Source organism: Mesorhizobium sp. B2-8-5 (assembly GCF_006440675.2).
Taxonomy (GTDB): Bacteria; Pseudomonadota; Alphaproteobacteria; order Rhizobiales; family Rhizobiaceae; genus Mesorhizobium.
This window is the reverse complement of sequence record NZ_CP083951.1, coordinates 3,347,596-3,573,535: the sequence shown is the minus strand read 5'-3', so window position 1 is coordinate 3,573,535 and position 225,940 is coordinate 3,347,596. Positions and strand designations below refer to the sequence as shown.

The following is a 225,940-nucleotide window of genomic DNA, read 5'->3' as shown; positions in this document are numbered from 1 at the left end:
AGCGCGTAGACGATCTCGGTGATCGAGCCGCCTATGGAGGCGATCCGCGAGGTGTCCGAAAAGACGGCCACCCCCTCGTTAGCGCCGGCCGGCGGCGCGGTGGCCGCAAGCAGGACACCGAGCATCGGCGCAAGCGCCGCGCGGAAACTGAGAACAAAGCGCATTGGGTGCTACCTCATGCAGCGGTCGGATTGGGGATGCGGGGCAGGTTCTCGGCGAGAAAACGCCAGTCCTCGCGTTCGCCTTCGCCTTCATGGCGCTTGCCGAAGAACTGGATGATCATGCCGCCACTGGCGTCATAGGCCTCTAGCGAGGTGACATGGCCGTCCTTGGTAGGCTTCCGCACCGCCCAGACTTCATGGATGTGGTCGGTCCTCAGATGCAGATGGAAGGTCTCGTCGAGTACGTTGATCCACGGCCCCATCGGCTTGACCGACCTGATCGGGCCGGAATGGATCTGGATGCAGCCGCGGTTGCCCACGAAGCACATGATGGGCATCTCGCCTGCCGCCGCGTGATGGAACATGGCGCTCACCGCGTCGTTGTCGAGCGGCCAGGCATAGTCCTGGCCCACCATGCGCACCGCCTCGCGGCGGCTGAGCTTCAGCGTCTTCAGCATGCCAAAGAACTGATGCACGTCGGTGAGCCGGCTCCAGCGGTCGCGCAGATCGTCGATCGAGGCGGCAGAACCCTGCCCCTCACCCTCCCCGTCCGCCGCGCTTGGGAGGATCGCGACGGTCGGCTCCTGGTTCGACGATTCGAGGCTCGCCACCAATTTCTGGTAGGCATAGAGATTGGATGCGGGCTTCAGATGCACCTTGTGCACCGCCTCGCCCGCCGCATCGAAGAACTGCAGGCTGCGGCGGATTTCGCCGCCGTCGCGTTTCTCTACGGCAAAGCCATGCGCCCAGACCTTCGGGAAGATGCGCAGGTCGATGTTTTCGCCGAGCACCATGGCGTTGTGGTTGCCGGTGACGACCTTGTCGTAGACGCCGATCTTTTCATGCACGGCGCTTTCGTTGCGGGTCAGCGCCATCACTTCGCCGACCGCCTCGAGGCCGGTCAGCAGATCGTTGACGCGCGGCTCGACGCGGACGGCGCCGACGCCGCAATGCGCCGCGACCAGATCCGCTTCCGAAATGCCCAATTGCGTCGAAAGATCGCGCTCCCGCATTTTCGGATTTTCTTCTCGCGCCCGCCGGATTTCCTCCGGCGACGGCTTAACGCGCTGGTCCATGACTTCCACCTGCAATGTCTTCCACCTGTGATGCCTGATCTGTGCTCGCCTGCCCCACCGCCGATCCTCACTTGTTGAGGATCAGCTTGCCCTGGCGGGTGATCTTCAGGCGGTAAAGCGCGCCGTGATGCTCGATGCCGATCTCGTGTTCACCCTGGAACAGCGTGTTGCTGGACAGCGTCCTCACCGCCAACGGCACCCTTTCGTAACGCATCTGCGTGTCTTCCGGGCGGCGGACGCGATAGCGGAAATCGTTGGGATTGTGCGTGTTCATCGGGTCGGTCCTTTCCTCTGACGGCCATCTTGGCCGCAGCCTCGTAAAATGCCGATTAAATTCTTGACTCGAATAATCATGTTTACTAGTCAGTGCATTACCGGACTAAATGAGTCAACATTTAAGACGCCGGACGTGATCAAAGACGCCGGACGTGATCAAAAATGCGAGCGAGCCACTGGCCAGCCAGCTGTGAGCCTGAATCTGGAGTTGGGGCATGGGGTTGGTGACTTGGGGACGGACGGGCCTGGCGGGCGACAGCGCGGGCCCAGGCTTCCGATCGTTGGCGCGGGCGGTGGCGATATTGATGGCCGGTTCGGCGGTGATCGCGCTTGGCGCGCCCGCCGCCAAAGCGCAGCAGGCCGCGCAGCCGGCGGCCGACCAGCAGCAGGCCGATCAGAAAAAGAAGGCTGATGAAACCCTGCTCGACAAGATCCTCGTCATCAGCCGCACCGGCGAAACGGCGATCCAGTCGCTGGCCTCGGCCAGCCATGTCGACCAGGAGCAGCTCGACCGCCGCATGGCGACCACGCCCAACGAAATGCTGCTCGGCGTGCCCGGCGTCGCCGTGCAGGCCGACGCGCGCCGCGTCAGCTCCAGCATCAACATCCGCGGCCTGCAGGATTTCGGCCGCGTCGCCGTCATCGTCGACGGCGCCCGGCAGGACTTCCAGCGCTCGGACCACGGCACGCAGTCGACCTTCTATGTCGATCCCGAGCTCATCAAGTCGGTCGACGTCATCCGCGGTCCGGTCGCCAATACCTACGGTTCCGGCGCCATCGGCGGCGTCGTCTTCTTTGACACCAAAGACGCAGCCGATTTCCTCAAGCCGGAAGAGACCTGGGCCGGATCATTGACCGGGCGCTATGAAAGCAACGGCAAAGGCTGGACCACCAGTGCCACCGGCGCCTACCGGATCAACGAGAACTGGGACGTTCTGGGCAACATCGTCTACCGCGACTACGACGACTACAAGAATGGCGGCGGCGATACCGTTGCCGGCACCGGTTTCGACGTGTTGAGCGGCCTGCTCAAGACCACCATCCGCCCGACCGAGAACAGCGAACTGAAGCTAGGCTGGGTCGGCTCCAAGGACGGCTGGACGGAAACCAGCGGCGGCGTGCCGGCCAATGACGTCGATCTGAAGTCGAACACCTTCACGGCCCGCTACAACATCACCGACGATGCCAAGAGCTGGCTCGACCTCCACATCAATGCTTCCTACAACAAGACAGTTCTCGACCTGACCACGCTCACCGCGCAGAATCGCTTCGACCCGACCACCGGCCTGCCCGTGGTGCTGCCGGCCGGCTCGCTATCCACTTTCGACGTCGGCACGACCGGCATCGACATCTGGAACACGTCGCGCTTCGAGACGGCGAGCGTCGCCCACGAATTGACCTATGGCGGTGACTGGGTCGGCGACGATGTCGAGACCGGCGGCACGGCCGGCGGCGACAGCTTCTACACGCCGTCGGGCAAGCGCAACGTCTCCGGCGCCTATATCCAGGACAAGCTGACCTGGGAGTGGCTCGAGGTCGTTGGCGGCCTGCGCTACGACAATTACAGCCTGAAGGACGACACGAACGAGACCTCCGGCGACCGGGTATCGCCGCGCATCACCATCGGCGTCTCGCCCTTTGAAAGCGCCGGCCTGGCCGGCCTGCAATTCTACGGCACCTACGCGGAAGGCTATCGCTCGCCCTCGCTGACCGAGACGCTGATCAGCGGCAACCATCCGGCCGGCGTCAGCTTCCCGTTCCTGCCCAACCCGAACCTGAAGCCCGAGACCGGCAAGACCGTCGAGTTCGGCGTCAACTACAAGCAGAACGATATCATCGAGGGCGGCGACGCGCTGCGGCTCAAGGCTGCCTATTTCAACAACAATGTCGACGACTACATCGACGGCGTGACGCTCTCGCCCTTCGATCCGACCAGCGGCTGCCCGTTCGGCCCGGGCATTCCGATCTGCTTCCAGTACCAGAACTTCGCCAAGGCCAAGATCGACGGCTTCGAGCTGGAAAGCGTCTACGACGCCGGCTGGGGCTATGCCGGCCTGTCCGCCTCCATAATCAATGGCCACACCATCTCCTATGAAGGCGAGCGCGCCGACCTGGCCACCATTCCCTCCTCGCAGGTGACGGCGCAACTTGGCTTCCGCTTCCTCGAAGACAAGCTGACCGTCGGCGGCGAGGTGCAATACAACGGCAAGCCCAAGGGCAATCCGGTGGCCAAGGACTTCACGCTGGTCAACGCCTTCGCCAGCTACCAGGCGACGGACAATCTCAAGCTCGACTTCCGCGCCGACAATCTGTTCGACGTCAAATACACCAACCCGCTCAACGGAAGCACGACCGCCGTCCTCTACGAACCCGGCGTCACGCTGAAGCTGGCGGCAACCATGCGCTTTGGAGGTTGAGGAAGACATGAAACGCTTGACGGCATCCTTTCGTCTGCTGACCTCGACGTTTGCGATGTCGCTTGCGATGGTGCCGGCGTGGGCCCAGTCCGCGCCGGCTCCGGCCCTGAACCTGGAGCTCAATGCGGCACAGCCTTCGGACCAGGGCTGCCGGCTGACCTTCGTCGTCAACAACGCGCTCGGCGCCGAGCTGTCCAAGGCGGCTTTCGAGATTGCGCTGTTCAACGAGGCCGGAATCGTCGACCGCCTCACGGTGCTCGATTTCAAGGACCTGCCGGCCGGCAAGACCAAGGTCACGCGCTTCGATCTCGCCGGCGCCGACTGCGGCAAGCTCAGCCGCGTGCTGATCAACAGCGCGACCGAATGCGCCGGCACCGGCGTCGAGCCGGCGGCCTGCATGCGCGGCCTGAAGACCTCGACCAGGACCGCCATCGCTTTCGGCGTATAGGGGTGGGACTGCATCCGGCCTTCCCGCTTGACGCAATGGCGTGGCCTGCCTGCGGTCCGCCGCCATGGGCGGCAACCGATCTTGATTTGACAATTCCTTGTCGCGTGCGGCAGGTCTCGGCGCGAGACATGCAGGATATCGATCACCCTTCCGATGCAGGCAGTGAGCTGGCGATCAAGCCGGCCGAGCCACTCATGCGGACGCGGCAATCCGCGGGAGACCGCAGATGGACGGTGGCGATCATCGCCTCTGGCCTGCTCCATGGCGCCGCCGCGGCGGCGTTTCTGATCGCACCCGCGGGGACTTTCGACTCTGCGGACCCGATCAGGGCCGAGGGCGCCGACCAGTCCGGCGCCAACGTCATCGGCAGCGCCTTGGATGACCAGGCGTCCGGCGCGGTGGATGTTACCCTGGTGCCGGATCCGCAACCGGCAAAACGCCAGGCTGTCCAGCCCGCTCCGCCGGCCGAGTCGCCGCAGCCGGTAAGTGAACAGGTGACGCCTCAGCCTCCGCCGGAAGCCCTCAAGGAGCCGGCCCCCACGCCGGACATCCTGGCGGCCGCCACGCCGCGCCAGGATGATCGGAGCGTCCCCACGGACAGCAAGCCGACGCCTGCGATCGAGCCGCAAAGCACACAGGCGCCCCCTGCCGAGCCTGGGCAATCACTGGTCCCGAGCGCGACATCGAGCGCACCAGCCGGATCGGCGGGGCCAAGTGAAACCGTTGAACCGCGCGGCACGGCGGATGGCGACACGCGCGATGCACCGGTCATCGCCAGCAAGGGTAAGAAACAGGCCGCCGGCAATGCGCTCGAATCCCGCTACAGCGGTGAAATCCAGAAGAAGCTTGCCCGCGCCAACCGTCGCGTTTCGAAATCGATCCAGGCCAAGGCTCGCAACAATGCCAGGGTGGTTTTCGTCGTCGCGGCCGACGGCAGCGTCAGCGACCTGCAGCTCGCTGAGAGTTCAGGGTCCGCCGAGCTCGATCAGTTCGCTTTGACGCTGGTGCGCAAGCAGGCACCGTTCCCTCCCATTCCACCCGAGACCGGAAAATCAAGTTGGGTGTTCAAGGCGCGGATCGGCCCTTTTTAAACCTTCGCCATCCTAGGAATTCGTCCATTTCGAAAGGAACCAGATGTATATCGCCATGAACCGCTTCAAGGTCCAGAACGGCTCGGAAGAAGCTTTCGAGGACGTCTGGAAGAACCGCGATTCAAGCCTCTCCGAAATGCAGGGTTTCAGGGAGTTCCACCTGCTGCGCGGGCCGGTCAACGAGACCGAGGGCTACACGCTGTTCGCCTCGCACACCGTCTGGGCAAGCCAGGAGGATTTCGTCGCCTGGACGAAATCGGAGAACTTCCGCGCCGCCCATCGCAATGCCGGCGGCTCGAAGGTGCACTATCTCGGCCATCCCCAATTCGAGGGCTTTTCGGTCGTCGAAGGCGCCTGACCGTCGCCGGTTCGCGACGGCGCTTCCAGCCTTGCTGCCTGTTACGCAGCCGCCAGCAGGCTGGCGTTACCGCCTGCGGCCGTCGTGTCGACGCAGACCGCGCGCTCATGCGCGTAAGCCGCCGGGTTGAGCACCTCGCTGACCAGCGGCACGATCGGACCGGAGCGCTCGGCAATCACCTTGCGCACGATCCGCGCCGCCTCCGGCGTGCCGGAGAAGGCGACGACATCGACCCGCAGCGAGCGCGCCTCGACCGGATCGGGCCGGCCGTCGATAGCCGCCAGCGGCAGGCCCTTGCCGGTCAGCGCCGACAGCGCCGCCGGAGCGCCCGGCGCCACCGCCAGCACGGCATTGCCGGCCGCGAGCGCCTGGATCGTCTGGGAGAGCAGCGTCTCGGCATCCGGGCCGAGGCACAGCACCCTCCCGCGCGGCGACAGCGACAGCGTGTTGGCCTCGCCGGTCGGTCCCGGCAGGTCGACCTGGCCGAAATCGAGGCTTGCTGCCGCGGCGATCGCCGCCGCGCCCTTGCCGCGCAGATGCTTTCTCAGGATCGCCACGCGATCCGGCCGCGTCGACCAGCCGCCGAGCGTCGGATCCGGCAGATTGTCGGCAAGCTCCGTCGCGGTCACCTTGTGACCCTCGCCAAGCTCGGTGCCCGCCTCCGGCCCCTTGCGGAAACGGCGCAGGTAATGCGGCCCGCCGGCCTTCGGGCCGGTGCCCGAAAGCCCCTCGCCGCCAAAGGGCTGCGAGCCGACGACGGCGCCGATCTGGTTGCGGTTGACATAGATGTTGCCGGCATGGATGCCGTCGACGAAATGCTGGACGCGGCCCTCGATGCGGGTGTGCAGGCCGAAGGTCAGGCCGTAGCCCTTGCGGTTGATGGCGGCGATCACCGCGTCGATCTCGTCGGCATCGAAGGTCGCGACATGCAGCACCGGGCCGAACACCTCGCGCTCCATTTCCTCTATGCCTTTGACGCGGAAGACATGCGGCGCGACGAAACGGCCGGTTGCCGGCGCTTCCAATTTCGCGATCAGCCGACCCTCCAGACCTTTCTTCTTGCAATAGTCGCTGATCGAAGCTTGCGCCTCGTCGTCGATGACCGGGCCGACATCGGTCGAGATTGCCCAGGGATTGCCGATAGTGAGCGCTTCCATCGCGCCTTTCAGCATCTGCAGCATCTTCTTCTCGACGTCCTTCTGGACGTAGAGCACGCGCAGCGCCGAGCAGCGTTGGCCGGCGCTCTGGAAGGCCGAGGCGAGAATGTCGCGCACCGCCTGCTCCGGCAGCGCGGTGGAATCGACGATCATCGCATTCAAGCCGCCGGTCTCGGCGATCAGCATGGCATCGGGCGCCGCGGTTTCGGCCAGCTGCTTTTCGATCAGCTTGGCAACCTCGGTCGAGCCGGTGAAGCAGACACCGGCGATGCGCGGATCGGCGGTGAGCGGCGCGCCGACCGACGGGCCATCGCCCGGCAGAAGCTGGATGACGTCCTCCGGCACACCGGCCTCGCGCAGCATCTCGACGGCGCGGAAGGCGATCAGCGGCGTCTGCTCGGCCGGCTTGGCGACGACCGAATTGCCGGTGACCAAAGCCGCGGCGATCTGGCCGGTGAAGATCGCCAGCGGGAAGTTCCACGGCGAGATACAGACGATCGCGCCGCGCGCTTGCGTGCCCGCTTCGGCATTCGCCGCCTCGGTCGCGTAGTAGCGCAGGAAGTCGACCGCCTCGCGCACCTCGGCGACCCCGTCGGCCAGCGACTTGCCGGCCTCGCGGGTGGCGAGAGCGAAGAATTCGGCGGCATTGGCTTCGTAGAGGTCGGCGGCGCGGTTGAGGATCGCGGCGCGCTCGGCAACCGGGCGCTTCGCCCAGGCGGGTTGCGCGTCGACGGCGATGCGCACGGCGGTCGCCGCCTGTTTGGCCGCCGCCTCGTGCACGGTGCCGACGATCTCGTCGGGCTTGGCCGGATTGACGATCTGGCGCGGCTTGCCGTAGCCGGCGGCGCGCGTGACCGGCTTGGCGTGCCAGCGGTCCGTTCCGGCGAATTCCGCCCTCGCCTTCTCGATGGCCGCAAGCGTCACCGGATCGGTGATGTCGAAGCCCCTGGAATTGCGGCGTCCGGCGCCGAAAATCGCGGCGGGGCGCGCTATCGCCGGATTGGCGGCCGGCCCCTGCGTCTCGATGGCCTCGAGCGGATCGCGCGCGATCTCCTCCGGCTCGACTTCCTCGTCGGTCAACTGGTGGACGAAGGAAGAATTGGCGCCGTTTTCCAGCAGACGCCGCACCAGATAGGCGAGCAGGTCGGAATGCGCGCCGACCGGCGCGTAGATGCGGCAGCGCGTGCCTTCGGCCTGCCGCACCGTCTCGTGCAGCGCTTCGCCCATGCCGTGCAGGCGCTGGAACTCGAAGCTGTCGCGGTCCTTCGCCATCGACAGGATGGCCGCCACGGTATGCGCATTGTGGGTGGCGAACTGCGGGTAGATGCGGTCGGTCATCGACAGCAGCTTTTTCGCGCAGGCCAGATACGAAACGTCGGTGTTGGCCTTGCGGGTGAAAACCGGATAGCCGGACAAGCCGAGCGTCTGCGCCCGCTTGATCTCGGTGTCCCAATAGGCGCCCTTCACCAGCCGCACCATGATCCGGCGGTCGAATTTTTTCGCGAGCGCATAGAGCCAGTCGATGGCGAAGGCCGCGCGCGGGCCATAGGCCTGGACGACGACGCCGAAACCGTCCCATCCGGCGAGCTCCGGCTCGGCCAGCACGCGTTCGATGACGTCGAGCGACAGGTCGAGCCGGTCTGCTTCCTCGGCGTCGATGTTGAGGCCCATGCGCGAATGCCGCGCCGCTAGCGCCAGCGACAGAAGCCGCTCGGCCATCACCGGCAGCATCTTTTCCTTCTGCGCCTCTTCGTAGCGCGGGTGCAGGGCCGAGAGCTTCACCGATATGCCGTGGTTGTAGCGGATGTCGGGCCCGTTGGAGCCGGAATCGAGCGACGAGATCGCGTCGGCATAGGCGCGGTGGTAGCGCAGCGCATCGGCTTCCGTGCGGGCCGCCTCGCCCAGCATGTCGAAGGAATAGAGATAGCCCTTCTGCGTCATCGGCCGGCCACGCTTGATCGCCTCGGCGATGGTGCGTCCGAGCACGAACTGCTCGCCCATCTCGCGCATGGCGGCGGCCACCGCCTTGCGGATCACCGGCTCGCCCAGCCTGCGCACCATGGCGCGCAGCGTGCCTTCGATGCCGCCCTCGCCTTCGTCGAGCACGCGGCCGGTCAGCATCAGCGCCCAGGTCGAGGCGTTGACGAAGATCGAGCTCGAGCCGCCCGAATGCGCCGACCAGTCATGCGGCGCGATCTTATCGGCGATGAGGTCGTCCATCGTCTCGGTGTCGGGCACGCGCAGCAACGCTTCGGCCAGGCACATCAGCGCCACGCCTTCCTTGGTCGATAGGCCGTAGGCCGAGAGGAAGACCTCCATCAGCCTGGGGTCGGTCGAGCCGCGCACCGCCCGCACCAGATCGGCCGCGCGGGCCGAGATCGCCTTGCGCTCCGGCGCCGAAAGCCCCGCCGTCGCCGACAGGCGCTTCACCGCCTCGTCTTCGTCGGGCAAATAATTGGCGCGGATCTGCTGGCGGATGGCGTCGAGCGGCATGTCTGGTCCATGAAAGCGAGCGTGAGCGAGCGGTCTGGCGGTCGCCGGACCGAATGGCGCAAGCTAGCACAGCTGCGAATTTCAGTCGGTCCAAAGAAATCGACAAAGCAGTCCGTTCGATCTATCATATAGGTATCCTTTCAATCGTATTGACTGCAATATCGATGATTGAAGACCAATTGGACCGCATCGATCGCAACATCCTGGCCGCGCTCGGGCGCGACGGCCGGCTTTCCATGTCGGAACTCGCAAGCAAGGTCGGCCTGTCGAAGACACCGGTGCAGGCGCGCGTTAAGCGGCTGGAGAAGGACGGCTACATCAGAGGCTACCGCGCCGTCATCGACCGCGAGCGCATGGGTGAAGGCCACGTCGCCTTCGTCCAGGTGAAGCTGTCGGACACGCGCTCGGCGGCATTGGACGCTTTCAACCGCGCGGTGCAGGGCGTGCCGGAGATTGAGCAATGCCACATGATGGCGTCGAGCTTCGATTATCTCTTGAAGGTCCGCACCACCGACATCGCCGCCTATCGGCGGGTGCTCGGCGAGCGCATCTCGGCCCTGCCCCATGTCGCCCAGACCTCGACCTTCGTGGCGATGGAGACGGTGAAGGATCGCTAATCCGACAGCGTTTTCAGGAAAGCCACCAGCGCCGCCCGCTCACGCTCGGAAAGGTCGAGCGAGTGCACTTCGGAAACGCCTTCGACGGCAAGCGGCGCCTTCGAATAATGCGCCACCACCTCGTCGAGTGTCGCGAACTGTCCGGCATGCATGTAAGGCGGCCGGCTTGCGGCGCCCCTGAGCGACGGCGTCTTGTAGGCGCGCATGATCTGCGGACCGTCCTTGACCATGAAGCGCAGCTCGCGGCAGGCGCTTTCGTCGCCGTCGCGGAATTTGCCGAGGCAGTTGAACGGGTCGGCCTCGACCTGCGCCACCGCATCGACGCGCCCGCGGTCCGGCGGCAGCCCTTCGACCGGCGGCACGCCGGTGTTGTGGAAGGAATTGTCGGTGAAGCGCGGGCCATTGTGGCAGGTCACGCAGTTGGCCTTGCCGATGAACAGCTTCAGCCCGAGAATCTCCTCCGGCGAGAACGCGGCGTCGCCTTGCGGCGCTGCCCCGGTGGCCAGATCGATGGCGAAGCGGTCGAAGCGCGTTTGCCGAGGCTCGATCGAGCGTTCGAAGGCGGCGATCGCCTTGCCGATATTGGCATAGACGCGGTTGACGTCGTCTTGCTGGCCGGCGGGCATGGCGTTCCACGCCGCCTTCTCGGCATCCGTGCCGAGCGGGCTGGCGTTGGCCGGCACGGTCGAAAGGTCCGGCAGCGGCCCGAAGATGCGTTCATAGCGCTCGCCGAACCGCTTCTTGATGTAATGCGCGAAGGCGGCGCGGTTTCCCGCTTGCTCCAGCGGATTTTCCAGCGGCGTCAGCGCCTGCGCCCACAGGCTGTCGCGCCTTCCGTCCCAGAAGAACCAGGGATCGCGCGCCACGCCGGCCAGCGGCATGGTGCGGCGGTTGGTGCGGCTGACGCCGACCGCCTGCGGCAGGTCGTCCTGGAACTGGCGGTCGATCTTGTGGCAGGTCGAGCAGGACACCGTCCCGTCGCGGCTCATGTCGACATCGAAGAACAGCGTCGAGCCAAGCGCGGCGGCCGCCGGCACATCCGCATACTGGTTCGTGGTGTCGGGTTTGAGCGAGGGCAAGGTGTTCAACGCCAGTGACGCGATGGTCTTCTTCTCCGGATCGCTGAACTGCGGCTTGCCGCAACCGCCGAGGAGCAAAAGCGTCGCCAATGCGAGCAGACCTGCAACGCTGGCCAGCCGTCTCATCGCCCCCTCACAACACGACGTTGAAGACGACGGAATCGGACCCGGCCGCCGCCGAAATACCAAAATGCAGCTGCCACCAGCCGCTCATCGTGAACTTCACGCCGTCGATGCGGTAGCGTCCGTCGCCGAGGTAATCGGTCGCCTGCGGACTGGTCGGCAGGCCGTGGTCGTGCTGCGGCATCCCGCCCGAAACAGTGATGGCGGCGCCCTCCACCGGCGCGCCGGCGGCGGTCTTCAGCGTCAGCAGCCAGGACTGCAGCTCGCCCTGCCGGATCACGCCGCGCTCCGGCTCGAAACTTGCGACGAACAGGCCGTTCGCCGTCTTCTTGGAGCGTGAAATGTCCGGGCCGGACGCCGATTGCGGCAGCATCAGATAGACCGCGGCCACGATGCCGACCAGCAGAACGGCAAGGCCGAGACCCGCAAGAATGTAACGCCATATCGATGCCAAACCCGTTCCTCTTCGGCTGCTAACGTCGCGGGCCGCTTGTGGCGTCCCACCCTGCCTGTGGGAAATCGCTTCTGGCGCAAAATTCGCCGCTAGCCAAGCATGGCGCTGCCGGCCGCAAAAAGCTACAGCAACAATATCTTAGGAAGGGACAAGCCCGCATGGACAAGGGTATCGCGTCGATCGGCGAATGCATGCTGGAACTGTCGGGCCAGACCGGCCCGAACTGGCGCATGGGTTTTGCCGGCGATACCTTCAACACGCTCTGGGCGTTGCACGCCTTGAGCCCGGATCGGCCCGCGACCTACGTGTCGGCCTTCGGCGACGACCCCTTCTCGCGCGATCAGATTGCCTTCCTTGCCGAGAACGGCATAGGCGTCGGCAACAGTCCGGTCATTGCCGGCGCGCGCCCCGGCCTTTACGCCATAACGCTCACCGGGGCCGAGCGCGCCTTCACCTACTGGCGAAGCGACGCGGCCGCGCGCCAGCTTGCCTCCGATCCGGCAGCACTTGCGAAAAGCCTTGAAAACCAGGCGCTTGTCTATCTTTCCGGAATCACCCTGGCAATTCTGGACGAGGCCGCGCGGAAAACTTTGCTGACGGCCATAGTTGCGGCCCGGGCCGCCGGCTCGCTCGTCGCTTTCGACCCGAACTACCGGCCGCGTCTGTGGCCGAGCCGCGAGGCGGCGCAGGCCGCGATCCTGGAAGCGCTTGCCGTGGCAGACATCGCGCTGCCGACTTTTCCTGACGAGCAGATGCTGTTCGGGGATCCGACGCCGCGGGCGACGGCGGAGCGCCTTGCCAAACTGACCGGCGAGATCGTGGTCAAGAATGGCGAGCAGCCGGCCCTGATTGCGCTGAACGGCATTTTACAAGCTGTCGATGCGGTGCATGTGGCCGCCCCCGTCGACACCACCGGCGCTGGTGATTCCTTCAATGGCGGCTATCTCGCTGCGCGGCTTGCCGGCCATGCGCCCGACGCCGCCGCTCGCCGCGCGCATAAAGTCGCCGCCGCGGTCGTGCAGGTTCGCGGCGCGCTTGCCCCGTTCGATACGTTGAGGGCAGCCTTCGACAGTTAAGCTCCGTCGAAGCTTAGGCAGGCATCACTTCAATATCGTCGAACTTTAAGGCAGCCGGAACCGATATTCCGTCACCTGATGGTAGATCTGCCCCGGCCACAGCGTCGCCTGCGGGAAATAGGGCCGGTTCGGCGCGTCAGGCCACGTCTGCGCTTCGAGGCAGAGGCCCGAAAACGCCCTGTAGCGGCGACCGTCGAGCCCCGGCGATGTCGGCGCGACGAACTGACCGCTATAGAGCTGCAGTCCCGGTTCGGTGGTCCACACTTCCATCTCGACGCCTGAATTGGCGCCTTGCACCCAGGCAGCCTGGTGTAGCGGCCCGCGGCTGGAGGCCAGGCAGTAATTCAGGTCATAGCGAAGCTGCTCGCCTTCCATTTCCATGCGCAGCGCCCGCGCCTGCCGAAAATCGAAAGGCGTGCCGTCGACCGGCTTCACCACGCCGGTCGGGATCATCTCGTCATCGACGGGCGTGTAGGCGCCGGCGTTGAGCATCAACCGATGGTCGAGGATGTCGCCCGCCCCGCCATCGTCGAGATTGAAATAGGAGTGCTGCGCGAGGTTGCAGAGCGTCGGCTCCTCGCAGGTCGCGGTCAGTTCCATGCTGAGCGTGCCGGGGATCTTCAGCCGGTAGGTGCAGGTGACGTCGAGCGCGCCCGGGAATCCCATGGCGCCGTCCGGATCGTGCAATGTCAGCGTCACGAAATCGCGGCCGTGCAGCGAGACGGTCCATGGCCGGTGGAAAAAGCCTTCCGAGCCGCCATGCAGCGTGTGCTTGCCGAGAAAATTCTGCTCGGTCTGGTAGCGGTTGCCGGCGATGGTGAAGCGGCCGCCGCCGATGCGGTTGGCGAAGCGTCCGACTACCGCCCCGAAGAAGGCGCGGTCGGTCTCGTAGGGTTCGAAACGGTCGTAGCCCAGCACCAGCGGCGCATCGTGGCCGCTCAGCCTGAGATCCTGGACGATGGCGCCAAGCCCGATGATGTTGGCGGTGATGCCGCCGCCGCGAATGGTGAAGCGGCGCACAGCCTCGCCCGCCTGCGTCGTGCCGAAGACCTCGCCGTCTTTCATCGCCATGCCCGAAATGTCATTTCCTGATCCGTGGATTTAGGCCGATGGCGCATCATCCGGCAAGGGCAGGCCAAACGCCTGCCCTATCCCAGGGATCGATATCAGAGTCCGAGGCCGCCGAAACAGGCATATTTGGTATCGAGATAGTCCTCGATGCCCTGATGCCCGCCTTCGCGGCCGAGACCGGATTCCTTGACGCCGCCGAACGGCGCCTCGGGCGTGGTGATCAGGCCTTCATTGACGCCGACCATGCCGTATTTCAGGCCTTCCATCACCCGGAAAGCGCGACCGAGATCGCCAGTGTAGAAATAGGCGGCGAGGCCGAACTCGGTGTCGTTGGCCAAGGCGACCGCCTCTTCCTCGGTCTCGAACTTGAACACGGGCGCGATCGGCCCGAAGATCTCTTCCTTCATGAAGCGCATCTTCGGCGTGGCGTCGGCAATGACCGTCGGCTGGAAGAACGAGCCGCCCAGCGCATGGCGCTTGCCGCCGGCGACGACCTTGCCGCCCTTCGAGGTAGCGTCGGCAATGAACTCCTCGACCTTCTCGACCGCCTTCTCGTCGATCAGCGGCCCCTGCTGCACGCCTTCCTCCAGGCCCGAGCCGACCTTGAGGTTGTTGCTGGCGGCGGCGAACTTCTCGACGAACTTGTCATAGATGCCGGCCTGCACGAGGAAGCGGTTGGTGCACACGCAGGTCTGGCCGGAGTTGCGGTACTTGGCAGTGATGGCGCCGGCCACCGCGCGGTCGACATCAGCATCGTCGAAGACCAGGAAGGGCGCGTTGCCGCCGAGCTCCATCGACACTTTCTTGACCGTCGTTGCCGACTTCTGGATGAGGATCTTGCCGACCTCGGTCGAGCCGGTGAAGGTGATCTTCTTGACCAGCGGATTGGCGCAGATTTCGTCGCCGATCTCGCCAGCCGAACCTGTCACGACATTGACGACGCCTTTCGGGAACCCGACTTCCTCGACGAGCGCGCCCCAGGCGAGGCCCGAATAAGGCGTCTGCGAGGCGGGCTTGACCACCGCCGTGCAGCCGGCGGCCAAAGCCGGGCCGATCTTGCGGGCGAGCATCGAGGACGGGAAGTTCCACGGCGTGATGGCGGCGATGACGCCGACCGGCTCCTTGGTCACCAGGATGCGGCGGTCGCCCCATGGCGACGGCACGATGTCGCCATAGACCCGGCGGCCTTCCTCGGCGAACCACAGGATGTAGGCCGCGGCCGAGCCGATCTCGCCCTTGGATTCGGCGAGCGACTTGCCCTGCTCGATGGTCAGCAACTCGGCCAGCACGTCCTGATTGTCCATCATCGCGTCATGCAGCTTGCGCAGGAGCTTCGAGCGCTCGAGCGCGGTGGTCTTGCGCCAGCTCTTGAAGGCTTCCTCGGCGGCCTCGATGGCGCGGCGGGTCTCCGCCTTGCCGGCCTTCGGCACCGTGCCGATCTTGAGGCCCGTCGCCGGATTGTTGACGTCGATGGTCTGGCCGCTGTCGGCCTGCACCCATTCACCATTGATGAGATTGGCCTGGCGCATGAAATGACTGGTTTTCTGAAGCATGGTCTGGCCTCCGTTCGGCGCGCTGATCGGCCGTTTTTCTGGATATCCGTTGAAGCGTGCTCGCTAGCCGCACGCTGGCGCATTGCTCTTACCTAGGGAAAGGCGGGCAAGCAATCACAAGATGGCATATAGGGGTTGGGCCAGAAAAGGCGAGCGCGGATTGGTTGCGTGCGAGATTGGTGGAGGGATGTTGAGATTCAGGTCAGGCCGAGCCGAAAATAGCGATTTCCGAGAACCGGAGCGGAGCGTACCTAAAGTACGTGAGCACCGTGTTTGCAGGCCGGCATCACCTGAATAACGACATCCCTTATCCGAAGACGTGGATCACCACCGTCAACCAGAACGACGTGGTCACTACCGCGCTTGCGGTGGCAAGCGTCATCTGGTTCGAGGCCAGCGCCTGGCCGGTGTTGAACTGGACGGCGATCAGGTAGGAATTGATGCCCGAAGGAAGTGCTGCAACCACCACGGCGACCTTGGCAGTCAGCGGCGGCAGGCCGAGCAGCCACACGAAGGCCAGCACCAGCGCCGGCATCAGGAACAGTTTCAGTCCAGACAATGCCAGCGCCGGCCGGATATTGCCGGAGATGCCGAAGCGGCGCAGGCTGAGCCCCATGGCGAACAGCGCCACCGGACCGGCCGTGTCGGCGAGCGTGTCGACCAGCCGTTCGACAAGGTCCGGCAGCGCCGCGCCGGTGAGGCGCCAGGCAAGCCCCGCCAGGATGCCGATGATCAGCGGATTGATGAACAGCCGCCTGAGGAAGCTTTTGACGACGCGCAACGGATGCACCGTCTCGCCGCTGCCGCGCCCGAACATCTCGAACAGCACGATAGAGGCCATCATCATGATCGGCAGGTGGACCGAGACCAGCAGCGACAGCACCTCGAAGCCGCTGGCGCCGAATATGCCGAGGACGAAGGGCGCGCCGAGCAGCACGACATTGGAATAGGCCGAGGACACGCCGCCGACGATGCCCGCCCGGGCGTCCCGGCCGAAGACGCGCGTCACCACCAGATGGCCCGCGGCCCAGGTGACGGCGGCGGCCGCGAAATAGGCGCCCCACAGCGACCAGGGCGCGACGCCACGGAAATCCGATTTCACCATGGTCTGGAAGAGCAGCAGCGGCATCGCCACGTTGACGGCGAATTCGGAGATGCCCTCCCCGCTCGCCGGCTTCAGATAGAAGGTGAACCCGGCCATATAGCCGAGCGCCACAAGGCTGAAGACGAACAGGACGGTTTCGGTGAGTGGAGTCATTTTGCGGGCGGAGACATTTTTCCCGTGATAGGCGAGCCCTGACTGCGGTGCAATCGCGTCGAACGGAACGGCGCTCCATTTGCTCTGCTGCCCCGCTGCTTGTCTTTCAGCCTGCTTTGCGGTCCCTATATGCCAATCACGACCTTGCCTTTGCGGGCTGCCAAAGGACTTCCGATGCTGCGACTTGCCCTGGCGCTCTTCCTGCTTGCCGTTCCCACCCTGGCCCACGCGACCGATGCGGGCTGGGCGTTGCTGCGCGACGGCGGCCATGTCGTGCTGCTTCGCCATGCCTTCGTCACCGGAGCTGCCGACCCGGCCAATTTCGACATCGGCAATTGCGCCACGCAGCTCAACCTGTCGGAGCGCGGCAAGCAGCAGGCAAGCCGCATCGGCGCGCTGTTCGCGGCGCGCTCGGCGCCGATCGATCACGTGCTCTCCAGCCGCTACTGCCGCTGCCTCGACACTGCCCGCATCGCTTTCGAATCGGAGCCGCAGCCTTTCGCGCCACTCGACCTGCTCAAAACCGACCCGGCCGAAAAGGCCGCGCAAATGGCCGCGATCATGAAGGAAATAAGCGGCTATTCCGGCTCCGACAATCTGGTCCTGGTCACGCATGTGGAAAACATCGAGGCGCTCACCGGCGTAGCGCCGCGCGAGGGCGAGGCCGTGGTGGTGGAGCCGGAGGGTGATGGTCTCAAGGTGCTCGGACGGGTCACCTTCTAAGGCGCCGCGCGGCTAGTGTTGCCGAAATACAACTCCTGGAAGAAGCCGCAAATCCGCTGCGACAATGCCGCTTGCGACAACCCGTCGCAAGGGTCTATAGGCACGCTCCCGGTCACGAAAACCGAAGCGAGCACAACGGTTGGAGCTTTCGCCTCCGCCCGCGCAGCCGGCTTTGCCGCGCTGTGTACGGCGCCGTTTCGGGTGTTGGGATCGCCGATGTAGCTCAGAGGGAGAGCGCCGGATTTGGGTCCGGAGGTCAGGGGTTCGAGTCCCTTCATCAGCACCACGGATAGCTCAATTGGTTAGAGCATCAGACTCATAATCTGACTGTCGAAGGTTCGAATCCTTCTCCAACGGCCTGATAAGCCGACACCATCAGGTGGTGTTATCCAAAACGGTCCGGGGACCGGAATGCGAGGACTTCACGGACGGCAGGGGCTTCGGCCTCGCCGGGCGGCGAAGTTCTGCGCCATCGGCTCGCGGCCAGGCCCGCGGTGACGGTCAAGGCGCGGTGCGGCCGGCAAGGGAAGCTTCGGCTTCCGGCGCCCGCTTCGCCGCCCCGCGATCCGCTCCCGAGGGCCCGCCGCGGATCGATGCCACCGGTCCCCGGATCATTCGTGCCCGGGAAGATGAAGTACGACGACGTGAAACGAGAAACGAAAGGACGCTTCGACGCATGACGTGACGCCTCGCATGGGGCCATGCCCGACAGGAGTAAGACAATGAATACCATTCTCGCAAAGCTTCTTGGACGCCAGCGCGTCCTCGTGAAGGAAAGTGAACGTGCCGTCGCCCTCTACAAGGGCGAGATCCAGGCAATCCTGATGCCGGGCGAGCATTGGCTCGCCAACCGGCGCGGAAACCTGGAAATCTCCAGGCACGACCTGAAGAACCCGGAATTCGTCTCGGCTTACGAGAAGGCGTTGTTCGACAAGCTCCCGGACGTGGCCGCGCGTCATTTCACCGTCGCCCGCACCGGGCGCACGGATGTCGCTGTCATCGAGCGCGACGGCGCCCTCCACGCTATTCTGGCTGCGGATCGCAAGCTCGTGCTTTGGACCGATGCCGGACCGTGGAAGGTGACGTCTGTCGACACGGCGGCCGATCTCGCCGTCGATCCGGGCTTGATGCGCCGGATCGGCCAGGCCCGGAAGACGGAGCACATCTTCGTCAATCCGGTCGTGGACGGTCAGGTCGGGCTGCTCTTTGTGGACGGCGTCCTCGCCCGCACGCTTGAAGCGGGCGTGCACGCCTTCTGGAATGTCGGGCGCATGGTCCAGGTGAAGGTCGTCGACATCAAGCGCCAGTCGCTCGATGTCGCGGGGCAGGAAATGCTGACCAAGGATCGCGTGACGATCCGCGTCAACATCGCCGCCGAATACCGGGTCGTCGATCCGGTCAAGGCGGTGAGCACGGTGAAGGACTTCTCGGAAGCCCTCTACCGCGCCCTGCAGTATGCCTTCCGCAAGACGCTTGGCGCGCTCACGCTCGACCAGATCCTCGACAAGAGGGTGACGGTCGACGAGGACGCGGCGGCCAAGGTGCGCGACGACATGGCCGCGATCGGCGTCGAGGTCAGCGATATCGCCCTCAAGGATGTGATCCTGCCGGGCGATATGCGCGAGATCCTCAACCAGGTGGTCGCGGCCGAGAAGCAGGCCGAGGCCAACGTCATCCGCCGCCGCGAGGAGACGAACGCCACGCGTTCGCTGCTCAACACGGCCAAGGTGATGGCCGAGAACCCGGTGATGCTGCGGCTGAAGGAGCTCGAGGCTCTCGAAACCATCGCCGGCAAGGTCGAGCGGCTCACCGTCCACAACGGGACGGGCGGGCTGCTCAACGACCTGGTTAAGCTCCGCGACTGACGCATGTCGCCCAAAAGTGGTTCCGGTTTTGGAACAACGACATGCATCGGAATAGAAAGCTGACGCCGCGTAAAATGGGAAGGGCCGCCGGATAGACCGGCGGCCCTTCTTGCGTTCCCAAAGCCGGCATCCCATCTGCCCCGGCGCATCAGGCCTTTTCCTGCCGGGAAAAACCGATTAGACAGCGCCCAAACAAGATGCGGACAGATTCCGCCCGCAACCGAAGGAAGAGCCCTTGTCCACCACGTTCGAGAAAGTCGCCAAGATCATTGCCGACACCAGCGAGATCGATATCGACACCATCACGCCCGAGAGCCACACGATCGACGATCTCGGCATCGACAGCCTCGATTTCCTCGACATCGTCTTTGCCATCGACAAGGAATTCGGCATCAAGGTGCCGCTCGAGAAGTGGACGCAGGAGGTCAATGACGGCAAGGCCTCGACCGACGACTACTTCGTCATGAAGAACCTGTGCGCCAAGATCGACGCGCTGGTCGCGGCCAAGGCCGCCTGAGCCGGCTCGGGCGCGGTCTTGACGCGCCCTGCCAGCTGACCCACAACGGCCGCCCATGAGTTCTCACGACGTCGTCATCACCGGCATCGGCCTTGTCTCTTCGCTTGGAGAGGGTCCGGATGCGCATTGGCAGAAGCTCACCCGACCGGGCCTTGAGCCGGTGCTCGAGGCAGAGCGCTTTGCGCCTTACACCATCCATCCCCTGCCCGAGATCGACTGGAACCTGCAGATCGCCAAGCGCGGCGACCAGCGCCAGATGGAAACCTGGCAGCGCCTCGGCACCTATGTCGCCGGCCTGGCGTTGGATGACGCCGGCATCAAGGGCGACGACGAGCTTTGCGCGACCATGGACATGGTGGTGGCGGCCGGTGGCGGCGAGCGCGACGAAGCCGTCGATGCCGCGATCCTCGCGGCCTCGGAGAGCCGCAACGACCGCGACGTGCTGCTCAACGAGAAGCTGACCACGGAACTGCGGCCGACGCTGTTCCTGGCCCAGCTCTCCAACCTGCTCGCCGGCAACATCTCGATCGTTCACAAGGTCACCGGCTCCTCCCGCACCTTCATGGGCGAGGAAGGCGCCGGCGTCTCGGCCGTCGAGACGGCGGCCGCGCGCATCCGCTCGGGACAGTCGACCCATGTTCTGGTCGGCGGTGCCTTTCAGACCGAGCATTCCGACATGCTGCTCGGCTATGAGCTCGCCGGTTACCTGCATCGCGGCCCATGGAAGCCGGTCTGGCAACGCCAGGGCGCCGAAGGTGGCGGTGTGGTGACGGGCTCCGGCGGCGCCTTCCTGGTGCTGGAACAGCGCGAGCACGCAAAAAACCGCGGCCGCAAGATCTACGCCGAGCTTGGCCCCGTCATCTCCGGCCGCGCCAGGCGCCGGCGCGGCGAACTGAATGCCGAAATCGCCGCATTGCTGAAGCAGGCCGCCCTTCCCGACGGCGATCTGCTGACGATTTCCGCCGCTTCCGGCGCCCACGCCGCCACGGCGGCCGAAAAGGCGATGCTCGACGGCAACTCGGCTTTGGCCGTGCGCGCCTTCTCGACATTGACCGGCCATATGAAGGAGGCTCAATTCCCCTTTGCGGTTGCGCTCGCGGCAATGGCCGTCGACCGCAAGGCCGCCTACCCTGTCTTCGATGCCACAGCGGAACGGCAATTCGAGGGCGCGCCCAATAGCGTCCTTGCAACGGCGATCGGCTATCACCAATTCGAGGGCCTGGGGCTGATCAAGGCCGCCTAGAAAGAGACGCAAACATGGCCAATCTCCGAGACCATATGGGCAGGCCTATCGTCGCCGTGACCGGCATCGGCGTGGTGACCTCGCTCGGCGTCGGCAAGAAAGAAAACTGGGCGGCGCTGACCTCGGGCAAATCCGGCATCCATCCGATCACCCGCTTTCCGGTCGATCAGCTCAACACCCGCATTTCCGGCATGGTCGACTTCCTGCCGTCGAGCTCCAAGGGCGCCAGCCACCTCACCTACGAGCTGGCCGAGACCGCGGCCCAGGAGGCCGTCTCGGAAGCTGGGTTGGAGTCCGGCGATTTCGGTGGCCCGCTGTTCCTGGCCTCGCCGCCGGTCGAGCTCGACTGGGCCGACCGCTTCTCGCTCTATAATTCCGACAAGCAGGACGCTGGTGCCGAAAGGTTGCTGCGCGTGGCGCGCGGGTTGAAGGAACTGGATGTCTTCGAGACCACGCAGTTCGGCTCGATCGCCGATCGCCTGGCCGACCGCTTCGGCACGCGCGGACTGCCGATCACGCTGTCGACCGCCTGCGCCTCGGGTGCCACCGCCATCCAGCTCGGGGTCGAGGCGATCCGGCGCGGCGAATGCGACAAGGCGCTGTCGATCGGCGCCGACGGCTCGGCAACCGCCGAAGCGCTGATCCGCTTCTCGCTGCTCTCGGCGCTTTCCACCCACAACGATATCCCCGAGAAGGCCTCAAAACCCTTCTCCAAGGACCGCGACGGCTTCGTGTTGGCGGAAGGCTCCGGCGCGCTCGTGCTGGAATCGCTGGAAGCCGCCCTTGCGCGCGGCGCGACGATCCTCGGCATCATGCGCGGCTGCGGCGAAAAGGCCGACGATTTCCACCGCACCCGCTCCAAGCCCGATGGCTCGCCGGCTATCGCCGCCGTGCGCGCCGCCCTTGCCGATGCGGGCCTCGGCGAAGACGAGATCGACTACGTCAACGCGCACGGCACCTCGACGCCTGAAAACGACAAGATGGAGCACCTGTCGCTGTCCACCGTCTTCGGCGAGCGCATCGGCTCGATGCCGATCTCGTCGAACAAGTCGATGATCGGCCACACGCTGTCGGCCGCCGGCGCGGTCGAGGCCGCCTTTTCGCTGCTGACCATGCGCGAAAGCGTCATCCCGCCGACCATCAATTACGACAATCCCGATCCGGCTATCGTGCTCGATGTCGTGCCGAACAAGAAGCGCAACGCCGAAGTCGGCACGGTTTTGTCGAATTCCTTTGGCTTCGGCGGCCAGAACACCTGCCTTGTCATGGCGCGGGAACCGGTCTAATCGGACTTTTTCCGCTAATGCATGTCGCGCAAAAGTGAAATCGGTTTTTTGCGACAACGACATGCATAAACAAAGAAACTAAAGCGCATCGCGCTTTAGAGCAGAACCTGACAGGCCACATGCGCGCATTGCAACTTATCGAGGACCGCCGCCTTGAAACGGTGGACCTGCCGCCTCCCCCGCCGCCTTCGCTGGGCGAAGTGACGCTCCGCATCAAGGCGGTGGCGCTCAACCATATCGACGTCTGGGGCTGGCGCGGCATGGCGTTTGCCAAGCGCAAGCTGCCGCTGGTCGTCGGCGCCGAGGCCGCCGGCGAGGTCGAGGCGGTCGGACCGGGCGTCTCCAGCCTCCTGCCGGGACAGTTGGTGTCGATCTACGGCGCGCGCACCTGCGGGCTCTGCCGTGCCTGCCGCGAAGGCCGCGACAATCTCTGCGAGCATGTTTCCGGCGTCCATGGCTTCCATCTCGACGGCTTTGCCCAGGAGAAGATCAACCTGCCGGCGCGCCTTCTGGTGCCCGCGCCTCCCGACGTCACCGAAATCGGCGCGGCGGTCGCGCCGGTCACCTTCGGCACGGTCGAGCACATGCTGTTCGACAACGCGAAGCTGGAACCGGGCGAAACCATTCTCGTCCATGCCGGCGGCTCCGGCATCGGCTCCGCTGCCATCCAACTCGCCAAGAAGATGGGTTGCACGGTGATCACCACGGTCGGCTCGAACGACAAGATCGACAAGGCCAAGGCACTTGGCGCCGACCATGTGATCAACTACCGCGAGGATCGTTTCGAAGGCGTGGTGCGCAAGCTGACAAGGAAGAAGGGCGTCGACGTCGTGTTCGAGCATGTCGGCGCCGACACCTTCGCCGGCTCCATGCTGTCCTTGAGGCGCGGCGGCCGTCTCGTCACCTGCGGTTCGACCTCCGGCGTGTCGACGCAGGTCAACCTGATGCAGCTCTTCCAGCAGCAGCTGAAATTGCTCGGCTCCTTCGGCTGCCGCATGGAGAACATGGCCAACGCCATGCAGAAGATGGCGACGGGGCTCGTTGCCCCGGTCATCGATACCGAAGTCGGCTTCGACGACATCGACGCCGCGCTGAAGCGCATGGAAGGCCGCGACGTCTTCGGCAAGATCATCCTGCGCGTTTCCTAGGACAAGATGGTCGGCAAGGTGTTCAGGAAAGCCCGCCGGGACTTCATGTTCCGCTACGGCCGGCGGCTGCGCCAGCTGGAGCATTGGCTGGTCGCGAAGCTCGCTATCGTTCTGCTCTCGCTGCTGCGCCTTCTGCCGCCGGACAGCGCGCTCAATTTCGCCGACCGCATCGCCCGCCGCATCGGTCCGATGGTCGGGCGCCATCGCGTTGCGGTCAACAATCTGCGCCTTGCCTATCCGCAAAAGAGCGACGCCGAGATCGAAGCCATCGCGCGCGACATGTGGGGCAACATGGCCTGCCTCGCGGCCGAGTACATCTTCCTCGACGCGCTGTTCGACTTCGATCCGAACGCTTCGAAGCCGGGCCGGGTCGAGGTGCGCGGCGTCGAGCATTTCCTCGAGATCGCCGATGAGAAGAAGCCGCATATCCTGTTCACCGGCCATCTCGGCAATTTCGAGCTGCTGCCGGTGGCCGCCGCCACGTTCGGCATGAACATCACGGCGCTGTTTCGCCCGCCGAACAACCCCTATCTCGCCGACTACATCCACTCGACGCGCCGCTCCTCGATGGGTGCCCTGCTGCCCTCCGCCGCCGGCGCGTCGTTCGCCCTTGCCGCCATCCTGGAGAAGGGCGGCAATATCGGCGTGCTGGTCGATCAGAAATTCTCGGGTGGCGTGGAGACGACTTTCTTCGGCCGCCGGTGCCAGAGCAACCCGATGCTCGGCATGCTGGCCCGTCACTATGACTGCGATGTCTACCCCGCCCGCTGCGTCAGGCTGCCGGGCAACCGCTTCCGTCTGGAAATCGAGGACAGGCTGACCTTGCCGCGCACCGAAGGCGGCAGTGTCGATGTCGCTGCCACCACCCAGTTGCTCACCGATGTGGTCGAGCGCTGGGTGCGTGAGGACCCTGGACAGTGGATGTGGTTCCACAAGCGCTGGGAAATCAGTGGGCGTCGCCGCAAGCGTGGACAGGCGAAGGCGACAGCCGGCCAGTAATCGGTCGCTCCGCCGCCCCGGATCAGTTGGCGACGACGATCCGCGTGTTGCCGAAGCCGACTTCCTTGACCATCGCATAGAAGGTGGCGGCGTTGGCCGGATGCAGGCGCACGCAGCCATGCGAGGCCGGGCGCCCGAGGTTTCTCACCGACCCGGTGCCGTGAATGGCATAGCCGCCGTGGAAGAACACCGAATAGGGCATCGGCGAGTTGTCATACTTGCGCGAATACCACATCCGGGCGGTCCATTGCGGCCGATAGCTGCCGCGCGGCGTGAAGTAGCCCTTGCGCGCGGTCGACACGCTCCAGCGATAGACCACCTGGCCATATTTGCTGACGGTCATGGTCTGCGACGAGACGTCGATATTGGCGACCAGCGTGGCCGCCCGGCTTGCGACGGACATGCCGAACAACGCGGTTGCCAGCATGGTTGCCATGAGAACGAACTTTTTCATGCGATCAAACCCCTTTGATTGCCCCCTGCCATTCGCGCGGTTTTTCCATCTTTTTGCCGGCAGATGCGTTAAGTACCACACACTCCTTGACGATTCCGCCAATCCAATGCGACGAATTTGAACGATTTTCGCGGTATAGTTGCCGCGTCGCCACGCACCCTCTGAAGTTTAGGCGAGGCGTTGGTCCATGCTTCGGTCGTTGTGTGGCAATGAGCGACTGGTTGCTTGCAAAAGTGCTGCGTTCCTTCTTCAATCCGCCGCATGAATGAACGACTTCTCAAGGCGGTCGAGGACCGGGTCGACGACCTCGTTGCGCTGACCGTGGACCTGATCCGCTTTCCGACCGTCAACCCGCCAGGCGAGGCCTACCGGCCATGCGCCGAGTTTCTTGGCGCGCGTCTCAGGAAACGCGGCTTCGAAACCGAGTTCATCCGTGCTGAAGGCGCGCCCGGCGACAGCGACCGCTACCCGCGGGTCAATGTCGTCGCCCGCTTCGACGGCCGCTCGCCCGGCCCCTGCGTGCACTTCAACTCGCATATCGACGTGGTCGAGGCCGGCGACGGCTGGACCGTCGATCCCTTTGCCGGCGTGGTGACGGACGGCAGGGTCTTTGGCCGCGGCGCCTGCGACATGAAAGGCGGCCTGGCCGCCTCCGTCATCGCCGTCGAAGCCTTCATGGAGGTATATCCAGATTTTCCAGGCGCTATCGAGATATCGGGCACGGCGGACGAGGAATCCGGCGGTTTCGGCGGCGTCGCCCATCTGGCGCGGCTCGGCTATTTCTCGAAGCCGAAAGTCGACCACGTCATCATCCCCGAACCGCTTAACAAGGATCGCATCTGCCTCGGCCACCGCGGCGTCTGGTGGGCCGAGATCGAGACCAAGGGCGAGATCGCGCACGGCTCTATGCCGTTCCTCGGCGACAACGCGGTGCGCCATATGGGCGCCGTGCTGCAAGCCTTCGAGGACGAGCTGTTCCCGGCCCTCGACCGCAAGATGACGCGCATGCCGGTGGTGCCGGAGGGCGCCCGGCGCTCGACCATGAACATCAATTCCATCCATGGCGGCCAGACCGAGGATTTCCGGCCGGGCCTCCCCTCGCCCAATGTGCCGGATTCCTGCCGGCTCACCATCGACCGGCGTTTCCTGCTCGAAGAGGACATCGCCGCCGTCAAAGGCGAAGTCACGGGCATCCTCGAGCGGCTGAAGCGCGAGCGCAAGAAATTCGACTACGAGATCCGCGACCTGATGGAGGTGCTGCCGCTGATGACCGAGCGCGACGCGCCGGTGGTGCAGGCTGTCGCGAAAGGCATCATGGCGGTGTTCGAGCGCGAGCCCGACTATGTGATCTCGCCGGGCACCTACGACCAGAAGCATGTCGCGCGCATCGGCCACCTCTACGATTGCATCGCCTATGGCCCGGGCATTCTCGACCTAGCCCACCGGCCGGACGAATGGGTGGGCATCGCCGACATGGTGGAATCGGCCAAGGTGATGGCAATCGGTCTCAATGTGCTTTTGAGAGGAACGACGGACTGATCGGGACGACGGTGGGAAAAACATTTCCCCCGGCGCGGCAAGGCAGCATGAAACGCGATTTACTCGCGCGCGAAATCACGCTTCTATCCGCCAGCTTGAGCACGTTTGAGCAAATGGGAGTTCAGCGATGAAACTGTGGAAGACCATCTTGGCCGCGGCTGCGCTGTCGCTTGCCGCCGCCACGTCGGCCTTTGCCGCGCGCACCGATCTCACGCTCGGGATCGTGCTCGAGCCGCCGCATCTCGATCCGACCGCCGGCGCTGCCGCTGCCATCGGCGAAGTCACCTATGCCAATGTCTTCGAAGGGCTGACGCGCATCGACGACAACGGCCAGGTCCAGCCCGCTCTCGCCGAGAGCTGGACTGTCTCCGACGACGGCAAGGTCTACACGTTCAAGCTGCATTCCGGCGTGAAGTTCCACGATGGCTCGGCCTTCAGCGCCGACGACGTGAAATTCTCGCTGGACCGAGCGCGCGCCAAGGATTCGCTCAATCCGCAAAAGCAGCTCTTTGCGCACATCACCGATGTCACGGCGGTCGATCCGTCGACCGTCAAGGTCACTCTCGACGGGCCGCAGGGCAGTTTCCTCTACGACATGGGCCAGGTTGCGGCGGTGATCGTGGCGAAGGGGTCGGCCGACGGCAATAAGGACAAGCCGATCGGCACCGGTCCATTCAAGCTCGATCACTGGGCCAAAGGCTCCGAGATCACGCTCGTCAAGAACCCGGACTACTGGGGTACGCCCGCCGCGCTCGACAAGGCGACATTCCGTATCGTGCCCGACGCCGCCGCGGCTGTCCCCGCATTGCTCTCGGGCGACATCCAGGCTTTCGCCAACATGCCCGCACAAGACGCGCTTGCACAGCTCCAGTCCGATCCGCGCTTCAGCGTCGTGATCGGCTCGACCGAGGGCGAGACAATCCTGTCGATCAACAACAAGAAGCCACCTTTCGACAAGCTTGCGGTTCGGCAGGCGCTCGCCTCGGCGATCGATCGCAGTGCCATCATCGACGCAGCCTCGAACGGTCTTGGAAAGCCGATCGGCTCTCATTTTTCGCCAGGCGATGCGGGCTATGTCGATCTCACCGGCGTCTACCCGCACGACATCGCCAAGGCCAAGGAGTATCTGAAGGAAGCGGGGTTGGAGAACGGCTTTTCGGCCACGATCAAGCTGCCGCCCGCACCTTACGCACGCGATGGCGGCCAGGTGATTCAGTCCCAACTGAAGGAGATCGGGGTCAATCTGCAGATCATTCCGGTCGAATGGGCGGAGTGGCTGAGCCAGGTCTTCACCAACAAGGACTACGACCTGACGATTGTTTCCCATGTCGAGCCAAACGACATCGATATCTATTCGCGGCCCGGCTACTATTTCCAGTATGACAATCCGAAGTTCAACGATGTCATCAAGGAGCTCGGCACCACGGTCGACAAGGACAAGAGGCTGGAACTGCTGGGCGAGGCGCAGAGGATTCTCGCGCACGATGTGCCCGCCGTCTACCTGTTCGAGCTGCCCAAGATTGGCGTCTGGGACGCCAAGCTGCAGGGCATGTGGACGAACTGGCCGATCGAGGCTGACGATCTCACCAAGGTGAAGTGGACGGATTGAGGCCGGCGCGATCGCCCGATCGCCTCCCATGACCGCATACCTCGTAAAGCGCCTCATCATCGCGGCCCTCACACTGGTGCTGGCCTCGATGGTGGTGTTCGCGATCATGGAGATCCTGCCCGGCGACCCGGCGCGCCTGATGCTGGGCCTCAATGCCAGCGCCGACCAAGTCGAGGTGCTGCGCAACCAGATGGGGCTGAACGCGCCGCTGGTCCTGCGCTACCTGCACTGGGCGGCGGGCTTGCTCAGCCTCGATTTCGGCCGCTCCTACACCTATTCGGTCCCCGTCATCGACCTCGTGCGTGAGCGCATCGCCGTCTCCCTGCCGCTGGCGCTGATCGCGCTGGCGCTCTCGACCATCATCGCCATTCCGGTCGGCGTGTTCTCGGCCAGCCGCCAGGGCCGGGCCGGCGACACGCTGGCCATGGGCGCCGCCCAGCTCGGCGTCGCCGTGCCGAATTTCTGGTTCGCGCTGATGCTGATCTACCTCTTCGCCGTCTGGCTGCGTCTGGTGCCGGCCGGCGGCTTTCCGGGCTGGGGCGCCGGTATCTGGACGGCGTTGAAATCTCTGGTCTTGCCGGCCGTCGCTCTTGCGCTGCCGCAGGCGGCGATCCTGGGGCGCGTCGCCCGCTCGGCGCTGATCGACGTGCTCAACGAGGACTATATCCGCACCGCGCGCGCCAAGGGCCTGCCCTATCGCGCCGTGCTCTGGCGCCATGCGCTGCGCAACGCCATGATCCCGGTGCTGACAATCCTCGGCCTGCAATTCGCCTTCCTGCTGGCCGGCACCATCATCATCGAGAATGTTTTTTACTTGCCGGGCCTCGGCCGGCTGATCTTCCAGGCCATCACCCAGCGCGACCTAATCGTCGTCGAGAGCATCGTCATGCTGCTGGTCGCCGCCGTGATCCTGATCAATCTCGTTGTCGATTTCTCCTACGCCATCGTCGACCCGCGCCTCAGAGGCCGGCAATGACCATGCGCGTTGACCTGCCCGAGGAAACCCTTGCCCGCGTGCTCGCCAAGGCTTTTGGCAACCGCTCATTCCTGATCGGGCTTGTCATCACGCTCCTGATCGTGGCCGTCGCGCTCGTCTCGTTCCTGTGGACGCCTTACGACGTCACCAGGCTGGTGATCGCCGACAAGACGCAGGCGCCCTCCTGGGCGCACTGGTTCGGCACCGATCATTTCGGTCGCGACATCCTGTCGATGATCATGGTCGGCGCCCGCAATTCGATCGCTGTCGCGCTGGTCGCGGTCGGCATCGGCATGGGCATCGGCCTGCCGCTTGGCGCCTTCGCGGCGGCGCGTGGCGGGATAGCCGACGAGGCGCTGATGCGCGTCAACGATCTCGTCTTCGCCTTTCCGGCCTTGCTCTCGGCAATCATGATCACCGCGATCTTCGGCCCGGGCGCCGTCAACGCCATCATCGCAATCGGCATCTTCAACATCCCGGTCTTCGCCCGCGTGGCGCGGGCCGGAGCCTTAGCCATCTGGCCGCGCGAGTTCATCCTTGCCGCGCGCGCCGCCGGCAAGGGCATGACGCGCATCAGCATCGAGCACATCCTGCCCAACATCGCGACGCTGCTGCTGGTCCAGGGCACGATCCAGTTCGCGCTCGGCATTCTCGCCGAAGCCGGGCTTTCCTATGTCGGCCTCGGCGCCCAGCCGCCGATGCCGAGCTGGGGCCGCATGCTGTTCGACGCGCAGACGCGCATGGTGACCGCACCCTGGATGGCGATCTTCCCCGGCATGGCGATCGTCGTCACCGTGCTCGGGCTGAACCTGCTCGGCGACGGCATTGCCGACATCCTCGATCCGAAATCGCGGCGGCGCCGATGAGCCTGCTCGAGATCGAAAACCTGTCGCTTTCGATCGGTGACACGCCGATCCTGAAAGGCGTCGAGCTGACAATCGCGCCCGGCGAGGTCGTCGGCCTGGTCGGCGAATCCGGCTCCGGCAAGTCGATGACAGCGCTGACGATCATGCGGCTTTTGCCGCATCTGGCCCGCGCCGAAGGCCGCGTCGCCTTCGACGGCATCGATATCCTTGCCGCGAGCGAAGATCAGATGTGCGCCCTGCGCGGTGATGACATCGGCATGGTGTTCCAGGAACCGATGACGGCGCTGAACCCGGTCAAGACCATCGGCGAGCAGGTCGCCGAAGGCATCCGCTGGCACACCAGGGCGGGCCGCGCCGAGGCCGAGGACCGCGCGCGAAAGATCCTCGACCGCGTCGGGCTGCCGGAGGCCAAATTCCCGCTGTCGCGCTACCCGCACGAACTGTCCGGCGGCCAGCGCCAGCGCGTCGTCATCGCCATCGCCTGCGCGCTTAAACCGAAATTGCTGATCGCCGACGAGCCGACAACGGCGCTCGACGTGGTGCTGCAGGCCCAGATCCTCGACCTTTTGCGCAATCTGGTCAGCGAAAACCGCATGGGGCTCCTGCTCATCTCGCACGACCTCGCGGTTGTGACCGAGATGGCCGATCGGCTGACCATCCTGCGTCACGGCGAGGTGACGGAGGCCGGCGACACCGCACGCACGCTGTCGGAGCAACAGCATCCCTACACGCGCGAGCTGGCGTTGGCCTCCATGCATGTGCCGGCGCGGCCGAAACCGCACCTTGCCGGCTCGGCAAAACCCTTGCTCGAAGTCGAAAACGTCGGCCGGGACTATCCGGGACGGCGCATATCCCTGTTTCGGCCGGCGCAGTCGATCCGCGCCGTCGACGATGTCTCGCTCACCATCGAACCCGCCCAATCGGTGGCGCTGGTCGGCCGCTCGGGCTGCGGCAAGTCCACGCTTGCCCGCATGATCCTCGCCCTGGACAAGCCGACGGCGGGCACGATCCGTTTTCGCGGCGAGGCCATCACGGACAGGCCGGAATCGGCGCTGAGGCCGGCCCGGCGCGACATGCAGGTCGTGTTCCAGGATCCTTACGGCTCCTTCGACCCGCGCCAGAAGGTGGAGAAGCTGGTGGCCGAGCCGCTGCATCTTCTGGAAAAGCAGCCGGCAAAGGCTGAGAGCCGCGAGATGGTCGCGCATGCGCTCGATGAAGTTGGCCTTGGGCGGCGCGACATGGACAAATACCCGCATGAGTTCTCCGGCGGCCAGCGCCAGCGCCTGTCGATCGCCCGCGCCATCATCACCCGGCCGAAGCTGGTGGTCGCCGACGAGCCGGTCTCGGCGCTGGACGTCTCGATCCGCGCCCAGATCCTCGACCTTTTCGCCGAGCTCAACCAGAAGCTCGGCATCGCCTATCTCTTCATCACGCACGACCTGACGGTCGCCCGCGCCATGGCCGACGAGGTGCTGGTCATGCATGAAGGCAAGATCGTCGAGCGCGGCCGGGCGGCCGATGTGCTCGACCATCCGCGCTCGGAAGCGGCGCAGGCGTTGGTCGCGGCGGCGCCCGACCTCCACCGCGCCATCGCGCGGCGCATGCAGGAACAGGGGTAGTTCAGCCTCCTTGTTTGCTGCAATTCCGGACGGCTACGGCGAAGTCGCCGAGCTTAAACGCTCACGCTTGTCCTGGAATTGCTTCAGCTCTCCGGCTTCACCACATCGACCGGACTGATATCGAGCAGGTCGAGTGTGCGGCGCAGGAGCCGGACTTCGCTCTCCGCCAGCTTGGCATCGGCCTTGGCGATCTCGGCCATGTGGCGCGCAAGCAGCTTTCGGCGCTCGACATCGAGGTCGCGGAACAGCGCGATCGCCTGCGAGCCGTTGGTCTCGTAGCCATAATCGTTGAGATATTCGATGACGCTGTCGATCGAGGCCTCCGGAATGCCGAAGGCTTCCTTGCAGATATGCCGGAAGACGACCATCTCTCTCTCCGAGACCGAGCCGTCGGCCAGGATCATGCGGAACAGCATCAGCAATTCCGCCGACAGCACAGGGTCGTCCGCCACCTTGCGCACACCCGGGTCACCGTCGAAGATCGAACGTATCTGGTCGAGCAGCGCCATCGCCATCAAGCTCCCTTTGCGATTCCGATTGGATTGTTAGAGCAATTCCAGGAAAAGTGTGAGCGTTTAGGCTCGGCGACTTCGCCGTAGCTTTCCGTCCGGAATTGCGCCAAAGCGAAGGACGGGCGGTTCGGCGTGGAACGGCGAACCGCTCTGACATGGAATTGGTCTTGCGCAAACTGACTGAGCGTGATGGAAGCTGCGGCTTCCTTCCTTCCAATCACCCCTCCCCGATGATCGACCTTACCCTGCAGACCGTCCTTATTCTCGTCGCCGCCGCTTTTGCGGCGGGTTTTGTCGACTCGATCGCCGGCGGCGGCGGGCTGATCACGATCCCGGCGCTGCTGCTCGCCGGTTTTTCGCCGGTCGCGGCACTTGGCACGAACAAATTGCAGGGCATGTTCGGTTCCGGCTCGGCCACCATCCATTATGCCGCAAACGGTCAGGTCGACCTGCGCCGCCAGCTGCCGTCGGCGCTGCTGGCGCTTGCCGGCGGCGCGGTCGGCGCCCTGTTGGCGACGGTCGTGCCCGGCGATTTCCTGCGCGCCCTGCTGCCGCTGCTCCTGATCGCCATCGCCCTCTATTTCGCGCTGAAGCCGAACATGGACGACGTCGACCGCGCCGAGCGGCTGTCGCCTTTCCTGTTCGGGCTGATCATCCCGCCGCTGATCGGCTTCTATGACGGCGTCTTCGGTCCCGGCGCCGGCTCCTTCTACATGCTCGCCTTCGTCACCCTTGCCGGCTACGGCGTGCTCAAGGCGACGGCGCACACCAAGCTGCTCAACTTCGCTTCCAACATCGGCGGTTTCGTCGTCTTTGCCGCCGTCGGCGTCATCGACTGGAAGATCGGCTTGATGATGGGCGTGGCACAGTTCATCGGCGCCCGTGTCGGCGCGAGCCTTGCCATCCGCATCGGCGCCAAGCTGATCAAGCCGTTGCTGGTGGTCGTCTGCCTGGCGCTCGCTGTGAAGCTGCTGGCCGATCCGGCCAATCCCTTACGCCAGCTCATTGGTATGTGAGGCGCATGCTGGTAGAATTCGGGTGTTGCGAATCAGGTTGGAGGGACCAGACATGAATCTCAGTGCGCCCACCCAGATCGTGTTCATTATTTCGTTGGTCATCGCCGTCATCGGCCTTATCGCCGCTCTTGGCGTTCTTGCATTCATTCCGCTTGCGTCCGTTTGGATCATGCTCATCGCCTATATCGTGCTTGCCGCCGGCTGTTTGATGCGCGGCACCTAAAGCAATTCCAGGAAAAGTTTTCCGTCCGGAATTGCATTAACCGTTAATAGCCAATCTCAGGCAACTCGGAGCGCCCGGCCCTGCCGGGCGCTTTTGATTCTTGCGAGCATATTCTGATAGGCTCTCGGCATGTCCGACGAGACAGAGCGCCTTCGACAGGATAACCGCTCTCCGACCATCCATTTCGAGATGGTGCGGCGCAAGCCCCCCGCCTCGCTGGCCGGCATTGTCACGGATATCTGCGGCTATCGCGAGACATTGCCCGGCCATTTCCGCATCGTCGAATATGCTTCGCTGACCGTGCCGCTGGTGATCAGCTTCGCCGAAGCCTTCGCCATCGGCCTCGGTCACAGCCCGGGCGACAACGATCGCTACGCCAGTTTCGCCGCCGGTCTCCATGCTGGGCCGGTCATGATCGAATCCTTCGGCGGCTCCTGCTGCGTCCAGGTCAATTTCACGCCGCTTGGCGCCAGGCGGTTCTTCGGCCTGCCGATGAGCGAGTTGCGCGATCGCATGGTCGGGTTGGACGACGCGCTGGGCTTTGACGGCATGGCATTGCGCGAACGGCTTGGCGAGGCATCGGATTGGAACGCGCGCTTCGACATTGCCGAGGGCTTCATCGCCGGCCGCCTTGCGGAGGCGAATGCGCTTTCGCCCGAAATCGCCTGGGCGTACAGAACAGTCATCATGTCGGGCGGCCGCACCCGTGTTTCGGCGCTCGCCGGTGAGATCGGCTGGAGCCGCAAGCATCTGGCGGCGAGATTCACCGACGCGATCGGCATCGGCCCGAAGACATTGTCGCGCATCGTGCGCTTCAACCGCGCGCTCTCGCTGTCCAGGCGGCAGGAAGACGACTGGGCCGGCATCGCCGCCGATTGCGGCTACGCCGACCAGTCGCATCTGGTGCGCGAGTTCCGTCAGTTGGCCGGAGAAACGCCGACCGGGCTCGCGGCGTCGATGTAGGCCTGACCGAGGTAACATTTCTTCAAGACGCCGAGACCGCTTTCGCACAGGCTGGCATTCATCAACCGACACAGGGAGATTGTCATGCCGACAGCAAACGAAGCACCCCGCCTCTATCCGGCCCTGCGCTACAGGAACGCCGCTAAGATGATCGACTGGCTCAGCGAGGCCTTCGGCTTCGAACTGCGCGCCCGCTATGGCGAGGGCGACATCGTCCACCACGCCGAGCTCACTTTCGGTTCCTCGATGATCATGCTGGGCACGGCGCGCGACGACGATTACGGCAAGATGGTCGGCGAGCCCGGCGGAGGCGGCAAGTCGATCTACATCGCCGTCGACGACGCCGATGCCACCTATGCCAAGGCGAAGAAAGCCGGCGCGAGAATCATCCAGGAACTGGTCGACCGCGACTATGGCAGCCGCGAGTTCATCTGCCTCGACCTGGAAGACAATGTCTGGTCCTTCGGCACCTATTGGCCGAAGGCGGGAGAGAAGGCATAGGAAGTCTCACCGACGTTGGGGATTGGCAACAGCGCCTGAACTTCGTCATCCACGGGCGAAGCAGGAGCGCAGCTCCGTCGCGCAGACCCGAGGATCCATTCCGTTACTTTCGCCGAAGAATGCAGCGGAGCGAATTCTGCACCGTTGCAACACCTTGACGTCGCGGAATGGGTTCTATGATCTGCGCGCGTCGCTTCGCTCCTTGCTCCGCCATAGAATGACGACCGCATGAACGGCTCGGCTAATCGCCAAGGCACGCGATCCTCAGGCACATCCGGCCGGTCCAGTCCCCCTGCGGTGGAACTGACCTATCGCGCCAGTCTAAAAATAGCATCGCAGTCGAGATGCCGCTCCAGCTCGTCCGCGACCTCGTCCAGCGCCCTCTCGACGTCCGCGCGATAGTCAATGCCGCCTCCCCTGACGCCAAGGCTCTCCAGGTAGGCGGCGCGAAAGGCGTCGGCAGAAAAAAGCCCGTGCAGATAGGTGCCGATCACCTTACCGTCGGCGGTAACCGCGCCGTCCTCGACACCGTTGAGGATCGTCGACGGCCGCGCCGTGTCCGGGCCGGTGGTGCGGCCGAGATGGATCTCGTAGCCTTCGAGCGGCAGGCCGAACTGCACCGAATGCGCGCTTGAATTGCGCACGGTCTTTTCAGGCTCCATCACCGTTTCGATATCGAGCAGTCCGAGGCCTTCGGCTTCTGTCACGCTGCCTTCGATGCCGTCGGGATCGCGCACCATGCGGCCGAGCATCTGGTAGCCGCCGCAGATGCCGACCACATGGCCGCCGCGCTTGCGGTGAGCGAGAAGATCCCGGTCCCAGCCGTTCTCGCGGAATTTGAGCAGGTCTCCGATCGTCGACTTCGAGCCGGGGACGACAACCAGCCCGGCATCTTCCGGCAGCTTCTTGCCCGGCGGCACGAACACGACCTCGACTTGCGGCTCGGCTTTCAGCGGGTCGAAATCGTCGAAATTGGCGATGCGCGCCAGCATCGGCACAGCCACCTTCAGCGCCCGTTTCTCGCCGGAAGCGAGGCGCTCGAGCACGACCGAATCCTCCGAAGGCAGCCGGGACGCGGCACTCAGCCACGGCACGACGCCGAAGCAGCGCCAGCCGGTGAAGGTTTCTATCGCCTTGATCCCGTCGTCGAACAACGACACATCGCCGCGAAACTTGTTGATGAGATAGCCGGCGATCATGCGCCGGTCTTCCTCCGGCAGGATGAGATGCGTGCCGGCCACGGACGCGATAACGCCGCCGCGGTCGATGTCGCCGACCAGGATCACCGGCACATAGGCGCGCGTCGCAAAACCCATATTAGCGATGTCGCGGCTGCGGAGGTTGATCTCGGCGGGCGAGCCCGCGCCTTCGACGATCACCAGGTCGGCGCCCTCGCCCACCTTAGCCCAGGAATCGAGCACCGCATCCATCAGTCCGGCTTTCATCGCCTGGTAGTCGCGCGCCCGCGCCTCGCCATAGACCTTGCCCTGAACCACCACTTGCGAGCCGATATCGCTCTGCGGCTTGAGCAGCACCGGGTTCATATGGACAGTCGGCCGGACGCCGCAGGCCAGTGCCTGCAGCCATTGCCCGCGGCCGATCTCGCCCTCGCCGGCCTTGTCGCCGCCGGGAATGTCGGCGACGGCGGCGTTGTTCGACATGTTCTGCGGCTTGAACGGCCTGACCTTCAGCCCGCGATTCTTCGCGGCGCGGCAAAGCCCCGCGACCAGCACCGTCTTGCCGACATCCGAGCCGGTGCCCTGCAGCATGATCGCCTTGGCCATCAGCCTCTGCCTCCCGAGCCGATCGTCGACTTCTGCGCCAGCGGCCCGCCGCGCCAGAGATAGAGAGCCATCAGCGGCTCCTTGCCCGTGCGCATGGCATGGCTGACGTTGGAGGCGTGGTGAATGACCTCGCCGGCGTCGCGAGTATGGAAACCGCCTTCGCCCATCCGCCATTCCGTGCCGCCGGTCAGCGGGACGTAGATTTCCTCGGCGATGTGGTGGTGGTCTGGATAGACGATGTCCGGCCCGAGGATCAGCAGCCCGGCCGCAACCGCGTCATTGACGAAATGCCCGCGCATGCCGAACACTTCCAGCCAGCCGTAATTGTCGACAAAGCCCTGCCCGAAATCGGCGGCGGTATAGGTCTGCCCCCAGCGCAGCTCATCCCGATGGTCGGCAACGAACCGCGCCAGCGGCTTGGCATCGGCCGACGCAAGCTCGGCGATGCGATCGAGATAGCCAAGGCAGCCAAGCGCCCGCGGTTCGAGCGAACGGACAGGCATGTCCCAGCCGATGCGCGCGACTTCGTCCGCGACCAGATTATTGTCGGCGCCGGCGAGATAGGCGTGGAACCGGTCCAGCAACTCATCGAAAATTGTCGGCACGTACGAGCTCCGTTGGTCATTTCACGCACAGCCGGTCCGCAGGAAGCCGGGTTGCGCGGCGGCATCATTGGTCTAGATTGAACGGTGCGCAAAGCCAAAAACGACAGGCCAGAAGGCCTGAAACGACAGGGAGCACGCCATGGACGCGACAGTCGATGCGGGCACTGGCCAGTTCGAACTCAACGAGGAACAGCGCGCCATCCAGGAGATGGCCCAGGCCTTCGCGGCGGACCGCGTCGCGCCCAATGCGCTCGACTGGGACAAGACAAAGCACTTCCCCGCCGATGTGATCCGTGAGACCGGGCCGCTCGGCCTCGGCGGCATCTATGTGCGCGACGATGTCGGCGGCTCGGCGCTTGGGCGGCTCGATGCGGTGCTGATCTTCGAGGCTCTGGCCCACGCCGACCCGGCCTTCTCCTCCTTCATTTCCATCCACAACATGGCGGCCTCGATGATCGACCGCTTCGGCAGCGACGGGCAGCGCCAGCTCCTCCTGCCGAAACTGACCTCGATGGAATGGCTGGCGAGCTATTGCCTGACCGAGCCCGGCTCGGGCTCGGACGCAGCGGCGCTTAAGACGCGCGCGGTGAAGAGCGGCGGCGACTATGTCTTGAACGGCGCCAAGCAGTTCATCTCCGGCGCCGGCGACAGCGACCTTTATGTCGTGATGGCGCGCACCGGTGCCGACGGTCCGAAAGGCATCTCGACCTTCGTCGTGCCGAAGGACGCGCCGGGCCTCTCCTTCGGCGCCAACGAACACAAGATGGGCTGGCACATGCAGTCGACCCGCCAGGTCGTCTTCGAGGACTGCAAGGTGCCGGCCGAGAACCTGCTTGCCGCCGAAGGCGCCGGCTTCGGCATTGCCATGGCGGGGCTCGATGGCGGCCGGCTCAACATCGCCGCCTGTTCGCTGGGCGGCGCGCAGTCGGCGCTCGACAAGGCGCTGGCCTATACGGCCGAGCGCAAGGCCTTCGGCTCCAAGATCAACCAGTTCCAGGCGCTGCAGTTCAGGCTGGCCGATATGGAGACGGAGCTGCAGGCGGCCCGCATCTTCCTCTACGCCGCCGCTTCCAAGCTCGACCGCAAGGCGCCGGACGCCGGCAAATGGTCGGCGATGGCCAAGCGCTTCGTCACCGATATCGGCTTCGACATCGCCAACCAGGCGCTGCAGTTGCATGGCGGCTACGGCTATCTGCACGATTACGGCATCGAGAAGCTGGTGCGCGACCTGCGCGTCCACCAGATCCTAGAAGGCACCAACGAGATCATGCGCGTCATCATTGCGCGGACGTTGATCGGTCGCTGAAAGCAGACAATTTTGGGAGAGAGACAATGAGCACCATCGCGTTCATCGGCTTGGGCAACATGGGCAATCCGATGGCCGCCAATCTGGTCAAGGCGGGGCATGCGGTGCTGGGCTTCGACCTTGTGCCTGAAAACCTCACGGTTGCGAAAGAGCACGGCATTACAGTCAAGGCCAATGCCGTCGCCGCGGTGAAGGACGCCGATGTCGTTGTCACCATGCTGCCGGCCGGCAAGCATGTGCTGTCGGTTTATGAGGACATCGCGCCCAAGGCAAAGAAAGGCGCGCTGTTCATAGATTCCTCCACGATCGATGTCGAATCGGCGCGCAAGGCCCACGCGATTGCCGCGAAGCATGGCTTGCAGTCGATCGATGCCCCGGTCTCCGGCGGCACGGGCGGCGCCACCGCCGGCACGCTCACCTTCATGGCTGGTGGCTCGGATCAGGCCTTCGCCGCCGCCGAGCCGATCCTGAAGCCGATGGCCGGGCGTGTCGTCCATTGCGGCGGCGACGGTGCCGGCCAAGCCGCGAAGATCTGCAACAACATGATCCTCGGCATCTCGATGATAGGCGTCGCCGAAGCCTTTGTGCTCGCCGAAAAGCTCGGCCTGTCGCACCAGGCGCTGTATGATGTCGCCTCCACCTCATCGGGCCAATGCTGGTCGCTGACCACCTATTGCCCGGTCCCCGGCCCTGTTCCAACCTCGCCGGCCAACCGCGACTACAAGCCCGGCTTTGCCGCGGCCCTGATGCTAAAGGACTTGAAATTGTCGCAGGAAGCCGCGCAGGGCGCGGGCGCCGTGACCCCGCTCGGCGCCGAAGCCACGCAGCTCTATGCCTTGTTCAACGCCCAAGGTCATGCCGGCGCCGATTTTTCCGGAATTATTAATTTCCTGCGCGGAAATCCGGCGTAAGATACTGATTTTCTAAGGTTATTTTCGATATCCGCCGGTCAGAAGCCGGCAAATTTAGATTTGCTTAAGGTCTCGCTAACTCACCGGTAACGATGTGCCTTTAAAACGGACTGCGAGGCGGACATCGCGTCTGCCCGGCGCTCCGGATCAGGTCTCGCGTACCGGAGCCCGTAAGTTTCGCAAGTATTCCTGTAGCGAAATGCCATGCGTATCTGGCAGAGCCGCGTTCCCGAAGGGACGCGGTTTTTGCGTTTCTGGAACATCGAGATCGAACGGGCGCCCCTCTTCGAAGAGCGCCCGAAGTCCAATTACCGCTTCCGCAAATCCGCGTCCGCGAGATCGAGCGCCTTGGCGATGCGTTCGCAAGCCATGTCGATCGTGTCGCGCGTCCAGATCAGCGGCGGCGACAGGATCATCGTGTCGCCGGTGGCCCGCAACATCATGCCGTTCGCGATCGCGTGGTCGCGCACCGCGACCGCGGCGCTTCCCGAGGGCAGATAGCGTTCCTTGGTCGCCTTGTCCTTGACGATCTCGATCGCACCCATCAGGCCGATCGAACGCACCTCACCAACCAGCCTGTGCCCGGCGATCCGCTCCTGCAGCGCCTGCGCGAAATAGGGGCCGGTGTCGTTCTTGACCCGCTCGACCAGCCCTTCCTTCTCGATGATCTCGAGGTTCTTGAGCGCCACCGCGCAAGCCACCGGGTGACCGGAATAGGTGTAGCCGTGATAGAACTCGCCGCCTTTCTCGACCAGCGTCCTGGCCACACGATCGCCGACCAGCAGCGCCGACAGCGGCTGGTAGCCCGAGGTCAGCGCCTTGGCGGTGGTGATGGTGTCGGGCTCGATCCCGAACGTCTGCGCCGCGAACCACTCGCCGGTGCGGCCATAGCCGGTGATGACCTCGTCCAGCATCAACAGCACATCGTATTTGCGGCAGATGCGCTCGACTTCCGGCCAGTAGCTCATCGGCGGGATCTTCACCCCGCCCGCGCCCATCACCGGTTCGCCGATGAAGGCGGCGACCTTGTCGGCGCCTGCTTCGAGGATTGCATCCTCGACCGCCTTCGCCGCGCGGATGCCGAAATCATGGTCGCTTTCGCCGGGCAGCGCGAGTTCATAGGCATAGGGCATCATCACATGGACGATGTTGGGCACCGCGCCGCCGAGCTGCTTGTGCATCGGCTCCATGCCGCCCAGCGACGTGCCGGCTATCGTCGAGCCGTGATAGGCCGACTTGCGCGAGATGACGCGGTTCTTCTCGGGCTTGCCTTCGAGCGCCCAATAGTGGCGGACGAGCCTGAGCGCCGTATCGTTGGCCTCCGAGCCGGACGAGCCATAAAAGACCTGGCTGACATGCTTGGGCGCGAGTTCCGCCAGCTTCTTCGACAACAGCACCGGCGTCGGCGTCGAGCATTTGAAGAAGGAGTTGTAGTAAGGCAGCTCCTTCATCTGCGCGTAAGCCACCTCGGCCAGCTCGTCGCGGCCATAGCCGACATTGACGCACCACAGGCCCGCCATGCCGTCGAGGATTTCGGTGCCGTCGGCATCGTAGATGAACGGGCCGTTGGCATGGGTGATGATGCGCGAGCCGGTTTCACGCAGTTCCTTGTGGTCGGTGAAGGGATGAAGGTGATGCGCGGCATCAATCTGCTGAAGCTGCTTCAGCGAATAATTCTGATAGGTCATGGGTTTGATCTTTCCTCTTGAACCAATCCGGCGGGAGCCGGCGGCGGATTCGTCAGAGGAAGGCAGGCGGCGAATAGCCGATGCGGGCGCACAGCCGCAAAAGCTCGGCGCGCAGCGTCCGCGGTGACGGCGTCACCGCGACCCCGAAGGCGCCTGATGTGCTGAAGCGGATCATGACGGCAGCTTATGCCGCCTCAGGCCCAAAATTCAAGCGGTTCCAGTCAGGCGGTCTTACCGAGCGACCGCTTGAGGAACATATAGCGCATCGCCGTCTGCGCCGCTTGCGGCCGGCGGTCGCCGCGCCCGCCATGGCCGCCTTCGGTTTCCTCGAAGAACAGCGTCTTGCCGTGACCTGCCTCCCGCAGCCGCGCCGCCATCTTGCGCGCATGTCCGGGGTGCACGCGGTCGTCGGCGGTCGAGGTCATCAACAGGACCGGCGGATAGTCAGCATCGGCCGCGACGTGCTGGTAAGGCGAATAGGCGCCGAGCCAGGCCGCCTCCTCCGGCTTCGACGGGTCGCCGTATTCGGCGATCCACGAGGCGCCGGGCGGCAGTTCGGTGTAGCGCAGCATGTCGAGCAACGGCACGTCGATGATGACGGCGCCGAACAGTTCCGGCCGCTGCGTCAGCGACGTGCCGGTGAGCAGGCCGCCGTTGGAGCCGCCGTGTATGCCGAGCTGCGCCGCCGTGGTGATGCCGCGCTTGACCACATCCTCGGCAACGGCAGCGAAATCGTCGAAGGCGTTCTGGCGCTTGCCCTTGAGCGCGGCCTGGTGCCAGGCCGGGCCGAACTCGCCGCCGCCGCGGATGTTGGCCTGGACATAGGCGTTGCCCTTGTCCAGCCAGAGCTTGCCGCGGATGCCGGCATAGCCCGGCAGCAACGGCACCTCGAAACCGCCATAGCCGTAGAGCAATGCCGGCACCGGTCCTTTCTGGTCGCGGCGCCGCACCACGAAATACGGGATCATCGTGCCGTCCTTCGAGCGCGCCTCGAACTGCTCCGAAACATAAGGCGAGGCGTCGAAGCGGGCCGGCTGCGACTTCACCGTTTCAAGTGTCTCGCCATTGTCGTCCGACCAGATGATCGAGCTCGGCGTCAGGAAATCGGTGAAGGAGAAGGACACGCTCGAGCCGAAATGCTCGACATGGCTGATGCCGACATTGCCGTTGTCGGGCAGCGCAATCCGTTTCAGCGACCAGCCATCTGCGGCGCGGTCGCAGGCGATGACCTTGCCGCGCACATTGTCCATCAGGTTGATGAACAGCCGGTCCTGCGTCCTGGCGAGGCCCGCAATGGAAACGCGGTGCTCCGGTTCGAGGAGCGTCTCGATCCGTTCGAACGCACCCGTTTCAATCCAGCGATCGAAATCGACCGAATAGAGCCCATCGGGCAGGCAGTGCGTGCCGTCCGGCGCCGTCCAGGGGCTGCGCACGCCGAAGATAAGCTGGCCCTTGAAGATCGCCGTGTCGGTGGCGTCGTCGGGCAGCGGGATGCGCCGGTTCTCGCCCGAAGCCAGCCGCAGGAAACTGTGGGAGGTGAAGAAGTCGAGCGTCTTGCCGAGCAGGACATGCCGCTTGTCGCCGTCATGCTCCACGCCGCCACCGACCGCCAGATGTTGCTTTTCGCCTTCGAAGATCGGCGTCGCGTCCTCGAGCTTGGTGCCGCGCCGCCACAGCTTGATCACGCGCGGATAGCCGGACTGCGTCCTGTCGTCTTCCTCGAAAGCGGCAGAGACGATGACGGTATCCTTGTCCAGCCAGGAAAAGCCCGACTTGGAAGCGCGCGCGGAAAACCCCCCTTCGACAAAGGACCTCGTCGCGATGTCGAACTCGCGCATCTCGCTGGCGTCGCCGCCATCGGGCGACATGTAGAGCAGGCAGCGGTTGAAATCGGGATAGAGCCGGCTCGCCCCGCCAAACACCCATTTCACGCCTTCCTTCGCCGAGAGCTGGTCGAAATCGATGATCGTCTCCCAATCCGGCTTGTCGGTCTTGTAGGAAGCGACACACGTGCGCCGCCACAGTCCAAGCGCGTTGGTCTTGTCCTGCCAGAAATTATAGACGTAGCCGGCAAGCGCCGCCCCGACCGGCATATTGTCCTCGGCGGTCATCAGGTCGAGCGCGGTTTCGAATGTCGCCTGATAGGAAGGATCGCCCTGCAGTTCGGCGACCGTCAGCGCGTTCTGGCGATGAACCCAGTCCAGCGCTTCCTTGCCGTTGCGATCCTCAAGCCAGAGGTAGGGATCGTTGGCGGTCAATCCGGGCTGGGTTCTGGTCATCGTGCTGGTCATGCAGGTCTCCATCTGGCGGCCTCGCCTACATCGCGTTCGCTGCCTTGATATTCAAGAGCCATGTGGGGACCGATTACAAAACCCGCCGGCGCGCGATCGTCGCCGCCGCCAGCGCCGCGCAGATTGCACCAAGCGTGACCGGCAGGCCGGCGGCGCCGATGACATCCATAACGCCACCGGTGAGCGGCGGCACGATGATGCCGCCAAAACCCCACATCAGCGAGAAGGCGGCATTGCCAGCGACCAGCGCCGAGCCGGTGAAGCGTTCGCCGAGCTCGATGATCGACATCGTGTAGATGCCGTAGGAAACGGCGCCCCAGATAAAGACGCAGCCCCAGATCAGCGGCGTCTCGATCAGCGCCGGCAAAAGCGCGCATCCAAGGATGGTTACCGCCACGCAGCCGAACCGCACCAGGCGCGCCGTCAGTTTTTCGGCGAGCAGGCCGAGCGGCACCTGCATGGCGATGTTGCCGGCGATCATCACGGAAAGCAGCGCCGACATGCGCGCCTCGGGAATGCCGTGATGCGTCCCATAGACCGGCAACAGTGCCAGTATCGCCTGCTCGAACCCGGCCGCGACGACAACCGCCGACATCAGCAGCCAGGCCAAGGGTATGAAGCCCAGCACCGACATCTTGTTATCGGCCTCGTCGACCTTCGGCAGCCGCTTCACCACCGCGGCCAGGCAACCGCCGCAGAAGAGGAAGGCTAGAATGCCGACCAGGAAAGGCGGCCAGCCTTCGGTGCCGACGGCAAGCAGGCAGAGCGGTCCGGCCGCGAAGCCCGCCGAGATGATTGTCGAATAGATGCCCATGACGCGGCCGCGCCGGGCCGGCGGCGCAAGCGCAATCACCCAGATTTCGCTCAAGACATAGAGCGGGTTGGTCACCACGCCGATCAGGAGGCGCAGCGGAAACCACAGATAGACATTTTGCGTCCAGCCGATCAGCGCCAGCACCAGCGCCGAGAGCGCGGCGCAAGTCAGCGCGGTGCGCCCTGCCCCGAACCGGCGCGCCAGCCCCGGGATCAGTGGCGAGGACAGGATGAAGCCGACCGGCGTCATTGCCGCCGACAGCCCGATCACCGCCGGCGAAACGCCCTGACGCTGCAGGATGAAGCTGAGCAGCGGATAGGAAAGTCCTTGCGCGATGGCGAAGACAGACACGGTCGCGATCACGCCGGTGATCGCGGCCCACTGCACCGTCTCGCCGCTCTCCGAACCAGCCAGAGCCATCGGTCTTGCTCCAATCGCCTGGAGGCTTAGCCGGTATGGTCGGCTGCCGTAAGAGCCAACTGGCGGCGAAAGCGCATGTTCCAGCCAGTCCCTGTCAGGAGCGCTGGCGCTGCAAGGTACGGTACAAGGCGAACGACACCAGCAGCACATCGAGCCCAACGATGACGGCAGGCAGCCCGAGCGGGCCGATCGCCTGCATCAGGGCCCCGGCGCCGGGCGGGCCGACAATGCCGCCGACGCCCCACAGCAACGCGAAGGCGGCATTGCCGGTGACCAGCAGCGAGCCCTTGAAGCGGCTGCCGAGTTCGACCAGCGCCATCGTGTAGACGCCGTAGCCGACCGCGCCCATCACCAACAGCACGCCCCAGATCAGCGGCGTGGCGATCAAGAGCGGCAACAGGATCGCGCAGGCCGTCGTCGCCACGGCGCAGGCGAGGATCATCGGCCGCCCGCCGAAGCGTTCGGCGAGCAGGCCAAGCGGGATCTGCAGGACGATGTTGCCCAGCGAAAGCATCATCACCAGGGCGGCAAGCGTCGCTTCGGGCAGGCCGTAGCCCGCGCCGAACACAGGCACCAACGCATAAGTGCTCTGCTGAACGGCGGCGGAGACCAGCACGGCCAAAAGCAGCGCCGGCGCGAGCCGCGCGAAGCCGACAAAACTACCGGCGGGCTGGCCATCGTCCTCGAAACCGGTGAGCTTGGAGGAGACGAGGCGCAGAATGACCGCGCAAAGCGCGAAGCCGGCAATGCCGACGCCGAAAGGCGCCCAGCCGGCGGTGCCGACAAGGGTCAAGGTAAACGGCCCGGCCGCGTAGCCGGCGCCCATCAGTGTGTTGAACACGCCCATGACACGCCCGCGCCGCGCTGGCGGCGCCAGGGACAGCGCCCAGACCTCCCCAAGCACATAGAGCGGGTTGATGACCACGCCGATGATGAAGCGGATAACGTACCAGGCGACCCAGTTCTGCAGATAGCCAATAGCCAGGAAGCACAGCGCACCAAGCAGGGAGCAGCCGACCGCCAGGTTGCGTGCGCCGACCAGCCGCACGGCCGCCGGCACGAAGGAGGCCGACAGGATCAGCCCGACCGGCATCATGGCCGCGGACAGTCCGATCAAGCCCGGCGAAAAGCCTTGGCTCTGCATCAGCAGGGTGAACAGCGGCGAGCTCAACCCTTGCGCCGCGCCGAACATGGCGAGCGCGGCCGTGACCCCGGCAAGGGCCGCCCATTGCGGTCGATCTTCGGCGGTCTGGACGGAAGCGGTCATTGTGGCTCGCAATTGAACAATCACGGCATCATTATCAGTGGCGAGAGCCCTCCTGATGCCTCAGCGGAAGCAATTCGGCGAGCCAGCCGCTCCCCTTCCGTCATGTCGCTTCCCTCGCCCTAGTGGTCGCCGCCTCCTCACCGGCGACATTGCTGCCAGTTCATTATGCCGCCAATTTCGCATCCTCACGAGGCTTCTCATGACTGCCGCCCTCCATCCCGCCGAACCGGCATTGGCAACAGATCGCGCCCGCCGTGGCGGCCGCGCGGGAAAGCGCGCCGGCGGCTCGGCCGCCTTCGAGCAGCCCGCCTTCCGGCAGCTGAAGAACCCGCTGACCCCGACCAGGCTCGTGTCCGACGACGAATTGGAATCGATCCACCTCGCCTCGCTGCGCGTGCTGAAGGAGATCGGCGTCGACGTCCTGCACGACGAAGCCCGCCGCATCATGAAGGCGCATGGCGCGGACGTGCGCGAAGGCTCGGAGCGCGTGCGCTTCGACAGTGACATGATCCTCGAGCTTGTCTCGCACTGTCCTTCGGAATTCACGCTGCATGCCCGCAACCCGGCGCACAATCTGCGTTTCGGCGGCAACAACGTCATCCTGTCGATGATGGCGTCTGCACCGAACTGCTCCGACCTCGACCGCGGCCGCAGGCCCGGCAACCAGGCCGACTACCGCAACTTCCTGCGGCTCGCGCAGATGCACAACATCCTGCACTGCACCGGGGGCTATCCGGTCGAACCGATCGACATCCATCCGTCGGTCCGGCATCTGGAATGCATCCGCGACCTCGCCACGCTGACCGACAAGGTCTTCCACATCTATTCGCTCGGCAAGGAGCGCAACGTCGACGGCATCGAGATCACCCGCATCGCCCGCGGCATCAGCCGCGAGCAGCTGATGCAGGAGCCTTCGGTCTTTACCATCATCAACACCAATTCGCCGCTCAAGCTCGACGTGCCGATGATGGAAGGCATTATCCAGATGTCGAGCATGGGCCAGGTCGTGATCGTCACGCCGTTCACGCTGTCGGGCGCCATGGCGCCCGTCACCGTCGCCGGCGCGCTGGTGCAGCAGAACGCCGAGGCGCTCTCCGGGATCGCCTTCGCGCAGATGGTGAAGAAGGGCGCGCCGGTCGGCTATGGCGGCTTCACCTCCAATGTCGACATGAAGTCCGGCGCGCCGGCCTTCGGCACGCCCGAATATATGAAGGCGCAGCTTGTCGGCGGCCAGCTTGCCCGCCGCTACAACATCCCCTACCGCACCTCCAACACCTGCGCCGCCAACACGGTCGACGCGCAGGCCGCCTATGAAAGCGTGTTCTCGCTGTGGGGCGCCATCCAGGGCGGCGGCAACCTGATGATGCATGGCGCCGGCTGGCTTGAAGGCGGCCTGCGCTGCTCCTATGAAAAGACCATCCTCGACATAGATCTTTTGCAGATGGCGGCCGAGTTCCTCACCCCGCTCGACCTCTCCGAGGACGCGCTCGGCTTCGACGCCATCCGGTCGGTCGGCCCCGGCGGCCATTTCTTCGGCACCCCGCACACGCAGGCGCGTTACAAGACCGCCTTCTATTCGCCGATCGTGTCCGACTGGCGCAACTTCGAGACCTGGACCGAGGCCGGCTCGCCGACGGCGATGGAGCGGACCAACAAGGTCTGGAAGGAGCGCCTTGCCTCCTACGAGGAGCCCTATATGGATCCGGCCATCCGCGAGGAACTCAACGACTTCGTCGAGAAGCGCCGCGCCGAAGGCGGCGCGCCGACGGATTTCTGATCATCGGTCGGTTGGGCAACTGCCCGCCCGCCCATTTTCATTTCTGACTCCACATTGCACAACACGGAACTATCTTCATGAAATCCCACGTAAAAGCGGTTGTCATCGGCGGCGGCGTCGTCGGCTGCTCGGTGCTCTATCACCTCGCCAAGGCCGGCTGGACCGACATCATGCTGATCGAGCGCTCGGAGCTGACCTCCGGCTCGTCCTGGCATGCGGCGGGCGGCTTCCACACGCTCAACGGCGACCCCAACGTCGCCAAGCTGCAGGCCTACACGGTCCAGCTCTACAAGGAGATCGAGGAGATTTCCGGCCAGTCCTGCTCGCTGCATCTGACCGGCGGCGTCATGATGGCCGATACGCCGGAGCGCATGGACTTCCTGCGGCTGGCCCACGCCAAGGGCCGCTATCTCGGCATGGACACCGAGCTGATCACGCCTTCGGAAGCCAAGGCGATGTTCCCGCTGATGGACGAGAAGAACTTCGTCGGCGCCATGTGGGACCCGGTCGAAGGCCATCTCGACCCGTCCGGGACGACCATCGCTTACTCCAAGGCTGCGAAGAAACTCGGCGCCGAGATCGTGCTGCGCAACCGCGTCGTCGATCTCACCCAGCAGCCGGACGGCACTTGGAACGTCGTCACCGAGCAGGGCACGGTCCATGCCGAGCATGTGGTCAATTGCGGCGGCCTGTGGGCGCGCGAGATCGGCCGCATGGTCGGCGTCGAGCTGCCGGTGCTGGCCATGGAGCACATGTACCTCTTGACCGAGCCGATGCCGGAGGTCGAGGAATTCAACAAGTCGACCGGCCGCGAGATGATCGGCGTGCTCGACTTCAAGGGCGAGATCTACACCCGCCAAGAGCGCAACGGCATCCTGCTCGGCACCTACGAGAAGGCCTGCAAGCCGTGGTCGCCGGTCAACACGCCGTGGGATTTCGGCCATGAGCTCTTGCAGCCCGACATCGACCGCATCGCGCCGTCGCTGGAGATCGGCTTCAAGCATTTCCCCGGCATCGAGAAGGCCGGCATCAAGCAGATCATCAACGGCCCCTTCACTTTCGCGCTCGACGGCAACCCGTTGGTCGGCCCGGTGCAGGGCCTGACCAATTTCTGGTGCGCCTGCGCCGTCATGGCCGGCTTCAGCCAGGGCGGCGGCGTCGGCCTCGCGCTGTCGAACTGGATGGTGCATGGCGATCCTGGCTTCGATGTCTGGGGCATGGACGTCGCCCGCTTCGGCGAATGGGCGAGCCTGCGCTACACCAACGCCAAGGTGCGCGAGAATTATTCGCGCCGCTTCTCGATCCGCTTCCCCAACGAGGAGCTTCCCGCTGCCCGTCCGGCGCAGACGACGCCGCTCTACGACATCATGCTCGCCAACAACGCCGTTATGGGCGACTCGTGGGGCCTAGAGACGCCTCTCTGGTTCGCGCCGAAGGGGACGGAGTCCAAGGACATCGTCTCCTTCCACCGCTCCAACGATTTCGGCCCGATCGGCGAGGAAGTGCGCGCCACGCGCGACAGGGTCGGCGTCACCGAGATCGCCAACTTCGCCAAATACGAGGTCTCGGGTCCGGGCGCGGAGGATTTCCTCAACCGGCTGATGACCAACCGCATGCCAAAGGTCGGCCGTATCGTGCTGACCCCGATGGTCAACGAATTCGGCAAGCTGATCGGCGACTTCACCATCGCCAAGACCGGCGAGGACCGCTTCATGATCTGGGGCTCTTCCGCCGCGCAGAAATACCATATGCGCTGGTTCGAGAAACACCTGCCGAAGGACGGCCCAAGGGCGTCAGAGGTGCGTATCCACCGCTTCGACCAGACGCTGGTTGGCCTGTCGATCGCCGGGCCGAAGTCGCGCGACCTGTTGCAGAAGCTGGTCGATGTCGACGTCTCCACAAAGGCCTTCCGCTTCATGGACTTCCGCGAGATGGCGGTCGGCGGCGCGCCCTGCATGGTCAACCGCATCACCTATACCGGCGACCTCGGCTATGAGATCTGGATGGCGCCCGCCTATCAACGCCTCGTCTACAAGGCGATCAAGGAAGCGGGCGCGGAATTCGGCCTGGTCGATTTCGGCATGCGCGCGCTGCTGTCGATGCGCCTGGAAAAGAACTTCCCGACCTGGTTCCGCGAGTTGCGCCCGATCTACGGACCGTTCGAGGGCTCGATGGACCGCTTCATCAAGCTTGAGAAGAACGACTTCATCGGTCGCGAGGCGTCAGCGAAGGAGCATGCCGAGGGTCCGAAGCTGCGCAGGGTCTCCTTCATCGTCGACGCGGCGGATGCCGACGTGATGGGCGACGAGCCGATCTGGGCCAAGGTCGGCAAGGACTACGGCACGGTCGAGAAACCGCATGGCTATGGCGCGCCGCGCTTCGACACATCCGGCAAGGAAGTGCGTGGCTCGAAAGCCGCGGAAGGTGCTTCCGCCGTGCGCGGCATCGTCGACGGAGACTGGCGCGTCGTCGGCTGGGTCACGTCGGGCGGCTATGCGCATTACGTCCAGAAGTCGATGGCGCAGGGCTATGTCCCCGCGGCCCTTGCCGAGGACGAGAGCGCCGGCCTGTTCGAGATCGAAATCCTCGGCCACCGCCGCCCGGCCCGCATCAATGTCGAGCCGCCTTTCGACCCGAGCGGCGAGAAGATGCGGACCTGAAGCCCTACGAATTGTTGGATTGCGTCGGTTGCTGTGGCATGGTCCGAGCCCGCTACCGGCGCATCAGCATGAGAAGACCACCCCCTTGCGGCAGCTAGAGAAATGGACCGATTGGCTGTGCGATGAACGGGTTGGTCCATTCAGCGCCGCGGTCGCCTCGGTCCTCCTCTACTGCCTGACCCAGATCGTCGTGATGGCCTTGTTGTCCCATGTTGCGGGCACCGGTGTCGGCGTCGACGATTCCGAGCAATTGATGGAAATGCGGTTCATGGCTGCCGGCTACGGCAGTTCGCAGCCGCCTTTGTACACCTGGCTGGCGATGCTCGCGGCCTCGCTGGTCGGAACCAGCGTGCTTGCCCTCAAGATCGTCAAATACGGCCTGCTGGCCGCGGGGCTGGCCGCCTATTTCACCGCCATACGCCGCCTCGGCTACTCGAACCGCGCCGCTGCGGCCGGCATGTTCGGGCTGCTTCTGTTTCCCCAGATCTTCTGGGAGATGCAGCACGCCCTCACCCATTCGGTCGCCATATTCTGTTTCACCTCGGTGCTGCTTCTGGCGCTGGCCGAGGTTGAGAAGCGGCGATCGGCCATCGCCTATGCGTTGTTGGGCCTGGCGGCGGCGGCCGCGATGCTGTCGAAATACAACATCGTCATCTTCCTTGCCGCCTTGTTCCTGGCGGCTCTTTCGGTTCGCGAAACGCGCGCAGCGATCCTCGACCGCCGTTTCCTGATCAGCGTGGCGGTGGCGGTCCTGGCCTGCCTGCCGACGCTTTATTGGAGCCTCACGCATCTGGAGGATCTGCTCTCGCATCAAGGGGGCCTGGGCGTGGCCGAAGGCGGCAGCGTTGCGAAAACGGCATTTCTCGGCATCCGCAGACTGGCCAACGCGATCGTCAATTTCGCTGGACTGCCGGTCGCGATCTTCGCCGTCGCCTACGCCCTGGCGATAAGAAGACGGACGGAGCCGCCTCAGCCGGTAAGGTGGCCGGAAAAGCTGTTGTGGCGGGCGATCGTCCTTGGTCTTGTGGTCACGGTCACAGTCGTGTTGGCGGCTGGCATCACGCAGTTTCGCGACCGCTGGATGCTGCCGATCTTCATTCTCTTGCCCGCGGTCCTTGCCATGCGCTTCGACGCCATGGGCCAGAGGGGCCGAAAGACCCAAGCCACCATCGTCTTCGTCGGCGCAGTGCTTGCCATCCTCGTGCTGCCGCTGAGTTGGTACATGCACCTGCATGGCGGCGACAGCCGCGGCGGTATCGTGCGCATGGATTACCGGTCGCTCTACGATCAGATCAATGCCGACGGGCCGGTCAAGACCGTGGTCTCGAGCTGGTTCTGGGTCGGCAATCTGCGCCTGATCGATGCCGATCTCATCGCGCTCGACGATGAGACGCCGGACTTCGCCAGATCGATCCGCGAACCGGCGGTGCTTGTCCTGACCGATGACAGGGAATCGTCCTCGGACGTCTTCGAAGAGCTGGCGAGGGCCGGCTACGCGATGGACACCGTCCACCGCACTATTGAAGTGCCGCAGGCGCTCGGCCTCCCGCCGCGCAAGGTCACAATCACCAAACTGCACAAGAAGGCCGCGCAGTAAGTTTCAGGGGAACGAATGGACACGCAACGCTTCGGCCGCCACCGCAAGATCATGCCCTTCGAACCAGGCTCGGTCGAAGCGCTGCGCGAGGCCTCGCGCGAGAAGGCGGCGTCGCTCAACCAGCATGTGCTGGGCTATGGCGAGACAGCTGAGGCGGAATGGGCCGCCGCCGGCATCGCAGCGCCCGATCTGCCCGCCATGCGCAGATACCGGCTGGACCGCATTCGCGCCGAGCTGAAGCGCCGCGACTATGCCGGCGCCCTGCTCTACGACCCGGTCAACATCCGCTACGCGACGGACTCGACCAACATGCAGCTCTGGGTCGCGCACAACCCGACACGCCATTGTTTCGTCGCCACCGAAGGGCCGGTGGTGCTGTTCGACTATTTCTCCTGCGAGCATCTGTCCGACCATTCGGGTGTCGTCGACGAGGTGCGCCCGGCCGTGTCGTGGATATATCTCTACAGCGGCGAGCTTACCGAGCAGAAGGTCCGGCGTTGGGGCGCGGGCATCGCCGAACTCGTTGCCGAGCATGGCGGCGGCAACCGCCGCATCGCCGTCGACCACATCAATCCCGAAGGCGTGGAAGAACTCGCCCGTCGTGGGATTTCCGTCGGCAACGGCGAGGCGGTGATGGAGAATGCGAGGCTCATCAAATCGCCGGACGAGATCCTCGCCATGCGCCGCTCGATCGTCGCCTGCGAGGCGGCGATGAGCGAGATGCAAGTGGCGCTGAAGCCGGGCATCTCCGAAAACGAGTTATGGGCGGAGCTGCATCGAGGCAACATCGCGCGCGGCGGCGAATGGATCGAAACGCGTCTTTTGTCCTCGGGACCGCGCACCAATCCCTGGTTTCAGGAATGCTCCTCGCGCATCGTCGAGGATGGCGACCTCGTCGCCTTCGACACGGACCTGATCGGTCCTTACGGGTTCTGCGCCGATCTTTCGCGCACATGGCTCTGCGGCGACAGGCAGCCGTCGAACGAGCAGCGCGATCTGTTCCGCATCGCCGCCGGCCAGATCGCCCACAACACGGATTTGATGCAGCCGGGCATCTCCTTCCGCGATCTCGTCGAGCGCTCGGCGGTGCCGCCGGACGATTGCTATCTGACACGCTACGGCGTGCTCTATCACGGGGTCGGCCTGGCCGACGAATATCCGACGCTGCCGCATGCCGGCGACTGGACGGGCGACACGCCGGACGGCCTGCTCGAATCCGGCATGGTGCTGTGCGTCGAAAGCTATATCGGCAGGCTTGGCGGACGCGAAGGCGTCAAGATCGAGGAGCAGATCCTGATCACCGAGAGCGGCAATGAGAAACTGTCAGCCTACCCGCTGGACGAGCGGCTGCTCTGATCCGCTTTCGATGGTCGCGACGGCGTCGCGCATCGCGGCAACGACTTGTTCCGGCGTCGTTCTGGCGGTGATGTAGGGCAGCCCCTTGCGCCGCGCCGTCCAGCCGACCACCTTCACGCCTTTCGCCGCCGGCTCGAAACGCCGCGCCAACGCCCAGCTTTCGCAGTCGATGGCCGCGATATCGGCCCTGCCTTCCGCGACCGCCACGATCGACGACCGGTGGCCGCCGCTTTCGCTGCGTGAGGCGAAGATGTCCAGGCTTTTGTCCATGGCTTGCAGGTCGCGCGTCAGCCCGATCAGCCCGGACATCGAGTCCGGATTGTTGAAGGTGAAGCGTTTGCCGCGAATGAGATCGAGCGGGATGACAGCCTTGCCATCCGCCGGCGAGACGACTGACGGTCCGCCGTCCGCGGCCATCACCAACGCGCTGGAATAAAGCTCGCCCTGCCCGCCCTCGAACGCATCGTAGCTTGGCTGGGCAATCACCTGCACATGCGGGGCGAGGCCGAGTTCCATTGGCCCCCAGCATGTTTGCCCGAAGAGCAGCGCCGGGCTCAGCCAGAACTGGAGAAAATCGAACTCGTCCGAGGGTAGCGTCGCCGGATCGGGCGCGATCGGCTTGCCGACGTCATCGCGAATGCCGCCAGGCACCGGCGGCAGTTCGCGATTGCTGCGCACGACCGCCTCCGGCGCATCGATGCCCCTTTGCCGGAAGGCATCGCGGAGCCGCGCCCATTGCGCGTCGACTTCGCCACGCGCCTCGGGCCAGTCATACATCGGCAGGGCCGCAACGTACTTGCTCATGTCGAATGGCTTTCAAAGACAGGCGATTTTCGGCGCCTGCGTTCCGCCGCGAAAAAAGCGGTCGCGGGAAGTCGAAACTACTCTTTCGGCGGCTCCGCCGGAACCGGCGCCGTGCCGAGCCCATTGACGTTGCGCGCCCTGACCCGCGGCTTGAAGGCGCGACCGGGCTCCGGCGCGCGCCGCAGCACCGGGTGGACGATCGGCTCCTTGGCCTTGAAGGCGTGGGCTTTCAGCATCGCGAAATAGTTCGGATAGGCGTAACCGTTGTTCATCCGCAGCCACTCTTCGCGGCGCTCGCGAAACAGCTTCGGCAACCTGTACCAGGCAATGGTCGGGCTCTTGTGATGAACGAAATGCAGGTTGTTGTTCAGGAACAGGAAGGAGAGCGGCGAACGCTCCACGATCACCGTGCGCCCTTCCGGATGCTCCGACCACTGGTGCTCGGCATAGGTGCGGATCGAGATCAGCGACTGGCCGAGCCACACCGGCACCAGGATATAGAGCCACAGCGGAATGCCGAAGCCAAACGTGACGATCGGCACCACAACCGCGAGACCGATGGCATGCAGCAGCCAAGCCTTGCGGATCGCCTTGTCGCCGGCAAGGATCTGCTTGGCATCGTCGATGAAGAAACCGACCGAGGACAACCACGGACCGAGAACGAAGCGGCCGACCATGGTGTTGTTGATCTTGAGCAGAAGCTTCATTGTCGGCGGCAGCTCGTCATGCATCCAAAGCGCCTGGTAATAGCTCTCCGGATCGTCGAGCGGATCGGTCAGGCGCTCGTCCGCATGATGGCGAAGGTGGATGGTCTTGAAGCGGCGGAACGGCCACACCACGCCGATCGGCAGGAAGACGCACGCTTCATTGATCCTGGCGTTGCGGGTCGGATGACCGTGCAGCACTTCGTGCATGATCGACGATTGCAAGGCCAGGATAAACGGCAGGACGGCAAGCGCCAAAAGCGGATGGGATGGCCACAGAAGGAAGCCGATGGCGAGCCACGCGCCGTAGCAGAAGAGTGTGAGGAAGACTGTCGGCCATTCGACCGCCGGTGCGGTGCTACGTCTCTTGTTCATGCCGGTATTCATGCTTCTTGCCATGCTATCGACCACTGCCCTCCAGTCGCCGGAACCAACTCGATTCCTGACAACATTGTGTCAGGAGCCTGCCGTTACATCAACGCGACAATGCGCACAAACTGTTGCGAATGCGCATTTCTGGCTGCATATGTTATACATTGTAAACAAATATGGGGATTCATTTCCGCCTGAGCCGCGCTCCGGCGCAAATTTTTCCTCTCCAAAGCAGGAGCAGCGTGGTGGACAAGCGCGATCTGTCGACGACCTTTCGAGAGCGCCTGAAATTGCTCTTGACACGGTCCGACTTGAACCAGTCGGCCTTCGCGACAGCGGTCGGGATCGACCGTTCGGCGCTGTCGCAACTGCTGTCCGGCGCCTCGACCCGCCTGCCCCGCGCCGAGACCCTCCTCAACATCGCCGCCGAGTTCAAGGTGTCGCTCGACTGGCTGCTTGGCCTGAGCCAGGACGAAGGCGTCACCGGCGAAATAAGAGAAAGCCTGGAGATCGAGGAGGCGCCCGACGGCTTCGATCGCACGCTTTTGGCCAAATGGCATGCCGAGGCCGCCGGCACGAAGATCCGCTACGTGCCCGCCGGCATTCCCGACCTTCTGCGCACCGAGGCACTGGTGGAATACGAGGCCGGCATCACCAACAAGAGCCGTGAGGCGCAAGCCGGCGAGACGCAGTACCGCATCGACTACACAAGGCGGCCGGAGACCGATATGGAGGTCTGCATGCCGCGCCATACGCTGGAGATTTTCGCGCGCGGTCTCGGTGTCTGGGACCGTTTCCCGGAGGCCGAACGGCGCAAGCAACTGCTGCACATGGCAACGCTGCTCGACGACCTTTACCCGACTTTCCGGCTGTTTCTCTATGACGGCCGCATGCGCTATTCGATCCCCTATACGATCTTCGGCCCCTATCGCGCCGCTATCTATGTCGGCGACATGTACCTGGTGTTGAACGCCACCCAGCCGGTCCGCACGCTCACCAGCCATTTCGACAATCTGATCCGGGCTGCCGACATCAACGCGCATGAGGCGGCGAGTTTTGCGCAGAAGCTGGCCGCAATGTCCTTCCCGTCAGGCTCTGTCTAATCGGCTCCATCGGCGCCATCTTGGCGATCGGCCATAGGCCGGCCGCCGCTCATCGTTTCGGGAAACCCATGCAAGCACCGCGTCACATCGTTGTTCCTCCTAAGTCGGGCCGTTCCATGCGCGTCAAGCGCGGCGATCTGATCCGCATCGTCGATCCCAAGGGCCAGCAGGTCTCGGACCTCTGGGCCTTCTCGACCGAAGGCAGGCTCGACTGGCTGAGCACCTCGCAGACCCGCGACATCACCGAGCGGCTGTTTCCGAAACCCGGCGACCATTTCTACAGCGCCGCGGGCAAGATCGTGCTGACGCTGATCGAGGACGCCTCGCCTGGACCGCACGACATGCTCTACCCGGCCTGCGACAGCGCGCTCTACGAACGGGCCGGCCTGCCCAACCATCCGAACTGCCGCGACAATCTGATGAAGGCGCTCGGCGCGGAAGGCATCGAACTGCCCTTCGCGCCCGACCCGGTCGATCTCTTCCAGAACTCCATGCCGCAGCCTGACGGGACTTTGGTGGTCGAGGCATCGATCAATCCGCCGGGCGGCTACGTGACGCTGCGCGCCGAACAGGACCTCCTGCTTGTCGTCACCGCCTGCTCGGTCGATCATCACCCGACCAACGGCGATGCCTGCACCGAGATCGAGGTCGAGATCACTCCGGCTTCGTAAGGCCTTCGCGGCCGCAAGCTCGTTGACTGGACATAAAGACTTCTTTATATCGTTATTTGAATTCGAACACGAAAGCCAAAGTCATGACCGCGACCAACCCGATTGACGCCCTGCTTGCCGAAAAGGGCGTGCTTTTGGCCGATGGCGCCACCGGCACCAATCTGTTCGCGATGGGTCTGGAGGCCGGCGAAGCGCCTGAGCTGCTCAATGAGACTTCGCCCGAGACCATTGCCAGCCTGCATCGGAATTTCGTCGACGCCGGCGCCGATATCATTCTCACCAACTCCTTCGGCGGCACTCGCCACAGGCTGAAGCTGCATCATGCGCAGGATCGCGTTCACGAGCTGAACAAGCGCGCCGCCGAGATTGCCCGCTCCGTCGCCGACAAGGCCGGCCGCAAGGTGATCGTCGCCGGCTCCGTCGGCCCGACCGGCGAATTGCTGGTGCCGCTCGGCGCCATGACTTACGACGATGCGGTCGAGGCCTTCGCCGAACAGATCGAGGGCTTGAAGGCCGGCGGCGCCGAAGTCGCCTGGATCGAGACCATGTCGGCGCCGGACGAGATCCGCGCCGCGGCGCAAGCCGCCATCCGTGTCGGCCTGCCCTATACCTATACCGGTTCCTTCGACACGGCCGGCCGCACCATGATGGGCCTGCTGCCGAAGGATATCCACGCCGTCGCCGATGGCCTGTCGCAGGCCCCTCTCGGTGTCGGCGCCAATTGCGGCGTCGGCGCTTCCGATATCCTGGCTTCGCTGCTCGACATGACCGAGGCGAAACCGGACGCGACCGTGATCGTCAAGGGCAATTGCGGCATTCCGGAATTCCGCGGCGCGGAGATATATTATTCCGGCACGCCGGAGCTGATGTCCGATTATGTGCGGCTGGCGGTCGATGCCGGCGCCAGGATTGTCGGCGGCTGCTGCGGCACCTCGTTCGCGCACCTTGCCGCCATGCGCAAGGCGCTCGACGCGCACACCAAGTCGACCCGCCCGACCGTCGAGACGATCGTCGAGCGCATCGGCCCGATGCGCAACAAGGTGGCGACGGCAAACACCGCCGAGACCAGCGAAGCCCGCCGCGAGCGCCGGCGCAGCCGCGCCTGATACGATTTCTACTTGCTGTTTTCGGCGTAGCGCGACAGCGCGGTATTGAGATCGGTGCCGGTACTGCCCTGATTGTCGGCGCCCATCGTCATCAGGGCGCCCGATGCGCCGGGGTCGCTGATCTGTTCCAGCATCACGCGAAAACGGTCGTTGTTGAGGGCCGAAAGCGCTGTGTTGCGCGCCGCGTCGACATCGTTCCTGATGCGCGCGGATTCCGCTGAAGGAGCGGACGGTCCGCGCACCGGGGCATTGAGCGCCGTCGAGTTCGCGTTCCCGATTGTCGTGATATGCACTGCTGATCCCTCAAATCTCTATCAGCATTGACTAACAGAAGCTCGTTGCGGCGAGGTTCCGGAAAAGCAGCGCAGTTTAACGATCGCAAAAAGGCCGGCGGGATTTTCTCCCGCCGGTCCTTCCTTCAATCAATAATGGCCTACTTGTTGCCGTCCAGCGATGAGGCCAGGCGCACCAGCGACAGGAACTCTGCCCTGTAGCCGAACGGATCGGCGCCGCGCGCGGCGTTGGCGATCTCCGCGATGCGGTCGTAGCCGAAATTCGCCGTCTGATCCTCGTCGCGCAGCTTCTGCCCGAAGGCCGCGACCGCGACTGAGAACCGCTGGTCGGCGCCGGCAGCGTCGAAGGACGAGACCTCGTTGGCGGCGGTCACCGGCGTGGTGATGAGCTTCGAGACATTCTCGTTAGGCAGCTTATAGCGGATCTTGACGAAGGCATATTCGTCGGCATTTGCGATGCCGCCATTGTCGACCTTGGCTTGGCCGTAGCGCAGCGGGTCGACCTGCTCGCCGCCGCTGCCCTTCGGCGTGATTTCATAGACCGCCGTCACCGAGTGGCCCGAGCCGATATCGCCGGCATCGACGCGGTCATTGTTGAAGTCCTCGCGCTTGAGCGCGCGGGTCTCATAACCGACGAGACGGTATTCCGAGACCTTGGCCGGGTTGAACTCGACCTGGATCTTGACGTCCTTGGCGATGGCGAACAGCGTCGAGGAGGCATCCTCGACCAGCACCTTCTCGGCTTCGGCCAGCGTGTCGATATAGGCCGCCGTGCCGTTGCCGTTCTGGGCGATGGTCTGCATCATCTGGTCGTTGAGATTGCCGCGTCCGAAGCCGAACACCGACAGGAACACGCCGGTCTTGCGCTCCTTCTCGATCAGTTGCTTGAGGTCGTCGTCATCGGTCTGGCCGACATTGAAATCGCCGTCTGTGGCCAGCATCACCCGGTTGACGCCGTCCTTGACGAAGGATTGCTGGGCAAGCTTGTAGGCCTCGCGGATGCCTTCCTCGCCGGCCGTCGAGCCGCCGGGCGCCAGATTTTCGATGGCAGCAAGGATCTTCTGCTTTTCGGCCGCCTTCGTCGGCATCAACACAGTGCCGGCATTGCCGGCATAGGTGACGATCGAAACGGTGTCGTCGGCCTTCAGCTTGCTCACCAGCAAGCGGAAGGCGGACTTGAGCAGCGGCAGCTTGTCCGGCTCGTCCATCGACCCCGACACGTCGATCAGGAAGACCAGATTGGCCTTCGGCTGCTCGGCCGGCTTCACGTCGAAACCCTTGATCGCGACATGCATGAGCTTGGTGTGCTCGTTCCACGGCGTCGGCATGACGGTGACGGTCGAGTTGAACGGCGTTGACGCCGAATCCGGGCCCCTCCAGTCATAGGGGAAGTAGTTGATCATCTCCTCGACGCGCACCGTGTCCGGGTCGGGCAGAGCGCCTTCCTTCAACGAGCGCCGCACGAAAGAATAGGAGGCCGTGTCGACATCGATCGAGAAAGTCGAGACCGGATCCTGGGCTGTTTCATGCACCGGATTGGTTTTGAAATTCTCGACGCGGTCGCGGTTTTCCTCCTGCGGCTGCAGTTGGTCGACCGGCATGGGCGCAGGCTGCACCATCAGCTTGGAATCGGCGACCGCCGGCGGAGACGCCGGAATCCCGGCAGCTGCTCCTGCCGGTGCCTTGTCGGCCCGCTCCAGCTCGTCGGCGCTCCGTTTGGGGGAATAGCCCGCAATTACCCCGACCCCATCTTTGCCGCCGGCCGCGAGTTGGCCGCTCTCCGCCGGCGTAGCCTGCAAGGCGCGCTTGGCCGCCGGCGTCGCCTCCTGCTTGAACAGGGTGTCGACCTCTGTCGCCGGCTTCGGCGCCGCGGGCGCCGCTTGTGAATTGGCCCGGGTCTCGGCGTCCGCGTCGGTCTTCTTTTCCTTGGTGGGCGCCGCTGCCAGCGGCTCGATGACCGCAGGCTGTTCCGGCTTCTGCGCCACCGGCTTGTCTGCCACAGTCTCGGTGACGGTGCCGTTGCCGCCGATGACCCGCAGCTGTTCCTTCAGCATCTCGAAAGCGGCATAGCCGGCAATAGGCAGCGCGACCAGCGCGGTGATGGCCGGCGTGGCGATGAGTTTCCGTTGCATGATGTCTCTCCAGAGCATTCTTGCTCGCTCCGTGAGACGAAGGCCTGCGGGCGTTCCTTGGGGGACCGCGGAAATTCTTTCGTCGAGGTCGAAAGCCTGCATCGCGGCGGTGAACGCGCGCGCCTTCGCCTCGCCGTCCGGCGCCGGTACCGCGATGTCGCGCAGCCTTTCGAGTTCGTTGTCGTCGACCATGGTCACACTTCCCCGGCTGAGCGCATCAGCAGCTTCAGCCGTTTCTTCGCTTCATGGATGTGCCAGGAAACCGTCGCCTCCGAGATCGCCATCACCTCCGCCGCCGCCGCGTGGTTGAGACCTTCGCCATAGACCAGCAGAACCGCGTCGCGCTGCTTGTCTGGCAGCATCCGCACCGCCGCCCACAGCGCCTCGGTCGGATCGTCGGCCTCAGCCGGTGCTTCGCCGGCAATCGACGTATAGGCGCCGTAGGCATCGGTCTTGGCGGTATCGCGGGCGCGCTTGCGCATCATGTCGCGCGAAGCGTTTAGCGTCATGGCATAGAGCCATGTCCTGAAGGCGCCGCTGCCCTGATAGTCGCGGATCGCGCGGCCGAGCCGCACGCAGACGTCCTGGGCGACGTCCTCGGCATCGGTCTTGCGTCCGCACCAGCGATAGGCGGCGCGATAGACGAAACCATAGTGCCTTTCGAGCAATCTGCCGAAAGCACCCCTGTCTCCGCCCCTCGCCCGCACGATCAATTCGGCATCGGAGGCTTCGCCGTCGTCCAGCATCATCGCCGTCATTTGCCTGTTGGACGAAGGCTAATGGCCAATCCTTGGGGCGATGCAAAGATTTTTTTGCACAAACATTCCTTCACCCCGTTTACGGGGAGAAGGTGTCACGAAGTGACGGATGAGGGGCAGCGCGGCCATAGATCAGAAGATCGCTTACCCCAATGTCTCTTTGAAAAACGTCGTCAGCCGCTTCCAATGGCGCTCGGCACCCGCCTCGTCATAGACGCTGTGGTCCTTGACGCACCAGCCATGGCCGACGCCGACATAATTCTCGATGACATGATCGACTTCGGCGACCCTGAGCGCTTCCGCCAGCCGCGCCGACTGCTCCGGCGGGAAGCTGCGGTCGACGCCGGCAACCCCCACATAGACGCGCGCCTCGATCGAGGCCGCCTTGCGGTGCGGGCTGTCGGGCGCGTCGCTGGCGAGATTGCCGCCGTGCAAGCTTGCCGCGGCGACGATGCGGTCGGGGTGGGTCGCGGCCGCATTGAGCGCCCGCGCGCCGCCCATGCAATAGCCAACGACGCCGATCGGTCCGGCGATCCCCTCGGCGGCCAGAGCATCGAGGAAGGCGGCATTGTCGCGGATGGTCATTTCCTGCGTGGTGCCGGTCACCAGCGCCATCAGCTTGGTCTTGGTTTCCTCCGCCGTGAAGGCGGTCTTGGCGTCGAACGGACCGTAGGGCGCGTTGCGGTAAAAAAGATCGGGCACCAGCACGGCATAGCCGTGACCGGCGAGCCGCTCGGCCATCTCGTCAAGCGCCGGGCGCGGCCCAAAGGCGTCCATATAAAGGATGACGCCGGCGCTGGCCTTGGTGGACGGTCGAAAAAGGCCAGCCTTTGCCTTGCCGTCCCTGGTTTCGAACTCGATCTGCTTTCCAGTCATGATGCTCTCCGTTGCCTGTCGCGCGTTAGATATCGGCACGCGCCGTTCCGGCAAGCCATTCCCGGACCAGGCCGTTCAAGATTTCGTGCGGCCAGCCTGCCTCCTAGAGCCGCGCGAAGGCCGCCATATGAAAGGCCTGCACCTCCGGCGGATAGCGATAGCTTGTGCCATAGGGGCAGGCGTTGCGGTCGAGGCAGCCGCCCATCCGGCAGGGCTCGCCGCGGGAGCCGCGAACATGGTCGAGACAGGCTTCATGGGCAAAGCCCTGCCCGGAATAGGCGTCCACCGGACAGGATTTCAGGCAGGGTTTTGCGACACATGTGTCGCAGAGATGAATCGCTGCATGAGGGTCGGGAAGAGAAATCTCGTCCTCGAACAGCAATGCGCCGCGATAGGCATGCCATAGCCCATATTGCGGGTGCATCAGAACGCCGAGCGGCGACGGTTTCAACCCTTCGGCCCGCATCGCCCATTGCTGGAACGGCAGATAGGGCCGGTCTGAAGGCGAAACGGCGCGGGCGTCGCAGCCTTGCGCGACCGAGCCGATCACCGCGCGCGACCAAGTGTCGAGCGGATTGGCGATGTCCCTCTCCTGCTGTCCCAGCCAGCGCTGAAAATGCGGCCATGGCGCCGCGCCCGCCTGCCCGACGAGCAGCGCAGATTTGGCGGATGCGCCTGATGGACCGGTTGGCGCAGCCTCCCCATCAGTGAAACGGAAGCCGCCACGGAGGATCAAGCCGTCGGCCGCGAGCGCGGTCGCGATCTGCCCGACCAGGTCGCGCGCAAAAATCATCCCTTCCGGTCCGGGTCGGAGAATGCGCTCCGCCAGACTTCCTTGTGAATGATGTCGGCCACTTTAGCCCGGCCTGACTCGGGCTCCTTTCAGGTGAAGGCGTCGGCCATCGAGCCCTTCTTCTTGGCGATGAAGTCCTTCAGCGCCTCGTCGATGGCCGGATCCAGATGCGGCGCCTCGTAGCTTTCCAGCCAGCGGCGGGCGAGCTCGTTGGCGCGCTGCGGCGCGGTCTTCTCGCCTTCGGCCAGCCACTGCTCGTAGGAATTGTTGTCGGCGATGTTGGAGCGGTAGAAGGCCGTCTGGAAATTCGCCTGCGTGTGGTCGCAGCCGAGATAATGGCTGCCCGGACCGACCTGGCGGATCGCGTCCATCGCCTGGCCGTTTTCCGACAGGTCGACGCCTTCGGCAAACTTCTGCTGCATGCCGAGCTGGTCGATATCCATCATGAATTTTTCATAGCAGGAGGCGAGACCGCCCTCGAGCCAGCCGGCCGAATGCAGCACGAAATTGGTGCCGGCAAGGATCGTCGAGTTGAGCGTGTTGGCGCTCTCATAGGCTGCCTGCGCGTCCGGGACCTTCGAGGCGCAGAGCGAGCCGCCGGTGCGGAACGGCAAACCGAGCCGGCGCGCGAGCTGCGCCGCGCCATAGGACACCAGAGACGGCTCCGGCGTGCCGAAGGTCGGCGCGCCGGACTGCATCGAGATCGACGAGGCGAAGGTGCCGAACAGCACCGGCGCGCCGGGCCTGATCAGCTGGGTGAACGAAGCGCCGGCGAGCACCTCGGCCAGCACCTGCGTCAGCGTGCCGGCAACCGTCACCGGGCTCATCGCGCCGGCCAGGATGAAGGGCGTGACGATGCAGGCCTGGTTGTGGCGCGAATAGACTTTCAGGGCGCCGAGCATGGTCTCGTCGAACACCATCGGCGAGTTGGCGTTGATCAGGCTTGTCAGCACCGTGTTGTTCTCGACGAAGTCGTCGCCGAACACGAGCTTGGCCATCGCCACCGTGTCCTCGGCCCGCTCCGGCGCCGTCACCGAGCCCATGAACGGTTTGTCCGAGTAACGGATGTGCGCGTAGATCATGTCGAGATGGCGCTTGTTGACCGGCACGTCGACCGGCTCGCACACCGTGCCCCCCGAATGGTGGATCGATGGCGCCATATAGGCGAGCTTCACGAAATTCTGGAAATCCTCGATGGTCGCGTAACGGCGGTTGCCGTCGAGGTCGCGCACGAAAGGCGGGCCGTAGACCGGCGCGAACACCGTCGCGTTGCCGCCGATCTGCACCGAGCGCTCCGGGTTGCGCGCATGCTGGGTGTAGATCGAAGGCGCGGTCTTCAGCAGCGAGCGGCAGAGGCCCTTGGGGAAGTGCACGCGCTCGCCCTTGACGTCGGCGCCCGCTTCTTTCCACAGCGCCAGCGCTTCGGCGTCGTCGCGAAAGATGATGCCGATTTCTTCCAGCACCGTGTCGGTGTTCTTCTCGATCAACGCCAGGCCTTCCTCGTTGAGGACCTCGTAGACGTTGATCTTGCGCTTGATGTAGGTGAGCTGCGTGCCCGGACCGCCGCCCGAACGGGCAGCCCGGCGTGCCGCCGCGCCGCCGCTGGCGCCGCGTCCGCGCCGTCCGCCCGACGCTTCCTGCTCGACTGCCGCGTTATCGCTCATGATCGTTCTTCCTATAAATCTGGCCTGAACTGGCCTGCGGCCCATCGCTGCCGCTTCTTGCCCGGATCGTAGCCATGCACCCTATTGGAAACGGCCAGCCAGCGCCAACGCCTGTCGCAAAATCGACAAGAAAAGCGCCAATTTTTCAGTCGCTTTCCTTTTGCGGGAAGTCGCAAATCAGCTATGGATGCCCTGCCCTCGCGGGTTAGGTATTGGCGCATCGATTTTTAGGCTGCCGCAGTCATTCCGAGCAGCAAGGAGCCCGAGAGAAATGTCCGACGACGAGATCATCCTTTCCGAGCTTTCCGACGACGAGCTCGTGCAGCAGATGCACGACGATCTTTATGATGGGCTGAAGGAAGAGATCGAGGAAGGCACGCGAATCCTGCTCGAGCGCGGCTGGGCGCCCTACAAGGTGCTGACCGAGGCACTGGTCGAAGGCATGCGTATCGTAGGCGAGGATTTCCGCGACGGCATCCTGTTCGTGCCGGAAGTGCTGCTCTCGGCCAACGCTATGAAGGCCGGCATGTTCATCCTGCGTCCGCTGCTCGCCGCCACCGGCGCGCCGAAACAGGGCAAGATGGTGATCGGCACCGTCAAGGGCGACATCCACGACATCGGCAAGAACCTCGTCGGCATGATGATGGAGGGTGCCGGCTTCGATGTCATCGATCTCGGCATCAACAACGCCGTCGAGAAATACCTGGACGCGATCGAGCAGCACCAGCCCGACATCATCGGCATGTCGGCCCTGCTCACCACCACCATGCCCTATATGAAGGTCGTCATCGATACGATGAAGGAAAAGGGTATCCGCGACGATTATGTCGTGCTGGTCGGCGGGGCGCCGCTCAATGAGGAATTCGGCAAGGCCGTCGGCGCCGACGCCTATTGCCGCGATGCCGCGGTGGCCGTCGAGACCGCCAAGGACTACATGAAGCGCAAGCACAACGTTCGCGCTTCCGCCTGACCCAAGGCATCAGGATGGATCGACAAGAAAAGCCGCGCCTTGCAGCGCGGCTTTTTTGTTCCCAGATGATGGGAGAGGGCTGCCGATCAGTTGACAGTGTCTTTGACCGCCCTTGCCGTCGATTTGACGTCCTTGCCGACGCCCCGGATGGTGTTCGCGCAGGCCGTGAGGGCAAGCGCGCAGGCCAGGATGGCGATCGGCGCGATGCGTAGCAGTTTCATGGACGGTGTCTCCCTCGACAGGTATTAAGCCCCGCAGCGAAAGCCGGCCCGACTTGGTCAAGACGCAAAAAACGAAATCGAATCAAATGGACAGGCTGCTCGTCATCGCCTGCGGGATGATTGCGCGCGAAGTTTTGGCCGTCAAGCAACAGCTAAAGCTCGACCATCTCGAGCTGACCTGCCTGCCGGCCGAGTTCCATTTCTATCCGGACCGCATCGCTCCGGCGATGGACAAGGCGATCGAGAAGGCCAAGACGGAAGGCTACAGCCGTATTTTCGTCGGCTATGCCGATTGCGGCACCGGCGGCCTGCTCGACCGCGTCATCGAGAAGCATGGCGTCGAGCGCATGGCCGGGCCGCATTGCTTTGCCTTCTACCAGGGCATGGATGCCTACGCGAAGATCGCCGACGACGACATGATGTCGTTTTATATGACCGACTTCCTCTGCCGCCAGTTCGAGGCTTTCTTCATCAAGCCGCTCGGCCTCGACAGGCATCCCGAACTGATCAAGGACTATTTCGGTAATTACGAGAAGCTGATCTATCTCGCCCAGACCGACGATCCCGAGCTCGACAAGGTCGCCGAGAAAGCCGCCGTCATGCTCGGCCTCGCCTATGAGCGCCGGCCGACGGGATATGGCGATTTGACAAGCGAACTGGCGCGGGCGGCACAGGGGGCCTGAAGGTCGGTCTTCACGCCTCCGCTTCCAGCGCCCTCAACACATCGGCAAAACTCGTTCTGCACACAAAGCCCAGTCGCTCTCGCGCCCGCGACGGATCGTAGACGCGGTCGATCGAGGAGAACATCGTCCAGCCCTTCCTCGCATAGAGCCTCGAATAGTCCGGGAAATAGCGCGCGACGACCGTCGGCGCGTCGGCGATCAACTCGACGCAATCCTGCGGCCGGAACGGCGTCGGCGCCGAGATGATGAAGACGTCGAAGCCAAGGCTCGGCGCTTTCTCCAGGGCCGCCACATGGGCCTCGGCCGCGTCCTCCACCGTCAGCCGCCGGAACAGCAATTCGTTGGCCTTGGTGTTGGCATCGGACTGTTCGATGGCATGTGCCATGTCGTCCGCCTCGGGAAAGAAGCGCGCGGTGCGCAGCACCACCACCGGCAGCCCATGCTCGATGTGGTAGAGGCGACAGAGATGCTCGGCGGAAAGCTTCGTCACGCCATAGATGTTGCGTGGCTCCGGCGACATCTCCTCGGTCAGCCAGGCCGCCTTGCGCGCGCCACCCCGGAAACCGGCGCGGATCGCCTGCGAGATCATCAGCGAGGTCGTCGAGGTGAAGAGGAAGCGCTGCACGCCGCAGGCCACGGCCGCGTCGAGCAGGTTGAGCGTGCCTTGCACATTCGTGGCGACGAAGGCGCTATTCTCATGATGCTCGATGTTCGGCTTGTGCAGCGCCCCACTGTGAATAATGGCCTCGATGCTGTTCTCGCGGACAGTCTTCAGGACAAGATCGCGATCCGCGATCGAGCCGACGACTTGGGTGCGCGCCGAGGGAACCGGATCAAGTCCGACGACGTGATGGCCGAGCGCTTCGAGCCTCGGCCCGAGCGCGCTGCCCAGCCAGCCGGACGATCCCGTGAGCAAGATCCGCATCGATCAAACCGCCATTTCTTCGAGATGCTGTTGTTAAGCATGGATGACAGACGATGGCGAACCGGTAAGTTGTGCGCCAGTGATAGAAAGAACTTTGTTCCAGCCATTGATTTGAGGAAACATGTTCATGATGCCTCGCCTGCTCCTTGCCGCCCTCGGTCTCGTCGCCCTCACTTTGCCGGCCCTTGCCGATGGCGAAGTGCAGAAGCTGATCACGGCTGCCGACAAGGCGCGATTGGACAAGTATGGCGAGACGCGCAAGGCGGCCCTCGAAGAGGCAAAGGCCGGCGATCCGGCCGAGGTCAAGCAGTTGGATGAACTGCTCGCCAAACCACTTGTCGCCTTCTCCGACAAGGATCTCACCGGCAACTGGAAGTGCCGCACCATCAAGGCGGGCGGCATCAGCCCGCTCGTCATCTATGGCTGGTTCAAGTGCAAGGTGACCGACGACGGCTCCGGCTGGCGGCTTGCGAAGATCAGCGGCTCGCAGCGCACCGCCGGCCGTTTCTTCGACGATGGCGACAAGCGCGCCATCTATCTCGGCTCGTTCTCGGTCAATGACGACAAGGCCAAGCCCTATGGCAGCGGCCCCGAAAGCGACCAGGTGGGCTATGCCTTCCGCAACAGCGCCACCGAATGGCGGATCGAATTCCCCGCGCCCTATTACGAATCGAAGCTCGACATCATGGAATTGAAGCGCTGAACCGGCCCTTCGACGCTGGCTGAAACGCCTCCGGCACACCAGGGATTAACCCGGTCCGCATAGCATGCGCCCGATCTTCAGAGCGGATGCTTGCCATGACAGCGTCGGAATCGATTACGCGACCGATTGTGGTCGTCACCGAAGGTGGCCCGCATATCTGGGCCATCGTCAATGCGCTTGCCGATCGCGTCGGCCCTGTCAGCGTCATCCTCGAATCCCCTGAATCCAAAAAGCGCCTGCTCATGGGCCGCGCCCGGCGCCAGGGCTGGATCTCGGCCATCGGCCAGCTCGGCACCATGGTACTGACCAGGCTCGGCAAGCGCTTCCTGGCCCGTCATGCCGCGCGACTGATCGCCGAGGAGAAGCTCGCAACCGAGCCGAGGCAAGGCCAGGCGATCATCCATGTCCCTTCAGCCAACGGGCCGGAATGCCTGAAGGGGATCGTGAGCATCGATCCTGGCGTTGTGCTGCTTGCCGGCTGTAGGCTGCTGTCGAAGGATACGCTGGCCAAGATGCCTTGCCCAGTGCTCAACTATCACGCCGGCATCGCGCCAAAATATCGCGGCATGAATGGCGGCTACTGGGCGCTGGCCTCCGGCGATCAAGGGAATTTCGGCACCACAGTGCATCTGGTCGATGCCGGCGTCGACACCGGCGGTGTGCTGAAGCAGGCGCGCGGCAAGCCCAGGACCGGCGATACGATCGCCAGCTACGCGCTGCGGCAGGCAGCATTTTCGCGCGATGTCTGCGTCGAGGCGGTCGGCAATGCGCTGGCCGGCAGACTGGAAACGATCGATCCTGGCCTGCCGTCGAAACAGTGGTACCACCCGACGATCTGGTTCTACCTCTGGACCGGCCTGACCAAGCGCGTCTGGTAACATTGTCAGCTCGGCGATTTGTATGCTATTGTCATACAGAAAGCGAGATTACGATGTCGAACATGGCTCCTCTTAGCGTCCGCGTCACTCTGGACGAACGCGAAATACTCGAAGCCGCCGCAAGTCAGGCTAACACCAATCTTAGCGACTTCATCCGCCGTAAGGCTGTTGAAGCTGCCGAAATGGAGGTGTTGGATGGACGTATCGTGACGATCCCCGCAGCCGACTGGGAGCGGTTTGAGGCTTGGGCGAAATCGGCGCCGAAAAAGCTGCCTGGTTTGCAAAGGCTCGCAGCGTCACGGCCCGTATGGCAGGACTGACCTCGCCTCGACCGCTTGCGGTTGACGACAACAGAGATGCTTTCGACTGCGGCCGCGAGTCGCTCAACAATTGGCTTCGTCGCCATGCCTGGCGCAACCAGCAGGACGGGGCATCGCGCACCAGCGTCATCTGCGATTTGGCGAGCGGCGCGATTGCTGCCTATGTTGCGCTGAGCGCCGGCCAGATCGAGCGGGCCTATCTGCCGAAGTCGGCACAGCGTAATCGCCCCGATCCCATTCCGATTGTGTTGCTCGGCCAGCTGGCCGTGGATATCCGCTTTCAAGGTCGCGGATGCGGACGCTCACTGCTCCTCTTCGCATTTAGGACCGCGGTTCGGTTTTCCACTGAGATCGGCTGTTTTGGCGTCCTTGCCCACCCACTTGATGAGTCCGTGAGAAACTTCTACCGCGGCTTCGATTTCGTAGACCTGCCATTCGATCCGAAACGAAGCATGATCGTGCGTATCGCCGACTTAAGGGAAAGCGGCTTCGGCTACGAATAAGGCAAGTTTCGAGAGCAAGCGGTGCAGCACACAGGGGGATGCTCGACCAAAGAACTTCTCCCTTCCGTTTGGGCCATCGCCAGCGTCGCTTTTGAAGGCGCGCGCGTCGTCCCATAACAAGCGGCCCAACGGCGCATGCGGCAATGCTCGACAACCTCGAGGAGTGAGAATTCATGGCCGATCTGATCGTCGTCTACTGGCGCGACATCCCCGCCCAGGTCATCGTCAAGAAGGGCCGGCAGAACGCCAAGCGCGAGCTGCCGCTGCGCTTCACCGAGGCGATCGACATGTGCGCCATGCGCACCGGCGCCGGCGGCACCGACGACTATCTGGCGGAATGGCGCAAGGCCGACCCGATCCCGGTCGGCGACGACATCGAGGCCGAGGTCGAGAAGGCCTATCAGGAACTCGACGCGAAATATGACCGAGAGCGGCTAGTCGCTCTGGTCAAGGCTGGCGGGAAAGAAAATGTCTGACACAACTCCTGTCAAGGAAGGGCCGGCGGTTACCCAGGCCACCTTGGTCAAGAAGGCAGCGCCGAAATCCGACTACAAGCCTGCCGACGTGTCGCCGCAGCGGCGCGTCCAGCGCACTTTCGCCGTGCGCCTGTGGTCCATCCGGCATTCGCGATTGCTCGAATGGTTCTACAGCCGGTTCGCCGACATTTTCCTGCTCTTGCATCCTTTGTGGAAGGGCATCGGCTACGGCCGCGTCGAAGCCCCGGTGAAATTCATCGAGAAGCGGGTCAAGGGCTTCATGTTCGACTGCCGCATGTGCGGCCAGTGCGTGCTCTCCTCCACCGGCATGTCGTGCCCGATGAATTGCCCCAAGCAGCTGCGCAATGGCCCTTGCGGCGGCGTGCGCGCCAACGGCAATTGCGAGGTCGAGCCGGACATGCCTTGCGTCTGGGTCAAGGCCTGGGAAGGCTCGCGCAACATGGTGCATGGCGACAATATCCTCACCGTGCAGAAGCCGGTCGATCAGTCGCTGCGCGAAACCTCGGCGTGGCTGCGGGTGACCGCGCAGGCCGCCGCCGCGCGTGAAACGACCCAGAACCCCGGAGCTTCGGCATGACCGCCCGCCAGGTCGACGAGAACCCGGCCGGCATCCACCTGCCGCTTGAGCCCCTGCCGGGCCACACGTCGCGCGGCCGGCTGGAGCGCGTGCTGCGCCGCGGTGAGTTTGCTGTAACGACCGAGCTCAATCCGCCCGACAGCGCCGATCCGGAAGACGTCTACAACCGCGCCAAGATTTTTGATGGCTGGGTCGATGCCATCAATGCCGTCGATGCCTCGGGCGCCAACTGTCACATGTCGTCGGTCGGCATCTGCGCGCTGCTCACCCGCATGGGCTATGCGCCGATCATGCAGATCGCCTGCCGCGACAAGAACCGCATCGCCATCCAGGGCGACGTGCTGGGCGGCGCGGCCATGGGCGTCGCCAACATGTTGTGCCTCACCGGCGACGGCGTGCAGGCCGGCGACCAGCCCGGCGCCAAGCCGGTGTTCGACCTCGATTCCATGTCGCTGCTCGAAACCATCCGCATCATGCGCGACAATGGCAAGTTCCTGTCCGGCCGCAAGCTGACGACGCCGCCGCAGGTTTTCCTCGGTGCAGCCGTCAACCCCTTCGCGCCGCCCTACGACTTCCGCCCGATCCATCTCGGCAAGAAGATCGCCGCCGGCGCGCAGTTCGCGCAGACGCAGTACTGCTTCGACGTGCCGATGTTCAGAACCTTCATGCAGAAGGCGCGCGACCTCGGCCACACTGAAAAGCTCTTCCTGCTTTGCGGCGTCGGACCGCTCGCTTCCGCCAAGACGGCGAAGTGGATCCGCTCCAACGTGCCGGGCATCCACATCCCCGACGCGGTGATCAAGCGGCTGGAAGGCGCGCAGGACCAGAAGAAGGAAGGCAAGCAGCTCTGCATCGACATCATCAACGAGGTGAAGGAAATCCCCGGCGTCGCCGGCATCCATGTGATGGCCTACCGCCAGGAGGAATATGTCGCCGAGATCGTCGATGAATCCGGCGTGCTGAAAGGCCGCCAGCCCTGGAAGCGGGAGCGCCGGCGCGACGACCAACTGGTCGCCGACCGACTCGACCACCTGCTGCACGACGAGATTACCGAAACCCAGGTGGATATGGTGAAGACCGCGCATTGACAGCGTGGCAGTCACCATCCGCTTGAACGAGATCAGATAACGATATAAAGAACTCTTTATATCCCGACGGAGAGATTTCATGACCCGCACCATCGTCGCCTCGGCGACCCGAGAAATCGTCATCGGCTTCGATCAGCCCTTCTGCGTGATCGGCGAACGCATCAACCCGACCGGCCGCAAGAAGCTCGCCGCCGAAATGGTGGCTGGCAACTTCGAGACCGTCATCAAGGACGCGCTGGAGCAGGCCGCCTGCGGCGCCACCATGCTCGACGTCAATGCCGGCGTCACCGCCGTCGACCCCAATGCGACCGAGCCGGCGCTTCTGGTGCAGACGCTGGAGATCGTGCAGGGCCTGGTCGACCTGCCGCTGTCGATCGATAGCTCGGTGACCGCCGCGATCGAGGCCGCGCTGAAGGTCGCCAAGGGCCGCCCGCTGGTCAACTCCGTCACCGGCGAGGAAGAAAAGCTCGAGGCTATCCTGCCGCTGATCAAGAAATACAACGTCCCGGTCGTCGCCATCTCCAACGACGAGACCGGCATCTCGATGGACCCGGACGTCCGCTTCGCCGTCGCCAAGAAGATCGTCCAGCGCTGCGCCGATTTCGGCATTCCCGCCCATGACGTCGTCGTCGACCCGTTGGTGATGCCGATCGGCGCGCTGGGCGATGCCGGACGCCAGGTGTTCGCGCTGCTGCGCCGGCTGCGCGAAGAGCTCAAGGTCAATACCACTTGCGGCCTCTCCAACATCTCCTTCGGCCTGCCGCACCGCCACGGCATCAACGCCGCCTTCATCCCGATGGTGATCGGCGCCGGCATGACCTCGGCAATCATGAACCCGGTCCGTCCGCAGGAAATGGAAGCCGTGCGCGGCGCCAATGTGCTCAACGGCACCGACGAGAACTGCACCAACTGGATCCGCACCTACAAGGATTATAAGCCGGTCGAAGGCGGTCAAGCCGTTGCGGCTCCAACGGCCGTCAATGCGCCGGGCGAAGGCAGCGGCAATGGCGGCCGTCGCCGCGGCGGCCGTGAAGCCCGCATGGCCAGGGGATAAGCGCGCAATCGTGAGCCGCACCGCAAACAAGGCTGATCCGATCGCATCGTGGATGCGGCCGGACAGCTCTGCTTTGCGTTCAGGCCACGCCCAATATGGCGTCGAACAGCGCCATTCCCGCCCACGATCCGAAGATGCCTGTTACGCCGCCGACGATGAAATCATCGTCATAGGCGGGCCAGAACGCGTGCAGCAGCAGCGCGCCGACGATCGCGCCGAGGATCCCGGTGGCGAGGTATTGCGGATTGCGCAGCCACGAGCCCTTGATCACGCGCACCATGGTGAACGCGGTGAAGACGGCGGAAAGCAGAAGATCCGACATGGTTGGCCCCTGGACCAGCAGACTCTCCACCCAACAGTAAAACGATCCGTTAAACGGCATCGACAATTGCCATCGAGACGCGTGCCAGCATGAACCCTCCGCCCAACATCACCGATCCGCTCGTGCTGTTCATGCCGTCGGGCAAGCGCGGCCGATTCCCCGTTGGAACGCCCGTGCTGGATGCGGCGCGCCAGCTCGGCGTCTATGTCGAAAGCGTGTGCGGCGGCCGCGCCACTTGCGGACGCTGCCAGATCGAGGTGCAGGAAGGCAATTTCGCCAAGCACAAGATCGTCTCGTCCAACGACCACATCTCGCCCAAGGGCGCCAAGGAAGAGCGCTACGAGCGCGTGCGCGGCCTGCCTGAGCGGCGCCGCCTCTCCTGCTCGGCGCAGATCCTCGGCGACCTCGTCATCGACGTGCCGCAGGACACGGTCATCAACGCCCAGACCATCCGAAAGGACGCCGACACCAGGGTGATCGCCCGCGATACGGCGATCCGCATGTGCTATGTCGAGATCGAGGAGCCCGACATGCACAAGCCGCTCGGCGACCTCGACCGGCTCAAGATCGCCCTGATGAAGGACTGGGGCCTCAAGAACCTCGAATTCGATTTCTATCTCCTGCCGCAGGTGCAGGGCATCCTGCGCAAGGGCAACTGGACCGCGACGGCCGCCATCCACAAGGATGCCGACAGCGACATCGCGCGTGTCATCGCGTTGTGGCCCGGCCTCAAGAACGAAGCCTATGGCCTTGCCTGCGACATAGGCTCGACCACCATAGCCATGCATCTGGTGTCGCTGCTGTCGGGCCGAGTCGCCGCATCTTCCGGCACGTCCAATCCGCAGATCCGCTTCGGCGAGGATCTGATGAGCCGCGTCTCCTACGTGATGATGAATCCGGACGGTCGCGAAGGCATGACGGTCGCCGTGCGCGAAGCGGTTTCCGGCCTCGTCGACAAGGTCTGCGCCGAAGGCAATGTCCAGCGAGCCGACATCCTGGATTCCGTCTTCGTCGGCAATCCGATCATGCATCACTTGTTCCTCGGCATCGATCCGACCGAGTTGGGCGGCGCGCCTTTCGCGCTTGCCGTCTCCGGCGCGGTGCGCATCAAGGCCTCCGACATCGGCCTGAAGCTCAACCAGGGTGCCCGCCTCTATATGCTGCCTTGCATTGCCGGCCACGTCGGCGCCGATGCCGCCGCCGTCACCCTGTCGGAAGGCCCGCACCGCCAGGACGAGATGATGCTGATCGTCGACGTCGGCACCAATGCCGAGATCGTGCTCGGCAACTCGACGCGTGTGGTCGCGGCCTCCTCGCCCACCGGCCCGGCCTTCGAGGGCGCCGAAATCTCCGGCGGCCAGCGCGCCGCGCCCGGCGCCATCGAGCGCGTTCGCATCGACCCGGACACGCTTGAGCCGAAATATCGCGTCATCGGCTCGGAGCTGTGGTCGGACGAGTCGGGCTTCCTCGACAGCGTGCAGGCGACCGGCGTCACCGGCATCTGCGGCTCCGGCATCATCGAGATCGTGGCGGAAATGTACCTTGCCGGCATCATCTCCGAAGATGGCGTCGTCGACGGATCGCTGGCCGCGCGCTCGCCGCGCATCGTTCCCAACGGCCGCACCTTCTCCTATGTGCTGAAGGAAGGCGAACCCAGGATCACCATCACCCAGAACGACGTGCGCGCCATCCAGCTTGCCAAGGCAGCACTCTATGCCGGCACCAAGCTGTTGATGGAAAAGCAGCACACCGAGCACGTCGACCGCATCCATTTCGCCGGCGCGTTCGGTTCGTTCATCGATCCGAAATACGCCATGGTGCTCGGCCTCATCCCCGACTGCGACCTCGACAAGGTCTCGGCCGTCGGCAACGCCGCCGGCGCCGGCTCGCGCATGGCGCTGCTCAATCGCGGCTACCGTCGCGAGATCGAGGAGACGGTGAGCAGGATCGAGAAGATCGAGACGGCGCTGGAGCCGAAATTCCAGGAGCACTTCGTCTACGCCATGGCGCTGCCGAACAAGGTCGACCCGTTCCCGAAGCTGGCGGCCGCGGTGAAGCTGCCGCCGCGCAAGGCGATGAGCGAGGACGGCACCGCCGGCGACGCTACCCCACGCCGGCGTTCACGCGAGGAGCGCGCGGCACGGCGCGGCCGCGACTAACGTTTCAACTCATTCCGCGGCCCCTGCGGCCGCGGCACTGCTTGCCTTCACGGCGCCCTTGGGACGTTGCGGGTGCAGCACCCCGATCAATGGCTTTTCGACGATCAGATAAAGCACTGCCGAGAGCGCCAGCGTGATGGCCAGGATCGTTGCCGGCTGCAAGACCGCCGGAAGGCCCGCCCTCAAGACGACACCCGTCGCCAGGACGCCGGCCACGACATGCCATAGATAGATCGAATAGGACGCATCGCCGAGAAAGCTGGGCAAGGCCGCGGGCTTGAACGGCCGCGCCCGCTCGGCAAACACCGCGCCAGCCACGATCAGCGTGGCCGGAAGCCCCCAGCGCAAGGCGCGAGCCATGTCGGCATCGAACAGCGGACTGGCCGCAAGGAGCAGAAATCCTAAGACAGCCATCGCCAGCGCCACTCCGAGCGGCAGCCTGGTGCCCTGGAGCCACAAGCGCCCCACGACGACGCCGGCCGCGAACTCGAGCACGACAGGATCGGTGAAGGCATGCGCATATCCCGCGGGCAAGACGAAATGCAGTGCGACGATGGCCATAAGGGCGCCCACGAGAACGCCAAACCGCCAGCGCTCCCCGAGGAACAGGACCAGGGTGAAAACGAGATAGAACATCATCTCATAGCAAAGCGTCCAACCCTGTATGACGATGGGATGCAGCGCCCCCTCCTGCAGGACAGGCAGGAAGAACAGCGAGCCGACGAAATTCGCCATACTGAAGAAATGGCCATAGAAGAATTGCGGCTTGATCAGGATGCCTGCCGCGGTCAGAAGCGTGACGATCCAGTAGAGAGGCACGATGCGGGTGATCCGACGACCCATGAAACGCCAAGGATCGGCCGGCCTGCCGGCCGTCGTCACCCACATGATGAAACCGCTGATGACGAAGAAAACGTCGACGCCGGCTGCTCCGACATGGAACGGACCGCCGAACTGTTCGCTGACATGGAAGCAGACCACCGCGCAGGCGGCGAGGCCCCGCAGATATTGAATACTGTGAATGCTCGTCACGATGCTCTGGTCCAGATCGCGCTATGCTGCAGTGCATACAGTCGATATCGCATCGCACAATAACAAAGCAGCCGAGCGCTGCTGTCAACCCGCGGATGGCTTCTATCCGGATGGAGCCGGAATGCCCGCCGGTCCAATTCATTTGTATGCAAATGTTTCCGGATTCGCGCTGTCCGGAAACCGAAACGCTGTTTTCGCGAAATCGATCCGATACATGCGTGAGCGATTTAACCGACATCGAACGGCGGCTGCGGACAATCCTCGGCCGCCGCTGCTCTTCAAGGGAGATGAAAATGTCGATGTACGACAACCTCAGCCGTTTCGGCGTGACCATCAGGCTGGCTCACGCCAGGAACAAGGCGATCCGCGCGCTGAACAGCCTGCCGGCGCATGTCCAGAAGGATATCGGCTGGCCGGCTTCGCCGCCGAGCGACCCGCAGGCAGCCCTTCATGCGCTGCTTCTGGGCACACCGCGCTGATGACCTTCGCCGACAAATGCAGGCTGCTCGGCAAGCGCCGTGGCCGCGACGCGGCCTCGGCGAACGTCGACAACAAATTGCGCGCGGCGTTGCTGTCGAAGCGGCGCTAGAGCAATTCCAGGAAACGTGCGCAGCGGTTAGGCTCGGCAATTCGCCGTAGCCTTCCGCCCGAAATCGCGCAAACAAAGAACTGGCACCATCGGATCACGCCGATGTGCCAGCGTGAATCCTTGACATTTTTAACTGAGGTACAATCTTCGCAAAGCGGGGGGAATTCTCTTAGTCGGCTCTGCCGAAGTGCGTGTATCTGCATGCCCAGTTTGAAAAGCCATCTCGTTTCGTTCGTTCTCAGGCACAGCCGCAAGAAGGCGTTTTCCAGTCCCGAGAACCTGCAGCGCTGGATCGCCTACGCCCGCAAGACGGAGGATTATCATCCGCCGGCCTTGCTCAGGGCACGGCTGGACATCGCCGAGACCGAGATCGACGGCTTTCCCGTCTATGAGATCGCGCCGAAGGCGGGCGAAAGCCGGCGCATCCTCTACATGCATGGCGGCGCCTATGTCTTTCAGATCACCTCCTACCATTGGGGGCTGATCGCCGAAATGGCCGAGCGTCTCGGCTTCGGCATCACCGTGCCGGTCTACCCCATCGCGCCGGAGCACGATTTCCATGACATGTTCGGCATGGTCGGCGACGTCTACCGGCGCATGCTCGAAGAGACTGAGGCGCAAGACATCGTCTTCATGGGCGATTCCGCCGGCGGCAACATGGCCGTCGTGCTGACCATGATGGCCGCCGAGGAGGGCCTGCCGGCACCGTCGCGCCATGTGCTGATCTCGCCCGGCCTCGACGTTTCGCTTGCGAATCCGGAAGTCTTCGAGGCCGAGCGGCAGGATCCATGGCTGGGTATTGCGGGTGGGCTGGAAGCGGTGCGGCTCTACAGCGCCGGTTTCGATCGCACCGACTGGCACATCAGCCCGCTTTACGGCGACCTGTCCGTGCTGCCTAAGACGCTGCTGCTGACCGGTTCACGCGACATGCTGACACCGGATAATCTCATCTTCGCCGAACGCGCCCGCGCTGCCGGTGTCGAGGTCGACCTGGTCTACGAGGAAGGCATGTTCCACGTCTGGCCGCTGATCGAGATGCCCGAGGCGCGCCGCGCGCGCGACAGCATCGTTGCATTCCTCGATAATGTTCCAGCAGCGCACCAGGCTCGTGCGCGACGCAGGACGAAAGCCGCTTTCGCAGGGCGCCCGGCGCCGGCGGCCGAATAGCTCAGAACTTGCCGGTTTCCCGGAACAGTTCGAACGTCGCGCGGATATGGTCGGCGACGGCCTTCACCGGCGCGCTTGCGTCGGGCGCCACCACCATGGCGAGATTGTAGGTGCCGATCTCGGGCATGCCGTCCTTGGCGCCCAGCGAGACCATCTCGTCGCCGAGGAAGGACTTCGGCAGCGGCGCCACTGCAAGGTCGGCCATGATGGCGGCGCGCTGGCCGGCCGTGTGGGCGCTCATATAGGCGATGCGGTAGTTGCGGCCCTCGCGGCCAAGCGCTTCCAACGCCCCTGCCCGCCATGCGCAGCCTTCTTCCCACAGCGACACCGGCAGCGGCTCGCGCAGATGCGCGCAGCCGCCCTTAGCGCCTGCCCACACGATCGGTTCGGTCAAAAGCACCTCGGCGCCGATCGCGCTGGTCTTGTAGGAATTGGTGAGCAGCGTGATGTCGAGCGCGCGGTCGTCCATGCGGCGGCGCAGATTGATGCTCTGGTCGATGGTGACGTCGACGGCGATCGACGGATGCGACTGGGCAAAACGCTTCAGCACATGCGGCAGCACGCGCTCGCCATAGTCGTCCGGGGAACCGAGCCGCACCACGCCCACGATGTCGGGGATGATGAATTTCGACACCACCTCGCGGTTGATCGACAAAAGCCGGCGCGCATAGCCGAGCAGCATCTCGCCATCGGTGGTCAGCGTCACCGAACGCGCGTCGCGGGCGAAGACAGAACGGCCGAGGATATCCTCCAGCTTCTTGATCTGCATGGAGACGGCCGATGGCGTGCGGAACACCGCGTTGGCGGCGGTGGTGAAGCTGCCGGTCTCGGCGATCGCCACGAAAGTGCGCAGCACATCGAGGTCAAGCAGCGGCAAGGGATGATTGAGCGGGGCGTTCATGGCAGCTTGCCTTCAATTTTTCTGATGCAATCCATCATTCCATTTCGTTTGATTGAACATCACTCCAGGCGCATAGTCAACTCGATCGATGCAGGATGCTGCCAAAAACAGCCATGAAACGACCCTGACACAGTCCTGCAATCGACGTGAAATGAAGCTGAAACAGACCTGGCTTAACGCAGTGACGGGCGCCTCCCTGCCCGCATAGAGGAGAAAGAAATGTCTATCCTGTCATCCATCGGTCGGCTTGCGACCGAATTCAGCGCGGCCCGCGCCCGCTACCAGACCGAACGCGCCATCCATGCGCTGCCGATCGAACTGCAGAAGGATATCGGCTGGCCGGAAGCCGCCGATGCCAAGACCGGCTTGCGCTTCGGCGTCGGAAGTTGGGCCGGAGCGAAGTAATCAAGTGTGTATGGAGTTCTGAAGGCCTGCCGCGTCAGCTCGGCAGGCCTTTTGCTTGTTTTTAGCGCCTTTGTTTGCACTCAAACGACTTTTCCAGCCATGCGACCACAGCATGACGCATATGAACCACCCGCATAGCGGGTTAACAAGCCGATTAAACCCTTGTAAATAATAGGAAATCTTGGGCAACTTGCCCAAAAATGTCGCAAATGATGTCGCTTTTCATATCAAGCGGTTCGTTTTTGCGATTTAGTTTCTGCTGAAGTGAGCCTATATCCACGCCAGCAAACGAGCTGCCCCACTCCATCAAGCGAAGGCGACCCGTCTGAGCAACCCAATGGAGATGATGATGAAGCTTTTTGCCCGCCTGTTTGCCCGCCGCGAAATGAACCTGACCACCGCTTTGGAGCGTCAGCGCCTCGCCAAGACCATGCCCGGCCAGACCGGCGCCGTGGCTGCTGCCCGTCTCGGCTTCATTGCCTGAGACAATCCGGCATTCCGAATTCAACGCCGCCCGGCTCCGCCGAGGCGGCGTTTTCGTTTGGTCGTTTGCCACTGTCGTCGGTGTCCTCACGCCCTTCGGTTGCATGAATTGCCCATTTGCGACCCGTGTCGCAAATTTAATCTTCACTTAGCCGCCTACCCGATTGACAGGAATGGTTTTTCCTGTTGTCGCTATGCTGTTCGCGACATCCTGTTCGCGTCATGGCTGCGTGAGGTTTCCCCGTGAATGCCGTAAAGCATCCGATCAAGAGATCGTTTGTATTCTTCCTCATTCCCGATTTCACCATGATCGCCTTCGCGACGGCGCTCGATCCGCTGCGCTCGGCCAACCGGATGCTCGGCTACGAAGCCTATCGTTGGCGGCTGGCCAGCATAGACGGCAAGCCGGTACGCGCCTCGAACGGCGTCGAATGCGCGGTCAACACCTCGCTCGAGGAAGAGCGCAAGAAGATGGCCGGGCCGGATCGGCCTAACATGGCGATCGTCTGCAGCGGCATCAATGTCGAGCGCTACCAGAACAAGTCGGCCTTCGCCTGGCTGCGCGAGGAGTATAATCGCGGCGTCGCCGTCGGCGGCCTCTGCACTGGCGCGCATATCCTGGCCGCCGCCGGCCTGTTGTCCAACAAGCGCTGCGCCATCCATTGGGAGAACCTGCCTGGCTTTTCCGAGGCGTTCCCGAAGGCCAATGTCTTTGCCGACCTCTTCGAGGTCGACCAGAACGTCTACACCTGCGCCGGCGGCACCGCCGCGCTCGACATGATGTTGAAGCTGATCGGCGACGATTTCGACGAGAGCCTCGTCAACCGCGTCTGCGAGCAGGTGCTGACCGACCGCGTGCGCAGCCCGACCGACCGCCAGCGCCTGCCGCTGCGCGCCCGCCTCGGCGTGCAGAACTCCAAGGTGCTGACCATCATCGAGCTGATGGAGGCCAACCTTTCCGAGCCGCTGTCGCTGATCGAGATCGCCGACCATGTCGATCTTTCCCGGCGGCAGATCGAGCGCCTGTTCCGCACCGAGATGGGCCGCTCCCCTGCCCGCTACTATCTGGAAATCCGGCTCGACCGGGCCCGGCACCTGCTGATCCAGTCGTCGATGCCGGTGGTCGAAGTGGCGGTCGCCTGCGGCTTTGTCTCCGCCTCGCATTTCTCCAAATGCTACCGCGAGCTCTACGCCCGTTCGCCCCAGCAGGAGCGCGTCGACCGCAAGCAGTTGCTGGCCGCCTAGTCGATTTTCGCAATTTGTCATGACATTGTCTGGCGGATATGGTACGTCCGTACTTGGAGATAGCCATGGCCACCCGAACCAATCGATCCGAAAAACTCGACCTGCGCCTTACCGCGGAAGCGAAGCGTATTCTTGCAACCGCAGCTGCGGCCGAGCGTCGTTCGCTAAGTGACTTCGTCCTTGAAAGTGCGCTTGGGCGGGCTGAGGAAACGTTGGCGGACCGGCGCACCTTCTATCTTGATGCGGAGAAATGGGCTGCGTTTCTCTCGGCACTTGATGCACCGACGCAGGACCTTCCGCGCCTCAAGAAACTCCTGAGCGAACCAAGCATCTTTTCCGGCCGCGATCCGGCGTGAACCCGTTTCGCATCGAGAAGTTGGCTCGCGGCCATCCGGTAGAGAAGTTCGATTGCGGCGAACAACCACTCAATCGCTTTCTTGCTCGCTATGCATTTCAAAACCAGCAGGCCAACGCGTCGCAGACATATATTGGCCTCTCAAGCGAGAACGTGATCGGCTTTTATACGCTGGTCGTCGGCGAAGTCGCCTATGACGACGCACCCGATCGTTTGAAAAAGGGCTTGGCTCGCCATCCCGTGCCGATAATGCTGCTGGCGCGTCTCGCGGTCAGCCTGGACTGGCAGGGCAGAGGCGTTGGAGCGGGACTGCTGCGCGATGCAGTCTTACGCAGCTTGCGAGCGGCCGATATCGCGGGCATCCGGGCTATCACGGTTCATGCAAAGGGCGATAACGCTCGTAGCTTTTACGAACGCTACGGATTCATCCAGTCGCCAACTGACCCGCTACACCTTTATGTGCTTATAAAGGACCTGAGGAATCTCTGAGCTTACATGGCGGTCTGCGCCGTCCGCATCGCCTCGACACGGATGTCTTCGGTGAGTTGCGCCTTGAGCGCCGAGAATTCCGGGCTGGTCTTCAGCGTGTAATGGCGCGGATGCGGCAGGTCGACCGGCACGTCCGATTTGATGCGGCCGGGCCGGGCACTCATCACGATCACCCGCGACGCCATGAAAATCGCCTCCTCGATGTCATGGGTGACGAACAGCACCGTCTTCTTGCGCCGCTCCCAGATGCCGAGCAGCAATTCCTGCATCAGCCCGCGCGTCTGGTTGTCTAGCGCGCCGAACGGCTCGTCAAGCAGCAGGATTTCGGGATCGTTGGCCAGCGCCCGCGCGATCGCTGTGCGCTGCTGCATGCCACCCGACAGCTGTTTCGGCCAATGGTTCTCGAAACCCTTCAGCCCGACGAGATCGACATAGGAAGCGACGATCTCGTTGCGTTCGCGCTCGGGCCTGCCTTGCTCGCGCAGGCCGAAGCCGATGTTCTCGGCGACCGTCAGCCAGGGAAACAGCGTATAGGACTGGAACACCATGCCGCGGTCCGGTCCCGGCCTTGTGACCGCCTTGCCGTCGAGCAGCACGCGGCCGGTGCTCGGCGCCTCCAGCCCGGCGACGATTCTGAGCAGGGTAGATTTCCCACAACCGGACGGCCCCAGGATGGTGATGAAATCATTGGCCGCGACCGCGAGGTCGACCGGCTGCAGCGCCCGCACCGGCTCTCCGCCCCCGACCCCGGCAAAGGTCCGCGAAACGCCTTCGATGAGAAGCTTGCTCACGCCAGGCTCCATGGATAGAGCCAGCGGTTGAGCGCCTTGAAGGCGAAGTCGGACAAAAGCCCGATCAGCCCGATGACGATGATGCCGAAGATGATCTGCCCCGTCGCCAGCCGCGACTGGCTGTTGATGATCATGTAGCCGATGCCCGAAGACGAGCCGATCAGCTCGGCGACGATCACATAGGTCCAGGCCCAGCCGAGCACCAGCCGCAGCGTCTCGGCGATCTCTGGCGCGTTGGCCGGCACGATGACGCGCTTGACGATGCCGTTGTCGGTCGCGCCCAGCGTATAGGCGGCCTCGACAAGGTCCCGCCTCGTGCTGCCGACCTTGACCGCCACGATCAGAATGATCTGGAACACCGAGCCGACGAAGATAACCAGAAGCTTCTCCAGTTCGCCGATGCCGGCCCACAGGATGAGCAGCGGGATGAAGGCGGACGCCGGCAGGTAGCGGGCGAAGGAGACAAACGGTTCGAGAAAGGCTTCGACCGGTTTCCAGGCGCCCATGGCGATGCCGATCGGCACCGCGACGATAGAGGCCAGCACAAAGCCGCCGAAGACGCGCCAGATGGTGATCAGGATGTCGAGCCAGAAACGATCCTCGGTGAGCAGCCGCCAGCCATCCTTCAGCATCGACAGCGGATCGGCGAGGAAGATCCGGTTCACATGGCCGCCGAGCGTGATCCATGCCCAGAAGGCCACGAACAGCACGAAGAAGGCGATGCCGAGCACGGTTCGCGTGCCCGGCGCAACGGGGTGCAAGGGACGCAGCATCAGGCCCTGTCCTTGAAGAGGAAGAACGGCGGCTTGTCGCCGCCGTCGATCGAAAAATGCGCGATCAGTTGGCGACCGCGCTGGTGTCGGCAAGCGTCGTCACATCTGGCGCTTCCTTGATCAACCCCATCTGCAGCAGGAGCTCTGCTGCGGTCTTGGAAAAATCCTGGAAATCCTTGGTGAAGAACTGCTTGTTCTCCGCCTTGTCGGCCCATTTCAGGTACTTGGCCGAATCCTCGAACTCCTTGGCCGACTGCTTCACGTCGGCGCCCATGATCTCATAGGATTTCTGCGGGTCCTTCTTGATCATGTCGAGCGCGTCGAAATAGCTGTCGGCGAGCGCCTTGGCTGCGTCAGGATTGGCCTTGAGGAAGTCCGGCGTGCAGCCGACCGTATCCATCACCATCGGGTAGTCGAGCGTGGTCGCCAGGATATGGCCCTGGTCGGCCTTGTCGCGCACGGCGGAGATGAAGGGCTCGTAAGTGACCGCGGCATCGTTCTGGCCGGCGAGAAAGGCCTGCGCCGCCGCATCCGGCTCCAGATTAACCACCGTCACGTCCTTGGTCGACATGCCGTTCTTGTTGAGCACCCAGGCGAGCAGGAAGTAGGGCGAGGTTCCGGGCGCGGACGAGGCGACATTCTTGCCCTTGAGATCGGCGACGGTCTTGATGTCGTTGCGCACGACGATGCCGTCGGCGCCATAGGATTTGTCGAGCTGGAAGATCTGCTTGGTGGTGACGCCGCTGGCGTTCCACACCATCCAGGTCTCGACCGTGGTCGCCGCGCATTGCAGGTCGCCGCTGGCGATGGCCAGCGGGCGGCTCGCCTGCGGCACTTTCTTGAGCGTGACATCGAGCCCGTGCTTTTCGAAAAGCCCGGCCTGCTTTGCCAAGGTCAGCGGCGCGAAGCCGGTCCAGCCGCTGATGCCGATGGTGAGCGACGTAGCGGCCATCGCCGGCGCGCTGAGCACGGCGACCGCCGTCAGCGCCGCCGCGAAGATGGAGGTTCTGTTCATTGTGGTTCCCCTTTTTGTGGTGAGCGCAAATTGTCTCACAGACGCCAAAAGGCTTGTCAATGAAGCAGACGCCGCACTCGACCTTGGTCCAAGCTGGAGCATGGTCCCGAAAAGTGGATTCGGTTTTCGGAAGAGATCATGCTCCAACGATCGGGATGACGATTCGTCATTCTGATCTAATGCCGGGCGCGCCTGGAGCCGCTTCTCGATCTGTCACGGCATGCCCCAGCCGCGATTGCGCCACATCTTCTCGCCCGCCATGCAGTCCGCTGCCGGCGCGTCGTCGGCGAGCACGACCGGCGGATGCGCGGCCTCTTCCGCCGCCCATCGCGGCGAGGCGGGACCAGCAAGCTCAAGCACCAGCTTGCGGCGGATCGCTTCGGGGAACTGCGTCCAGTCATTGACCGGGATCATGAAGGCGCCCGGTCCGCCGATGACGCAGTCGCTGTAATAGCGGTCGAGATTTTCCACATCGAAGGCGCCGCTGAACCCGCCGCGCGTCATCAGCGGCAAACCGTTGATGGTGATGCCTTGCTTGACCACCGCGTCGCGCGTGAGGTCGACCGGCGCGCCCTGGTTGTTGGGTCCGTCGCCCGAGACGTCGATGACGCGCTTCGTGCCTTCAAAACCACTCTCGGCGAACAGGTCGCTGCCGAAGCTCAGCGCGCCGGAGATCGAGGTCCGCCGGGCGCTGTCCGGCGGCCGCGCATTGAGTTGCGCCACCACCTTCTCGGCATCGGCGCGGTTGGCGATCACCGTCCACGGCACGATCACGCGCTGCCAGGTGGTACCCGCCCATTCCACATAGGTGACGGCGATCTTGCCATAGGCGCCGTCGGCGATGGCCTTCAGCACATTGTCATGGGTCAGCGCCGCCGCGTAGCCGTGGCGCTGGATCTCGAGCTCGACCGGCGACATCGAAAGCGAAACATCGACCGCCAGCACCAGTTCGACATCGACCGGTTCTGCGGGAGAAGCTGGCGGCGTCAGCCAGAGCGCCAGCGCCAGCGCGGCACTGCCTGAAAAGATATGCCTTGCGCGGGCATAAGCAGACATGAAGCAAGATTAGGCGAAAATCGCCGCGCGCAAAAGCCGGGAATCCGGGGCATCGGATTCTGCCGGCGGCGAAACCTTCCTAAAAATACCGCGCGAGGTTCGAACGGATACGCTCCAGCACCGTATCGCCGGAAAGGTCGGGCGCGAATTTCGCGCCGGTGATCGCCTCGTAGGCCTGGATATAGACCGCCGAAGTCTTGTTGACGATCTCGTCCGGAATGCCGGGGATCGGATCCTTGTAAGGGTCGCAACGCGCCGACACCCATGACCGGATGAAATCCTTGTCGAAACTCTGCGGCCGCCCGCCGCCTTCGAACGCCTCGTCGTAGCTCGCCGCGATCCAGTAGCGGCTGCTGTCGGGCGTGTGGATTTCGTCCGCAAGCACGATCGCGCCGTCCGGCGCCGTGCCGAACTCATATTTGGTGTCGGCCAGGATCAGGCCGCGTTCGGCCGCGCGCTGCTGGCCGCGAGCGAACAGCTGAAGCGCATAGCGCGATACGGTGTCCCACTGCGCCTGCGTGAGCAGCCGCTCTGCGATGATCTCGGCTTCCGATAACGGCTCGTCATGGCCGCCATGGGCGGCCTTGCTGGTCGGCGTGATGATCGCTTCCGGCAATTTTTCGTTGTCGCGCAGCCCGTCCGGAAAACTATGGCCGTAGAAGCTCCGCTCGCCCTTTCTGTACTTGGTCAGGATCGAGGTGCTGGTGGCTCCCGCCAGATAGCCGCGCACCACGATCTCGACCGGCAGCATGTCGAGCCGCGTGCCGACGACGACGTTGGGGTCGGGATATTCCAGCACATGGTTGGGACAGATGTCGGCGGTTTCCTCGAACCAGTAGCGCGCCGTCTGGGTGAGCACTTCTCCCTTGAACGGGATCGAGGCCAGGATCGTGTCGAATGCGCTCAGACGATCGGTGGCGATGATGATGCGGCGCCCGTCCGGCAGATCGTAGTTTTCGCGCACCTTGCCATTGTAGCGGTTGGGCAGCTCGGGAATAAAGGCGTCGGACAGGATGCGCATGGGCGTGTTGCTTTCGCGGGCTTCTGATGCGGCCACATAAGCCGCTGGCCCCTTGCACATCAAGCCGGATGCTGCGGAGCGGGCTTCTTATTGCCGGCAGCGCGAAACGCTCTCCAGTTCGGCCTGAAAGACGGCGGAATCCAGATCAGGATACCGGCTGTGGCCGCGGGCACAATGACCGCAAAACGCAGGATCGAAAGCACGACGCCGCAGAAGCCGACGATCCGCGTGGCGGTCTCCGCGCCGAAGCGCGGCGCGAGCAGATGCCTGGCGATCGCTCCGCCATCGAGCGGATAGGCCGGAAGGAGGTTGAGAATGGCCAGAACCGCGTTCACAAGGGCGCCAAGCCAAAGCGTCCACTCAAGAAGCGTGTCCGGTCTCGGCGGCGGCCAACTGAAAAGACCGTCTGGCTCGGCCGGCGACAAGGGCCGGGCAAAAAGGTAATAGGCAGCGGCAAAGCCCGCCGCCAGGACGATGTTCACCAGCGGCCCAGCGAAGGAAATCCACGCCCAGCCGTAAGGCGAAGCCGCGCCGGGCTTGAACCAGGCGATTCCGCCGAAGAGGTATAGATCTATCCGTTGGGTACCGATGCCTTGTCGCCGCGCTGCCCGCACATGGGCGAGTTCATGCAGAAACACCGACAGGAACAGCAGCGCGGCAAAGATGACCGTATGAGTCAGCGCGCTGCTGGGATGCCTCGACCATTCATGCAGGAACGGCAAGGCGGCGGGAATGGCAAAGGTCCAGCTGACACGAACGGGAATGTCCCCCTTCATCGTGAAGACGAATGCGTCGTTCTTCCTGTCCCAGCCGAACCGTTGCAAGCTTGCCTACTCCGCCCGGCGCAACGCTATGCGAGAATGCCGGCATACAAAAGAGAAAAGCCCGGTCGAAGCCGGGCTTTCGCATCCGTGCTTCGACGTCCACGATCTCAACTGCGCGGCTTGAGGTTCTCCGGGTCGTAGAGCGGTTTGTAGCCGACGCCGGCGACCTCGACCGGATAGGTCTCACCAAAATACTCGACCTGCAGCTTGCGGCCCTCCTGGGCGAAAGCCCAGGGCAGGTAAGCGAGTGCGATGTTCTTGCCGATCGTCGGGCCGTAGGCGACCGACGTGGTGAAGGAGCGGCGGCCGAGCTCATCGACCAGCGTCTCGCCGGTCGCGGGATCCTGCACCGGCATGGTGCCGACCGGATAGCGCGCAACGCCCTTGGCGTCCTTGTTCTCGGTCATCACCAGCGTGCACAGCATCGCCGGCTGGTGCTCGCGGGCGCGATACTCCAGGTGCTTGGCCTTGCCGCAGAAGTCGTTCTCCTTGACCTTCGGGCGGGCAAGGTCGGCCTCGAGCAGATTGTACTCGGTCAAGAGGTCGGCGTTCTGAAGCCTGAGGCTCTTTTCCATACGGCGCGTGTTGGCGTAGGTCTCGACGCCGAAAGGCATGACGCCGGTCGAGCGCAGCGCGTCCCAGACGGCGAGACCATCCTCGTAGCGCATATGCAGTTCCCAGCCCTGCTCGCCGACATAGGAGATGCGGAAGGCGGTGACGTCCTTGCCGCCGATCCTGATCGGCTTGATCGCCGCGAACGGGAAATTCTCGAGCGAGAGGCCGTTCGGATTCTCGACCACCTTCTGCAGGGTCGCCCGTGCGTTCGGCCCCCAGATGCCGATGGTGACGTATTTTTCCGTCACGTCGGTGACGGTGGCGTCGAACCCTTTGTCCTGCGCGGTGCGCTGCATGTAGCGGAAGTCGCGCGGACCGGCATCGGCGCCGTCGATCACCCGGCAACGGTCCGCCATGCGGATGACCGTGAAGTCCGCGCGCACCATGCCTTCCTCGTCGAGGAAGTGCGTGTAGATGCCCTTGCCGATATTGTTGTCGCCGCCGATCTTGGCCGCGCACAGCCATTCCAGCAACGCGACATGGTCAGGCCCCTCGACGTCGTACATGGAAAAATGCGACAGGTTGACGATGCCGCAATCCTCGCTCATCGCCAGATGCTCGGCGTTGGAGACACGCCAGAAATGGCGATTGTCCCATTCGTTTTCGCGCACCGGCACGCGGTTGCCATACTTCTCCAGCAGATGCTCGTTGGCGGCGTAGCCATGCGCGCGCTCCCAGCCGCCCAGCTCCATGAAATAGCCGCCGAGCTCCTTCTCGCGCTCCCAGAACGGCGAGCGGCGGATGTTACGGCCCTTGGAGAAGGGTTCGCGCGGATGCACCGCCGGATTGTAGACCTTCATCGCCGTCTCGGTGCAGCGATCCCAGATGAACTGTTCCTGCGTCTGGTGCGGATAGAAGCGCGAATAGTCGATCGCATGATGGTCGACCTCGGTCCTGCCGTCGGTCATCCAGTCGGCGATCAGCTTGCCCATGCCCGGGCCGTCCTTGACCCAGATGGCGACGGCGTACCACAGGCCCCTCACCTTCTGGCTTTCGCCCATCGACGGGCCGCCATCGGTGGTCACCTGCAGCAACCCGTTGAAGGAATGGCCTTCATTGTAACCCAGTTCGCCGAGGATCGGCGTCAGCTCCATGGCGCGCTCCAGCGGCGCCATGATCTGCTCCATGTCGAGGTCGCGCTGCGACGGCGACAGCCGCGCCTGGTCCTTTTCGAGAAGGTCGCGCGGGTGGCACAGACGCGGATTGGTTTCCTCGTAATAGCCCCACTCGATCTGACCGCCCTCGGCGGTCTTCGGATCGCCGGTGTCGCGCATATAGGCCGAGTTGCCCTGGTCGCGCAGCAGCGGCCAGCCGATCTCCTTGCCGGTGCCGGCGAACTCATTGTAGGGGCCGAAGAAGGTGAGCGGATGGTCGATCGGCATCACCGGCAAATCCTCGCCGACCAGCGCCGCGGTGAGCCGGCCCCAGATGCCGGTGCAGACCACAACATAATCGGCCTCGATCGTGCCGCGCTCGGTCACGACACCCTTGATACGGCCGTTCTCGACGACCAGCGACTTGGCCGAAGTGTTCGCGAAAGCCTGAAGCTTGTCGGAAGCGACGCCCTGGTCGACAAGCTTGCCGGCCACCGTCTGCGAACGCGGGATGACGAGGCCGGCATCCGGGTCCCACAGGCCGCCCTGCACCAGATGCTCCTCGATCAGCGGGAATTTTTCCTTGATCTCGGCCGGCTCGATCAGCCGCGCGCGGGTGCCGAAGGATTTGGCCGAGGCGATCTTGCGCTTGATCTCGTCCATGCGGGCATCGTCGCCGACGCGCGCTACTTCGAGGCCGCCGACGCGCGCGTAGTGGCCCATCTTCTCGTAGAAATCGATGGAATAGAGCGTCGTCCAGCACGAGAGGAAATCGTGGCTGGTCGTGTAGCAGAAGTCCGAGGCGTGCGCAGTCGAGCCGATATCGGTGGGGATGCCCGACTTGTCGATGCCGACGATGTCGTCCCAGCCGCGCTCGATCAGGTGATGTGCGACCGATGCGCCGACAATACCGCCCAGGCCGACGATGACGACCTTCGCCTTTTTCGGAAACTCTGCCATTGCCCGCGACTCCAAAGGTATAGACGGGCGCGTTTGCGCGCCCTTCGAATGGCGCACAATATGCAGAGGACGCGGATTGAGCTACCGCCTGTTTGCGACACGTCCGCAGGTGCGGCGCGACCCTGCGCGCCGGCGGGCCGTCATCGGCAATTTTCGTTCAGGCGAAGGCCCAGATGTCCTCGGCCTGGAAGCCGACTTGGTAGCCGGCGGTCTTTAGCTTGACCACGACCTGGCCGATCTCGGCGGCCGGCAGCGCGCCGATCTCGACCTTGACCATGCCGGGGCGGTAGCGTTTGAGGTCGAGCTGCTCGAACACCATCCAGTCGGCGCCTTCGCAGTCGACCAGGAAGGCGTCGATGTGGGTGATGCCGTTGCGGTCGAGCAGCGTCTGCAAGGTCTCCGACGGCACCTCGATATCCTTCAGATGCGGCGCGAACTTGTTGAAGTTGGCATCCGCCTCGCCCCAGGCGTTCTTGCCCGACATCAGATTGGTTTCGGTGACCGACGAGCAGCCGATGAACTCGATCGGCAGCGTGCCGGCCTCGAGCGCAGCGGCATCGAAAGTGTGCACGGTGATCGTGCCCTTTGTCCTCGTCACCGCAACCGGCTCGATGACGAAGCGTTCGGCATCCGGGTAATTGGCGCGCAGCCGCTTCTGGTTATACGGGATCGGTTCCACCAGCATGGCGCGGGCGCCGCGAATGCGGTGCAGCCACGGCGTCACGTCGTCGAACAGCCCGCCGTCGCAGGCGCCGACATTGACCATCTGGAACGGCCGGCCGCCGAAGCGGGCCTGCAACGCCGCCTTGGCGAGAAATTTCGTGCCGTGGAGCGAGGGGCTGCGGTCGAGAAGTCCGGCGGGCAGGCCGAGCGACAGGAAGATGCGCGCCAGATTGGAAAGCGAGCTCATGACTTGTCTCCGGAAATGACCTGCAGCGCCGCGCGGCGGCCGCTTTGGCTTGCCGATGCCCACAGCGCCATGAGCGGCGCGACAAGCAGGAGGAAGGGCGGCAGAAGGTTGGGGAAATAGATGCGGGTGTCGTGGATCGGGAAGACGGCGAACTTCGCCAGCACGCCAAGCACCAGCGCCGCCAGCAGGATGCCGGCGCGGCGGTCGAGCCGGAAGCCGGCACGCTCGAGCCCGAACCAGCCAGCCAGCGCCAGCACCGAAACGCCGACCCAGTTGTTGACGCTGACGGCGCGCACCACCGACGCCGCGAAGGCCTTCAGATAAGCGGCCACCGAGAGCGGCGGCTCGAACCCGTCCATGTTGTAGTGCTGCTCGATGCTGGAAAACCAAAGATGCGGCCACCAGCCGGGATGCTGGGCCCAGTGCGAAATGGCGAAATAGGCGATGAAGGACGCGGCAAAGCCGGCCAACGCGCCCCACGCCCTCTCGCGGAAAGCGACGAGCAGCACCGCGAAAATGGCGAGGAAGACGATGTTGTCGGGCCTGGCCATGAACGCCAGGAAAAGCAGGACCGCCGTCGCCGCCTCGCGCTTGCGCACATAGGCGAAGAGCCCGCCGAGGAACAGTGCCGAGCAAAACAGGTCCGGCGTCGAAGCGCGTGCCGCGTCGCCGAAATCGGCCATGATCAGGATCGCGCCGACCACGGGCGCCAGCGCCAGCGCGCCTTGCGCGCGCAGCCAGGCGAGCGTGACGGCGCCGAACAGCAGCACAGAGAACACCTGAACCAGCCGCATCGCCTCGACCGGCGACACGACATGGCTGAGACTGGACAGGATCTCGGCATAGAGGAATTTGATGCGGTACATGCCGAGCAGCGAATGGAAGTCTGCGGCGTTCTCCGTCATATGGCTGCGGAAGCCGCCGCCATCGTCGGTCAGCGTCTTGTAATCGCCGGCCGATACGCCCGCCTTGACCGTGCTGTAGGCATAGTCATGCAGCGCCTGCGGATCGGGATAGGCGCCCTCCTCGGCGATCGCCAGATAAGGCAGCATGTCCCAGTTGGCATCGGGCATGAACCAGGCGGTCGCGGCGGTCAGCAGTATATAGAGCGAGAAGGTGATCGCCCCGATCGATGCCGCCCATTTCGCGTAAGCCCCCTCGCCCCACGCCAGGCCGGCGCCGGTCAGCCATTCCAGCGGATTGGTCGGAGCGGACGGCCTGGTCAGCATCCTCAGCGGCCTCTATTTGCCGACCTGGCTTTTCACGAAATCCTTCACGATCGCCACGATGCCGCGCGACAACAGGCTGTCGAAAGCATCGGCGAAGCGGTCGACATGCTCGGGCTGGCAGATCAGCGGCGGCTCGAGCCGGATGACGTTGCGGTTGTATTCGGTGAAGGCGACGAGCACGTCGTAGTCACGCAACAAAAGCGAGCCGACGAAGCCCGACAGCGAGCCCTTCAGTTTGTCGTCGAGCACGCTCACGACCGGGCGCAGCACCATCGGCAGGGTCTGCGAGAAATCGTGGAACTCGAGCCCGATCATGAAGCCCTTGCCGCGCACGTCCTTGATGATCTTGGGGTATTTCTCCTTGAGCGCCCGCAACCGCTGCAGAAGGTACTCGCCCGTCGAGGCGGCGTTGTCGATCAGGCCCTCGTCATAGAGCACGTTGATGCCTTCGATCGCGGTGACGCAGGCCTCGCCCATGCCGCCGAACGTCGCCATGGCATGGATCATCGCCGTCTTCGGCGTGCCATAGGCCTTCATGTAGACGTCGCGCTTGGCGATCATGGCGCCGACCGCGGCCTTGCCGGCGCCCAGCGATTTCGCCAGCGCCGTCACGTCCGGCACCACGCCGTAATGCTCGAAGGCATAGAAGCGGCCCGAGCGGCCATAGCCGCACTGCACCTCGTCGGCGACCCACAGCACGCCATGCTGGTCGCAAAGCGCACGCAGCTTCTGCCAATATTGCGCCGGCGCCTGGATGATGCCGCCGCCGCCCTGGATGGTTTCGAGCACGATGACGCCGATCTCGGGATCGCTCTTGAACAGGCGCTCGACGGCGTCGATGTCGGCAAAGGGAACGCGCACGACATTGTCGGCCACCTTGAAGTCGGCGCGGTAGAGCTGGCCGTCGGTGATCGCCAGCACGCCCTTCGTCTTGCCGTGGAAGGAATTCTCGGCATAGACCACCTTCGGCCGCTTAGGGCCGGCGGAGCGCTCGGCGAGCTTCACCGCCGCTTCCATCGCTTCCGAGCCGGAGGAGCCAAGGAACACCATGTCGAGCTCGCCCGGCGAGCACTTGGCGATGTTGTGCGCCAGCGCCCCCGCATATTGCGACATGAAGGCGATGGCTATTTCCTGGCGCTTCTCCTCCTGGAACTTTTTCCGCGCTTCCAGAATGCGCGGATGGTTGTGGCCGAAGGCGAGCGAGCCGAAGCCACCGAAGAAGTCGAGGATCTTGCGGCCGTTCTGGTCGATGTAGAACATGCCCTCGGCGCGCTCGATCTTGATCTTGTGGAAGCCGAGCAGCTTCATGAAATGCAACTGTCCGGGATTGAGATGCGCCTTGAACAGGTCGGTGATGCGGGCGACATCCAGCGCCTTGGCCTGCTCGACGCTGATCAGGTCGGGCTTGGCGATGGTCGCTGGTGATAGCGTCGGCGCATCGACCAGCGTGCGCGTTCCGGTATGTTCCGGCTTGGCCATGACGGTCATCTGAAAAATCTCCCTTCGTCGCCTTATTCGGCGGGAACGTGTCTGGTGGCGACGGCGTGGCCGTCCTGCTTGGCGCGATATTCGCTGTAGGCGGCGATCAGCATGTCCTCGTCGCGATATTGCGGCACCCAGCCGAGCTGGCGCTCGGCCTTGGACACGTCGAGCACGCATTCCTCGTCGGCGATCAGATACTGTTCCGGATCCATGATCGGCATGTTCAATAGGTCGAGCAGGTCGAGCGTGCGCTTGACCGCCCAGCCCGGCGTCGGCAACAGGATCGACCTCGAGCCGGCATGGCGGATCAGGTCGCCAAGCAGCCTCTTTACCGGCGGCGGACTGAGCGAGCCGAGATTGTAGGCCTCGTTCGGCACGCCGGCTTTCCAGGCGGCGCGGGCGGCTTCCGCGCAATCGAACACCGAGATGAACTGATAGGGATTCCGGCCCGAGCCGATCATCGGCACAGGCAGGTTCCAGTCGATCAGCTTGAACAGCTTTTCCAGGATGCCGAGGCGTCCAGGGCCGATGATCAGGCGCGGCCTGAACAGCGAGATCGACATGCCGCGCTTGCGCCATTCGGCGGCGAGTTCCTCGGTCTTCAGCTTCGACAGCCCGTACTCGCCGAGCGGCGAGACCGGATGGTCCTCGGTCATCGGCAGCACCACCGTGTGGCCGTAGATCATGTCGGTCGTGTAGTGGACGAGCCTTGAGGCGCCGGCCTTGTCCATCGCCTGCATGATGTGCTCGGTGCCGTGGAAATTCACCGGGAAGAAGAAATCATGCCGCTTGGCGCGCACCTGGATCGGCGACAGCATCTTGGCCGACAGATTGTAGACCATGTCGTCGGCCTTGAGCCCGACCGCCGCGACCGAGGCCGGATCGGTGACGTCGCATGTGATGAAGCGCACCGAGCGGTAATGCGGCAGGTCGCTCTTGACGATGTCGGCGACGACGACGGTCTCGCCGTCCGTGACAAGCTTGGGGGCAAGGTGACGGCCGACGAAGCCGTCGCCGCCGAAAATCACATGTCTCATCGAACGATCTCGCTTGCTTGGGTTCTGTCAGGCGCGATGGAAGCCGTCTGGTCCTCATGGCCTCGGCCACTTTGCGCGATCAGGATCGTGCCGACGCAGATGCAGGCGATGCCGGCGATGCGCCAGCCGTTGAGGTCCTCGCGGAAGACGAAATAGGCAAAGATCGCCACGGCGACGTAGGCGAGGCTGAGGAACGGATAGGCGAAGCTGAGCTCGACCTTGGACAGCACATAAAGATGCGATGCCATCGAGATGACGAAGGTGCAGAGGCCCAGGAACACCCAGGGGCTGAACACGATCTGCAGGAGCTTGACGAGCGGATTGGCGCCTTCGAAGGAGATAGGGCCTATCGACATCATGCCCTGCTTCAGCATCAGCTGCGCCGCGGCATTGGTCATGACCGTGAAGAGAATGAAGATTATGTATTTCATTGTTGCCACCCCGCCCCTTGGGCGGTCCTATTACAAACCTGCAAATATTTCGTGAAGCCACGATAGTGCTTTGAACAAACCATGGCGTAACGATTTATTTACCATGTTTTATTCGACTTTTATCTATTCTGCGGCTTCAGCTCTCCCTTGTCCGATCTCCAATCTCTTGGCGGTACGCGCCCAGAAGCTTGATGTGAAAGCCGGATCGCGAAGTGCCTCCAGGCGTTGCCATTGCGGAAACGACGCGGCGAACGTCTCTGGACCCATCCGGGCGTCCTTGTAAGGGTTCACCGCCCCACCCGCCTCGACGGCGACGCGGTCGAGTTCGGCAAGCAGTCGCAACGTCCTTTCGCCCCGGTTGGGGAAATCGAGCGTCAGCGTGTAGCCCGGCCGCGCGAACGACAGCAGCGCCGGCGAGCGGACATCGCCAAAGCGCTTGAGCACGGTCAGGAACGATCCCTCGCCCGCCCGCCGGGCCGCCTCGAGCAGCGCCGGGACGATGCGGCGCGCATTGGCCTCCGGCACCACGCTCTGGTGCTGGAAAAGCCCGCGCGGCCCGTAGAGCCGGTTCCAATCGCGGATGCCGTCGAGCGGAAAGAAGAAACCCTGATAGCCCGCCTGGCGCGGAGCCGCGGACCTGCCCTTTTTCCAGCGGTAGGCCGCGTTGAAGACGGTGAGGAAAGGCCGGTTGAGGACATTGAAGGGCGGCTGCATCGGCACGGAAAGCCGGCTGCCGGCACGCGCGGCGGCGTGCGAGCCGTGCTCGGCATGATTGCCGATGAACAGGAGCCCGCGCCCGCGCCTTTTGCCCCCGGCAAGCTGATCGATCCAGGCGACGGCATATTCGTTGGCCTGGTCGGCAGCCTCGGCAAGATCGAAGAATTCGCCGAGATCGCGAAACCGCGTCGCCTTTTCCGTGACGTCGAGCGAGGGCACCCGCATCAGCTTGATCGATGCCGAAAGGATAAGCCCGGTCAGCCCCATGCCGCCGATCGTTGCCGCGAACAGACGGACATTGTCGGTTTGCGAACAGCGATAGGTTCGGCCGTCGGACCGAAGCAGTGTCAAGGCCTCGACGTGGCAGCCGAAGCTGCCGCGCCGATGGTGGTTCTTGCCGTGGACGTCATTGGCGATCGCGCCGCCCAGCGTGACGAACTGCGTGCCTGGAACCACAGCCGGAAAGAAGCCGTAGGGCGCGGCGTGCGCGATGATGTCGCAAAGCAGCGTACCGGCATCCGCTTCGAGCACGCCGGTCTCGGCGTTGAAGGAACGGATGCGGTTGAGCGGCCGCATGTCGACCACCATGCCGGCATCGTTTTGGCAACTGTCGCCATAGGAGCGGCCATTGCCGTAACCGAGCAGCGATCCGGCTTTCGCCTCGCCGCGCTTCAGCAAGGCGATCGCCTCGTCCGCCGGGATCGCCTTGCGCGCCGGCGCCGTCGCCAGTCCGAAGCTGCCGAAGCGCTCGTTCCTCATCACCAGCCTCCAGCGACGAGGAAGACCGCGCCGATGGCGACGACGATCTGGCTGCGCCAGTCGCGGATGATGAAGACGACCGGATCGTCATGCATCTCGTCGCGCCGGGCGAGGATCCAGACGCGCATCGTGAGGTAGAGCACGATCGGCGCCAGCGGCCATATCAGCCAGGGATGCGGATAGAGCTCGCGCACCGCCGGGCTGTCCATATAGAGCGCCAGGACCAGCGCCGAGGAAAAGGCAGAGGCCATGCCGGCCTGGGCGACGATTTCCTGGTCCTCGGTGCGATAGCCACGACCGGCGATGCGCTCGCCCGGAGGAATGGCCGTGGTGCGCAATTCGACAAACCGCTTCACCAGCGCCAGCGACAGGAAGAAGAAGATCGAAAAGGCGAGCAGCCAGAAGGAGACGTCGACGCCGGTGGCCGCCGCGCCCGCCAGCACGCGGATCGTGTAGAGGCCGGCAAGCGTCAGCACGTCGACCAGAAGCATGCGCTTGAACGACAGCGAGTAGGCAGTGGTGACCGCCATATAGCCGGCAAGCACGCCAAGGAATTCGATCGGCAGGAACAATCCGACGGCGATGCCGATCGCGAGCAGCGCGACGATCGCGCCAAGGCCGAACGGAATGGACAATGCACCGCTGGCGAAGGGCCGGTTGCGCTTTGTCGGATGCTTGCGGTCGAGCGCCAGGTCGAAGAAATCGTTGAGGATATAGATGGCGGACGCCACGGCGCTGAAGGAGACGAACGCCAGCAGGCACTGCCAGATCATGTTTGGGTTGAAATATTCGTGCGACAGCACCATCGGCACGGCGATCAGCGAGTTCTTCAGCCACTGATGCATGCGCAGCATCTTGACGTAGGTCCTCAGCGTCGGCTTCGGCGCCGGCATGGCCTCGGCGCTATGCGCGGCCTGCCAGCGCCGGGCGCTGCGGTCGGGCGCGACCACGAGCGCGTTGCGCGCGGCGTCGAACACTTTGAGGTCATGACGGCTGTTGCCGGCATAGTCGAAGCCCGCGTCGCCATAGGCGGCGACAAGTGCCGCGCATTTCCTGCCCGACGTCATGTTGTGCGGGCCATCGGTCGCCAGCACCTGATCAAAGATGCCGAGATGCGCCGCGATCGCCTCCGCGAACTTGTGCGGCGTTCCCGTCGCCAGCACGATCACGCGGCCCTCCCGGTGCTCGGCGCGCAACCGGTCGAGCAGGTCCTGGCGGTAGGGCAGCGAGGCCGGATCGATGTCGACGCGCCTGGCGATCTCCTGCTTCAGCCGTGCGGGACCGCCGGTCAGCCAGAGCGGCACAAGAAAGAGATAGAGCGGGTTCTTCTTGAACAGGATGAACAGCCCTTCCCACAGAAGGTCCGTCGCAATCAGCGTGCCGTCGAGATCGACCGCAAGCGGGATTGCGTTCCTGTCCGACCTCGCGTCCATTGTCCTGCCCCGATCGACCGCAAGATCCCGGAAAGGGACCACGCGCCAACTCAACCCACGCCGCGTGCCGGCGTCCTCGGGTCGGATATAGCGGGTGATGACGCAGCGAACGTTAAAACGCCCGGTTGCAGCGCGTGGTCATACCGGTTTTCGGGCGTCATCGTTAAGCGACGGCTACCGAAAACGATAAAAGGCCGGACATCGGTCCGGCCTTTGCCAAATCTTGCTGCGCCAATCTTGCGGCGACGGTTACTTGATGCGGGCCGCACCGCCCGAAATTTCGACCGTTTCCGAGCCGGTCAGGGCTTCGAGGTCGCCATTGGGCAGGGTGACGAAGCAGCCGTTCGAGCAGAATTCCACCGTCTCGCCGGCGGCAAGCGTCAGCTCGCTCTTGGCGCCGCCTTCGGTCACGACCAGGGTCCGCGTCTGAGCGTCCCTGTTGATCGCGCTGGCGGCGAAAGCCGAACCGCCCAGAGCCAGCAAAGCGATGGCGGCAACGACAGACTTCCACATTGCATTTCCGGTGTTCACACACCGCCTCTGTTCAAATTTGCAAGGCATTCTCGCCCTTTGCATCGAAGCTTATATGAGATGTTACCTGAACCGCAACTGAATGCCGCATTCATGCCACAATCGGTTTCGGCGCCGGATGAGCGCAGCTTGCGTGGTCTGCAGGCCGGCCCCACCCGAATATTGGTGCACCTTAACTAGGATCGGGCTTGCGGCCCTTGCGCTTCATCTTGGCCAGCCGCTCCCGCTCTGCCGCGGCTTCCGCCTCCAGCCTCTGGCGCTCGGCGAATTCGGCCTCGATCTTGTCGTCGTCGATCGGCCAGGCCTCGTGCTTCTTCGTTTCGACCACGGCGCGCGGCGTCGAGGGTATCTCGATCCGCTCCTCCTCGAAGATATCGAAGATGGCGAAGCGGATGTCGTTCTGCACGACGCTGCCGTTCATGATGTCGGCGACGAAAACGCGGATTTCGAATTCGAGCGCGGCCGCCCCGAAATTGGCGAAGAGAACGAACGGCTCGGGATTCTTCAGCACCATCGGATGGGCGCGCGCAATGTCCATCAGGATGGCATGGACGCGCTTGACGTCGCTGCCATAGGCGACGCCGACCTTGATGTCGATGCGCCCGAGCTTGTTGCGATGCGTCCAGTTGCCGACCGCATTGTTGATCAGGTTCGAGTTGGGCAGGATCACCGCCTGGCGCTGAAAGGTCTCGATCTCCGTGGCGCGCACGCTGATCTTGCGCACCGTGCCGCTGACGTCGCCCGCGACGATCCAGTCGCCGACCTTGAACGGCCGCTCTGCAAGCAGGATCAGGCCCGAAACGAAATTCGACACGACGTTCTGCAGGCCGAAGCCGATACCCAGCGAAAGCGCGCCGGCAACCAGCGCGAGATTGGAAAGATCGATGCCCGCGGCCGAGATGCCGACCAGGCCGGCAATCGCCACGCCGGCATAGCCGACGCCAAGCCGGATCGAATTGCGCACGCCGGCATCGACCTTGCCGCGCGCCATCACCGAGCCATCCAGCCAGCCCTGGAACCAGCGCGTCAGGAAATAGCCGATGACGAAGACCACGATACCGCTGAGGATGCCGAGGAAGGAGATGGTCACCGAACCGATCGAGACCCCTGTCGCGAGCTTGTAGGCCCAGGCCTCGATATCGCCGGGCTGGAAGCCCCACATCAAAAGGATCAGCGGCAGGAACACCAGCACGATCATCAGGTTGATGGCGATGCTGACCACCAGGCCGAGCTGATCGAGGGCGGTATCCTCGTAGCTGGAATTTTCCGAAAGCCATCGCCCGACCGAAGTGTCGGCGAAACCACCCTCCTCCCCGATCGCACGTGCCGACAGGAAGCCGATATAGGCCGTCACCAGAACGGTGCCGGTCACCACGACCTGGAACGAGACGAAAAGTGCCAGGCCGATATAGCCGAGCAGTGCCGCCGCGATGGTGAACAGGCCGAGCCCGATGGCGATGAAACGAAGCCAGGCCGGCCAGGGGCGCCATGAGCCGTCGGCGGCCCTGAAAGGCCGCAGCAACCCCATCAGGATGAGGATGACGCCGACGATGATGGTGGCGACAAAGCCCCTGGCGATCGTCAGCGAAAGCGGCGAACCCATCTTCTCGTTGACGACCGACAGGAAGTAATTGAACCCGAGCACCAGCGCCATGGCCGTCGTCAGCCCGACGAGCCAGCGCGCCGGACCGGTCGCGACCGGGATCAGCCGCCAGTTGGGCAGGCGCGGTTCGAGCGCCGCGTTGGTAAGCCGGTTGACGCAGAACACCATGCCAATCACCGTCAGCAAGGCATTGAGGAACGTGCCGATATCGCCCCGCAGCACATTGTAATAATTGAAGAAAAACACCGCCGAGGCGAAGAAGACGCCGAGCGCCAGGGTCGGCAGCAGCGTCGACCAGAAGGCCACCGACAGGCGGCTGAGATAGGACGGATCCTCGACGGTCGGGTCGGCCTCGAATATGCGGCCGAACAGGCGCCTGCCGCCGATCAACAGCACCGCCGCCAGCGCCAGCGCCATCAGCGTCGCCGCGAGGATCGCCTGGAACTTGAACCTGACGGCGAAGCTCAGCCACGACGACACCGACTTGTAGAGGCCCGAGAACTGGTCGTGCGCGTCGGAAAAGGCCTGCGGGCTCAGCGCCTCGGTCAGGTCATAGTGCTTGGTGATGACGCTGCGGAAAAGCTCGCTGCGCATGACGGCGATCTTGTCGACCAGCCCGTTGACGCGGATCGACAGGTTTTGCGCGCTGGCGACGACCGCGTTGATCTGAGCCTTTTCCGAGGAGAGCGCGCTGCGCTCGTTGTTGACGATCGCCGGCTCGGCAGGTTGCCCCTGCGCCGGTGGCAAGCCGAGCACCTCGACGCGGTTGTTGATGTCGGTGAGGCGCTGCCGAAATGCCAGCGCGCTGTTCAGCGCCGCCCGCGAAATATCCTCGAGCTGCAACCGGATGTCGACCAGCCCCGCATCGTCCTCATCGGGGTCGCCTAATTTCTTCTCCAGGCCGTCGGTCTTGGCCGTCAGGTCCTGGATGGCCTTGGTCTGGTCGGCGATGAGCTGCGACGAGCCATGGCCGATCGCCTGCGCCGACGCCTCCAGCGCCGGCTGCCCGAAGACAGCGACGATGACGACGACCAGGATCAGGCGCAGCAGGCGGAAAAACATGAGTTGTTGGCGACTCGCGGTCGAAAAATCCTCGAAATTTCCGCCCTTGATAAAGACCGACATATCGGGCGGCAAGCCGTCCCGACCGCATCGGCGGGAGTCGGCCTGTCGAAAAGCGATGGCGCAATCTTGGCTTTGCGCTTCCCGCCTGCTCTATAGTCTGCCGCTCGCATCATAAGGACGATAGGAAGAATGGCGGAATATTCAGCCTTCTCGCTGCTCAAGAACGCTCTGACCGGCAACAAGGATTGGAAGCCCGCCTGGCGCAAGCCGGACCCCAAGGCTTCCTATGACGTGATCGTCATCGGCGGCGGCGGCCACGGCCTCTCGACCGCCTATTATCTTGCCAAGGAACACGGCATCACCAATGTCGCGGTGCTGGAAAAGGGCTGGCTCGGCTCCGGCAATGTCGGCCGCAACACCACGGCGGTGCGTTCCAACTATCTCTTGCCGCAGAACACCCGCTTCTACGAACATTCGATGAAGCTGTGGGAGAACCTTTCGCACGACCTCAACTACAACGTCATGTTCTCGCAGCGCGGCTGCCTCAACCTCGCGCATACGCCCGCCCAGCTCGACGATTATGCCAGGCGCGGCAACGCCATGCGGCATCTCGGCGTCGACGCTGAACTGATGAGCGTCGACCGGATCAAGCGGCTTGTGCCGGCGCTGGACGTCTCGGGTTCGGCGCGCTTCCCGGTTCTTGGCGGGCTGATGCAGCCGCGCGCCGGCACCGCCCGGCACGACGCGGTCGCGTGGGGCTATGCGCGCGGCGCCGACCGGCGCGGCGTCGACATCATCGAAAATTGCGAGGTTACCGGCTTCCTGCGCGACGGCGGCCGCATCACCGGCGTTTCGACGACGCGCGGCGAAATCCGCGCCAAGAAGGTCGCGCTTGCGGTTGCCGGCAGCACCGGCCAGGTCATGCAGCTTGCCGGCATTTCGCACATGCCGATCGAAAGCCACGTGCTCCAGGCCTTCGTCTCGGAATCGCTGAAGCCCATCGTCGACACCGTTCTCACCTTCGGCATGGGCCATTTCTACATTTCGCAATCCGACAAGGGCGGCCTCGTTTATGGCGGCGACCTCGATGGCTACAACAGCTACGCCCAGCGCGGCAGCCTGCCGATTGTCGACGAGGTGATGAGCGAAATGCTGGCGCTGTTCCCCGGCCTGGCCCGCGTGCGCATGCTGCGCTCCTGGGGCGGGCTGTGCGACATGACGATGGACGGCTCGCCGATCATCACCACCGGTCCGCTGCCGGGCATGTATCTCAATTGCGGCTGGTGCTACGGCGGCTTCAAGGCGACGCCCGCGTCGGGCTGGTGCTTTGCCTACACGATTGCCAAGGACGAGCCGCACGAGTTCAACGCGTCCTTCACGCTCGACCGCTTCTATCGTGGCCTGATCATCGACGACAAAGGCCAGGGCGCGAACCCGCGGCTGCATTAGGGTTTTGAAAGAGAATGCTTATCACCTGTCCCTATTGCGGGCCGCGCGACGTCATCGAATTCACCTACCAGGGCGACGGTAACCGCGAGCGGCCGCAGCCGGCCTCGCAGAACCTCGACGCCTGGAACGCCTATGTCTACGACCGGCTGAACCCGGCCGGCGATCACAACGAGATCTGGCAGCATTCCGGCGGCTGCCGCGCGCATCTGAGGGTCGTGCGCAACACCATCACGCATGAGATCCTGAGCACCGCCTTCGCTCGTGGCGGCCACAAGGCGGGGGGCCGCTCGTGAGCCCTCGCCGCACGGAGACCGGCGGCCGGATCGACCGGCTGCGCACCATCCGCTTCACCTTCGACGGCGCGCCTTACACCGGCCATGCCGGCGACACGCTGGCCTCGGCGCTGCTCGCCAACGGCGTGACGCTGTTCGGCCGCTCCTTCAAATATCACCGCCCGCGCGGTCTGCTTGCCGCCGGCGTCGAGGAGCCGAACGCGCTGGTGACGGTGCTGCGCGGCGCAGTGCGCGAGCCGAACATCCCGGCCACCATGGTCGAGATCTATGACGGTCTCGTCGCCGTCAGCCAGAACCGCACGCCTTCGCTTGCCTGGGATGTAAGCGCGATCAACCAGCTCGGCGGCAAGATCCTGTCGGCCGGCTTCTACTACAAGACCTTCATGGGGCCGGTGATCGGCCCGCTGAAGGGCACGCGCTTCTGGATGTTCTGCGAGCATTTCATCCGTCGCGCCGCCGGCCTCGGCAAGGCTGGCACCGCGCCCGATCCGGCGCGCTACGAGCGCATGAACGCTTTTTGCGACGTGCTGGTCGTCGGCTCCGGTCCGGCCGGCCTGATGGCGGCAAAAGCCGCCGCCGACCAGGGCGCCCGCGTCATCCTCGCCGATCTCGAAGCCAACTTCGGCGGCTCCGCCAACTGGTCGGGCGAAACCATCGACGACATGCCTGCCGCCGACTGGGCCCAGCGCACCGTTGGCCAGCTCGAAGGCAACGACAATGTCCGCCTTTTGCCGCGCACGACGGTGTGGGGTTATTACGACGGCAACACGCTGGCCGCGCTCGAACGCGTGACCGATCACAAGGAAGTGGGCGCCAAGGGTGAGCCGCGCCAGCGCTACTGGGCGATCCGCGCAGGCACCGTGGTTCTCGCCACCGGCTCCTTCGAGCGGCCGCTGGTGTTCCCGGGCAACGACCGTCCCGGCGTCATGCTGGCGCATGCGGCGGAACGCTACGCAGTTGAATATGGCGTGCTGCCGGGACAGCGCATCGCGCTCTTCACCAACAACGACAGCGCCTACCGCTCGGCCCTCGCCTTGAAGAAGGCCGGCGCCGCGATCGTTGCCATCGTCGATGTCCGAAGCGACGTCTCGAACGACATGCGCCGGCTGGCGAGCGAAGCCGAGGCCGAGCTGCTGGACGGCCATGCCGTGGTTGCGACCGAGGGCGGCAAGGGCCTCACCGGCCTCAAGGTGCAGCGCTTCGACGCCACGAGCGGTGCGCTGAGCGGCGACGAACGCAGCATCCATGCCGACAGCCTTCTGATGTCCGGCGGCTGGTCGCCGACCATCCATCTTGCCAGCCAGGCCGGAGCGAAGGCCGAATGGAACCCGGCCCGGCAGGCTTTCCTGCCACCGAAGCCGACGCAGCGCTGGCCAAATCAGCAATGGATTGGCGCCGGCGCCTTCACCGGCAGTTTTTCGACTGCTGAAGCCATCGCCGAAGGCCGCGCGGCCGGCCTTCAGGCGGCTGGCGGTGCAGCGTCATCCGCTCCCCTGCCCGTCGTCGAGGCGGCCCCCGGCGATCCCGACCCGGCGCCGGTCTTCGAGATCAAGGCCAAGGGCAAGAGCTTTGTCGACTTCCAGCACGACGTGACCGCCGAGGACGTGCGGCTGGCGCATCGCGAAGGCTTCGTCTCGGTCGAGCATCTGAAGCGCTACACCACGCTCGGCATGGCGACCGACCAGGGCAAGAACTCCAATGTGCCTGGCCTTGCCATCATGGCCGAGGCGCTCGGCAAGCCGATCCCCGAAGTCGGCACGACGCGCTTCCGCCCGCCTTACACGGCGGTGTCGATCGGCTCCTTGGCCGCCGAGCGCTTCGGCGACCTCAAGCCCGAACGGCTGACGCCGATGCATGACTGGCACCTTGCCAATGGCGCGAGGATGTATTCGGCCGGCCTCTGGTACCGCCCGATGATCTACGGCCTTGCCGGCGAGACGGTCGAGCAGGCCTATGTCCGCGAAGCGAAAGCGACACGCGAAAGCGCCGGCATCGTCGACGTCTCGACACTGGGCAAGATCGCCGTGCAAGGGCCCGACGCGGCCGAGTTCCTCGACCGCGTCTACACCAACATGTTTTCCACACTCGCGGTCGGCAAGGCCCGCTACGGCCTGATGCTGCGCGAGGATGGGCTTGCCTTCGACGACGGCACCACCTGGCGGCTTGGCGAGCAGGAATTCCTGATGACCACCACCACCGCCAATGCCGGCAAGGTGATGCAGCATCTGGAATATTTCCTCGACGTCATCTGGCCGGAGCTGAAGGTCACCGTCACCTCCGTCACCGACGAATGGGCGGGCGCGGCGATCGGTGGACCGAACGCGCGCGCCATCCTTGCCTCCTGCGTCACCGGCACCGCCGTCGACAACGCCAGCCTGCCCTTCATGGGCATCGTCCACGGCCGGATCGCGGGCGTCCCAGTGATGATCTGCCGGCTGTCCTTCTCCGGCGAAATGGCGTTCGAGGTCTATTCCGGCGCCGGCTACGGCACCCGCGTCTGGGAAGCCTTGATCGAGGCCGGCAAGCCTTTCGGCCTGGTCACCTACGGGCTCGAGGCGCTGGGCACGATGCGCATCGAGAAGGGCCATGTCACCGGCGCCGAGATCGACGGCCGCACCACCGCGCGCGATCTCCACCTCGACTGGATGCTGTCGAAGAAGAAGCCCTTCATCGGCTCTGCCATGATGGACCGTGAAGGCCTGATCGCGCCTGACCGGCACGAACTGGTCGGCCTGATCGCCCTCGACAACCGGCCGCTCAACGGCGGCGGACACATCGTCGAGGAACTGGACGAAGCCAATCCGCACGACTCGCTTGGTCACATCACCGCCTGCTGCTATTCGCCGGCGCTGGGCAAATATATCGCGCTGGCTTTGGTCAAGGGCGGCAAGGCGCGTCACGGAACCCGCGCGTTCGTCTCGGATCCGCTGCGCAACCGGTTCGGGCCGATCGAGATCGTCTCCAACCACTTCTACGATCCGGACGGGAGCCGCATGCATGGCTGAGCACCAGTTGCCCGAACGCCAATCGCCGCTCGAGCCGGACTATCATCCGGGGTCGCACGGCAATTTCGAACATGGCGTCGATGTCATCCTGTCTGAGACGCGGCCGGGCTCTATCCTGCAGCTCGCCGCATGGCCGGGCGAAGAGAAGCGGCTGATCGAAATTGTCCGCAAGGTCACCGGGCTCGCGCTGCCCGACGGCGCCGGCGGTGGCGCGAGCAACGGCGCCCGCGCCGTTTTCGGCTTCGCGCCGGGGAAATTCACCGTGGTGGACGAGGCCGAAGGCCTGGCTCAGGCCTTTGCCGGATCGATCACGCCGGCCATCGGCACACTGACGGACCTTTCGCACGGCCGCACCGCGATCCGCATCGCCGGCCCGAAGGCCGAATGGGTGATGGCGAAATTCTTCGCCATCGACTTCGCCTTGCCGGCCTTCCCGCTCGGCGCTGGACGTTCGACCAACCATCACGACGTCTTCGCGCAGATCCAGCGCACAGGCGCCGACCAGTTCGACATCTACGTCTTCCGCTCTTTCGCGCGCTCGTTCTGGAAGGCTTTGTGCCACGCCTCGGAGGAGGTCGGTTACGAAGTGCAATAGCCCGGCGCGGCAAGATCAGGAATGGTCCAGCCGGCATCTGGCACTACGGACGATTACAACTGCTGCTTGAGCGTTGGGCCAGCAGGGACGATAGATAGGAATCATCGGCGTTTGCCAGGGCAAACGTCCGCTCAGGCAACCAGTTCGACCATACTCTTCCATGACTGTTGAGACTTCGGCGACGGCCACGACCCGCTTTGCTCCGGCGGGGGGTCCGTCGATGCTGTTGCCGGCGACGGTCGCCTGCGGCGTGTTCATGACCAGCCTCGACCAGAATGTCGTGGTTACCGCGCTGCCCGGCATCGGCGAGAGCCTCGATCGCCCGCCAAGCCAGCTTGGCCTGCTGATCACGGTCTACGTCGCGAGCCTCATCGTCACCATGCCGCTCGGCGGCTGGTTGGCCGACCGCTTCGGCCTGCGCAACGTCTATTGCTTCGCGCTGCTCGTCTTTGCTGGCGCCTCGGCCCTGTGCGGCCTTTCGGAAAACATCTGGATGCTGGTCGGCTCGCGCGCCTTGCAAGGCTGCGGCGGCGCGCTGATGGGCACGCTTGGCCAGGTCGTGATCCTGTCGAGCTTCCCGCGCGACCGCACGCTGAAGATCAACATGTATATCTCGCTGGCCGGCCAATCCGGGCCGCTTGTCGGCCCGCTCGTCGGCGGCGCGCTCACCACTTACGTCTCCTGGCGCTGGATCTTCTACATCAACATCCCGATCGCGCTGACCGCCGCGATGCTGGCCGCCTCCATGTTTCCCACGACGACCAAGCCGGTCCGCACCCCATTCGATTTTCCGGGCTTCCTGCTTGTCGGCAGCGGCATGGGGCTGCTGGTCTTCGGCATGGATTCGCTTGCCGCCAAGGATGCCGCAAGCAGTCTCATCGGCATCGAGCTTGGCCTGGCGATCGTCATCCTGACGGTTGCCGCCTTCTATTGCCTGCGCGCCCGCAACCCGCTGCTCGATCTCAACCTGCTGCGCATCCGCACCTTCCGCATCTCCTTCCTCACCGGCGGCGCCCTCGACACGATCGGCCTGAGCTCGGTGGTTTTCCTGCTGCCGCTGATGTTCCAGCTCGGCTTCGGCATGAGCGCCGTGCAGGCCGGATCGCTGACCTTCGTCGCCGCGATCGGGTCGTTGATGATGCGCTTTTTCATGCCGCGCCTGTTGAACCGCTTCGGTTTCAGGCGCGTGCTGGTCACCAACACGCCGATCGTCGCCTTGCTGGTCGCGGGCTTTGCCCTGATGCAGGAGAGCCTGCCGGCCTGGATCGTCCTGGCCTACATCTTCGCCTTCGGCGTCTTCCGTTCGGTGCAATGGGCCTCGACCGGCAACCTTTCCTATTCGGACATCGCGCCGGAGCAGCTCGCGCGCTTCAGCGCGCTCTATTATATCTTGTGGCAGCTTGCGGTGGCGATCAGCGTCGGCCTCGCCGCTGCGCTGCTGTCGCTGCTTGCCGGCGGCGGCAAGGCCAGCGTCAACGACTATCGCATCCTGTTCGTCATCGAAGGGCTGATCACGCTTTGCGCGCTGTCGGCTTATCTCAGGCTGACGCCGCAGGACGGCGCCCATGTCAGCGGGCACGGCGCGCATATGAGCACCGATTAGCCGACCGAGAAACTCGGCGCCACTATTCCGCGAAGCTTACCCAGTCCTCGAGCGGCGCGCGGTCGGTGCGGAACTCGTTTTCGGGCTTCGACGTGTCCTCATAGCCGAGCGCCATGCCGCAGACGACGATCTCCTCGTCGGGAATACCGAGCACCGGCCTGATCTGGCGGTGATAGGGCGCGAAGGCCGCCTGCGGGCAGGTATGCAGCCCCCTGCCCCGCGCCGCCACCATGATGTTCTGCAGGAACATGCCGTAGTCGATCCACGACCCCTGGTTCAATCGCCGGTCGATCGTGAAGATCATGCCGACCGGCGCGTCGAAGAAGATGAAGTTGCGGTCGTGCTGGGCGCGCATCCTGTCGACCTCGCGGCGGCCGATGCCCAGCACGCCATAGAGCCCGAAGCCGTTGGCGCGGCGGCGCGTGAGGTATGGTTCGAAGAACTGGTCGGGATAGTAGCGGTACTCGTCCCACTCCGCCTTTTCGGCGCGGATGCCGGAATTGAGGATGGCGTCGCTGATGCGCTGCTTGACCTCGCCCTTGGTCACATAGACGCGCCAGGGCTGCATGTTGGTGCCGGACGGCGCGCGCGCGGCGACGGCCAGGATCGCGCGGATCGTGTCGTCATCGACCATATCGGGCAGGAAGGCGCGCACCGACCGGCGCGACATGATCGCCTCATCGACGATCTCCGCATCCGACGCGATCCGGATGTTCTTCTCAAGCATGGGTCGTCCCTTTCGGCATGGCCAGAAACCCGCAACCCGGTTTCCTTAACGACCATCCGCAGACTATAAGCTAAAACTGGTCCCCGACCGGACGCCCCACTCGCCGCTCGTGCGCGAGCCTTTGCATCAACCGCCGAAAACGCGCAAGCAAATCTTGTGGCCTATGAAAATCTCCTTGATTTTTTCATGGTTTTACCCTCTCATGAAATTTATCCAGATTTTTTCACGAGCAACCTTTGACCCCGACCGCGACCAAATCGGAGCAGGACAATGGCGACCGGCTGCTGGCCGGCGACATCCGTGCGCTCCGCAAGGTGCGCGGCCTCACGCTTGCTGAAATCGCGCTCAAGTTAGGCCGTTCGGTCGGTTGGGTCAGCCAGGTCGAGCGCGGCCTCTCGGTTCCTTCGCTCGGCGACCTCAGAGCATTCGCCAGCCTCTTCGATGTTCCGATCAGCCTGTTCTTCAGCCATGATGTCCCTGTCGAGCAGGAGCGCGGCGTGGTCGTGCGCGCCGGCAGCCGCCGTTCGCTTGGCACAAATGAATCCGGCCTGGTGGAGGAGCTTCTGTCGCCCGACCTCGGCGGTAGCTTCGAGATGCTGCGCTCGGTCTTCGCGCCGGGCGCGGAGCTGAAGACCGAAGCGCGCCGCCCGACGGAAGAAGCAGGCTATATCGCGTCGGGCACGTTCGAGATCGAGATCGACGGCGTCTGGCATCGTCTCGGCGAAGGCGATTCGTTCCGCTTCGAGGGCAAGCCGTTCCGCTGGCGCAATCCTGGCGTCGAGGCAGCGGTCGTCATTTGGGTGGTTTCACCGCCTGTCTATTGAACATTGCATGCCGCCCAAAAGTGCCCAGCGGTTTTGGGACAACGGCATGCATCAACAGGAAGCAAAGCGCGACGTTTCGCGCTTTGAGTTGGAGGAAGAACATGGCGGGTTTGCCGACCACGGCACGCGTGGTGATCATCGGGGGCGGTGTCGTCGGCTGCTCATCGCTCTACCACCTCTGCAAGGCCGGCTGGACCGATTGCGTGCTTCTGGAAAAGAACGAGCTGACCTCCGGCTCGACCTGGCATGCCGCCGGCAACGTGCCGACCTTTTCCTCGTCGTGGTCGCTGATGAACATGCAGCGCTATTCGACCGAGCTTTACCGGGGTCTGGCCGAAGCGGTCGACTATCCGATGAACTACCATGTCACCGGCTCGCTCCGGCTTGCTCATAGCAATGAGCGCATGCAGGAATTCCAGCGCGCCAAGGGCATGGGCCGCTACCAAGGCATGGACATCGACGTCGTCGGCCTCGACGAGATCAAGCGCCGCTACCCCTTCATCGAGACGCATGAGCTGAAGGGTGCGCTCTACGATCCGAGCGACGGCGACATCGACCCGGCGCAGCTGACCCAGGCGCTCGCCAAGGGCGCGCGCGACATGGGCGCGAAAATCATCCGCTTCTGCCCGGTCACCCGCGTGCGCCGCGAGAACGGCGAATGGGTGGTTACCACCCCACAGGGCGAAATCCGCTGCGAGATCGTCATCAACGCGGCCGGCTACCGCGCCGCCGAGGTTGGAAAGATGTTCGGCCGCGAAGTGCCGATGATGGTGATGAGCCATCAGTACATATTGTTCGAGGAAATCCCCGAACTCGCCGCATGGTCGAAGGAACAGGGCAAGAAACTGCCGTTGCTGCGCGACGTCGACACCTCCTACTACCTGCGCCAGGAAAAGACCGGCATGAATCTCGGCCCCTATGAGCGCAATTGTCGGGCGCATTGGGCGGCCCACAACGATCCGATGCCGGAGGATTTTTCCTTCCAGCTTTTCCCGGACGATCTAGACCGCCTCGAGCACTACCTCGCCGATGCCGTCGCCCGCGTGCCGATCCTCGGCACCGCTGGTCTCTCCAAGGTGATCAACGGACCGATCCCCTACGCGCCGGACGGCAACCCGCTGATCGGCCCGATGCCCGGCGTGCCGAATGCCTTCGAGGCCTGCGTCTTCACCTTCGGCATCGCGCAAGGCGGCGGCGCCGGCAAGGTGCTGGCCGAGTGGGTCACCGAGGGCCAGACCGAATGGGACATGTGGTCCTGCGATCCGCGCCGGTTCACGAGCTTTGCCTCGGCCCCCGACTATTGCGTCGCCAAGGGCATGGAAATCTATGGCAACGAATACGCCATCCAGTTCCCGCGTCATGCCTGGCCGGAGGGGCGCAACCGCAAGCTTTCGCCGCTGCATGAGCGCATCAAGGCGCTGGGCGGCCAGTTCGACGCCTATAATGGCTGGGAGCGCGCCACCTGGTATGCGAAGCCCGGCGACGACACATCGGAAGATGCCACGCTCACCTTCCGCCGCGAAGGTCCGTGGCACCGCGCGGTGCGCGAAGAATGCCTGGCGGTGCGCGATGCCGCCGGCATCCTCGACCTGCCCGGCTTCTCGCGCTTCAACCTCGAAGGTCCGGGCGCGGCTGACTGGCTGGCAAGGCAGGTCACCGGCCTGGTGCCGAAGCCTGGCCGCATCGGCCTCGTCTATTTCGCCGATGACAAGGGCCGCATCGTCACCGAAATGTCGGTGCTACGCCATGGCGAGGACCAGATGACGTTGATCACCGCGGCGGTCGCGCAGTGGCACGATTTCGAATGGCTGAAGTCGCGCATGCCCGCCGACGCAGCCTTCACGCTGACCGATCGGACGGAGGAATACTCGACCCAGATCCTCGCCGGACCGAACTCGCGCAAGATCCTGGCCGACGTCTGCGACGCGGATCTCTCGCTGCCCTGGCTGACGCATCAGGAAACGACCATCGCCGGACGCTGGGCGAAACTGGTGCGCGTCTCCTTCGCCGGCGAGCTTGGCTGGGAGATCCACACCAAGGTCGCCGACACGACGGCCGTCTTCGATGCCGTCTGGGCCGCCGGCCAGAGGCACGGGCTGAAACCCTTCGGCATGTATGCGCTGGATTCGCTGCGGCTGGAGAAAGGCTACCGCGCCTGGAAGGGCGATCTCTCGACCGACTATTCGATCCTGCAGGGCGGCCTGGAGCGCTTCGTCAAATGGGACAAGCCCGACTTTTGCGGCAAGGCGGCTTTGCTCAATGAAAAGCAGCAGGGCGTGACGAAGCGTTTCGTCACGCTGGTCGTCGAAAATCCCAGCGATTGCGACGCGCCCTATATGTCGACGCTCTGGCACGGCGGCAGCATCGTCGGCGAGACGACGTCGGGCGGCTGGGGCCACCGCGTCGGCAAGTCGATTGCGCTTGGCATGCTGCGCGCCGATCTCACGCAACCGGGCACGGCCATCGAAATCGAGATTTTTGGCGATCGCTTCAAGGCCGTCGTCCAGAACGACGAGCCGCTGTGGGATCCGAAGAATGAGAGGTTGCGGGCATGACCTCCGTCATCCTCACCGATGGCGGCATGGGCCAGGAACTGGTTCGGCGCAGCAGGTCCGAGCCGACGCCGTTGTGGTCGGCCAGGGTGCTGATCGACGAACCGGACCTGGTGCGCGACCTGCACGCGGAATTCATCCGTGCCGGCGCACGTGTCATCACCATCAACACCTATTCGGCAACGCCGGAACGCCTGGCGCGCGAGGGCGCCGAAGATCTGTTCAAGCCGTTGCAGAAGCGCGGCATCGAACTGGCGAGGCAGGCTCGCGACGAAGCGGGCGACGCAGCCATAGCCGGCTGCCTGTCGCCTCTGTTCGGAAGCTACGCGCCGGCGCTGACCATCTCCTTCGAAGAGACGCTCGATATCTATCGCCGCATCGTCGCCGAGCAGGCCGACAGCGTCGATCTGTTCCTGTGCGAGACGATGGCTTCCGCCGAGGAGGCCCGCGTGGCCGTCACCGCGGCATCCGAAAGCGGCAAGCCCGTATGGGTTTCGTGGACATTGGCCGACCACGGCACGCCCCGCCTGCGCAGCGGCGAAACCATTGCTGCCGCCGTCAACGCTCTCGACGACCTGCCGGTCGCGGCCCGGCTGCTCAACTGCTGCCGGCCCGAAGCCATCGCCGCCGCCTTGCCCGAACTCGTTGCCCTGGAAGGACAGGTGGGTGCCTATGCCAACGGCTTCACTTCGGTCGAGGCATTGAAGCATGGCGGGACGGTCGAGGTGCTGCACGCCCGCCATGATCTCGATCCGCAAGCCTATGCCGACCAGGCCATCGGCTGGGTCGATGCCGGCGCCGGCATTGTCGGCGGCTGCTGCGAGGTCGGCCCCGCCCATATCGCCGCCCTGCGTGACAAGCTCACGCGGGCCGGCCACCAGATTTCGGGAGTTTCCTGATGCCAAAGCCGTCAAAGCGCATTACTGCCATCGTGCCTTCCGGCAAGGATGGTTGGGAGGTTCATTTCGCCGCCTGGAATCGCAAGCAGGCCGGCGAAGACATCATCGTGCTCTCGGTCGGCGACCATGATTTCGACACGCCGTCTGAAACGATCGAGGCTTGCGTGACCGCCGTGCGCGGCAGCAACCATCACTACACGCCGCTGCCTGGCCTACCGCGCCTGCGCAAGGCGATGGCCGCCGCCGCGACCGCTTGCGCCGGCATCCTCACGGAACCCGACGAGGTCATCGCCACGCCTGGCGGCCAGGCAGCGCTTTACGCTGCCGTGCAAGGCGTGCTCGACCCTGGCGACCACGCCATCGTCGTCGCGCCCTATTACGCCACCTATCCCAACACCTTCAGCGCCGCGGGCGCCAGCTTCACCGTGGTCGAGACGCCCGCCGAAGATGGATTTCAACCCCGCGCGGAGATGATCCGCGCCGCGCTCAAGCCCAACACCCGCGCCATCCTGATCAACACGCCGAACAATCCGACGGGCGCCGTCTACTCGCGCGAACGGCTCGAGCAACTGGCCGAAATCTGCAAGGAGCATGATCTCTGGCTGCTGTCGGACGAGGTCTATTGGACGCTTGGCAGCGGCGAGCATATCTCGCCGCGTTCGCTGCCCGGCATGGCCGAGCGTACGCTGGTCATCAACTCCATGTCGAAAAGCCACGGCATGACCGGTTGGCGCATGGGCTGGCTGACCGGGCCGAAAGCGATGATCGCGCTGATGACCGACCTCAATCTGGTCACGACCTATGGCCTGCCGGCCTTCATTTCGATCGCCTGCGCCGAGGCGTTGGAGAACCACTATGGCGTGAAGGACATCGCCGAACGCTATGCCGCGCGACGCACCGTCTTCCTCGATGCCATACGCGGCGCCAATGAAGTCACCGTGCGCGGCTCCGAAGGCGGCATGTACATCATGCTCGATGTCTCCGCCGTCGAGCCCGACGACGAGAAATTCGCCTGGGCGCTGCTCGACAAGGAAAAGGTCGGCGTCATGCCCGGATCGAGCTTCGGCGAAGCCGCCGCCGGGCACATCCGCATCAGCCTCTGCCAGCCCGAACCCATCCTCAAGGAAGCAGCGCTTCGCGTGCGCCGCTTCGCCTCCAACTACGGCCGCGAGGCAGCATGACCAAGGCCATCCCCAGTAAGGCCCGCGCCGTCATCATCGGCGGCGGCGTCTCCGGCTGCTCGGTCGCCTATCACCTAGCCAAGCTCGGCTGGACCGACATTGTACTCTTGGAGCGCAAGCAGCTCACCAGCGGCACCACCTGGCATGCGGCCGGACTGATCGGCCAGTTGCGCGGCTCGCAGAACATGACGCGGCTGGCGAAATACTCGGCCGACCTCTACGTCAAGCTCGAAGCCGAGACCGAGGTCGGCACCGGCATGCGCCAGGTCGGCTCGATCACCGTCGCGCTGACCGAAGAGCGCAAGCACGAGATCTATCGGCAGGCATCGCTCGCCCGCGCCTTCGATGTCGACGTGCGCGAGATTTCGCCGAGCGAAGTCAAGGAGATGTACCCGCATCTCAATGTCTCGGACGTGGTCGGCGCGGTGCATTTGCCGCTCGACGGCCAGTGCGATCCGGCCAACATCGCCATGGCGCTGGCCAAGGGCGCGCGCCAGCGCGGCGCGACGATCATCGAGAATGTCAAGGTCACCAAGGTCCATACCAAGAACGGCCACGTCTCCGGCGTCTCCTGGACGCAGGGCGAAGAGCAAGGCACGATCGAAACCGACATCGTCGTCAACTGCGCCGGCATGTGGGCGCGCGAGCTTGGCCGGCAGAACGGCGTCACCATCCCGCTGCATGCCTGCGAGCATTTCTATCTCGTCACCGAGCCGATCCCCGGCCTCTCGCGCCTGCCGGTGCTGCGTGTGCCGGACGAGTGCGCCTACTACAAGGAGGACGCCGGCAAGATGATGCTCGGCGCCTTCGAGCCGGTGGCGAAGCCCTGGGGCATGGACGGCATCCGCGAGGATTTCTGCTTCGATCAGTTGCCCGAGGACATGGATCATTTCGAGCCGATCCTCGAAATGGGCGTCAACCGCATGCCGATGCTGGGCACCGCCGGCATCCACACCTTCTTCAACGGTCCAGAGAGTTTTACCCCCGACGATCGCTACTATCTCGGCGAGGCGCCGGAACTTGCCGGCTACTGGATGGCGACCGGCTACAATTCGATCGGCATCGTCTCCTCGGGCGGCGCCGGCATGGCGCTGGCGCAATGGATCAACGACGGCGAGGCGCCCTTCGACCTTTGGGAAGTCGACATCCGCCGCGCCCAGCCCTTCCAGAAGAACCGCCGCTATCTCAAGGAGCGCGTGTCGGAAACGCTCGGCCTGCTCTACGCCGACCATTTCCCCTATCGCCAGATGGCGACCTCGCGCGGTGTGCGCCGCTCGCCTTTGCATGAACATTTGAAGGCGCGCGGCGCCGTCTTCGGCGAGGTGGCGGGCTGGGAGCGCGCCAACTGGTTCGCGCGCGATGGCCAGGAGCGCGAATACCGCTATTCGTGGAAGCGGCAGAACTGGTTCGATAACCAACGCGAGGAGCATCTGGCCGTGCGCAACGGCGTCGGCCTGTTCGACATGACCTCCTTCGGCAAGATCCGCGTCGAAGGCCGCGATGCCTGCGCGTTCCTGCAGCGGCTTTGCGCCAACGACATGGACGTTGCTCCCGGCAAGATCGTCTACACGCAGATGCTCAACCAGCGCGGCGGCATCGAGAGCGACCTCACCGTGACGCGGCTGTCGGAGACGGCCTATTTCCTCGTCGTGCCGGGCGCCACCTTGCAGCGCGACCTTGCCTGGCTGCGCAAGCATGTCGCCGACGAATTCGTCGTCATCACCGACGTGACCGCCGCCGAAGCCGTCATCTGCCTGATGGGACCGGAAGCGCGAAACCTGATCCGGAAGGTCAGCCCGAACGATTTTTCCAACGAAGCCAATCCGTTTGGCACTTTCCAGGAGATCGAGATCGGCATGGGCCTCGCCCGAGCGCATCGCGTCACCTATGTCGGCGAGCTCGGCTGGGAACTCTACGTCTCGACGGAGCAGGCCGCCCATGTCTTCGAGGCGATCGCTGAAGCCGGCGCCGATATCGGCCTGAAGCTTTGCGGCTTGCATACGCTCGATTCCTGCCGCATCGAAAAGGCCTTCCGCCATTTCGGCCACGACATCACCGACGAGGACAATGTGCTGGAGGCCGGCCTTGGCTTTGCCGTCAAGACGAGCAAAGCCGGCTTTATCGGCCGCGACGCGGTGCTCAGGAAGAAGGAAGCCGGCCTATCACGCCGGCTGGTGCAGTTCCGCCTGAAAGACCCTGAGCCCCTGCTCTTCCACAACGAGGCGATCCTGCGCGACGGCAAGATCGTCGGCCCGATCACCTCCGGCAATTACGGCCACCATCTCGGCGGCGCGATCGGCCTGGGTTACGTGCCGTGCGAGGGCGAAAGCGAGGCGGACGTGCTTGCCTCATCCTACGAGGTCGAGATCGCCGGTGAGCGCTTCGCGGCGGAGGCGTCGTTGAAGCCGATGTACGATCCTAAGGCGGAACGGGTAAGGATGTAGCGCCACCTTCCCTTCGCCCCGTTTACGGGGAGAAGGTGCCCGAAGGGCGGATGAGGGGTAAGCGCCAAGTTCTGCAAGTGAAGCGCCGCCCCTCATCTGCCTGCCGGCATCTTCTCCCCGTTGAACGGGGAGAAGGACGCTAATCTTAAAACCGCTCCAGCCTCGCCCTCACTTTGCCCAAAAACGCCGCCCGGCTCTTCGGCGTCGAGGAATCCATCAGATAGTGGGCGAGAAAAAACGTCCTGCAGCGCGTGGCGCAGAGCGCCCGCATGCCGCGCAGGATGGTCTTGCGGCCGGGCTGGCCAACGACCACGCTCCACCAGGTCGGCGCGCCGCAAGTGGTGATGACGCCGACCTTGGTGACATGCGTCATCAGCGACTTGATGCGGCCCTTTCCGGCCGGCAGCTGGAAGGCGATGTCGGTCGCCCAGACCCGATCGAACCAGCCCTTCAGCATCGCCGGCAGGCCGTACCACCAGGTCGGATAGATGAAGAGGATCGCCTGCGCCCATTTCAGATGCTCGAAATGCGGCTTGAGCGACGGGTCTTCCGGCGCCCGGTCGTTGTAGAAGCGCCGCTCCTCGCAGCTCATCACCGGGTCGAAATTCTCGGCATAGAGGTCGAGCAATCTTACATCGCAACCCTTTGCCTTCAGCACCTCGACGGCAGTATCGCGGATCGCCGCGCAATAGCTCTCCGGCACCGGATGGCAATAGACCACCAGCACGCGCATCAGAAGGCGTCCATCGTGGCGGCGACCTTCGCCATGAAGGCGTCGCGCGTCTCGTCGGTGGAGAGGTTCATCGAATAATGCGCGAGATAGGAGACGGAAGCGCCGGGCTTGATCGTGGCCCGCAGCATGCGCTTGACGATCTTGCGCGGCGGGTCGCCCATCAGCATGGCGCGAAAACGGCTGCCGCCATAGGTGGTGATGGCCGCCATTTTACGGATATTGTGCAGCGTCGGCCGCACCTTGCCGTCGACCAGCTTGAACGACACGCCGGGCAGGAAGACCCGGTCGAAAAAGCCCTTCAGGATCGCCGGATAACCGTAATTCCAGACCGGGAAAGACAGCACCAGCGCTTCTGCATTCCGCAGCCTTTCGACATAGGGGGCGACCGGGTCGTCCGGCCCGCGCGGGTCGTGGTAGCCGAGCCGCTCGGCGCGCGTCAGCCGCGGATCGAAATCCTCTGCGTAGAGGTCGCAATCGTCGACAGCATGACCCGCCGCGGCGAGCCGCTCGACGATCGTCCGGTGCAGGCCGGCGTTGAAGCTGGTCTCCACCGGATGAGCGAAGAGCACGAGGATCTTCACGGGACAACGTCCCGAACGTCAGCGCGAGGCACCCCCCTCTGCCCTGCCGGACATCTCCCCCGCAAGGGGGGAGATCGGACTGCCGCATCGCTTTCGCCAATTATCAGCGTGGCAGGTTGGCCGCAGCGCTCAAGCTGCCAATCTCCCCCCTTGCGGGGGAGATTTCCGGTAGGACAGAGGGGGGTGTTCAAGCGCAAACCTCTCCTCACCCGGCTCCCTGCAGCCCCTTGAACAGGAACGGCTTGCCGGAGCGGTAGTCGTAGCCGGGATTCTCCCAGGCGATCATCTTGCCCGGGTTGAGGAGGCCTTGCGGATCGGTATCGCGCTTGAAGGCAAGCTGCACGTCATCGGTCCGCTTCATGCCGCCTTCCTCCAGCGTGTAGCGGTGCGGGTTAAAAATCCAGCAGCCATTGTCCTCATGGATGCGAATGATCTCGTCGAGCCTTTCTTCTGTGGTGTAGCGCACCAGCGGCAGGCCTGCGACGCCGATGGCGCCGTCGAAGCGGATGAATTCCAAATGCGCCGGCACCTCGTCGCCGAAACGGTCGACCATCGCCTTGACATGGGCGAGATGGTCCGGCGACGGATAGCGCGTCTGCAGATAGGTGATCGTCGGATCGACCCGGATCGCCCGCAGCGTCGTGTGGTTCCAGGTCAGCTCATAGGCCGGCGGCAGCCCCTTGATATCGGCCCCTTGGTCGGCCCGGAACACGATCTCGCCCTTGCCGCTGCGCACGAATGCGATAAAGGCGTCCATCGCGTGCGGCGCGATCATGCACACCACGATGCTCTGCTCGCGCCGGAAGAATTTCTGGTGCCGTTTGAAATAGTCGTAAGGGATGGGCGCGGCGATCGGTGTGATCAGCTTGGCCAAAATGCCGTCCTGAACGGCGAGATCGTTGCCGAAACCGGCCGCATCCATGAAATCGTCGAAGCCGACGATGACGTCGATCCAATCGTAGGAGGCCGTCAGCGGCATCTCGACCTCGGTGATGATGCCGTTGGTGCCATAGGCGTGCATGACCTTGAGCACGTCGTCGCCGGTCAGTTCCATGACGCGCGGCTCGGCCTCCATCGTCACGGTCCGCAGGCGAATGACGTTGCCGAGGTCGCGCAAGCCGCCCCAGCGGATCGAGCCGACGCCGCCCGAACCGCCGGCGACGAAGCCACCAATGGAAGCAGTATTGTAGGTCGAAGGCGACATGCGCAGTTCCTGGCCGGAATGCGCCCGCGTCGCCTTATCGATGTCGGCCAGCACCGCGCCAGGTCCAGTCACCACGCGCCCCGGCGCGATCGTCTTGATCTCGTTCATCTCGGCAAGGTTGAGCACCACGCCGCCCGACAGCGGCATCGCCTGCCCGTAATTGCCGGTGCCGCTGCCGCGCGGCGTCACCGGGACGCCGTGCTTGTGGCACGCGGCAAGCACGCGAATGACTTCGTCCTCGTTCTTCGGCGTGACGATCAGGTCGCCTTTGACGTGATCGAGCTGCGCCTTCAGAACCGGGCTGTACCAGTAGAAGTCGCGGCTCTTCTGCTGGACGATGGCCGGATGGTCGTCGACCTTGATCCCGTCGAGATCGCGCTTCAGCACTGCGATATCCATCATCCCACCATCAGTTCGTCGAGTTCGGCATAGTCGGGCAATTGGCGTTCGATCGCCCTGCCCTCGCGCACCACGATGCGATCTGATTCGGGCCGCGACAGCAATTCGGTCCAGTTGCGGCCTTTGAAGACGATGAAGTCGGCGCTGCCTCCGGCAGCGAGCACGCCGGCGCCGTCGAGCCGCATCACCTCGGCCGGCGTCGCCGCCACCGCCCTAGGCCAGTCGCCGACCGGATGATCGAAATGCAGGATGCGAGTCGCCATGCGGTAGACTTCCAGCATGTCGAGATCGCCATAGGCATAGAATGGATCGCGTGTGTTGTCGGATGCGACCGCCGCCTTGATGCCGCGCGCCTTCATCTCGTGCAGCAGCGTCACGCCGCGCCAGCGCGGCGTCGTCTCGTTGTTGCGGCGATCCTGCAGATAGAGGTTGCACATCGGCAGCGACACAACGGCGAGCCCTGCCTTGGCCACCTTGTCCAGCGTGTCGAGCACCTCGAGGTCAGGCTGGCGTGCCAGCGAACAGCAATGGCCGACCAGGATGTTGCCCTCGAAACCGTTCCACAGCGAAGCCTCGGCGATCTTCTTCAAAGAGATGGCCGCGACATCGTCGGTTTCGTCGGCATGGAAATCGAGATCGAGCCCATGCTTGATCGCCTGGGCGAAAACCTGGTCGAGCAGTTCCTCGAGATCGGGCACCATATAGGTGACGACGCCAAGCACCCCCTTGGCCACGGCGACGCGTTTCGCCAATTTCTCGAACCATTTCTTGTCGCGCACGCCTTCGATGCCGAGCAGGCAGGCGGCCTGCAACTCTATCCGCCCGCGCCATCTCTCCCGCATCGTTTCGAACACCGGCCAGGAGATCTCCTCTTGCGGCGGCACGCTGTCGAGATGCGTGCGCACGGCCTTGGTGCCATGCGCATAGGCTGAGCGCAGCGAGAAATCCATGCGGCGCGCGACGTCCTCGGCGCTCCAGCGCGCGGCGCGGTCGGCGCCGGTGGCATTGAGCGCGCCCATGAAGGTGCCGTCGGGATTGGGCTTTCGCGGCCAGATATGGCCCTTGTCGATATGGGTGTGGCAGTCGACGAAGCAGGGCAGCACGATGCGGCCGGCAAGGTCGATCGCGTCGGCCGGGAGCTTCGATTTGCCATGCGAGGCAATGCTGGAGATCTTGCCGTCGGCGACAGATATGTCGGCAAGCGCGAAGCCGTCGCTGTCGAAGGCCGCGGCGAGGCCGGGCGTCAGTGATGCATGCAGCCGGACATTGGCAAGCCGGTATGACGCTTTGTCTGGAATCAACTGCAGCTCCCTTGGGTGACGAGACGAACCACCCTAGCGCTCCTGCTTCAGCGCGCTCTCGTGCCAGCGGCGCAGGATGAGATGCGACACCAGCGACAGCACCAGGAAGATCAATATGCCGGTCAGCGAGATCAGGATCAGCGCCGCGAACAGGCGCGGCGCGTTGAGCCGGTAGCCGGCCTCGATGATGCGCGATGCAAGCCCGGACGACTGCCCCTGCGCGCCGGCGACGAATTCGGCCACCACCGCGCCGATCAGCGACAGGCCGCCGGCGATCTTCAGCCCGCCGAGGAAATAGGGCATCGCCGCCGGCAGGCGCAGATAGCGCAATTGCTGCCAGCGCGTCGCGCCGTTGAGCTTGAACAGGTCGCGCAGGTTCCGGTCGACCGAGTTCAGGCCGAGCGTGGTGTTCGACAGGATCGGGAAGAAAGCGACGATCCAGGCGCAGAGCAGCAGTTTGACGGTCTGGTTGTTCACATAGATGTTGATCAGCGGGAAGATGGCGACGATCGGCGTCACCTGCAGCACGATGGCGAAGGGGAAGAACGACATCTCCACCCATTTCGATTGCGCGAACAGCACCGCCAGCCCGACGCCGCCGATCACGGCGAGAGCCAAGCTGAGGAAGGTGATCCTGAGCGTCACCAAGAGCGACGAGAACAACAGCCCCGCGTCGTTGTGCAGCGTCTGCAGCACCACTCCCGGGCGCGGCAGGATATATTGCGGGATCTCGTTCCAGACGCAGATGCGATCCCACAGCACGATCGCCAACACCATGATCGCCAGCGGCAGCACCCATCTGCCGATGCGCTCAAGGCGCTCCTGGCGGGCGCGGCGCGCCTCTTCCGGATCGAGTTTCAGCGTAGCGTCTTCAATGGCCGTCATGGCGCGGTCCGGCGGTTGAGTTGATGGCGTTCACCAGCACGTCCGAGGCCTGCCGGCAAAGCGCGGCATAGTCCGGCGAGGTGCGGAACGCTTCGTCACGCGGATAAGGAGCATCGACGGCGAGTTCGCCGAAGACGCGGCCCGGACGCGCGGCCATGACGACGACGCGGCTGGACAGGAACACGCTTTCGAACACGCTGTGGGTGACGAAGACGACGGTGAAGCGCTCGTCCTGCCAAAGCTCCAAGAGATCATTGTTGAGTTTGAAGCGGGTGATCTCGTCGAGCGCGGCGAAGGGCTCGTCCATCAGAAGGATGCGCGGCTTGGTCACCATGGCCCGCGCGATCGAGACGCGCATCTTCATGCCGCCCGAAAGCTCACGCGGCACGGCGTTCTCGAAGCCGGTGAGATGAACGCGCGACAGCATCTCCATCACGGCCGGCGCCGCCTTGGCGCGCGACATGCCCTTCAGCCTGAGCGGCAGCCAGACATTGTCGAAGACGCTGGCCCAGGGCAGCAGCGTCGGCTCCTGGAAGACGAAGCCGATGTTCGAGCGGTCGATCGAGCCGCGCCAGTCGAGTTGGCCGGAGGTCGGCGTCGACAGGCCGGCGATCAGCCTGAGCGCCGTCGACTTGCCGCAGCCCGAAGGGCCGAGCAGGCTCAGGAAATCCCCCTCGCGGATCGTAAGGTCGACCTTGCTCAGCGCCGTCACGCCGTTGGAAAAGACCTTGCCGACATTGCGCAGGGCAAGCAGCATCGGGGTCTCTCCCGATGCCGCCGGCGTCTCAGCCACTTTCTCCTGGATCATCTCAGGCAGGCCGCCTTACTTCTTCAGCTCCAGCCCGACACCCTTGTTGATGAAGGCCAGCGTGTAGGCCTTCTTGATGTCGATGCCCGGCTGGGCGACTTTGGCCTTGACCATCTTGTCGTAGAAGCTCTGGATGCGGGCTTCGTTCATGGTGCCGATGCCGAGCTTTTCCGAATCGCCCGAATCGACGACGCCGAATTTCTTCATCTGCTCGATCGAGAAGGCGATCTGCTCATCCGTCATGTCCGGATTGTCCTTCTTGATCATATCGTTGGCGGCCTTGTTGTCACCGTAGAGGTACTTGTACCACCCCTTGGCCGAGCCATCGACGAAGCACTGCACAACCTCCGGCCGCTTGTCGATCGTATCCTGCATCACCTCGATGGTGGTCGAATAGGTATCCCAGCCATAGTCGGCGAGCAGGAACTGGTTCGGCACGAAGCCGCCCGCCTTCTGCACCGCGAACGGCTCGGACGTCACATAGCCCTGCTGGATCGACTTCTTGTTGGCGATGAAGGGCGCCGGATTGAACGTATAGGGCACGCGCTTGGCGGCATCGAAGCCGAGATCTGTGACCATCCACTGGAAGAAGGTCTGCGCACCCTCGTCGCCCATGATGTACTGGTCGGCGCTCTTCAGGTCCTCCCACTTGTCGAGCCCCTGCCCCGGCTGGGACATGATGACCTGCGGATCCTTCTGGAAGTCGGACGCGACGACACGCATCGGAATGCCCTGCTGCACCGCGTCGAAGGCCGAGAGCAGATTGCCACCCATATAGAAATCGATCTTGCCGGCAAGTAGCATCGGCCGGCCGCTGACCTGCGGGCCGCCCTGCATGATGGTGACGTCGAGGCCGCAGGCGGCATAGGTGCCGTCGGCAACGGCCTGGTAGTAGCCGCCATGCTCCGGCTCGGCCAGCCAGTTGGTGCCGAACGTCACCTTCTCGTTCGCGGCCGCGCTCAGTGTGCCCGCCACCAGCAAGGCGATCGAGCCCGCCAGGACCTTCCCATTTCCGATCATAAAACTCACCCTCTCTTGGCTCCGGCGCGCAACGCGCTGGGCTCGACACCATTGGTTCAAGAAGCAAGACACATGCCACCGCCCGGGCCGCCCGCTTGCGCGGCAGTCATTGCCGAGACCGGAAGGGTCATGCTGTACGCGAGGCATCGTGCCTATTTTTTGGACGCCTGTCCATAATCGCTCTGGCGGCATGCACCGCATCTTGAAGGTTTCACGAATCGAGCCTTAGTCTGCGGGCGCACAGGAGAATGCCATGCTGAAATACCTCGCCCCCAAGACGATCAAGCCGCCCTTCGCCCGCTACAGCCACGGCGTTGAGATACCCGCCGGAAAACGGCTGGTGCTGTGCTCCGGACAACTGGGCATCGGGGCTGACGACCATGTTCCCGAGGACGCCGGCGCCCAGGCCGAGCTCTGCTTCAAGAACATCGCCGCGATTTTGAGCGAAGCCGGGCTGACCTTGAACGACACCGTTCGCATTAACGCCTTCGTCACCGACCGCGCATATCTGCAGGCCTATATGGATGTCCGCAACCGCTTGTTTTCGGACCCGGCGCCGGCCTCGACGCTGATGATCGTTTCCGGCTTTGCGCGTCCGGAATTCAAGGTCGAGGTCGAAGTTCTGGCAGCAGGCTAGCTGTTGCCGGGGATAGTCTTTAGACCTCAGGCCGGACAGCAGACCAATCGGGAGACGAAAAGTGACGACAAGACGTGTGTGGTGGGGCGACTACCGGACGACCGAATATGCCTCGATCGACGCCGAGGCGACTATCGCCGTGCTGCCGGTGGCGGCGATCGAGCAGCACGGCCCGCATCTGCCGGTCTCGACCGACACCTCGATCATGGTCGGCATGCTGGAGACGGTGGTCGCGCGCCTGCCCGACGATCTCGACATCCGCATCCTGCCGGTGCAGGCGGTCGGCAAGTCGAACGAGCACTTACACGCGCCGGGAACGCTCACCTTGCCGGCCACCACCTTGGTCGATGCCTGGACCGAGCTTGGCCTGTCCGTCGCCCGCGCCGGGGTCCGGAAACTGATCATCGTCAATTCGCATGGCGGCAATGAAGAGATCATGGGCATCGTTTCGCGCGAATTGCGCGTGCGCGCCAAAATGCTGTCGGTGAGGACCAGCTGGCAGCGTTTCGGCCGCCCGGCCGGCATGTACACCGAGCTCGAGGACCGTCACGGCATCCATGGCGGCGACGTCGAGACCTCGTTGATGCTGCACTTCCGCCCTGATCTCGTCGACATGACCAAGGCGGATGAATTCGTCTCCAATGTCGCCCGCGCCGAAAAGGAATTCGCCCTGCTGCGCCACACCGGAACGCACGCCTTCGCCTGGATCGCCAGCGACCTCAACCCGAACGGCGTGGTCGGCGATGCCTCGATCGCCACGGCCGAGAAGGGTCGGCTGACGGCGGAAATGCAGGCCGACGGCTTTATCAACCTGGTCAGGGATGTTCGTAAGGCAAAGCTTGCGGAGTGGCTGTCGTAGATAAAACGCGACTCAACTTTCAATCGTTAGTTCGAAGGGTACCCCCTCGAACGCGTCGGCGCCGCGCCCGATCGCCTCGATCGCCGCGATCATGCGGCCATCGCGCTGAAGCAGCATGTCGGCAACCGCGATCAGCCGTGGATTGGGCGTCGCCGTCGGCGAGAGGAAACGCAGCGTCCGGGCGAGTTCCATCTCGTCGCGCTTGGGCGAAAGCGCCGCCGCGATGATATAGGCCGACGCGGTCGAGCGGCTGACGCCGGCATAGCAATGCACCACCAGCGGCTTTGCCCGGTCCCAGCGATAGGCGAAATCGAGCAAGGCCCGCACATGCTCCTCGCCGGGCATGGTCATGCCTTCCTGCGCGACGGCGATGTCGTGCATGACGAGATGCAGGTGGTTTTCCGCCGGGATCGAGGCCGGGCGGAGCACTTCGGTGCCGGCGGCGAGCAGCGACAACAACCGCTGCGCACCGGTCCTTACCACGGTCTCGTCGACCTTCGACAGCGAACAGACGTGGATCATTGCCCGAACTCCTTCGGTGCATCCTTGCGCCGCGCGGCCCACGTGGCAAGGGCGCTTTCGAGGCGCTGCCATTCCGCTTCGCTGCCCGGCAGTCCGATGCGCAGAACGTGAAGCCGCTCAGCGAAGTGACGGACCAGCACGCCACGCTCGCCGAGCGCCGAAAACAGGCTTGGAGAATCGTTGAAAGACACATAGCGGAACAGTGAGGTGCCGCCGGAGATTGGCACGCCGGACTTTCCAAGCAGCGCGTCGAGTCGTTTGGCATCGGAGGCGAGACGTACCCGCATGTCCTCCTGCCATCCCGTATCCGACAGCGCGCGGATGCCATATTCGAGCGCCGGACCGGCCACCGCCCAGGGCCCCAGCTGCGCATCCAGCCGCTCGGCCGTCAGCTGATCCGCCAGCGCGAAGCCGAGCCTCACACCGGCGAGGCCGAAGAACTTGCCGAACGAGCGCAGCACGACGATACCGCCCGCCCCGACATCGCCGGCCAGGCTTTGCTCGATCGGGCCGACATCCATGAAAGCTTCGTCGACGACGAGCAGCCCGCTCTTGGCGCGAAGCCGCGCGGCAAGGTCGAGCAGGCGGGCCTTTTCGATCACCCGCCCGTCAGGATTGTTGGGATTGACCAGCACCGCAAGGTCCGCCTCGCCCAGCGCGTCGAAATCGCTGACCTCCGCAACCGCATGGCCGGCGATGGCCGCGGCCCGGGCGTGTTCGGCATAGGTCGGGCCGAGCACCAGCGCCTTGCCGGGTCGCACCAGCGAAGCGACGCGCGGCAGCAAAATCTGCGTGCCGGGCGCCGCCGCCACATGTGCCGCTGACGGCGCGCCATAGGCCGAAGCCGCAATTTCGGCCAATTCACGCAGTTGTCCTGCCTCCGGCAATCGGGACAGGGCGGTGGCGGGCAGGTCGAAAAGCGGATAGGAGTGCGGATTGATACCTGTCGAGAGGTCCACGAAAGGTTTTGGCGCATGAGGAAAAAGCGCGCTTGCGCGGCCAAGGCTGCCGCCATGATCAACCGCTGCAATCGCTCCGCTTAGAAGCTTCATGTCAATCCTGATCGCTTTCCTGTCACTCGCCGTCGAACGTACCCTCGGCTACCCGGACTGGCTGTTCAACGCCATCGGCCACCCGGTAACCTGGATCGGCAGGCTGATATCCTTTCTCGATCGCCGGCTCAACCGCGCGACGGATTCCGACGAATTGCGTCGCCGCCGCGGCGTCCAGGCCTTGCTCGTCATTCTGCTGGTGCCCGGCCTGATCGGCCTGGGGCTGCATGTCCTGCTCTGGATGATGTTCCCCACGGGCCTCGTCATTGCCGCGATCCTCGGCTCCTCGCTGCTGTCGCAGAAAAGCCTCGCCGAGCATGTCGAGGAGGTCGCCGACGCGCTGGAGACCGGCGGCCTGACGCTCGGCCGCATCGCCGTCTCACGCATCGTCGGCCGCGATCCCGAAAAGCTCGACAAAGCGGGCGTCGCGCGCGCCGCGATCGAAAGCCTGGCCGAGAATTTCTCCGATGGCATCGTCGCACCTGCCTTCTGGACCGGCATCGGCGGCCTTGGCGGCGGTGCGGCCTACAAGGCCGCCAACACCGCCGATTCGATGATCGGCCACCGGACGCCGCAATATGAGGCCTTCGGCCGGGCCGCCGCCCGCTTCGACGATCTGGTCAACCTGCCCGCATCGCGGCTCACCGGCCTGCTCATCGTGCTGGCGGCCTTTCTTGTCCCTGGCGCCGACCCGCGCGGCGCCTGGCAGGTGATGCGCCGCGACGCCAGGAAACATCGCTCGCCCAATGCCGGCTGGCCGGAGGCGGCGATGGCCGGCGCGCTCGGGCTGTCCCTCGCCGGACCGCGCAGCTATGGCGGCGAGGTCGTCGAGGACGCCTTCATGGGCGAAGGCGGCCGTCGCGAGGCCGAAAGCACCGACATCCGCCAGGCGCTGAAGCTCTATCGCGTGGCCGACTGGCTGCTGCTCGGGCTGTTCGCGACCCTGTCGGCGGTTGTGATCTATCTGACCATCCAGATCAGTGGTCAGGGCGCCAGCGCACTTTAGAACTCGATTCCCTGCTGGGCTTTCACGCCCGCCGAGAAATGGTGCTTCGTCAGCCCCATTTCAGTGACGAGATCGGCCGCCTCGATCAGCGGAGGCTTGGCGTTGCGGCCGGTAACGATGACATGCAGATCATCGCGGCGCGCCTTCAGCGCCGCGACCACTTTTTCCAGGTCGAGATAGTCGTAGCGCAGCGCGATGTTGAGCTCGTCGAGCACCACGAGGCTGATCGACGGATCGGCCATCAGTTCCAGCGCCTTGGCCCAGGCGGCTTCGGCGGCGGCGATGTCGCGCTTGAGGTCCTGCGTCTCCCAGGTGAACCCCTCGCCCATCGCGTGCCAGACGACACGGTTTCCGAACGCGGCGAAAGCGTCCTTCTCGCCGGTGTGCCATTTTCCCTTGATAAATTGGACGACGCCGACGCGCTTGCCATAGCCAAGCATCCTCAGCGCCAGACCGAAAGCGGCCGTGGTCTTGCCCTTGCCAGGGCCTGTATTGACGATCAGCAACCCTTTCTCGATCGTCTTGCCGGCCACTTCGGCATCCTGCACCGCCTTGCGCTTCGCCATCTTGGCGCGGTGGCGTTCGACGTCCCTGTCGTCAATGGTCTTGTCTTCGATTTCGGCCATGTCATTTCACCTTGAGCGGCAGCCCCGCCACCATCATGAGAACGCTGTCGGCTACCGCCGCGACCTGCTGGTTGAGCCGGCCGCCGGCATCGCGGAACCGGCGCGCCAGTGCATTGTCGGGCACGATACCCAGTCCGACTTCGTTCGAGACCACGAACCACGGCCCGCGCGGCCGCGACAGCATATCCGCCAGCCGCCGGCACTCGACCTCGACGTCATGTTCGGCCAGCATGTGATTGGTGAGCCACAGCGTCAGGCAATCGATCAGCACCGGCTGGTGGTCCGGCAAGGCTTCGATTGCGCCGACCAGTTCGAGCGGCGCGTCGACGGTGACCCAGCCTTCACCGCGCCGCGACCGATGCAGCGCGATGCGCTCGCGCATCTCGTCGTCATAAGCCTGTGCCGTGGCTATGTAAGCCCAGGGTGACGAAAAGGCCGTCGTCAGACTTTCGGCATGCGAACTCTTCCCCGAGCGCGCGCCGCCGAGGACGAAAGTCAGTTTCCGATTGGAAGCTGCGCTCGCGGCTGTCGCGCCGGTCATTCCCTGCCTTCACCGTTGGATGAATATTGTCGCGGCCATCAGGCCGACGGCGCGACTTTAGGCAGAAGCCCTCCGGCCGGCAAACCAAATTCCGCCACCGCCCGGCGCGATTGCGGCACGGGTCACGGGTGCTACGCGGCGGCGATCCGCGCCGCGACGAGCTGCTGCAATCGCCACAGATGCGCATCGTGGATGCCGCGCTGCTCGAGATTCTTCACCGTGTTGTAGAGATAGTCGGCGCCCGAGCCCCAATGGCCGCAGGAGGTCGCCAGCCTTTCGACAACCGCCTCCTCGCTTAACGGGCCGGCATAGGTGGTGCCCTGGCGGTTGATGACGAAGGCCAGCGCCCGCAGCGCGCCGCCATCGCTCGTCATATTGAGCAGGCGCGGATGGTAGCTGGTCGGCTTCAGCGTCACCTCGCGCCGAAGGATCTTGTCGAGTTGCTCTCGCCTGTCGCCGTCGCCGAGCCGAAAGGCGACGCCCTTGCAGTGCCCGCCGCGGTCCAGCGCCATCATCAGGCCCGGACTTGCCTTGGTCCCCCGCCAGCGCGTCATGTTCATGCAAAAGGATCTATGCCAGCCGCGCAGCAGGGCCACCCGCTCCTCGACATGCTCGATCTCGGGCTTCCAGATCAGCGAGCCATAGCCAAACAGCCAGAGCGGTTCGGTGGCTGGAAGCTGAGCCTCCAGCATGTGCGCCATTGCGTCATAGTCGGCGTCATCCAGATGCGCGGCGTCGGGATCCGGTCCCGCATCCTCGACCGTGCGAAAGCAACGGGCGACCAATTCCTCGGTAAGCGACATGGTTCTTGGCAGCATGCCTTCGACCTTAAGGTCCTCCCGTGGCCGCCACAATGCGCGGAGCCGGCAATTGACAACAGCTTTGCCCGGGTGTCGGCTGGCATCAGAGCAATTCCAGGAAAAGTGCATAACCGTCCGGAATTGCGTAAAAACAAAGAGTTAGAGCAGGTCAGCGATCCCATTGAGCGCTGGACTGCTCTGGCGGGGAGAAGCCGATGCAGCCCAATCCGAGCGAGCGCGACCCTTACAACGGCCTGACCAGCCTGCAGCCGACCTTGCCGTCGGCGGCCTATTGGGACGCCGACGCCTACCGGCGCGATCTGGGCGGCATCTGGTACCGGAGCTGGCTGATGGTCTGCCGCGAGGCCGATCTGGCGGAGCCCCTCGCCTTCCGAACCTTCGGTATCGGCAGCCAGGAGATCGTCGTGCTGCGCGACGAGACCGGCGTCTTGCGCGCCTTCCACAACACCTGCCGGCATCGCGGCTCGCAGCTTTGCCAGGAAAGCGCCGGGCGGCTGAAGGCCAGGCTGCTGACATGCCCTTACCACGCATGGTCCTATTCGCTGCGCGGCGACCTCGTGCGCGTGCCGTCGAAATCTTTGCCCGACGGCTTCGACAAGGCCGATTATCCGCTCTACCGCGTGGCGCTCTCGCTCTGGCGCGGCTTCGTCTTCATCAACCTCGCCGAGGACCCCGAGGGCTCGGCGGAAACCTCTTTCGATCGCGCCTCCGGCAATCTTTCCAACTGGCCGCTGGAAACGCTCGTCACCGGCCACCGGCTGACCAAGGTGATGAACTGCAACTGGAAGATCTTCTGGGAAAATTTCAACGAATGCCTGCACTGCCCGGGCGTCCATAAGGACCTGTCGCGGCTGGTGCCGATCTATGGCCGCGGCCTGATGGCAAGGCATGACGATCCCGAATGGTCGCGCCATGCCGACAATGACGATCCGGAATTCTCGGGCCGCCTGCGCGCCGGCGCCGAAACCTGGTCCAAGGACGGCCATGTGCACGGCCCGGTCTTTTCCGGCCTGACCCCAGCCGAGCGCGCCGCCGGCCAGACCTACGCCACCTCGCTGCCCTCGATGTTCATCGTCGGCCATGTCGACTACATGCGCACGGTGCGGCTCTCCCCGCTCGGTCCCGAGCAGACCGAGCTCACCGCCGAATGGCTGTTCGCGCCCGATGCGCTGGCAGAGACCGACATCGACAACATCGTCGCCTTCAGCACCCAGGTGCTGGAGGAAGACGCCGCGATCTGCGAGATCAACCAGAAAGGCCTGCGCTCGATGCGCCATCGGGCCGGCGTGCTGATGCCGGAAGAATACGACCTGCACCGCTTCCACGATTGGGTGCGCGGCCGTCACGCGGCGTTCAAAATGCCTTCGGCAGATAGCGCCAGGTGACGAAGCCGCAGAAGGCGGCCAGGATGCCGAGCATGACGAACACCGAGCCGAGGCCGAAGAAGGCGAGCACCACCGAATAGACCAGCGGCGGCGTCAGTTCGGAGAAGTCGAGATAGGTGCGGTAGACCGCCGCCATCTGCGCTCTTTCATAAGTGCGCACCGAGCGCATGAAGGCGGTCGAGCCGAGCGCGTCGAGCGCGATGGTGAAGAGCGCGCCACCCAGCAGCAGCGCGGCCGTGAGCAGCGGTGCGGCCTCGCCGACGCCGCCTGCCGCAAACAGCATGGCGGCCATGGCGAAATAGGCGAAGGTCATGACCCGCCTTCCGCCGAAGCGCTTGCCGGCCCTGCCCCAGAAGATCGCCACGAACAGAAGCGCGTTGCCGGCCGAAACCAGCAGTCCGCCGGCGAGTTCGCCCTGGCCGGTGATCACCATGAACAGCGGACCGTAGACGAAGAACGTCGTCCAGAAGCAGGAGCGGCCGAAGGCGATCAGCCAGGCGAGCCTGAGCCTCGGCTGCTTCACGAAGCGGCCGATATTGGCAAGCGGATTGGCAGGGCGCGACTTGCCGGGCCGGATCGATTGGTTGTCGGTCAACCGGTAGAACCAGAACAGGCAAAGCAGCGCGAACGCGAACACCACGACCGCGCCATGCGCGGCATAGATGCCGAAATGGGTATAGAGGAAGATGCCCAGCGTCGGCCCGCCAGTCCAGGCAAACATCGACCACGCCATGCGCAGCGATTCCGCCTGCATGAAGTCGGTCTTGCGGATGTGGTCCATGATGTAGAGGTTGAGCGTGATCGACAGCGCGCTCGCCCCCATGACGCGGCAAAGCATGCCGGCGATCTGTCCGGGCAGCGTATGAGTGACGAAGAAGGCGGAGCCGATCGCCAGCAGCACGCAGCCGGCCGTGTAGACCCAGCGCCGCGCGAAGCGGCGGATCAGCATCGGCATGAACAGCGTGACCGAAAGGCCCATCAACGACACAATGGTGTAGAGGATCGAGACGATCCGCTCATTGTGCAGGATCTCGTAGGCCTGGATCGGGATCACGCTGGAGACGGTGGCGCGAGCGAAGGATTCCACCGCGTAGAGCGAAGCGAAGGTGCGCGCATCCGTCGGCCGCAAGGCCGGAAGCCAGATCGGATGGCGCACATGGGTGGACATCGGCCCTCCGGGACGTGAATCGCTTCGCCAAATCTGGCCGGACCAGTTGCTGGCCGGTAGCAGGAAACCGACCCCCAGAGGCCGAAAAGCGAAGCTTGCCAAAGGCTTTCCGGCGCTGGCCTAAAGCGAAATTTCATGGCTGCCATGAAACGCATTGATGGCCGCCTGCTTCTGTCGTCGGCTTGAACCGTGATAGTCGTTCGGCAGGACTGAATCGGATTGCGAGATCAATGAGCGTTCAAACGACCGGCGAACCCGTTCAGGATCCCCCCAAGCGCGGCCGCATCCAGGCCATCGACATCCTGCGCGGCATCGCACTGATCGCGATGGCGAGCTACCACTTCACCTGGGACCTCGAAAATTTCGGCTACACCGCGCCAGCCCTCACCGCCTTCGGCTGGTGGAAGTTCTATGCGCGCTGCATTGCCTCGACCTTCCTGTTCCTGGTCGGCGTCAGCCTCTTCCTCGCCCATGGCCGTCAGATCCGCTGGCCAGGCTTCTGGAAGCGTTTTGCCATGGTCGCCGTGGCGGCGATCGCCATTTCGACGATCACTTATTTCGTCACCCCGGACGGCTTCATCTTCTTCGGCATCCTGCACGAGATCGCGCTGGCGAGCCTGCTCGGCCTTGCCTTTCTCAGGCTGCCCTGGCTGCTGACGGCCATCATCGCCGCGACCGTCATTGCAGCCCCCTACTATCTGCGCTCGGAGTTGTTCGACCATCCGGCGCTGTGGTGGGTGGGCCTTTCCGCCAGCAACCCGCGTTCCAACGACTATGTGCCGCTTTTCCCATGGTTCGGCGCTGTTCTGCTGGGGATCGCCGCGGTGAAGCTCGCTTCCTCATCCGGGCTTCTCGCCCGGCTGGGAACATGGCTGCCCGGCCGCTGGTCCAACCCGCTGACCTTCATCGGCCGGCACAGCCTTGCCTTCTACCTCATCCACCAGCCGCTTCTGTTCGGCTCGGTATGGATGTTCTCGCAGGTCATGCCCGCCGCCCCGCAGGATAGGGAAGCCGGCTTCCTGCCGGCTTGCCAGGCGCAGTGCGAACAGCAGCGGGACAGCAAGTTCTGTACGAGCTATTGTGGCTGCATGCTGGACACGCTGAAGGGCGAAGGGTCTCTCGACAAGCTCTACGCCAACGACCAGTCCAGCGTCTGGAAATCGCATCTGGCCGACCTGGCGGAAACCTGCACCGCCACGACGGAGGACCAGATGGAGGGAGGGCAGCAATGACGGGCATCGTAAAGTCCAGACACGGGATCATTCCCTGGCCGCCGGTGATCTATGTCGTGGCGATCGCGCTCAGCGTCGCCCTCGGCATGCTCTACCCGCTGCCTTGGATCGGCGACATCTTCGGCGATCTCCTGTTCGGCGTCGGCTGGGTGGCGCTGTTCGGCGTCGCCATGCTGTGGATCACGGCCATCCGCGCCATGTTCAAGGCCAAGACGACACTCGACCCCAATGCCGAGCCGGACCACCTGGTGACGTCCGGCCCCTTCGGCATCACCCGCAACCCGATGTATCTAGCCAACACGCTGCTGCTGATCGGCGTCGCCTTCATCACCGGCATCGCCTGGTTCCTGCTCTTTGCCTTCCTCGCCGCCTTCGCCACGCAAAAGCTGGCGATCGAGAAGGAAGAAAAGATCCTGGCGGCGAAGTTCGGCAAGAAATACCGCGACTACGCAAAAAGGGTGCGCCGCTGGATCTGAGGGCTGCCTCGCTTGGATCGGTGCGGGGTCATGCTTCTTTAGCAGTCAGGGTTGCGTGCCTCGCCTTAGCCGCAACGCCTCTCCTGTCGTCATTCTATGGCGAAGCAAGGAGCGAAGCGACGCGCGCAGACCATTCCGTGACATCAAGGCGTTGCAACGGTGCAGACTTCTGCTCTGCTGCACTCTTCGATCAAGGTCACGGAATGGATCCTCGGGTCTCCGCGTCCGCTTCGCTCCCGCTCCGCCCGTGGATGACGAAGCTGAGAGGCACCGGCTAATCTCGAACGTTTGCGATAGTTGCCCTGCAAAACTCCTGCTCACCGCGCTTCACGTATTCACACCCAACTCAGCCAGCCGCTCCACGCAGGACTCTTCAGCCTGGTCCAGCTCGGCCAGCGTCTCCTCCAGGTCGCGCCGCTTCTGGCGCAGGTCCTCGCGTTTCTCCTCGATGCGCTTGATCATCAGCTTGAGTTGGCCGACCTCGCCGGGCGGCTCCTTGTACATCTGGATGATCTCGCGGATCTCGTTGATCGAGAAGCCGAGCCTTTTTCCCCGCATGATCTGGCGGATCAGGTGCCGGTCGGACGGCCGGAACAGCCGCGTGCGGCCGCGCCTTACAGGCTGCACCAGCCCTTCGTCCTCGTAAAAACGCAACGTCCGCGTCGACACGTCGAACTCGCGTGTCAGCTCGGTGATCGTATAATATTCCCGCATTCCTGCTCCCAAGCCCGGGCATCGCCGCTTGGAGCGTCGCCCTTCCCTCCGATCAGACCCATCCCGCGCCGGAATCGGCGCGTGACCCAGGGGCAACCTCGCACGGCATTTACGTAAAAGTCAATTAACGCCGGGCATGTTGATTTAGGGCACTCTAAACCACCACGTCGCCAGCCCCAGGAACGCGAAAAAACCGACACAGTCGGTGACCGTGGTGACGAAGACCGCGGAGGCCACCGCCGGATCGATCTTGAAGCGGTCGAGCACCAGCGGGATGAGGATCCCGGCCAGCGCGGCGGCAAACATGTTGATGATCATCGCCGCCGCGATGATGCCGCCCAGATTGGGGTCGCGGAACCAGAAACCGGCGACCATGCCGATAAGCACCGCGAACACCATGCCGTTGATGAAGCCGACGCCGACCTCGCGGCGGATGATGCGCGCCGCGTTGTAGATATCGAGATCCCTGGTTGCCAACGCGCGCACGGTGACGGTCATGGTCTGCGAACCGGCATTGCCGCCCATGCCGGCGACAATCGGCATCAGCACCGCCAGCGCCACGATATGCTCGATCGTGCGGTCGAACAGGCCAATCACCGAAGCGGCGAGGAAGGCGGTCACAAGGTTGACCAGCAGCCAGGGCACGCGCGAGCGCGAGGTGGCGAGCACCGTGTCGGATAGTTCTTCGTCGCCGACGCCGCCCATGCGCAGAAGGTCCTCTTCCGCCTCCTCCTGGATGACGTCGACCACGTCGTCGATGGTCAGCACGCCGACCAGCCGCACGTTCTCGTCGACCACGGCGGCGGAGAGCAGGTTGTATTGTTCGAACTCCCGTGCCGCCTCTTCCTGGTCCATCGTGGCCGGGATCGCGTGCAGGGTCTCATGCATGATCTCCTCGACCTTGATCGCGCGCTTGGTGCGCAGGATCTGGTCCAGATCGATGGCGCCGAGCAGCTTGAAGCTCGGGTCGATGACGAAGATCTGGCTGAAGCGCTCGGGCAGGTTCTTGTCCTCGCGCATGTAGTCGATGGTCTGGCCGATCGTCCAGAACGGCGGCACGGCGACAAACTCGGTCTGCATGCGCCGGCCGGCGGTCTCCTCCGGATAGTCGAGCGAGCGCCGCAGCCTGATGCGCTCGGTGAAAGGCAGCTGCGACAGGATCTCGTCCTGGTCCTCCTTCTCGAGGTCCTCGAGGATGTAGACGGCGTCGTCGGAATCGAGCTCCTGCACCGCTTGCGCGATCTGCGCGTTGGGCAGGTTGTCGACGATGTCGAGGCGGATCGCTTCGTCGACCTCGGTCAGCGCGGAGAAGTCGAAATCGGAGCCGAGCAGTTCGACCAGTGCGCGGCGCTGTTCTGGGTGAAGCGCCTCCAGCACGTCGCCGAGCTCCGACTGGTGCAGGTCGTCGACTTCGCGCTTGAGGGTGATCGTGTCGCGGTCGGCGATCGCCGCGCCGATCTGGGCAAGGAAGGAGGCGCGAACGGCGCCGTCCTCGCCATAGATGTCGGCATGGTGCTCCTCGGCGGGCGCGGCGCCGGTCGTCTGTCTATCCTGGCCTTCCACCAGCGCCTCCCGCAACGAGGAATCCCGAAATGAGGTCTAGTGCATGATCCCGAAAAGTGGAAACCGCTTTTCGGGAAATCCAAACCCTGTGCGGCAGATAGCGCGGCAATAGGATTCGTCTTGGAAAGATGTCGCTCTAGCGCACGGAATAGCCAAGGAAATGTGGCGGTTGTCTTCGACTCGCACCCCCACAAGAGCAGTATACGGCGCCCGCCTCGCAGGCGTGACAATCGCTTCAGTCGACGCGACAGCGCATGTCGCTGGGGAAAGAGCACCCCTTCCCCATTGAGGCAGAATTGTCATGATGCATGATCCAGCAGGATCAGCGCATCGCTAAACAGTCCGAGGACAAACGCTGCCCTTGAACATCAAGTCCGCAAAGACGAACCAAGGAAATACCGAGCGGCGCGTTCGCGTGGTCGTCGCCGAGCGCAATCCTTTCGTTGTTTCGGCGCTGCGCGAAATGCTGGAATGCGACGGGCGTTTCGATTTGCTCGATGCCGTGCACAGCGGCGCGCAATTTCTGGAACTGGCCGCCGCCACGAAATTCGACGTCGCCGTCGTCGGCTGGAAGCTCGCCGACATGGATGGCGCCGATGTGCTTACGGAAGTTCAGAGCCGCGAGCTCGGTGTGCGCATCACGATCTTTTCCAACGACCACGATATCGGCATTCTGAAGCAATGCGTACGCCTCGGCGTGCAGGGCTACTGCTTCCAGTTCGACGATCCGCCGGTGATCTTCGAAACCATTCTTGCGGTGGCGCATGGCCGCATCTGCATCCCCTATATCGACATCAACAAGGTCAACGACACGCCATTGTCGCGGCTCACCGTACGCGAGCGCGAATTGCTGGCGGTGCTTTCCGACGGCTGGACCAACCTGCAGATTGCAACGCGGACCGGGATTTCCGAGAACACGGTGAAGTATCACCTGAAGAATCTCTACGACAAGCTGGACGTGCGCAACCGCGCCATGGCCGTCGCGCTTTATTCCAGCGAGAAACGCCGCACGTCCAAACCGCCTTTCGGTTAGGCCGCCCGGGTAGGCCAATCGGGTAGGACCAACCCACCCGCAAGGGCCAACAACTTACCCGGCAAGGTGTTGTTGCAAGGCCTCGTCGAAACGAAACTGCCTCCACAATCCCAAACGATCGGAGGAATTTCGCGCATGGCTGGGTTCACGCATCTTTTCATCCCGGGGCCTACCAACATTCCAGAGCAAGTCCGGCAGGCCATGAACCTGCCGATGGAGGATATGCGCGCCGCCTCCTTCCCGGACCTGACCTTGCCGCTCTTCGAGGACATCAAACGAGTCTTCAAGAACGAAAGCGGCCGCGTCTTCATTTACCCCTCTTCCGGCACCGGCGCCTGGGAAGCGGCGATGACGAACGTGCTCAGCCCCGGCGACAAGGTGCTGATGTCGCGCTTCGGCCAGTTCTCGCATTTGTGGGTCGACATGGCCGAGCGCCTCGGCTTCGAGGTCGAAATCATCGACTGCGAATGGGGCACCGGCGTTCCGCTCGAAATCTATGCGGAACGGCTGAAGGCCGACAAGGCGCACCTTATCAAGGCGGTCTTCTGCACGCAGAACGAGACCGCGACGGGCGTCACCAGCGACGTCGCCGGCTGCCGCGCCGCGCTCGATGCGGCGAACCACCCGGCGCTCCTCTTCGTCGACGGCGTCTCCTCGATCGGCTCGATCGACTTCCGCCAGGAGGAATGGGGCGTCGACTGCGCCGTCAGCGGCTCGCAGAAAGGTTTCATGCTGCCGGCCGGCCTCGGTTTCCTGTCGGTCAGCAAGAAGGCGCTGGCCGCCTCGCGGATTTCGACGCACCGGCGCTGCTTCTTCTCCTTCGACGACATGATCCGCGCCAACGATGCCGGCTATTTCCCCTACACCCCGGCGACTCAGCTGCTGCGCGGCCTGCGCGCCTCGCTTGACCTGATCGAGGAGGAAGGGCTCGACAACATCTTCGCCCGCCACCATCGCCTTGCCGAAGGCGTGCGCAAGGCGGTCGACGCCTGGGGCCTGAAGCTCTGCGCCAAGGCGCCGAAATGGCATTCCGACACGGTCAGCGCCATTATGGTGCCGGAAGGCATCGATAGCGGCGATGTCGTCAAGCGCGCCTACCAGGCCTACCAGACGTCGCTCGGCGGCGGCTTGAACAAGGTGTTCGGAAAAGTCTTCCGCATCGGCCATCTCGGCTGGCTGAACGAGGTGATGGTCTGTGCCTCGCTGTCGGCGGCCGAAATGGCGCTGCTCGATTGCGGCGTGCGCCTCGCGCCCGGCTCGGGCGTGGCCGCGGCGATCGAGCACTTCCGCCGCACGGCCGGCGTCCCTGTCGCCAAGGCGGCGTGAGGAGCGGACCATGAGCCACACCATCAACCATCTGAAGAAGCTGAGACTCCAGCGCAGCGAGCTCGCCGTCCCGGGTTCGAGCCCGGAGATGATCGACAAGGCGGCCAACAGCGCCGCCGACTTCGTCTTCCTCGACATCGAGGATGCGGTCGCGCCGCCCGACAAGGAGCGCGCCCGCAAGAACATCATCCAGGCGCTCAACGACATCGACTGGCGCGCCAAGGGCAAGACCGTCTCGGTGCGCATCAACGGCCTCGACACGCATTACATGTACCGCGACGTCGTCGACGTCATGGAGCAGGCCGGCGATCGGCTGGATACGATCCTGGTGCCGAAGGTCGGCGTGCCGGCCGACCTCTATATGGTCGAGGCCATGGTCAACCAGATCGAGATGGCCAAGGGTTTCAAGACCTGCGTCGGTCTCGAAGCGCTGATCGAGACGGCGCTCGGCATGGCCAATGTCGAAGCGATCGCCGCCGCGCCCGGCCGGCTGGAAGCCATGCATTTCGGTGTCGCCGACTATGCCGCCTCAAACAAGGCGCGCACCGTCAACATCGGCGGCCTCAACCCCGACTATCCCGGCGACCAGTGGCATTTCGCGCTGTCGCGCATGACGGTCGCCTGCCGCGCCTATGGCTTGCGCGCCATCGACGGGCCGTTCGGCGATTTCTCCGATCCGGAAGGCTACACAGCGGCCGCCCGGCGCGCCGCGGCACTCGGCATCGAGGGCAAATGGGCGATCCATCCCTCGCAGATCGCCCTGGCCAACGACGTGTTCTCGCCGCCGGAGAAGGAAGTCACGCGCGCCCGCCGCATCCTCGAAGTGCTGAAGGAAGCGGAAGCGCTCGGCAAGGGTGCCGCCGCCCTCGACGGCAAGATGATCGACGCCGCTTCGGAGCGCATGGCGCGCAACGTGCTGGTGGTCAACGAGGCGATCGAGCGCGCCGGTCAGCAGCACGCTGCCGCGCAATAGAAAAATACCGGGAGGACAAGATGGACATCCACGAATACCAGGCCAAGGAACTGCTTGCCCGCCACGGCGTGCATGTGCCGCGCGGCGGCCTCGCCTACAGCCCCGAACAGGCGACCTACCGTGCCAGGGAGATCGGCGGCGCGAAATGGGTGCTGAAGGCGCAGGTCCATTCCGGCGCGCGCGGCAAGGCCGGCGGCATCAAGCTCTGCTCGAACGACGAGGAGATCTCCAACGCGGCCGAAGCCATGCTCGGGCGTAAACTGGTGACCCAGCAGACCGGCCCGCGCGGCAAGCTGATCTCGCGCCTCTATCTCGAGGAAGCCGTCGACATCGCGCAGGAGCTCTATCTCGGCTTCGTGCTCGACCGCAAGGAAGAGCGCGTCATGATCGTGGCGTCGGCCGCCGGCGGCATGGAGATCGAGGAGATCGCCGAGACGGCGCCGGATTCGATCATCCGCGCCACCGTCGATCCGGGCGTCGGCATGCAGCGCTTCCAGGCGCGCGAGATCGCCTTCGGCCTCGGGCTCGAGGACAATCTGATCGGCAAGGCGACCGAAACCATCCTCGGCTGCTACCGGGTGTTCCGCGACTACGACGCCACGATGCTGGAGATCAATCCGCTGGTGGTGACGCGCGACGGCAACCTCGTCGCGCTCGACGCCAAGATGTCCTTCGATGAGAACGCGCTGTTTCGTCGCCCGGAAATCTCGGAGCTGCGCGACAAGAGCCAGGAAGACCCGCGCGAGACGTTCGCCAGCGACCGCGGCCTCTCTTATGTCGGGCTCGACGGCAATATCGGCTGCATCATCAACGGCGCCGGCCTAGCCATGGCGACGATGGATATGATCAAGATCGCCGGGGGCGAGCCGGCCAACTTCCTCGACATCGGCGGCGGCGCCTCGCCGGAGCGGGTGGCGAAATCCTTCCGAGCCGTGCTCGGCGACAAGAATGTCGAGACCATCCTGGTCAACATCTTCGCCGGCATCAACCGCTGCGACTGGGTCGCCGAAGGCGTCATCAAGGCGATCCGCGAGGTCGGCGTCGATGTGCCGCTGGTGGTGCGCCTTTCCGGCACCAAGGTCGAGGAAGGGCGCAAGATCCTGGCCGATTCCGGCGAGGCGGTGATCGTCGCCGACACACTGGCCGAAGCCGCCGAAAAGGCCGTCGCCGCCTGGCGCGAAGCCACCAAGAACAAAAAAGCAGCCTGAGGGAGGTCGAGAAATGGCAATCCTGCTCAACCGCAGCACGCGCGTGATCGTGCAAGGGTTCACCGGCAAGATCGGCAGCTTCCATGCCGACGACATGAAGCGCTACGGCACCAAGCTGGTCGGCGGCGTCACCCCCGGCAAGGGCGGCCAGACGCATCTCGGCTTGCCTGTCTTCAACACGGTCAAGGGTGCGGTGCGCGAGACCCGCGCCGAGGCGAGCATCGTCTTCGTGCCGCCGCCCTTCGCCGCCGATTCGATCATGGAGGCCGCGGACGCCGGGATAAAACTCTGCGTCTGCATCACCGACGGCATCCCCTCGCAGGACATGATGCGGGTCAAGCGCTACATGCGCCGCTACCGCTTCGAGGACCGCATGCGGCTGGTCGGCCCGAACTGCGCCGGCGTCATCACCCCCGGACAGGCGCTGATGGGCATCATGCCAGGCAGCATCTATCTGCCGGGGCGCGTCGGCATCGTCGGCCGCTCAGGCACGCTGGGTTACGAGGCGGCCTCGCAGATGAAGGCGCTCGGCATCGGCGTGTCGACCAGCGTCGGCATCGGCGGCGACCCCATCAATGGCTCTTCCTTCAAGGACATCCTGCAGCTCTTCGAACGGGACGACGACACCGACGCTGTGGTGATGATCGGCGAGATCGGCGGCCCGCAGGAAGCCGAAGCCGCGATCTGGGCGCGCGACAATATGCGCAAGCCCCTGATCGCCTACATCGCCGGGCTTTCCGCACCGAAGGGAAGGCGCATGGGCCATGCCGGCGCGATCATCTCCGCCTTCGGCGAGTCGGCGCAGGAAAAGGTCGAGATCCTGAAGGAAGCCGGCGTCGTCATCGTGCCTACCCCCGCCTCCTTCGGCGAAGTGGTGGCCGATACGCTGGCGCGGACGAAGAAGGCTGCTTGATCGGTCTAGCCCTGACGGCTTTGGATTGGTTGGGAATTCCAGGCGGTGGCGGTCTTCATGACCCGCCGCCGCTTTCGTTTTGGCGAGCAAGACGCACGCAGCCGTGGCGACAGTCGCCTGCCATCGCCGGATTCATTGGCTTTTTGCGGAGATTTTGGTGCGGTCGAGAAGACTCGAACTTCCACGGGTTGCCCCACAGCGACCTCAACGCTGCGCGTCTACCAATTCCGCCACGACCGCACGTGGTAGGAGCCGGAACCGTCCGGCTCGGGGCCTGTAGCAAATCGTTTCCGGCGAAACAAGTGCGCTGAGCGGAATATTCGCGAATGCGTATCACCGACAGGTGCGCAGAGGTTTTGGGCGGACGAGGTGTTGCCTCCACAAGCCTCCGCAGCCCGCCTTCACGTTGCCGGAACTGGACGTTTTGGCCGATTGCCGCCATATGGGAGGAGCATCGAGAAAGTTCCATGACAGAACGCAGCCAGATCGCCACGTCGTTCCTGCCCCTGCCCGGCTCGGCACCGGTCGAATGGGTGATCGAGCCAGGCCTTACCGCCTATCCGGATGCCCTTGCCTTCATGGAGGCTCGCGCCGAAGCGATCCGCAGCGGCGCGGCAGGCGAAATGGTCTGGCTGGTCGAGCATCCGCCGCTCTACACCGCCGGCACCAGCGCCCGCATCGAGGACCTGATCGACCCCGACCGCTTCCCGGTCTTTGCCGCGGGCCGTGGCGGCGAATACGCCTATCACGGCCCCGGCCAGCGCGTGGCCTATGTCATGCTCGATCTGAAGCGCCGGCGCGAGGATGTGCGCGCCTTCGTCGCGGCGCTCGAGCAATGGATTATCTCCACGCTTGCCGCCTTCAATGTGCGCGGCGAGCGACGCGAGGACCGCGTCGGCGTCTGGGTGGTTCGGCCGGATCGTCCTGCCCTGCCGGACGGCACGTCGGTCGAGGACAAGATCGCGGCAATAGGCATCCGGCTACGGCGCTGGGTGAGCTTCCACGGCATCGCCATCAATGTCGAGCCGGATCTCGGCCATTTCAGCGGCATCGTGCCCTGCGGCGTTTCGGACCACGGCGTGACCAGCCTTGTTGATCTCGGCCTGCCCGTCACCATGGCAGATCTTGATCTGGCGCTGAAATCGGCGTTTGAGGATGTGTTCGGGCCTGCCGCAGTTTCGGTCGCCGAGCCTGCTCGCAAGGCTGGCTGAACGTCGCTCCGCCTGGAGTGTGTTGAGATTCAGGTCAGGCCGAGCCGAAAATGGTGGGTTCCGAGAACCGGAGCGGAGCGTACTTAAGTACGTGAGCACCGGAAGGGCAGGAAGCTGCCGTTTGCAGGCCGGACTCATCTGAATATCAACATACTCTACATCAGCTGCGCGGATGCCCACAGCATCCCGTAGCCGTGGATGGCAAAGACGGCGAGCAGCGCGCCGGCCATGGCCAGCCGGTCGAAGGTCTTGATCGGCTTCAGCTCGTGTCGCGGCTTCACGCCGCTGCCCATGGTGATCAGGCTGAGGATCGCGAACACCGCGCCGGCGATCAGCAGGAAGCTCGGCGAAAAACCGGCCCGCCAGCCGAGCGCCAGAAGCGCCGAGAGCAGCAGGAAGGACGCCAGCGCGAGTGCTGCCGGACCCGGGCAGATCTGACGCAGCACCTGGCCGCCGTCGAATTTCCACACCGGCACCAGATTGGCGATGTTGAACAGGGATGCGCAGCCGGCGAGCGTTGCCAGGAGCATGGCGACAAGCCGATGTCCCTCGCCGTTGGCGAAGCCGCTGGCGGCGATCAGCACCGGCACCAGGAAAGCGGAGAAGCCTGCGCCCATAAGCGCCACGAAAGCGACCTCGAAGCGGCTGTCATAGGGCCTTCCACCGATGGCAATGCCGCCAAGCAGCGGAATGAAGATCATCCGTGCCCGGCGATGCCCCGTCAGCCGGAAGGCCGCCATATGGCCGAGCTCGTGCAGGGCGACCACCGAGGTCAGGATCGCGGCAAGGGCCAGGCCGCCGATATTGAGGCCGAAGAACGGCCACAGGATCAGGGCCGAAAGCACGGCAAAGCCGATCTGGCTCAGCGGATGCTCGAACCAGCCGCCCTTGCGATACGTGCCGGTAGCCGCCCAGACGTCCAGCTTGCCGAGCTCGCGGCGCATGGCGAAGAAACGGAAGACCAGGAACGCGACGCCGCGGTAGCGATCGGTTTGAGTAAGCGTGACCCGCGTCGCATCACCCTCGGGTACGAGTTCGGCGGTCTCGCGATAGTTTGCCCAGAACGACGGATCGAGCGCAGTGTCCTCAATAACCCGCATCGAAAAGCGGCTGCCTTCCCTCACATCCTCGAACCGCGCCTTGCGTTCGATCGGCCGGCCGTCACGCCCTTCCCAGGACAGCTTGATCAGCACCGTCCCCTCGCCGTCCAGCGGCTCGGCGGAAAGGATCTCGCCGGACCATCCGGCGTCGCCGCCGAACGGCCACAGCGCCTGCCAGAGGCGATCGCGGTCGGCCTTGATCACGCGGCTGACCGTCACCGTGCGCAGTCCGAGCGGCACGGTCATCAAAAGAAAGATCAATCCGAGATTGCCGGCCACGAGGGTGACCGTGACGATGACCGACACCAAATTCGCTCCTGTCTTGAGGGAGCAACCTAGCGTCGGCGCGGCCAAGAAAGACTTAACAAGGAGTGGGCTCTTGCCCATCACCGGGCGGCCCTTGCCTATCCCGGGGCGGGCTCTTGCCCGCCCGAACAACGGTCGGGCATTTGCCCGTCCCGGCGGCGGCTAGGCCGCCCGATCACATGGCGCCGATCCAGATCGCCATGGAAACGAGGAAGGTGCTCATGCAAACCAGCGAGACGACATCCTGAACCAGATCAGACATAACTCTCTCCGTTGTTAGTATGTTCGTAGTTTGTTCTAATTTTGTTCGAATGTCAACGGCCGCCACACACCGCGCCGAACGAATCCGGGCGGTCCATTTCTGCAGGGTTAAGGAAAGGTTAGCGCACGATTGGGGGTATTTGCGCAGAGCCATGCCAAGCCGAGATTCGGATCGGGCTGAGTCGAGGATGGCGGGTTCCGAGAACCGGCCCACGCCGGCCGTAGCCTTCATGAGCGGAGACACTTATGAGGGCTTCGGCCGGCGAAGGCCGGAAGCTGCCGTCCGCAGGCCAGCCTCATCCGAATATCGGTTTGGCCTAAAGCGGCACGACCTTACCCTCGGCCAGCGTCACGCGCCGATCCATGCGCGAGGCCAGCTCATGGTTGTGGGTGGCGATCAGCGCCGCGAGGCCCGACTGCCTGACCAGCGCCTCCAGCGCATCGAACACATAGGAGGCGGTGACCGGATCGAGATTGCCGGTCGGCTCGTCGGCCAGCAGCACCAGCGGCGCATTGGCGACCGCGCGGGCAATGGCGACGCGTTGCTGCTCGCCGCCGGAAAGCTCCGCCGGCCGGTGCTGCGCGCGCTTGCCGATCTGCATGTAGTCGAGAAGCTGGGCTGCCCGCTCCGAAGCGTCCTTGGAGGAGAGCCCCTTGATCAGCTGCGGCATCATGATGTTCTCGAGCGCCGAGAACTCCGGCAGCAAATGATGAAACTGGTAGACGAAGCCGACATCGTTGCGGCGGATCGCGGTGCGCTCCTCGTCCGACAGCCGGCCGCAGGCACGGCCGGCGAGGATCACGTCGCCCGCATCGGGCCGCTCCAGCAGCCCCGCCGTATGCAGCAGTGTGGACTTGCCGGTGCCCGACGGCGCCACCAGCGCCACCATCTCGCCGCGCCGCAGCGAAAAGTCGGCGCCGTTCAGGATGGTGAGCTTGCGCGGCCCCTGGACGTAGTGCCGCTCGACGCCCTTCAACTCGATAATGGCCTCGGCCATCATTCGTACCTCAAGGCTTCGACCGGATCGAGCCGGGCGGCCCGCCAGGCCGGAAACACCGTCGCGAGGAACGACAGGGCCAGCGCCATGATGACGACGTAGGTCGTCTCGCGCGGATCCATCTTCGCCGGCAGCTGGCTGAGGAAATACAGCTCGGGGTTGAACAGGATCCTGCCGGTCATCCAGGAGAAGAACTGGCGGATCGATTCGATGTTGAGGCAGATGACGACGCCGAGCAGCACGCCGGCGATGGTCCCGGTGACGCCGATCGCCGCCCCGGTCATCAGGAAGATGCGCAAGATCGCGCCGCGCGAGGCGCCCATCGTGCGCAGGATGGCGATGTCGTGGCCTTTGTCCTTCACCAGCATGATGAGGCCGGAAATGATGTTGAGCGCCGCCACCAGCACGATCAGTGTGAGAATCATGAACATGACGTTGCGCTCGACCTGCAGCGCCGAGAAGAAGGTCTCGTTGCGCTGGCGCCAGTCGACGAGATCGACCGGCCGTTGCGCCGCCTGCTCGACCAGCGGCTTCAGCGCGTCGACATTGTCGGGATTGTCGACATAGATCTCGATGGTCTGCGCGCGGCCGTCCATGTTGAAATAGAGCTGCGCTTCGGAGAACGGCATATAGACGATCGAGCTGTCATATTCCGACATGCCGACCTCGAAGATCGCCGCCACCTTGTAGCCCTTCATGCGCGGCGTGGTGCCGAGCGGCGTCACGTCGCCGTCCGGCGAGATCAGCGTGATCGTGTCGCCGAGCACCAGTCCGAGGCTTTCCGCCATACGCTTGCCGATCGCCACGCCGTCGCCGGTGTCGAAACCGTCGAGCGTGCCCTGCTTGATGTTGCTGGCGACGATCGAAATCTTGCCGAGATCCTCGCCGCGGATGCCGCGCACCAACGCGCCCGTGCCGCCGCCGACATTGCCTTGCGCCAGCACCTGGCCGTCGATCAGCGGAATGGCGTATTTGACGCCCGCGACACCGTTGATGCGGCTCGCCACCTGGGCGTAATCCTCCAGCGGCGAATCGAGCGGCTGCACGATGAGGTGGCCGTTGACGCCGAGGATCCGGGTGAGCAATTCGGCGCGAAAACCGTTCATCACGGCCATGACGACGATCAGCGTCGCGACGCCCAGCATGATGCCGAGGAAGGAGATCGAGGCGATGACCGAGATCACCGTTTCCTTGCGGCGCGAGCGCAGATAGCGCCAGGCCACCATGCGTTCGAAGCCGGAGAAAGCGCCCGCCGCTGACCTGGCCGCTGCCGCCGGCTCGCTCATGCGGCGATACCCAGGCGTTTCTTGGCTTCCGCGATCGGCAGTGTGGCGCGCTCGCCCGACTTGCGGTTCTTGATCTCGACCTCGCCGGCGGCCACGCCGCGCGGTCCGACGATCACCTGCCACGGCAGGCCGATCAGATCCGCGGTGGCGAACTTGCCGCCGGGCCGCTGGTCGGTGTCGTCATAGAGCACGTCCTTGCCGGCCGAAGTGAGCGCCGCATAAAGCTCGTCGCAGACGCGGTCGCATTCGCCGTCGCCGACCTTCATGTTGATCAGGCCGATATCGAAGGGCGCCACCGCCTCCGGCCAGATGATGCCGTTCTCGTCATGGCTCGCCTCGATGATCGCCGCGACCAGCCGCGACGGACCGATGCCATAGGAGCCGCCCGAGGCGTAATGGTCCTTGCCGTCGGGTCCGGTCACCTTGGCGCCCATGGGCTTGGAGTATTTCTCGCCGAAGTAGAAGATGTGGCCGACTTCGATGCCGCGCGCCGAGACCTGCTCGCTTGGCGGAACGTTCGCCCAGGCCGCCTCTTCATGCATCTCGTCGGTGGCGGCATAAGGCGTCGTCCACTTCTTCACGATGTCGCCGATCTCGGCATCGTTGGAGAAGTTGGTGCCGGCGCCCGGCACGTCGAGCGACAGATAGGCGCGGTCGCAGAACACCTGGCTCTCGCCGGTGTCGGCCAGGATGATGAACTCATGGCTGAGATCGCCGCCGATCGGGCCGGTGTCGGCGCGCATCGGAATGGCCTGCAGCCCCATGCGTGTGAACGTTCTGAGGTAGGAGACGAACATGCGGTTGTAGGCGGCCCTGGCGCCCTCGAAATCGAGGTCGAAGGAGTAAGCATCCTTCATCAGGAACTCCCTGCTGCGCATGACGCCGAAGCGCGGGCGCACCTCGTCGCGGAACTTCCACTGGATGTGGTAGAGGTTGAGCGGCAGATCCTTGTAGGACTTCACATAGGCGCGGAAAATCTCGGTGACCATCTCTTCATTGGTCGGCCCGTAGAGCATGTCGCGATCCTGGCGGTCCTTGATGCGCAGCATCTCCTTGCCGTAGTCGTTGTAACGGCCGCTTTCTCGCCACAGATCCGCCGACTGGATGGTCGGCATCAGGATTTCCAGCGCGCCGGCGCGGTTCTGTTCCTCGCGGATGATCCGGCAGACCTTGTCCAGCACGCGCTTTCCCAGCGGCAGCCATGAAAAGCTGCCCTGCCCCTGCTGCCGGATCATGCCGGCGCGCAGCATCAGCCGGTGCGAGACGATTTCGGCCTCGCGGGGATTTTCTTTGAGAATGGGCAGGAAATAGCGCGACAAACGCATGGACTGGTCCGTGAGTGAAAATGGCGGCGCGGGAATCGGCGCAACCGAGGCTGCTTGCCCGGGCTTCATAGCCATTTCATGGCCGAATGGAAACCCGAGTGCCCCAAAGTATCGGGGCCTTCTGCACCTTACCAAAAAGGCGATTTTGGCTGCAAAGTGCCGCAAATGGCTTTTTGATCGATTCACAAGCAAGCCCTGCCGCACTATTGTGCAGTGCAGCACGATATTGCCTGTTTCGAGGCAAAATTCTTCGTGACATTTTCACCTGCCTTGGTCTAGTGTGCGCCGATAACCGAGAGGGCGGAGAAAAATCTGCTCTCCTACGCGGTCAAAGTCTTGGGAGGATGCGATCTAGGCGCGGTAACTCGCTGCCGCCGGACACCGGAAACAGATCGGACGCGTTTAAATTGCAAGGCCTTGTGCCTTGCATTTTTTTTGTGCAATCATCTGCTTAACACAACCATCTGCCAAACAGCATCAGGCGTGATTAGCCGTTGAATCGGAAGCCGGCTTCCGATCTCAACCTTGGCGCGCGTATGCTGCTCAATACTTGCGGAAACTGCGTTGTCGCCTTCAGTGACTGACGTCCGGCGTGAAGTCCGGCATGATCCGCATGACGTCGTCGAAGCTATACCCCAGGCCCATCGTCAAGCCGTAGAGAATGCCCATCACGACCACCGTCACGATCGTCGCGCGGACGAAGGCGCGCAGCATATGCGGGCCGCGCGGCGCGCTGGAAACGGTGCCAAGCGTGACATCCTGGTCGTCGTCCTGGGTGCGCAAGCTGAACGGAAGAACAACGAACAGCACCATCCACCAGATGACGAAGAACAGCGCGGCGAACAGTATCCAGTTCATATCTGCTCCAGTTCGACCAGCGTGCCGAAGAAATCCTTGGGATGCAGGAACAGCACCGGCTTGCCATGCGCGCCGATCTTCGGATTGCCGTCGCCCAGCACGCGCGCGCCGCTTTGCTTCAAATGATCGCGAGCGGCCAGGATGTCGTCGACCTCATAGCAGACGTGATGCATGCCGCCGGATGGATTCTTCTCGAGGAACGCGGCGATGGGTGAAGTCTCGCCCAGCGGCTCCAGCAACTCGATCTTGGTGTTGCCGACATCGACGAACACGACGGTCACGCCATGCTCCGGCAGCGCTTGCGGCTCGCTCAACCGCGCGCCCAGCGTATCGCGATAGGCGGCCATTGCCGCGGCCAGATCCGGCACGGCAAGCGCGACATGGTTCAGGCGTCCAAGCATTGGCGGTTTCCCTAGGCAGTAGGCAGTAGGCAGTAGGAAGCAAATTTGGCGAGCTAAAAGCAATCGCTTTCCTATTGCCTACTGCCTACTGCCTATTCCCTACTGCCCTACTCTTCATCTCGTCACAAACACAGTCACCAGCGGCTTCTTGCCCCAGGCTTCGTTGGCGGCGCCGCGCACGGCACGGCGCACCGCTTCCTGCACTAGGTCGAGGTCTTTTCGGCGCTGGCGTGGAATGGAGTCCACCGCGCCGATTGCCGCATCGAGCATCAGGTCCTCCAGCGTCTCGCCGCTGGCATCGGCCTCGGCGACGCCGATCGCCACCAGGTCGGGGTCGCCGGCAAGCTCATATTTGTCGTCGAGCACGACATTGACGGCGACATGGCCGGCGAAGGAAAGCTTGCGGCGGTCGCGTATGCCCATCGCCTGGTCGGTGCCGATCAGCGAGCCATCCTTGTAGAGCCGCCCGAACGGCACCTGGTCGATGATCGTCGCCGGGCCGGGCCAGAGCCTGAGCATGTCGCCGTCGCGCACTTGCGCCACCTGGCCGATGCCCGACATCGACATCAGCGAGCCCTGCGCCACCAGATGCGCCGCCTCGCCATGCACGGGAACGCCGATCTGCGGCCGGACCCATTCATACATCTTGCGCAACTCGCTGCGGCGCGGATGGCCCGACACATGCACCAGCGCATCGCCGTCCTCGATGATCTTCATGCCAAGATCGATCAGCCGGTTCTTGATCTCGAGAATCGCCTTCTCGTTGCCGGGAATGGTGCGCGAGGAAAACACGACGGTATCGCCGGCCGTCAGCGCCACCGACTTCATCTCGTCGCGCGAAAGCTTGGCAAGCGCGGCCAGCGGCTCGCCCTGGCTGCCCGTGCAGATGATCACCAGGTTCTCGCGCGGGATATAGCCGTAGTCTTCCTCGGCGATGAACTCCGGCAGGCCATCCATGTAGCCGAGCTCGCCCGCCACATCGATGACGCGCTTCAGCGAGCGGCCGAGCACCAGGCACTGCCGGCCGGCATCGCGTGCCGCCCTGGCGATCGAGACGATGCGCCCGACATTGGAGGAGAAGGTGGTGACGGCAACGCGCCCCTTGGCTTTCTCGATGACGCCCTTGAGGCCTTCGCCGACCGCGACTTCCGACGGCGACTCCCCTTCCCTCAACGCGTTGGTGGAATCGCAGATCAGCGCCAGCACGCCCTTGTCGCCATAGGCGCGGAAACGCGCCTCGTCGGTCTTCGGGCCGATCGTCGGCGCCGGGTCGATCTTCCAGTCGCCGGTGTGGATGACGGTGCCGGCGGGCGTGGTGATCGCCAGCGACATCGGCTCGGGGATCGAATGCGCCACTGGAATGGCCTCGATCTCGAAAGGTCCGATGGTGAATTTCTCGCCGGCCCGGTAGATCGACGCCGGAATCTTCGGGGCGTTCTGCTCGCCCTGCCGCTTGGCCTCGAGCAGGCCGGCCGTGAACGGCGTCATCCAGACAGGGACTTTAAGCTTCGGCCAGATATCGAGCAGCGCGCCGTAATGGTCCTCATGCGCATGGGTAATGACGATGCCGCGCAGGCCGTCGAGATTCTCCTCGATGAAGCGCGTATCGGGCAGGATGAGATCGACGCCGGGATGTGCCGAGTCCGGAAAGGTGACGCCGACATCGACAATGATCCATTCGCGCGCGTCGGCAGGCCCATAGCCGTAAAGGGCGAAGTTCATGCCGATCTCGCCAACGCCGCCCAGCGGCGCGAAAACGAGCTCGGCGTTTTCCTTATTCGCCATGAATTCTTTCCTTCCTGGCCGCCTTGGCCAAGCCGTTGGCACAATTCCGGGAAAAGCGTGTCACGGTTTTCCGTCCGGAATTGCGCAAAAACAAAATTATACCCGGGCCGAGGCGACAGCGCCGAAATGCACGTCGCCGGCCGCGATCGTCAAAACCGATCCCTCATCGTCGCGGATCACAAAACGGCAGTCCTCGTCAATGGTCTCGAAGACGCCGCGCACCACATTACCGTCAATTCTGACAGCAACCTCGCCGCCGAGGCCCGCTGCGCGGCCAAGCCAGCGCTTTCTGATGGCATCGAGCCCGCGCCCGTCATCCCACAGCCGGGCATTCTCGCTCCAGGCATCCGAAAGCGCCAGGAACAGCGTTTCGGCGTCGCACTGCGCACCCAATGCCTGCAGCGATGTCGCCGGATAAGGCAAATCTTCCGGGTAGGCCACGACATTGACGCCGATGCCGACCGCAACCGCGAAGCGGCCGCCTTCCAGCATCGTCGATTCCAGCAATATGCCGGCAAGCTTGGCGCCCGAGGCCAGCACGTCGTTCGGCCATTTCAGCTCGAAGCGGTTGCGGCCCTGGCTCGCGCCGTCAACGGCGACGGCGATCCGGCCCTTCGGCACGACGGCGTCGAGCGCGTCGGCCAGCGACAGCCCCGCGACGAAGCCGAGCGTCGCAGCAAGCCGCAGCTCGCCGCCCGGAACCAGGAGCAGCGTCGCCGCAAGATTGCCTTCGGGCGTGGCCCAGACACGGCCACGGCGTCCGCGGCCGCTTTCCTGCTTCTTCGAAACGACCCAGAGCTTGCCGGGATCGCCGGCGCGCGCGTGTTCCAGCGCCAGCGCGTTGGTCGAGCCGACGCTGTCATGCGCCTCGAGCCGGAACCCCTCCGACGCCGCGGTTGGAGCCAGTCGAAATGCCATCCCGTCAAAAGAAGGTCTTGGCGGCGGCTTCGGCATAATTGCCGATCGGCCCGCCGATCAGCACATAGAACAGCACGAAGGCGCCGCTGACGCCGAGCACCAGGCGCAGCTCGCTGGCCATCGGCACAAAACCGCCGACCGGCTCGTCGAACCACATGATCTTGATGATGCGCAGATAGTAGTAGGCGCCCACCACCGAGGCCAGCACGCCGATGATCGCCAGCGCGTAGAGATGCGCGTTGATGGCGGCCAGGAACACGTACCACTTCCCCCAGAAACCCGCGAGCGGCGGAATGCCGGCCAGCGAGAACATCAGGATGGTGAGGATGGTGGCCATGATCGGGTTGGTCGAGGACAGGCCGGCGAGATCGCTGATCTGCTCGACATTGCCCTCCTTGCGCCGCATGGCGAGGATGAAGGCGAAGGTGCCGAGCGTCATCACCAGATAGATCAGCATGTAGATGGCGACGCCGCGCACGCCGGCCTGGCTGTTGGCGGCAAGGCCGACCAGCGCATAGCCCATATGACCGATCGAGGAATAGGCCATCAGGCGCTTGATGTTGGTCTGGCCGATGGCCGCGAAGGCGCCGAGCGCCATCGAGGCGATCGAGATGAAGACGACGATCTGCTGCCAGTCCGAAGCGATCGGCTTGAAGGCGCCCATGGTGACGCGCACGATCAGCGCCATCGCCGCCATTTTCGGCGCCGCGGCCAGGAAGGCGGTGATCGGCGTCGGCGCGCCTTCGTAGACGTCCGGCGTCCACATATGGAACGGCACGGCCGAGATCTTGAAGGCAAGGCCGGCGAGCACGAACACCAGGCCGAAGACGAGGCCAAGCTGGCGCTCGCCGCTGGAGAGCGCCGTCGCGATCTCCTGGAAGCCGGTGTTGCCGGTGTAGCCGTAGACGAGGCTGATGCCGTAGAGCAGCATGCCCGACGACAGCGCGCCGAGGACGAAATATTTCAGGCCCGCCTCGGTCGAACGCAGATTGTCGCGGTTGATCGCCGCGAGCACATAGATCGCCAGCGACTGCAGCTCGAGCCCGAGATACAGCCCAATCATGCCGTTGGCCGAGATCATCAGCATCATGCCGAGCGTGCAGAGCAGGATAAGAACCGGGAATTCGAACTTGTCGAAATGTTCCTGGCGCGCGAAGCGCATCGACATGACCAGCGTCACCGCCGAGCCGATCAGCGCCAGCATCTTCATGAAGGCGCTGAAGGAATCCTGCACGAAGGCGCCGCCATAGGCGGCGCCCCGTCCGTCGGAGAAGGCGAGCCACAGGCCGGCAACCGCCAGCACGATGACGGCCAGCCCGGTCACGGTCGTGGTGTTGTTGGAGCGCGAATAGGCTCCGATCATCAGGAGCACCAGCGCGCCGACGGCCAGGATCAGTTCCGGCGTCGAGAGCGAAAGGCTGGAGAGAAGGTCCGGCGTCATGGTCTATTCCCCAGTCAGTTCGCCGCCGCGGTCTGCGCGGAATTGATGGATGCGGTGACGTTGGTGACGAGCGTCTTGACCGAAGCGGCCGTCGCGTCGAACACCGGCGCCGGGTAGACGCCGAAGAAGATCACCAGCACCACCAGCGGATAGACGATCGCCTTCTCGCGCGGCGACAGATCGAGCAGGTTTTTCAGGCTGTCCTTGGTCAGCGCGCCGAAGATCACTCGGCGATAGAGCCACAGCGCATACGCCGCCGACAGGATAACGCCGGTGGCGGCGAAGAACGCCACCCAGGTGTTGACCTTGAACACGCCGAGCATGGTCAGGAATTCGCCGATGAAGCCGCTGGTGCCCGGCAGGCCGACATTGGCCATGGTGAAGATCATGAACACGGTCGCGTATTTCGGCATGTTGTTGACGAGGCCGCCATAGGCGTCGATCTCGCGCGTATGCATGCGGTCGTAGATGACGCCGACGCACAGGAACAGCGCGCCTGAGACGAGGCCGTGGCTGAGCATCTGGAAGATCGCGCCCTGCACGCCTTCCTGGTTCATCGCGAAGATGCCCATGGTGACGAAGCCCATGTGGGCTACCGACGAATAGGCGATCAGCTTCTTCATGTCCTCCTGCATCAGCGCCACCAGCGAGGTGTAGATGATGGCAACGACCGAGAGCGTGAACACCAGCGGCGCGAACATCGCCGATGCCTCCGGGAACATCGGCAGCGAGAAGCGCAGGAAGCCGTACCCTCCCATCTTCAGGAGGATGCCGGCCAGGATGACCGAACCGGCGGTCGGCGCCTCGACGTGGGCGTCGGGCAGCCAGGTGTGCACCGGCCACATCGGCATCTTCACCGCGAAGGAGGCGAAGAAGGCGAGCCACAGCCAGGTCTGCATGCCGGCCGGGAAATTATGCGTCAAAAGCGTCGGGATATCGGTGGTGCCCGACTGGAAGAACATCGCCATGATGGCGAGCAGCATCAGCACCGAGCCGGCGAGCGTATAGAGGAAGAACTTGAACGAGGCATAGACACGGCGCTTGCCGCCCCAGACGCCGATGATGATGAACATCGGGATCAGGCCGGCCTCGAAGAAGACGTAGAACAAGACGATGTCGAGCGCGCAGAACACGCCGATCATCAGCGTCTCGAGGATCAGGAAGGCGATCATATAGGCCTTGACCCGCTTCTCGATCGCTTCCCAGGAGGCCAGGATGCAGAACGGCATCAGGAAGGTGGTCAGGATGACGAACAGCATCGAAATGCCGTCGACGCCCATGTGGTAGGAGATGCCCGAATCCAGCCAGGCGTGCTTCTCGACGAACTGGAAGCCGGCCTGCGAATTGTCGAAGCCCATCCAGATGAACAGCGAGATGACGAAGGTGAACGCCGTCGTGATGAAAGCGATGGCGCGGATGTTGCGGCGCGCGTTCTCATTGTCATCGTCGATGAACAAGATGAGCAGAACACCAACCAGCGGCAGGAAGGTGACCAGCGAGAGGATTGGCCAGTCGGTCATCAGAGCATCATCCAGGTGACGAGAGCGGCCACGCCGATCAGCATGGCGAAGGCGTAGTGATAGAGGTAGCCGGTCTGCAGCTTGACGACCCGGTTGGTGACGTCGACGACGCGCGCCGAGATGCCGTCCGGGCCGAGACCGTCGATGATCGTGCCGTCACCGGTCTTCCACAGGAAGCGGCCGAGACGCTTGGCCGGCTGCACGAACAGGAAGTCGTATAGCTCGTCGAAATACCACTTGTTGAGCAGGAAGGCGTAAAGGCCGCGATGGTTAGCCGCCAGTTCCCTCGGCGTCTCCGGCTTGCGGATATAGAACTGCCAGGCGACCAGCAGGCCGATCACCATGGCGACGAACGGCGCCAATTCCACCCACAACGGCAATTCGTGGATCTCGTGCAGGATGTGGTTGTCCGGCAGCGTGAACAACGACGCCTTCCAGAACTCGCCATAGCCTTCGCCGATGAAAGCGCCGTGGAAGATGATACCCGCGAACAGCGCGCCGGCGGCCAGCACATAGAGCGGCACCAGCATCACCGGCGGCGATTCATGGACATGGTGCATGACCTCGTGGCTGGCACGCGGCTCGCCATGGAAGGTCATGAAGATCAGCCGCCAGGAGTAGAAGCTGGTGAAGCAGGCGGCGACCACCAGCAGGATAAAGGCGAAACCGGCGACCGCATTGTGGCTGGCGAAGGAGGTTTCGATGATGGCGTCCTTGGAGAAGAAGCCGGCGGTGCCGATCACCGTCGCCGGAATGCCGACGCCCGTCAGCGCCAGCGTGCCGATGACCATCATCCAGTAGGTCTTCGGGATCAGATTGCGAAGGCCGCCCATCTTGCGCATGTCCTGCTCGTCGGAGACAGCGTGGATGACCGAGCCGGAGCCGAGGAACAGCAGCGCCTTGAAGAACGCATGCGTGAACAGGTGGAAGATCGCCGCGCCATAAGCGCCGACGCCGAGCGCCACAAACATATAGCCGAGCTGCGAGCAGGTCGAATAGGCTATGACGCGCTTGATGTCGTTCTGGACCAGGCCGACCGTCGCCGCGAAGAAGGCGGTGAAGGCGCCGATGAAGGTGACAACGGTCAGCGCCGTATGCGACAGCTCGAACAGCGGCGAGAGCCTTGCTAGCATGAACACGCCGGCGGTCACCATGGTCGCCGCGTGGATGAGCGCGGAGACCGGCGTCGGGCCTTCCATGGCGTCCGGCAGCCAGGTGTGCAGCGGCACCTGCGCCGACTTGCCCATGGCGCCCATGAAGAGCAGCAGGCAGACCACGGTCAGCGCCGACTGCTTGTCGAGCGCGTGGCCGAGGAAAGTGAGCACGGCAGCGCCCGCCGGCGCGCCTTCGGCCGGCAGGAAGGAGGCCGCATTGGCGAAGATGGTGCCGAGATTGACCGAGCCGAACAGCACGAAGACGCCGAAAATGCCGAGCGCGAAGCCGAAGTCGCCGACGCGGTTGACGACGAAAGCCTTGATCGCCGCCGCATTGGCCGACGGCTTCTTGTACCAGAAGCCGATCAAGAGATAGGAGGCGAGACCGACGCCCTCCCAGCCGAAGAACATCTGGATGAGGTTATCGGCCGTCACCAGCATCAGCATCGCGAAGGTGAACAGCGACAGATAGGCAAAGAAGCGCGGACGGTTCGGATCGTGGTGCATGTAGCCGATCGAATAGATGTGAACCAGCGCCGACACCGTGTTGACGACGACCAGCATCACCACCGTCAGCGTATCAATCCTGAGCGCCCACGACGCGTCGATGCCGCCCGACTGGATCCAGCGCAGCACTGGCACTGTGAACACCTCGCCATGGCCGAAGCCGACGGCGAAGAAGGCGATCCACGACAGCACAGCCGCGATCACCAGGAAGCCGGAGGTGATGTATTCGGAAGCCTTGGCGCCGAGCGAATTGCCGAACAGGCCGACAATCAGGAAGCCAAGCAGCGGAAGGAAGACGATAGCCTGATACATGGTGGTTCCCGTCAACCCTTCATCGCGCTCACGTCTTCGACCGCGATCGAGCCGCGGTTGCGGAAGAAGACGACAAGAATGGCAAGACCGATCGCGGCCTCGGCCGCCGCGACCGTCAGCACGAACAGGGCAAAGACCTGTCCGACGAGGTCATGCAGCGCCGCCGAGAAAGCGACGAAGTTGATGTTGACCGCAAGCAGGATGAGCTCGATCGACATCAGGATGACGATGATGTTGCGGCGGTTCAGGAAGATGCCGAACACGCCGAGCGTGAACAGGATCGCCGATACGGTCAGATAATGTGCAATGCCGACGACCATCTCAGATGCCCTCGCCCGATTTGACCTTGCGGATTTCCATGCCCGTCGCCGGCGTGCGGCCGACCTGCGCGGCGATCGACTGCCGCTTGACGCCTTCCTTGTGGCGCAGCGTCAAGACGATGGCGCCGATCATGGCGACCAGCAGCACCAGGCCGGAAATCTGGAAATAATAGAGGTAGTCCGTATAGAGGATGTCGCCGAGCGCCGCCGTGTTGGAGCGCGTGGCGAGATCCGGCGTTGCCTTGGCGACCGTCGAGGCAAGCTGCGGCGCAAATGTGTAGCCGCCGAGCACGACGATCAGTTCCGCCGCCAGGATCAGCCCGACCAGCGCGCCGATCGGCGCGTATTGCAGCGCGCCCTGCTTCATCTCGGCGAAGTCGACGTCGAGCATCATGACGACGAACAGGAACAGCACCATCACCGCGCCGACATAGACGACGAGCAGGATCATCGCCAGGAACTCGGCGCCGGTCAGCATGAACAGGCCGGCGGCGTTGAAGAAGGTGAGGATCAGGAACAGCACGGAATGCACGGGGTTGCGCGACGAAATGACCATGAAGGCCGACGCCACGGCGATAAAGGCGAAGAGGTAGAAAAAGGCCGCCTCTAATCCACTCAGCATGGGTTCCCCCGGGTTCCTGTCGGATTGGACATTCGCCCTCTCCATTGTCTGTGGCTTCGTTCCGCCTCCGGTAGCGAAGCCGCGTGTTCCTTAGACGAGGCCCCTCGCCCCGTCCATGCGTCAAATGTCAGCGATAGGGCGAGTCGAGCGCGATGTTGCGCGCCAGCTCCCGCTCCCAGCGATCGCCGTTCGCCAGCAGCTTTTCCTTGTTGTAGTAAAGCTCCTCGCGCGTCTCGGTCGCGAATTCGAAATTCGGCCCCTCGACGATGGCGTCGACGGGGCAGGCTTCCTGGCAGAAGCCGCAATAGATGCATTTCACCATGTCGATGTCGTAGCGCACGGTGCGGCGCGTGCCGTCATTGCGGCGCGGCCCGGCTTCGATGGTGATGGCCTGCGCCGGGCAGATCGCTTCGCAGAGCTTGCAGGCGATGCAGCGTTCCTCGCCGTTCGGGTAACGGCGCAGCGCATGCTCGCCACGGAAGCGCGGGCTGGTCGGCCCCTTCTCATGCGGATAGTTGATCGTTTCCTTCGGCGCGAAGAACTGGCGCATCGAAAGGAAGAAGGCGCTGACGAAATCCTTCAGCAGCAGCGACTTTGCGGCCTGGGCCAGAGCACTCATTCAGCACCCCCAAATAATTGAATTGCGGCGACAGCGCCAACAAACCCGAACAGGATCGGCATCATAAAGCGATACGCAACTCGCGTGAGCGACGCCACTTTCCGCATGTCCCAACCAAATACGGGAACTTGATAATTTGCGGAGATCCTCTGTCCCTGCTGTCGCAACACGTAAGGCAGCACAACAACATTGCCGAGAAAGGCAACAAGTAAGCCAGCAACAGCTCCCACAAAACCTGCGGAGATATCGCCCATCACGCAAACCCTGTGATCTTGAGGAAGGCCGCGGTGGCCACGACCATGAACAGCGAGATCGGCAGGAATACTTTCCAGCCCAGCCGCATCAGCTGGTCGTAGCGGTAGCGCGGCACGAAAGCCTTCACCATCGAGAACATGAAGAACATCAGGCAGATCTTCAGCACGAACCAGATAACGCCCGGTACCCAGGTGAAGGGCGCGAAGTTGAACGGGGGCAGCCAGCCGCCGAGGAACAGGATGGTCGCCAGCGCGCACATCAGGACGACGGCGACATACTCGCCGAGGAAGAAGAGCAGGAACGGCGTCGACGAATATTCAACCATATGGCCGGCGACGAGTTCCGATTCCGCCTCCACAAGATCGAAAGGCGGGCGGTTGGTCTCGGCCAGCGCAGAGATGAAGAACACCACGAACATCGGCAGCAGCGACAGCCAGTGCCAGTCGAGGAAGGTGTTGGGCAGGCCGAGCTTGGTGCCGAGACCGTCCTGCTGCGACATGACGATGTCGGAGAGGTTGAGCGAGCCGACGCAGAGCAGCACGGTGACGATGACGAAGCCGATCGAGACTTCGTAGGACACCATCTGCGCGGCCGAGCGCAGCGCGCCGAGGAACGGGTATTTGGAGTTCGAGGCCCAGCCGCCCATGATCACGCCGTAGACCTCGAGCGAGGAGATGGCGAAGACATAGAGGATGCCGACATTGATGTTGGCGATCGCCCATCCCTCGTTGACCGGAATGACCGCCCAGGCCGAGATCGCCAGCACCGCCGACACCAGCGGCGCCAGAAGGAACACGCCCTTGTTGGCGCCCGACGGGATCACCGGCTCCTTGAAGACGAATTTCAGAAGATCGGCAAAGGCCTGCAGCGTTCCCCACGGACCGACGACGTTCGGGCCGCGCCGCAATTGCACCGCCGCCCAGATCTTGCGGTCGGCATAGAGCAGGTAGGCGACGCCGATCAGCAACACGACGATGAGGAGCACCGACTCGGCCAGAATCCAGAGCGCCGGCGCCACATAGAGGAAGAAGAAGGTTTCCATGCTTATTCCGCCGCCTGCTTGAAGCCGCTCTTGGCCAACGCCGAGCACTCGGCCATCACGGCCGACGCCCGCGCGATCGGGTTGGTGAGATAGAAGTCCTTCACCGGCGAGGTGAAAGTGCCCTTGTTCAGCCGGCCGCCGAGCTTCGCCGCCTTGGCGACATCGTCGGCGCTGCCGGCCAGCACCTGGTCGATGCGGGCGAGATGCGGGAACTCGCCATAGAGCTTGGCGCGCAACTGCGCCAGCGAATCGAAGGGCAGCTTCCTGCCGAGCACGTCGGAGAGCGCCCGCAGGATCGCCCAGTCCTCGCGCGCCTCGCCAGGGGCGAAGCCGGCGCGGTTGGTCTGCTGCACGCGGCCTTCCGTGTTGACATAGGTGCCGGACTTCTCGGTGTAGGCGGCGGCCGGCAGGATGACATTGGCGCGATGCGCGCCGGCATCGCCATGCGTGCCGATATAGACGACGAAGGCGCCGCCGGTCCTGGCCATGTCGATCTCGTCGGCGCCAAGCAGGAAGAGCACATCGGTATCGCCCAGCATGCTGGCGACATCCTTGCCGCCCTCGCCCGGCACGAAGCCGACATCGAGGCCGCCGACTCTTGCCGCGGCGTTGTGCAGCACGGCAAAGCCGTTCCAGTCGGCGGTGACCGCGTTGACAGCGGCCGCGAGCTTTGCCGCCTGGCCGAGCACCGCCGCGCCGTCCGTGCGCGCCAGCGCGCCCTGGCCGACGATGATCAGCGGATGCGTGGCCTTGCTCAGCACCTCGAAGAATTTGCCGTTGCCGTCGGCGAGGCCCTTCAGGGATTCGGGGCCGGCGCCGATCAGCTCATAGTCATAGCGGGTGTCGCCGATCTCGCCGATCACGCCGACCGGCAGGTTGCCGACGCGCCAGCGCTTGCGGATGCGGGCATTGAGCACCGAGGCTTCGAAGCGCGGATTGGCGCCGATGATCAGCACCGCGTCGGCCTGCTCGATGCCTTCGATGGTCGGATTGAAGATGTAGCTGGCGCGGCCGAGCGACGGATCGAGCGCGGCGCCATCCTGGCGGCAGTCGATGTTCTTCGAGCCGAGCGCCGCCATCAAAAGCTTGAGCGCGTAGATTTCCTCGACCGCCGCGAGGTCGCCGGCGATCGCGCCGATCCGCTCGGGCGTCGCCTTGCCCACCTCGTCCTTGATGGCGGCGAAGGCTTCCGCCCAGCTTGCCGGCGCCAGCTTGCCGTTCTTGCGCACATAGGGGCGGTCGAGGCGCTGCGTGCGCAGACCGTCCCAGATGAAGCGGGTCTTGTCGGAAATCCACTCCTCGTTCACCTGTTCGTTGACGCGCGGCAGGATGCGCATCACCTCGCGACCGCGGCTGTCGACGCGGATCGCCGAGCCGACTGCATCCATGACGTCGATCGATTCCGTCTTGGTCAGTTCCCACGGCCGCGCCTGGAACGCGAACGGCTTTGAGGTCAGCGCGCCGACCGGGCAAAGGTCGATGACATTGCCCTGCAGCTCGGAGGTCATCGCCTGTTCGAGATAGGTGGTGATCTCGGCATCCTCGCCGCGGCCGATCAGCCCGAGCTCGGAAATGCCGGCGACCTCGGTGGTGAAGCGGACGCAGCGCGTGCAGTGGATGCAACGGTTCATCACCGTCTTGACCAGCGGGCCGATATACTTGTCTTCGACCGCGCGCTTGTTCTCGTGATAGCGGGAGGAATCGACGCCGAACGCCATCGCCTGGTCCTGCAGGTCGCACTCGCCGCCCTGGTCGCAGATCGGGCAATCGAGCGGATGGTTGATCAGCAGGAATTCCATCACGCCTTCGCGGGCCTTCTTGACCATCGGCGTGTTGGTGAAGATTTCCGGCGGCTCGCCATTCGGGCCGGGACGCAGGTCGCGCACGCCCATGGCGCAGGACGCCTGCGGCTTGGGCGGACCGCCCTTCACCTCGATCAGGCACATGCGGCAATTGCCGGCGATCGACAGCCGCTCGTGGAAGCAGAAGCGCGGCACTTCCGCGCCGGCGTCCTCGGCCGCCTGCAGCAGCGTGTAATGGTCGGGTACCGTGATCTCTTTCCCGTCGACCTTTAGCTTTGCCATTCGCCTCAAATCCCTGCGGATGTCCGCAATCTATCTTTCCGGGCGCGGCTTGAGCCGCGCCCGGTATTTCAATTCACTTGGCCGCGAGCGCCGCCGCTTGCGCAGTCCAGTCGTCGCGGCCGATGCGGCCGGCGAGCGACAGATAATCTTCCACCCAGGCGATCTCTTCCGACGTCCAGGCGGCGATCTGGCCATAGGTCCAGATGCCGAGACCGTTGAGCACCTTCTCCAGCTTCGGTCCGATGCCCGAAATCGCCTTCAGGTCCGAAGGCTTCGCCGGCTTGTCGACGGCCTTCGGCTGCCTGAAATCCTCGGGCATCAGCCCGGTCGCGGCCGGTTGGGCGACAATATCGGCCCCGGTCGCGTCGAGCGCCTTCTCGGTCGCGTTCGCCGCGATGTCGGTCACATCCTTGGCGAAGGTCTGCGCCTTGGCGATCAGCGTCTCGGTCGCCTTGCGCGCCTTGGACGCGTTGGCGGCCGCTTCGCTCTGCGCCTCGAGATCGTCGAGGAACGGCTGGAACATGCGCTGCGAAGCTTCCAGCGCGCCGGTGAAGGCGCCCATCCACATGCCGACGGCATGGTTGGCGAGACCGATGCTGAGAGCCGACATCGCCGCGGCACCCGCGACCGGATGCGCCAGAAGGTTGACGGCACTGGCCATCTCCTTCGGCATCATCTTGGTCAGGTCCTGGTTCATCTTCTCGAGTTGGTCCAAATCAGGCATGAACGGGTAGGGTATCGAATACGGCGCCATAGAAATCTCCTGGTCGTTTCTTCGTGTGCCCGCCCCAGTTTTTCAGTCTTCGGGCCAAGCCCGTATTTCGAAGTCTTATTCCGCCGCGACCATCACCGGCTCGGCCCGGTGCGCGTTGCGCGAAAACTCGTCGATGCGGCGTTCCACCTCGCCGCGGAAATGCCGCATCAGGCCCTGGATCGGCCAGGCGGCCGCGTCGCCCAGCGCGCAGATCGTGTGACCCTCGACCTGCTTGGTGACGTCGAGCAGCATGTCGATCTCGCGCTTCTGCGCCTCGCCGCGCACCAGACGCTCCATCACCCGCCACATCCAGCCGGTGCCTTCGCGGCACGGCGTGCACTGGCCGCAGCTCTCATGCTTGTAGAAGTAGGAAAGCCTGGCGATCGCCTTCACGATATCCGTCGACTTGTCCATGACGATGACAGCAGCCGTGCCGAGGCCGGATTTGAGGTCGCGCAGCGCATCGAAATCCATCGGCGCGTCCATGATCTGCTCGGCCGGCACCAGCGGCACCGAAGCACCGCCCGGGATGACCGCGAGCAGATTGTCCCAGCCGCCGCGGATGCCGCCGCAATGCTCCTCGATCAACTCGCGGAACGGGATCGACATCGCCTCTTCGAAAGTGCACGGATTGTTGACATGGCCCGACACGCAGAACAGCTTGGTGCCGGCATTGTTCGGGCGGCCGAAGGACGAGAACCAGGCGGCGCCGCGGCGCAGGATGGTCGGCGCCACCGCAATCGACTCGACGTTGTTGACGGTGGTCGGGCAGCCATAGAGGCCGACATTGGCCGGGAATGGCGGCTTCAGCCTCGGCTGGCCCTTCTTGCCTTCCAGGCTTTCGAGCAGCGCGGTCTCCTCGCCGCAGATATAGGCGCCGGCGCCGTGATGCATGTAGACTTCGAAGTCGTAGCCGGAGGTGTTGTTCTTGCCGATCAGCTTGGCCGCGTAAGCCTCGTCGATGGCGCGCTGCAGCGCCTCGCGCTCGCGGATGAACTCGCCGCGCACATAGATGTAGGCGGCGATCGCGCCCATGGCGAAGCCGGCGACCAGCGCGCCCTCGACCAGCGTGTGCGGATCGTTGCGCAGGATATCGCGGTCCTTGCAGGTGCCGGGCTCGGATTCATCGGCGTTGATGACGAGATAGCTTGGCCGGCCGTCGCTCTGCTTCGGCATGAACGACCATTTCAATCCGGTCGGGAAGCCGGCGCCGCCACGGCCGCGCAGGCCGGACGCCTTCATCTCGTTGACGATCCAGTCGCGCCCCTTGGCGATGAGGCCAGGCGTATCGTCCCAGATGCCGCGCGACTGCGCGCCAGCCAGCGACGTGTCGAAGAGGCCGTAGATGTTGGTGAAGATGCGGTCTTTGTCCTGAAGCATTTTTCGTCCCTCAGACCGGCTTCTTGCCGAAGACGCGGATGTATTCGGCGACGCCGCCCTTGGCGAGCGCCTTGGCCTGTTTCACCCAGTCGTCGCGATCGATGCGGCCGTGGAAGCTGAGATAGCCGTCGACCCATTCGCGCTCGGCCTTCTTCCAGGAGGCGACCTGCGCGAAGGTGTAGATGCCCAACGAATGCAGGGTGCCTTCGATCTTCGGGCCGACGCCGGAGATCAGCTTGAGATCGTCGACCGTTGCCGGGCGCTCGATGCCGGCGGGCCGGTTATTGTCGTCGAGCGAAGGTTTGGCTGTCTTGGCGACAGGCTGCTTGGTTTCCGGCGCCTTGAAAGCGGAGGCCGGTTCGGCCTTTGTCTTCGGCCCGCTGCGTGGCTTGGAAACCGCTTCGACTTCCGGATCGGCTTGGTTGGCGTTGGCGGCCGAATGGCGCGGCGCCCTGACGCTGGCGCCGTTCTCGGTGGCCGGAGCGACCTTGACCGGCGACGGCGTGTTGAGCGCCGGGCTGGTTTCAGCCGCATGGGTCTTCGGCTTGCTGGATTTTGACGGCGCAACCGGGCCTGAGGCGGCCGGCGCCGAAGCTGCTGGCGCAGCGGATGCCGGTGCTGAGGCAGGTGCCGCCTGCGAGACGACGGCGGCAGGAGCAGCCGGTGCTGCCGCGGCGGCATCCTTGGCGGCTTTCGCCGCCGCCTTGGCTTCCTTGTCACGCGTCGATTTCAGGATCGCCTTTTCGCTGGTCAGCGTCTTCAAGCCACCGGCCGGCTCGGAGCCGTGGCGGCCGTTCTGCGGTCCAGGCTTGACCTCGGCGCCCTTGCCGGCATCGTAGAGATCGATGATTTCGGCCAGCCGCTCGGGCGTCAGGTCCTCGAACGTGTCCTTGAAGATCATGACCATCGGCGCGTTGACGCAGGCGCCGAGGCATTCGACCTCCTCCCACGACAGCGTGCCCTTGTCGTTGGTGTGGAACTGGTCGTGATGGATTTTTGACCGGCACACATCCATCAGCGCTTCCGAGCCGCGCAGCATGCAGGGCGTGGTGCCGCAGACCTGGATATGGGCGCGGGTGCCGACCGGATTGAGCTGGTACTGCGTGTAGAAGGTCGCGACTTCGAGGCCGCGGATGCGCGGCATGCCGAGCATGTCGGAGATCGTCTCGATCGCCGCCTTGGTGACCCAGCCTTCCTGCTCCTGCGCGATCATCAGCAACGGGATGATAGCCGACTGTTCGCGACCCTTCGGGTATTTGGCGATCCACTGCTGCGCCGCCGCCGCGTTCGCCTTGTTGAAGGCAAAGGAGGCTGGCTGGACACTGGCATCTGCGAGACGGCGGACTGACATTTAGCGATCGACCTCACCAAACACGATGTCGAGGGAGCCAAGCACCGCGGTGACGTCGGCCAGCATGTGGCCGCGGCACAGGAAGTCCATGGCCTGCAGATGCGCGAAACCGGGCGCACGCAGCTTGCAGCGATAGGGCTTGTTGGTGCCGTCGGAGACCATGTAGACGCCGAACTCGCCCTTCGGCGCCTCGACGGCCGCATACACCTCGCCGGCCGGCACGCGATAGCCCTCGGTGTAGAGCTTGAAGTGGTGGATGAGCGCTTCCATCGATCGCTTCATCGCCTGGCGCTTGGGCGGCACCACCTTGCCGTCGAGGTTAGACACCGGGCCGGCGCTTTCCTTGCCGAGCAGGAGATCGACGCACTGGCGCATGATCTTGGCCGACTGACGCATCTCTTCCATGCGCACCAGGTAACGGTCGTAGCAATCGCCGTTCTTGCCGATCGGGATGTCGAAATCCATCTCGGAATAGCATTCATATGGCTGCGACTTGCGCAGGTCCCAGGCGGCGCCCGAGCCGCGCACCATCACGCCCGAAAAGCCCCAGGCCCAGGCGTCGGCCAGCGACACGATGCCGATATCGACATTGCGCTGCTTGAAGATGCGGTTGCCGGTCAAAAGCGCATCGAGATCGTCGATCGACTTCAGGAACGGATCGATCCACTTGCCGATATCCTCAACCAGCTTCTGCGGCAGGTCCTGGTGCACGCCGCCCGGCCGGAAATAGGCCGCATGCATGCGCGAGCCGGAGGCGCGCTCGTAGAAAACCATCAGCTTTTCGCGCTCGACGAAGCCCCACAGCGGAGGGGTCAGCGCGCCGACGTCCATCGCCTGTGTCGTCACATTGAGGATGTGCGACATGATACGGCCCATCTCGGAATAGAGCACGCGGATCAACTGACCGCGCTTCGGCACCTCGATGCCGAGCAGCCGCTCGGCGGCCAAAGCGAAGGCATGCTCCTGGTTCATCGGCGCGCAATAGTCGAGCCGGTCGAGATAAGGCACGGCCTGCAGATAGGTTTTGGCCTCGATCAGCTTTTCGGTGCCGCGGTGAAGCAGCCCGATATGCGGATCGACGCGGTCGACCACCTCGCCGTCCAGTTCCAGCACCAGGCGCAAAACGCCATGCGCCGCAGGGTGCTGCGGACCGAAGTTGATGTTGAAGTTGCGGACAGAGGTTTCAGCCATTGTGGCGCCTCTGGCGAAGAGTCAGTAGTGAGTAGTGAGTAGTGACCATCAATCTCAATGCCTGCTTCATTCCGCCTGCTTGGCCTGCACGGTTCTGATCAGAGATCGCGTCATTTTTCCAATCTCTTCGCACCGCAGTAGCAGTTCAGTCTCGTTATCTCTTGCCAGCATACCGATCCGGCACGCCAGCAATATGTGCGTTTCCAGTTCCTTCAACGAACCCTGTGCCATGCGCAGAAATTGAACGAAAGAACCTCTATTCTCACGACCGTACCCTTCAGCGATATTCGCGGCGATAGATACCGCCGAGCGGCGCATCTGGGAGGTCATTCCATAGATCTCGTCTCTCGGAAAACCTTTGGTGACGCGGTAACAATCCTCGGCAAGGACCATCGCCGATTGCCACACCACCAAGTCGCGATAAGATTCGATCTTTTTTCCCAATTCCTTCCCTACTGACTACTCACTACTTCCCCACTCACTGTTTCGCCTTCTCATCCCCGGGCAGGACGTAGTCCGTCCCTTCCCAAGGAGAAAGAAAATCAAAATTGCGGAATTCCTGCTTGAGCTCGACCGGCTCGTAGATGACCCGCTTGGCCTCGTCGTCGTAGCGAACCTCGACGAAGCCGGTCAGCGGGAAATCCTTGCGCAGCGGATGGCCCTCGAAACCATAGTCGGTGAGAATGCGGCGCAGGTCTGGATGGCCCGAAAACAGCACGCCGTAAAGGTCGTAGGTCTCGCGCTCGAACCAGTCGGCACCGGGATAGACGCCGGTCAGCGACGGCACCAGCGTCTCCTCGTCGGCCTGGACCTTGAGCCGGATGCGCACATTCTGCTTCGGCGACAATAGGTGATAGACGACGTCGAAGCGCCTGGCGCGCGACGGGTAGTCCGCTCCGCAGACGTCGATGATCGAGATGAACTGGCAGCGCGGATCGTCGCGCAGGAAGGTCGCTACCTCGATCAGATTGCCCGGTTCAACCGAAACCGTCAGTTCGCCGTAGGCAAGCACGGCTTCGCCGATGCGGCCGGAGAGCTTCTCGCCGAGATAGGTGGAGAGTTCGTTCAACGCCTGGGTCATCGGCTCACCGTTCGATCGTGCCGGTGCGGCGGATCTTCTTCTGCAGAAGGAGAATGCCGTAGAGCAGCGCTTCCGCGCTCGGCGGGCAGCCGGGCACATAGATGTCGACCGGCACGACGCGGTCGCAGCCGCGCACCACCGAATAGGAATAGTGGTAATAGCCGCCGCCATTGGCGCAGGAGCCCATCGAGATGACGTAGCGCGGCTCCGGCATCTGGTCGTAGACCTTGCGCAGCGCCGGGGCCATCTTGTTGGTCAGCGTGCCGGCGACGATCATGATGTCGGACTGGCGCGGCGACGCGCGCGGCGCGACGCCGAAGCGCTCCGAGTCATAGCGCGGCATCGAGGTGTGGATCATCTCGACCGCGCAGCACGCGAGGCCGAAGGTCATGAACATCAGCGAGCCGCTGCGCGCCCAGGTGATCAGCGCTTCGGTCGAGGTGACAAGGAAACCCTTGTCGGCCAGTTCATTGTTGATTTCGAGGAAGAAGGGATCGTCCTCCCCCACCGGCCTGCCGGTGTTGGGGTCGATGATGCCCTTGGGCTTCGGCGCGACGAGGGTGCCTGAACTGTCGTTCAATCCCATTCCAGCGCTCCTTTTTTCCATTCATAGGCAAAGCCGATGGTCAGCACCGCCAGGAACACCATCATCGACCAGAAGCCGAGCATGCCGACCTTGGAGAAGGAGACCGCCCACGGGAACAGGAAGGCGACTTCGAGATCGAAGATGATGAACAGGATCGACACCAGGTAGAAGCGGATGTCGAATTTCATACGGGCGTCGTCAAACGAGTTGAAGCCGCATTCATAGGCGGAAAGCTTTTCCGGGTCGGGATTGCGGTAGGCCACCAGGAACGGCGCTATGAGCAGCGCAAGGCCGACGACCAGCGCCACGGCGATGAACAGGACGATCGGCAGATATGAACTCAGGAGTGCGCTCATGCGGCGGCTTTCCTTAGGCGGGCAGTTCACTTTGATTACAGCAACGAACTCTAATGCGGAAGCGTGACAGTTTAACCGCTGAACCGTTTTAAGGGGCCCATGCTGCAACGCGGCGAGGGTTAGCGCAGCGGTTTCGGTGACGCAAGTCAAACCTTGTTCAATTCGCGACCCTGGACGCCTTATCGGAAGAAACTGGTCCGATCCGCTCCTGTTTGATTTCCTTCGCTTTTTACTCCACTTTTCTCTCCTGACATATCTCCCGCCATTTGCCTGCTAGCATCGCCGGAATCACCGGCTAAAAATCCGGCAAATGATCAGCGCAAGGGCGCCTTGATGAAGGACAAGATTTCGCTGGCCATGGCGAGGCGCATTGCGCTCGGAGCACAGGGGTTCAACGACCCTAGGCCCGGCGGCGTTCCGGATCGCCGCCACCTTGCGCGCGTGCTTTCACGAACCGGCCTGTTGCAGATCGATTCCGTCAGCGCTGTGGTGCGTGCTCATTATATGCCGCTCTATTCTCGCCTCGGCCCCTACCCGCTTGCGCTGCTCGACAACGCCGCGGTCACCCGCAAGCGCGCGGTCTTTGAGTATTGGGCGCATGAGGCGTCGTTCCTGCCTGTCGAAACCTACCCTTTGATGCGCTGGCGCATGCTGCGCGCCGAGCAGGGCGACGAGATGTATCTCGGCCTGGCGAAATGGGGCCGGGAGCGTAAGGCGATGATCGACGAGATCTATGCGCAGGTCGCCGAACGCGGCCCGATCGCCGCGTCCGACATCGAAGGCCACAAGGGCAATGGCGGCTGGTGGGGCTGGAGCGAGGCCAAGCACGCTTTTGAATGGCTGTTCTGGGCCGGACGCATCACCACCGCCTACCGGCGCGGCTTCGAACGCTATTACGACCTGCCCGAGCGCGTTTTGCCGCAGGCCGTACTCGACCTGCCGGTACCCTCGGTCGAGGACGCGCATCGCGAATTGCTGCGCATCTCGGCCCGCGCCCATGGCATCGCCACCTATGGCGACCTTCGCGACTATTTTCGTCTCGCGCCGGGCGATACGAAAGACCGCATCGAGGAACTGGTCGAAGCGGGCGAACTGCTGCCTGTGAAGGTCGAGAGCTGGGACAAGACCGCCTATCTCCACAAGGACGCCCGCTTTCCACGCCGGATAGAGGCCCGCGCCCTGCTCGCCCCCTTCGATCCCGTCGTCTTCGAGCGCACCCGGACGGAAAAACTCTTCGGCTTCCGCTACCGCATCGAGATCTACACGCCGGCCGAAAAGCGCCAATACGGCTACTACGTGCTGCCCTTCCTGCTTGGCGACCGCATCGTCGCCCGTGTCGATCTGCGAGCCGATCGGCCGGCGAGCGTGCTGCGCGTCCATGCCGCCTTTGCAGAGGCCGGCGCCCCCGCCGAAACGGCGGCCCAACTCTTCGACGAACTGCAGCAAATGCAGGGCTGGCTCGGCCTGGGAGCGATCGAAGTGACGCCGGCCGGCGACCTCGGGCCGGCGCTGGCCGACATCGCGGTGTCGTAGCCGTGCGTTGACAGGCACCCGGCCGTAAGCCTAAATCCGCCGCAGACGGTCTTCTCCCGGCAAAGGGAGGAGCCAAGAGGGAATGCGGTGCGGGCCAACGCCCAAATCCGCGGCTGTCCCCGCAACTGTAAGCGACGAGCCCCGGCCGAAAACCACTGGGATGTTCCCGGGAAGGCGGCCTTCAAGGCGACGACTCGCGAGCCAGGAGACCTGCCGTCTGAAACTTTAAGTATCCGAATGCCCGGCGGGTTTTCCGGGCAAGGAGCCTGGTTTTGGATCGTAACGGCAGTTTCCCGGCAAACAGTGCGGATATTTCGTCCGAGCCCGACGCGCTGGCCGGCGTGACCGTCATCGTCTGCTCCTCTTGCCGCGACGAAACCGGCTCGGACGGCCATCCGCGTGCCGGCGCGCTGCTCGCCGAGGACACGCGCCGGGCTGCCTCCGGCGAAAACATCAACATCCGCACCGTCGAATGCCTCGGCAATTGCAAGCGCCGGCTGAGCGCCGCGCTGCTGCGCGACGGCTGCTGGAGCTATGTCTTCGGCGATCTGACCCCGACCAGCGGCGCCGACCTCATCACCGGCGCAAAGCTCTTCGCCATCTCGACCGACGGCCTGGTCCCCTGGCGCGGCCGGCCCGACTCTCTCAAGCGCGGCCTGGTTGCCCGCATTCCTCCCCTCGACATGCTGAAGGACTGACCATGAACGCTTCCGTTTCTCGTGTTCCCTGCACCGTCGTCACCGGCTTCCTCGGCGCCGGCAAGACGACGCTGATCCGCAACCTGCTCGAGAACGCCAAGGGCAAGCGGCTGGCGATCATCGTCAACGAGTTCGGTGATGTCGGCATCGACGGCGAGATACTGAAAGGCTGCGGCGTCGACACATGCCCGGAGGAAAACATCGTCGAGCTCGCCAATGGCTGCATCTGCTGCACCGTGGCCGACGATTTCGTGCCGGCGCTCGACCAGATCCTGTCGCTCAACCCCAAGGTCGACCACATCCTGATCGAGACCTCCGGCCTCGCTCTGCCGAAGCCGCTAGTCCAGGCCTTCCAGTGGCCGACGGTCAAGAGCCGCGTCACGGTCGACGGGGTCGTCGCCGTTGTTGATGGCCCGGCGCTGGCCGACGGCCGCGTCGCTTCCGACATGGATGCCCTGCAGGCCCAGCGCGCCGCGGACGTGACGCTCGACCATGACGATCCGGTCGAAGAGGTATTCGAGGACCAGATTGCCTGCGCCGACCTGATCATCCTGTCGAAGAGCGACCTGATGGATGCGGCCGGATCGCAGCGCGCCAACGCCGTCATCGGCAAGCACGTCGCGCGCGCCGTGAAGATCGTTCCGACCGCGCAAGGCAAGGTCGACCCGTCGGTGCTGCTCGGCCTCGGGCTCGCCGTCGAGGACGACATCGAGAACCGCAAGACCCACCACGACGACGAGCTCGACCATGAGCATGACGATTTCGATTCCTTCGTCATCGACGTCCCGTCGGTCGCCAATCCCGATGAGTTGGCCAAGCGCGTCGCCCTTGCCGCCGAGCAGGAAAACGTGCTGCGCGTCAAAGGCTTCGTCGAGGTTGGTGGCAAGCCGATGCGTCTCTTGCTCCAGGCCGTTGGCCCGCGCGTCAACCACTACTACGACCGCGCCTGGACGGCGGATGACGATCGCCGCTCGCGGCTGGTCGTCATCGGCCTCAAGGGGCTGAACCGCCCGGCGATCGAGCGTATCCTCGCCGGCTGAGGCTAAGACCAAAAAGCGATGCATATTCTCACCACGACATCCGCTTCGCTCGACGATCTCGCCGAGCCGGTCGACCTCAGGCAGACGCCTGCGGATGTGGTGGCCCTGTCCTTCACCGACAGCGACCTCGCCGGTCTGGCCGCCGCCTGGAAGGCGGATGCGGAGCGGCTACCCTCGATGCGGCTGGCGGCCCTTCGCGACCTTCGCCATCCGATGTCGGTGGACCTGTGGATCGACAGCGTCGCCCGTCACGCCAAGGTCGTCCTGGTGCGCATCCTCGGCGGCTATGAGTGGTGGCGCTATGGCTGCGACCAGCTCGCTGCGGTCGCGCGCGAGCGCGGCATCAAGCTGGCGCTGCTGCCCGGCGAAAGCCATGACGAGGACCAGCGCCTGATCGAAGGCTCGACCCTGCCGCGCGCCGAGCTCGACGCCCTGCTCGGCTATTTCCGCGAAGGCGGGCCGGCCAATATGGCGGCGCTGGTGCAAAGGCTGGCAAAGCTTGCGGGGGCTGAGGCGGCCGTGGTTGATGCGGTCAGTGTGCCGAAGGCGGGGTATTATGAGCCGGGAGTTGGTGTCGTCGAGAAGTCGAACGTTTCAAGGGTCGGCATTCCTTCGCACCCCCCTCTGTCCTGCCGGACATCTCCCCCGCAAGGGGGGAGATCAGCCGTCACCCAAGCCGGCTCTATCTCTGCTTCGTCAAATATCGAGCTAGCTGAAACATCTACAGTTGGCGAAACCGTCGACCACAGAGCAATCTCCCCCCTTGCGGGGGAGATGTCCGGCAGGACAGAGGGGGGTGTGACGCAACTCGGCGTCGACAATTTCGCAGTCGTCCCCATCCTCTTCTACCGTTCCATGCTGCTTGCCGCAGACATCGCGCCGATCGACGCTCTGGCGGAAGCGTTGAAGCAGCAAGGCATGGCCCCGGTGCCGATCTTCGTTTCCAGCCTCAAGGATCCGGCGTCTCTCGCCTTCGTCGAAAACGCGATCGCCTCGCTGAACCCGGCCGCCATTGTCACCGCGACCGCCTTCGCCTCCGGCGCGGAGCCCGGCATCGAGACTCTGTTCGACCGCGCCGGCGTGCCAGTGTTCCAGGTCATCGTCGCCACAACGAGACGCGAGGTCTGGGAAAAGAACCAGCGCGGCCTGGCGCCCGCCGATCTCGCCATGCACGTTGTATTGCCCGAGCTCGACGGCCGTATCCTCGCCGGCGCCATCTCGTTCAAGGGCGAGGTCGAAACCGACCCGGCGCTCGCCTTCCGCGCCTTCGCCAACCGGCCGGAGGCCGATCGCGTCGAGCAGGTCGCCAGGCGGATCGCTGCCTTTATCCGCCTGCAGCGGACCGAGCGGGCCGAGCGCAAGCTGGCGATCCTGATCCCCGATTATCCCAGCGCGCCCGGGCGGACCGGCTATGCCGTTGGGCTTGATGTGCCGTCAAGCGTGCTCGCCATGCTGCATGACCTGAAGGAACAGGGCTACGTGGTTGAAGCGATTCCGCAATCGCCGCGGGAGTTGCTCGATGCGCTGGAGGTTGGTGGGCTTGGCCTTACGTTGACGGATTACGTTGCCTTTTCAGCGGAACTGCCGAGGGAAGCGCGAGCTTCAGTTGAGGTGGCATGGGGCATGGCACAGGACCAGATAGGTTCGCGCGAGGCACCCCCCTCTGTCCTGCCGGACATCTCCCCCGCAAGGGGGGAGATCGGCAGTTCCGCCGAAGGCGCCATTCCTGCAACTCCGACAATTGGCGAAAGCGGTGGCGACAGATCAATCTCCCCCCCTGCGGGGGAGATGTCCGGCAGGACAGAGGGGGGTGTTCAAGCGCCGACCTCGGCAACCTTCCCCTTCCGCGCCGCCACCTTCGGCAACGTCACCGTGGCGCTGGCCCCCGACCGCGGCCGCTCGGCCGACCGCCGCGCCGATTACCACGACCCGACACTTCCCCCGCGCCACGAGTTGATCGCCTTCGGCCTCTGGCTGCAAAAATCGCTCGGCGCGCATGCCATCATCCATGTCGGCGCGCATGGCACGCTGGAATGGCTGCCAGGCAAGACGGTGGCGCTATCCGACACCTGCTTCCCCGAGATCGTCACTGGGTCGTTGCCGGTCATCTATCCCTTCATCGTTTCCAATCCCGGTGAGGCCGCGCAGGCCAAGCGCCGCATTTCGGCCGTCACGCTTGGCCATCTGCCGCCGCCGCTGACCGGCGCAGGCCTCGACGAGGTCCAACAGAAGCTGGAGCGCTTGGTCGATGAATATGCCCAGGCCGACGGCCTCGACCGCCGCCGCCGCGACCGTCTGGCTAGGCTGATCGTCGAGACGGCGCAAAGGACCGGCCTGGCCTCCGAAGCCGGCGTTGCCGGCACAGACGCTCCGGACGAAGCGCTGCGCCGCATCGACGCCTGGCTCTGCGACCTCAAGGATTTCGCCGTCAAGGACGGGCTGCATGTCTATGGCCGCGCACCGGAAGACGAAGCCGACCCGCTGCGCCGGCAAAGCGCGGCGGCCGAAATAGCCAACCTGCTCGCCGCGCTCGATGGCCGCCACATCAAGGCCGGCCCTGCCGGCGCCCCGGCGCGCGGTCGCTCCGATGTGCTCCCCACCGGCCGCAACCTCTTCACCTCCGATCCGCGCACAATGCCGACGCCAACCGCCTATGACCTCGGCCAGGCGGCGGCGGAGGAAGTGGTGCGCAGCTATATGCAAAGCCATGGCGACTGGCCGCGCTCGCTGGTCATCGACCTCTGGGGTTCCGCCTCGTTGCGCACCGGCGGCGAGGAGATCGCGCAAGGTCTGGCGCTGATGGGCTGCCGGCCGCAATGGGATGCCGCCACCGGCCGCGTCACCGGCATCGAGGTGCTGCCGCCGGCCACGCTCGGCCGCCCGCGCGTCGACGTCACCTGGCGCATCTCCGGCCTGTTCCGCGACATGTTCCCGACCCAGATCGCGTTGATCGACGCCGCTGCCAACGCGGTCGCCAGCCGCGACGAGGACGATACCGAGAACCCGCTCGCCGCAGCGACGCGCGCTCAGGGGAAGATCAGCCCGCGCATTTTCGGCACCTCACCGGGAACTTATGGCGCCGGCGTCGAGGACTTGCTGTCGCGCGGCGAATGGGGCGCGCGCGAAGAGATCGGCCGTGCCTATCTCGACGCCACCTCGCACGCCTATGGCGGCGCCGATAGCGAAGCGATCTCGGCGCCCGGCGCTTTCGAAGGCCGGGTCGCCGAAGCCGATCTCCTCATCCACACCGGCGACGATCCGGGCCGCGACATCCTTGAAGGCTCGGCCGACGTCGCCTTCATCGGCGGCTTTTCGGCCGCCCTTGCCGCGCTCGGCAGGAATGCCGACGTCATCGTGCTCGACACGACCGACCCGAAAAAGCCGAAGCCGCGTTCGGTCGGCGAAGCGGTATCGCGCGTGGTCCGCGCCCGTGCCGTCAACCCGCGCTTCATTGCCGGCCAGATGCGCCACGGCCCGCGCGGCGCCTCGGAATTCGCCGAAACGGTCGACCGTCTGGTCGGCTTCGCCGAAACCACGCATGCCATTTCGGGCGCGCTGATCGAGGCGGTGCATGACGCCTATATTGGCGACCCGGAGGTTCGCGCCTTCATCCTGCGCGAGAATCCGGCGGCGGCGAAGGTCATCGCCGAACGGTTCCTAGCCGCCCGTCGGCGCGGCCTATGGCACCCGCTGCGCAATTCCATCGACGACGGTCTCGCGGCCTTGATCGCCGAAGCCCAGGCAGGCGGGGTGGCGGCATGAACGCCTTCTCGCGCCGTGGCGCTTGCCCTGCTCTCAGCGCGCCGATGCAGACCGGCGACGGGCTGCTGGTGCGGCTCAACCCGGTCGCTGGAGGAATTTCGCCGAAGTCGCTGATCGGGCTCGGCGAATCCGCCTTGCGTCACGGCAACGGCATCATGGAGGTGACGGCGCGCGGCAACCTGCAGATTCGTGGTTTGACGGCCGAAAGCGCCCGGTTGCTGGCGGACGAAGTGGATGCGCTGGGCATCGCGGTGCGCACCGGAGTGCCGGTCGAGACGGGGCCGCTGGCTGGGATCGATCCGGAAGAGAACGCCGATCCGCGGCCGGTGGCGGAGCGGATCAGGGCGGCGATTGAAGAGGCCGGGTTGACGCCACGGCTGGGGCCGAAGGTGTCGGTGGTTGTCGATGGCGGCGGACAGCTGACGATGGATGCCGTGACGGCCGATGTGCGGCTGAAGGCGGTGGGGGCTGGCGGCGATGTTCTTTGGAGCGTGTCGGTTGCTGGCGACGGGCGCAGTTCAAGGCCGCTCGCGACGATCGATGCCGATACATCCCGCGACATCGCTGTGGCGGCACTACGGATGGTTGCCGAAAAGGGACGCGAAGCGCACACGCGCGATTTGTCGGAGAGACAGCTTATTTCACTCGCAAGTTGGCACTCCGTCACCCCCCTCTCTGTCCTGCCGGACATCTCCCCCTCGAGGGGGGAGATTGGCAATTCCCGCGCCGGCTCTCCACTTTCAGCGTTGGAGATTGGCGAAAGCCGCGGTGACAAGGCAATCTCCCCCCTTGAGGGGGAGATGTCCGGCAGGACAGAGAGAGGGGCGCAGGAACGCCAGCCCGCGAGAAGTCCCATTGCCCTATTCAGTCTAGGCAGCAACACCGCCCTCGGTATCGCCCTGCCCTACGGCAGCATGCCGGCGCAAAACCTCATCGATCTCGCCAGCGAAGCCTCACACCTCGACGCCACCGAAATCCGCCTCGCCCCAGGCCGCGCCTTGCTCTTCCTCGGCCTCTCCGCCCCCTCCTCCCTGCAAACCTCCGCCGCCACCCTCGGCTTCGTCACCGACCCCACGGACCCACGCACCCGCATCGCCGCTTGCCCCGGCACGCCGGCCTGCGCTTCCGGCCGTATCGCCACGCGCGCCATCGCCGAAACCATTGCAAAACAAAGCCCCTGCCTCATCGACGCCTCGCTGACGCTCCACGTTTCCGGCTGCGCCAAGGGCTGCGCGCATCCCGGCGCGGCGGCACTGACCTTGGTCGGCGACGAAAACGGAGCCGGACTTGTCGTGGACGGGACGGCAAAGGCCCTTCCTGCCGCGTACAGGCCGGGCTATGACGCCGCGCGCGGCATCGTCGGCATCCTTGCCGCGCTGCGCGCGCAACGACATCAGGGCGAAACCGCTTCCGCGTGCCTCACAAGGCTTGGCGCGGCCGGCATCGCCGAACTCTATCGACGGAACTGAAAATGGCCGCCTACGACTATATCCATGACGGGATGGCGATCTACGAGCGCTCTTTCGCCATCATCCGCGCCGAGGCGGACCTGTCGCGCTTCTCCGAGGCCGAAGCCGATGTCGCGATTCGCATGATCCATGCCTGCGGCCAGGTCGAAGCCGCCAGCCATTTCGTCTTTTCCGACGGTTTCGTCGATGCGGCCCGCGCCGTACTCGCCGCCGGCGCGCCGATCTTCTGCGATGCCGAGATGGTGGCCCACGGCGTCACCCGCGCCCGGCTGCCGGCCGGCAACGAGGTGATCTGCACGCTGCGCGACCTGCGCACGCACGACATCGCCAGGGAAATCGGCAACACCCGCTCGGCCGCCGCGATCGACCTCTGGGGTGAGCGCATGGCCGGTTCGGTCGTCGCCATCGGCAATGCGCCGACCGCGCTCTTCTATCTGCTCGAAAAACTGCGCGACGGCGCGCCAAAGCCCGCCGTGATCATCGGCATGCCGGTCGGTTTCGTCGGCGCCGCCGAATCCAAGGATGCGCTGGCCGAGAACTCTTACGGCGTGCCCTATGCCATCGTGCGCGGCAGGCTGGGCGGCAGCGCCATGACCGCCGCCGCGCTCAATTCGTTGGCGAGGCCGGGCCTGTGAACGCGATTGTAAAAAGCCGTCTTGTCGGCGTAGGCACCGGCCCCGGCGATCCGGAGCTTCTGACGCTGAAAGCGGCGCGCGCGCTGGCCGAGGCCGACGTCGTCGCCTATTTCGCCAAGCGCGGCAACAACAGCAATGCCCGCGCCATCGTCGAGGCGCGCTTCCGGCCGGACATGATCGAACTGCCGCTGCTTTATCCGGTGACCACCGAAATCGACAAGGACCATGACGACTACCGCTCGCAGATCGCCGATTTTTATGAACAGTCGGCCGAACAGGTCGCCGGGCATCTCGGCGCCGGCAGGATGGTGGCGGTGCTGTCGGAAGGCGATCCGCTCTTCTACGGCTCGTATATGCACCTGCATGTGCGGCTTGCACACCGGTTCCCGACGGAAGTCATCCCCGGCATCACCGCCATGTCCGGCTGCTGGTCGACCACTGGCCTGCCGATCGTCCAGGGCGACGATGTGCTGACCGTGCTGCCGGGCACGATGAGTGAGTTCGAGCTGACCCGCCGCCTCGCCGACACCGATGCCGCGGTGATCATGAAGGTCGGCCGCAACCTGCCAAAAATCCGCCGCGCGCTGGAAGCGACCGGCAAGCTGGCCAAGGCCGTCTATGTCGAGCGCGGCACGATGCCGGGCAGCATCTCGATGCGGCTTGCCGAAAAACCGGATGACAAGGCGCCCTATTTCGCCATCGTGCTGGTCGCGGGCTGGTCGGCCCGCCCCGGAGCCAAAGCATGAGCGGCCGCCTCACCGTCATCGGTCTCGGTCCGGGCAATGCCGACCAGGTCACGCCGCAGGCCAGCCATGCGGTGGCCGAGGCTTCGTTCTTTTATGGCTACAAGCCCTATCTCGACCGGCTTGAGCTGCGGCCGGACCAGACCCGCATTGCCTCCGACAATCGCGAGGAACTTGCCCGCTCCAACGAGGCGCTGGCCAAGGCGGCCGAAGGCCACAGCGTCGCCGTCGTTTCCGGCGGCGATCCCGGCGTCTTTGCCATGGCCGCGGCTGTCTGCGAGGCGATCGAAGCCGGCCCTGAAGAATGGCGTGCCATCGACATCTCGGTTGTCCCGGGCGTGACTGCAATGCTCGCCGTCGCCGCCCGCATCGGCGCACCGCTCGGCCATGATTTCTGCGCCATCTCGCTCTCCGACAATTTGAAGCCGTGGGAGCTGATCGAATTGCGCCTGCTGGCAGCGGCCGGCGCCGGCTTCGTCATCGCGCTCTACAATCCCATCAGCAAGGCTCGCCCCTGGCAGCTTGGCCGCGCCTTCGAATGCCTGGAGGCGATCCTGCCCGGCACCACGCCGGTGATCTTCGGCCGGGCTGCAGGCCGGCCCGACGAGCGTATCGAAGTCTCTCTGCTGGCGGACGCCGACGCCGAAAAGGCCGACATGGCGACCTGCATCATCATCGGCTCGCCGGAGACCCGCATCATCAAGCGCGGCGAAAAACCAGCGCTGGTCTACACGCCGCGTTCGGCAATGGGGTCGAATAGATGATCGACCTTTGCCGCCAGCGCATCGACGGTCTCAGTCGAAGGAACGTCCGGCAAACGCGGTCGGCGGATCATGATCACTTCGATGCCGAGTGCCCGCGCAGCGGCGATCTTGCCATAGGTCGCCTCGCCGCCGCTGTTCTTCGAAACGACGGCATCGATACCGTATTTTTCGAGCAGCGCCCGTTCGTCCGCCTCCGGAAACGGCCCGCGCGCCAGCAGGTAAAGCGCATCGGGCACGGCAAGCTTCGGCTCGACCGGATCGACGCTACGGATCAGGTAGCGATGTTGGGGCGCGGGCTCGAAGGCGCCGGCTTCCTGCCGGCCGATCGCCAGGAAAACGCGGCGCGGCGCCGTGCCGAGGGTGCTTGCCGCCTCAGCAACGTCGTCGACCAGCGTCCAGTGGTCGCCTGCGACAGGCTCCCAGCCGGGACGACGCAGCGCAAGGATCGGCACGCCGGACCGCTTGGCCGCCTCGGCGGCATTGGCCGAGATACGGGCGGCGTATGGATGCGTGGCGTCGACCAGCAGATCGACATGCTCTTCGCGAAGATAGGCAGCCAATCCCTCCGCGCCGCCAAAACCGCCGACACGCACCGGCACGCCTTGCGCGACCGGGCTTTCGGTGCGGCCGGCAAGCGACAGCGTGACCGAAAAATCCTTGCGACGGGAAAGCATTCCCGCCAGTTGCCGGGCTTCCGTGGTGCCGCCGAGGATCAGGATATGGTGGGTCATCATGCCTGCTAAGGGTCCGCTCGCCGCCAAGCCAGCCTCAAAATGGCTGACCCTCGTCGGCATCGGCGAGGACGGTGTAGCGGGTCTCGGCGACGAGGCCAAGCAGCGTATTGCCGAGGCCGAAGTCGTCTTCGGTGGCAAGCGGCATCTTGCGCTGGTCGCATCCCTGGCCAAGGGCGAGGCGCACCCCTGGCCGACGCCGTTCGATGCCGAAATGCGCGACGTGCTGGCGCTCAAAGGCAGAAAAATCTGCGTGCTCGCGTCCGGCGACCCGTTTTTCCATGGCGTCGGCGTCACGCTGGCGCGCAAGGTCAAGCCGGATGAGATGCTCGTCCTCCCGGCTCCCTCGTCGCTGTCGCTGGCCGCCTCCCGTCTCGGCTGGGCGCTGCAGGACGTCGAGGCCATCTCGCTGCACGGCCATCCGATCGACCCCATCCGGCCCTTGCTCCACCCCGGTGCGCGCATCCTTGCCCTGACATCGGACGCCGACGCGCCGGCGGCCATCGCCGCACTGCTCGACGAACTCGGCTTCGGCCCGTCGCGGCTGACGGTTCTCGAAGCGCTCGGCGGTGCCGATGAGGCGCATCGAACCTCCCGCGCCGATGCCTTCAATCTCAAAAACATCAACCCGCTCAATGTGCTGGCGCTCGAAATTGAATCGACGCCGGATGCGCGCGTCCTGCCCTTGACCGCCGGACTTGCCGACCATCTGTTCGAGCATGACGGCCAGATCACCAAGCGCGAGATCCGCGCCATCACGCTGTCGGCGCTGGCGCCACGCCGCGGCGAGCTGTTGTGGGATATCGGCGCCGGTTCCGGCTCGATCGGCATCGAATGGATGCTGGCGCATTCCTCGCTGCGCGCCATCGCCATCGAGGCCGACGGCGAACGCGCCGCCCGCATCCACCGCAATGCCGCGCATTGCGGCGTGCCGGGTCTTGCCGTGGTCGGAGGCGCCGCGCCCAAGGCGTTCGCCAAGCTCGAAACGCCGGATGCGATCTTCATCGGCGGCGGCGGCAGCGATACCGGTGTGCTGGAGAAGGCGATCAAGGCGCTACGCTCCGGTGGCCGATTGGTCGCCAATGCGGTGACGCTGGAGATGGAGGCGCTGCTGCTCGACCAGTACAACAGCCGCGGCGGCGATCTTACCCGCATAGCGCTGTCGCGCGCGGCAGCTGTCGGATCCATGCAGGCGTGGCGGCCGGCCATGCCGGTGACGCAGTGGAGCTGGGTGAAACCATGATGGTCGCGGGCATCGGCAGCCGCAAAGGCGTGACGGCGGGCGACGTTCGCGCAGCGGTCGAGACCGCGCTCGAAGCGCATGGGCTGGCGATGACGGCGCTTTCCGCGCTGGCGACGGGCGAAATCAAACGCGACGAGCCGGCGATCTTCCTTGCCGGCCGAGACCTCGACCTCCCCGTGCTCATCATGTCCGACGCTGCGCTGCAATCCGTCTCGTCCGGCACGGTCAGTCGGTCCGAAGCGTCGCAGGCCCAGGCTGGCACGCCTTCGGTTTCGGAAGCCTCGGCTCTGGCCGCGGTCGGAAAAGGTGCGAAACTGCTTGGACCGCGCATCGTGCTCGGTCCTGTGACCTGCGCTATCGCTCTTGGCGGAGGTACCGCATGACCGTCCATTTCATCGGCGCCGGTCCGGGTGCGGCCGATCTCATCACGCTGCGCGGCGCGCGGCTCCTCGCCAGTTGCCCGGTCTGCCTCTATGCCGGCTCGATCGTCGCGCCGGAATTGCTCGAGCATTGTGCGCCTGGCACCAAATTGATTGACACCGCGCCGATGTCGCTCGACGAGATCGAGGCCGAATATGTCGCCGCGCATAAGGCCGGCCAGGATGTAGCGCGGCTGCATTCCGGCGACCTCTCCGTTTGGAGCGCGGTGGCCGAACAGATAAGGCGGCTGGAAAAACACGGCATCCCTTATACGCTGACCCCAGGCGTGCCTTCCTTTGCGGCAGCCGCGGCCGCGCTGCGCCGCGAGCTCACCATCCCAGAACTGGCGCAAAGCCTGGTGCTGACCCGCATCTCCGGTCGCGCCTCGAAAATGCCGCCAGGCGAGACGCTGGCCGGCTTCGGCCGCACCGGAGCCACGCTCGCCATTCATCTTGCCATCCACGCCGTCGACCGCATCGTCGCCGATTTGACGCCGCTTTACGGCGCCGAATGTCCGGTCGCGGTCGTCTTCCGGGCTTCCTGGCCGGACGAGCGCATATTGACCGGCACACTGGGCACTATCGAAGCGCAATTGGCGGAAAACCCGATGGAGCGCACGGCAATCATCTTCGTCGGCAACGCGCTTGCAGCGCAGGATTTCGGCGAAAGCTCATTGTACGACGCCCATTACCAGCGGCGTTTTCGCGGACGGGATGGATTGTGAACGGCAGCGCCAATACGAGCGGACGGGCAACGGTGGAACAGGCGCTTGCGCGGCTGAACTTCAAGCCGCGCGAGCTTGAGCCCGGCCATGTCTGGCTGGCCGGCGCCGGCCCCGGCGATCCCGGCTGCCTGACGCTGGAGGTGCTGGCGGCGCTCGGGCAATGCGACGCGCTGGTCTATGACGCGCTGGTCTCGCCCGATGTCGTGGCGGTCGCTCAAGGCGCCGAGCTTTTCTACGCTGGAAAACGCGGTGGCCAGCCCTCGATGAAGCAGGACGACATCAACGCCCTGCTGGTACGGTTGGCGCGCGAAGGCCGCCGTGTCGTGCGGCTCAAAGGCGGCGACCCTTATATTTTCGGCCGCGGTGGCGAAGAGGCCTTGGCGCTCGCGGGCGAAACCATTCCGTTCCGGGTGCTTTCCGGCCTGACCTCCGGTCTCAGCGCATTGGCAGCCACCGGCATTCCGACCACCATGCGCGGCATCAACAAGGCCGTTATCCTGGCTACAGGCCATGCGGCCGGCACCGATGACGACATCGATTGGGCGGCAATCGCCCGCACCGGACAGCCGGTCGTCGTCTATATGGGCATGGCCAATCTGCCGGTCATCGCGGCAAAGCTGCTGAGCGGCGGCCTCGCGCCATCGACACCCGCGGCTGTGATCGTCGCCGCGACCACCCCGCAGGAACGCATCGTCGTCGCCACGCTCGCCACCATCGCGGACGAAGCCGCGGCCGCCGGGCTCGCTTCCCCGGCGCTGATCGTGGTCGGCGGCATTGTCGCTGTGCGCGCGGCACTGACGGGCGGCGCATGACGGCGCGCGCGATCATCATCGGCGCGCCGCGCTCCGGCTCGGGCAAGACCAGCGTCACCATCGGCCTGCTGCGCTCGCTCGCCCGGCGCGGCCTGAAAGTGCGCGGCGCGAAGTCCGGACCGGACTATATTGACCCGGGCTTCCACGCCGCCGCCACCGGCCTGTCCGGCGTCAACCTCGACAGTTGGGCAATGCCGCCTTCCCTGCTCAACGCGCTGGCTGGCCAAGCCGCCGAGGATGCCGAATACGTTATCCTCGAAAGCGCGATGGGCCTGTTCGACGGCATCCCCGCGCCGGAGGGCCGCTCCGGCTCGGCCGCCGATCTCGCCCGGCTCTACGGCTTGCCTGTGCTGCTGGTGCTCGACGTTTCCGGGCAATCGACCACGGCGGCGGCGGTGGCCAAGGGTTTTGCCACCTACGATCCCGATGTGCGCATGGCCGGCGTCGTGCTCAACCGGCTCGGCAGCGAACGCCACCGGCGGCTGTCGGGCGACGCCATCGAGGCGATCGGCCTACCCGTGGTCGGCGCCATCCTGCGCGATCCGACGCTCAACCTGCCGGAGCGGCATCTCGGCCTCGTCCAGGCCGGCGAATACGAGAACCTGATGGCGCATCTCGACCGGCTGGCCGACATGGTCGAAAAGTCGCTCGACATCGACGCCATCTTGGCGCTGGCGACCCCGCTGGAGCCGGCAGCCGGCGACTTCGCCGATGCCTTGCAGCCGCCAGCGCAGCGCATCGCGCTGGCCGAGGACGCCGCCTTCACCTTCCTTTATCCGCATGTCGCCGCGCATTGGCGCAAGGCCGGCGCCGAGATCGCCCCCTTCTCGCCTCTCGCCGACGAGAAGCCGAGGGAAGATTGCGAGGTCTGCTGGCTGCCCGGCGGCTATCCCGAGCTGCATGCCGGCAAGCTCGCGGCCGCGACAAGCTTCCACGCGGGAATGGCGCGCTTCGCGGCGACGAAGCCTGTTCACGGCGAGTGCGGCGGCTTCATGGTGCTAGGCGAAGTGCTGGAAGATGCGGACGGCGAGAGCCACCGGATGCTCGGCCTGCTTGGCCATTCGACCAGCTTCGCCAGACGCAAGATGAACCTTGGTTATCGCGAGGCGCGGCTGCGCGCCACCTGCCCGTTGGGGCCGGAGGGCACGCTGATCCGCGGCCATGAATTCCACTATGCGCAGATGACCGCCACGGGCAATGACGAGCCGCTGGCTGACCTTGCCGATGGCCAGGGCAATCCGCTCGGCGCCTCCGGCTACCGGCGCGGCCACGTCAGCGGCACCTTCTTCCATGCCATAGCGAGGGGCGCATGAGCGGTCCTTCCGCACCGAAGCAATTGCTCGACGATATCGGCCTCAGCCTCGTCTTCTTCACCCGGCTGAGGTTGCCATCGAGCGATTTCGGCGGCCGCAGCCTTGCCGACGCGATTTGGGCGGCGCCCTTCGCCGGTCTCGCGGTGGCGATCATCGGCGCGCTGGTCTACGCCATCGCCACAGTTCTCGGCCTCGCCACCGGGCCAGCCGCCGCGCTCACGCTCGCCGCGACGATGCTCGTCACCGGCTGCCTGCATGAGGACGGGCTTTCCGACATCGCCGACGGCTTCGGCGGTGGCCGAACACGCGACAGGAAACTGGAGATCATGCGCGACAGCCGCATCGGCGCCTATGGCGCGGTGGCGCTCGGTGTCTCGCTGCTCATCCGCTGGAGCGCGCTCTCCGAGCTGACCGGTCCCGGCCACGTCGTCCTGGCGCTGCTTGCCGCGCATGCGGCCTCGCGCGGCCTGTTCGGCGCCTTCATGCATCTACTGCCGCCGGCCCGAGCCGATGGTCTGTCCGCCAATGCCGGGTCTGTCACGACCGAGACCGCCATCGTCGGCGCGGCGCTCGGCGCGGTGGCGCTGCTGGCGCTCGGCCTTGGCGGCGCGATAGCAGCACTCATCCTGCTCGGCCTGATCTTCATGGGCTTCCGCGCGCTTTGCCTCAGCCAGATCGGCGGCCAGACCGGCGACACGATCGGCGCGCTGCAGCAGCTCGGCGAGATCGCCGTGCTGCTCGTCGCATCCGTTTGCCTTTCCTGATTCTCTTTCGGAGACCTTGCCCCCATGTCCCCCCAAACAACGTCCTTCAAATCGCTCGAAGACCTTCGCGCCGCTTGCCTCGATCTTCCCGCCGGCAGCGATGCGGCCGCCGGCGCCGTCGCGAGGCGCCAGGACACGCTGACCAAGCCGCCGGGCAGCCTCGGCCGGCTGGAAACCATCGCCGCCTGGCTCGGCCGCTGGCAGGGCCGCGACATGCCGAAGCTCGATGCGGTGAAAGTCTTCGTCTTCGCCGGCAATCACGGCGTCACCGCGCAGGGCGTCTCGGCCTATCCTTCGGAAGTCACGGTACAGATGGTGGCGAATTTCGCCGGCGGCGGTGCGGCCATCAACCAGCTTGCCCGCATTGCCGGCGCCAAGCTGGACGTCATCCCGCTCGATCTCGAGCATCCGACCGGCGACTTCACGCAGATTCCGGCGATGGACGAGCAGACGTTCCTCGCCGCCGTCTCGGCCGGCTATGACGCCGTGACCAAGGACCTCGATCTCGTCTGTTTCGGCGAGATGGGCATCGGCAACACGACGCCGGCGGCGGCGATCTCCACCGCCCTCTTCGGCGGCGGCGCCGAGAAATGGACGGGTCGCGGCACCGGCGTCGACGACGCCGGCCTGCAGCGCAAGGTCGTGGCCATCGAGGCTGGCCTCAAGCGCCATGCCGATTCGCTCTCCGACCCGCTGAAGATCGCTGCCGCCCTTGGCGGGCGCGAGTTGGCGGCGATCTTCGGCGCCACGCTCGCCGCGCGCAAGAACAACGTGCCGGTGCTGCTCGACGGCTTTGTGTGCACTGCCGCGGTCGCGCCATTGGCAAGGCTGCACCCGACCGGCCTCGCCCACACCGTCGCCGCCCACGTCTCGGCCGAAGCCGGCCACCGCCGCCTGCTCGAAGCGCTGGGCCTGCCGCCGCTGCTCGATCTCGGCATGCGGCTCGGCGAAGGCTCCGGCGCCTGTCTTGCCGTCAACATCGTCCGTTCCGCTTTGGAATGCCATGCGAAGATGGCGAGCTTCGCCGAGGCCGGCGTTTCGGAGAAGTAGACGACACCCCCGGATTGCGTGCGATGCACCCGAAGCGCCGGTGAAGCATTGTTTCTTCCGATCGCTGACGGCCTACCGGTCAGAGCGATCTCAGCAAAGTGTGAGCGGAACTGCTCCAGCTAAGCCGGAGAGATAGGGCGTTTCCCCGTTTCCATGAAACGGTGAAACGCCCCAGTCCGTCTTCGAGGCGATCGCGGGCAGGTTCATTGCGAGGCGGCGAACCCGCATTGCTTCTGTTCCATCTCGATCTGCTTCGTGATGCGGATGGCGTTCTGCGCATAGGCCTCCGTCACGGAGCCGCTGTTCACGGTCTTGTCCTTCAACGGACTCACCGCGGCGCAGAGATGGAAAACATGCGGTTCGGAGGACTTCGCGGCTCCGTTTTCCGGTGCGATCCAGTACACGACATCCTGACCGGCAGGGTGACTCGCGTCCTTCGTCGCCGCCGTCACCGCAGAGGTGTCCGTGGCGATCTCCTGAGCCTGGGCGGCGACTTCGGGCGAACAGGCCGTGGTCGGTTGTCCCGCCCTGATCTGGGCCGCGCAGGTGTTCATGTCCTGGGTGTACTGCTCGACCGACGGGGGCTTGAAGCTGACGCCCATTACAGTCGCAAGCACGGCCAGCGCGGCACCTACTCCGCCGGCTACCTTCTTGGTCTGCGGATCCATGTTCTTGTCGGTGAGGATAAGGAAGATCAACGGGAGGAAGGCAATCAGCGTGATGATCGCGCCGAGCTGGTTTTGGAAGAAGAACCTGGCGGTGTCGGATGCCCGGGCCGGGTCGTGCCGGTTGGCTGCCTTCCACAGCAAGTTACCGGCGATTGCGAAAATCGCGATTCCGACCAGAATGCCGATCAGCAGCGGCAGATTTCCTTGGTCGAACTTGCGCTGGTAAAACAAGACGATCCCGGCAATCTCGCCGCCAATAGCGATGATCCACGAGAGCGCGGCGAAAAGGCGGAGGCGCGTCGCGGCGGACTTTTGGCCCTGCGTTGCTTGCCAATCCTTGGTGACGTCTGCGCCCGGCTTGTTGTCGGTCATGACCAGTTCCCCTGAAATCGACACTTTGCAGGGCGGCTTCAATCGAAAGGCCAACTCGCCCGGCGCAGCATCATTGAACGAACGTCTCGTCGTCTGCCTTCGCGACGCAGCGAAAAATGTGAGCGCCGCGACAGGCCACGTCCCCATCCATATTGCGCACGAGCGGAAGCGTCCATACCCACGGCGCAGACTCCAGTGTGGCGGTGCCTTTGCCCGTCTTTATCTCCGGCTCGAGCCTGACGCTGCCTTCGCCGGCGATTTTGCGGGAGCGGCCGTGATCACAGGACTGGCCGAAGCAACCCCACCCATGCCTCCGAGCAGCGACCTGCTAAGACCCGGAAAAGAGGAGTTTTCCGCAGGCGTAAAATACTAGCAAAAGCAAGGGACTAGATGGTGGGTGTGCACAGGATCGAACTGTGGACCCGCTGATTAAGAGTCAGCTGCTCTACCAACTGAGCTACACACCCACACCGCTGGAAAACCAGCGTCGGCGGCGCATATAGCCGCCGCTTTCGGTGATGTCTAGCCCTGCCGGATCATTTCCCGACAAATCGACATGGCATGAACCCGAAAAGTGGATTCCGGTTTTCGGAAAAGATCATACCAGCTCAAAAAAGGCCGCAGGCGTCAGACAAACAGCTTGCCTTCAGCCATCTTGATCGCATGGCCACCGATGCGCGCGGAGGCCAGTTTCCCGCCATCGACATTGAGCTCGAGGCGGATGCGCGACGGCCGGCCCATTTCCAGCCCCTGCTCGATCCAGAGCTGCGAGATGCCGTCGGTCGGGGCGTCGAAATGCATGATGGCGCCGGCGAAGGCCGCCGCGGCCGAACCCGTGGCCGGATCCTCGTAGGAAGGCGTGCCTGGCACGATCATACGCACATGGAAGGCGCTGTCGTGGTGGACCCGCTCGCGGCAGTAGACATAAGGGCTGGCGAAGGCCCAATCGCTCTTGCGCGGCGCAAGTTCCGACCACGCCTGGTTATCGAGCCTGATCTTGGCTGCCGCTTCAAGGTCCGCGACGGGAATGGTCACGTAAGGCACGCCGGCAGACCAGAAGGCGACACGGTGATTCTCGAAGCCGATCTCGTGCGGAGCAAGGCCGAGCGCCGCGCCGATTGCTTCCGGGTCGGCCTTGAGCTCCAACGGTTCCGGCAGTTTCGCCAGGTCGAACTCGGCAAAGGTCGAGCCGTCATGCTTGCTCACCGCGCAACGCACCGGCCCGATATTCTCCTCCAGCACGAAGATGCCGGCCGCTTCCCCGGCGAGTTCCGCCAGCGCGATCGCCGAGCCGACCGTCGGATGCCCCGCGAAAGGCATTTCGTAGTCGGGCGTGAAGATGCGGATACGGTTGCGGTGCTTTGGATTGTCGGCAGGCAGCACGAACACCGTCTCGGAAAGATTGAATTCGCGCGCGATCGCCTGCATGCCGGCAGTGTCGAGCCCATCGCTGTCGAGCACCACGGCAAGCGGATTTCCGGCCAGCCTTTCGGTGGTAAACACATCGTAAAGCAAGTAACTGCGCGCCATGGAGAAAACCTTTCACCTCGCCTCGAATTTCTGCCTCAATCCCAACATGAGGGAAATTTAATTTGAAATTCGAACCTTAAGGCCTGATCTGTGCACGGATAGGGACATCGATTTTCAGCATAGGGGTCCGGGGTGGACCAGATTGTCAATCCGCCAAACGCGGAATCCGGTACTTCCATAGAGGCCGCGCTCGGGCTCGACCGCAAGGGCGTAAGCCGCAAGCGACGCCGCTTCTGGCTCTACGCGCTGCTGGCGATAGCGATCGTCGCCGCGGCCATTGCCCTCTATCGATGGTATGCCGCCGCACCCCCCAGGATTGAATACACCGCCGTGCCTGCGGCGATCGCCGACCTCACCGTCGAGGTATCGGCCACCGGCACCCTGCAGCCGCTGACCCAGGTCGACATCTCCAGCGAGCTTTCCGGCATCGTCCGTTCGGTCGCGGCCAATGAAAACCAGCAGGTCAAGAAGGGCGACGTGCTGGCGACGCTCGACACCGCCAAGCTGGAGGTCCAGATCGAACGCGCCACCGCCTCCGCCAAGGCTGCGGCCGCCGCCGTCGAGGACGCCAAGGTCACCTTGCAGGAGAACGAGAACGCGGTTGTGCGCGCGAACGCGCTGACCAAGCGCGGCATGGCGACGGACCAGTCGCTCGAGGCGGCGACCGCGACGCGCGATCGTTCCAAGGCAGCGCTCGACAGCGCCGAAGCCAATCTCGCCATTGCCCAGGCCGACCTGAAGGCGCAGCAGACCGATCTCGCCAAGAGCACCATCTATGCGCCGATCGACGGCATCGTGCTGACGCGCTCGGTCGATCCCGGCCAGACGGTCGCGTCCTCGCTGCAGGCGCCGGTGCTCTTCGTCATCGCCGCCGACCTTCGCAACATGGAATTGCAGGCCGCGGTCGACGAGGCCGATATCGGCCAGGTTAAGCCCGGCCAGCATGCCCGTTTCATGGTCGACGCTTTCCCGGACCGACCCTTCGATGCCGAGATCCGCGATATCTCCTACGCCTCGGTCACCACCGATGGCGTCGTGACCTACAATGCGCGCCTCGAAGTCGACAATGGCGAGCTTCTCTTGCGGCCCGGCATGACGGCCACGGTATCGGTCGTGACCCGGCAGGCCAAGGGCGTGCTTACCGTCCCCTCGACCGCCTTCCGCTATCGTCCGATGCAACAGCAGGCCCGCGGCTGGAGCTTCAGCGACCTGTTCACCGGCCGCATGGGCCGTCCCAACCGGCAGCGCGAGGCAACGAAAGCCCCGACCGACGGGTCGCGCACTCTTTACGTGCTGGAGAACGGCCGGCCGCACCCGGTCAACGTCAAGATCGGCTCGAGCGACGGCGAGTTGACCGAGATCACGTCCGGCCTCGACGAGGGCGCGCAAGTCATCACCGGCGTGCAGCAGCGGAGCTGACGACATGTCGGCTCCCCTGCTCATCACTTTCGACAAGGTCTGGAAAAGCTATGGCGAGGGCGAAGCCCGCGTGCATGCGCTGGCCGGCGTCGATCTCGCCATCCGCAGAGGTGAATTCGTCGCCATCATGGGCCCCTCCGGCTCGGGCAAATCGACGGCGATGAACATCATCGGCTGCCTCGACACGCCGACGGCCGGAACCTACTCCTTCATGGGCGTCGACGCGGGCCGCCTCGACCGCAACCGCCGCGCGCTTTTGCGCAACCTCTATGTCGGCTTCGTCTTCCAGGGCTACAATCTGCTGCCGCGCACGACCGCCGCGGAAAATGTCGAGCTGCCGCTGATCTATCGCGGCGTCGCCGCGCGCGAGCGCCGCGACCTTGCCATGCAGGCGCTGGCCGAGGTCGGGCTTGTCGGGCGCGAGCACCACACCCCGGCCGAGCTTTCGGGCGGCCAGCAGCAGCGCGTGGCGATTGCCCGCGCCATCGTCACCAGGCCGACGCTGCTCGTCGCCGACGAGCCCACCGGCAATCTCGACACCGCGCGCACGCACGAGATCATGGAGTTGCTGACCAGGCTCAACGCCGAGCTCGGGCTCTCGATCGTCATGGTCACGCATGAGGCCGACGTCGCGGGCTATGCCGGCCGCACCATCCGCTTCCTCGACGGCCATCTCGCCTCCGATATCTCGAAAGCGGAGGAAGCGGCATGATCTGGGAGACCGTCCGCCTCTCGCTGCGCTCGATCCGCCGCAATGTATTGCGCTCGTTCCTGACGCTGCTTGGTATCGTCATCGGCGTCGCGGCCGTCATCGCCATGCTCACCATCGGCTCCGGCACCACCGAGAAGGTCAAGGCCGACATTTCCAAGCTAGGCAGCAACCTTCTCGTCGTTCGCGCCGGCCGGCCCGCGGGACCGGGCGGACCGGGAGGTCTCGACCAGGCGGTGCGGCCGCTGGCCGAAAAGGATGTCATCGCGCTCGTCGCGCATCTGAGCGGCGCGCGCGCGATTTCGCCTGCTTCGCAAAAGCAGGTCCGCGTCATCTTCGGCACCGAAAGCCTGACCTCGGGCGTCACCGGCACCGACAGCGCCTATCTCGACGCCCGCGACTGGAAACTGGTGTCGGGACGGCCGTTCAGCGATTCCGAGACGCGCGCCGGCGCCGGTGTTTGCCTGATCGGCGAAACCGTGCGCCAGCAATTCTTCGGCGCCGGCGATCCGGAGGGCGAGATCATCCGCGTCAACCGCACCTCCTGCAAGATCATCGGCCTGCTCGAGCCCAAGGGCTATACCGGCTTCGGCCAGGACCAGGACAATGTCGTGCTGATGCCGCTACACGCCTATCAGCGGCGCATCGCCGGCAACCGCGACATCGACAACATCTATATCGCCGCCGACGACCGCACGCCGACCACCGAGTTGCAGCCGCGCGTCGAGGACATCTTGCGCGACACGCGCCGCATCACGCCGGACCGCGATTCCGATTTCGCCATCCGCGACATGACCCAGATCGCCGATGCGATGACCAGCGCCACCACCACCATGACCGGCATGCTGGGCGCCGTAGCCGGCGTCAGCCTCCTGGTCGGCGGCATCGGCATCATGAACATCATGCTGGTCTCGGTCACCGAACGCACGCGCGAGATCGGCATCAGGCTGGCGATCGGCGCGCATGAGAAGCACATCCTCATCCAGTTCCTGGTCGAGGCGACGGTGCTGTCGCTCTTTGGCGGCATCATCGGCATCCTTATCGGGCTTTCGCTGGCCGGCCTCGCCTCGATGGCGTTGACGATACCTTTCGCGCCGAGTCCCGCCGTCATCCTGCTCGCCGTCGGCTTTTCGGCGCTGATCGGCATGGTGTTCGGCTTCTTCCCGGCGCTGCGCGGCGCCCGCCTCGATCCGATCGACGCGCTCCGGCACGAATAGCCAGATCACAGCGACTGCTGACGTCCGGACGTCCAGCGTGGTTAGTCGTGGCCGGCGAAATGCCACTCGATCAACGGCTTCATATGCGGCATCAACCCGTCGGGCAGATCGCCGGCGTGGCGGATGATCACCGGCCCCTCGATCTCAGGGTTCGTCTCGGTGGCGACGAAGGCCGTAATGCGCCGTGCCAGCTCGTCGGCGGGCTCGGCGACCCGGTAACGGCGAAAGATCACCGTGCCGCTCGGCGTCGAGAGCGCGTGATAGTGCCGTCCACGCTCGGCCTCCGACAGGTCGAGCCCGGTCTCTTCCCCCACCTCGCGGATCATGTTGAAGTCGACATCGACCAGCCCGTCGCGGAAATCGATCGGCTCGAAGGAGCCGGCGGCGAAATAGACGCGGCCGGCATTGACGGTGTGCGGCCCCATGCGGATCGCCACCAGCGCGTTGTCGCCGGCGACCAGCATGGCATGCGCATAGGCATGCTCGGCGCCGGAAATTTCGCGCCGCTTGCGCCACAGCAGGAAGGTCGAATAGTTGACCGCATGGCAGCGGCCGACGAGGCGGCCGTCCCGGTAGGCAAGTTCGGAAAGCAGCACCACGGTGCCATCGAACAGCGCCGGATTGGCCGCTGTTTCCTGCCGCCAGTTGTCGGCGATCGCCGCCGCATTGCTCAGCGCGAAGGGATGCGGGCCGGTATCGAGACGGACGTCGACCGCATCGACGGGCAGGATAACATTGCGCGGCAGGTCGAAACTCAAGACGGTCACGCCATGTCCAGTGTGATCGCCACCGGGCAATGGTCCGACGCTTTCGGCCTGTCCCAGCCGGCGCGCGGGAAACGCTCGACCTCCTGTCCAGGCGGAAAGATGGTGCGCCAGGGCTGGCCGTTGCGGATGATGTCGGGAACGGCGGTGGCGTTCTTCGCGGCAAGCGCCTTCGACAGCAGGATATAATCGAGCTGGCAAAGATGCCGCTCCTCCGGGCCACGCGTGTGGTAGAAGCTCCAGCGGTCCATCTCCGGCCGCCGTTCGACGACATTCTCGCAAAAGCCGCCGGCGGTAAGCACGTCGATCGAGGACCGGGCTTCGTCGACAACCTCGAAACGGTAGCCATCGATGGCATCGCCGTCGACCTTCACGCGTTGCCGGTAGTCGTTCAGGTCGCCGCAGACCACCCAGCGCTTGTCGGCGGCATGGTCCTTGCCGAAACGCTCCTCGATGATACGGCGCACCGCCTGCGCCTCGGCGATGCGCAGCGGCATCGACGCCTCGCGGCCGTCCAGCCCGTTGCGCGGCGGGCCCATCGATTTGAAATGCACGAGATAGAGCGTCAACGGCGCGCCGCCGACCCGCAGGTCGATCTCCAGGCAGTCGCGGCGAAAGATACGCTCATTGGCGAGATAGCCGAGCCCGGCGAGCTCCGGCGTGAACAGCCCGAACTGCTCGAAAGTGACATAGGCGTGGCTGGTCATGCGCGAGAATTCGATCGGCTGCCCCTGCGCGGTTTCGTTGCGCATCATCACGGCGACATCGATGCCGCGCGTATCGTTGCCGGCGGTGGTGTATTTCTGCCGGTACCCCCGCCCGACCATCTTGAACAGATAGCCGTATTCGAAGGCCTTCAGCGCCTCGATATTGTCGACCTCCTGCATGCAGATGACGTCCGCGCGGGTGGCCGCGATGGCGAGCGCCGTCAACTGGCGGGTGTCGTCGGACTGGGCGATCGCGCGGGCCTGCTCGAGGATGCGGTATTCGGCCTCGCTCCTAATGTCGAAGAGCGCCAGCGTGCGGTCTTCATTGAGCTGGTTGCGGTAGCCCGAGAAATCGAACCTGTTCATCAGGTTCTCGACATTGAAGGTGGCGAGGCGCAGCGACATGGCCGCGACCTTTGCCTGCAAGCGAGGGCGAAAACAAGGGCCAGGCCGATACTCGTCATGGTTGATGGAACCTTTCCGTTCATCCTCCGTTCAGACGGAAAGTTCCAACAATAGGCCTTTCCCCGGGGTGTGCTGGGCGTGGGGCCTTTACTCCTTGGAGAGTGAAATGAAACCGCTTTTTTCTTCCCTGAGATCCGGGCTTCTGGTCCTGGGCCTCGTTACCGGCGTGACGGCGCCATCGGTCGCCGGGCCGATCCTACAACCCGATCTTGGCGTCGCGACGAATACCGCCGCGCCGAAGATCATTCCGGTCCGGGACAGCTGGGCCGGCGGCAACAACAACAGGGGCGGCTTCCAGGATTGGCGTTGGCGTAATCGCGGCGGCGACTTCAGGTGGCGCGGCGGCAATCGACACTTCTCGCGCAACTGGGACGGCGGCAGGTGGAATGGCGATGGCGATTGGCGCTGGCGGCACCACCACCGCCGGCATTTCCGAGGCGGCGACGCGGCGATCCTGGGGCTGGGCCTCGGCCTGGGCTTGGGCAGCATGGCCTACGGCAACTACTACGATCCCTACTATTACGATCCCTATCCGCGTTACGCTCAGCCGCGGCGCATCTACCGGACCGGGCGGCTGTCCAGCGCGCATGTCCGCTGGTGCTACGACCGCTACCGGTCCTATCGGGCCTGGGACAATACGTTCCGGCCCAACTACGGTCCGCGCCGGCAGTGCATCTCGCCCTATATCTGAGCTCGTCGGCAGGAATGATGAAACGGCGCCTTCGCGGGCGTCGTTTTATTTTGCCGCAACCTGTGGCTACGACGGGCGATAACGCTAAATTCATTGGCGGCTTCTATCCATTCATGCCGATCTCCCCCAACACGACGACTCGCAGGACCAGGTTGCAGGACGTGCCCGCCATGGCCGAAAACGAACACAGAAACCAACACAGGCACCGCGTGCTGAAAGGCGCGGCGATCCTCACTGGCATCAACAATTCCGAGGTGAGATGCACGGTGCGCAACATGCATGCGAACGGCGCCGAGCTGAAAGTGCCCATCGATGCGCGCGTGCCGGACGAATTCCTGCTTTATGTGCCGGTCAACGGCATCGGCTACAAGGCAGTGGTGCGCTGGCGCCGCGAGGATCGCATCGGCGTCGAGTTCACCGACACCGAGCCCAAGCCGCACTGGCACTACGGCTAGGCGCTTGACTGATTCATCCTTGCTTCTTTAGCCGATAAACCTAGCGGCCGCTGTCCTTGCAGAAACTTTCTGCAACCGATTATGCTAAAAGACCTGGGGAAGCTCATTGTAGCAAACATGCCCTAACGCTCCAAGCAGAGATTCCGGCTGAGGAACTCAGAATTGAATAAAGACCTTTGTACACAGGCATATTCAGACATCTTGGATTTTTCCGCTCGACTTGCGGCATATTCGACGTCCTCATTTCCTGAAGTCATAGGTCATGGTCACTACGAATCGAGAGCCAAGCAATTGGCAATTCGCGATTTGATACTGCTATGCATCTCGGTTAGGCGCCTTGCGGAGCTAACGAAACAGCATACTCTTTTGAAGAACAAGAGCGTACCGGGATTTAATTCATTCGAGAAAGATGGCCTTCTCGAAATCAAAGATTCAGAAAAATCTTTCAACGCTTGGGAAATAGTTGGAAACATAATACACGCAAAAACAATCGACGTTATCAACAGCGACGCCGAGTTCTCAATTTATCTTAGAGGACATCCAAGTGATATATTAGATCACTACAATTTAATGCCATCAAGGAAATCGATAAATGGAATAATTATAATAGTTTCAGATCGCGGATACGTTAAGTATTTTGAAATATATAAGTTCGTTAAGATAATTGTCGATTTTACGGATCAGATGGACGACTTTTTGGCAGAAAATAAGATTTTTGTCGGCCAGCTCTATGAATGGTAAGGAGGGCGGCGGTCAAAAAGCCGCCCTCTCTGGTAATTCCTAATTCTTGGCCTTGTCGACCAGCTTGTTCTTGGAAATCCACGGCATCATCGCGCGCAGCTTGGCGCCGACTTCCTCGATCTGGTGGCTGTCGTTGTTGCGGCGGATGCCCTTGAAGCGCGACATGCCGGCGCGGTATTCCTGCATCCATTCCGAGGTGAACTTGCCGGTCTGGATGTCCTTCAGCACGCGCTTCATCTCGGCCTTGGTCTCGGCGGTGATGATGCGCGGGCCTGAGACGTACTCGCCCCATTCGGCGGTGTTCGAGATCGAGTAGTTCATGTTGGCGATGCCGCCTTCATAGATCAGGTCGACGATCAGCTTCACCTCGTGCAGGCACTCGAAATAGGCCATTTCCGGCGCGTAGCCGGCTTCCACCAGCGTCTCGAAACCGGCGCGGATCAGCTCGACCAGGCCGCCGCACAGCACCACCTGCTCGCCGAACAGGTCGGTCTCGCATTCCTCGCGGAAATTGGTCTCGATGATGCCGGAACGGCCGCCGCCGACGCCGCAGGCGTAGGAGAGCGCGAGATCGAGCGCGTTGCCCGAAGCGTCCTGGTTGACGGCGACCAGGCACGGCACGCCGCCGCCCTTCTGGTATTCGCCGCGCACGGTATGGCCCGGGCCCTTCGGCGCGATCATGACGACGTCGACCGAGGCCTTCGGCTCGATCAGGCCGAAATGCACGTTGAGGCCATGCGCAAAGGCAATCGCGGCGCCGTCGCGGATGTTCGGAGCGATCTCCGATTTGTAGATGTCGGCCTGCAATTCGTCGGGCGTCGCCATCATCATCAGATCGGCCCACCTGGCGGCGTCCGCCACGCTCATCACCTTGAGGCCGTCGGCCTCGACCTTCTTGGCGGTCGCCGAGCCGGCCTTGAGACCGATGGCGATTTCCTTGACGCCGGAATCCTTGAGGTTGAGCGCATGCGCCCGGCCCTGGCTGCCATAGCCGATAATGGCGACCTTCTTGCCCTTGATCAGATTGAGATCGGCGTCACGATCGTAATAGACACGCATTTGGTGTTCCTTCCCGTTTGAAGATCAGAGGGCCAGTGGCCCGGTTTTTGCTCCGAAGAGAGCGAGAAACTGTTGCGTCGCGCGCGCGGCATCGCCGCCGATCGTCGCCCCAGTCAATTCCACCCGGTCGCCGAGCAGCAGACGTATCTGCACGTCGCGGCCGACCAGACCGAAAAAGGTTCTGAACGCCGTCTCGGCGTCCTCGAAATCGAGCAGCCCGGCCTGCAGACCGGCTTCAAGCACCGGCTTCAGGCGCTTGGCAAGAGCGAAGCGGCCATTCTGCAGCACGATCGCGCCGAGATCGTCCTTGCCGGAACCGGCATGGCTGACTGCCACACGGTTCAGCGCGATCGAAGTGTCGCTGGAGATAACCTTCAGCCAATCTGAAGCGAAGCGCTCCAGGCTCGCCGTGAGCGAACCGATATCAAGTCTCTCACGGTCGACGGCCGCGACACGCACCTTGGACGCCTGCCATTGCACCGTGGCGTTGAGCAGTCCATCGCGATCGCCGAACCATTTGTAGAGCGTTTCCTTGGAACAGCTTGCCCGCCGCGCCACCGCCGTCATGGTCAGGTTGTCGCCCTCTTCGACCAAAAGGCGAAGTGCCGCATCCAGAACGGCCTGCTGGCGCTCGGTGAGCGCTTCGCTGTTGTCGATATCCTGCACGCTGTGCAACACGTTTGCCCTCGGATACGTTGACAAGACCGATGCGTACCGTACGTTACGGTTCGGGTTCTATGCCGTATTGCCTGAAGGCATGCAAGCCCTATTTTCCATTTCCTTGCCGGAGGGATAAGATGCTGGTCGGCCTGCTCGCCCTGGCCGTAGCCGCCGCCTTCACCGGCGCCGCTGTTTATGTCAGCGTCGCGTAGCAGCCGGCGCGGCTTGGCCTCGATGACCAGGCGCTGCTGCGCGAATGGCAGCCCTCTTATAAGCGCGGGGCCGCCATGCAGGCCTCTATTGCCATGGTAGCCTGTATTCTCGGCCTGATCGCCTGGTGGCTGACCGGCGCGTCAGCCTATCTTGCCGGTGCGCTGTTCATCATTCTGCCTTGGCCATGGACGCTGCTGGTGATGATGCCGACGAACCGGATGCTGGAGGCGATGGATGTCGAGGCCCCCAATTCTCAGGCGAGGTCATTGATCGTCAGGTGGGGCAAGATGCATCTGGTCCGTGTCGCGCTGGGCGCGCTGGCGACGATCGCATTTCTATGGGCCTTGCACCTGCCCTGAAGGCTCGTCGGCTCATGGATTTCAGTCCGCGACCGGCGGATCGCGCAGCCGCCCGAGCAACCCGGCAAGCATCTCCAGCTCCTTGATGGAAAGCCTGTCGCCCATCAGTTCCGCGATCGACGCGCCATAGACGGTCCAGATGCGGCGGCGCATGTCCCGACCGCTTGGCGTGATGCGCACGGTCTGGCCCCGGCCGTCGTCTGAGACGGGCAGCTTTTCGACCAGCCCATCCGCCTCGAGCCGGGACAGCAGCCGTGAGACGCCATACTGCGCCAACAGCACGCGATCGATCAGTTCGAACGGCCTGAGCCCACCCTCGCCCGCTTCGGCAAGCTCGTGCAGCACGTCGTACCAGGCGAGCGGCGGCAGCCCGCCGGCTTTCAGTGCACCCTCGGTCCTTTCGACCAGTTGGCGCGAGACGCGCATCAGGCGCGCCCAGGCGATGACGGCTTCGGGTGATGGTGATGTTTTCGTCATCGGTCCAGCTTAAGCGATAGATGCAATTGCATCAAGCTTGACGATCGATGCAAACGCATCTATATAGATGCAAATGCATTTATATAGAGAGAACCGATGAGACATGAAATCTGCAAGATCGCCGACATTCCTCAAACCGGCAGCCTGATCGCGCCTTTCTTCGGCCGCGAGGTCCATGTCTGGCGCAGCGGCGAGCGCATCCGCGCCGCGACCAATATCTGCCTGCATTTCGGCGGGCCGCTGGACTGCAAGGACGGCGCTTTCGTCTGCCAGTGGCATGGCGCGAAGTTCGACATGGAAAACGGCGAGCGCCTGGAAGGCCCGGCGCCGAAGGGCTCGCGCCTGATGTTCCTGTCGACCCGCGTCGAGGATGGCGCGCTGAACTATGTCTGGGGAGAGTGAGATGACCGCAAGGCTCACCCTCGTCAGCCATCATTTGTGCCCCTACGTCCAGCGCGCGGCGATTTCGCTTGCCGAAAAAGGCGTGCCGTTCGAGCGGGTCTATGTCGACCTCTCCAACAAACCCGACTGGTTCAAGGCGATCTCGCCGCTTGGCAAGGTGCCGCTGCTGCGCGTCCGGCACGGCAATGCGCAGGATGTGATTTTCGAATCCGCCGTCATCCTCGAATTCCTCGAGGAGACAGAGGCCAATCCCTTACACCCGGCCGATCCGCTGGCGCGGGCCAGGCATCGCGCCTGGATCGAATTCGGCTCGGCCATCCTCAACGCCATAGGCCGTTTCTATTCAGCTGCCGACGAAGCTGCTTTCCTCAATGAAAGCAGAGGCTTGTCCGGGATGTTTGCACGTCTGGAAGCAGAATTGTCTGCAAGGCAAAGCGGTCCGTGGTTCGCCGGCGATCGATTCTCGCTGGTCGACGCCGTCTTCGGGCCGGTCTTCCGCTATTTCGACACGTTCGACCGCATCGGCGACTTCGGCATTCTTGACGGCAAGCCGCTCGTCCAGGCCTGGCGCGAGGCCTTGAGCGAACGCCGATCGGTGACCGAAGCCGTCGGTCCGGACTATCCGCGGCGGCTGCACGCCTTCCTTCTGGCGAAGCAATCTTATCTGTCTGGGATCATCCAGCGGCAGGCCACTGCAACTCCGCAAGCCCGATCCGCCTGAAGGGGTCGACCACCGTGCCGGCGACCATGGCGGCGAGGAATTGCGGCCCCGGCGGAATCCTCGCCAGCGCCGCCACCATGCGGTCGCGGACAAAGGGCAAGGCCGCGGAATCCGATTGGTAGAACGGCGTCAGCGACAGCGACAGCGCCTGGAAGACGCGCACGTGCCAACGGCGCGCGCTCGCATAGGTCTCCAGCGCGCCGTCGATGCCGTTCGTCCGCGCCAGCGCACGGCTGAGCGCCGCCGCGTCGAGCAGCGCCATGTTCGCGCCTTGCCCGAGTTGCGGGCTGGTCGAGTGCGCGGCGTCGCCGATGACGGCAAGCCGTCGGCCGGCCGGCAGCGTCATCGTGTGGTGGCCATAGCGGGCGAGCGAGAGCTGCTCGAAACTGTCGATCTGACTGGTGAAAACCTCGCACTCAGGCCATACCGAAATCACCCTCGCCTTCCAGGCGTCGAGCCCCTTCGCCTTCACCTGTTCGGCGTCGGCCGGCTTGAGGCTCCAGAAGAACGCCGCCATGTCTTCCGCGCCGGGCTCCGACCGGCCGATCGGCAGCACGCCGACCATGACGCTTGCCTTGTCGTAGCGCTGCAGCAGCGCGCGTTCGTCGAAGCCGTCGCGCCAGCCGAGCGACGCCCAGAATGCCCCATAGGTGAGCGGCCGCGGCATCGCGGCATCGCCAAGATAGTGCCGCAGCTTCGAGCGCGCGCCGCTGGCATCGACGATGAGGTCGAATGGGCCGAGCCGCCTGCCGTTGCCGCAGACGAGCGTCGCGCGCTCGGCCGCCTCCAGCGTCTCGACCTCGACATTGGTTTCGATGGCGATCGCTTCGCGCAAGGCAGCGCGGTAGAGCACGCCGAACAGCGCCGCCCGGTGCACCGCGAGGCCGAAGCGGCGGCCGCGCCGCGCGTCGTAGCGGACTTCGAGCACAGTGCGGCCGCTGCCGGCGTCGGTGCCGTGCAGCCGCTCGATCCGGCTGCCAAGCGAAAGAATCTCGGCGAGCAGGCCGAGATCGGCGAGCACGGTCAACCCGGTCGGCTGCAGTATGAGGCCGGACCCGAGGGGCTTCGGCGCGTCGAAACGCTCGAAAATGGTGACCTTGTGCCCTGCCCGGTTGAGATAGAGCCCTGCCGCCAGTCCGGCCGGCCCGGCACCGGCAATCGCTATATCGTAAGATCTGCTCATCGCCCGCCCAAGCCAAGCCGGCGCGACAATCTCCCACCAGTATCGTCAAATCAAGCTGGCGCTTCGAAGCCCATCAAGTTTGGGCATCGAAAGCTGCGCGGGCCGCGCGCACGGCGTCATGGTTGAGCTCGGCCCACTGGATCAGCATCTGCAGGGGTGCGAACATCGAGCGCCCAAGATCGGTCAAGCTGTATTCCACGCTCGGCGGCTTGGTCGGAAACACTTCGCGATGAACATAGCCATCGCGCTGCAGGTCGTGGAGCGTTTGTGTCAGCATGCGCTGTGAGATGTCGGGAACCAGCCGTCGCAATTCGCCGAACCGATAAGGCTTCTCGGCCAGCGCCATGACCAGCAGCGAGCTCCATTTGCCACTGATGCCCTGGATCACGTCGCGGACCGGACAGTCGGCGAAATTGGCGCCGTTCGTCATGGCCTTATAGATCTCGAGCTTGGCTTTGAGATTGAAGATCTTGCTGTCCATCGCGACATCCGCTGATCGAAATTTCGACCGGTCGGGGTGGTTCCCTCGCCGTGCCTACCTCCCGAAAAACTGCCTTCTTTACGGCTTGAGGTCAATTCCTATTTTAGTGCTGCTCTCTTTTTGAGACTACCTCAGCACCCGCCAATCGGCGCAATTCAGGAACCTCCCATGACCGAAACACTCCTCGTCACCGGTGCCTCCGGCCAGCTTGGCCGCGCCGTCATCGATCACTTGCTGGAAGCGCAGAAAATTGCGCCGGAAAGCATCATCGCCGCCACGCGCAATCCCGAAAACCTCGCGGATCTCGCGGCGCGCGGCGTTACCGTCAGGGCCGCCGATTTCAATGACAAGGCCTCGCTCGAGAAGGCATTCAGCGACGCCGACAAGGTGCTGATAATCTCGACCGGCGACCTTGACCTCAAAACCGGCCGGCGCCTGAAGCAGCATGAGACCGCGGTCGCGGCGGCCAAGGCGGCAGGCGTTTCGCATCTGCTCTACACCTCGATGCCCAATCCGGAGCCCGGCTCGCCGGTGCTGTTCGCCGGCGACCACTACGGCACCGAGCAGGCGATCAAGGCGAGCGGCATCCCCTACACCATCTTCCGCAACGGCTGGTACCAGGAGAACCTGTTCATGTCGCTTCCGCATGCCATTTCGTCGGGCAAGTGGTACACGTCGGCCGCCGACGGACGCATCGCCCATGGCGCGCGCGACGACATGGCGGCCGCCATTGCCGCCGGCCTTGCTTCCGGCACGAAAGAGAGCAGGATCTACACGCTGACCGGTCCGCAGGCCCATACCGTGGGCGAGATCGCCGCTCTGGTGAGCGAAGTCACCGGCAAGCCGCTGGAAGTCATCCAACTGCCGGACGAGGCGCTGACCGAAGGGGTGAAAGCGGCCGGCGTTCCCGAAGATTTCGCCCGCATCATCGTCTCCTTCGACGCCAACACCCGCGCCGGCCGCATTGCAGAGGTGACCGATGCCGTCGAAAAACTATCTGGCCGCAAGCCGCGGACGCTGAAGCAGTTCCTCGAGACGAACAAGGCTGCCCTGCTCGGCTGAAGTCTGGCGCGCCTGGGGAAGCCGTCCCCCGGCGCGCCTCACTTCGTTTTCTTGAGCAATCCGAGCCGGATCAGGCTCTCGCTGGTCGCCAAAAGCGCGTCTTCGCGTGATCGCGGCGTCCAGCCGAGCAGGCGCACGGCCTTGGCGCTCGTGGCGTTTCTCGGCTTGCCCAGTTCCGTCACGATCTGGGCCGCTTGCCCGTCGAACAGGCCGACGATCCGGACCAGCCAGTCCGGCAGCTCCCTCGTCGTAATACGCGATCCTGCGTTGCCAAGCCGCGCCTTCAGCGTCCGCGCGATCTCGAGCATCGTCATGAAGTCGCCGCTGATGGCCAGGAACCGCTCGCCCCTGGCGGCGGGGTTGGTCATGGCGCGCAGATGCAGGTCGGCGACGTCGCGCGCGTCGACCACGCCGAACACCATGCGCGGCAGGCCGGGCATCTCGCCATCCATCAGACGCCTGATGAAGTCCGTCGAGGTCGAATGATCCGGCCCCAGGACCGGCCCGAAGATGCCGACTGGATTGACGACCGCCAATTCCAAGGCGCCGCTTTCGCGATCGATGAAATCCCAGGCCGCACGCTCGGCCAGCGTTTTCGATTTCACGTAGGCGCTCACCTTCTGCGACAGATCGGTCCAGTTCTCTTCCGTAAACGGACGGCCGGGAACCGGTACCTGGCCATAGCCGATGGCGGCAAAGGACGAGGTGAGCACGACCCGTTCGACGCCGGCATCGCGCGCGGCGCGCAGCACGCGCAACGCCCCTTCCCTGGCCGGAACGATCAGGTCCTCCTCGTGTTTCGGCACGCCGGGCGGAAAGGGCGAAGCGACGTGCAGGACATATCGGCATCCGGCAACCGCTTCGGGCCAGCCCTTGTCGCTCATGAGATCGGCATAAGCGAAGGAAAGCGCGTCGCCCGGCTCGGCGCCGCCGACCTTCAGCATGGCAAGAACATCGGCTTCGCGCTTGGCCGAGCGCACCGTCGTGCGCACGCGGTAGCCCGCGTTCAAAAGCGACAGGATGCAATGAGCGCCAAGGAAGCCGGACCCGCCGGTCACAAGCACCAACCCGTCGCTCATGCCCCCGCCTCTTTCGAAAGCAACCGCGTCTTCCATCCGCGATTGCGGGACGTCAGCCTATGCGGCGCAGTCTGTCAGATCGCGACCTGCGTGCCAATCTCCACCACGCGCCCGGTGGGAATCTGGAAATACTCCGTCGCGTCCGCCGCCGTTTTCGCCAGGCCGATAAACAGCCGGTCCTGCCAGATCGGCATGCCGGAATTGGGCGACGCCTTCAGCGAGCGCCGCGACAGGAAGAACGACGTCGTCATGATGTCGAACTTCCAGCCCTGCTTGCGGCAGATCGCCAGCGCGCGCGGGATGTTCGGCTGCTCCATGTAACCGAAGGTCAAGGTCACGCGCATGAACAGCTCGTTGACCGTCTCCAGCTTCACGCGCTCGCTGTCGGGCACCACCGGTTGCGGCGCCGTCACCACCGACAGGATGACGTTCTTTTCATGCAGCACCTTGTAGTGCTTGAGGCTGTGCATCAGCGCGGTCGGCGCGCTCAGCGGATCGCTGGTCAGGAACACCGCGGTGCCGGACACCAGTTGCGGTTTCTTCTTCAGAAGGTTCCCCGCCAGGAAATCGAGCGGGATCTCGTTGCGGCGCGTCTTGTCGAACAGATAGCGGCTGCCACGCACCCAGGTCCACATGCCAAGGATGATGGCGAAGGCGACCGCGAGCGACGCCCAGCCGCCCTCGAACACCTTGACGATGTTGGAGGCGAAGAAGCCGATATCGATCAGGGCAAACACCGCGGTGAGTGCTATGGCCGGCCAGATGTTCCATTTCCAGATGCGCGTCATGACGATGAACAGCAGCGTCGTCGTCACCAGCATGTTGCCGGTCACCGAGATGCCATAGGCCGAGGCGAGCTTGCTGGATTCGCCGAAGCCGACCACGAGCATCATGACGACGAGCGCGATCAGCATGTTGACGCGCGGCATGTAGACCTGGCCGGACTGCTTTTCCGACGTATGCAGGATTTCCAGCCGCGGCAGCATGTTGAGCTGCACGGCCTGCCGGGTGAGCGAATAGGCGCCGGAGATCACCGCCTGGCTGGCGATGACCGTCGCCGCCGCCGCCAGCACCACCATCGGGATCAGCGCCCAGCCCTCGTTCATCTCGAAGAACGGATGGCCGACCGTGCCGCCCTTGGCAAGCACGAAGGCGCCCTGCCCGGCATAGTTCAAAAGCAGGCAGGGGAACACGATCGCCAGCCACGCCAGCACGATCGGCTTGCGGCCGAAATGGCCGAGGTCCGCGTAGAGCGCCTCGGCGCCGGTGACCGCCAGGAAGACGGCGCCGACCGTGACGAAAGACACATCCGGTGAATTGATGAAGAAGGCCACGATGTAATGCGGGCTTATGGCCCACAGGATTTCCGGGTCGTCGATGATGTGATTGAGACCGGACAGGCCGATCGCGAGAAACCAGACGGCGGTAACCGGGCCGAACACCAGGCCCACGCCGCCGGTGCCGAAGCGTTGCACAGCAAACAGCATCGCAAGGATCAAAAGGGTCAGCGGCACGACATAGGGCTGGAAGGCAGGTGTGACGACATTCATGCCCTCGACCGCCGACAGCACCGAGATGGCGGGCGTGATAACCGCGTCGCCGAAGAACAGCGATGCGCCCACGATACCGATGCCCAGCACGATCGCCGAGCGTGTCGGGAAGGTACCGCGCGCCAGCGCCATCAATGACAGCACGCCGCCCTCGCCGCGGTTGTCGGCGCGCAACACGAACATGATGTACTTGATCGTCACTGTAATCGTGAGCGACCAGATGATCAGCGACAGTACGCCCAGAATGTCGGCGCGGTTGGCGACGTCGCCGCCCGAGGAAGCATGCAACGCTTCGCGAAACGCGTAGATCGGGCTGGTGCCGATGTCGCCATAGACCACGCCGAGCGCGCCCAGCATCAGCACCTTGGTGCTGTGCTGCTCTATTTCGGGATGGCTCGATTGGTCGACGGGTTCTGCCTCAGCACCATTGGCAAGGGCCATGGACGACACTCCGATAAAACGCGCGGTGCTCTACGCTTGCTGCGGTGCAATATCAAGTGCCCCGACGTAAGGGCTCCCATGCCGCCGACGCAGGGCTTTCAATATACGGTACGCGCGGGCTTCTTCATCCGGCGTAGATCGAGGCTGTCAAATCGCTACCTGCGTGCCGATCTCCACCACGCGCCCCGTCGGAATCTGGAAATACTCGGTCGCATCCGCGGCCGAGCGCGCCAGGCTTATGAACAGCCGGTCCTGCCAGACCGGCATGCCGGAATTGGGCGACGCCTTCAGTGAGCGACGCGACAGGAAGAACGACGTCGTCATGATGTCGAACTTCCAGCCCTGCTTGCGGCAGATCGCCAGCGCGCGCGGGATGTTGGGCTGTTCCATGTAGCCGAAGGTCAGCGTCACCCGCATGAACAGCTCGTTGACCGTCTCCATCTTGACTCGCTCGCTGTCCGGCACCACCGGTTGCGGCGCCGTCACCACCGAGAGGATGACGTTTTTCTCGTGCAGCACCTTGTAGTGCTTCAGGCTGTGCATCAGCGCCGTCGGAGCGCTCAGCGGATCGCTGGTCAGAAATACGGCGGTGCCCGAGACCAGCTGCGGTTTTTTCTTCAGCAGATTTGCCGCCAGGAAGTCGAGCGGGATCTCGTTGCGGCGCGTCTTGTCGAAAAGGTAGCGGGTTCCGCGGATCCAGGTCCACATGATCAGGCCCATAAGGCAGGCGACGGTGATCGACACCCAGCCGCCTTCGACGATCTTGACGACATTGGCCGAGAAGAAGCCGAGATCGATGACGCCGAACAGCATTGCCAGCGCCAAAGCAGCAGCAACCTGCCATTTCCACAGCCAGCGCATCACCACGAACAAAAGGATCGTCGTCATCAGCATCTCGCCCGTCACCGAAATGCCGTAGGCCGAGGCCAGCGCGCTCGAGCTGCCGAAACCGACGACCAGGAGCATCACGCCGAGCGCGACCAGGAGATTGACCCTGGGCATATAGATCTGGCCGCTCTGCATCTCGGAGGTGTGCTGCACCTCGATGCGCGGCAGAAGGTTGAGCTGCACGGCCTGTCTTGTCAGCGAGAAGGCGCCGGAAATGACGGCCTGGCTGGCGATGACGGTGGCCGCCGTCGCCAGGCCGACCATCGGCATCAGCGCCCATTCGGGCAGCATCTGGAAGAACGGGTTGGTGGGCTTGCCGCCATGCGAAAGCACGAAGGCGCCTTGCCCGAAGTAATTCAGCAGCAGGCAAGGGAAAACGATTGCGAACCAGGCCATCACGATCGGCTTGCGGCCGAAATGACCAAGGTCGACATAAAGCGCCTCGGCGCCGGTAACCGCCAGGAACACCGCGCCGACGGTGACGAAGGCGCCTGTCGGCGTGGTGGCCAGATAGTAGATCGCGTAATACGGGTTGATCGCCAGGAAGACGGATGGGTCGTCGACGATGTGATAGAGGCCGGCCGCGCCGATCGCTACGAACCATGTCGCCGTCACGGGTCCGAACACCGCCGCCACTTTGCCCGTGCCGAAGCGCTGCACGGAGAAAAGCACGGCCAGGATGACCAGCGTGATTGGAACCACATAGGCATCGAGCGCCGGCGTGACCACTTCCAGGCCTTCGACCGCGGACAGCACGGAGATCGCCGGCGTGATGATCGAATCGCCGAAGAACAGCGCCGCGCCGCAAAGGCCGATCACCAGGATGAGCTTGGAACCTGGTGGGTAGGCGCTGCGCGCCAGCGACATCAGCGACAGCGTGCCGCCCTCGCCCTTGTTGTCGGCCCTGAGGACAAAGGCGACATATTTGATCGTGACGATGATGGTGAGCGCCCAGACGATCAGCGAAAGCACGCCGAGCACGTCATGGCGGGCAACCGAGCTCGACGAAGCATGCAGCGCCTCGCGGAAGGCGTAGATTGGACTCGTGCCGATATCGCCATAGACGACGCCGAGCGCGCCAAGCATGAGAACCTTGGTGCTGTGCTGCCGCTCGGTTTCGGCATGGCCCGAACGTTCGAGGGATTCCGTCTCGCTGGTGTTGGCTAGCACCGTGAACCCCACTTCACCGGATTCGCCATGCTCCGGGGTCGCCGCATCGCGCGGGACACACAAAGACTGCCGAAACTACGCAAGGCGCCCTACCATCCGCAGGCCTTCAAGAACCGTCCGATCGTGCCGGCCATGCCATACTCCAGCGCATCGGCTGTCAACCCATGTCCGATCGATACTTCGGCCAATGCCGGAATACGCTTGGCCAATGCCGGCAGGTTCTTCACGGTCAGATCGTGGCCGGCGTTGACGCCAAGCCCGGCCGCGAATGCGGCGTCAGCGGTTTTTCCCAATCTTTCCAGCTCCTTGGCCGCCTTTGCGGAATCGGAATGGAAGCCGCCATAGGGACCGGTATAGAGTTCGATGCGGTCGGCGCCGGTATCGCGAGCCGCGTTCACCCCATCCGGATCGGCGTCGGAAAACAGCGACACGCGGAACCCGCCCTTCTTCAGCCGCTTGACGATCGGTGTGAGGAACGCCGCCTGGGCGGCGAAGTTCCAGCCATGGTCCGAGGTTGCCTGCGCCGGGTCGTCGGGCACCAGCGTCACCTGCTCGGGCTGATGCTTCTCGACAAGCGCCAGGAAGTCCTCGGTCGGATAGCCCTCTATGTTGAATTCCGCGCTAGGAAATTCGTCGTCGATCAGCGCCCTGATCTCCGGCAGGTCGGAATGCCTGGTGTGCCGCTCATCGGGCCTCGGATGCACCGTCAGCCCATGCGCGCCGGCGGCAAGTGCGATGCGGCCAAGTCCGGTCACGCTCGGCCATGGCAGGTCGCGGCGGTTGCGCAGCATGGCGACGGCGTTGAGGTTGACCGAAAGCTTGGCGGGCATGAACTGGGTCCAGTGGATCGGCGGGCATCTATAACGCCTTTAAGGGGAACAGATAGAGGGTTTCGGGTGTTCCAGGGGATAGATGGAGGCTAACACAAGGATTTGCCATTGAATTTCCTCGAAGCCGTGCCGGCGATCCGCCGCATCGAAACCAACCGCGACGCGCTTTTCGCCATCGACGTCGTCGGCGATGTCTCGCCGGCCGATGCGGAAAATCTGTTCGGCCTGCTGGAGGCCGCCTACGCGCTGCATCCGAGGATCGACGTGCTGGTCAGGCTGACCGACGAGGAAAGCGTGGACTGGGCCAATATCTCGCAGGACACGCTTCGCCAGGGCGTTGCCGACGCAATGCAACATGTCGTGCGCTGCGCGGCCATCGGCGAGCCGAGCTGGGCTTCTCTCGTCACGGGCATTTTCCCCAAGGCGTTGCCCTTCGAATTCAGGCGCTTCGATGTCGACGATGAGGAAGCCGCCTGGCAATGGCTTGGCGCGCGGCCGACATGACATTTACAGGCGTCAGCGCACCACCGTCAGCCGCTCGGCGGCGCGGGTGATGGCGGTATAGAGCCAGCGCTGCCGGGTCTCCTTGAAGGCCCAGCTCTCGTCGAACAGCACGACATCGTTCCACTGCGAGCCCTGCGCCTTGTGCACGGTCAGCGCATAGCCATAGTCGAAATCGTCGAAGCGCTTCTTCTGCTGCCAAGGAATCTCGGCATCCGGGTCCTCGAACGCCGCCTTGAGCAGCTTGATCTTGGCGACGCCGCGATCCGGATCGTCCTCTTCGGGCGAGACCAGCAGGTTGATGCCAGGCTTCACCGTCTCGCGCGACGAGGTCATCACCTTCCACAGCGAACCGTTGAGCAGCCCCTTGGCCGGATCGTTGCGCAGGCAGACCAGCTTGTCGCCGGCCTGCGGGAAGTCCGCGTTGAATCCCTTCAACTCGCGCAGCCTTTGATTGTAGCGCCGGCGCGTTCGGTTGGTCCCGACCAGCACCTGGTCGGCCTTGAGCACCAGCTCCTGGTTGACGCCTTCCCTGCCGATCACCTGCGCCGTGCCGTAGTCGCCATGCATGAATTCCCGGCCCTCGCGCACGTCGAGCGCCAGCCGGATGATGGGATTGTCGCGCGCCTGGCGGTGGATCTCGGTCAACAGCACGTCCGGTTCGTGTTCGGTGAAGAAGCCGCCGCCCGAGATCGGCGGCAGCTGCGCCGGATCGCCCAGCACCAGGATCGGCGTGCCAAAACTCTGCAGGTCGCGGCCGAGCTGCTCGTCGACCATCGAGCATTCGTCGATGACGACGAGCTTGGCGCGCGAAATCGGGCTTTGCCGGTTGAGCGAAAAGGTCGGCGACATCGATGTCTTGCCGGTCACCTCGTCCTCGACCGATTCCTCGCCCTTCGGCCTATAGATCAGCGAATGGATGGTGCGGGCGTTGGTCGCGCCCTTGGAACGCAGCACCTGCGCCGCCTTACCCGTGAAGGCGGCGAACTGCACCTGCCCGTCGACATGCTCGGCGAAATAGCGCGCCAGCGTCGTCTTGCCGGTGCCGGCATAGCCGAACAGGCGAAAGACCTGCGGCCGGCCCTCCTTGAGCCAGCGCCCGACCGCTTTCAAAGCCTCGTCCTGTTGGGGAGAGAATTCCATCAGCGCGAGAGACCGGATTCGCAAGCGAAAGACAAGACAGCCGCTCCATCACTCGTATCGCCGGTGATGGCCTCATTTGCCACAACCCCCGCCACGCTAGCAGGCGCAAACGAGAACGTAAAGGGAACAAGCCTGTTTGAGTTTGGCTTACCTTACAGATCCCGGATCGTTCTCCAGCAGGATCGGCTTGCCGTGCGGCGTGGCGTGCGCGGCGCGTTCCCAGGCGGCGGCGAGTTCGTCCACCTCGCCCTTGCCGGCGATCCCCTTTCGCGACAAAAGCTTCTCCAAGGCCGCTAGCCAATGCTCGTAATAGTCATGCCCGTCGCTCGCGGCGCCCGGCTGCTTCACCTCGGCGGACAAGGCCTCCGCCCACTCGCTCCACGAAAACAGGCCTTTGTCGTGCAGCGCGACGGTCATGGCGAAAGCTTCCGCCTGCCACGGCTCGGCGAAGACCGGCTCGTCGAAACCCGCAGGCAATGCGCCGTCATGCCGGCTCAAGATAGCTCTCCCAGGCGTCGATCGAGACGCTGATCGTCGGATCGGCGCCCTCGCCCCAGATCTCCGGCCCGTCGAACACCACCGTGTAGACCCATTGCGGGTTCTCGCCCTTGCCATGCGCATTGCTGTCGGGGAAGACGAAGCCGTCGCGAACGGCCTCGACAGTCCCGTTCTTGCCGCGCGCGTAGCGCGGCAGGCGCGTATGGCCGGTCGGGTTGAAATTCTTGGTGCGCACCCGATCGCCCGCGCGAAAACGTGCCGGCGTGGCAATCGGCCGGTCGCATGGCCCGCCCTTGGCGAGTACCGCCGGCACGTCCGCCGCCTTCAGCACCCTTTTCGGCGTCGCGGCCGGATCGACCGCCTTGCCGGCGGCAAGGTCGCGCTCGCTGACGAAGCCATGGCGCTTCAGCAGCGCCTCCAGCGCCTTGATCCAGATCTGGTAGTAGCTCGATGAGTAATAGTCGGCGGGATGCAGCGATTCCCGCGCATGCCGGCTCTCGTCGATGTTCCAGGCGCCCATGCCGCCTGCGGTGAGCGTGACGCCGAGCGCCCGCCTTTCCCATGCGGCGTGGAAATAAGGCTCGTCCGTTTCGGGCGCGACCGGTCCGAACCCCATCTGCCCACCAAGATCCTGCGGCCCGTTCATGCTGGTTCCTTCGCGACCGCCGTGCCGATCATCGCATCGCGGCTTACCAGCCCGGCGAGCTGTTCCTCGCTCCAGCCTTCCGTGTCCTTGGGCCGCATCGGCACCACGAGGTAGCGAAGCTCGGCCGTCGAATCCCAGACGCGGATCTTCATCTCCGCCGGCAGCGTCAGCCCGAATTCTTCCAGCACGCCGCGCGGATCGATGACGGCCCGCGAGCGGTAAGGCGGCGCCTTGTACCAGACCGGCGGTAGGCCGAGCACCGACCACGGATAGCAGGAGCAGAGCGTGCAGACGACGAGGTTATGCGTCTCATCGGTGTTGAACACGGCCTGCATGTGCTCGCCCTGGCGACCGGTATAGGAGAGCGATCCGATCGCCGCGGTCGCGTCGCGCTTCAGCCAATCGGCGTAAGCCGCATCGCTCCAGGCCTTTGCCACCACCCGCGCGCCGTTGCGCGGACCGATCTTGGTCTCATAGGTGTCGACGATGACGTCGATGGCCGCGGGATCGATCAGGCCCTTTTGCGTCAGGATCGTCTCCAGCGCGCGCACGCGCGCCGCGAACGGATCGAGCTCGTTGTCGTGGTCATGATCGTGGGCCATGTCACGAGGTTACGATTGCCCACACTGCGCCGCAAGCTTGACGGCTTGGGCCAGAGCCGCCGCCTATTCGGCGGCGGTCTTTTGCGGGGTATCGTCGTTGGTATCGAACAGCGAGGCTTGCTCGCCGCTTTCCACCACATGCAGCGCCGGCCTGCTCTTTTTCGAGAAGAAGCCGAGCAGCCAGCCGGAGAAATTCTCGAAATAGACGTAGATCACCGGCGTGACGAACAGCGTCAGCGCCTGCGAGGCGAGCAGGCCGCCGACTACCGCGACACCGAGCGGCTGGCGCAGCTCGGCGCTGGCGCCGGTGCCGAGCGCGATCGGGAACGTGCCCATCAACGCGGCAAGCGTCGTCATCATGATCGGCCGGAAACGCATCAGGCAGGCCTTGTGGATGGACTCCTTCGCCGACATGCCCTGTCGCCTGAGCTCCAGCGCGACATCGACCATCATGATGCCGTTCTTCTTGACGATGCCGATCAGCATCAGGATGCCGATCACCGCGATCACCGACAGGTCCATGCCGGCGAAGCGCAGCGCCACCACCGCGCCCAGCACCGCCGACGGCAGGCCGGTGAGAATGGTAAGCGGGTGGATGAAGCTCTCATAGAGCATGCCGAGCACGATGTAGATCGTCAGGATCGCACCGCCGATCAGGAAGCCCTGGTTGGCAAGCGAATCCTGGAAGGTCTTGGCCGTACCGGCAAAGCTCGTCGAGATCTCCTTCGGCATGCCGATCTGCTCTTTGAGCTGCTCGATGCGGGTCACCGTGTCGCCGAGCGACACGCCCTGCGGCAGATTGTAGGAAACCGTCACCGCCGGAAGCTGGCCGAGCTGATTGACCGTCAGCGCGCCGGCCGTGCGATCGACATGCGCGAAAGCGCCGAGAGGCACCAGGCTGCCGCTCGCCGTCCGCATCTGGATGGCGAGCATCCGCTCGGGCGACCATTCGATCTTGGGATCGAGCTCGGTGATCACCTCATAGCTGTCGGCAGAACCGAAGATCGTCGAAACCTGATCGGTGCCGAAGCCGCCATAGAGGGCCGAACGCAGCGTGTCGGTATCGATGCCGAGCTGGGCGGCCTTGTCGCGGTCTATCACCAGCGATGCCTGCAATGCGTTGTTCTGCAGGTCGCTGGTGACGTCGGTGAAGGTCGTGTGGTCCGCGGCCATCGCGTCGTCCAGCTTCTGCGCCCAGATGTCGGTCTGGCCGGTATCCAGGCCCTGCACCACGAGCTGATAGGCGCTGGCCGACGACCGTGAGCCCAGCCTGAGATTCTGCACCGGCTGCATATAGGCTTCGATGCCGGCCACATTCGAAAGTTGCCGCCTCAGGTCGGACTGGACCTTCTCGATGTCGGGGCGCTGGCTCTTGTCCTTCAGCTGCACATAGAGCCGGCCCTGGTTGAGCGCGCTTTGGCTGCCGCCCACCGACCACGCGACATGCGTCACATAGGGAGAATGGGAGAATACATCGGCGACCTTGCCCTGCAGCTTGACCATGGCGTCGAAGGAGATGTCCTGGCGCGCAAGCGTGGTCACCGAGATCTGGCTGATATCCTCCTGCGGAAAGAAGCCCTTCGGCGAAACCTGGATCAGCCACACCGACGCTGCCGCCGTTGCGACGAAGACGAGGAACACCAGGAAGGTGTTTCGCAGGCAGAAGCCCAGGATCCGGTCGTAGCCACGCGTGATGAAGTCCGGCTTGTGGCCGGGGGCATGCTTTTCGCGATCGGCCTTGCTCACCGACAGCAGGCGCGAGCAGAGCATCGGCGTCAGCGTCAGCGACACGAACATCGAGGCCAGGATGGCGACGGTCACCACGACCGCGAATTCGTTGAAGATGCGGCCGATGACGCCGCCCATCAGCAGCACCGGAATGAATACCGCCACCAGCGAGATCGAGATCGAGATGATGGTGAAGCCGATTTCGCGCGCGCCCTTCAGCGAGGCGTCGAAGGCCGACAACCCATCTTCTTCCATGTGGCGGAAGATGTTTTCCAGCATGACGATGGCGTCGTCGACGACAAGACCGACGGCAAGCGTCAATCCCATCAGCGAGATGTTGTCGATCGAGAAGCCGAACAGGAACATCGCGCCAAGCGTGGCGATCAGCGAGATCGGCACCGCCACGGCCGGAATGATCGTCGCCGTCACCCGCCGCAGGAACACGAAGATCACCATCACCACCAGGGCGATGGTCAGGAGCAGCGTGAACTGGACGTCGTCGACGGCTTGCCGGATCGAGGTCGAGCGGTCGTTGAGCAGCTTGATGCTGGCCGCCGCCGGCATCTGGTCCTGGAAGGACGGCAGCATCGCCTTGACCTTGTCGACCACCTCGACGGTGTTGGCGTCGGGCTGGCGCTGGACCGCGAGGATGATGGCGCGCGTGCCGTCATACCAGCTTGCCGTCGTCGTGGTCTCGACCGAGTCGACGACGCGCGTCACCTCGCCCAGCCGCACCGGGTGACCATTCTTGGTGGCGATGATCAGGTTGGAGAAGCCAGCGGCGTTGTCGAGCTGTGTGTTGGCGGTGATGGTCAGCTGCTGCTTGTTGTTCTGCAGGACGCCGAGCGGCGTGTTGCTGTTGGCCGAAGTGATCGCAGCCTGCAGCTGATCGATCGAGATGCTGCGCGCGGCCAGCGCGGTCGGATCGATCTGGATGCGCACGGCATATTTCTGCTGGCCGTAAATCGAGACCTGGGCCACACCGTCGATGGTCGACAGAGAAGGTGAAATGACGTTTTCGGCGAAGGCGTCGAGATCGGTCAGCGGAACCGTGTCGCTGACCAGCGACATCAGAAGGATCGGCGCGTCGGCCGGATTGACCTTGCGATAGCTCGGCGGCGCCGTCATTTCCGGCGGCAGCGATTTTTGCGTGCGCGCGATCGCCGCCTGGACGTCCGCGGCCGCCGCGTCGATGTCGCGGTTGAGCACGAACTGAATGGCGATCGAGGTCTGGCCGAGCGAATTGGTGGTCGAGATCGAATCGATGCCGGCGATCGTCGCGAATTGCTTGATCAGTGGCGTCGCCACCGATGTCGCCATCGTCTCCGGCGAGGCGCCGGGCAAGCTGGCCGAAACGTTGACCACGGGAAATTCGGCGCTGGGCAGCGCCGCCACCGGCAGGAACTTGTAGGCAAAGATGCCGCCCAGAATGAGGGCGAACGACATCAGAAGGGTGGCGACGGGCTTGCGGATGCAGAATTCGGAGATCATTGGCTCGCCCCGCCGGCCTTGTCGGCCTCCGCGACCTTGGGCGACGCCTGATCAGTGGATCCGGCCACGGCTTTGCCTTCGTGCACCGCCGCGCCGTTCTTCAATCGCGTCTGGCCTTCGACGACGACCTTCTCGCCGCTCTTGAGACCATCGCTGATGGCGCTGTTCTGGCCCTCGGTCAGCGCCACCTGCACCGGCCGCATCTCCACGGTGTTGTCCGGCTTGACCACATAGACGAACGGGCCCTTCTGGCTGGGCTGCACCGCGACCGTCGGAACCGAGGTCATCTGCGGCATCGCGCCGGCCTCGAGCACCACGTTCACATATTGCCCGGGCCACAGCGAAAGATCCGGATTGGGTATGCTCGCCCGCGTGGCGATGGTGCCGGAGGCAGTATCGACACTGGAATCGACGAAATCGAGCGTGCCCTTGCCGATCGGCGTGGGATCGCCGTCCTTGGTCAGCGTCACGTCGCCTTGCTGCGGGTCGGCGAGCGCCTTGTGCAACAAGGCAAGGTTGCTCTCGGGCAGCGTGAAGTTCACCTGCAGCGGGTCCATCTGCGTGATGGTGACCAGCGGCGTCGAGCTGCTCGAGTTGCCGTTGCTGGTGGTGACGAGATCGCCCACCGAGACGTTGACGGCGCCGAGCCGGCCCGCGATCGGCGCCGTAATCGTCGCGTAGCTCAATTGCACGGTGTCGGCATCGATGGTCGCCTTGTCGGCGTCGATGGTGGCGGCCGCGGCCTTTTGCGCCGCCAGCGCCTGATCGTAGGTCTGCTGGGTGCCGGCCTGCTTGGCGACGAGGTCCTTGGCGCGCTGCAGGTCGGCCTGGGCGCTCACCAGCATTGCCTGGTCCTTGGTGAGCGTCGCCTGGTCCTTGGCGAGCTGCGCCTTCAGCGCGCGGTCGTCGAGCGAGATGAGAAGATCGCCGGCCTTGACCATCTGCCCGTCCTTGACCGCGATCGACACGATCTGGCTGGAAACACGGGCATTGATGCTGACCACCGCCGGCGACGAGACGAAGCCGATGGCATAGCGGCGTATCGGGAAATCGGCGGTCGTCGCGGTCGCCGACACGATCGACGCCGAACGCCCGCTGCCGCCTTTCGCATTATCCGATGCACTGGCTGTCTTGTCACCGCCGGCCGTCTTGTCCGCTGCGGCAGCGCCAGCCTGCTTGTCCGAAATGAGCTCCTGGACCTTGGCCAACGTCGTGGGCGAAAAATAGAGCCCGGCGCCCGCCAGACAGGCGACCGCTACAACTGCAAAGGCGATTTTTCCGCGCATCGACAAAATAAGCCCTCTACCCGACACGCCGATCCCGGTGGTCCATCTTAGCTCGATTCACGGCGCTTCGCCGCGATTTTCGCCGAATAGATAGGACAAGGCTCTGGCGGAAAAGGGCCAAAACGCGGGATTACGAAGATTTAATGTGCAGTGCACAAATGTTGGGCAGCCGGCAAATGAGGTCGCGAGCAGCTCTGCGGCCCATCCGAAAGGCTGTCTAGATGTGTCGATATTCAGGTCAGGCCGGCCTCACCTGATTATCGACACATCTAACCGAGCATCGGCCACAGCGTCGCCGCCAACAGCACCCCCATGGCGATATTGAACCATTTCAGCCGCACCGGATCCGACAGGAAGCCGCGCAGCGCCGTGCCGAAGCCGGCCCACACCGAAACGCTGGGCAGGTTGACGATGGTGAAGGCGATCGAGATCAGCGCCACCGAGACGAACGGGTGATCGGAATTGGTGTAGACGGCCATGGCGGTGATCGCCATCACCCATGCCTTGGGGTTGACCCACTGGAACGCAGCGGCGTCGATGAAGCGCATCGGCCGCCCCTCCGCTCCCTTTCCGTCGCTTATCGAGCGCGACATGGCGATCTTCCAGGCGAGGTAGAGCAGATAGGCGGCGCCCGCGATCTTCAGCGCCGTGTGCAGCGCCGGGAACGCCGTCAGCACCGCGCCGAGCCCGAAGCCGACGGCCAGCAGCAGGACCAGAAAGCCGATGCTGATGCCCAGCATGTGCGGAACCGTCCTGGCGATACCGAAATTGACGCCGGAAGCGAGCAGCATGAGGTTGTTTGGCCCCGGCGTGATCGACGTCACGAAGGCGTAGACCAGCAGGGCAAGGAATGCGTCGAGCGACATGTTATCCCCCCGGATATGTCAGCCTTACTGTCCCTTTAGCAAATGCGCAAAAGCCAGAAACAGGCAACCGCCGGGCCAAAGCTGAAAACAGGATGGTCGTCCTGTTCACATCCCCTGCGGGCCGCGGTTCATCGCCGCCACCCCGGTGCGGCAGATCTCGACCAGGCCGAGCGGCTTCATGATGGCGATGAACTGGTCGAGCTTGGAGCCCTTGCCGGTGATCTCGAAGATGAAATGCTCGGTGTTGGCGTCGATGACAGAGGCGCGGAAAGCATCGGCGAGGCGAAGCGCCTCGACCCGGGCATCGCCGGTGCCGGCGACCTTGACCAGCGCGAGTTCGCGTTCCAGCGGCCGCTCCTGGCCAAGCTCTTGCGAACGGACGGACAGGTCGACCACCCGGTGCACAGGCACGATGCGCTCGAGCTGATGCTTGATCTGCTCCATCACATGCGGCGTGCCTCGCGTCACGATGGTGATGCGCGACAGATGCTTCTCATGCTCGGTCTCGGAAACGGTTAGGCTCTCGATGTTGTAGCCGCGACCGGAAAACAGGCCGATGACGCGGGCAAGCACGCCCGGCTCGTTGTCGACCAGCACGGAAAGCGTGTGCGTTTCCGGCTTCTCGGTTTCCTTGGCGATGAAATAGGCGGAGCCGGTCGGTTGAAGGTGCTGTGCGTTCATAAGGTGAATCTCGATTTCAGACTTTTGAGCTAATTCTCTGTTTGCGCACGGCTTTCTCGCGACAGCCCCGCCTTTGTGGCTGCCTACACCAGTTCCCTGCCCTTGGCGTCGATGGCGTTGGCCACCGCCTCGTCGGTCGCCTCGTCCGGCAGGAGCATCTCGTTATGCGCCTTGCCCGACGGGATCATCGGGAAGCAATTGGCCAAGGTCGCCACGCGGCAGTCGAACAGAATCGGCTTCTTCACCGAGATCATCTCCTTGATGGCGTCGTCGAGCTCGTCCGGCTTGTCGCAGCGTATGCCATGGCCGCCATAGGCCTCGGCCAGCTTGACGAAGTCCGGCATCGCCTCGGTATAGGAATGCGACAGCCGGTTGCCGTGCAGCAGCTGCTGCCACTGCCGCACCATGCCCATATACTGGTTGTTCAGGATGAAGATCTTGATCGGCGCATTGTACTGCACCGCCGTGCTCATCTCCTGCATCGTCATCTGCACCGAGGCGTCGCCGGCGATGTCGACGACCAGCGCATCCGGGTGCGCGATCTGCACGCCGAGCGCTGCCGGAAGGCCGTAGCCCATCGTGCCCAGGCCGCCCGACGTCATCCAGCGGTTCGGCTTGTCGAAATGATAGTGCTGCGCCGCCCACATCTGGTGCTGGCCGACCTCGGTGGTGATGTAGGTGTCCTTGTCCTTGGTCAGCTCGTAGAGCCGCTGGATCGCGTATTGCGGCATGATGACGTCGTTGTTCATCTTGTAGGCGAGCGAGTCCCGCGCGCGCCATTTCGCGATCTGCTCCCACCATGGATAGAGCGCCTTCTTGTCGGTCTTGGCGGTCGCCCGCCACAGTCGCACCAGGTCCTCCAGGACGCGTCCGACATCGCCGATGATCGGCACGTCGGTGTGAACGTTCTTGTTGATCGAGGACGGATCGATGTCGATGTGGATCTTCTTCGAGTTCGGCGAGAACGCGTTGAGACGGCCGGTGATGCGGTCGTCGAACCGCGCGCCGATGCAGATCATCACGTCGCAGTCATGCATGGCCATGTTGGCTTCATAGGTGCCGTGCATGCCGAGCATGCCGACCCAGTTCTTGCCCGACGCCGGATAGGCGCCGAGCCCCATCAGCGTCGAGGTGATCGGGAAACCGGTGAGGTCGACCAGCTCGCGCAGCAAGTGGCTCGCTTCCGGACCGGAATTGATGACGCCGCCGCCCGAATAGATGATGGGCTTCTTGGCGGCTGCCATCAACTCGACGGCGGCCTTCACCTTCTCCAGGTCGCCCTGGACCTTGGGTTGATAGCTGGTGCGCGGCGCCGTCTGCGGCGGCACATAAACGCCCTTGGCGAACTGCACATCCTTGGGAATGTCGACCACGACCGGGCCGGGACGGCCGGTGGTCGCGACATGGAAAGCCTCATGGATGGTGGCGGCGAGTTGGTTGACGTCCTTCACCAGCCAGTTGTGCTTGGTGCAGGGCCGCGTGATGCCGACGGTGTCGCATTCCTGGAACGCGTCGGAGCCGATCAGCGATGTCGGCACCTGGCCGGTGAGGCAGACCAGCGGAATGGAATCCATCAGCGCGTCCTGCAGCGGCGTCACCGCGTTGGTGGCGCCGGGACCGGACGTCACCAGCATGACGCCCGCCTTGCCGGTCGAACGGGCATAGCCTTCGGCGGCATGGCCGGCGCCCTGCTCGTGCCGGACCAGGATGTGCTCGACATCGTCTTGTTGAAAAATTTCATCATAAATTGGGAGAACGGCGCCGCCCGGATAGCCGAAGACATGCTTGACGCCGTTGTCCTTCAGCGCTTGCACCACCATTTCGGCGCCTGTCATTTCGCGCCGCTCGTTCTGTCCGTTGCTCATCGGTCTGGTCCCGTACTGTCCGCCATCTGGCGATTTGCTGGTCGTTTAGTCGTGTTTCAGGCAATAAAAAAGGCCCCCGAGGGAGCCTGTGTGATGCGCATGGGAGGTTTTCGCCCGGCGGTTACACCGCCTTGCCCACACGCCTGCCTACGAGAATGAGTGCCGTTTTCATGGGCGCGGACAATAAGGGCGAAAACGCGGGCTCGTCAATGGGGTCCAGCGCGAATTCACCCGCCTGTGGGAACGACATCGGCGCGCGCTCCCATCCCACAGCTACCATAGTACAGTTGAGCGTCCCTCTCCGACGCACCACTATGCGCTGGCAGAGGACGTGCGAGGAGGACGCATGGCTGGCGAGCGGGAGCGTATCCGCGAAATCGAACAGGTGCTGTCCGGCGCGCGATCGGCCCGCGACGACATCGTCGTTCAATCCTGGATGCGCTGCATCGACATGCATCGGCTCGGTCCGGCGCGGCCGATCGAAATCTACATCGCCCTAACGGATTGATTTCATTGTAATTCTTGATGAACGTCACGATTGGCACGCCGCTTGCTGCTCATGACGGACTCTAGCAAGTGGAGGAGAACAAATGCTCGAGAGAACACCCACCACCAAGGCGCAGGCGCTGCTCGACAAGTTCGGCAAGGCATTGGAAGCCGGCGACATCGACAGCGCCGTCAACTGCTTCCAGGCCGATTGCTACTGGCGCGACCTCGTCACCTTCACCTGGAACCTGAAGACGATGGAAGGCCGCGACCAGATCCGCGACATGCTGCAGGCGACGCTGGCCAGCACCAAGCCGACCGGTTGGGCGGTGGCCAAGGGCGAGGAAGCGAACGAGGACGGCGGCGTCATCACCGCCTGGATCACTTTCGAGACCGGCGTGGCGCGCGGCTTTGGCCTCGTGCGGTTCAAGGGCGACCTGATCTGGACCCTGCTCACGACGATGGCGGAGTTGAAAGACCATGAGGAGAAGGCGGGCTTCACCCGCCCCCTCGGCGCCAAGCATGGCCACGGCAAGGACCGCAAGACGTGGCGTGAAGAGCGCGACGACGAGCTCGCCGAGCTCGGCCACTCCCGACAACCCTATGCCGTCATCATCGGCGGCGGCCAGGGCGGAATCGCTCTTGGAGCTAGGCTGAAACAACTCGGCGTGCCGGCCATCATCATCGAGAAGAACGAACGCCCAGGCGATTCCTGGCGCAGGCGCTACAAGTCGCTCTGCCTGCACGACCCGGTCTGGTACGATCACCTGCCCTATATCGACTTTCCGAAGAACTGGCCGGTCTTCGCGCCGAAGGACAAGATCGGCGACTGGTTGGAAATGTACACCAAGGTGATGGAGCTCAACTATTGGAGCTCCACTACGGCGAAATCCGCCAAATACGACGACAAGGCCAAGGAATGGACGATCGTCGTCGAGCGCGACGGCAAGGAGATCACGCTCAAGCCCAAGCAGCTTGTGCTGGCGACCGGCATGTCGGGCAAGGCGAACTGGCCGAGATACAAGGGCCAGGACATCTTCAAGGGCGAGCAGCAGCATTCATCGACCCATCCCGGCCCGGATGAATACCGCGGCAAGAAGGTGGTGGTCATCGGCTCCAACAACTCCGCGCACGACATCTGCGCGGCGCTGTGGGAAGGTGGCGCCGACGTGACCATGGTGCAGCGCTCGTCGACCCATATCGTCAAGTCGGACACGCTGATGGATATCGGCCTCGGCGCCCTCTACTCCGAGCAGGCGGTCGAGAACGGCATGACGACGCGCAAGGCCGACATGATCTTCGCCTCGCTCCCCTACCGCATCCTGCACGAGTTCCAGATCCCGCTCTACGAGCAGATGAAGGAGCGCGACGCGAAATTCTACGCGGATCTGGAAAAGTCCGGCTTCATGCTCGACTGGGGCGACGACGGCTCAGGCCTGTTCATGAAATACCTGCGACGCGGCTCCGGCTACTACATCGATGTCGGCGCCTGCGACCTCGTCATCGACGGTTCGATCAAGCTGAAGAGCGGGCCAGGCGCCGCGGTGCAGGAACTCACCGAAACCGGCGTGAAATTCGTCGACGGCACCGAATTGCCGGCCGACCTGGTGATCTATGCGACCGGCTACGGCTCGATGAACGGCTGGGCCGCGGACCTCATCTCACAGGACGTCGCCGACAAGGTCGGCAAGGTCTGGGGTTTGGGTTCCAGCACCACCAAGGACCCCGGCCCTTGGGAAGGCGAGCAGCGCAACATGTGGAAGCCGACGCAGCAGCAAGCGCTGTGGTTCCACGGCGGCAACCTGCACCAGTCTCGGCACTACTCGCAGTATCTGTCACTGCAGCTCAAAGCCAGGCAGGTCGGCTTGCCGACGCCTGTCTATGGGCTGCAGGAGGTCTATCACAAGGGATAGACGACTTCCGAACCTTTCCCAGCGAAGGCGCCGCCTTGGCGGCGTCTTTGCTGAACCGTCGACAACGCTTTGCCTTCGGCCGGCGCTATGCGGCTGCGCGCTCATCCGGCTGATATGCCACCAATGCGTGTTCGCCGTCGAAGCAGAAACACATGGCTTTCTCCCCCAGACTTTCGCGTCTAAGCCGCCTTCTCGGCCGCGAACTTCTTCACCACGCGCCCCAGCAGCGGCACGTAATCGCGAAAGGCGCGCGTCTTCATATTGGCGACCTTGCCGCCCTCGTCCCAGATGCGCACGCGCACCGCTTCGTCGTGGAACGGATTGCGGCGGAACTCCTTGACTTCCTCGGCATTCATCGGCCCGCCCTGCAGTGACAGCGTATGCACCGAGGCCGGCGACAGCTTGCCGAAATAGGTCGGGTCGGTGGCGCACAGATAGCGCTTGGCCGAGACATGCAGCCTGACGCACTCGACGATGACCGGCGGAAAGAAGGGCGCAAGCACCTCCCCGCCCGCCTCGTCATGGTGCTTGTCCTCGACGTCGTCGGGCGAATAGGTGCCGAACTCGCTGGTATAGTGGCCGATATCGTGCAGCAGTGCCGCCGCCACGAGCTCCTCCGGCGCGCCGTCCTGCTCGGCCAGCCACGCGCCCTGTAGCATATGTTCCGACATAGTGACAGGCTCGCCGAGATAGGATTCGGCGCCGCGACGCTCGAAGATATCGGCGATGAATTCGACGATGTTGCCCGTGTTCAATTCGTTCGAGTTCATTCCGCCGCCTCCTTGAAACCATGCTCGATCGCCGCCAGCGTCGACAACAGGCCATCCTTGTCGGCGTAGCAGCCCTGCAGCCAGCGCTTGCCGCTGCCGGAAAACGCCTTGCGCGCGTGCATGACGCGGGTGTTGTCGACGATGAAGGATTCTCCCGCCTCAAGCTTGAAGGTCACCTCGAAGGAAGGATCCTCGATCAGTTCGGCGAAACGGCGATAGGCCGCGTAGTATTTCTCCATCTCGGCGAAGGGCACGTCGACCGCCGGCGCCAGCGAGCGGTTGTTGAAGCGGATGCAGATCAACTCGCCATCGGGCCCGAGCTCGATCATCGGCCGCTTCGACTGCAGCCGCACGCCCGACGAGCCGGCATATTCGAAGCGCGCCGGATAGGAAGAGAGCAGCCGGAAGCCGTCGGGGTTTTCCGCCTGAAGCGCCGCCGCCACCGCGAACCCGTCGACGACGCTGGATTCGCCGCCTTCGACCGTGTTCTCGATGCAGGCCAGGATCTGCAGCGTCGGCACCGGGTCGCGGTAGGGATTGTCGGTATGCGCCTGCAGGCCAAGATTGGTGTAGGCGAGATTGTTCGGATTGACCTCGGCGCGCACCTCGAACCAGCGCCCGTAATTGGTTTCCCTGATATAGCCGAACAGGTCGGCCACCTTGCACAGCGCGCCGGATTCCGTCGGCAGACCGTCCATGACGGCAAAGCCGTAGCTGCGAACCGCGGCCAGCCATTGCCGCAGCACATCGCTGTCGCGGCTGGCGTCGGCATAGGCCGCACGCGGCACGGAGTTCTGCATCGTGGCTTTCGTCCAGCGCTCTGTGTCGCCTCCCGTCCAGCCGGGCTCGCGAACCTCCTGGCGATCATAGGCATGGCTGCGCAGCCAGCCGGCGGGAAAGCCGACGGTCTTGCCTTCGGGAGCGAACGTGACTTCGAGCAACTCGCCCTTGATCGAGGCTGAGCCGATCCGCGTCCCGGCCGGAATGTCGAGGATGGTGATCAGCCGCTGGCCGTTGCCGGCGCTGCGTGTCTTGTCGTCCAGCGCATTGTCGCGCAGCCACATGGCGTGGAAGCGGCTCACCGCTCCGTCTTCCCAGCCAAGCTCGATCGTTCGTCCGTCGTCGCCCAGCGTTACCGTCGCCAACATATCCTGAAAGCTCCCATCCTCTAACCGCCACCGCAGGTACGGATTGCATGGTGGCTTCATCGAAGGCATAATTCAAATTATCATTTTGTGGGCAATGGCGCTAAATTTGTGATGGCTGGAAAAGCTTTCGACACGATGCCTCCGCTCGACTGGCTGCGCAGTTTCGAGGCCGCCGCCCGCCTGTCGAATTTCACCGCTGCGGCCGCCGAGCTCGGGCTCACCCAGGCTGCGGTCAGCCAGCACATCCGTTTCCTGGAAGAGCGGCTGAAGACGCGATTGTTCGCGCGCCTGGCGCGCGGCGTGGCGCTGTCGCCGGAAGGCGCGGCCTACCTCCCCCACATCCAGTCGGCATTCGCGACCATCGGCAACAGCACGAAAGAGCTGTTCGAGCCGCGCGCCGTGCAGACCGTCAGCATACGTGTTCCCATTTCCTTCGCACTGCTGGTGCTGGTACCCGCTCTTCCCGACCTGGCAAAGGCGCTGCCGCGCGTCAGGCTCGATCTGGTGACCATCCATCGGCCGACCGATTACGACCAGCCGGGCTCGGCGCTCGACATACGCTTCGGCAACGGGTCCTTTCCCGGTCGCGAGGCCGACCGGCTGACCGTCGAGCGGCTCGTTCCAGTCGCGGCTCCGCCGCCCGCCCGTAGTGGCGATTGGACATCATTGCCGCTGCTCCTGGTGGCAGGCGCGCGCGAAATGTGGGCGGAATGGTTTGCCGCCGCGGGGCTTGCCGGCCATTCCCGGCGCTCGCATCGCTTCGACAGTTTCGTCGCCGCCTTGGAAGCCGCCAAGACCGGCGCCGGAGCGCTGCTCGGCTCCCGGCCTTTGGTCGACGCCGCGCTCAGGGACAATGCTCTCGTCATGCTTTCGGATTTCGAGCTTTCGAGCCCATCGGGCCATTTCCTGACAAGACCGTCATCGTCGCGACTGTCCGGCGCCGAGCAGGATTTTCGCCGCTGGCTTCTGTCGCGCATCGCCAGGATTTCAGGATAGCGCGTCGGCCGCGATCCCTATCCGCTTCCAGTATATAAGGGTGCCGGTCAGCCCGCCATGTGGCTTGAGCGCGAAATCGGGGATCTCACCGGTCAGCGTGAAACCAAGTTTCTCATAAAGCCCGGCCGCGCCCTCTTCGCTCGCCGTGTCCAGCACCAGCAGCGTACGACTTTTCTCGACGGCCAATTTCTCCGCTGCCCGCATCAGCCCCGTCGCGACGCCTTTGCCGCGATGATCGCGGCCGGTCATCAGCTTGGCGATCTCGGCGCGGTGCGGTTGATTGGGCGGAAAGT

General features: G+C 64.2%; 214 protein-coding genes, 4 tRNA genes and 1 riboswitch (2 of these 219 running past the window's edge). Of the genes, 102 read left to right on the top strand and 116 right to left on the bottom strand.

The features are described 5' to 3' along the window. The 3 genes from FJ430_RS17260 to hemP form a co-directional block, all read right to left on the bottom strand. Nucleotides 1-164: the 5' end (the start) of a heme/hemin ABC transporter substrate-binding protein gene (locus FJ430_RS17260; RefSeq protein WP_140710659.1), read on the bottom strand. Its footprint begins 730 nt before the window's first position; only the first 164 of its 894 coding nucleotides appear in the window; the start codon lies at nt 162-164; the stop codon falls past the left edge of the window. Nucleotides 165-175: 11 nt separating this feature from the next. Further along, a complete protein-coding gene (locus FJ430_RS17255) occupies nt 176-1,237 on the bottom strand; it encodes a hemin-degrading factor (protein WP_140710657.1) in 1,062 nt (353 codons plus the stop codon). 67 nt (nt 1,238-1,304) lie between these two features. Next, the gene (gene hemP / locus FJ430_RS17250; RefSeq protein ID WP_040981784.1) at nt 1,305-1,511 is read right to left on the bottom strand and encodes a hemin uptake protein HemP; all 207 of its coding nucleotides are present in this window, start codon (nt 1,509-1,511) and stop codon (nt 1,305-1,307) included. Between the two features lie 217 nt (nt 1,512-1,728). Here hemP and FJ430_RS17245 point away from each other — a divergent pair, with 217 nt between their 5' ends. The 4 genes from FJ430_RS17245 to FJ430_RS17230 all read left to right on the top strand — a co-directional run bounded on the left by FJ430_RS17245 (nt 1,729) and on the right by FJ430_RS17230 (nt 5,827). After that, nucleotides 1,729-3,930, top strand: a complete 2,202-nt coding sequence (locus FJ430_RS17245) for a TonB-dependent hemoglobin/transferrin/lactoferrin family receptor (RefSeq protein WP_181175580.1) — start codon at nt 1,729-1,731, stop codon at nt 3,928-3,930. A 7-nt stretch (nt 3,931-3,937) separates the two neighbouring features. Further along, the gene (locus FJ430_RS17240; RefSeq protein ID WP_140710655.1) at nt 3,938-4,378 is read left to right on the top strand and encodes a hypothetical protein; all 441 of its coding nucleotides are present in this window, start codon (nt 3,938-3,940) and stop codon (nt 4,376-4,378) included. A gap of 128 nt (nt 4,379-4,506) precedes the next feature. After that, nucleotides 4,507-5,469, top strand: coding sequence for an energy transducer TonB (locus FJ430_RS17235; protein WP_140710653.1), 963 nt, complete (start codon nt 4,507-4,509; stop codon nt 5,467-5,469). 43 nt (nt 5,470-5,512) lie between these two features. Next, a complete protein-coding gene (locus tag FJ430_RS17230; protein ID WP_140647668.1) occupies nt 5,513-5,827 on the top strand; it encodes an antibiotic biosynthesis monooxygenase family protein in 315 nt (104 codons plus the stop codon). A gap of 41 nt (nt 5,828-5,868) precedes the next feature. Here the strand turns inward: FJ430_RS17230 and putA are convergent, their stop codons facing one another. Beyond that, entirely contained in the window at nt 5,869-9,477 is a 3,609-nt protein-coding gene (putA, locus tag FJ430_RS17225) for a bifunctional proline dehydrogenase/L-glutamate gamma-semialdehyde dehydrogenase PutA (protein WP_140710651.1), read from the bottom strand. A 164-nt stretch (nt 9,478-9,641) separates the two neighbouring features. Between putA and FJ430_RS17220 the strand changes: the two genes are divergently transcribed. Beyond that, a complete protein-coding gene (locus FJ430_RS17220) occupies nt 9,642-10,094 on the top strand; it encodes an Lrp/AsnC family transcriptional regulator (RefSeq protein ID WP_140653419.1) in 453 nt (150 codons plus the stop codon). On the opposite strand, the gene FJ430_RS17215 is transcribed toward FJ430_RS17220, so the two are convergent. Both FJ430_RS17215 and FJ430_RS17210 read right to left on the bottom strand, forming a co-directional pair. Further along, nucleotides 10,091-11,299: a cytochrome-c peroxidase gene (locus FJ430_RS17215; protein WP_140710649.1), complete on the bottom strand. Its 1,209-nt coding sequence runs from the start codon at nt 11,297-11,299 to the stop codon at nt 10,091-10,093. The two genes, FJ430_RS17220 and FJ430_RS17215, sit on opposite strands and share 4 nt — an antisense overlap. A 7-nt stretch (nt 11,300-11,306) precedes the next feature. After that, nucleotides 11,307-11,750, bottom strand: a complete 444-nt coding sequence (locus FJ430_RS17210; RefSeq protein WP_140710647.1) for a FixH family protein — start codon at nt 11,748-11,750, stop codon at nt 11,307-11,309. A 158-nt stretch (nt 11,751-11,908) separates the two neighbouring features. Here FJ430_RS17210 and FJ430_RS17205 point away from each other — a divergent pair, with 158 nt between their 5' ends. Next, on the top strand, nt 11,909-12,826 hold the full coding sequence (locus FJ430_RS17205; protein ID WP_140710645.1) for a sugar kinase: 918 nt from the start codon (nt 11,909-11,911) through the stop codon (nt 12,824-12,826). 45 nt (nt 12,827-12,871) lie between these two features. Here FJ430_RS17205 and FJ430_RS17200 read toward each other — a convergent pair whose 3' ends face one another. From FJ430_RS17200 to FJ430_RS17190, 3 genes are all read right to left on the bottom strand, one after another. Next, on the bottom strand, nt 12,872-13,897 hold the full coding sequence (locus FJ430_RS17200) for an aldose epimerase family protein (RefSeq protein ID WP_140653424.1): 1,026 nt from the start codon (nt 13,895-13,897) through the stop codon (nt 12,872-12,874). A gap of 95 nt (nt 13,898-13,992) precedes the next feature. Further along, nucleotides 13,993-15,450 carry an NAD-dependent succinate-semialdehyde dehydrogenase gene (locus FJ430_RS17195; RefSeq protein WP_140710643.1) on the bottom strand — a complete coding sequence of 486 codons (1,458 nt, stop codon included), beginning with the start codon at nt 15,448-15,450 and terminating at the stop codon, nt 13,993-13,995. A gap of 307 nt (nt 15,451-15,757) precedes the next feature. Beyond that, nucleotides 15,758-16,708, bottom strand: coding sequence for an AEC family transporter (locus FJ430_RS17190; protein WP_140710640.1), 951 nt, complete (start codon nt 16,706-16,708; stop codon nt 15,758-15,760). Nucleotides 16,709-16,882: 174 nt separating this feature from the next. Between FJ430_RS17190 and FJ430_RS17185 the strand changes: the two genes are divergently transcribed. The 9 genes from FJ430_RS17185 to FJ430_RS17145 all read left to right on the top strand — a co-directional run bounded on the left by FJ430_RS17185 (nt 16,883) and on the right by FJ430_RS17145 (nt 24,489). Further along, nucleotides 16,883-17,431: a histidine phosphatase family protein gene (locus FJ430_RS17185; RefSeq protein WP_140710638.1), complete on the top strand. Its 549-nt coding sequence runs from the start codon at nt 16,883-16,885 to the stop codon at nt 17,429-17,431. A gap of 212 nt (nt 17,432-17,643) precedes the next feature. Continuing rightward, nucleotides 17,644-17,717 (top strand) — tRNA-OTHER (locus FJ430_RS17180). After that, nucleotides 17,718-17,785: transfer RNA gene (locus FJ430_RS17175), tRNA-Ile, on the top strand. Nucleotides 17,786-18,153: 368 nt separating this feature from the next. Further along, the gene (locus tag FJ430_RS17170) at nt 18,154-19,296 is read left to right on the top strand and encodes a slipin family protein (RefSeq protein ID WP_140710636.1); all 1,143 of its coding nucleotides are present in this window, start codon (nt 18,154-18,156) and stop codon (nt 19,294-19,296) included. A gap of 235 nt (nt 19,297-19,531) precedes the next feature. Beyond that, nucleotides 19,532-19,813, top strand: coding sequence for an acyl carrier protein (locus FJ430_RS17165; protein WP_027167184.1), 282 nt, complete (start codon nt 19,532-19,534; stop codon nt 19,811-19,813). Nucleotides 19,814-19,868: 55 nt separating this feature from the next. After that, nucleotides 19,869-21,056: a beta-ketoacyl-ACP synthase gene (locus tag FJ430_RS17160; protein ID WP_140653442.1), complete on the top strand. Its 1,188-nt coding sequence runs from the start codon at nt 19,869-19,871 to the stop codon at nt 21,054-21,056. A gap of 14 nt (nt 21,057-21,070) precedes the next feature. Further along, entirely contained in the window at nt 21,071-22,342 is a 1,272-nt protein-coding gene (locus FJ430_RS17155) for a beta-ketoacyl-ACP synthase (protein ID WP_140653444.1), read from the top strand. A 119-nt stretch (nt 22,343-22,461) separates the two neighbouring features. After that, nucleotides 22,462-23,490 carry a zinc-binding dehydrogenase gene (locus FJ430_RS17150; RefSeq protein ID WP_140710634.1) on the top strand — a complete coding sequence of 343 codons (1,029 nt, stop codon included), beginning with the start codon at nt 22,462-22,464 and terminating at the stop codon, nt 23,488-23,490. Between the two features lie 6 nt (nt 23,491-23,496). After that, nucleotides 23,497-24,489 (top strand): lipid A biosynthesis lauroyl acyltransferase, encoded by a 993-nt coding sequence (locus FJ430_RS17145; protein ID WP_140710632.1) that lies wholly within the window; start codon nt 23,497-23,499, stop codon nt 24,487-24,489. Between the two features lie 22 nt (nt 24,490-24,511). Here the strand turns inward: FJ430_RS17145 and FJ430_RS17140 are convergent, their stop codons facing one another. Continuing rightward, a complete protein-coding gene (locus tag FJ430_RS17140; protein WP_140653462.1) occupies nt 24,512-24,943 on the bottom strand; it encodes a L,D-transpeptidase in 432 nt (143 codons plus the stop codon). A gap of 261 nt (nt 24,944-25,204) precedes the next feature. Here FJ430_RS17140 and FJ430_RS17135 point away from each other — a divergent pair, with 261 nt between their 5' ends. The 5 genes from FJ430_RS17135 to FJ430_RS17115 all read left to right on the top strand — a co-directional run bounded on the left by FJ430_RS17135 (nt 25,205) and on the right by FJ430_RS17115 (nt 31,552). Next, entirely contained in the window at nt 25,205-26,482 is a 1,278-nt protein-coding gene (locus FJ430_RS17135; protein ID WP_140710630.1) for an acetylornithine deacetylase/succinyl-diaminopimelate desuccinylase family protein, read from the top strand. A gap of 127 nt (nt 26,483-26,609) precedes the next feature. Further along, nucleotides 26,610-28,091: an ABC transporter substrate-binding protein gene (locus FJ430_RS17130; RefSeq protein WP_140710628.1), complete on the top strand. Its 1,482-nt coding sequence runs from the start codon at nt 26,610-26,612 to the stop codon at nt 28,089-28,091. Nucleotides 28,092-28,119: 28 nt separating this feature from the next. After that, on the top strand, nt 28,120-29,067 hold the full coding sequence (locus FJ430_RS17125) for an ABC transporter permease (RefSeq protein WP_140710626.1): 948 nt from the start codon (nt 28,120-28,122) through the stop codon (nt 29,065-29,067). Beyond that, nucleotides 29,064-29,933 (top strand): ABC transporter permease, encoded by an 870-nt coding sequence (locus FJ430_RS17120; protein WP_140710624.1) that lies wholly within the window; start codon nt 29,064-29,066, stop codon nt 29,931-29,933. Before FJ430_RS17125 ends, FJ430_RS17120 begins: the two co-directional genes overlap by 4 nt. Next, on the top strand, nt 29,930-31,552 hold the full coding sequence (locus FJ430_RS17115) for an ABC transporter ATP-binding protein (RefSeq protein WP_140710622.1): 1,623 nt from the start codon (nt 29,930-29,932) through the stop codon (nt 31,550-31,552). The genes FJ430_RS17120 and FJ430_RS17115 overlap by 4 nt, the downstream gene beginning before the upstream one ends. A gap of 83 nt (nt 31,553-31,635) precedes the next feature. On the opposite strand, the gene FJ430_RS17110 is transcribed toward FJ430_RS17115, so the two are convergent. After that, nucleotides 31,636-32,067 carry a TerB family tellurite resistance protein gene (locus tag FJ430_RS17110; RefSeq protein WP_140710620.1) on the bottom strand — a complete coding sequence of 144 codons (432 nt, stop codon included), beginning with the start codon at nt 32,065-32,067 and terminating at the stop codon, nt 31,636-31,638. 227 nt (nt 32,068-32,294) lie between these two features. Here FJ430_RS17110 and FJ430_RS17105 point away from each other — a divergent pair, with 227 nt between their 5' ends. The 4 genes from FJ430_RS17105 to FJ430_RS17090 all read left to right on the top strand — a co-directional run bounded on the left by FJ430_RS17105 (nt 32,295) and on the right by FJ430_RS17090 (nt 34,767). Continuing rightward, complete coding sequence (locus FJ430_RS17105) at nt 32,295-33,080, top strand: TSUP family transporter (RefSeq protein WP_140710702.1); 786 nt, start codon at nt 32,295-32,297, stop codon at nt 33,078-33,080. Between the two features lie 52 nt (nt 33,081-33,132). Further along, on the top strand, nt 33,133-33,303 hold the full coding sequence (locus FJ430_RS17100) for a hypothetical protein (RefSeq protein WP_140653476.1): 171 nt from the start codon (nt 33,133-33,135) through the stop codon (nt 33,301-33,303). A gap of 129 nt (nt 33,304-33,432) precedes the next feature. Continuing rightward, nucleotides 33,433-34,266: a helix-turn-helix domain-containing protein gene (locus FJ430_RS17095; RefSeq protein ID WP_140710618.1), complete on the top strand. Its 834-nt coding sequence runs from the start codon at nt 33,433-33,435 to the stop codon at nt 34,264-34,266. A gap of 84 nt (nt 34,267-34,350) precedes the next feature. Next, the gene (locus FJ430_RS17090) at nt 34,351-34,767 is read left to right on the top strand and encodes a VOC family protein (RefSeq protein WP_140710616.1); all 417 of its coding nucleotides are present in this window, start codon (nt 34,351-34,353) and stop codon (nt 34,765-34,767) included. A 308-nt stretch (nt 34,768-35,075) separates the two neighbouring features. Here FJ430_RS17090 and FJ430_RS17085 read toward each other — a convergent pair whose 3' ends face one another. Continuing rightward, on the bottom strand, nt 35,076-36,551 hold the full coding sequence (locus FJ430_RS17085; protein WP_140710614.1) for a cobyric acid synthase: 1,476 nt from the start codon (nt 36,549-36,551) through the stop codon (nt 35,076-35,078). After that, nucleotides 36,551-37,156, bottom strand: coding sequence for a dimethylsulfonioproprionate lyase family protein (locus FJ430_RS17080; protein WP_140710612.1), 606 nt, complete (start codon nt 37,154-37,156; stop codon nt 36,551-36,553). Before FJ430_RS17080 ends, FJ430_RS17085 begins: the two co-directional genes overlap by 1 nt. Before the next feature lie 139 nt (nt 37,157-37,295). On the opposite strand from FJ430_RS17080, the gene FJ430_RS17075 reads away from it, so the two are divergent. After that, the gene (locus tag FJ430_RS17075; RefSeq protein WP_140710610.1) at nt 37,296-38,462 is read left to right on the top strand and encodes an isobutyryl-CoA dehydrogenase; all 1,167 of its coding nucleotides are present in this window, start codon (nt 37,296-37,298) and stop codon (nt 38,460-38,462) included. Between the two features lie 26 nt (nt 38,463-38,488). Continuing rightward, a complete protein-coding gene (gene mmsB, locus FJ430_RS17070; RefSeq protein ID WP_140710608.1) occupies nt 38,489-39,373 on the top strand; it encodes a 3-hydroxyisobutyrate dehydrogenase in 885 nt (294 codons plus the stop codon). Between the two features lie 308 nt (nt 39,374-39,681). Here mmsB and FJ430_RS17065 read toward each other — a convergent pair whose 3' ends face one another. The 5 genes from FJ430_RS17065 to FJ430_RS17045 form a co-directional block, all read right to left on the bottom strand. Next, nucleotides 39,682-41,061, bottom strand: a complete 1,380-nt coding sequence (locus FJ430_RS17065) for an aspartate aminotransferase family protein (RefSeq protein ID WP_140710604.1) — start codon at nt 41,059-41,061, stop codon at nt 39,682-39,684. Nucleotides 41,062-41,113: 52 nt separating this feature from the next. Next, nucleotides 41,114-41,236 carry a hypothetical protein gene (locus tag FJ430_RS17060; protein WP_041003987.1) on the bottom strand — a complete coding sequence of 41 codons (123 nt, stop codon included), beginning with the start codon at nt 41,234-41,236 and terminating at the stop codon, nt 41,114-41,116. 46 nt (nt 41,237-41,282) lie between these two features. Beyond that, complete coding sequence (locus FJ430_RS17055) at nt 41,283-43,352, bottom strand: prolyl oligopeptidase family serine peptidase (RefSeq protein ID WP_140710602.1); 2,070 nt, start codon at nt 43,350-43,352, stop codon at nt 41,283-41,285. 73 nt (nt 43,353-43,425) lie between these two features. Next, nucleotides 43,426-44,586, bottom strand: coding sequence for an MFS transporter (locus FJ430_RS17050; protein ID WP_140710600.1), 1,161 nt, complete (start codon nt 44,584-44,586; stop codon nt 43,426-43,428). A gap of 94 nt (nt 44,587-44,680) precedes the next feature. Then, nucleotides 44,681-45,853 carry an MFS transporter gene (locus FJ430_RS17045; protein ID WP_140710598.1) on the bottom strand — a complete coding sequence of 391 codons (1,173 nt, stop codon included), beginning with the start codon at nt 45,851-45,853 and terminating at the stop codon, nt 44,681-44,683. 199 nt (nt 45,854-46,052) lie between these two features. On the opposite strand from FJ430_RS17045, the gene FJ430_RS17040 reads away from it, so the two are divergent. From FJ430_RS17040 to FJ430_RS17025, 4 genes are all read left to right on the top strand, one after another. Then, on the top strand, nt 46,053-47,630 hold the full coding sequence (locus FJ430_RS17040) for a trimethylamine methyltransferase family protein (RefSeq protein ID WP_140710596.1): 1,578 nt from the start codon (nt 46,053-46,055) through the stop codon (nt 47,628-47,630). Nucleotides 47,631-47,707: 77 nt separating this feature from the next. Continuing rightward, the gene (locus FJ430_RS17035; RefSeq protein WP_226891740.1) at nt 47,708-50,290 is read left to right on the top strand and encodes a GcvT family protein; all 2,583 of its coding nucleotides are present in this window, start codon (nt 47,708-47,710) and stop codon (nt 50,288-50,290) included. 85 nt (nt 50,291-50,375) lie between these two features. Further along, nucleotides 50,376-51,887: a glycosyltransferase family 39 protein gene (locus FJ430_RS17030; RefSeq protein ID WP_181175378.1), complete on the top strand. Its 1,512-nt coding sequence runs from the start codon at nt 50,376-50,378 to the stop codon at nt 51,885-51,887. Between the two features lie 15 nt (nt 51,888-51,902). After that, nucleotides 51,903-53,243 carry a M24 family metallopeptidase gene (locus FJ430_RS17025; protein WP_140705546.1) on the top strand — a complete coding sequence of 447 codons (1,341 nt, stop codon included), beginning with the start codon at nt 51,903-51,905 and terminating at the stop codon, nt 53,241-53,243. Here FJ430_RS17025 and FJ430_RS17020 read toward each other — a convergent pair. After that, nucleotides 53,211-54,047: a phosphate/phosphite/phosphonate ABC transporter substrate-binding protein gene (locus FJ430_RS17020; protein WP_140705548.1), complete on the bottom strand. Its 837-nt coding sequence runs from the start codon at nt 54,045-54,047 to the stop codon at nt 53,211-53,213. The genes FJ430_RS17025 and FJ430_RS17020 overlap by 33 nt on opposite strands. A gap of 77 nt (nt 54,048-54,124) precedes the next feature. After that, nucleotides 54,125-55,126: a fatty acid desaturase gene (locus FJ430_RS17015; RefSeq protein ID WP_181175380.1), complete on the bottom strand. Its 1,002-nt coding sequence runs from the start codon at nt 55,124-55,126 to the stop codon at nt 54,125-54,127. A 242-nt stretch (nt 55,127-55,368) separates the two neighbouring features. Here FJ430_RS17015 and FJ430_RS17010 point away from each other — a divergent pair, with 242 nt between their 5' ends. From FJ430_RS17010 to bmt, 3 genes are all read left to right on the top strand, one after another. Further along, on the top strand, nt 55,369-56,226 hold the full coding sequence (locus tag FJ430_RS17010) for a helix-turn-helix domain-containing protein (protein WP_140653510.1): 858 nt from the start codon (nt 55,369-55,371) through the stop codon (nt 56,224-56,226). Nucleotides 56,227-56,342: 116 nt separating this feature from the next. Then, nucleotides 56,343-56,897: a DUF1989 domain-containing protein gene (locus FJ430_RS17005; RefSeq protein ID WP_246680734.1), complete on the top strand. Its 555-nt coding sequence runs from the start codon at nt 56,343-56,345 to the stop codon at nt 56,895-56,897. 83 nt (nt 56,898-56,980) lie between these two features. Further along, entirely contained in the window at nt 56,981-58,003 is a 1,023-nt protein-coding gene (gene bmt / locus FJ430_RS17000; protein ID WP_140653512.1) for a betaine--homocysteine S-methyltransferase, read from the top strand. Between the two features lie 8 nt (nt 58,004-58,011). Here the strand turns inward: bmt and FJ430_RS16995 are convergent, their stop codons facing one another. The 6 genes from FJ430_RS16995 to FJ430_RS16970 form a co-directional block, all read right to left on the bottom strand. Next, nucleotides 58,012-58,296, bottom strand: coding sequence for a hypothetical protein (locus FJ430_RS16995; protein ID WP_226891739.1), 285 nt, complete (start codon nt 58,294-58,296; stop codon nt 58,012-58,014). Between the two features lie 140 nt (nt 58,297-58,436). Beyond that, nucleotides 58,437-60,620 (bottom strand): vWA domain-containing protein, encoded by a 2,184-nt coding sequence (locus FJ430_RS16990; RefSeq protein ID WP_140705555.1) that lies wholly within the window; start codon nt 60,618-60,620, stop codon nt 58,437-58,439. Between the two features lie 2 nt (nt 60,621-60,622). After that, nucleotides 60,623-61,186, bottom strand: a complete 564-nt coding sequence (locus FJ430_RS16985) for an RNA polymerase sigma factor (protein ID WP_140705557.1) — start codon at nt 61,184-61,186, stop codon at nt 60,623-60,625. Between the two features lie 144 nt (nt 61,187-61,330). Continuing rightward, a complete protein-coding gene (locus tag FJ430_RS16980) occupies nt 61,331-62,062 on the bottom strand; it encodes a dienelactone hydrolase family protein (protein ID WP_140705559.1) in 732 nt (243 codons plus the stop codon). Between the two features lie 103 nt (nt 62,063-62,165). Next, nucleotides 62,166-62,855 carry a 4Fe-4S dicluster domain-containing protein gene (locus FJ430_RS16975; RefSeq protein ID WP_140705561.1) on the bottom strand — a complete coding sequence of 230 codons (690 nt, stop codon included), beginning with the start codon at nt 62,853-62,855 and terminating at the stop codon, nt 62,166-62,168. An 89-nt stretch (nt 62,856-62,944) separates the two neighbouring features. Further along, nucleotides 62,945-64,519 (bottom strand): trimethylamine methyltransferase family protein, encoded by a 1,575-nt coding sequence (locus FJ430_RS16970; RefSeq protein WP_140705563.1) that lies wholly within the window; start codon nt 64,517-64,519, stop codon nt 62,945-62,947. A gap of 271 nt (nt 64,520-64,790) precedes the next feature. Between FJ430_RS16970 and FJ430_RS16965 the strand changes: the two genes are divergently transcribed. Beyond that, a complete protein-coding gene (locus tag FJ430_RS16965) occupies nt 64,791-65,489 on the top strand; it encodes a corrinoid protein (RefSeq protein WP_140495658.1) in 699 nt (232 codons plus the stop codon). A gap of 86 nt (nt 65,490-65,575) precedes the next feature. Here FJ430_RS16965 and FJ430_RS16960 read toward each other — a convergent pair whose 3' ends face one another. Continuing rightward, on the bottom strand, nt 65,576-65,710 hold the full coding sequence (locus tag FJ430_RS16960; RefSeq protein ID WP_041003961.1) for an entericidin A/B family lipoprotein: 135 nt from the start codon (nt 65,708-65,710) through the stop codon (nt 65,576-65,578). 53 nt (nt 65,711-65,763) lie between these two features. On the opposite strand from FJ430_RS16960, the gene FJ430_RS16955 reads away from it, so the two are divergent. Continuing rightward, a complete protein-coding gene (locus FJ430_RS16955) occupies nt 65,764-66,393 on the top strand; it encodes a DUF1638 domain-containing protein (RefSeq protein WP_140705565.1) in 630 nt (209 codons plus the stop codon). Nucleotides 66,394-66,403: 10 nt separating this feature from the next. On the opposite strand, the gene FJ430_RS16950 is transcribed toward FJ430_RS16955, so the two are convergent. Beyond that, complete coding sequence (locus FJ430_RS16950; protein WP_140705568.1) at nt 66,404-67,318, bottom strand: NAD-dependent epimerase/dehydratase family protein; 915 nt, start codon at nt 67,316-67,318, stop codon at nt 66,404-66,406. A 127-nt stretch (nt 67,319-67,445) separates the two neighbouring features. Here FJ430_RS16950 and FJ430_RS16945 point away from each other — a divergent pair, with 127 nt between their 5' ends. The 8 genes from FJ430_RS16945 to FJ430_RS16910 all read left to right on the top strand — a co-directional run bounded on the left by FJ430_RS16945 (nt 67,446) and on the right by FJ430_RS16910 (nt 72,938). Continuing rightward, the gene (locus FJ430_RS16945; RefSeq protein ID WP_140705571.1) at nt 67,446-68,021 is read left to right on the top strand and encodes a DUF4893 domain-containing protein; all 576 of its coding nucleotides are present in this window, start codon (nt 67,446-67,448) and stop codon (nt 68,019-68,021) included. A 95-nt stretch (nt 68,022-68,116) separates the two neighbouring features. Beyond that, on the top strand, nt 68,117-68,899 hold the full coding sequence (locus tag FJ430_RS16940; protein WP_140705573.1) for a formyl transferase: 783 nt from the start codon (nt 68,117-68,119) through the stop codon (nt 68,897-68,899). Nucleotides 68,900-68,952: 53 nt separating this feature from the next. Continuing rightward, on the top strand, nt 68,953-69,219 hold the full coding sequence (locus tag FJ430_RS16935) for a DUF1778 domain-containing protein (RefSeq protein ID WP_140653529.1): 267 nt from the start codon (nt 68,953-68,955) through the stop codon (nt 69,217-69,219). Next, on the top strand, nt 69,144-69,722 hold the full coding sequence (locus FJ430_RS16930) for a GNAT family N-acetyltransferase (RefSeq protein WP_319022981.1): 579 nt from the start codon (nt 69,144-69,146) through the stop codon (nt 69,720-69,722). Before FJ430_RS16935 ends, FJ430_RS16930 begins: the two co-directional genes overlap by 76 nt. Nucleotides 69,723-69,895: 173 nt before the next feature. Then, nucleotides 69,896-70,198, top strand: a complete 303-nt coding sequence (locus FJ430_RS16925) for a virulence factor (RefSeq protein ID WP_127863411.1) — start codon at nt 69,896-69,898, stop codon at nt 70,196-70,198. After that, entirely contained in the window at nt 70,191-70,796 is a 606-nt protein-coding gene (locus FJ430_RS16920) for a methylenetetrahydrofolate reductase C-terminal domain-containing protein (RefSeq protein WP_140705576.1), read from the top strand. Before FJ430_RS16925 ends, FJ430_RS16920 begins: the two co-directional genes overlap by 8 nt. After that, on the top strand, nt 70,793-71,884 hold the full coding sequence (locus FJ430_RS16915; RefSeq protein ID WP_140646594.1) for a methylenetetrahydrofolate reductase: 1,092 nt from the start codon (nt 70,793-70,795) through the stop codon (nt 71,882-71,884). The genes FJ430_RS16920 and FJ430_RS16915 overlap by 4 nt, the downstream gene beginning before the upstream one ends. A 79-nt stretch (nt 71,885-71,963) precedes the next feature. Next, a complete protein-coding gene (locus tag FJ430_RS16910; protein WP_140646596.1) occupies nt 71,964-72,938 on the top strand; it encodes a methyltetrahydrofolate cobalamin methyltransferase in 975 nt (324 codons plus the stop codon). Between the two features lie 79 nt (nt 72,939-73,017). Here FJ430_RS16910 and FJ430_RS16905 read toward each other — a convergent pair whose 3' ends face one another. Further along, nucleotides 73,018-73,260 (bottom strand): hypothetical protein, encoded by a 243-nt coding sequence (locus FJ430_RS16905; protein ID WP_226891738.1) that lies wholly within the window; start codon nt 73,258-73,260, stop codon nt 73,018-73,020. Nucleotides 73,261-73,349: 89 nt separating this feature from the next. On the opposite strand from FJ430_RS16905, the gene FJ430_RS16900 reads away from it, so the two are divergent. Then, nucleotides 73,350-75,419 (top strand): ASKHA domain-containing protein, encoded by a 2,070-nt coding sequence (locus FJ430_RS16900; protein WP_140705578.1) that lies wholly within the window; start codon nt 73,350-73,352, stop codon nt 75,417-75,419. 9 nt (nt 75,420-75,428) lie between these two features. Here FJ430_RS16900 and FJ430_RS16895 read toward each other — a convergent pair whose 3' ends face one another. Next, the gene (locus FJ430_RS16895) at nt 75,429-76,451 is read right to left on the bottom strand and encodes an acyltransferase family protein (protein WP_226891737.1); all 1,023 of its coding nucleotides are present in this window, start codon (nt 76,449-76,451) and stop codon (nt 75,429-75,431) included. Nucleotides 76,452-76,744: 293 nt separating this feature from the next. Here FJ430_RS16895 and FJ430_RS16890 point away from each other — a divergent pair, with 293 nt between their 5' ends. After that, nucleotides 76,745-76,930, top strand: a complete 186-nt coding sequence (locus FJ430_RS16890; protein WP_181166902.1) for a hypothetical protein — start codon at nt 76,745-76,747, stop codon at nt 76,928-76,930. A gap of 311 nt (nt 76,931-77,241) precedes the next feature. Further along, nucleotides 77,242-78,207 carry an alpha/beta hydrolase gene (locus FJ430_RS16885; RefSeq protein ID WP_140705581.1) on the top strand — a complete coding sequence of 322 codons (966 nt, stop codon included), beginning with the start codon at nt 77,242-77,244 and terminating at the stop codon, nt 78,205-78,207. A 1-nt stretch (nt 78,208) separates the two neighbouring features. Here FJ430_RS16885 and FJ430_RS16880 read toward each other — a convergent pair whose 3' ends face one another. Further along, a complete protein-coding gene (locus FJ430_RS16880; protein ID WP_040981895.1) occupies nt 78,209-79,108 on the bottom strand; it encodes a LysR substrate-binding domain-containing protein in 900 nt (299 codons plus the stop codon). A gap of 219 nt (nt 79,109-79,327) precedes the next feature. Here FJ430_RS16880 and FJ430_RS16875 point away from each other — a divergent pair, with 219 nt between their 5' ends. The 5 genes from FJ430_RS16875 (at nt 79,328) to FJ430_RS16860 (ending at nt 82,085) form a co-directional block, all read left to right on the top strand. Continuing rightward, nucleotides 79,328-79,513 (top strand): hypothetical protein, encoded by a 186-nt coding sequence (locus FJ430_RS16875; RefSeq protein WP_140646602.1) that lies wholly within the window; start codon nt 79,328-79,330, stop codon nt 79,511-79,513. A gap of 349 nt (nt 79,514-79,862) precedes the next feature. Continuing rightward, a complete protein-coding gene (locus tag FJ430_RS31630) occupies nt 79,863-79,997 on the top strand; it encodes a hypothetical protein (RefSeq protein ID WP_112099240.1) in 135 nt (44 codons plus the stop codon). A gap of 305 nt (nt 79,998-80,302) precedes the next feature. Next, nucleotides 80,303-81,241 (top strand): GlxA family transcriptional regulator, encoded by a 939-nt coding sequence (locus FJ430_RS16870; RefSeq protein WP_348639758.1) that lies wholly within the window; start codon nt 80,303-80,305, stop codon nt 81,239-81,241. Between the two features lie 65 nt (nt 81,242-81,306). Next, nucleotides 81,307-81,597, top strand: a complete 291-nt coding sequence (locus tag FJ430_RS16865; RefSeq protein WP_140705583.1) for a DUF1778 domain-containing protein — start codon at nt 81,307-81,309, stop codon at nt 81,595-81,597. Continuing rightward, complete coding sequence (locus tag FJ430_RS16860) at nt 81,594-82,085, top strand: GNAT family N-acetyltransferase (protein ID WP_140705585.1); 492 nt, start codon at nt 81,594-81,596, stop codon at nt 82,083-82,085. Before FJ430_RS16865 ends, FJ430_RS16860 begins: the two co-directional genes overlap by 4 nt. 2 nt (nt 82,086-82,087) lie before the next feature. Here FJ430_RS16860 and FJ430_RS16855 read toward each other — a convergent pair whose 3' ends face one another. The 16 genes from FJ430_RS16855 to FJ430_RS16780 form a co-directional block, all read right to left on the bottom strand. Further along, a complete protein-coding gene (locus tag FJ430_RS16855) occupies nt 82,088-82,876 on the bottom strand; it encodes an ABC transporter ATP-binding protein (RefSeq protein ID WP_140705587.1) in 789 nt (262 codons plus the stop codon). Further along, a complete protein-coding gene (locus tag FJ430_RS16850) occupies nt 82,873-83,649 on the bottom strand; it encodes an ABC transporter permease (RefSeq protein ID WP_413467787.1) in 777 nt (258 codons plus the stop codon). The genes FJ430_RS16855 and FJ430_RS16850 overlap by 4 nt, the downstream gene beginning before the upstream one ends. 64 nt (nt 83,650-83,713) lie before the next feature. Then, a complete protein-coding gene (locus tag FJ430_RS16845; protein WP_140705589.1) occupies nt 83,714-84,664 on the bottom strand; it encodes an ABC transporter substrate-binding protein in 951 nt (316 codons plus the stop codon). A 213-nt stretch (nt 84,665-84,877) separates the two neighbouring features. Continuing rightward, the gene (locus FJ430_RS16840; RefSeq protein WP_140705591.1) at nt 84,878-85,720 is read right to left on the bottom strand and encodes a DUF1194 domain-containing protein; all 843 of its coding nucleotides are present in this window, start codon (nt 85,718-85,720) and stop codon (nt 84,878-84,880) included. Between the two features lie 79 nt (nt 85,721-85,799). Beyond that, nucleotides 85,800-86,741 (bottom strand): phosphoribosylaminoimidazolesuccinocarboxamide synthase, encoded by a 942-nt coding sequence (locus FJ430_RS16835; RefSeq protein WP_140705593.1) that lies wholly within the window; start codon nt 86,739-86,741, stop codon nt 85,800-85,802. Between the two features lie 59 nt (nt 86,742-86,800). After that, nucleotides 86,801-87,565 carry a site-2 protease family protein gene (locus tag FJ430_RS16830; RefSeq protein WP_140705595.1) on the bottom strand — a complete coding sequence of 255 codons (765 nt, stop codon included), beginning with the start codon at nt 87,563-87,565 and terminating at the stop codon, nt 86,801-86,803. A 107-nt stretch (nt 87,566-87,672) separates the two neighbouring features. After that, nucleotides 87,673-90,234, bottom strand: a complete 2,562-nt coding sequence (locus FJ430_RS16825; protein WP_140705597.1) for a GcvT family protein — start codon at nt 90,232-90,234, stop codon at nt 87,673-87,675. Between the two features lie 157 nt (nt 90,235-90,391). Next, nucleotides 90,392-91,144: an FkbM family methyltransferase gene (locus tag FJ430_RS16820; RefSeq protein WP_140705599.1), complete on the bottom strand. Its 753-nt coding sequence runs from the start codon at nt 91,142-91,144 to the stop codon at nt 90,392-90,394. Beyond that, the gene (locus tag FJ430_RS16815; protein ID WP_140705601.1) at nt 91,141-92,373 is read right to left on the bottom strand and encodes a hypothetical protein; all 1,233 of its coding nucleotides are present in this window, start codon (nt 92,371-92,373) and stop codon (nt 91,141-91,143) included. The genes FJ430_RS16820 and FJ430_RS16815 overlap by 4 nt, the downstream gene beginning before the upstream one ends. Before the next feature lie 12 nt (nt 92,374-92,385). Further along, entirely contained in the window at nt 92,386-93,861 is a 1,476-nt protein-coding gene (locus FJ430_RS16810; protein ID WP_140705603.1) for an aspartate aminotransferase family protein, read from the bottom strand. Between the two features lie 23 nt (nt 93,862-93,884). Beyond that, on the bottom strand, nt 93,885-94,892 hold the full coding sequence (locus tag FJ430_RS16805; protein WP_140705605.1) for an NAD-dependent epimerase/dehydratase family protein: 1,008 nt from the start codon (nt 94,890-94,892) through the stop codon (nt 93,885-93,887). Beyond that, nucleotides 94,889-95,323: an EamA family transporter gene (locus FJ430_RS16800; RefSeq protein WP_140705610.1), complete on the bottom strand. Its 435-nt coding sequence runs from the start codon at nt 95,321-95,323 to the stop codon at nt 94,889-94,891. Before FJ430_RS16800 ends, FJ430_RS16805 begins: the two co-directional genes overlap by 4 nt. A gap of 123 nt (nt 95,324-95,446) precedes the next feature. Next, the gene (locus tag FJ430_RS16795) at nt 95,447-96,799 is read right to left on the bottom strand and encodes an FAD-binding oxidoreductase (protein WP_140705616.1); all 1,353 of its coding nucleotides are present in this window, start codon (nt 96,797-96,799) and stop codon (nt 95,447-95,449) included. Then, complete coding sequence (locus FJ430_RS16790; protein ID WP_140705618.1) at nt 96,799-98,232, bottom strand: UbiA family prenyltransferase; 1,434 nt, start codon at nt 98,230-98,232, stop codon at nt 96,799-96,801. Before FJ430_RS16790 ends, FJ430_RS16795 begins: the two co-directional genes overlap by 1 nt. Nucleotides 98,233-98,481: 249 nt before the next feature. Beyond that, the gene (locus FJ430_RS16785) at nt 98,482-98,745 is read right to left on the bottom strand and encodes a hypothetical protein (RefSeq protein WP_027167119.1); all 264 of its coding nucleotides are present in this window, start codon (nt 98,743-98,745) and stop codon (nt 98,482-98,484) included. Between the two features lie 190 nt (nt 98,746-98,935). Beyond that, a complete protein-coding gene (locus FJ430_RS16780; RefSeq protein WP_140705620.1) occupies nt 98,936-101,428 on the bottom strand; it encodes a mechanosensitive ion channel family protein in 2,493 nt (830 codons plus the stop codon). 192 nt (nt 101,429-101,620) lie between these two features. Between FJ430_RS16780 and FJ430_RS16775 the strand changes: the two genes are divergently transcribed. The 5 genes from FJ430_RS16775 to FJ430_RS16755 all read left to right on the top strand — a co-directional run bounded on the left by FJ430_RS16775 (nt 101,621) and on the right by FJ430_RS16755 (nt 108,376). After that, a complete protein-coding gene (locus FJ430_RS16775) occupies nt 101,621-102,880 on the top strand; it encodes a sarcosine oxidase subunit beta (RefSeq protein ID WP_140646632.1) in 1,260 nt (419 codons plus the stop codon). A gap of 14 nt (nt 102,881-102,894) precedes the next feature. Next, entirely contained in the window at nt 102,895-103,173 is a 279-nt protein-coding gene (locus FJ430_RS16770) for a sarcosine oxidase subunit delta (RefSeq protein ID WP_140646633.1), read from the top strand. After that, a complete protein-coding gene (locus tag FJ430_RS16765; protein ID WP_140705622.1) occupies nt 103,170-106,178 on the top strand; it encodes a sarcosine oxidase subunit alpha in 3,009 nt (1,002 codons plus the stop codon). Before FJ430_RS16770 ends, FJ430_RS16765 begins: the two co-directional genes overlap by 4 nt. Before the next feature lie 7 nt (nt 106,179-106,185). After that, entirely contained in the window at nt 106,186-106,773 is a 588-nt protein-coding gene (gene soxG, locus FJ430_RS16760; protein WP_140646683.1) for a sarcosine oxidase subunit gamma family protein, read from the top strand. Nucleotides 106,774-106,933: 160 nt separating this feature from the next. Continuing rightward, entirely contained in the window at nt 106,934-108,376 is a 1,443-nt protein-coding gene (locus tag FJ430_RS16755) for an MFS transporter (RefSeq protein WP_140705624.1), read from the top strand. 22 nt (nt 108,377-108,398) lie between these two features. On the opposite strand, the gene FJ430_RS16750 is transcribed toward FJ430_RS16755, so the two are convergent. Continuing rightward, complete coding sequence (locus FJ430_RS16750; RefSeq protein ID WP_140646639.1) at nt 108,399-109,103, bottom strand: nitroreductase; 705 nt, start codon at nt 109,101-109,103, stop codon at nt 108,399-108,401. Nucleotides 109,104-109,384: 281 nt separating this feature from the next. Here FJ430_RS16750 and FJ430_RS16745 point away from each other — a divergent pair, with 281 nt between their 5' ends. The 5 genes from FJ430_RS16745 (at nt 109,385) to FJ430_RS16725 (ending at nt 117,003) form a co-directional block, all read left to right on the top strand. Beyond that, nucleotides 109,385-109,927 carry an XRE family transcriptional regulator gene (locus tag FJ430_RS16745; RefSeq protein WP_140705992.1) on the top strand — a complete coding sequence of 181 codons (543 nt, stop codon included), beginning with the start codon at nt 109,385-109,387 and terminating at the stop codon, nt 109,925-109,927. Between the two features lie 101 nt (nt 109,928-110,028). Continuing rightward, complete coding sequence (locus tag FJ430_RS16740) at nt 110,029-112,482, top strand: GcvT family protein (protein ID WP_140705626.1); 2,454 nt, start codon at nt 110,029-110,031, stop codon at nt 112,480-112,482. Next, entirely contained in the window at nt 112,479-113,378 is a 900-nt protein-coding gene (locus FJ430_RS16735) for a homocysteine S-methyltransferase family protein (protein WP_140705628.1), read from the top strand. The genes FJ430_RS16740 and FJ430_RS16735 overlap by 4 nt, the downstream gene beginning before the upstream one ends. Further along, complete coding sequence (locus FJ430_RS16730) at nt 113,378-114,559, top strand: pyridoxal phosphate-dependent aminotransferase (RefSeq protein ID WP_140705630.1); 1,182 nt, start codon at nt 113,378-113,380, stop codon at nt 114,557-114,559. Before FJ430_RS16735 ends, FJ430_RS16730 begins: the two co-directional genes overlap by 1 nt. Beyond that, a complete protein-coding gene (locus FJ430_RS16725; protein ID WP_140705632.1) occupies nt 114,556-117,003 on the top strand; it encodes a GcvT family protein in 2,448 nt (815 codons plus the stop codon). Before FJ430_RS16730 ends, FJ430_RS16725 begins: the two co-directional genes overlap by 4 nt. Before the next feature lie 145 nt (nt 117,004-117,148). Here the strand turns inward: FJ430_RS16725 and FJ430_RS16720 are convergent, their stop codons facing one another. The 7 genes from FJ430_RS16720 to FJ430_RS16690 all read right to left on the bottom strand — a co-directional run bounded on the left by FJ430_RS16720 (nt 117,149) and on the right by FJ430_RS16690 (nt 123,934). After that, nucleotides 117,149-117,736: an NAD(P)H-dependent oxidoreductase gene (locus FJ430_RS16720; protein ID WP_140705635.1), complete on the bottom strand. Its 588-nt coding sequence runs from the start codon at nt 117,734-117,736 to the stop codon at nt 117,149-117,151. Next, nucleotides 117,736-118,317, bottom strand: coding sequence for an NAD(P)H-dependent oxidoreductase (locus FJ430_RS16715; RefSeq protein WP_140646647.1), 582 nt, complete (start codon nt 118,315-118,317; stop codon nt 117,736-117,738). Before FJ430_RS16715 ends, FJ430_RS16720 begins: the two co-directional genes overlap by 1 nt. Nucleotides 118,318-118,522: 205 nt before the next feature. Further along, nucleotides 118,523-119,920 carry an FAD-binding oxidoreductase gene (locus tag FJ430_RS16710; protein ID WP_140705994.1) on the bottom strand — a complete coding sequence of 466 codons (1,398 nt, stop codon included), beginning with the start codon at nt 119,918-119,920 and terminating at the stop codon, nt 118,523-118,525. After that, a complete protein-coding gene (locus FJ430_RS16705) occupies nt 119,920-121,221 on the bottom strand; it encodes a cytosine deaminase (RefSeq protein ID WP_140705637.1) in 1,302 nt (433 codons plus the stop codon). The genes FJ430_RS16710 and FJ430_RS16705 overlap by 1 nt, the downstream gene beginning before the upstream one ends. A 33-nt stretch (nt 121,222-121,254) precedes the next feature. After that, nucleotides 121,255-122,106 carry an ABC transporter permease gene (locus tag FJ430_RS16700; RefSeq protein ID WP_140646649.1) on the bottom strand — a complete coding sequence of 284 codons (852 nt, stop codon included), beginning with the start codon at nt 122,104-122,106 and terminating at the stop codon, nt 121,255-121,257. Continuing rightward, nucleotides 122,093-122,914: an ABC transporter ATP-binding protein gene (locus tag FJ430_RS16695; protein WP_140705639.1), complete on the bottom strand. Its 822-nt coding sequence runs from the start codon at nt 122,912-122,914 to the stop codon at nt 122,093-122,095. The genes FJ430_RS16700 and FJ430_RS16695 overlap by 14 nt, the downstream gene beginning before the upstream one ends. Before the next feature lie 15 nt (nt 122,915-122,929). Continuing rightward, complete coding sequence (locus tag FJ430_RS16690; protein WP_140646651.1) at nt 122,930-123,934, bottom strand: ABC transporter substrate-binding protein; 1,005 nt, start codon at nt 123,932-123,934, stop codon at nt 122,930-122,932. A 253-nt stretch (nt 123,935-124,187) separates the two neighbouring features. Here FJ430_RS16690 and FJ430_RS16685 point away from each other — a divergent pair, with 253 nt between their 5' ends. Both FJ430_RS16685 and FJ430_RS16680 read left to right on the top strand, forming a co-directional pair. Next, entirely contained in the window at nt 124,188-124,571 is a 384-nt protein-coding gene (locus FJ430_RS16685) for a RidA family protein (protein WP_140653585.1), read from the top strand. 61 nt (nt 124,572-124,632) lie between these two features. Further along, a complete protein-coding gene (locus tag FJ430_RS16680) occupies nt 124,633-125,430 on the top strand; it encodes a creatininase family protein (protein ID WP_140705641.1) in 798 nt (265 codons plus the stop codon). Nucleotides 125,431-125,442: 12 nt separating this feature from the next. Here the strand turns inward: FJ430_RS16680 and FJ430_RS16675 are convergent, their stop codons facing one another. After that, nucleotides 125,443-125,952, bottom strand: coding sequence for a tyrosine phosphatase family protein (locus FJ430_RS16675; protein ID WP_140705643.1), 510 nt, complete (start codon nt 125,950-125,952; stop codon nt 125,443-125,445). Further along, entirely contained in the window at nt 125,949-127,004 is a 1,056-nt protein-coding gene (gene cobD, locus FJ430_RS16670; protein WP_140705645.1) for a threonine-phosphate decarboxylase CobD, read from the bottom strand. Before cobD ends, FJ430_RS16675 begins: the two co-directional genes overlap by 4 nt. On the opposite strand from cobD, the gene cbiB reads away from it, so the two are divergent. After that, nucleotides 127,003-128,010, top strand: a complete 1,008-nt coding sequence (cbiB, locus tag FJ430_RS16665; protein WP_140705647.1) for an adenosylcobinamide-phosphate synthase CbiB — start codon at nt 127,003-127,005, stop codon at nt 128,008-128,010. The two genes, cobD and cbiB, sit on opposite strands and share 2 nt — an antisense overlap. Here cbiB and cobO read toward each other — a convergent pair. The 3 genes from cobO to FJ430_RS16650 all read right to left on the bottom strand — a co-directional run bounded on the left by cobO (nt 128,007) and on the right by FJ430_RS16650 (nt 129,995). Next, entirely contained in the window at nt 128,007-128,636 is a 630-nt protein-coding gene (gene cobO / locus FJ430_RS16660; RefSeq protein ID WP_140705650.1) for a cob(I)yrinic acid a,c-diamide adenosyltransferase, read from the bottom strand. The genes cbiB and cobO overlap by 4 nt on opposite strands. 1 nt (nt 128,637) lies before the next feature. Further along, entirely contained in the window at nt 128,638-129,177 is a 540-nt protein-coding gene (gene cobU, locus FJ430_RS16655; protein ID WP_140705652.1) for a bifunctional adenosylcobinamide kinase/adenosylcobinamide-phosphate guanylyltransferase, read from the bottom strand. 131 nt (nt 129,178-129,308) lie between these two features. Next, complete coding sequence (locus FJ430_RS16650) at nt 129,309-129,995, bottom strand: gamma-glutamylcyclotransferase (RefSeq protein WP_140705654.1); 687 nt, start codon at nt 129,993-129,995, stop codon at nt 129,309-129,311. A gap of 197 nt (nt 129,996-130,192) precedes the next feature. Between FJ430_RS16650 and FJ430_RS16645 the strand changes: the two genes are divergently transcribed. Beyond that, a complete protein-coding gene (locus tag FJ430_RS16645; protein ID WP_140705656.1) occupies nt 130,193-131,383 on the top strand; it encodes an aromatic ring-hydroxylating oxygenase subunit alpha in 1,191 nt (396 codons plus the stop codon). On the opposite strand, the gene FJ430_RS16640 is transcribed toward FJ430_RS16645, so the two are convergent. Continuing rightward, a complete protein-coding gene (locus FJ430_RS16640; protein WP_140705658.1) occupies nt 131,352-132,551 on the bottom strand; it encodes an MFS transporter in 1,200 nt (399 codons plus the stop codon). The genes FJ430_RS16645 and FJ430_RS16640 overlap by 32 nt on opposite strands. A gap of 230 nt (nt 132,552-132,781) precedes the next feature. Between FJ430_RS16640 and FJ430_RS16635 the strand changes: the two genes are divergently transcribed. Together FJ430_RS16635 and FJ430_RS16630 are read left to right on the top strand one after the other, a co-directional pair. After that, nucleotides 132,782-133,783 carry a DUF1624 domain-containing protein gene (locus tag FJ430_RS16635; protein WP_140705660.1) on the top strand — a complete coding sequence of 334 codons (1,002 nt, stop codon included), beginning with the start codon at nt 132,782-132,784 and terminating at the stop codon, nt 133,781-133,783. Next, the gene (locus tag FJ430_RS16630) at nt 133,780-134,259 is read left to right on the top strand and encodes a methyltransferase family protein (RefSeq protein ID WP_140705663.1); all 480 of its coding nucleotides are present in this window, start codon (nt 133,780-133,782) and stop codon (nt 134,257-134,259) included. Before FJ430_RS16635 ends, FJ430_RS16630 begins: the two co-directional genes overlap by 4 nt. 327 nt (nt 134,260-134,586) lie before the next feature. Here the strand turns inward: FJ430_RS16630 and FJ430_RS16625 are convergent, their stop codons facing one another. Then, nucleotides 134,587-134,973: a MerR family transcriptional regulator gene (locus FJ430_RS16625; protein WP_027168973.1), complete on the bottom strand. Its 387-nt coding sequence runs from the start codon at nt 134,971-134,973 to the stop codon at nt 134,587-134,589. 144 nt (nt 134,974-135,117) lie between these two features. Further along, nucleotides 135,118-136,536, bottom strand: a complete 1,419-nt coding sequence (mgtE, locus tag FJ430_RS16620; protein ID WP_140705665.1) for a magnesium transporter — start codon at nt 136,534-136,536, stop codon at nt 135,118-135,120. A gap of 361 nt (nt 136,537-136,897) precedes the next feature. Here mgtE and FJ430_RS16615 point away from each other — a divergent pair, with 361 nt between their 5' ends. The 5 genes from FJ430_RS16615 to sucD all read left to right on the top strand — a co-directional run bounded on the left by FJ430_RS16615 (nt 136,898) and on the right by sucD (nt 141,989). Next, the gene (locus FJ430_RS16615; protein WP_140705667.1) at nt 136,898-137,569 is read left to right on the top strand and encodes a response regulator transcription factor; all 672 of its coding nucleotides are present in this window, start codon (nt 136,898-136,900) and stop codon (nt 137,567-137,569) included. Between the two features lie 135 nt (nt 137,570-137,704). Beyond that, nucleotides 137,705-138,895: an aminotransferase class V-fold PLP-dependent enzyme gene (locus FJ430_RS16610; protein ID WP_140646668.1), complete on the top strand. Its 1,191-nt coding sequence runs from the start codon at nt 137,705-137,707 to the stop codon at nt 138,893-138,895. A gap of 10 nt (nt 138,896-138,905) precedes the next feature. Beyond that, nucleotides 138,906-139,868, top strand: coding sequence for an HpcH/HpaI aldolase/citrate lyase family protein (locus FJ430_RS16605; protein WP_140705669.1), 963 nt, complete (start codon nt 138,906-138,908; stop codon nt 139,866-139,868). Nucleotides 139,869-139,888: 20 nt separating this feature from the next. After that, a complete protein-coding gene (locus tag FJ430_RS16600) occupies nt 139,889-141,076 on the top strand; it encodes a malate--CoA ligase subunit beta (RefSeq protein WP_140705671.1) in 1,188 nt (395 codons plus the stop codon). Nucleotides 141,077-141,089: 13 nt separating this feature from the next. Beyond that, on the top strand, nt 141,090-141,989 hold the full coding sequence (gene sucD / locus FJ430_RS16595) for a succinate--CoA ligase subunit alpha (protein ID WP_040981997.1): 900 nt from the start codon (nt 141,090-141,092) through the stop codon (nt 141,987-141,989). 155 nt (nt 141,990-142,144) lie between these two features. Here sucD and FJ430_RS16590 read toward each other — a convergent pair. Further along, nucleotides 142,145-142,229 (bottom strand) — tRNA-Leu (locus FJ430_RS16590). Nucleotides 142,230-142,456: 227 nt separating this feature from the next. On the opposite strand from FJ430_RS16590, the gene lipB reads away from it, so the two are divergent. Further along, nucleotides 142,457-143,200, top strand: a complete 744-nt coding sequence (gene lipB / locus FJ430_RS16585) for a lipoyl(octanoyl) transferase LipB (protein ID WP_140705673.1) — start codon at nt 142,457-142,459, stop codon at nt 143,198-143,200. Nucleotides 143,201-143,355: 155 nt separating this feature from the next. Here lipB and FJ430_RS16580 read toward each other — a convergent pair whose 3' ends face one another. The 25 genes from FJ430_RS16580 to FJ430_RS16460 form a co-directional block, all read right to left on the bottom strand. Further along, complete coding sequence (locus tag FJ430_RS16580; RefSeq protein ID WP_140705675.1) at nt 143,356-144,606, bottom strand: SRPBCC family protein; 1,251 nt, start codon at nt 144,604-144,606, stop codon at nt 143,356-143,358. A 578-nt stretch (nt 144,607-145,184) separates the two neighbouring features. Further along, nucleotides 145,185-145,865, bottom strand: a complete 681-nt coding sequence (locus FJ430_RS16575; RefSeq protein ID WP_140646673.1) for an ABC transporter ATP-binding protein — start codon at nt 145,863-145,865, stop codon at nt 145,185-145,187. Next, complete coding sequence (locus FJ430_RS16570; RefSeq protein WP_140653614.1) at nt 145,865-147,151, bottom strand: lipoprotein-releasing ABC transporter permease subunit; 1,287 nt, start codon at nt 147,149-147,151, stop codon at nt 145,865-145,867. The genes FJ430_RS16575 and FJ430_RS16570 overlap by 1 nt, the downstream gene beginning before the upstream one ends. Further along, nucleotides 147,148-148,476, bottom strand: coding sequence for a proline--tRNA ligase (gene proS / locus FJ430_RS16565; protein WP_140705677.1), 1,329 nt, complete (start codon nt 148,474-148,476; stop codon nt 147,148-147,150). Before proS ends, FJ430_RS16570 begins: the two co-directional genes overlap by 4 nt. A 573-nt stretch (nt 148,477-149,049) precedes the next feature. After that, nucleotides 149,050-149,334: a DUF1467 family protein gene (locus tag FJ430_RS16560; RefSeq protein ID WP_140646676.1), complete on the bottom strand. Its 285-nt coding sequence runs from the start codon at nt 149,332-149,334 to the stop codon at nt 149,050-149,052. After that, on the bottom strand, nt 149,331-149,735 hold the full coding sequence (mce, locus tag FJ430_RS16555; RefSeq protein WP_140705680.1) for a methylmalonyl-CoA epimerase: 405 nt from the start codon (nt 149,733-149,735) through the stop codon (nt 149,331-149,333). Before mce ends, FJ430_RS16560 begins: the two co-directional genes overlap by 4 nt. A 114-nt stretch (nt 149,736-149,849) precedes the next feature. Further along, complete coding sequence (locus FJ430_RS16550) at nt 149,850-151,520, bottom strand: ribonuclease J (protein WP_140705682.1); 1,671 nt, start codon at nt 151,518-151,520, stop codon at nt 149,850-149,852. Nucleotides 151,521-151,616: 96 nt separating this feature from the next. Beyond that, entirely contained in the window at nt 151,617-152,438 is an 822-nt protein-coding gene (locus tag FJ430_RS16545; RefSeq protein WP_140705684.1) for a biotin--[acetyl-CoA-carboxylase] ligase, read from the bottom strand. 4 nt (nt 152,439-152,442) lie between these two features. Beyond that, entirely contained in the window at nt 152,443-153,879 is a 1,437-nt protein-coding gene (nuoN, locus tag FJ430_RS16540; protein ID WP_140705686.1) for an NADH-quinone oxidoreductase subunit NuoN, read from the bottom strand. Between the two features lie 14 nt (nt 153,880-153,893). After that, nucleotides 153,894-155,399 carry an NADH-quinone oxidoreductase subunit M gene (locus tag FJ430_RS16535; RefSeq protein ID WP_140705688.1) on the bottom strand — a complete coding sequence of 502 codons (1,506 nt, stop codon included), beginning with the start codon at nt 155,397-155,399 and terminating at the stop codon, nt 153,894-153,896. Continuing rightward, a complete protein-coding gene (nuoL, locus tag FJ430_RS16530) occupies nt 155,399-157,372 on the bottom strand; it encodes an NADH-quinone oxidoreductase subunit L (RefSeq protein WP_140705691.1) in 1,974 nt (657 codons plus the stop codon). The genes FJ430_RS16535 and nuoL overlap by 1 nt, the downstream gene beginning before the upstream one ends. A gap of 11 nt (nt 157,373-157,383) precedes the next feature. Beyond that, entirely contained in the window at nt 157,384-157,692 is a 309-nt protein-coding gene (gene nuoK / locus FJ430_RS16525) for an NADH-quinone oxidoreductase subunit NuoK (RefSeq protein WP_027168992.1), read from the bottom strand. A 1-nt stretch (nt 157,693) separates the two neighbouring features. Then, entirely contained in the window at nt 157,694-158,314 is a 621-nt protein-coding gene (locus tag FJ430_RS16520; RefSeq protein ID WP_140683782.1) for an NADH-quinone oxidoreductase subunit J, read from the bottom strand. A 127-nt stretch (nt 158,315-158,441) separates the two neighbouring features. Continuing rightward, nucleotides 158,442-158,933, bottom strand: a complete 492-nt coding sequence (gene nuoI / locus FJ430_RS16515) for an NADH-quinone oxidoreductase subunit NuoI (RefSeq protein WP_042643165.1) — start codon at nt 158,931-158,933, stop codon at nt 158,442-158,444. Continuing rightward, nucleotides 158,930-159,187 carry a hypothetical protein gene (locus FJ430_RS16510; RefSeq protein WP_140653627.1) on the bottom strand — a complete coding sequence of 86 codons (258 nt, stop codon included), beginning with the start codon at nt 159,185-159,187 and terminating at the stop codon, nt 158,930-158,932. Before FJ430_RS16510 ends, nuoI begins: the two co-directional genes overlap by 4 nt. Next, nucleotides 159,187-160,230: an NADH-quinone oxidoreductase subunit NuoH gene (nuoH, locus tag FJ430_RS16505; protein ID WP_140705693.1), complete on the bottom strand. Its 1,044-nt coding sequence runs from the start codon at nt 160,228-160,230 to the stop codon at nt 159,187-159,189. Before nuoH ends, FJ430_RS16510 begins: the two co-directional genes overlap by 1 nt. Nucleotides 160,231-160,232: 2 nt before the next feature. Then, complete coding sequence (gene nuoG / locus FJ430_RS16500; RefSeq protein WP_140705695.1) at nt 160,233-162,314, bottom strand: NADH-quinone oxidoreductase subunit NuoG; 2,082 nt, start codon at nt 162,312-162,314, stop codon at nt 160,233-160,235. Between the two features lie 73 nt (nt 162,315-162,387). Then, nucleotides 162,388-163,068, bottom strand: coding sequence for an NADH-ubiquinone dehydrogenase (locus FJ430_RS16495; RefSeq protein ID WP_140653632.1), 681 nt, complete (start codon nt 163,066-163,068; stop codon nt 162,388-162,390). A 75-nt stretch (nt 163,069-163,143) separates the two neighbouring features. Beyond that, nucleotides 163,144-164,448: an NADH-quinone oxidoreductase subunit NuoF gene (nuoF, locus tag FJ430_RS16490; protein WP_140653634.1), complete on the bottom strand. Its 1,305-nt coding sequence runs from the start codon at nt 164,446-164,448 to the stop codon at nt 163,144-163,146. 10 nt (nt 164,449-164,458) lie between these two features. Continuing rightward, entirely contained in the window at nt 164,459-165,799 is a 1,341-nt protein-coding gene (locus FJ430_RS16485) for an NADH-quinone oxidoreductase subunit E (RefSeq protein ID WP_140705698.1), read from the bottom strand. Continuing rightward, the gene (locus tag FJ430_RS16480; protein WP_140705700.1) at nt 165,800-166,990 is read right to left on the bottom strand and encodes an NADH-quinone oxidoreductase subunit D; all 1,191 of its coding nucleotides are present in this window, start codon (nt 166,988-166,990) and stop codon (nt 165,800-165,802) included. 66 nt (nt 166,991-167,056) lie between these two features. Next, entirely contained in the window at nt 167,057-167,383 is a 327-nt protein-coding gene (locus FJ430_RS16475; RefSeq protein WP_413467879.1) for a four helix bundle protein, read from the bottom strand. Nucleotides 167,384-167,468: 85 nt separating this feature from the next. Continuing rightward, complete coding sequence (locus FJ430_RS16470) at nt 167,469-168,071, bottom strand: NADH-quinone oxidoreductase subunit C (RefSeq protein ID WP_140644311.1); 603 nt, start codon at nt 168,069-168,071, stop codon at nt 167,469-167,471. 4 nt (nt 168,072-168,075) lie between these two features. After that, nucleotides 168,076-168,657, bottom strand: a complete 582-nt coding sequence (locus FJ430_RS16465; protein ID WP_015317338.1) for a NuoB/complex I 20 kDa subunit family protein — start codon at nt 168,655-168,657, stop codon at nt 168,076-168,078. Then, on the bottom strand, nt 168,648-169,013 hold the full coding sequence (locus FJ430_RS16460; RefSeq protein ID WP_140644309.1) for an NADH-quinone oxidoreductase subunit A: 366 nt from the start codon (nt 169,011-169,013) through the stop codon (nt 168,648-168,650). Before FJ430_RS16460 ends, FJ430_RS16465 begins: the two co-directional genes overlap by 10 nt. A gap of 333 nt (nt 169,014-169,346) precedes the next feature. Between FJ430_RS16460 and FJ430_RS16455 the strand changes: the two genes are divergently transcribed. The 8 genes from FJ430_RS16455 (at nt 169,347) to FJ430_RS16420 (ending at nt 179,657) form a co-directional block, all read left to right on the top strand. Next, nucleotides 169,347-170,546 (top strand): winged helix-turn-helix domain-containing protein, encoded by a 1,200-nt coding sequence (locus FJ430_RS16455; RefSeq protein ID WP_140705704.1) that lies wholly within the window; start codon nt 169,347-169,349, stop codon nt 170,544-170,546. Nucleotides 170,547-170,575: 29 nt separating this feature from the next. Next, nucleotides 170,576-170,779, top strand: a riboswitch (cobalamin riboswitch). 39 nt (nt 170,780-170,818) lie between these two features. Next, nucleotides 170,819-171,244, top strand: a complete 426-nt coding sequence (locus FJ430_RS16450) for a DUF1636 family protein (RefSeq protein WP_140705712.1) — start codon at nt 170,819-170,821, stop codon at nt 171,242-171,244. Between the two features lie 2 nt (nt 171,245-171,246). Continuing rightward, the gene (gene cobW, locus FJ430_RS16445) at nt 171,247-172,284 is read left to right on the top strand and encodes a cobalamin biosynthesis protein CobW (protein WP_140705721.1); all 1,038 of its coding nucleotides are present in this window, start codon (nt 171,247-171,249) and stop codon (nt 172,282-172,284) included. Between the two features lie 18 nt (nt 172,285-172,302). Next, nucleotides 172,303-176,046, top strand: a complete 3,744-nt coding sequence (locus tag FJ430_RS16440; protein WP_140705730.1) for a cobaltochelatase subunit CobN — start codon at nt 172,303-172,305, stop codon at nt 176,044-176,046. Beyond that, nucleotides 176,043-177,515 carry a precorrin-3B synthase gene (gene cobG, locus FJ430_RS16435; RefSeq protein WP_140705737.1) on the top strand — a complete coding sequence of 491 codons (1,473 nt, stop codon included), beginning with the start codon at nt 176,043-176,045 and terminating at the stop codon, nt 177,513-177,515. Before FJ430_RS16440 ends, cobG begins: the two co-directional genes overlap by 4 nt. Nucleotides 177,516-177,517: 2 nt before the next feature. Beyond that, a complete protein-coding gene (locus FJ430_RS16430; RefSeq protein WP_140705744.1) occupies nt 177,518-178,150 on the top strand; it encodes a precorrin-8X methylmutase in 633 nt (210 codons plus the stop codon). After that, nucleotides 178,147-178,896, top strand: a complete 750-nt coding sequence (locus FJ430_RS16425) for a precorrin-2 C(20)-methyltransferase (RefSeq protein ID WP_140705752.1) — start codon at nt 178,147-178,149, stop codon at nt 178,894-178,896. The genes FJ430_RS16430 and FJ430_RS16425 overlap by 4 nt, the downstream gene beginning before the upstream one ends. Then, nucleotides 178,893-179,657: a precorrin-3B C(17)-methyltransferase gene (locus FJ430_RS16420; protein WP_140705760.1), complete on the top strand. Its 765-nt coding sequence runs from the start codon at nt 178,893-178,895 to the stop codon at nt 179,655-179,657. Before FJ430_RS16425 ends, FJ430_RS16420 begins: the two co-directional genes overlap by 4 nt. Here FJ430_RS16420 and FJ430_RS16415 read toward each other — a convergent pair. Then, a complete protein-coding gene (locus FJ430_RS16415; RefSeq protein ID WP_140705762.1) occupies nt 179,621-180,388 on the bottom strand; it encodes a cobalt-precorrin-6A reductase in 768 nt (255 codons plus the stop codon). The two genes, FJ430_RS16420 and FJ430_RS16415, sit on opposite strands and share 37 nt — an antisense overlap. A gap of 1 nt (nt 180,389) precedes the next feature. On the opposite strand from FJ430_RS16415, the gene cbiE reads away from it, so the two are divergent. Genes cbiE through cobT form a run of 7 tightly spaced genes read left to right on the top strand, consistent with a single transcriptional unit; the run spans nt 180,390 to nt 186,714 of the window. Beyond that, a complete protein-coding gene (gene cbiE / locus FJ430_RS16410; RefSeq protein ID WP_140705765.1) occupies nt 180,390-181,631 on the top strand; it encodes a precorrin-6y C5,15-methyltransferase (decarboxylating) subunit CbiE in 1,242 nt (413 codons plus the stop codon). Beyond that, nucleotides 181,628-182,014, top strand: a complete 387-nt coding sequence (locus tag FJ430_RS16405) for a cobalamin biosynthesis protein (RefSeq protein WP_140705767.1) — start codon at nt 181,628-181,630, stop codon at nt 182,012-182,014. The genes cbiE and FJ430_RS16405 overlap by 4 nt, the downstream gene beginning before the upstream one ends. Further along, on the top strand, nt 182,011-182,775 hold the full coding sequence (gene cobM, locus FJ430_RS16400; protein ID WP_140705770.1) for a precorrin-4 C(11)-methyltransferase: 765 nt from the start codon (nt 182,011-182,013) through the stop codon (nt 182,773-182,775). The genes FJ430_RS16405 and cobM overlap by 4 nt, the downstream gene beginning before the upstream one ends. After that, a complete protein-coding gene (cobA, locus tag FJ430_RS16395; RefSeq protein ID WP_140705773.1) occupies nt 182,772-183,587 on the top strand; it encodes a uroporphyrinogen-III C-methyltransferase in 816 nt (271 codons plus the stop codon). Before cobM ends, cobA begins: the two co-directional genes overlap by 4 nt. Continuing rightward, nucleotides 183,584-184,900, top strand: a complete 1,317-nt coding sequence (locus tag FJ430_RS16390) for a cobyrinate a,c-diamide synthase (RefSeq protein ID WP_140705775.1) — start codon at nt 183,584-183,586, stop codon at nt 184,898-184,900. Before cobA ends, FJ430_RS16390 begins: the two co-directional genes overlap by 4 nt. Further along, on the top strand, nt 184,897-185,664 hold the full coding sequence (gene cobS, locus FJ430_RS16385) for an adenosylcobinamide-GDP ribazoletransferase (RefSeq protein WP_140705778.1): 768 nt from the start codon (nt 184,897-184,899) through the stop codon (nt 185,662-185,664). The genes FJ430_RS16390 and cobS overlap by 4 nt, the downstream gene beginning before the upstream one ends. Before the next feature lie 24 nt (nt 185,665-185,688). Continuing rightward, on the top strand, nt 185,689-186,714 hold the full coding sequence (gene cobT / locus FJ430_RS16380) for a nicotinate-nucleotide--dimethylbenzimidazole phosphoribosyltransferase (protein WP_140705781.1): 1,026 nt from the start codon (nt 185,689-185,691) through the stop codon (nt 186,712-186,714). A gap of 203 nt (nt 186,715-186,917) precedes the next feature. On the opposite strand, the gene FJ430_RS16375 is transcribed toward cobT, so the two are convergent. The 3 genes from FJ430_RS16375 to FJ430_RS16365 all read right to left on the bottom strand — a co-directional run bounded on the left by FJ430_RS16375 (nt 186,918) and on the right by FJ430_RS16365 (nt 189,284). Further along, nucleotides 186,918-187,754, bottom strand: a complete 837-nt coding sequence (locus FJ430_RS16375; RefSeq protein ID WP_140655244.1) for a hypothetical protein — start codon at nt 187,752-187,754, stop codon at nt 186,918-186,920. Nucleotides 187,755-188,145: 391 nt separating this feature from the next. Further along, nucleotides 188,146-188,221 (bottom strand) — tRNA-Lys (locus FJ430_RS16370). 160 nt (nt 188,222-188,381) lie between these two features. Next, nucleotides 188,382-189,284, bottom strand: coding sequence for a PhzF family phenazine biosynthesis protein (locus FJ430_RS16365; protein WP_140705783.1), 903 nt, complete (start codon nt 189,282-189,284; stop codon nt 188,382-188,384). A 132-nt stretch (nt 189,285-189,416) separates the two neighbouring features. Here FJ430_RS16365 and FJ430_RS16360 point away from each other — a divergent pair, with 132 nt between their 5' ends. Genes FJ430_RS16360 through FJ430_RS16350 form a run of 3 tightly spaced genes read left to right on the top strand, consistent with a single transcriptional unit; the run spans nt 189,417 to nt 192,629 of the window. Next, nucleotides 189,417-190,703, top strand: coding sequence for an efflux RND transporter periplasmic adaptor subunit (locus tag FJ430_RS16360; RefSeq protein ID WP_140705785.1), 1,287 nt, complete (start codon nt 189,417-189,419; stop codon nt 190,701-190,703). A gap of 4 nt (nt 190,704-190,707) precedes the next feature. Further along, nucleotides 190,708-191,415, top strand: coding sequence for an ABC transporter ATP-binding protein (locus FJ430_RS16355; RefSeq protein ID WP_140705787.1), 708 nt, complete (start codon nt 190,708-190,710; stop codon nt 191,413-191,415). Further along, a complete protein-coding gene (locus FJ430_RS16350) occupies nt 191,412-192,629 on the top strand; it encodes an ABC transporter permease (protein WP_140705789.1) in 1,218 nt (405 codons plus the stop codon). Before FJ430_RS16355 ends, FJ430_RS16350 begins: the two co-directional genes overlap by 4 nt. 41 nt (nt 192,630-192,670) lie before the next feature. On the opposite strand, the gene FJ430_RS16345 is transcribed toward FJ430_RS16350, so the two are convergent. Beyond that, a complete protein-coding gene (locus tag FJ430_RS16345) occupies nt 192,671-193,387 on the bottom strand; it encodes a hypothetical protein (RefSeq protein ID WP_140705996.1) in 717 nt (238 codons plus the stop codon). A gap of 5 nt (nt 193,388-193,392) precedes the next feature. Beyond that, nucleotides 193,393-194,505, bottom strand: coding sequence for an endonuclease/exonuclease/phosphatase family protein (locus tag FJ430_RS16340; protein ID WP_140705791.1), 1,113 nt, complete (start codon nt 194,503-194,505; stop codon nt 193,393-193,395). A gap of 166 nt (nt 194,506-194,671) precedes the next feature. On the opposite strand from FJ430_RS16340, the gene FJ430_RS16335 reads away from it, so the two are divergent. The 3 genes from FJ430_RS16335 to FJ430_RS16325 all read left to right on the top strand — a co-directional run bounded on the left by FJ430_RS16335 (nt 194,672) and on the right by FJ430_RS16325 (nt 196,452). Continuing rightward, nucleotides 194,672-195,256: a BA14K family protein gene (locus tag FJ430_RS16335; RefSeq protein WP_140655225.1), complete on the top strand. Its 585-nt coding sequence runs from the start codon at nt 194,672-194,674 to the stop codon at nt 195,254-195,256. 170 nt (nt 195,257-195,426) lie between these two features. Next, the gene (locus FJ430_RS16330) at nt 195,427-195,711 is read left to right on the top strand and encodes a PilZ domain-containing protein (protein ID WP_140644262.1); all 285 of its coding nucleotides are present in this window, start codon (nt 195,427-195,429) and stop codon (nt 195,709-195,711) included. Nucleotides 195,712-195,873: 162 nt separating this feature from the next. Continuing rightward, nucleotides 195,874-196,452: a hypothetical protein gene (locus tag FJ430_RS16325; RefSeq protein ID WP_140705793.1), complete on the top strand. Its 579-nt coding sequence runs from the start codon at nt 195,874-195,876 to the stop codon at nt 196,450-196,452. Between the two features lie 39 nt (nt 196,453-196,491). Here FJ430_RS16325 and ilvC read toward each other — a convergent pair whose 3' ends face one another. After that, nucleotides 196,492-197,511 (bottom strand): ketol-acid reductoisomerase, encoded by a 1,020-nt coding sequence (ilvC, locus tag FJ430_RS16320; RefSeq protein WP_140705795.1) that lies wholly within the window; start codon nt 197,509-197,511, stop codon nt 196,492-196,494. A 24-nt stretch (nt 197,512-197,535) separates the two neighbouring features. Then, on the bottom strand, nt 197,536-198,189 hold the full coding sequence (locus FJ430_RS16315) for a TetR/AcrR family transcriptional regulator (protein ID WP_140705797.1): 654 nt from the start codon (nt 198,187-198,189) through the stop codon (nt 197,536-197,538). Nucleotides 198,190-198,458: 269 nt separating this feature from the next. Between FJ430_RS16315 and FJ430_RS16310 the strand changes: the two genes are divergently transcribed. Continuing rightward, the gene (locus FJ430_RS16310) at nt 198,459-198,743 is read left to right on the top strand and encodes a DUF1772 domain-containing protein (RefSeq protein WP_413467786.1); all 285 of its coding nucleotides are present in this window, start codon (nt 198,459-198,461) and stop codon (nt 198,741-198,743) included. A gap of 21 nt (nt 198,744-198,764) precedes the next feature. Here FJ430_RS16310 and FJ430_RS16305 read toward each other — a convergent pair whose 3' ends face one another. Next, nucleotides 198,765-199,220 (bottom strand): MarR family winged helix-turn-helix transcriptional regulator, encoded by a 456-nt coding sequence (locus tag FJ430_RS16305; RefSeq protein ID WP_140705799.1) that lies wholly within the window; start codon nt 199,218-199,220, stop codon nt 198,765-198,767. A gap of 96 nt (nt 199,221-199,316) precedes the next feature. On the opposite strand from FJ430_RS16305, the gene FJ430_RS16300 reads away from it, so the two are divergent. Together FJ430_RS16300 and FJ430_RS16295 are read left to right on the top strand one after the other, a co-directional pair. Beyond that, nucleotides 199,317-199,622 carry a Rieske (2Fe-2S) protein gene (locus FJ430_RS16300; RefSeq protein WP_140705801.1) on the top strand — a complete coding sequence of 102 codons (306 nt, stop codon included), beginning with the start codon at nt 199,317-199,319 and terminating at the stop codon, nt 199,620-199,622. Nucleotide 199,623: 1 nt separating this feature from the next. After that, nucleotides 199,624-200,343, top strand: a complete 720-nt coding sequence (locus FJ430_RS16295; protein WP_181175382.1) for a glutathione S-transferase family protein — start codon at nt 199,624-199,626, stop codon at nt 200,341-200,343. On the opposite strand, the gene FJ430_RS16290 is transcribed toward FJ430_RS16295, so the two are convergent. Further along, complete coding sequence (locus tag FJ430_RS16290; RefSeq protein WP_140705805.1) at nt 200,297-201,526, bottom strand: FAD-dependent oxidoreductase; 1,230 nt, start codon at nt 201,524-201,526, stop codon at nt 200,297-200,299. The genes FJ430_RS16295 and FJ430_RS16290 overlap by 47 nt on opposite strands. Before the next feature lie 73 nt (nt 201,527-201,599). After that, complete coding sequence (locus FJ430_RS16285) at nt 201,600-202,007, bottom strand: winged helix-turn-helix transcriptional regulator (protein WP_140705807.1); 408 nt, start codon at nt 202,005-202,007, stop codon at nt 201,600-201,602. Nucleotides 202,008-202,175: 168 nt separating this feature from the next. Between FJ430_RS16285 and FJ430_RS16280 the strand changes: the two genes are divergently transcribed. Further along, a complete protein-coding gene (locus tag FJ430_RS16280; RefSeq protein ID WP_140705809.1) occupies nt 202,176-203,069 on the top strand; it encodes an SDR family oxidoreductase in 894 nt (297 codons plus the stop codon). A 38-nt stretch (nt 203,070-203,107) separates the two neighbouring features. Here FJ430_RS16280 and FJ430_RS16275 read toward each other — a convergent pair whose 3' ends face one another. The 4 genes from FJ430_RS16275 to FJ430_RS16260 form a co-directional block, all read right to left on the bottom strand. Continuing rightward, nucleotides 203,108-204,148 (bottom strand): SDR family oxidoreductase, encoded by a 1,041-nt coding sequence (locus tag FJ430_RS16275; RefSeq protein WP_140705811.1) that lies wholly within the window; start codon nt 204,146-204,148, stop codon nt 203,108-203,110. Between the two features lie 74 nt (nt 204,149-204,222). Further along, nucleotides 204,223-206,139 carry a potassium transporter Kup gene (locus tag FJ430_RS16270; RefSeq protein WP_140644240.1) on the bottom strand — a complete coding sequence of 639 codons (1,917 nt, stop codon included), beginning with the start codon at nt 206,137-206,139 and terminating at the stop codon, nt 204,223-204,225. 147 nt (nt 206,140-206,286) lie between these two features. Further along, nucleotides 206,287-208,113 (bottom strand): potassium transporter Kup, encoded by a 1,827-nt coding sequence (locus tag FJ430_RS16265; RefSeq protein WP_226892240.1) that lies wholly within the window; start codon nt 208,111-208,113, stop codon nt 206,287-206,289. 173 nt (nt 208,114-208,286) lie between these two features. Continuing rightward, nucleotides 208,287-209,027 (bottom strand): pyridoxine 5'-phosphate synthase, encoded by a 741-nt coding sequence (locus FJ430_RS16260; RefSeq protein WP_140705813.1) that lies wholly within the window; start codon nt 209,025-209,027, stop codon nt 208,287-208,289. A 108-nt stretch (nt 209,028-209,135) separates the two neighbouring features. On the opposite strand from FJ430_RS16260, the gene FJ430_RS16255 reads away from it, so the two are divergent. Next, nucleotides 209,136-209,531 carry an STAS/SEC14 domain-containing protein gene (locus FJ430_RS16255; protein ID WP_140655184.1) on the top strand — a complete coding sequence of 132 codons (396 nt, stop codon included), beginning with the start codon at nt 209,136-209,138 and terminating at the stop codon, nt 209,529-209,531. Nucleotides 209,532-209,543: 12 nt separating this feature from the next. Here the strand turns inward: FJ430_RS16255 and FJ430_RS16250 are convergent, their stop codons facing one another. The 9 genes from FJ430_RS16250 to FJ430_RS16210 all read right to left on the bottom strand — a co-directional run bounded on the left by FJ430_RS16250 (nt 209,544) and on the right by FJ430_RS16210 (nt 220,304). Beyond that, nucleotides 209,544-210,671, bottom strand: coding sequence for an ATP-dependent DNA helicase (locus tag FJ430_RS16250; protein ID WP_140655181.1), 1,128 nt, complete (start codon nt 210,669-210,671; stop codon nt 209,544-209,546). A 147-nt stretch (nt 210,672-210,818) separates the two neighbouring features. Next, nucleotides 210,819-211,169, bottom strand: a complete 351-nt coding sequence (locus tag FJ430_RS16245) for a nitrile hydratase accessory protein (RefSeq protein WP_140705815.1) — start codon at nt 211,167-211,169, stop codon at nt 210,819-210,821. After that, nucleotides 211,156-211,815, bottom strand: a complete 660-nt coding sequence (nthB, locus tag FJ430_RS16240; protein ID WP_140705817.1) for a nitrile hydratase subunit beta — start codon at nt 211,813-211,815, stop codon at nt 211,156-211,158. Before nthB ends, FJ430_RS16245 begins: the two co-directional genes overlap by 14 nt. After that, nucleotides 211,812-212,417, bottom strand: coding sequence for a nitrile hydratase subunit alpha (nthA, locus tag FJ430_RS16235; protein WP_140705819.1), 606 nt, complete (start codon nt 212,415-212,417; stop codon nt 211,812-211,814). The genes nthB and nthA overlap by 4 nt, the downstream gene beginning before the upstream one ends. Nucleotides 212,418-212,480: 63 nt before the next feature. Continuing rightward, nucleotides 212,481-215,636 carry an efflux RND transporter permease subunit gene (locus tag FJ430_RS16230; RefSeq protein WP_140705821.1) on the bottom strand — a complete coding sequence of 1,052 codons (3,156 nt, stop codon included), beginning with the start codon at nt 215,634-215,636 and terminating at the stop codon, nt 212,481-212,483. Beyond that, the gene (locus FJ430_RS16225) at nt 215,633-216,922 is read right to left on the bottom strand and encodes an efflux RND transporter periplasmic adaptor subunit (protein WP_140705823.1); all 1,290 of its coding nucleotides are present in this window, start codon (nt 216,920-216,922) and stop codon (nt 215,633-215,635) included. The genes FJ430_RS16230 and FJ430_RS16225 overlap by 4 nt, the downstream gene beginning before the upstream one ends. A gap of 269 nt (nt 216,923-217,191) precedes the next feature. Beyond that, nucleotides 217,192-217,788, bottom strand: coding sequence for a LysE family translocator (locus FJ430_RS16220; RefSeq protein WP_140705826.1), 597 nt, complete (start codon nt 217,786-217,788; stop codon nt 217,192-217,194). 105 nt (nt 217,789-217,893) lie between these two features. After that, a complete protein-coding gene (gene ilvN / locus FJ430_RS16215; RefSeq protein WP_140705828.1) occupies nt 217,894-218,469 on the bottom strand; it encodes an acetolactate synthase small subunit in 576 nt (191 codons plus the stop codon). Between the two features lie 83 nt (nt 218,470-218,552). Continuing rightward, entirely contained in the window at nt 218,553-220,304 is a 1,752-nt protein-coding gene (locus tag FJ430_RS16210) for an acetolactate synthase 3 large subunit (protein WP_413467878.1), read from the bottom strand. Nucleotides 220,305-220,680: 376 nt separating this feature from the next. Between FJ430_RS16210 and FJ430_RS16205 the strand changes: the two genes are divergently transcribed. Together FJ430_RS16205 and FJ430_RS16200 are read left to right on the top strand one after the other, a co-directional pair. Beyond that, nucleotides 220,681-220,842, top strand: a complete 162-nt coding sequence (locus FJ430_RS16205; protein ID WP_181175384.1) for a hypothetical protein — start codon at nt 220,681-220,683, stop codon at nt 220,840-220,842. Between the two features lie 82 nt (nt 220,843-220,924). Next, nucleotides 220,925-222,733: an NAD(P)/FAD-dependent oxidoreductase gene (locus tag FJ430_RS16200; protein ID WP_140705832.1), complete on the top strand. Its 1,809-nt coding sequence runs from the start codon at nt 220,925-220,927 to the stop codon at nt 222,731-222,733. A 179-nt stretch (nt 222,734-222,912) separates the two neighbouring features. Here FJ430_RS16200 and FJ430_RS16195 read toward each other — a convergent pair whose 3' ends face one another. Beyond that, a complete protein-coding gene (locus FJ430_RS16195) occupies nt 222,913-223,503 on the bottom strand; it encodes an HD domain-containing protein (protein ID WP_140705834.1) in 591 nt (196 codons plus the stop codon). Then, nucleotides 223,500-224,651 (bottom strand): gamma-butyrobetaine dioxygenase, encoded by a 1,152-nt coding sequence (locus FJ430_RS16190; RefSeq protein WP_140705836.1) that lies wholly within the window; start codon nt 224,649-224,651, stop codon nt 223,500-223,502. Before FJ430_RS16190 ends, FJ430_RS16195 begins: the two co-directional genes overlap by 4 nt. A 111-nt stretch (nt 224,652-224,762) precedes the next feature. Between FJ430_RS16190 and FJ430_RS16185 the strand changes: the two genes are divergently transcribed. Further along, on the top strand, nt 224,763-225,647 hold the full coding sequence (locus FJ430_RS16185; RefSeq protein ID WP_226891735.1) for a LysR family transcriptional regulator: 885 nt from the start codon (nt 224,763-224,765) through the stop codon (nt 225,645-225,647). On the opposite strand, the gene FJ430_RS16180 is transcribed toward FJ430_RS16185, so the two are convergent. Further along, nucleotides 225,639-225,940: the 3' portion of a GNAT family N-acetyltransferase gene (locus FJ430_RS16180; protein ID WP_140705838.1), read on the bottom strand. It continues 238 nt past the right edge of the window; the window shows 302 of its 540 coding nt (coding positions 239-540); its start codon lies off the right edge, out of view; its stop codon occupies nt 225,639-225,641. The genes FJ430_RS16185 and FJ430_RS16180 overlap by 9 nt on opposite strands.

Bases quoted from the DNA above. Each gene is read 5' to 3' on its own strand.
- FJ430_RS17255 (WP_140710657.1), bottom strand. From the start codon at position 1,237: ATGGACCAGCGCGTTAAGCCGTCGCCGGAGGAAATCCGGCGGGCGCGA.
- hemP (WP_040981784.1), bottom strand. From the start codon at position 1,511: ATGAACACGCACAATCCCAACGATTTCCGCTATCGCGTCCGCCGCCCG.
- FJ430_RS17245 (WP_181175580.1), top strand. From the start codon at position 1,729: ATGGGGTTGGTGACTTGGGGACGGACGGGCCTGGCGGGCGACAGCGCG.
- FJ430_RS17240 (WP_140710655.1), top strand. From the start codon at position 3,938: ATGAAACGCTTGACGGCATCCTTTCGTCTGCTGACCTCGACGTTTGCG.
- FJ430_RS17235 (WP_140710653.1), top strand. From the start codon at position 4,507: ATGCAGGATATCGATCACCCTTCCGATGCAGGCAGTGAGCTGGCGATC.
- FJ430_RS17230 (WP_140647668.1), top strand. From the start codon at position 5,513: ATGTATATCGCCATGAACCGCTTCAAGGTCCAGAACGGCTCGGAAGAA.
- putA (WP_140710651.1), bottom strand. From the start codon at position 9,477: ATGCCGCTCGACGCCATCCGCCAGCAGATCCGCGCCAATTATTTGCCC.
- FJ430_RS17220 (WP_140653419.1), top strand. From the start codon at position 9,642: ATGATTGAAGACCAATTGGACCGCATCGATCGCAACATCCTGGCCGCG.
- FJ430_RS17215 (WP_140710649.1), bottom strand. From the start codon at position 11,299: ATGAGACGGCTGGCCAGCGTTGCAGGTCTGCTCGCATTGGCGACGCTT.
- FJ430_RS17205 (WP_140710645.1), top strand. From the start codon at position 11,909: ATGGACAAGGGTATCGCGTCGATCGGCGAATGCATGCTGGAACTGTCG.
- FJ430_RS17200 (WP_140653424.1), bottom strand. From the start codon at position 13,897: ATGGCGATGAAAGACGGCGAGGTCTTCGGCACGACGCAGGCGGGCGAG.
- FJ430_RS17195 (WP_140710643.1), bottom strand. From the start codon at position 15,450: ATGCTTCAGAAAACCAGTCATTTCATGCGCCAGGCCAATCTCATCAAT.
- FJ430_RS17190 (WP_140710640.1), bottom strand. From the start codon at position 16,708: ATGACTCCACTCACCGAAACCGTCCTGTTCGTCTTCAGCCTTGTGGCG.
- FJ430_RS17185 (WP_140710638.1), top strand. From the start codon at position 16,883: ATGCTGCGACTTGCCCTGGCGCTCTTCCTGCTTGCCGTTCCCACCCTG.
- FJ430_RS17170 (WP_140710636.1), top strand. From the start codon at position 18,154: ATGAATACCATTCTCGCAAAGCTTCTTGGACGCCAGCGCGTCCTCGTG.
- FJ430_RS17160 (WP_140653442.1), top strand. From the start codon at position 19,869: ATGAGTTCTCACGACGTCGTCATCACCGGCATCGGCCTTGTCTCTTCG.
- FJ430_RS17155 (WP_140653444.1), top strand. From the start codon at position 21,071: ATGGCCAATCTCCGAGACCATATGGGCAGGCCTATCGTCGCCGTGACC.
- FJ430_RS17150 (WP_140710634.1), top strand. From the start codon at position 22,462: ATGCGCGCATTGCAACTTATCGAGGACCGCCGCCTTGAAACGGTGGAC.
- FJ430_RS17145 (WP_140710632.1), top strand. From the start codon at position 23,497: ATGGTCGGCAAGGTGTTCAGGAAAGCCCGCCGGGACTTCATGTTCCGC.
- FJ430_RS17140 (WP_140653462.1), bottom strand. From the start codon at position 24,943: ATGAAAAAGTTCGTTCTCATGGCAACCATGCTGGCAACCGCGTTGTTC.
- FJ430_RS17135 (WP_140710630.1), top strand. From the start codon at position 25,205: ATGAATGAACGACTTCTCAAGGCGGTCGAGGACCGGGTCGACGACCTC.
- FJ430_RS17130 (WP_140710628.1), top strand. From the start codon at position 26,610: ATGAAACTGTGGAAGACCATCTTGGCCGCGGCTGCGCTGTCGCTTGCC.
- FJ430_RS17125 (WP_140710626.1), top strand. From the start codon at position 28,120: ATGACCGCATACCTCGTAAAGCGCCTCATCATCGCGGCCCTCACACTG.
- FJ430_RS17120 (WP_140710624.1), top strand. From the start codon at position 29,064: ATGACCATGCGCGTTGACCTGCCCGAGGAAACCCTTGCCCGCGTGCTC.
- FJ430_RS17115 (WP_140710622.1), top strand. From the start codon at position 29,930: ATGAGCCTGCTCGAGATCGAAAACCTGTCGCTTTCGATCGGTGACACG.
- FJ430_RS17110 (WP_140710620.1), bottom strand. From the start codon at position 32,067: ATGGCGATGGCGCTGCTCGACCAGATACGTTCGATCTTCGACGGTGAC.
- FJ430_RS17105 (WP_140710702.1), top strand. From the start codon at position 32,295: ATGATCGACCTTACCCTGCAGACCGTCCTTATTCTCGTCGCCGCCGCT.
- FJ430_RS17100 (WP_140653476.1), top strand. From the start codon at position 33,133: ATGAATCTCAGTGCGCCCACCCAGATCGTGTTCATTATTTCGTTGGTC.
- FJ430_RS17095 (WP_140710618.1), top strand. From the start codon at position 33,433: ATGTCCGACGAGACAGAGCGCCTTCGACAGGATAACCGCTCTCCGACC.
- FJ430_RS17090 (WP_140710616.1), top strand. From the start codon at position 34,351: ATGCCGACAGCAAACGAAGCACCCCGCCTCTATCCGGCCCTGCGCTAC.
- FJ430_RS17085 (WP_140710614.1), bottom strand. From the start codon at position 36,551: ATGGCCAAGGCGATCATGCTGCAGGGCACCGGCTCGGATGTCGGCAAG.
- FJ430_RS17075 (WP_140710610.1), top strand. From the start codon at position 37,296: ATGGACGCGACAGTCGATGCGGGCACTGGCCAGTTCGAACTCAACGAG.
- mmsB (WP_140710608.1), top strand. From the start codon at position 38,489: ATGAGCACCATCGCGTTCATCGGCTTGGGCAACATGGGCAATCCGATG.
- FJ430_RS17065 (WP_140710604.1), bottom strand. From the start codon at position 41,061: ATGACCTATCAGAATTATTCGCTGAAGCAGCTTCAGCAGATTGATGCC.
- FJ430_RS17060 (WP_041003987.1), bottom strand. From the start codon at position 41,236: ATGATCCGCTTCAGCACATCAGGCGCCTTCGGGGTCGCGGTGACGCCG.
- FJ430_RS17055 (WP_140710602.1), bottom strand. From the start codon at position 43,352: ATGACCAGCACGATGACCAGAACCCAGCCCGGATTGACCGCCAACGAT.
- FJ430_RS17050 (WP_140710600.1), bottom strand. From the start codon at position 44,586: ATGGCTCTGGCTGGTTCGGAGAGCGGCGAGACGGTGCAGTGGGCCGCG.
- FJ430_RS17045 (WP_140710598.1), bottom strand. From the start codon at position 45,853: ATGACCGCTTCCGTCCAGACCGCCGAAGATCGACCGCAATGGGCGGCC.
- FJ430_RS17040 (WP_140710596.1), top strand. From the start codon at position 46,053: ATGACTGCCGCCCTCCATCCCGCCGAACCGGCATTGGCAACAGATCGC.
- FJ430_RS17035 (WP_226891740.1), top strand. From the start codon at position 47,708: ATGAAATCCCACGTAAAAGCGGTTGTCATCGGCGGCGGCGTCGTCGGC.
- FJ430_RS17025 (WP_140705546.1), top strand. From the start codon at position 51,903: ATGGACACGCAACGCTTCGGCCGCCACCGCAAGATCATGCCCTTCGAA.
- FJ430_RS17020 (WP_140705548.1), bottom strand. From the start codon at position 54,047: ATGAGCAAGTACGTTGCGGCCCTGCCGATGTATGACTGGCCCGAGGCG.
- FJ430_RS17015 (WP_181175380.1), bottom strand. From the start codon at position 55,126: ATGAACAAGAGACGTAGCACCGCACCGGCGGTCGAATGGCCGACAGTC.
- FJ430_RS17005 (WP_246680734.1), top strand. From the start codon at position 56,343: ATGCGCGTCAAGCGCGGCGATCTGATCCGCATCGTCGATCCCAAGGGC.
- bmt (WP_140653512.1), top strand. From the start codon at position 56,981: ATGACCGCGACCAACCCGATTGACGCCCTGCTTGCCGAAAAGGGCGTG.
- FJ430_RS16990 (WP_140705555.1), bottom strand. From the start codon at position 60,620: ATGGTCGACGACAACGAACTCGAAAGGCTGCGCGACATCGCGGTACCG.
- FJ430_RS16985 (WP_140705557.1), bottom strand. From the start codon at position 61,186: ATGACGGCGATGATGCTGGACGACGGCGAAGCCTCCGATGCCGAATTG.
- FJ430_RS16980 (WP_140705559.1), bottom strand. From the start codon at position 62,062: ATGACTGGAAAGCAGATCGAGTTCGAAACCAGGGACGGCAAGGCAAAG.
- FJ430_RS16975 (WP_140705561.1), bottom strand. From the start codon at position 62,855: ATGATTTTTGCGCGCGACCTGGTCGGGCAGATCGCGACCGCGCTCGCG.
- FJ430_RS16970 (WP_140705563.1), bottom strand. From the start codon at position 64,519: ATGAGCGATAACGCGGCAGTCGAGCAGGAAGCGTCGGGCGGACGGCGC.
- FJ430_RS16965 (WP_140495658.1), top strand. From the start codon at position 64,791: ATGTCCGACGACGAGATCATCCTTTCCGAGCTTTCCGACGACGAGCTC.
- FJ430_RS16960 (WP_041003961.1), bottom strand. From the start codon at position 65,710: ATGAAACTGCTACGCATCGCGCCGATCGCCATCCTGGCCTGCGCGCTT.
- FJ430_RS16950 (WP_140705568.1), bottom strand. From the start codon at position 67,318: ATGCGGATCTTGCTCACGGGATCGTCCGGCTGGCTGGGCAGCGCGCTC.
- FJ430_RS16945 (WP_140705571.1), top strand. From the start codon at position 67,446: ATGATGCCTCGCCTGCTCCTTGCCGCCCTCGGTCTCGTCGCCCTCACT.
- FJ430_RS16940 (WP_140705573.1), top strand. From the start codon at position 68,117: ATGACAGCGTCGGAATCGATTACGCGACCGATTGTGGTCGTCACCGAA.
- FJ430_RS16935 (WP_140653529.1), top strand. From the start codon at position 68,953: ATGTCGAACATGGCTCCTCTTAGCGTCCGCGTCACTCTGGACGAACGC.
- FJ430_RS16925 (WP_127863411.1), top strand. From the start codon at position 69,896: ATGGCCGATCTGATCGTCGTCTACTGGCGCGACATCCCCGCCCAGGTC.
- FJ430_RS16920 (WP_140705576.1), top strand. From the start codon at position 70,191: ATGTCTGACACAACTCCTGTCAAGGAAGGGCCGGCGGTTACCCAGGCC.
- FJ430_RS16915 (WP_140646594.1), top strand. From the start codon at position 70,793: ATGACCGCCCGCCAGGTCGACGAGAACCCGGCCGGCATCCACCTGCCG.
- FJ430_RS16910 (WP_140646596.1), top strand. From the start codon at position 71,964: ATGACCCGCACCATCGTCGCCTCGGCGACCCGAGAAATCGTCATCGGC.
- FJ430_RS16905 (WP_226891738.1), bottom strand. From the start codon at position 73,260: ATGTCGGATCTTCTGCTTTCCGCCGTCTTCACCGCGTTCACCATGGTG.
- FJ430_RS16900 (WP_140705578.1), top strand. From the start codon at position 73,350: ATGAACCCTCCGCCCAACATCACCGATCCGCTCGTGCTGTTCATGCCG.
- FJ430_RS16890 (WP_181166902.1), top strand. From the start codon at position 76,745: ATGTCGATGTACGACAACCTCAGCCGTTTCGGCGTGACCATCAGGCTG.
- FJ430_RS16885 (WP_140705581.1), top strand. From the start codon at position 77,242: ATGCCCAGTTTGAAAAGCCATCTCGTTTCGTTCGTTCTCAGGCACAGC.
- FJ430_RS16880 (WP_040981895.1), bottom strand. From the start codon at position 79,108: ATGAACGCCCCGCTCAATCATCCCTTGCCGCTGCTTGACCTCGATGTG.
- FJ430_RS16875 (WP_140646602.1), top strand. From the start codon at position 79,328: ATGTCTATCCTGTCATCCATCGGTCGGCTTGCGACCGAATTCAGCGCG.
- FJ430_RS31630 (WP_112099240.1), top strand. From the start codon at position 79,863: ATGAAGCTTTTTGCCCGCCTGTTTGCCCGCCGCGAAATGAACCTGACC.
- FJ430_RS16870 (WP_348639758.1), top strand. From the start codon at position 80,303: ATGATCGCCTTCGCGACGGCGCTCGATCCGCTGCGCTCGGCCAACCGG.
- FJ430_RS16865 (WP_140705583.1), top strand. From the start codon at position 81,307: ATGGCCACCCGAACCAATCGATCCGAAAAACTCGACCTGCGCCTTACC.
- FJ430_RS16850 (WP_413467787.1), bottom strand. From the start codon at position 83,649: ATGCTGCGTCCCTTGCACCCCGTTGCGCCGGGCACGCGAACCGTGCTC.
- FJ430_RS16845 (WP_140705589.1), bottom strand. From the start codon at position 84,664: ATGAACAGAACCTCCATCTTCGCGGCGGCGCTGACGGCGGTCGCCGTG.
- FJ430_RS16840 (WP_140705591.1), bottom strand. From the start codon at position 85,720: ATGTCTGCTTATGCCCGCGCAAGGCATATCTTTTCAGGCAGTGCCGCG.
- FJ430_RS16835 (WP_140705593.1), bottom strand. From the start codon at position 86,741: ATGCGCATCCTGTCCGACGCCTTTATTCCCGAGCTGCCCAACCGCTAC.
- FJ430_RS16825 (WP_140705597.1), bottom strand. From the start codon at position 90,234: ATGGCAGAGTTTCCGAAAAAGGCGAAGGTCGTCATCGTCGGCCTGGGC.
- FJ430_RS16820 (WP_140705599.1), bottom strand. From the start codon at position 91,144: ATGAGCTCGCTTTCCAATCTGGCGCGCATCTTCCTGTCGCTCGGCCTG.
- FJ430_RS16815 (WP_140705601.1), bottom strand. From the start codon at position 92,373: ATGCTGACCAGGCCGTCCGCTCCGACCAATCCGCTGGAATGGCTGACC.
- FJ430_RS16810 (WP_140705603.1), bottom strand. From the start codon at position 93,861: ATGACCGTCATGGCCAAGCCGGAACATACCGGAACGCGCACGCTGGTC.
- FJ430_RS16805 (WP_140705605.1), bottom strand. From the start codon at position 94,892: ATGAGACATGTGATTTTCGGCGGCGACGGCTTCGTCGGCCGTCACCTT.
- FJ430_RS16800 (WP_140705610.1), bottom strand. From the start codon at position 95,323: ATGAAATACATAATCTTCATTCTCTTCACGGTCATGACCAATGCCGCG.
- FJ430_RS16795 (WP_140705616.1), bottom strand. From the start codon at position 96,799: ATGAGGAACGAGCGCTTCGGCAGCTTCGGACTGGCGACGGCGCCGGCG.
- FJ430_RS16790 (WP_140705618.1), bottom strand. From the start codon at position 98,232: ATGGACGCGAGGTCGGACAGGAACGCAATCCCGCTTGCGGTCGATCTC.
- FJ430_RS16785 (WP_027167119.1), bottom strand. From the start codon at position 98,745: ATGTGGAAGTCTGTCGTTGCCGCCATCGCTTTGCTGGCTCTGGGCGGT.
- FJ430_RS16780 (WP_140705620.1), bottom strand. From the start codon at position 101,428: ATGTTTTTCCGCCTGCTGCGCCTGATCCTGGTCGTCGTCATCGTCGCT.
- FJ430_RS16775 (WP_140646632.1), top strand. From the start codon at position 101,621: ATGGCGGAATATTCAGCCTTCTCGCTGCTCAAGAACGCTCTGACCGGC.
- FJ430_RS16770 (WP_140646633.1), top strand. From the start codon at position 102,895: ATGCTTATCACCTGTCCCTATTGCGGGCCGCGCGACGTCATCGAATTC.
- FJ430_RS16755 (WP_140705624.1), top strand. From the start codon at position 106,934: ATGACTGTTGAGACTTCGGCGACGGCCACGACCCGCTTTGCTCCGGCG.
- FJ430_RS16750 (WP_140646639.1), bottom strand. From the start codon at position 109,103: ATGCTTGAGAAGAACATCCGGATCGCGTCGGATGCGGAGATCGTCGAT.
- FJ430_RS16740 (WP_140705626.1), top strand. From the start codon at position 110,029: ATGGCGGGTTTGCCGACCACGGCACGCGTGGTGATCATCGGGGGCGGT.
- FJ430_RS16735 (WP_140705628.1), top strand. From the start codon at position 112,479: ATGACCTCCGTCATCCTCACCGATGGCGGCATGGGCCAGGAACTGGTT.
- FJ430_RS16730 (WP_140705630.1), top strand. From the start codon at position 113,378: ATGCCAAAGCCGTCAAAGCGCATTACTGCCATCGTGCCTTCCGGCAAG.
- FJ430_RS16725 (WP_140705632.1), top strand. From the start codon at position 114,556: ATGACCAAGGCCATCCCCAGTAAGGCCCGCGCCGTCATCATCGGCGGC.
- FJ430_RS16720 (WP_140705635.1), bottom strand. From the start codon at position 117,736: ATGCGCGTGCTGGTGGTCTATTGCCATCCGGTGCCGGAGAGCTATTGC.
- FJ430_RS16710 (WP_140705994.1), bottom strand. From the start codon at position 119,920: ATGGATATCGCAGTGCTGAAGCGCGATCTCGACGGGATCAAGGTCGAC.
- FJ430_RS16700 (WP_140646649.1), bottom strand. From the start codon at position 122,106: ATGACGGCCATTGAAGACGCTACGCTGAAACTCGATCCGGAAGAGGCG.
- FJ430_RS16695 (WP_140705639.1), bottom strand. From the start codon at position 122,914: ATGATCCAGGAGAAAGTGGCTGAGACGCCGGCGGCATCGGGAGAGACC.
- FJ430_RS16690 (WP_140646651.1), bottom strand. From the start codon at position 123,934: ATGATCGGAAATGGGAAGGTCCTGGCGGGCTCGATCGCCTTGCTGGTG.
- FJ430_RS16685 (WP_140653585.1), top strand. From the start codon at position 124,188: ATGCTGAAATACCTCGCCCCCAAGACGATCAAGCCGCCCTTCGCCCGC.
- FJ430_RS16675 (WP_140705643.1), bottom strand. From the start codon at position 125,952: ATGATCCACGTCTGTTCGCTGTCGAAGGTCGACGAGACCGTGGTAAGG.
- cbiB (WP_140705647.1), top strand. From the start codon at position 127,003: ATGTCAATCCTGATCGCTTTCCTGTCACTCGCCGTCGAACGTACCCTC.
- cobD (WP_140705645.1), bottom strand. From the start codon at position 127,004: ATGAAGCTTCTAAGCGGAGCGATTGCAGCGGTTGATCATGGCGGCAGC.
- cobO (WP_140705650.1), bottom strand. From the start codon at position 128,636: ATGGCCGAAATCGAAGACAAGACCATTGACGACAGGGACGTCGAACGC.
- cobU (WP_140705652.1), bottom strand. From the start codon at position 129,177: ATGACCGGCGCGACAGCCGCGAGCGCAGCTTCCAATCGGAAACTGACT.
- FJ430_RS16650 (WP_140705654.1), bottom strand. From the start codon at position 129,995: ATGCTGCCAAGAACCATGTCGCTTACCGAGGAATTGGTCGCCCGTTGC.
- FJ430_RS16645 (WP_140705656.1), top strand. From the start codon at position 130,193: ATGCAGCCCAATCCGAGCGAGCGCGACCCTTACAACGGCCTGACCAGC.
- FJ430_RS16640 (WP_140705658.1), bottom strand. From the start codon at position 132,551: ATGTCCACCCATGTGCGCCATCCGATCTGGCTTCCGGCCTTGCGGCCG.
- FJ430_RS16635 (WP_140705660.1), top strand. From the start codon at position 132,782: ATGAGCGTTCAAACGACCGGCGAACCCGTTCAGGATCCCCCCAAGCGC.
- FJ430_RS16630 (WP_140705663.1), top strand. From the start codon at position 133,780: ATGACGGGCATCGTAAAGTCCAGACACGGGATCATTCCCTGGCCGCCG.
- FJ430_RS16625 (WP_027168973.1), bottom strand. From the start codon at position 134,973: ATGCGGGAATATTATACGATCACCGAGCTGACACGCGAGTTCGACGTG.
- FJ430_RS16610 (WP_140646668.1), top strand. From the start codon at position 137,705: ATGGCTGGGTTCACGCATCTTTTCATCCCGGGGCCTACCAACATTCCA.
- FJ430_RS16605 (WP_140705669.1), top strand. From the start codon at position 138,906: ATGAGCCACACCATCAACCATCTGAAGAAGCTGAGACTCCAGCGCAGC.
- FJ430_RS16600 (WP_140705671.1), top strand. From the start codon at position 139,889: ATGGACATCCACGAATACCAGGCCAAGGAACTGCTTGCCCGCCACGGC.
- sucD (WP_040981997.1), top strand. From the start codon at position 141,090: ATGGCAATCCTGCTCAACCGCAGCACGCGCGTGATCGTGCAAGGGTTC.
- lipB (WP_140705673.1), top strand. From the start codon at position 142,457: ATGACAGAACGCAGCCAGATCGCCACGTCGTTCCTGCCCCTGCCCGGC.
- FJ430_RS16575 (WP_140646673.1), bottom strand. From the start codon at position 145,865: ATGGCCGAGGCCATTATCGAGTTGAAGGGCGTCGAGCGGCACTACGTC.
- FJ430_RS16570 (WP_140653614.1), bottom strand. From the start codon at position 147,151: ATGAGCGAGCCGGCGGCAGCGGCCAGGTCAGCGGCGGGCGCTTTCTCC.
- proS (WP_140705677.1), bottom strand. From the start codon at position 148,476: ATGCGTTTGTCGCGCTATTTCCTGCCCATTCTCAAAGAAAATCCCCGC.
- FJ430_RS16560 (WP_140646676.1), bottom strand. From the start codon at position 149,334: ATGAACTGGATACTGTTCGCCGCGCTGTTCTTCGTCATCTGGTGGATG.
- mce (WP_140705680.1), bottom strand. From the start codon at position 149,735: ATGCTTGGACGCCTGAACCATGTCGCGCTTGCCGTGCCGGATCTGGCC.
- FJ430_RS16550 (WP_140705682.1), bottom strand. From the start codon at position 151,520: ATGGCGAATAAGGAAAACGCCGAGCTCGTTTTCGCGCCGCTGGGCGGC.
- FJ430_RS16545 (WP_140705684.1), bottom strand. From the start codon at position 152,438: ATGGCATTTCGACTGGCTCCAACCGCGGCGTCGGAGGGGTTCCGGCTC.
- nuoN (WP_140705686.1), bottom strand. From the start codon at position 153,879: ATGACGCCGGACCTTCTCTCCAGCCTTTCGCTCTCGACGCCGGAACTG.
- FJ430_RS16535 (WP_140705688.1), bottom strand. From the start codon at position 155,399: ATGACCGACTGGCCAATCCTCTCGCTGGTCACCTTCCTGCCGCTGGTT.
- nuoL (WP_140705691.1), bottom strand. From the start codon at position 157,372: ATGTATCAGGCTATCGTCTTCCTTCCGCTGCTTGGCTTCCTGATTGTC.
- nuoK (WP_027168992.1), bottom strand. From the start codon at position 157,692: ATGGTCGTCGGCATTGCACATTATCTGACCGTATCGGCGATCCTGTTC.
- FJ430_RS16520 (WP_140683782.1), bottom strand. From the start codon at position 158,314: ATGCTGAGTGGATTAGAGGCGGCCTTTTTCTACCTCTTCGCCTTTATC.
- nuoI (WP_042643165.1), bottom strand. From the start codon at position 158,933: ATGAGTGCTCTGGCCCAGGCCGCAAAGTCGCTGCTGCTGAAGGATTTC.
- FJ430_RS16510 (WP_140653627.1), bottom strand. From the start codon at position 159,187: ATGGGCGATATCTCCGCAGGTTTTGTGGGAGCTGTTGCTGGCTTACTT.
- nuoH (WP_140705693.1), bottom strand. From the start codon at position 160,230: ATGGAAACCTTCTTCTTCCTCTATGTGGCGCCGGCGCTCTGGATTCTG.
- nuoG (WP_140705695.1), bottom strand. From the start codon at position 162,314: ATGGCAAAGCTAAAGGTCGACGGGAAAGAGATCACGGTACCCGACCAT.
- FJ430_RS16495 (WP_140653632.1), bottom strand. From the start codon at position 163,068: ATGGCGCCGTATTCGATACCCTACCCGTTCATGCCTGATTTGGACCAA.
- nuoF (WP_140653634.1), bottom strand. From the start codon at position 164,448: ATGCTTCAGGACAAAGACCGCATCTTCACCAACATCTACGGCCTCTTC.
- FJ430_RS16485 (WP_140705698.1), bottom strand. From the start codon at position 165,799: ATGTCAGTCCGCCGTCTCGCAGATGCCAGTGTCCAGCCAGCCTCCTTT.
- FJ430_RS16480 (WP_140705700.1), bottom strand. From the start codon at position 166,990: ATGGCTGAAACCTCTGTCCGCAACTTCAACATCAACTTCGGTCCGCAG.
- FJ430_RS16475 (WP_413467879.1), bottom strand. From the start codon at position 167,383: ATGGTCCTTGCCGAGGATTGTTACCGCGTCACCAAAGGTTTTCCGAGA.
- FJ430_RS16470 (WP_140644311.1), bottom strand. From the start codon at position 168,071: ATGACCCAGGCGTTGAACGAACTCTCCACCTATCTCGGCGAGAAGCTC.
- FJ430_RS16465 (WP_015317338.1), bottom strand. From the start codon at position 168,657: ATGGGATTGAACGACAGTTCAGGCACCCTCGTCGCGCCGAAGCCCAAG.
- FJ430_RS16460 (WP_140644309.1), bottom strand. From the start codon at position 169,013: ATGAGCGCACTCCTGAGTTCATATCTGCCGATCGTCCTGTTCATCGCC.
- FJ430_RS16455 (WP_140705704.1), top strand. From the start codon at position 169,347: ATGAAGGACAAGATTTCGCTGGCCATGGCGAGGCGCATTGCGCTCGGA.
- cobW (WP_140705721.1), top strand. From the start codon at position 171,247: ATGAACGCTTCCGTTTCTCGTGTTCCCTGCACCGTCGTCACCGGCTTC.
- FJ430_RS16440 (WP_140705730.1), top strand. From the start codon at position 172,303: ATGCATATTCTCACCACGACATCCGCTTCGCTCGACGATCTCGCCGAG.
- cobG (WP_140705737.1), top strand. From the start codon at position 176,043: ATGAACGCCTTCTCGCGCCGTGGCGCTTGCCCTGCTCTCAGCGCGCCG.
- FJ430_RS16430 (WP_140705744.1), top strand. From the start codon at position 177,518: ATGGCCGCCTACGACTATATCCATGACGGGATGGCGATCTACGAGCGC.
- FJ430_RS16420 (WP_140705760.1), top strand. From the start codon at position 178,893: ATGAGCGGCCGCCTCACCGTCATCGGTCTCGGTCCGGGCAATGCCGAC.
- FJ430_RS16415 (WP_140705762.1), bottom strand. From the start codon at position 180,388: ATGACCCACCATATCCTGATCCTCGGCGGCACCACGGAAGCCCGGCAA.
- cbiE (WP_140705765.1), top strand. From the start codon at position 180,390: ATGCCTGCTAAGGGTCCGCTCGCCGCCAAGCCAGCCTCAAAATGGCTG.
- FJ430_RS16405 (WP_140705767.1), top strand. From the start codon at position 181,628: ATGATGGTCGCGGGCATCGGCAGCCGCAAAGGCGTGACGGCGGGCGAC.
- cobM (WP_140705770.1), top strand. From the start codon at position 182,011: ATGACCGTCCATTTCATCGGCGCCGGTCCGGGTGCGGCCGATCTCATC.
- FJ430_RS16390 (WP_140705775.1), top strand. From the start codon at position 183,584: ATGACGGCGCGCGCGATCATCATCGGCGCGCCGCGCTCCGGCTCGGGC.
- cobS (WP_140705778.1), top strand. From the start codon at position 184,897: ATGAGCGGTCCTTCCGCACCGAAGCAATTGCTCGACGATATCGGCCTC.
- cobT (WP_140705781.1), top strand. From the start codon at position 185,689: ATGTCCCCCCAAACAACGTCCTTCAAATCGCTCGAAGACCTTCGCGCC.
- FJ430_RS16375 (WP_140655244.1), bottom strand. From the start codon at position 187,754: ATGACCGACAACAAGCCGGGCGCAGACGTCACCAAGGATTGGCAAGCA.
- FJ430_RS16365 (WP_140705783.1), bottom strand. From the start codon at position 189,284: ATGGCGCGCAGTTACTTGCTTTACGATGTGTTTACCACCGAAAGGCTG.
- FJ430_RS16355 (WP_140705787.1), top strand. From the start codon at position 190,708: ATGTCGGCTCCCCTGCTCATCACTTTCGACAAGGTCTGGAAAAGCTAT.
- FJ430_RS16350 (WP_140705789.1), top strand. From the start codon at position 191,412: ATGATCTGGGAGACCGTCCGCCTCTCGCTGCGCTCGATCCGCCGCAAT.
- FJ430_RS16340 (WP_140705791.1), bottom strand. From the start codon at position 194,505: ATGTCGCTGCGCCTCGCCACCTTCAATGTCGAGAACCTGATGAACAGG.
- FJ430_RS16335 (WP_140655225.1), top strand. From the start codon at position 194,672: ATGAAACCGCTTTTTTCTTCCCTGAGATCCGGGCTTCTGGTCCTGGGC.
- FJ430_RS16330 (WP_140644262.1), top strand. From the start codon at position 195,427: ATGGCCGAAAACGAACACAGAAACCAACACAGGCACCGCGTGCTGAAA.
- ilvC (WP_140705795.1), bottom strand. From the start codon at position 197,511: ATGCGTGTCTATTACGATCGTGACGCCGATCTCAATCTGATCAAGGGC.
- FJ430_RS16310 (WP_413467786.1), top strand. From the start codon at position 198,459: ATGCAGGCCTCTATTGCCATGGTAGCCTGTATTCTCGGCCTGATCGCC.
- FJ430_RS16305 (WP_140705799.1), bottom strand. From the start codon at position 199,220: ATGACGAAAACATCACCATCACCCGAAGCCGTCATCGCCTGGGCGCGC.
- FJ430_RS16300 (WP_140705801.1), top strand. From the start codon at position 199,317: ATGAGACATGAAATCTGCAAGATCGCCGACATTCCTCAAACCGGCAGC.
- FJ430_RS16295 (WP_181175382.1), top strand. From the start codon at position 199,624: ATGACCGCAAGGCTCACCCTCGTCAGCCATCATTTGTGCCCCTACGTC.
- FJ430_RS16290 (WP_140705805.1), bottom strand. From the start codon at position 201,526: ATGAGCAGATCTTACGATATAGCGATTGCCGGTGCCGGGCCGGCCGGA.
- FJ430_RS16285 (WP_140705807.1), bottom strand. From the start codon at position 202,007: ATGGACAGCAAGATCTTCAATCTCAAAGCCAAGCTCGAGATCTATAAG.
- FJ430_RS16280 (WP_140705809.1), top strand. From the start codon at position 202,176: ATGACCGAAACACTCCTCGTCACCGGTGCCTCCGGCCAGCTTGGCCGC.
- FJ430_RS16275 (WP_140705811.1), bottom strand. From the start codon at position 204,148: ATGAGCGACGGGTTGGTGCTTGTGACCGGCGGGTCCGGCTTCCTTGGC.
- FJ430_RS16270 (WP_140644240.1), bottom strand. From the start codon at position 206,139: ATGGCCCTTGCCAATGGTGCTGAGGCAGAACCCGTCGACCAATCGAGC.
- FJ430_RS16265 (WP_226892240.1), bottom strand. From the start codon at position 208,113: ATGCTTGGCGCGCTCGGCGTCGTCTATGGCGATATCGGCACGAGTCCA.
- FJ430_RS16260 (WP_140705813.1), bottom strand. From the start codon at position 209,027: ATGCCCGCCAAGCTTTCGGTCAACCTCAACGCCGTCGCCATGCTGCGC.
- FJ430_RS16250 (WP_140655181.1), bottom strand. From the start codon at position 210,671: ATGGAATTCTCTCCCCAACAGGACGAGGCTTTGAAAGCGGTCGGGCGC.
- nthB (WP_140705817.1), bottom strand. From the start codon at position 211,815: ATGAACGGGCCGCAGGATCTTGGTGGGCAGATGGGGTTCGGACCGGTC.
- nthA (WP_140705819.1), bottom strand. From the start codon at position 212,417: ATGGCCCACGATCATGACCACGACAACGAGCTCGATCCGTTCGCGGCG.
- FJ430_RS16230 (WP_140705821.1), bottom strand. From the start codon at position 215,636: ATGATCTCCGAATTCTGCATCCGCAAGCCCGTCGCCACCCTTCTGATG.
- FJ430_RS16225 (WP_140705823.1), bottom strand. From the start codon at position 216,922: ATGCGCGGAAAAATCGCCTTTGCAGTTGTAGCGGTCGCCTGTCTGGCG.
- FJ430_RS16220 (WP_140705826.1), bottom strand. From the start codon at position 217,788: ATGTCGCTCGACGCATTCCTTGCCCTGCTGGTCTACGCCTTCGTGACG.
- ilvN (WP_140705828.1), bottom strand. From the start codon at position 218,469: ATGAACGCACAGCACCTTCAACCGACCGGCTCCGCCTATTTCATCGCC.
- FJ430_RS16210 (WP_413467878.1), bottom strand. From the start codon at position 220,304: ATGACAGGCGCCGAAATGGTGGTGCAAGCGCTGAAGGACAACGGCGTC.
- FJ430_RS16205 (WP_181175384.1), top strand. From the start codon at position 220,681: ATGGCTGGCGAGCGGGAGCGTATCCGCGAAATCGAACAGGTGCTGTCC.
- FJ430_RS16200 (WP_140705832.1), top strand. From the start codon at position 220,925: ATGCTCGAGAGAACACCCACCACCAAGGCGCAGGCGCTGCTCGACAAG.
- FJ430_RS16195 (WP_140705834.1), bottom strand. From the start codon at position 223,503: ATGAACTCGAACGAATTGAACACGGGCAACATCGTCGAATTCATCGCC.
- FJ430_RS16190 (WP_140705836.1), bottom strand. From the start codon at position 224,651: ATGTTGGCGACGGTAACGCTGGGCGACGACGGACGAACGATCGAGCTT.
- FJ430_RS16185 (WP_226891735.1), top strand. From the start codon at position 224,763: ATGGCTGGAAAAGCTTTCGACACGATGCCTCCGCTCGACTGGCTGCGC.